Origin of the sequence: Stenotrophomonas maltophilia, from assembly GCF_047782825.1 — a bacterium.
Classification (GTDB): domain Bacteria; phylum Pseudomonadota; class Gammaproteobacteria; order Xanthomonadales; family Xanthomonadaceae; genus Stenotrophomonas.
Map to the genome: position 1 here is coordinate 1354436 of NZ_CP180589.1, position 221426 is coordinate 1575861.

216 protein-coding genes, 15 tRNA genes, 1 other RNA gene, 3 pseudogenes and 1 riboswitch (2 of these 236 running past the window's edge) are annotated in these 221426 nt (G+C 67.3%); of the genes and pseudogenes, 85 read left to right on the forward strand and 150 right to left on the reverse strand.

All coding sequences use genetic code 11. The features are described from left to right. A protein-coding gene (locus ACM2ZB_RS06165) for an EAL domain-containing protein (RefSeq protein WP_416058626.1) crosses the window boundary here: on the reverse strand, window positions 1-2102 show its 5' portion. The gene continues 700 nt to the left of window position 1, outside the view; 2102 of the gene's 2802 nt are visible here — the first part of the coding sequence; the start codon lies at window positions 2100-2102; the stop codon falls past the left edge of the window. Window positions 2103-2396: 294 nt separating this feature from the next. Here ACM2ZB_RS06165 and ACM2ZB_RS06170 point away from each other — a divergent pair, with 294 nt between their 5' ends. The 5 genes from ACM2ZB_RS06170 (at window position 2397) to ACM2ZB_RS06190 (ending at window position 6593) form a co-directional block, all read left to right on the forward strand. After that, a complete protein-coding gene (locus tag ACM2ZB_RS06170; protein ID WP_313439564.1) occupies window positions 2397-2915 on the forward strand; it encodes an RNA polymerase sigma factor in 519 nt (172 codons plus the stop codon). Further along, entirely contained in the window at window positions 2912-3931 is a 1020-nt protein-coding gene (locus tag ACM2ZB_RS06175) for a hypothetical protein (RefSeq protein WP_416057865.1), read from the forward strand. The genes ACM2ZB_RS06170 and ACM2ZB_RS06175 overlap by 4 nt, the downstream gene beginning before the upstream one ends. Window positions 3932-3965: 34 nt before the next feature. Beyond that, a complete protein-coding gene (locus tag ACM2ZB_RS06180; RefSeq protein WP_416057866.1) occupies window positions 3966-4562 on the forward strand; it encodes an IMPACT family protein in 597 nt (198 codons plus the stop codon). Then, window positions 4555-6327 (forward strand): ABC transporter transmembrane domain-containing protein, encoded by a 1773-nt coding sequence (locus tag ACM2ZB_RS06185; protein WP_416057867.1) that lies wholly within the window; start codon window positions 4555-4557, stop codon window positions 6325-6327. Before ACM2ZB_RS06180 ends, ACM2ZB_RS06185 begins: the two co-directional genes overlap by 8 nt. Before the next feature lie 71 nt (window positions 6328-6398). Then, a complete protein-coding gene (locus ACM2ZB_RS06190) occupies window positions 6399-6593 on the forward strand; it encodes a hypothetical protein (RefSeq protein ID WP_313439554.1) in 195 nt (64 codons plus the stop codon). A gap of 251 nt (window positions 6594-6844) precedes the next feature. Here the strand turns inward: ACM2ZB_RS06190 and ACM2ZB_RS06195 are convergent, their stop codons facing one another. The 3 genes from ACM2ZB_RS06195 to ACM2ZB_RS06205 form a co-directional block, all read right to left on the reverse strand. Next, the gene (locus tag ACM2ZB_RS06195; protein WP_416057868.1) at window positions 6845-7969 is read right to left on the reverse strand and encodes a prephenate dehydrogenase; all 1125 of its coding nucleotides are present in this window, start codon (window positions 7967-7969) and stop codon (window positions 6845-6847) included. Further along, on the reverse strand, window positions 7966-8874 hold the full coding sequence (pdxY, locus tag ACM2ZB_RS06200) for a pyridoxal kinase (RefSeq protein ID WP_416057869.1): 909 nt from the start codon (window positions 8872-8874) through the stop codon (window positions 7966-7968). Before pdxY ends, ACM2ZB_RS06195 begins: the two co-directional genes overlap by 4 nt. Before the next feature lie 549 nt (window positions 8875-9423). After that, window positions 9424-10623, reverse strand: a complete 1200-nt coding sequence (locus tag ACM2ZB_RS06205; protein ID WP_416057870.1) for an MFS transporter — start codon at window positions 10621-10623, stop codon at window positions 9424-9426. Between the two features lie 73 nt (window positions 10624-10696). Between ACM2ZB_RS06205 and ACM2ZB_RS06210 the strand changes: the two genes are divergently transcribed. Further along, window positions 10697-11494, forward strand: coding sequence for an AraC family transcriptional regulator (locus ACM2ZB_RS06210; protein WP_416057871.1), 798 nt, complete (start codon window positions 10697-10699; stop codon window positions 11492-11494). A gap of 33 nt (window positions 11495-11527) precedes the next feature. On the opposite strand, the gene ACM2ZB_RS06215 is transcribed toward ACM2ZB_RS06210, so the two are convergent. The 5 genes from ACM2ZB_RS06215 to hrcA form a co-directional block, all read right to left on the reverse strand. Beyond that, window positions 11528-12415, reverse strand: coding sequence for a hypothetical protein (locus ACM2ZB_RS06215; RefSeq protein ID WP_416057872.1), 888 nt, complete (start codon window positions 12413-12415; stop codon window positions 11528-11530). An 82-nt stretch (window positions 12416-12497) separates the two neighbouring features. Further along, the gene (gene dnaJ / locus ACM2ZB_RS06220) at window positions 12498-13625 is read right to left on the reverse strand and encodes a molecular chaperone DnaJ (RefSeq protein ID WP_324809664.1); all 1128 of its coding nucleotides are present in this window, start codon (window positions 13623-13625) and stop codon (window positions 12498-12500) included. A 154-nt stretch (window positions 13626-13779) separates the two neighbouring features. After that, window positions 13780-15702, reverse strand: a complete 1923-nt coding sequence (dnaK, locus tag ACM2ZB_RS06225) for a molecular chaperone DnaK (RefSeq protein WP_108768569.1) — start codon at window positions 15700-15702, stop codon at window positions 13780-13782. A 169-nt stretch (window positions 15703-15871) separates the two neighbouring features. Continuing rightward, complete coding sequence (gene grpE / locus ACM2ZB_RS06230) at window positions 15872-16387, reverse strand: nucleotide exchange factor GrpE (protein ID WP_313439537.1); 516 nt, start codon at window positions 16385-16387, stop codon at window positions 15872-15874. A gap of 63 nt (window positions 16388-16450) precedes the next feature. Next, window positions 16451-17515 (reverse strand): heat-inducible transcriptional repressor HrcA, encoded by a 1065-nt coding sequence (gene hrcA / locus ACM2ZB_RS06235; RefSeq protein ID WP_416057873.1) that lies wholly within the window; start codon window positions 17513-17515, stop codon window positions 16451-16453. Between the two features lie 114 nt (window positions 17516-17629). On the opposite strand from hrcA, the gene recN reads away from it, so the two are divergent. Next, window positions 17630-19306 carry a DNA repair protein RecN gene (gene recN, locus ACM2ZB_RS06240; RefSeq protein ID WP_416057874.1) on the forward strand — a complete coding sequence of 559 codons (1677 nt, stop codon included), beginning with the start codon at window positions 17630-17632 and terminating at the stop codon, window positions 19304-19306. 137 nt (window positions 19307-19443) lie between these two features. Here recN and ACM2ZB_RS06245 read toward each other — a convergent pair whose 3' ends face one another. Next, window positions 19444-20361 (reverse strand): LysR family transcriptional regulator, encoded by a 918-nt coding sequence (locus ACM2ZB_RS06245; protein ID WP_416057875.1) that lies wholly within the window; start codon window positions 20359-20361, stop codon window positions 19444-19446. 94 nt (window positions 20362-20455) lie between these two features. Here ACM2ZB_RS06245 and ACM2ZB_RS06250 point away from each other — a divergent pair, with 94 nt between their 5' ends. After that, window positions 20456-21757 carry an SGNH/GDSL hydrolase family protein gene (locus tag ACM2ZB_RS06250; RefSeq protein ID WP_416057876.1) on the forward strand — a complete coding sequence of 434 codons (1302 nt, stop codon included), beginning with the start codon at window positions 20456-20458 and terminating at the stop codon, window positions 21755-21757. 78 nt (window positions 21758-21835) lie between these two features. Here ACM2ZB_RS06250 and fur read toward each other — a convergent pair whose 3' ends face one another. Beyond that, window positions 21836-22243, reverse strand: a complete 408-nt coding sequence (gene fur / locus ACM2ZB_RS06255; protein ID WP_005409235.1) for a ferric iron uptake transcriptional regulator — start codon at window positions 22241-22243, stop codon at window positions 21836-21838. A 103-nt stretch (window positions 22244-22346) separates the two neighbouring features. Here fur and ACM2ZB_RS06260 point away from each other — a divergent pair, with 103 nt between their 5' ends. Then, window positions 22347-22739, forward strand: a complete 393-nt coding sequence (locus tag ACM2ZB_RS06260) for an outer membrane protein assembly factor BamE (RefSeq protein ID WP_313439523.1) — start codon at window positions 22347-22349, stop codon at window positions 22737-22739. A 34-nt stretch (window positions 22740-22773) separates the two neighbouring features. On the opposite strand, the gene ACM2ZB_RS06265 is transcribed toward ACM2ZB_RS06260, so the two are convergent. Both ACM2ZB_RS06265 and ACM2ZB_RS06270 read right to left on the reverse strand, forming a co-directional pair. Continuing rightward, entirely contained in the window at window positions 22774-23031 is a 258-nt protein-coding gene (locus tag ACM2ZB_RS06265; protein WP_416057877.1) for an RnfH family protein, read from the reverse strand. Window positions 23032-23034: 3 nt separating this feature from the next. Continuing rightward, entirely contained in the window at window positions 23035-23460 is a 426-nt protein-coding gene (locus ACM2ZB_RS06270) for a type II toxin-antitoxin system RatA family toxin (protein WP_416057878.1), read from the reverse strand. 57 nt (window positions 23461-23517) lie between these two features. Here ACM2ZB_RS06270 and smpB point away from each other — a divergent pair, with 57 nt between their 5' ends. Continuing rightward, a complete protein-coding gene (smpB, locus tag ACM2ZB_RS06275) occupies window positions 23518-24021 on the forward strand; it encodes an SsrA-binding protein SmpB (protein ID WP_079221548.1) in 504 nt (167 codons plus the stop codon). Between the two features lie 114 nt (window positions 24022-24135). Here the strand turns inward: smpB and ACM2ZB_RS06280 are convergent, their stop codons facing one another. Continuing rightward, on the reverse strand, window positions 24136-24708 hold the full coding sequence (locus ACM2ZB_RS06280) for a hypothetical protein (protein WP_416057879.1): 573 nt from the start codon (window positions 24706-24708) through the stop codon (window positions 24136-24138). 230 nt (window positions 24709-24938) lie between these two features. Between ACM2ZB_RS06280 and ssrA the strand changes: the two genes are divergently transcribed. From ssrA to ACM2ZB_RS06295, 3 genes are all read left to right on the forward strand, one after another. Continuing rightward, window positions 24939-25331: a transfer-messenger RNA gene (gene ssrA, locus ACM2ZB_RS06285) on the forward strand. 276 nt (window positions 25332-25607) lie between these two features. After that, window positions 25608-25859 (forward strand): NINE protein, encoded by a 252-nt coding sequence (locus ACM2ZB_RS06290; protein WP_416057880.1) that lies wholly within the window; start codon window positions 25608-25610, stop codon window positions 25857-25859. 110 nt (window positions 25860-25969) lie between these two features. After that, window positions 25970-26440: a hypothetical protein gene (locus ACM2ZB_RS06295; protein ID WP_416057881.1), complete on the forward strand. Its 471-nt coding sequence runs from the start codon at window positions 25970-25972 to the stop codon at window positions 26438-26440. Between the two features lie 16 nt (window positions 26441-26456). On the opposite strand, the gene ACM2ZB_RS06300 is transcribed toward ACM2ZB_RS06295, so the two are convergent. After that, window positions 26457-26912 carry a methyltransferase family protein gene (locus tag ACM2ZB_RS06300; protein WP_416057882.1) on the reverse strand — a complete coding sequence of 152 codons (456 nt, stop codon included), beginning with the start codon at window positions 26910-26912 and terminating at the stop codon, window positions 26457-26459. Window positions 26913-27033: 121 nt separating this feature from the next. On the opposite strand from ACM2ZB_RS06300, the gene ACM2ZB_RS06305 reads away from it, so the two are divergent. Then, on the forward strand, window positions 27034-29043 hold the full coding sequence (locus tag ACM2ZB_RS06305; RefSeq protein ID WP_416057883.1) for an esterase/lipase family protein: 2010 nt from the start codon (window positions 27034-27036) through the stop codon (window positions 29041-29043). Between the two features lie 18 nt (window positions 29044-29061). On the opposite strand, the gene ACM2ZB_RS06310 is transcribed toward ACM2ZB_RS06305, so the two are convergent. After that, a complete protein-coding gene (locus ACM2ZB_RS06310) occupies window positions 29062-31170 on the reverse strand; it encodes a TonB-dependent receptor (protein ID WP_416057884.1) in 2109 nt (702 codons plus the stop codon). A 191-nt stretch (window positions 31171-31361) separates the two neighbouring features. Between ACM2ZB_RS06310 and ACM2ZB_RS06315 the strand changes: the two genes are divergently transcribed. The 3 genes from ACM2ZB_RS06315 (at window position 31362) to ACM2ZB_RS06325 (ending at window position 32901) form a co-directional block, all read left to right on the forward strand. Beyond that, entirely contained in the window at window positions 31362-31601 is a 240-nt protein-coding gene (locus ACM2ZB_RS06315) for a hypothetical protein (RefSeq protein WP_313439503.1), read from the forward strand. Window positions 31602-31667: 66 nt separating this feature from the next. Further along, entirely contained in the window at window positions 31668-31907 is a 240-nt protein-coding gene (locus tag ACM2ZB_RS06320) for a hypothetical protein (RefSeq protein WP_313439500.1), read from the forward strand. 136 nt (window positions 31908-32043) lie between these two features. After that, window positions 32044-32901 carry an endonuclease/exonuclease/phosphatase family protein gene (locus tag ACM2ZB_RS06325; protein ID WP_416057885.1) on the forward strand — a complete coding sequence of 286 codons (858 nt, stop codon included), beginning with the start codon at window positions 32044-32046 and terminating at the stop codon, window positions 32899-32901. 16 nt (window positions 32902-32917) lie between these two features. Here the strand turns inward: ACM2ZB_RS06325 and ACM2ZB_RS06330 are convergent, their stop codons facing one another. The 7 genes from ACM2ZB_RS06330 to ACM2ZB_RS06360 all read right to left on the reverse strand — a co-directional run bounded on the left by ACM2ZB_RS06330 (window position 32918) and on the right by ACM2ZB_RS06360 (window position 41186). Beyond that, window positions 32918-33181, reverse strand: coding sequence for a hypothetical protein (locus ACM2ZB_RS06330; protein WP_313439495.1), 264 nt, complete (start codon window positions 33179-33181; stop codon window positions 32918-32920). 181 nt (window positions 33182-33362) lie between these two features. After that, entirely contained in the window at window positions 33363-34784 is a 1422-nt protein-coding gene (locus ACM2ZB_RS06335) for an efflux transporter outer membrane subunit (RefSeq protein WP_313439492.1), read from the reverse strand. Continuing rightward, complete coding sequence (locus tag ACM2ZB_RS06340; protein WP_313439490.1) at window positions 34778-35515, reverse strand: SDR family oxidoreductase; 738 nt, start codon at window positions 35513-35515, stop codon at window positions 34778-34780. Before ACM2ZB_RS06340 ends, ACM2ZB_RS06335 begins: the two co-directional genes overlap by 7 nt. A gap of 63 nt (window positions 35516-35578) precedes the next feature. Continuing rightward, window positions 35579-38749 (reverse strand): efflux RND transporter permease subunit, encoded by a 3171-nt coding sequence (locus ACM2ZB_RS06345; RefSeq protein ID WP_416057886.1) that lies wholly within the window; start codon window positions 38747-38749, stop codon window positions 35579-35581. 127 nt (window positions 38750-38876) lie between these two features. Next, entirely contained in the window at window positions 38877-40100 is a 1224-nt protein-coding gene (locus ACM2ZB_RS06350; protein ID WP_416057887.1) for an efflux RND transporter periplasmic adaptor subunit, read from the reverse strand. A gap of 91 nt (window positions 40101-40191) precedes the next feature. Next, window positions 40192-40962, reverse strand: a complete 771-nt coding sequence (locus ACM2ZB_RS06355) for an SDR family NAD(P)-dependent oxidoreductase (RefSeq protein ID WP_416057888.1) — start codon at window positions 40960-40962, stop codon at window positions 40192-40194. Further along, window positions 40959-41186 (reverse strand): hypothetical protein, encoded by a 228-nt coding sequence (locus ACM2ZB_RS06360; protein ID WP_313439478.1) that lies wholly within the window; start codon window positions 41184-41186, stop codon window positions 40959-40961. The genes ACM2ZB_RS06355 and ACM2ZB_RS06360 overlap by 4 nt, the downstream gene beginning before the upstream one ends. 146 nt (window positions 41187-41332) lie before the next feature. On the opposite strand from ACM2ZB_RS06360, the gene ACM2ZB_RS06365 reads away from it, so the two are divergent. Next, window positions 41333-42361: a LysR family transcriptional regulator gene (locus ACM2ZB_RS06365; protein ID WP_313439475.1), complete on the forward strand. Its 1029-nt coding sequence runs from the start codon at window positions 41333-41335 to the stop codon at window positions 42359-42361. Window positions 42362-42407: 46 nt separating this feature from the next. On the opposite strand, the gene ACM2ZB_RS06370 is transcribed toward ACM2ZB_RS06365, so the two are convergent. Beyond that, window positions 42408-43292, reverse strand: coding sequence for a LysR family transcriptional regulator (locus ACM2ZB_RS06370; RefSeq protein ID WP_416057889.1), 885 nt, complete (start codon window positions 43290-43292; stop codon window positions 42408-42410). Window positions 43293-43412: 120 nt separating this feature from the next. On the opposite strand from ACM2ZB_RS06370, the gene ACM2ZB_RS06375 reads away from it, so the two are divergent. Next, on the forward strand, window positions 43413-44138 hold the full coding sequence (locus ACM2ZB_RS06375) for an SDR family oxidoreductase (protein ID WP_416057890.1): 726 nt from the start codon (window positions 43413-43415) through the stop codon (window positions 44136-44138). A 245-nt stretch (window positions 44139-44383) separates the two neighbouring features. On the opposite strand, the gene ACM2ZB_RS06380 is transcribed toward ACM2ZB_RS06375, so the two are convergent. After that, window positions 44384-45079 carry an OmpA family protein gene (locus tag ACM2ZB_RS06380; protein ID WP_313439467.1) on the reverse strand — a complete coding sequence of 232 codons (696 nt, stop codon included), beginning with the start codon at window positions 45077-45079 and terminating at the stop codon, window positions 44384-44386. Window positions 45080-45218: 139 nt separating this feature from the next. Then, window positions 45219-46634 carry a cryptochrome/photolyase family protein gene (locus tag ACM2ZB_RS06385; RefSeq protein ID WP_416057891.1) on the reverse strand — a complete coding sequence of 472 codons (1416 nt, stop codon included), beginning with the start codon at window positions 46632-46634 and terminating at the stop codon, window positions 45219-45221. Window positions 46635-46744: 110 nt separating this feature from the next. Between ACM2ZB_RS06385 and ACM2ZB_RS06390 the strand changes: the two genes are divergently transcribed. Further along, window positions 46745-47329, forward strand: a complete 585-nt coding sequence (locus ACM2ZB_RS06390) for a hypothetical protein (protein WP_416057892.1) — start codon at window positions 46745-46747, stop codon at window positions 47327-47329. A gap of 19 nt (window positions 47330-47348) precedes the next feature. Here ACM2ZB_RS06390 and ACM2ZB_RS06395 read toward each other — a convergent pair whose 3' ends face one another. From ACM2ZB_RS06395 to ACM2ZB_RS06410, 4 genes are read right to left on the reverse strand one after another with little or no spacing between them, the layout of a single operon-like run. Further along, window positions 47349-47963 carry an inorganic diphosphatase gene (locus tag ACM2ZB_RS06395; protein WP_416057893.1) on the reverse strand — a complete coding sequence of 205 codons (615 nt, stop codon included), beginning with the start codon at window positions 47961-47963 and terminating at the stop codon, window positions 47349-47351. Between the two features lie 10 nt (window positions 47964-47973). Next, window positions 47974-49323 carry a metallophosphoesterase gene (locus ACM2ZB_RS06400; RefSeq protein WP_416058516.1) on the reverse strand — a complete coding sequence of 450 codons (1350 nt, stop codon included), beginning with the start codon at window positions 49321-49323 and terminating at the stop codon, window positions 47974-47976. Between the two features lie 11 nt (window positions 49324-49334). Further along, the gene (locus ACM2ZB_RS06405; protein ID WP_416057894.1) at window positions 49335-50450 is read right to left on the reverse strand and encodes a phytase; all 1116 of its coding nucleotides are present in this window, start codon (window positions 50448-50450) and stop codon (window positions 49335-49337) included. Then, entirely contained in the window at window positions 50450-52987 is a 2538-nt protein-coding gene (locus ACM2ZB_RS06410) for a TonB-dependent receptor (protein WP_416058517.1), read from the reverse strand. Before ACM2ZB_RS06410 ends, ACM2ZB_RS06405 begins: the two co-directional genes overlap by 1 nt. Before the next feature lie 190 nt (window positions 52988-53177). On the opposite strand from ACM2ZB_RS06410, the gene upp reads away from it, so the two are divergent. Beyond that, window positions 53178-53810: a uracil phosphoribosyltransferase gene (upp, locus tag ACM2ZB_RS06415; RefSeq protein WP_313439450.1), complete on the forward strand. Its 633-nt coding sequence runs from the start codon at window positions 53178-53180 to the stop codon at window positions 53808-53810. A 91-nt stretch (window positions 53811-53901) separates the two neighbouring features. Here the strand turns inward: upp and ACM2ZB_RS06420 are convergent, their stop codons facing one another. Then, window positions 53902-54381 carry an SRPBCC family protein gene (locus ACM2ZB_RS06420; RefSeq protein WP_416057895.1) on the reverse strand — a complete coding sequence of 160 codons (480 nt, stop codon included), beginning with the start codon at window positions 54379-54381 and terminating at the stop codon, window positions 53902-53904. A 148-nt stretch (window positions 54382-54529) separates the two neighbouring features. Between ACM2ZB_RS06420 and ACM2ZB_RS06425 the strand changes: the two genes are divergently transcribed. Beyond that, on the forward strand, window positions 54530-54820 hold the full coding sequence (locus tag ACM2ZB_RS06425; protein WP_416057896.1) for a PsiF family protein: 291 nt from the start codon (window positions 54530-54532) through the stop codon (window positions 54818-54820). Between the two features lie 292 nt (window positions 54821-55112). Here the strand turns inward: ACM2ZB_RS06425 and ACM2ZB_RS06430 are convergent, their stop codons facing one another. From ACM2ZB_RS06430 to ACM2ZB_RS06460, 7 genes are all read right to left on the reverse strand, one after another. Then, window positions 55113-56000 carry an MBL fold metallo-hydrolase gene (locus ACM2ZB_RS06430; RefSeq protein WP_416057897.1) on the reverse strand — a complete coding sequence of 296 codons (888 nt, stop codon included), beginning with the start codon at window positions 55998-56000 and terminating at the stop codon, window positions 55113-55115. Between the two features lie 126 nt (window positions 56001-56126). Next, window positions 56127-57857, reverse strand: a complete 1731-nt coding sequence (ggt, locus tag ACM2ZB_RS06435) for a gamma-glutamyltransferase (RefSeq protein ID WP_416057898.1) — start codon at window positions 57855-57857, stop codon at window positions 56127-56129. Beyond that, complete coding sequence (locus tag ACM2ZB_RS06440; protein WP_108764802.1) at window positions 57854-58135, reverse strand: YfhL family 4Fe-4S dicluster ferredoxin; 282 nt, start codon at window positions 58133-58135, stop codon at window positions 57854-57856. The genes ggt and ACM2ZB_RS06440 overlap by 4 nt, the downstream gene beginning before the upstream one ends. Before the next feature lie 132 nt (window positions 58136-58267). Then, on the reverse strand, window positions 58268-58759 hold the full coding sequence (locus ACM2ZB_RS06445; protein ID WP_313439434.1) for a hypothetical protein: 492 nt from the start codon (window positions 58757-58759) through the stop codon (window positions 58268-58270). 78 nt (window positions 58760-58837) lie between these two features. After that, window positions 58838-59347 carry a pantetheine-phosphate adenylyltransferase gene (gene coaD / locus ACM2ZB_RS06450; protein ID WP_006433094.1) on the reverse strand — a complete coding sequence of 170 codons (510 nt, stop codon included), beginning with the start codon at window positions 59345-59347 and terminating at the stop codon, window positions 58838-58840. Window positions 59348-59373: 26 nt separating this feature from the next. Continuing rightward, window positions 59374-59952, reverse strand: coding sequence for a 16S rRNA (guanine(966)-N(2))-methyltransferase RsmD (gene rsmD, locus ACM2ZB_RS06455; RefSeq protein WP_416057899.1), 579 nt, complete (start codon window positions 59950-59952; stop codon window positions 59374-59376). Window positions 59953-60159: 207 nt separating this feature from the next. Next, window positions 60160-61511, reverse strand: a protein-coding gene (locus ACM2ZB_RS06460; RefSeq protein ID WP_416056775.1) for an IS3 family transposase whose coding sequence is annotated in 2 segments (ribosomal slippage) — window positions 60160-61064 and window positions 61064-61511 — 1353 coding nt in all. Because the reading frame shifts where the segments join, the coding sequence is not laid out codon by codon here. Window positions 61512-62046: 535 nt separating this feature from the next. Between ACM2ZB_RS06460 and htpG the strand changes: the two genes are divergently transcribed. Next, complete coding sequence (htpG, locus tag ACM2ZB_RS06465) at window positions 62047-63936, forward strand: molecular chaperone HtpG (RefSeq protein ID WP_416057900.1); 1890 nt, start codon at window positions 62047-62049, stop codon at window positions 63934-63936. Window positions 63937-64080: 144 nt separating this feature from the next. Here htpG and ACM2ZB_RS06470 read toward each other — a convergent pair whose 3' ends face one another. Continuing rightward, the gene (locus tag ACM2ZB_RS06470; RefSeq protein WP_416057901.1) at window positions 64081-64380 is read right to left on the reverse strand and encodes a hypothetical protein; all 300 of its coding nucleotides are present in this window, start codon (window positions 64378-64380) and stop codon (window positions 64081-64083) included. A 132-nt stretch (window positions 64381-64512) separates the two neighbouring features. On the opposite strand from ACM2ZB_RS06470, the gene ftsY reads away from it, so the two are divergent. From ftsY to ACM2ZB_RS06485, 3 genes are all read left to right on the forward strand, one after another. Then, complete coding sequence (ftsY, locus tag ACM2ZB_RS06475; protein WP_416057902.1) at window positions 64513-65823, forward strand: signal recognition particle-docking protein FtsY; 1311 nt, start codon at window positions 64513-64515, stop codon at window positions 65821-65823. 99 nt (window positions 65824-65922) lie between these two features. Next, window positions 65923-67047, forward strand: coding sequence for an A/G-specific adenine glycosylase (gene mutY / locus ACM2ZB_RS06480; RefSeq protein WP_416057903.1), 1125 nt, complete (start codon window positions 65923-65925; stop codon window positions 67045-67047). 5 nt (window positions 67048-67052) lie between these two features. Beyond that, complete coding sequence (locus ACM2ZB_RS06485) at window positions 67053-67322, forward strand: oxidative damage protection protein (protein WP_313443277.1); 270 nt, start codon at window positions 67053-67055, stop codon at window positions 67320-67322. A 64-nt stretch (window positions 67323-67386) separates the two neighbouring features. Here the strand turns inward: ACM2ZB_RS06485 and ACM2ZB_RS06490 are convergent, their stop codons facing one another. The 10 genes from ACM2ZB_RS06490 to ACM2ZB_RS06535 form a co-directional block, all read right to left on the reverse strand. After that, window positions 67387-67818 (reverse strand): DUF6491 family protein, encoded by a 432-nt coding sequence (locus tag ACM2ZB_RS06490; RefSeq protein ID WP_416058518.1) that lies wholly within the window; start codon window positions 67816-67818, stop codon window positions 67387-67389. A gap of 203 nt (window positions 67819-68021) precedes the next feature. Beyond that, a complete protein-coding gene (gene lolD, locus ACM2ZB_RS06495) occupies window positions 68022-68735 on the reverse strand; it encodes a lipoprotein-releasing ABC transporter ATP-binding protein LolD (protein WP_416057904.1) in 714 nt (237 codons plus the stop codon). Beyond that, window positions 68728-69969, reverse strand: coding sequence for a lipoprotein-releasing ABC transporter permease subunit (locus ACM2ZB_RS06500; protein WP_313443284.1), 1242 nt, complete (start codon window positions 69967-69969; stop codon window positions 68728-68730). The genes lolD and ACM2ZB_RS06500 overlap by 8 nt, the downstream gene beginning before the upstream one ends. A 23-nt stretch (window positions 69970-69992) precedes the next feature. Continuing rightward, window positions 69993-70352: a hypothetical protein gene (locus tag ACM2ZB_RS06505; protein WP_416057905.1), complete on the reverse strand. Its 360-nt coding sequence runs from the start codon at window positions 70350-70352 to the stop codon at window positions 69993-69995. Window positions 70353-70392: 40 nt separating this feature from the next. Continuing rightward, a complete protein-coding gene (locus ACM2ZB_RS06510; RefSeq protein WP_313443289.1) occupies window positions 70393-70641 on the reverse strand; it encodes a succinate dehydrogenase assembly factor 2 in 249 nt (82 codons plus the stop codon). A gap of 98 nt (window positions 70642-70739) precedes the next feature. Further along, window positions 70740-71525, reverse strand: coding sequence for a succinate dehydrogenase iron-sulfur subunit (locus ACM2ZB_RS06515; protein WP_416057906.1), 786 nt, complete (start codon window positions 71523-71525; stop codon window positions 70740-70742). Between the two features lie 69 nt (window positions 71526-71594). Further along, the gene (gene sdhA, locus ACM2ZB_RS06520; protein ID WP_313443293.1) at window positions 71595-73385 is read right to left on the reverse strand and encodes a succinate dehydrogenase flavoprotein subunit; all 1791 of its coding nucleotides are present in this window, start codon (window positions 73383-73385) and stop codon (window positions 71595-71597) included. A gap of 31 nt (window positions 73386-73416) precedes the next feature. After that, complete coding sequence (gene sdhD, locus ACM2ZB_RS06525) at window positions 73417-73803, reverse strand: succinate dehydrogenase, hydrophobic membrane anchor protein (RefSeq protein ID WP_313443295.1); 387 nt, start codon at window positions 73801-73803, stop codon at window positions 73417-73419. Further along, window positions 73800-74192, reverse strand: coding sequence for a succinate dehydrogenase, cytochrome b556 subunit (gene sdhC / locus ACM2ZB_RS06530; protein WP_416058519.1), 393 nt, complete (start codon window positions 74190-74192; stop codon window positions 73800-73802). The genes sdhD and sdhC overlap by 4 nt, the downstream gene beginning before the upstream one ends. Before the next feature lie 57 nt (window positions 74193-74249). Next, on the reverse strand, window positions 74250-74423 hold the full coding sequence (locus tag ACM2ZB_RS06535) for a DUF1674 domain-containing protein (RefSeq protein WP_079221501.1): 174 nt from the start codon (window positions 74421-74423) through the stop codon (window positions 74250-74252). 39 nt (window positions 74424-74462) lie between these two features. Here ACM2ZB_RS06535 and ACM2ZB_RS06540 point away from each other — a divergent pair, with 39 nt between their 5' ends. Next, window positions 74463-75338: a YgfZ/GcvT domain-containing protein gene (locus tag ACM2ZB_RS06540; RefSeq protein WP_416057907.1), complete on the forward strand. Its 876-nt coding sequence runs from the start codon at window positions 74463-74465 to the stop codon at window positions 75336-75338. A 109-nt stretch (window positions 75339-75447) separates the two neighbouring features. On the opposite strand, the gene ACM2ZB_RS06545 is transcribed toward ACM2ZB_RS06540, so the two are convergent. Beyond that, a complete protein-coding gene (locus ACM2ZB_RS06545; protein WP_313443299.1) occupies window positions 75448-76530 on the reverse strand; it encodes a sn-glycerol-3-phosphate ABC transporter ATP-binding protein UgpC in 1083 nt (360 codons plus the stop codon). 354 nt (window positions 76531-76884) lie between these two features. On the opposite strand from ACM2ZB_RS06545, the gene zwf reads away from it, so the two are divergent. From zwf to eda, 5 genes are all read left to right on the forward strand, one after another. Next, window positions 76885-78321 (forward strand): glucose-6-phosphate dehydrogenase, encoded by a 1437-nt coding sequence (gene zwf / locus ACM2ZB_RS06550; RefSeq protein ID WP_416057908.1) that lies wholly within the window; start codon window positions 76885-76887, stop codon window positions 78319-78321. Continuing rightward, the gene (gene glk, locus ACM2ZB_RS06555) at window positions 78318-79325 is read left to right on the forward strand and encodes a glucokinase (RefSeq protein WP_416057909.1); all 1008 of its coding nucleotides are present in this window, start codon (window positions 78318-78320) and stop codon (window positions 79323-79325) included. The genes zwf and glk overlap by 4 nt, the downstream gene beginning before the upstream one ends. After that, entirely contained in the window at window positions 79322-80044 is a 723-nt protein-coding gene (gene pgl, locus ACM2ZB_RS06560; RefSeq protein WP_313443306.1) for a 6-phosphogluconolactonase, read from the forward strand. The genes glk and pgl overlap by 4 nt, the downstream gene beginning before the upstream one ends. 57 nt (window positions 80045-80101) lie before the next feature. Then, window positions 80102-82018 carry a phosphogluconate dehydratase gene (edd, locus tag ACM2ZB_RS06565; protein WP_416057910.1) on the forward strand — a complete coding sequence of 639 codons (1917 nt, stop codon included), beginning with the start codon at window positions 80102-80104 and terminating at the stop codon, window positions 82016-82018. Window positions 82019-82249: 231 nt separating this feature from the next. After that, window positions 82250-82909, forward strand: a complete 660-nt coding sequence (gene eda, locus ACM2ZB_RS06570; RefSeq protein ID WP_416057911.1) for a bifunctional 4-hydroxy-2-oxoglutarate aldolase/2-dehydro-3-deoxy-phosphogluconate aldolase — start codon at window positions 82250-82252, stop codon at window positions 82907-82909. A 181-nt stretch (window positions 82910-83090) separates the two neighbouring features. Here the strand turns inward: eda and ACM2ZB_RS06575 are convergent, their stop codons facing one another. The 3 genes from ACM2ZB_RS06575 to ispG form a co-directional block, all read right to left on the reverse strand. Further along, window positions 83091-83738, reverse strand: coding sequence for a response regulator (locus ACM2ZB_RS06575; RefSeq protein WP_313443310.1), 648 nt, complete (start codon window positions 83736-83738; stop codon window positions 83091-83093). Window positions 83739-83940: 202 nt separating this feature from the next. Further along, window positions 83941-84690, reverse strand: a complete 750-nt coding sequence (locus tag ACM2ZB_RS06580; RefSeq protein WP_313443312.1) for a phosphatase PAP2 family protein — start codon at window positions 84688-84690, stop codon at window positions 83941-83943. Beyond that, complete coding sequence (ispG, locus tag ACM2ZB_RS06585) at window positions 84671-85936, reverse strand: flavodoxin-dependent (E)-4-hydroxy-3-methylbut-2-enyl-diphosphate synthase (protein ID WP_313443313.1); 1266 nt, start codon at window positions 85934-85936, stop codon at window positions 84671-84673. Before ispG ends, ACM2ZB_RS06580 begins: the two co-directional genes overlap by 20 nt. 114 nt (window positions 85937-86050) lie before the next feature. Here ispG and ACM2ZB_RS06590 point away from each other — a divergent pair, with 114 nt between their 5' ends. Both ACM2ZB_RS06590 and ACM2ZB_RS06595 read left to right on the forward strand, forming a co-directional pair. After that, window positions 86051-87277: an ATP-binding protein gene (locus ACM2ZB_RS06590; protein WP_416057912.1), complete on the forward strand. Its 1227-nt coding sequence runs from the start codon at window positions 86051-86053 to the stop codon at window positions 87275-87277. Further along, on the forward strand, window positions 87274-87837 hold the full coding sequence (locus ACM2ZB_RS06595; RefSeq protein WP_313443316.1) for a response regulator transcription factor: 564 nt from the start codon (window positions 87274-87276) through the stop codon (window positions 87835-87837). The genes ACM2ZB_RS06590 and ACM2ZB_RS06595 overlap by 4 nt, the downstream gene beginning before the upstream one ends. Before the next feature lie 146 nt (window positions 87838-87983). Here ACM2ZB_RS06595 and pgi read toward each other — a convergent pair whose 3' ends face one another. The 6 genes from pgi to pcnB all read right to left on the reverse strand — a co-directional run bounded on the left by pgi (window position 87984) and on the right by pcnB (window position 93579). Further along, on the reverse strand, window positions 87984-89498 hold the full coding sequence (gene pgi, locus ACM2ZB_RS06600; protein WP_313443318.1) for a glucose-6-phosphate isomerase: 1515 nt from the start codon (window positions 89496-89498) through the stop codon (window positions 87984-87986). Beyond that, window positions 89495-89875 carry an aspartate 1-decarboxylase gene (gene panD / locus ACM2ZB_RS06605; protein ID WP_006432456.1) on the reverse strand — a complete coding sequence of 127 codons (381 nt, stop codon included), beginning with the start codon at window positions 89873-89875 and terminating at the stop codon, window positions 89495-89497. The genes pgi and panD overlap by 4 nt, the downstream gene beginning before the upstream one ends. A 142-nt stretch (window positions 89876-90017) precedes the next feature. Next, a complete protein-coding gene (gene panC / locus ACM2ZB_RS06610) occupies window positions 90018-90857 on the reverse strand; it encodes a pantoate--beta-alanine ligase (RefSeq protein WP_416057913.1) in 840 nt (279 codons plus the stop codon). Beyond that, window positions 90854-91669: a 3-methyl-2-oxobutanoate hydroxymethyltransferase gene (gene panB / locus ACM2ZB_RS06615; protein ID WP_108759494.1), complete on the reverse strand. Its 816-nt coding sequence runs from the start codon at window positions 91667-91669 to the stop codon at window positions 90854-90856. Before panB ends, panC begins: the two co-directional genes overlap by 4 nt. 34 nt (window positions 91670-91703) lie before the next feature. Next, a complete protein-coding gene (folK, locus tag ACM2ZB_RS06620) occupies window positions 91704-92189 on the reverse strand; it encodes a 2-amino-4-hydroxy-6-hydroxymethyldihydropteridine diphosphokinase (protein WP_416057914.1) in 486 nt (161 codons plus the stop codon). A 10-nt stretch (window positions 92190-92199) separates the two neighbouring features. Further along, window positions 92200-93579: a polynucleotide adenylyltransferase PcnB gene (gene pcnB, locus ACM2ZB_RS06625; RefSeq protein WP_416057915.1), complete on the reverse strand. Its 1380-nt coding sequence runs from the start codon at window positions 93577-93579 to the stop codon at window positions 92200-92202. A gap of 49 nt (window positions 93580-93628) precedes the next feature. On the opposite strand from pcnB, the gene ACM2ZB_RS06630 reads away from it, so the two are divergent. Further along, window positions 93629-93703 (forward strand) — tRNA-Glu (locus ACM2ZB_RS06630). Between the two features lie 361 nt (window positions 93704-94064). On the opposite strand, the gene ACM2ZB_RS06635 is transcribed toward ACM2ZB_RS06630, so the two are convergent. Further along, window positions 94065-95489, reverse strand: coding sequence for a sugar porter family MFS transporter (locus ACM2ZB_RS06635; protein WP_416057916.1), 1425 nt, complete (start codon window positions 95487-95489; stop codon window positions 94065-94067). 188 nt (window positions 95490-95677) lie between these two features. Here ACM2ZB_RS06635 and fdxA point away from each other — a divergent pair, with 188 nt between their 5' ends. After that, window positions 95678-96001 (forward strand): ferredoxin FdxA, encoded by a 324-nt coding sequence (gene fdxA / locus ACM2ZB_RS06640; RefSeq protein WP_313443328.1) that lies wholly within the window; start codon window positions 95678-95680, stop codon window positions 95999-96001. A gap of 97 nt (window positions 96002-96098) precedes the next feature. On the opposite strand, the gene ACM2ZB_RS06645 is transcribed toward fdxA, so the two are convergent. Then, window positions 96099-96629 (reverse strand): hypothetical protein, encoded by a 531-nt coding sequence (locus tag ACM2ZB_RS06645; RefSeq protein ID WP_416057917.1) that lies wholly within the window; start codon window positions 96627-96629, stop codon window positions 96099-96101. A 32-nt stretch (window positions 96630-96661) separates the two neighbouring features. Beyond that, window positions 96662-97555: a 4-hydroxy-tetrahydrodipicolinate synthase gene (gene dapA, locus ACM2ZB_RS06650; RefSeq protein WP_416057918.1), complete on the reverse strand. Its 894-nt coding sequence runs from the start codon at window positions 97553-97555 to the stop codon at window positions 96662-96664. Between the two features lie 163 nt (window positions 97556-97718). Between dapA and ACM2ZB_RS06655 the strand changes: the two genes are divergently transcribed. The 10 genes and pseudogenes from ACM2ZB_RS06655 to ACM2ZB_RS06700 all read left to right on the forward strand — a co-directional run bounded on the left by ACM2ZB_RS06655 (window position 97719) and on the right by ACM2ZB_RS06700 (window position 103664). Further along, on the forward strand, window positions 97719-98279 hold the full coding sequence (locus ACM2ZB_RS06655; RefSeq protein WP_005409051.1) for a glycine cleavage system protein R: 561 nt from the start codon (window positions 97719-97721) through the stop codon (window positions 98277-98279). A 92-nt stretch (window positions 98280-98371) separates the two neighbouring features. Beyond that, window positions 98372-98851, forward strand: coding sequence for a peroxiredoxin (locus ACM2ZB_RS06660; RefSeq protein WP_313443335.1), 480 nt, complete (start codon window positions 98372-98374; stop codon window positions 98849-98851). A gap of 84 nt (window positions 98852-98935) precedes the next feature. After that, window positions 98936-100336 (forward strand): PhoH family protein, encoded by a 1401-nt coding sequence (locus ACM2ZB_RS06665; RefSeq protein WP_313443337.1) that lies wholly within the window; start codon window positions 98936-98938, stop codon window positions 100334-100336. Beyond that, window positions 100333-100830: a hypothetical protein gene (locus ACM2ZB_RS06670; protein ID WP_416057919.1), complete on the forward strand. Its 498-nt coding sequence runs from the start codon at window positions 100333-100335 to the stop codon at window positions 100828-100830. Before ACM2ZB_RS06665 ends, ACM2ZB_RS06670 begins: the two co-directional genes overlap by 4 nt. Before the next feature lie 17 nt (window positions 100831-100847). Beyond that, window positions 100848-101516: a YoaK family protein gene (locus tag ACM2ZB_RS06675; RefSeq protein WP_416057920.1), complete on the forward strand. Its 669-nt coding sequence runs from the start codon at window positions 100848-100850 to the stop codon at window positions 101514-101516. A 91-nt stretch (window positions 101517-101607) separates the two neighbouring features. Beyond that, window positions 101608-102417 (forward strand): bifunctional hydroxymethylpyrimidine kinase/phosphomethylpyrimidine kinase, encoded by an 810-nt coding sequence (gene thiD / locus ACM2ZB_RS06680; protein ID WP_416057921.1) that lies wholly within the window; start codon window positions 101608-101610, stop codon window positions 102415-102417. Next, window positions 102414-103341 (forward strand): annotated as a pseudogene (locus tag ACM2ZB_RS06685) (alpha/beta fold hydrolase). Before thiD ends, ACM2ZB_RS06685 begins: the two are co-directional and overlap by 4 nt. After that, window positions 103332-103408, forward strand: a tRNA-Arg gene (locus ACM2ZB_RS06690). The pseudogene ACM2ZB_RS06685 and the gene ACM2ZB_RS06690 overlap by 10 nt, the downstream one beginning before the upstream one ends. 70 nt (window positions 103409-103478) lie before the next feature. Then, window positions 103479-103555, forward strand: a tRNA-Arg gene (locus tag ACM2ZB_RS06695). A 32-nt stretch (window positions 103556-103587) separates the two neighbouring features. Continuing rightward, window positions 103588-103664 (forward strand) — tRNA-Arg (locus ACM2ZB_RS06700). A 618-nt stretch (window positions 103665-104282) separates the two neighbouring features. Here the strand turns inward: ACM2ZB_RS06700 and ACM2ZB_RS06705 are convergent. Beyond that, a complete protein-coding gene (locus ACM2ZB_RS06705; protein WP_416057922.1) occupies window positions 104283-105197 on the reverse strand; it encodes a LysR family transcriptional regulator in 915 nt (304 codons plus the stop codon). A gap of 140 nt (window positions 105198-105337) precedes the next feature. Here ACM2ZB_RS06705 and ACM2ZB_RS06710 point away from each other — a divergent pair, with 140 nt between their 5' ends. Further along, the gene (locus ACM2ZB_RS06710; protein ID WP_313441980.1) at window positions 105338-106039 is read left to right on the forward strand and encodes a pirin family protein; all 702 of its coding nucleotides are present in this window, start codon (window positions 105338-105340) and stop codon (window positions 106037-106039) included. Window positions 106040-106212: 173 nt separating this feature from the next. Next, a complete protein-coding gene (locus tag ACM2ZB_RS06715; RefSeq protein WP_313441978.1) occupies window positions 106213-107352 on the forward strand; it encodes an MFS transporter in 1140 nt (379 codons plus the stop codon). 9 nt (window positions 107353-107361) lie between these two features. Here the strand turns inward: ACM2ZB_RS06715 and ACM2ZB_RS06720 are convergent, their stop codons facing one another. Further along, complete coding sequence (locus tag ACM2ZB_RS06720) at window positions 107362-108507, reverse strand: alpha/beta hydrolase (RefSeq protein ID WP_416057923.1); 1146 nt, start codon at window positions 108505-108507, stop codon at window positions 107362-107364. A gap of 184 nt (window positions 108508-108691) precedes the next feature. Here ACM2ZB_RS06720 and ACM2ZB_RS06725 point away from each other — a divergent pair, with 184 nt between their 5' ends. The 4 genes from ACM2ZB_RS06725 (at window position 108692) to ACM2ZB_RS06740 (ending at window position 115575) form a co-directional block, all read left to right on the forward strand. Continuing rightward, window positions 108692-110038 (forward strand): c-type cytochrome, encoded by a 1347-nt coding sequence (locus ACM2ZB_RS06725; RefSeq protein WP_416058520.1) that lies wholly within the window; start codon window positions 108692-108694, stop codon window positions 110036-110038. After that, complete coding sequence (locus ACM2ZB_RS06730; RefSeq protein WP_416057924.1) at window positions 110035-110961, forward strand: c-type cytochrome; 927 nt, start codon at window positions 110035-110037, stop codon at window positions 110959-110961. The genes ACM2ZB_RS06725 and ACM2ZB_RS06730 overlap by 4 nt, the downstream gene beginning before the upstream one ends. 116 nt (window positions 110962-111077) lie before the next feature. Further along, window positions 111078-113456 carry a TonB-dependent receptor gene (locus ACM2ZB_RS06735; protein WP_416057925.1) on the forward strand — a complete coding sequence of 793 codons (2379 nt, stop codon included), beginning with the start codon at window positions 111078-111080 and terminating at the stop codon, window positions 113454-113456. A gap of 7 nt (window positions 113457-113463) precedes the next feature. After that, the gene (locus tag ACM2ZB_RS06740; RefSeq protein WP_416057926.1) at window positions 113464-115575 is read left to right on the forward strand and encodes a phosphocholine-specific phospholipase C; all 2112 of its coding nucleotides are present in this window, start codon (window positions 113464-113466) and stop codon (window positions 115573-115575) included. Window positions 115576-115624: 49 nt separating this feature from the next. On the opposite strand, the gene ACM2ZB_RS06745 is transcribed toward ACM2ZB_RS06740, so the two are convergent. Continuing rightward, window positions 115625-116107 carry a LuxR family transcriptional regulator gene (locus ACM2ZB_RS06745; protein ID WP_416057927.1) on the reverse strand — a complete coding sequence of 161 codons (483 nt, stop codon included), beginning with the start codon at window positions 116105-116107 and terminating at the stop codon, window positions 115625-115627. Window positions 116108-116336: 229 nt separating this feature from the next. On the opposite strand from ACM2ZB_RS06745, the gene ACM2ZB_RS06750 reads away from it, so the two are divergent. Further along, window positions 116337-118682 (forward strand): TonB-dependent receptor, encoded by a 2346-nt coding sequence (locus tag ACM2ZB_RS06750; RefSeq protein WP_416057928.1) that lies wholly within the window; start codon window positions 116337-116339, stop codon window positions 118680-118682. 93 nt (window positions 118683-118775) lie between these two features. On the opposite strand, the gene ACM2ZB_RS06755 is transcribed toward ACM2ZB_RS06750, so the two are convergent. The 17 genes from ACM2ZB_RS06755 to rlmE all read right to left on the reverse strand — a co-directional run bounded on the left by ACM2ZB_RS06755 (window position 118776) and on the right by rlmE (window position 136451). Then, window positions 118776-118868 (reverse strand) — tRNA-Ser (locus ACM2ZB_RS06755). A gap of 79 nt (window positions 118869-118947) precedes the next feature. Further along, window positions 118948-119151 carry a carbon storage regulator CsrA gene (gene csrA / locus ACM2ZB_RS06760; protein ID WP_033834137.1) on the reverse strand — a complete coding sequence of 68 codons (204 nt, stop codon included), beginning with the start codon at window positions 119149-119151 and terminating at the stop codon, window positions 118948-118950. A gap of 150 nt (window positions 119152-119301) precedes the next feature. Beyond that, a complete protein-coding gene (alaS, locus tag ACM2ZB_RS06765; protein WP_416057929.1) occupies window positions 119302-121950 on the reverse strand; it encodes an alanine--tRNA ligase in 2649 nt (882 codons plus the stop codon). Window positions 121951-122059: 109 nt separating this feature from the next. Further along, window positions 122060-122548 carry a recombination regulator RecX gene (recX, locus tag ACM2ZB_RS06770; RefSeq protein ID WP_313441960.1) on the reverse strand — a complete coding sequence of 163 codons (489 nt, stop codon included), beginning with the start codon at window positions 122546-122548 and terminating at the stop codon, window positions 122060-122062. A gap of 111 nt (window positions 122549-122659) precedes the next feature. After that, window positions 122660-123697 (reverse strand): recombinase RecA, encoded by a 1038-nt coding sequence (gene recA / locus ACM2ZB_RS06775; protein ID WP_313441958.1) that lies wholly within the window; start codon window positions 123695-123697, stop codon window positions 122660-122662. 218 nt (window positions 123698-123915) lie between these two features. Next, on the reverse strand, window positions 123916-124551 hold the full coding sequence (lexA, locus tag ACM2ZB_RS06780) for a transcriptional repressor LexA (RefSeq protein ID WP_416057930.1): 636 nt from the start codon (window positions 124549-124551) through the stop codon (window positions 123916-123918). Window positions 124552-124781: 230 nt separating this feature from the next. Further along, window positions 124782-126464, reverse strand: coding sequence for a 2-polyprenylphenol 6-hydroxylase (gene ubiB / locus ACM2ZB_RS06785; RefSeq protein WP_416057931.1), 1683 nt, complete (start codon window positions 126462-126464; stop codon window positions 124782-124784). 35 nt (window positions 126465-126499) lie between these two features. Then, on the reverse strand, window positions 126500-126994 hold the full coding sequence (locus ACM2ZB_RS06790; RefSeq protein WP_416057932.1) for a CinA family protein: 495 nt from the start codon (window positions 126992-126994) through the stop codon (window positions 126500-126502). 67 nt (window positions 126995-127061) lie between these two features. Further along, window positions 127062-128369: an MFS family transporter gene (locus ACM2ZB_RS06795; protein ID WP_416057933.1), complete on the reverse strand. Its 1308-nt coding sequence runs from the start codon at window positions 128367-128369 to the stop codon at window positions 127062-127064. Window positions 128370-128983: 614 nt separating this feature from the next. Then, the gene (gene hflX, locus ACM2ZB_RS06800; protein ID WP_313441948.1) at window positions 128984-130294 is read right to left on the reverse strand and encodes a ribosome rescue GTPase HflX; all 1311 of its coding nucleotides are present in this window, start codon (window positions 130292-130294) and stop codon (window positions 128984-128986) included. A gap of 14 nt (window positions 130295-130308) precedes the next feature. Further along, a complete protein-coding gene (gene hfq, locus ACM2ZB_RS06805) occupies window positions 130309-130584 on the reverse strand; it encodes an RNA chaperone Hfq (protein WP_313441946.1) in 276 nt (91 codons plus the stop codon). A gap of 96 nt (window positions 130585-130680) precedes the next feature. Continuing rightward, window positions 130681-131634 carry a tRNA (adenosine(37)-N6)-dimethylallyltransferase MiaA gene (gene miaA / locus ACM2ZB_RS06810; protein WP_416057934.1) on the reverse strand — a complete coding sequence of 318 codons (954 nt, stop codon included), beginning with the start codon at window positions 131632-131634 and terminating at the stop codon, window positions 130681-130683. After that, entirely contained in the window at window positions 131634-132530 is an 897-nt protein-coding gene (gene folP, locus ACM2ZB_RS06815; protein WP_416057935.1) for a dihydropteroate synthase, read from the reverse strand. The genes miaA and folP overlap by 1 nt, the downstream gene beginning before the upstream one ends. A 114-nt stretch (window positions 132531-132644) precedes the next feature. Beyond that, entirely contained in the window at window positions 132645-133148 is a 504-nt protein-coding gene (locus tag ACM2ZB_RS06820) for a hypothetical protein (protein WP_416057936.1), read from the reverse strand. Window positions 133149-133525: 377 nt separating this feature from the next. Next, entirely contained in the window at window positions 133526-133714 is a 189-nt protein-coding gene (locus tag ACM2ZB_RS06825; protein WP_108768472.1) for a hypothetical protein, read from the reverse strand. Between the two features lie 97 nt (window positions 133715-133811). Then, entirely contained in the window at window positions 133812-135752 is a 1941-nt protein-coding gene (ftsH, locus tag ACM2ZB_RS06830) for an ATP-dependent zinc metalloprotease FtsH (RefSeq protein WP_416057937.1), read from the reverse strand. A 66-nt stretch (window positions 135753-135818) separates the two neighbouring features. After that, on the reverse strand, window positions 135819-136451 hold the full coding sequence (rlmE, locus tag ACM2ZB_RS06835; protein ID WP_008265654.1) for a 23S rRNA (uridine(2552)-2'-O)-methyltransferase RlmE: 633 nt from the start codon (window positions 136449-136451) through the stop codon (window positions 135819-135821). A gap of 65 nt (window positions 136452-136516) precedes the next feature. Between rlmE and yhbY the strand changes: the two genes are divergently transcribed. Together yhbY and ACM2ZB_RS06845 are read left to right on the forward strand one after the other, a co-directional pair. Then, window positions 136517-136822, forward strand: coding sequence for a ribosome assembly RNA-binding protein YhbY (gene yhbY / locus ACM2ZB_RS06840; RefSeq protein WP_313441936.1), 306 nt, complete (start codon window positions 136517-136519; stop codon window positions 136820-136822). A gap of 12 nt (window positions 136823-136834) precedes the next feature. Then, the gene (locus ACM2ZB_RS06845; RefSeq protein WP_313441934.1) at window positions 136835-137209 is read left to right on the forward strand and encodes an Mth938-like domain-containing protein; all 375 of its coding nucleotides are present in this window, start codon (window positions 136835-136837) and stop codon (window positions 137207-137209) included. A gap of 392 nt (window positions 137210-137601) precedes the next feature. Here ACM2ZB_RS06845 and ACM2ZB_RS06850 read toward each other — a convergent pair whose 3' ends face one another. The 4 genes from ACM2ZB_RS06850 to surE are packed head-to-tail and all read right to left on the reverse strand — an operon-like array spanning window position 137602 to window position 140471. Beyond that, window positions 137602-138387 (reverse strand): peptidoglycan DD-metalloendopeptidase family protein, encoded by a 786-nt coding sequence (locus ACM2ZB_RS06850; protein ID WP_313441932.1) that lies wholly within the window; start codon window positions 138385-138387, stop codon window positions 137602-137604. After that, window positions 138384-138998 (reverse strand): YqaA family protein, encoded by a 615-nt coding sequence (locus ACM2ZB_RS06855; RefSeq protein ID WP_313441930.1) that lies wholly within the window; start codon window positions 138996-138998, stop codon window positions 138384-138386. The genes ACM2ZB_RS06850 and ACM2ZB_RS06855 overlap by 4 nt, the downstream gene beginning before the upstream one ends. A gap of 19 nt (window positions 138999-139017) precedes the next feature. Continuing rightward, the gene (locus ACM2ZB_RS06860; protein WP_313441928.1) at window positions 139018-139695 is read right to left on the reverse strand and encodes a protein-L-isoaspartate(D-aspartate) O-methyltransferase; all 678 of its coding nucleotides are present in this window, start codon (window positions 139693-139695) and stop codon (window positions 139018-139020) included. Further along, window positions 139692-140471 (reverse strand): 5'/3'-nucleotidase SurE, encoded by a 780-nt coding sequence (gene surE, locus ACM2ZB_RS06865; RefSeq protein WP_032130121.1) that lies wholly within the window; start codon window positions 140469-140471, stop codon window positions 139692-139694. Before surE ends, ACM2ZB_RS06860 begins: the two co-directional genes overlap by 4 nt. Window positions 140472-140680: 209 nt before the next feature. Here surE and ACM2ZB_RS06870 point away from each other — a divergent pair, with 209 nt between their 5' ends. Continuing rightward, window positions 140681-141220 (forward strand): Smr/MutS family protein, encoded by a 540-nt coding sequence (locus ACM2ZB_RS06870; protein WP_313441926.1) that lies wholly within the window; start codon window positions 140681-140683, stop codon window positions 141218-141220. A 372-nt stretch (window positions 141221-141592) separates the two neighbouring features. Here the strand turns inward: ACM2ZB_RS06870 and truD are convergent, their stop codons facing one another. The 10 genes from truD to ACM2ZB_RS06920 form a co-directional block, all read right to left on the reverse strand. Further along, complete coding sequence (gene truD / locus ACM2ZB_RS06875) at window positions 141593-142624, reverse strand: tRNA pseudouridine(13) synthase TruD (protein ID WP_416057938.1); 1032 nt, start codon at window positions 142622-142624, stop codon at window positions 141593-141595. Beyond that, complete coding sequence (gene ispF, locus ACM2ZB_RS06880; RefSeq protein WP_416057939.1) at window positions 142621-143118, reverse strand: 2-C-methyl-D-erythritol 2,4-cyclodiphosphate synthase; 498 nt, start codon at window positions 143116-143118, stop codon at window positions 142621-142623. The genes truD and ispF overlap by 4 nt, the downstream gene beginning before the upstream one ends. Before the next feature lie 34 nt (window positions 143119-143152). After that, entirely contained in the window at window positions 143153-143851 is a 699-nt protein-coding gene (ispD, locus tag ACM2ZB_RS06885) for a 2-C-methyl-D-erythritol 4-phosphate cytidylyltransferase (RefSeq protein WP_416057940.1), read from the reverse strand. After that, on the reverse strand, window positions 143848-144198 hold the full coding sequence (gene ftsB / locus ACM2ZB_RS06890; protein WP_313441918.1) for a cell division protein FtsB: 351 nt from the start codon (window positions 144196-144198) through the stop codon (window positions 143848-143850). Before ftsB ends, ispD begins: the two co-directional genes overlap by 4 nt. Window positions 144199-144202: 4 nt before the next feature. Beyond that, complete coding sequence (eno, locus tag ACM2ZB_RS06895; protein ID WP_313441916.1) at window positions 144203-145495, reverse strand: phosphopyruvate hydratase; 1293 nt, start codon at window positions 145493-145495, stop codon at window positions 144203-144205. Between the two features lie 53 nt (window positions 145496-145548). Beyond that, the gene (locus ACM2ZB_RS06900) at window positions 145549-145869 is read right to left on the reverse strand and encodes a hypothetical protein (protein WP_416057941.1); all 321 of its coding nucleotides are present in this window, start codon (window positions 145867-145869) and stop codon (window positions 145549-145551) included. Window positions 145870-145990: 121 nt separating this feature from the next. Then, complete coding sequence (locus ACM2ZB_RS06905; RefSeq protein WP_416057942.1) at window positions 145991-146347, reverse strand: hypothetical protein; 357 nt, start codon at window positions 146345-146347, stop codon at window positions 145991-145993. Beyond that, window positions 146344-147174, reverse strand: coding sequence for a 3-deoxy-8-phosphooctulonate synthase (gene kdsA / locus ACM2ZB_RS06910; RefSeq protein WP_079221430.1), 831 nt, complete (start codon window positions 147172-147174; stop codon window positions 146344-146346). The genes ACM2ZB_RS06905 and kdsA overlap by 4 nt, the downstream gene beginning before the upstream one ends. Before the next feature lie 88 nt (window positions 147175-147262). After that, window positions 147263-148927 (reverse strand): CTP synthase, encoded by a 1665-nt coding sequence (locus ACM2ZB_RS06915; RefSeq protein ID WP_416057943.1) that lies wholly within the window; start codon window positions 148925-148927, stop codon window positions 147263-147265. Window positions 148928-149325: 398 nt separating this feature from the next. Beyond that, entirely contained in the window at window positions 149326-149562 is a 237-nt protein-coding gene (locus ACM2ZB_RS06920; RefSeq protein WP_313441908.1) for a hypothetical protein, read from the reverse strand. A 159-nt stretch (window positions 149563-149721) separates the two neighbouring features. Between ACM2ZB_RS06920 and parE the strand changes: the two genes are divergently transcribed. The 3 genes from parE (at window position 149722) to ACM2ZB_RS06935 (ending at window position 153950) form a co-directional block, all read left to right on the forward strand. Beyond that, window positions 149722-151611 carry a DNA topoisomerase IV subunit B gene (parE, locus tag ACM2ZB_RS06925; RefSeq protein WP_416057944.1) on the forward strand — a complete coding sequence of 630 codons (1890 nt, stop codon included), beginning with the start codon at window positions 149722-149724 and terminating at the stop codon, window positions 151609-151611. Window positions 151612-151765: 154 nt separating this feature from the next. After that, entirely contained in the window at window positions 151766-152344 is a 579-nt protein-coding gene (locus ACM2ZB_RS06930) for a GNAT family N-acetyltransferase (protein WP_416057945.1), read from the forward strand. A gap of 109 nt (window positions 152345-152453) precedes the next feature. Further along, window positions 152454-153950 (forward strand): S10 family peptidase, encoded by a 1497-nt coding sequence (locus ACM2ZB_RS06935; protein ID WP_416057946.1) that lies wholly within the window; start codon window positions 152454-152456, stop codon window positions 153948-153950. A 483-nt stretch (window positions 153951-154433) separates the two neighbouring features. On the opposite strand, the gene ACM2ZB_RS06940 is transcribed toward ACM2ZB_RS06935, so the two are convergent. The 3 genes from ACM2ZB_RS06940 to ACM2ZB_RS06950 form a co-directional block, all read right to left on the reverse strand. Then, window positions 154434-155668 (reverse strand): IS3 family transposase gene (locus tag ACM2ZB_RS06940; RefSeq protein WP_416057947.1). Its coding sequence is split into 2 segments (ribosomal slippage): window positions 154434-155317 and window positions 155317-155668, totalling 1236 coding nucleotides; the frame shifts between segments, so codons are not numbered across the junction. Between the two features lie 155 nt (window positions 155669-155823). Next, complete coding sequence (locus tag ACM2ZB_RS06945) at window positions 155824-156945, reverse strand: inorganic phosphate transporter (protein ID WP_006431323.1); 1122 nt, start codon at window positions 156943-156945, stop codon at window positions 155824-155826. Between the two features lie 13 nt (window positions 156946-156958). After that, a complete protein-coding gene (locus ACM2ZB_RS06950; RefSeq protein WP_006431321.1) occupies window positions 156959-157585 on the reverse strand; it encodes a DUF47 domain-containing protein in 627 nt (208 codons plus the stop codon). 283 nt (window positions 157586-157868) lie between these two features. Here ACM2ZB_RS06950 and ACM2ZB_RS06955 point away from each other — a divergent pair, with 283 nt between their 5' ends. Then, on the forward strand, window positions 157869-159212 hold the full coding sequence (locus tag ACM2ZB_RS06955) for a hemolysin family protein (RefSeq protein WP_416057948.1): 1344 nt from the start codon (window positions 157869-157871) through the stop codon (window positions 159210-159212). After that, on the forward strand, window positions 159196-159897 hold the full coding sequence (locus ACM2ZB_RS06960; protein ID WP_416057949.1) for an exopolysaccharide biosynthesis protein: 702 nt from the start codon (window positions 159196-159198) through the stop codon (window positions 159895-159897). The genes ACM2ZB_RS06955 and ACM2ZB_RS06960 overlap by 17 nt, the downstream gene beginning before the upstream one ends. A gap of 209 nt (window positions 159898-160106) precedes the next feature. On the opposite strand, the gene ACM2ZB_RS06965 is transcribed toward ACM2ZB_RS06960, so the two are convergent. From ACM2ZB_RS06965 to ACM2ZB_RS06980, 4 genes are all read right to left on the reverse strand, one after another. Further along, window positions 160107-160604 carry a pyridoxamine 5'-phosphate oxidase family protein gene (locus ACM2ZB_RS06965; RefSeq protein WP_313441898.1) on the reverse strand — a complete coding sequence of 166 codons (498 nt, stop codon included), beginning with the start codon at window positions 160602-160604 and terminating at the stop codon, window positions 160107-160109. Between the two features lie 69 nt (window positions 160605-160673). Next, window positions 160674-161669: an LLM class flavin-dependent oxidoreductase gene (locus ACM2ZB_RS06970; RefSeq protein ID WP_416057950.1), complete on the reverse strand. Its 996-nt coding sequence runs from the start codon at window positions 161667-161669 to the stop codon at window positions 160674-160676. Window positions 161670-161865: 196 nt separating this feature from the next. Then, window positions 161866-162633: a sulfurtransferase gene (locus ACM2ZB_RS06975; RefSeq protein ID WP_416057951.1), complete on the reverse strand. Its 768-nt coding sequence runs from the start codon at window positions 162631-162633 to the stop codon at window positions 161866-161868. Window positions 162634-162922: 289 nt separating this feature from the next. After that, window positions 162923-163288 (reverse strand): DUF6164 family protein, encoded by a 366-nt coding sequence (locus tag ACM2ZB_RS06980; RefSeq protein ID WP_313441893.1) that lies wholly within the window; start codon window positions 163286-163288, stop codon window positions 162923-162925. Between the two features lie 70 nt (window positions 163289-163358). Between ACM2ZB_RS06980 and ACM2ZB_RS06985 the strand changes: the two genes are divergently transcribed. Both ACM2ZB_RS06985 and ACM2ZB_RS06990 read left to right on the forward strand, forming a co-directional pair. Continuing rightward, on the forward strand, window positions 163359-163793 hold the full coding sequence (locus ACM2ZB_RS06985) for an FKBP-type peptidyl-prolyl cis-trans isomerase (protein WP_416057952.1): 435 nt from the start codon (window positions 163359-163361) through the stop codon (window positions 163791-163793). Beyond that, a complete protein-coding gene (locus ACM2ZB_RS06990; protein ID WP_416057953.1) occupies window positions 163780-165027 on the forward strand; it encodes a TIGR03862 family flavoprotein in 1248 nt (415 codons plus the stop codon). The genes ACM2ZB_RS06985 and ACM2ZB_RS06990 overlap by 14 nt, the downstream gene beginning before the upstream one ends. 74 nt (window positions 165028-165101) lie before the next feature. Here the strand turns inward: ACM2ZB_RS06990 and ACM2ZB_RS06995 are convergent, their stop codons facing one another. The 5 genes from ACM2ZB_RS06995 to ACM2ZB_RS07015 form a co-directional block, all read right to left on the reverse strand. Then, window positions 165102-165563 carry a GNAT family N-acetyltransferase gene (locus ACM2ZB_RS06995; RefSeq protein WP_416057954.1) on the reverse strand — a complete coding sequence of 154 codons (462 nt, stop codon included), beginning with the start codon at window positions 165561-165563 and terminating at the stop codon, window positions 165102-165104. 84 nt (window positions 165564-165647) lie between these two features. Beyond that, the gene (locus ACM2ZB_RS07000; protein WP_416057955.1) at window positions 165648-167270 is read right to left on the reverse strand and encodes an FMN-binding glutamate synthase family protein; all 1623 of its coding nucleotides are present in this window, start codon (window positions 167268-167270) and stop codon (window positions 165648-165650) included. A 45-nt stretch (window positions 167271-167315) separates the two neighbouring features. Next, window positions 167316-168602: a nucleotide sugar dehydrogenase gene (locus tag ACM2ZB_RS07005; RefSeq protein ID WP_416057956.1), complete on the reverse strand. Its 1287-nt coding sequence runs from the start codon at window positions 168600-168602 to the stop codon at window positions 167316-167318. 126 nt (window positions 168603-168728) lie between these two features. Continuing rightward, window positions 168729-169181 carry a BLUF domain-containing protein gene (locus ACM2ZB_RS07010; RefSeq protein ID WP_416057957.1) on the reverse strand — a complete coding sequence of 151 codons (453 nt, stop codon included), beginning with the start codon at window positions 169179-169181 and terminating at the stop codon, window positions 168729-168731. A 58-nt stretch (window positions 169182-169239) separates the two neighbouring features. Continuing rightward, complete coding sequence (locus tag ACM2ZB_RS07015) at window positions 169240-170229, reverse strand: TraB/GumN family protein (RefSeq protein ID WP_416057958.1); 990 nt, start codon at window positions 170227-170229, stop codon at window positions 169240-169242. A gap of 148 nt (window positions 170230-170377) precedes the next feature. Between ACM2ZB_RS07015 and ACM2ZB_RS07020 the strand changes: the two genes are divergently transcribed. From ACM2ZB_RS07020 to ACM2ZB_RS07030, 3 genes are all read left to right on the forward strand, one after another. After that, a tRNA-Leu gene (locus ACM2ZB_RS07020) sits at window positions 170378-170464 on the forward strand. 21 nt (window positions 170465-170485) lie between these two features. Further along, window positions 170486-171613: a DUF1176 domain-containing protein gene (locus ACM2ZB_RS07025; RefSeq protein ID WP_416057959.1), complete on the forward strand. Its 1128-nt coding sequence runs from the start codon at window positions 170486-170488 to the stop codon at window positions 171611-171613. A 116-nt stretch (window positions 171614-171729) separates the two neighbouring features. Then, the gene (locus ACM2ZB_RS07030) at window positions 171730-172209 is read left to right on the forward strand and encodes a hypothetical protein (protein ID WP_416057960.1); all 480 of its coding nucleotides are present in this window, start codon (window positions 171730-171732) and stop codon (window positions 172207-172209) included. Window positions 172210-172218: 9 nt separating this feature from the next. Here the strand turns inward: ACM2ZB_RS07030 and hemN are convergent, their stop codons facing one another. Beyond that, complete coding sequence (gene hemN / locus ACM2ZB_RS07035) at window positions 172219-173628, reverse strand: oxygen-independent coproporphyrinogen III oxidase (RefSeq protein WP_416057961.1); 1410 nt, start codon at window positions 173626-173628, stop codon at window positions 172219-172221. Between the two features lie 44 nt (window positions 173629-173672). Further along, a complete protein-coding gene (locus ACM2ZB_RS07040; protein ID WP_313441873.1) occupies window positions 173673-174113 on the reverse strand; it encodes a group III truncated hemoglobin in 441 nt (146 codons plus the stop codon). A 179-nt stretch (window positions 174114-174292) separates the two neighbouring features. On the opposite strand from ACM2ZB_RS07040, the gene ACM2ZB_RS07045 reads away from it, so the two are divergent. Beyond that, window positions 174293-174580, forward strand: a complete 288-nt coding sequence (locus ACM2ZB_RS07045) for a hypothetical protein (protein WP_313441871.1) — start codon at window positions 174293-174295, stop codon at window positions 174578-174580. Beyond that, window positions 174577-174948, forward strand: a pseudogene (locus ACM2ZB_RS07050) (4Fe-4S binding protein); the annotation flags it as partial. The gene ACM2ZB_RS07045 and the pseudogene ACM2ZB_RS07050, both read left to right, overlap by 4 nt. Before the next feature lie 414 nt (window positions 174949-175362). Here ACM2ZB_RS07050 and ACM2ZB_RS07055 read toward each other — a convergent pair. Then, window positions 175363-175572, reverse strand: a complete 210-nt coding sequence (locus ACM2ZB_RS07055; protein ID WP_313441867.1) for a hypothetical protein — start codon at window positions 175570-175572, stop codon at window positions 175363-175365. A gap of 78 nt (window positions 175573-175650) precedes the next feature. On the opposite strand from ACM2ZB_RS07055, the gene ACM2ZB_RS07060 reads away from it, so the two are divergent. Both ACM2ZB_RS07060 and crcB read left to right on the forward strand, forming a co-directional pair. Further along, window positions 175651-176091, forward strand: coding sequence for a helix-turn-helix domain-containing protein (locus ACM2ZB_RS07060; protein ID WP_416057962.1), 441 nt, complete (start codon window positions 175651-175653; stop codon window positions 176089-176091). 38 nt (window positions 176092-176129) lie between these two features. Next, window positions 176130-176193: riboswitch (Fluoride riboswitch) on the forward strand. Window positions 176194-176274: 81 nt separating this feature from the next. Further along, window positions 176275-176667 carry a fluoride efflux transporter CrcB gene (gene crcB, locus ACM2ZB_RS07065; protein ID WP_416057963.1) on the forward strand — a complete coding sequence of 131 codons (393 nt, stop codon included), beginning with the start codon at window positions 176275-176277 and terminating at the stop codon, window positions 176665-176667. Between the two features lie 3 nt (window positions 176668-176670). Here crcB and ACM2ZB_RS07070 read toward each other — a convergent pair whose 3' ends face one another. After that, window positions 176671-177501 (reverse strand): cupin domain-containing protein, encoded by an 831-nt coding sequence (locus ACM2ZB_RS07070; protein ID WP_416057964.1) that lies wholly within the window; start codon window positions 177499-177501, stop codon window positions 176671-176673. 170 nt (window positions 177502-177671) lie between these two features. On the opposite strand from ACM2ZB_RS07070, the pseudogene ACM2ZB_RS07075 reads away from it, so the two are divergent. The 3 genes and pseudogenes from ACM2ZB_RS07075 to ACM2ZB_RS07085 all read left to right on the forward strand — a co-directional run. Beyond that, a pseudogene (locus tag ACM2ZB_RS07075) lies at window positions 177672-178037 on the forward strand (DUF6265 family protein); the annotation flags it as partial. A 51-nt stretch (window positions 178038-178088) separates the two neighbouring features. After that, entirely contained in the window at window positions 178089-179138 is a 1050-nt protein-coding gene (locus ACM2ZB_RS07080; protein WP_416058521.1) for an alpha/beta hydrolase family protein, read from the forward strand. A gap of 86 nt (window positions 179139-179224) precedes the next feature. After that, window positions 179225-179989 carry a thioesterase family protein gene (locus tag ACM2ZB_RS07085; RefSeq protein WP_416057965.1) on the forward strand — a complete coding sequence of 255 codons (765 nt, stop codon included), beginning with the start codon at window positions 179225-179227 and terminating at the stop codon, window positions 179987-179989. 15 nt (window positions 179990-180004) lie between these two features. Here ACM2ZB_RS07085 and ACM2ZB_RS07090 read toward each other — a convergent pair whose 3' ends face one another. Both ACM2ZB_RS07090 and ACM2ZB_RS07095 read right to left on the reverse strand, forming a co-directional pair. Continuing rightward, complete coding sequence (locus tag ACM2ZB_RS07090) at window positions 180005-180274, reverse strand: hypothetical protein (protein ID WP_313441858.1); 270 nt, start codon at window positions 180272-180274, stop codon at window positions 180005-180007. Window positions 180275-180398: 124 nt separating this feature from the next. Beyond that, window positions 180399-181097 (reverse strand): ArsR/SmtB family transcription factor, encoded by a 699-nt coding sequence (locus ACM2ZB_RS07095; RefSeq protein WP_416057966.1) that lies wholly within the window; start codon window positions 181095-181097, stop codon window positions 180399-180401. A 105-nt stretch (window positions 181098-181202) separates the two neighbouring features. Here ACM2ZB_RS07095 and ACM2ZB_RS07100 point away from each other — a divergent pair, with 105 nt between their 5' ends. Further along, entirely contained in the window at window positions 181203-181844 is a 642-nt protein-coding gene (locus ACM2ZB_RS07100; protein ID WP_416057967.1) for a flavin reductase family protein, read from the forward strand. Window positions 181845-181865: 21 nt separating this feature from the next. On the opposite strand, the gene ACM2ZB_RS07105 is transcribed toward ACM2ZB_RS07100, so the two are convergent. The 6 genes from ACM2ZB_RS07105 to ACM2ZB_RS07130 all read right to left on the reverse strand — a co-directional run bounded on the left by ACM2ZB_RS07105 (window position 181866) and on the right by ACM2ZB_RS07130 (window position 184552). Next, a complete protein-coding gene (locus tag ACM2ZB_RS07105; protein WP_416057968.1) occupies window positions 181866-182414 on the reverse strand; it encodes a DUF4124 domain-containing protein in 549 nt (182 codons plus the stop codon). A 45-nt stretch (window positions 182415-182459) separates the two neighbouring features. Next, the gene (locus ACM2ZB_RS07110; protein ID WP_416057969.1) at window positions 182460-183401 is read right to left on the reverse strand and encodes an ADP-ribosylglycohydrolase family protein; all 942 of its coding nucleotides are present in this window, start codon (window positions 183399-183401) and stop codon (window positions 182460-182462) included. A 25-nt stretch (window positions 183402-183426) separates the two neighbouring features. Then, window positions 183427-184053 (reverse strand): DUF998 domain-containing protein, encoded by a 627-nt coding sequence (locus ACM2ZB_RS07115; RefSeq protein ID WP_416057970.1) that lies wholly within the window; start codon window positions 184051-184053, stop codon window positions 183427-183429. 65 nt (window positions 184054-184118) lie between these two features. Further along, window positions 184119-184192: transfer RNA gene (locus ACM2ZB_RS07120), tRNA-Cys, on the reverse strand. 66 nt (window positions 184193-184258) lie between these two features. Then, a tRNA-Gly gene (locus ACM2ZB_RS07125) sits at window positions 184259-184334 on the reverse strand. 142 nt (window positions 184335-184476) lie between these two features. Further along, window positions 184477-184552: transfer RNA gene (locus tag ACM2ZB_RS07130), tRNA-Gly, on the reverse strand. Window positions 184553-184768: 216 nt separating this feature from the next. On the opposite strand from ACM2ZB_RS07130, the gene ACM2ZB_RS07135 reads away from it, so the two are divergent. After that, entirely contained in the window at window positions 184769-185197 is a 429-nt protein-coding gene (locus ACM2ZB_RS07135; RefSeq protein WP_416057971.1) for a hypothetical protein, read from the forward strand. Here the strand turns inward: ACM2ZB_RS07135 and ACM2ZB_RS07140 are convergent, their stop codons facing one another. The 7 genes from ACM2ZB_RS07140 to ACM2ZB_RS07170 all read right to left on the reverse strand — a co-directional run bounded on the left by ACM2ZB_RS07140 (window position 185198) and on the right by ACM2ZB_RS07170 (window position 192282). Further along, window positions 185198-186112: an HlyD family secretion protein gene (locus ACM2ZB_RS07140; protein ID WP_416057972.1), complete on the reverse strand. Its 915-nt coding sequence runs from the start codon at window positions 186110-186112 to the stop codon at window positions 185198-185200. Further along, on the reverse strand, window positions 186109-186834 hold the full coding sequence (locus tag ACM2ZB_RS07145) for an ABC transporter ATP-binding protein (RefSeq protein ID WP_416057973.1): 726 nt from the start codon (window positions 186832-186834) through the stop codon (window positions 186109-186111). Before ACM2ZB_RS07145 ends, ACM2ZB_RS07140 begins: the two co-directional genes overlap by 4 nt. Before the next feature lie 10 nt (window positions 186835-186844). Then, window positions 186845-187984 carry an ABC transporter permease gene (locus tag ACM2ZB_RS07150; RefSeq protein ID WP_416057974.1) on the reverse strand — a complete coding sequence of 380 codons (1140 nt, stop codon included), beginning with the start codon at window positions 187982-187984 and terminating at the stop codon, window positions 186845-186847. After that, window positions 187981-189444, reverse strand: a complete 1464-nt coding sequence (locus ACM2ZB_RS07155; RefSeq protein ID WP_416057975.1) for an efflux transporter outer membrane subunit — start codon at window positions 189442-189444, stop codon at window positions 187981-187983. The genes ACM2ZB_RS07150 and ACM2ZB_RS07155 overlap by 4 nt, the downstream gene beginning before the upstream one ends. A 198-nt stretch (window positions 189445-189642) precedes the next feature. Further along, window positions 189643-189718, reverse strand: a tRNA-Gly gene (locus ACM2ZB_RS07160). A 105-nt stretch (window positions 189719-189823) separates the two neighbouring features. Beyond that, window positions 189824-190930, reverse strand: a complete 1107-nt coding sequence (locus ACM2ZB_RS07165) for an NAD(P)/FAD-dependent oxidoreductase (RefSeq protein WP_416057976.1) — start codon at window positions 190928-190930, stop codon at window positions 189824-189826. A gap of 140 nt (window positions 190931-191070) precedes the next feature. Next, window positions 191071-192282 carry an NAD(P)/FAD-dependent oxidoreductase gene (locus ACM2ZB_RS07170; RefSeq protein ID WP_416057977.1) on the reverse strand — a complete coding sequence of 404 codons (1212 nt, stop codon included), beginning with the start codon at window positions 192280-192282 and terminating at the stop codon, window positions 191071-191073. A gap of 283 nt (window positions 192283-192565) precedes the next feature. Here ACM2ZB_RS07170 and ACM2ZB_RS07175 point away from each other — a divergent pair, with 283 nt between their 5' ends. Further along, window positions 192566-193126: an Rrf2 family transcriptional regulator gene (locus tag ACM2ZB_RS07175; protein ID WP_313438434.1), complete on the forward strand. Its 561-nt coding sequence runs from the start codon at window positions 192566-192568 to the stop codon at window positions 193124-193126. Between the two features lie 34 nt (window positions 193127-193160). Here ACM2ZB_RS07175 and ACM2ZB_RS07180 read toward each other — a convergent pair. Beyond that, window positions 193161-193235: transfer RNA gene (locus ACM2ZB_RS07180), tRNA-Gly, on the reverse strand. A 300-nt stretch (window positions 193236-193535) separates the two neighbouring features. Between ACM2ZB_RS07180 and ACM2ZB_RS07185 the strand changes: the two genes are divergently transcribed. Further along, window positions 193536-194237 carry a hypothetical protein gene (locus tag ACM2ZB_RS07185; protein WP_416057978.1) on the forward strand — a complete coding sequence of 234 codons (702 nt, stop codon included), beginning with the start codon at window positions 193536-193538 and terminating at the stop codon, window positions 194235-194237. A 217-nt stretch (window positions 194238-194454) separates the two neighbouring features. On the opposite strand, the gene ACM2ZB_RS07190 is transcribed toward ACM2ZB_RS07185, so the two are convergent. The 13 genes from ACM2ZB_RS07190 to ACM2ZB_RS07250 all read right to left on the reverse strand — a co-directional run bounded on the left by ACM2ZB_RS07190 (window position 194455) and on the right by ACM2ZB_RS07250 (window position 208811). Beyond that, window positions 194455-194530, reverse strand: a tRNA-Gly gene (locus ACM2ZB_RS07190). Between the two features lie 695 nt (window positions 194531-195225). Continuing rightward, window positions 195226-195852: a CDP-diacylglycerol--glycerol-3-phosphate 3-phosphatidyltransferase gene (gene pgsA / locus ACM2ZB_RS07195; protein WP_313438444.1), complete on the reverse strand. Its 627-nt coding sequence runs from the start codon at window positions 195850-195852 to the stop codon at window positions 195226-195228. Between the two features lie 17 nt (window positions 195853-195869). After that, window positions 195870-197714, reverse strand: a complete 1845-nt coding sequence (gene uvrC / locus ACM2ZB_RS07200) for an excinuclease ABC subunit UvrC (protein WP_313438447.1) — start codon at window positions 197712-197714, stop codon at window positions 195870-195872. After that, a complete protein-coding gene (locus ACM2ZB_RS07205) occupies window positions 197711-199123 on the reverse strand; it encodes a hypothetical protein (protein ID WP_416057979.1) in 1413 nt (470 codons plus the stop codon). The genes uvrC and ACM2ZB_RS07205 overlap by 4 nt, the downstream gene beginning before the upstream one ends. After that, window positions 199120-199608 (reverse strand): low molecular weight protein-tyrosine-phosphatase, encoded by a 489-nt coding sequence (locus tag ACM2ZB_RS07210; RefSeq protein WP_416057980.1) that lies wholly within the window; start codon window positions 199606-199608, stop codon window positions 199120-199122. The genes ACM2ZB_RS07205 and ACM2ZB_RS07210 overlap by 4 nt, the downstream gene beginning before the upstream one ends. Further along, entirely contained in the window at window positions 199605-200378 is a 774-nt protein-coding gene (gene kdsB, locus ACM2ZB_RS07215) for a 3-deoxy-manno-octulosonate cytidylyltransferase (RefSeq protein ID WP_416057981.1), read from the reverse strand. Before kdsB ends, ACM2ZB_RS07210 begins: the two co-directional genes overlap by 4 nt. Window positions 200379-200453: 75 nt before the next feature. Then, window positions 200454-201473 carry a tetraacyldisaccharide 4'-kinase gene (gene lpxK, locus ACM2ZB_RS07220; protein ID WP_313438457.1) on the reverse strand — a complete coding sequence of 340 codons (1020 nt, stop codon included), beginning with the start codon at window positions 201471-201473 and terminating at the stop codon, window positions 200454-200456. Further along, window positions 201473-203221, reverse strand: coding sequence for a lipid A export permease/ATP-binding protein MsbA (gene msbA, locus ACM2ZB_RS07225; RefSeq protein WP_416057982.1), 1749 nt, complete (start codon window positions 203219-203221; stop codon window positions 201473-201475). The genes lpxK and msbA overlap by 1 nt, the downstream gene beginning before the upstream one ends. Continuing rightward, on the reverse strand, window positions 203218-203640 hold the full coding sequence (locus ACM2ZB_RS07230; protein WP_313438463.1) for a biopolymer transporter ExbD: 423 nt from the start codon (window positions 203638-203640) through the stop codon (window positions 203218-203220). Before ACM2ZB_RS07230 ends, msbA begins: the two co-directional genes overlap by 4 nt. A gap of 3 nt (window positions 203641-203643) precedes the next feature. Then, the gene (locus ACM2ZB_RS07235; RefSeq protein WP_313438466.1) at window positions 203644-204309 is read right to left on the reverse strand and encodes a MotA/TolQ/ExbB proton channel family protein; all 666 of its coding nucleotides are present in this window, start codon (window positions 204307-204309) and stop codon (window positions 203644-203646) included. A gap of 3 nt (window positions 204310-204312) precedes the next feature. Then, window positions 204313-206712: a DNA internalization-related competence protein ComEC/Rec2 gene (locus tag ACM2ZB_RS07240; protein WP_416057983.1), complete on the reverse strand. Its 2400-nt coding sequence runs from the start codon at window positions 206710-206712 to the stop codon at window positions 204313-204315. 82 nt (window positions 206713-206794) lie between these two features. Further along, window positions 206795-208138: a sensor histidine kinase gene (locus ACM2ZB_RS07245; RefSeq protein WP_416057984.1), complete on the reverse strand. Its 1344-nt coding sequence runs from the start codon at window positions 208136-208138 to the stop codon at window positions 206795-206797. A gap of 1 nt (window position 208139) precedes the next feature. Further along, complete coding sequence (locus ACM2ZB_RS07250) at window positions 208140-208811, reverse strand: response regulator transcription factor (protein ID WP_313438475.1); 672 nt, start codon at window positions 208809-208811, stop codon at window positions 208140-208142. A gap of 144 nt (window positions 208812-208955) precedes the next feature. Here ACM2ZB_RS07250 and ACM2ZB_RS07255 point away from each other — a divergent pair, with 144 nt between their 5' ends. Further along, on the forward strand, window positions 208956-209726 hold the full coding sequence (locus ACM2ZB_RS07255; protein ID WP_416057985.1) for a MipA/OmpV family protein: 771 nt from the start codon (window positions 208956-208958) through the stop codon (window positions 209724-209726). A 33-nt stretch (window positions 209727-209759) separates the two neighbouring features. Then, window positions 209760-210047, forward strand: a complete 288-nt coding sequence (locus ACM2ZB_RS07260) for a hypothetical protein (protein WP_313438481.1) — start codon at window positions 209760-209762, stop codon at window positions 210045-210047. A 15-nt stretch (window positions 210048-210062) separates the two neighbouring features. Here the strand turns inward: ACM2ZB_RS07260 and ACM2ZB_RS07265 are convergent, their stop codons facing one another. Further along, on the reverse strand, window positions 210063-210203 hold the full coding sequence (locus ACM2ZB_RS07265) for a hypothetical protein (RefSeq protein WP_313438484.1): 141 nt from the start codon (window positions 210201-210203) through the stop codon (window positions 210063-210065). A gap of 115 nt (window positions 210204-210318) precedes the next feature. On the opposite strand from ACM2ZB_RS07265, the gene ACM2ZB_RS07270 reads away from it, so the two are divergent. From ACM2ZB_RS07270 to ACM2ZB_RS07290, 5 genes are all read left to right on the forward strand, one after another. After that, entirely contained in the window at window positions 210319-210888 is a 570-nt protein-coding gene (locus ACM2ZB_RS07270; RefSeq protein ID WP_416057986.1) for a peroxiredoxin family protein, read from the forward strand. Window positions 210889-210899: 11 nt separating this feature from the next. Next, window positions 210900-211094: a hypothetical protein gene (locus tag ACM2ZB_RS07275; protein ID WP_313438489.1), complete on the forward strand. Its 195-nt coding sequence runs from the start codon at window positions 210900-210902 to the stop codon at window positions 211092-211094. Between the two features lie 65 nt (window positions 211095-211159). Then, window positions 211160-211351 (forward strand): hypothetical protein, encoded by a 192-nt coding sequence (locus ACM2ZB_RS07280; RefSeq protein WP_313438492.1) that lies wholly within the window; start codon window positions 211160-211162, stop codon window positions 211349-211351. A 273-nt stretch (window positions 211352-211624) separates the two neighbouring features. Beyond that, window positions 211625-211921 carry a hypothetical protein gene (locus ACM2ZB_RS07285; RefSeq protein ID WP_416057987.1) on the forward strand — a complete coding sequence of 99 codons (297 nt, stop codon included), beginning with the start codon at window positions 211625-211627 and terminating at the stop codon, window positions 211919-211921. Between the two features lie 69 nt (window positions 211922-211990). Continuing rightward, the gene (locus ACM2ZB_RS07290) at window positions 211991-212470 is read left to right on the forward strand and encodes a hypothetical protein (protein ID WP_416057988.1); all 480 of its coding nucleotides are present in this window, start codon (window positions 211991-211993) and stop codon (window positions 212468-212470) included. 115 nt (window positions 212471-212585) lie between these two features. On the opposite strand, the gene ACM2ZB_RS07295 is transcribed toward ACM2ZB_RS07290, so the two are convergent. From ACM2ZB_RS07295 to uvrB, 3 genes are all read right to left on the reverse strand, one after another. Beyond that, window positions 212586-212660 (reverse strand) — tRNA-Val (locus ACM2ZB_RS07295). A 98-nt stretch (window positions 212661-212758) separates the two neighbouring features. Next, window positions 212759-212833, reverse strand: a tRNA-Val gene (locus tag ACM2ZB_RS07300). A gap of 105 nt (window positions 212834-212938) precedes the next feature. Then, a complete protein-coding gene (gene uvrB / locus ACM2ZB_RS07305) occupies window positions 212939-214969 on the reverse strand; it encodes an excinuclease ABC subunit UvrB (RefSeq protein WP_416057989.1) in 2031 nt (676 codons plus the stop codon). A 151-nt stretch (window positions 214970-215120) separates the two neighbouring features. Here uvrB and ACM2ZB_RS07310 point away from each other — a divergent pair, with 151 nt between their 5' ends. Further along, window positions 215121-215636 (forward strand): GspH/FimT family protein, encoded by a 516-nt coding sequence (locus ACM2ZB_RS07310; protein WP_416057990.1) that lies wholly within the window; start codon window positions 215121-215123, stop codon window positions 215634-215636. A 59-nt stretch (window positions 215637-215695) separates the two neighbouring features. On the opposite strand, the gene ACM2ZB_RS07315 is transcribed toward ACM2ZB_RS07310, so the two are convergent. The 5 genes from ACM2ZB_RS07315 to ACM2ZB_RS07335 all read right to left on the reverse strand — a co-directional run. Next, a tRNA-Asn gene (locus ACM2ZB_RS07315) sits at window positions 215696-215772 on the reverse strand. A gap of 55 nt (window positions 215773-215827) precedes the next feature. Next, entirely contained in the window at window positions 215828-216253 is a 426-nt protein-coding gene (locus ACM2ZB_RS07320) for a type IV pilin protein (RefSeq protein WP_313438920.1), read from the reverse strand. 38 nt (window positions 216254-216291) lie between these two features. After that, window positions 216292-220155 carry a pilus assembly protein gene (locus ACM2ZB_RS07325; protein WP_416057991.1) on the reverse strand — a complete coding sequence of 1288 codons (3864 nt, stop codon included), beginning with the start codon at window positions 220153-220155 and terminating at the stop codon, window positions 216292-216294. 10 nt (window positions 220156-220165) lie between these two features. After that, a complete protein-coding gene (locus tag ACM2ZB_RS07330) occupies window positions 220166-220675 on the reverse strand; it encodes a PilX N-terminal domain-containing pilus assembly protein (RefSeq protein ID WP_313438507.1) in 510 nt (169 codons plus the stop codon). Between the two features lie 4 nt (window positions 220676-220679). Continuing rightward, window positions 220680-221426 carry the 3' portion of a PilW family protein gene (locus ACM2ZB_RS07335; protein WP_416058522.1) on the reverse strand. It continues 366 nt past the right edge of the window, so only the last 747 of its 1113 coding nucleotides appear in the window; its start codon lies off the right edge, out of view; its stop codon occupies window positions 220680-220682.

A 221426-nucleotide genomic window follows, 5' to 3' on the forward strand; every position in this document is an offset into this window, starting at 1 on the left:
TTGTTGATCGCCCGCCGCAGGTCCGCTTCCAGATCCAGGCTGCGCATGGCCTGCTCGCGCATGTCTTCATCGAAGATGGCGCAGCGGTCATGGCCCTGGGCCTTGGCCCGGTACATGGCCGCATCGGCGTCGCGCAGCAGTTCCTCGCCGGTGCGGTAGTGCGGGTTCCACAGGGCAATGCCGAGACTGCCGGAGGGGAACAGCTCGCGCCCGGCGATCCACATCGATTCCTGCAGGGCCAGCAGCAGACGCTGGCCGAAATCCAGCGCCTGGGCCAGGCCCTGCGGGCACTGCAGCAGCACGGCGAACTCATCGCCGCCCAGCCGCGCCACCACGTCACCATCGCCGGTCATCGACACGATGCGCTTGGCCACTTCCACCAGCATGCGGTCACCGGCGGCATGGCCGATGCTGTCGTTTACAAGCTTGAAGCGGTCCAGGTCCAGGAACAGCATGGCAAACACCGGGCCACCTTCGCGGCGCGCCATTGCCAACGCATCCTGCAGGCGATCCAGCAGGTGCAGGCGGTTGGGCAGGCCGGTCAATGCATCGTGCATGGCCTGGTGGGTCAGGCGCTGTTCGGCGCGCAGGCGCTCGGCAATCTGCCCCAGCAGCTTGTCATTGACCTCGGCCAGCTCGCGGGTGCGCTCTTCCACGCGCTTTTCCAGTTCGGCATGCGCCGAACGCAGCTGCTGCTGGTCGCGCTGGCGGGCCAGACCGGTACCGATGTTCTGCGCCACGAAGGTCAGCAGGCGCTGGTCGTGCACGCTGAAGGCGATCTGGTCGGTATAGCTCTGCACCACGATCGCACCGACCACCTCGTCGTCGCGCAGCAGCGGCACGCCCAGCCAGCAATGCGAGCGCGCACCGGATTCGCGCACCTCGCCGGCCACCAGCAACGCATCGATCTGCGCGCGCGACGCCAGCAGCGGGCGGCGGTGGCGCACCACGTACTCGGTCAGGCCGCGGCTGAACGCACGCGGGGCGCGGGTGGAATTGTGCTCGTCCACCGAATAGACGAAATCCAGCCCGTCGCCACGCGCATTGACCAGCGCGATGTAGAAATTGCGGGCATCCAGCAGCCGCCCGACCACGCCATGCACCTGGCCGTAGAACTGGGCCAGGCTGTCGGCCGACATCGCCATCTCTGCGATGTTGTACAGCGCGGTCTGCAGCTGCTCGGCGCGGCGCCGTTCGGCCACTTCGTCCTGCAGGCTGCGGTTGGCGCGCTGCAGTTCCAGGGTGCGCCGCTCCACCTGCTGTTCCAGCCGCACCTGCGCCTGGCGCCGGTCCATGGCGGTCTGCACGTGCTGGGCAACGAAACCCAGCAGGGCCCGCTCGGCCTCGCCATACAGCGCGGACTGCTCGTAGCTCTGCACCACGATGGCGCCACAGACGCGGCCATCGCGCAGCATCGGCACGCCCAGCCAGTCCAGGCTTTCCGGCCCGCGTTCAGGATCGTGTTCCTGCGCCACCGCCTCGGCCAGCAGCTCGCGCGAAGGGCCGCTCAGGGCCTTGCCTTGGCGCAGCAGGGCCACGGTCAGGCTGCGCGGCATCTGCCCGGCATCGTGGCTGACCGACGGATCGGCCACGAAATCATCCACCTGGTCGGCGAAATACAGGAAGCGGATCTGGTCGCGCACATCGTCGTATTCGACGATGTAGCAGTTTTCCGCGTACATCAGCGAGCCCAGGACGCCGTGTACGTGGCGCAGCATCTCACCCATTTCCAGGTCGGCACCGGCCAGGTCGGCAATCTGGAACAGCGCCTGCTGCAGCCGTTCGGCCTGCTCCAGTGCCTTGATCTGCCCAGCCTGGCGGCCGCGCTGCAGGGCCAGTTCCATCGCCTGGCGGGACAGGCTCCACCAGGCCGGCGACGGCGCAGCCCCCTGTACCGACAGCAGCAGGCGCGCGCCATCGTGCTCCCAGCCATGGCTGGCCTCGGCCGGGTTGCCGGCAGAAGCCCAGATATCACCCGCCGTGCCGTCCTGCGGCCAGCCGTCCTGGCCACGGCCCAGCTGCGGGTCATCCCAGCCCACCTGCACCACCGCGTTTTCCGGCAGCAACGCATGCAATGCACGCACCAGCGCCGTGCTCAGCACGGCCTCGTGGAGTGACTGTGGTAACGCACGGTCGGCTTGCGTGGACAAATGACGTTCTCTTGGCGCCGCTGGTGCGTCGCCTCCCCTAGCTGGCGAGCATAGCGCGCCACCGGGGGGGCAATGGAAGCCCGTCAACCCCGTTTCGTGCGTCCGCGCGTTTTTCCTTTCGACATCCCTCCCGCCACCGCCGTGAACTGCGCCCTGCCCGCCCCCGCCCACCGCTATGCGCCACCGCCTGCAGGCCTTACCCTGTGTGCCGTGGAAGCGACCGCCCTGCCAACCGATGAAGCCTTGATGCTGGCCTGGGCCGGTGGCGACCTGCAGGCGTTCGAAAGCCTGTATGCGCGCCATCGCAAGCGCCTGTTTGGCTTCCTGCTGCGGCAACTGCGTGACAACGCGCTGGCCGAGGAAATCTTCCAGGACGTCTGGCAGCGGGTGATCAGCGCGCGCGCCGGCTGGCAACCCGAGGCCGCATTCAGCACCTGGCTGTTCCGCATCGCGCACAACCGCCTGAACGACCATTGGCGCGCCGCCCGCCATCGCCCCGCCGCACCGGCCGACGCCGACCTGCGTCTGGCGGCACTGGAAGATGGGCAGACGCCGGAAGCGGAACTGTCTGAATTCGAACAACGTCGCCGCATCCAGCTGGCGATGGACGACCTGCCGCCCGAGCAGCGCGAAGTGCTGCAGCTGCGGCTGGAACAGGAACTGAGCCTGGAGGAGATCGGCCAGATCACCGGCGTTGGCCGGGAAACCGTGAAATCGCGGCTGCGCTATGCGATGGACAAGCTGCGTGCGGGACTGAACGCATGAACCGAGACGATCCCCTGACGCCGGAAGAACGCGCGCTGGCCGGCCTGATCGGCCGCCGCGCCGAACAGGCTCCGCCGCCTGCGCTGGATGCTGCGATCCTGGCGGCCGCGCGGGCATCGGTACAGGCCGGCGCCACTTCACCATCGGCCGACGCTGCTGCAGCTGCTGCGGCCGCTGCACCCCGCGCTGCGAACGCCCCGCTGCGCCGCGCCCGCCCGCGTTGGCCGGCGGTGTTCGGCATTGCCGCGTCGATGGTATTTGCCATCGGAATCGCCTGGCAGATGCGGCCGGAACCGCCCGTGCTGCCCGCGCAGGAAGCACAGATGGCACCTGCCGCCGCAGGAGCCAGTGATGCGCCTGCCGCCGAGCGCGCCAGCGATGCAGCCGAGGTCGCGGCGGCCGCCGTCGCAGAGTCGGCACCTGCCGTAGCCCCGCCCCCGCCTCCGCAGGCAGCGCCGGCCCCGGTGCGCAAGCCTGCCGTGGCTGCCAAGGCAGAGATCCACGCGGCGCCCGCGCCGGCCGAGCCCGCCCCGCCCGCAGTGATGCACAGCAGGGCCGTTGAATCCTCTGCGGACCGCGCCTTCGTACCGCCGCAACCTGCCGCGCCGCCCGCGCCGATGGCCTACTCCATGCCGGCCCCGGCAGCCGCCGAAGCGGATGCGGTGCAGCCCACCGCCGCGCGCACTGCCGCGCGTACCGACGCCATCGCAGCCGAGCGCGCGGCGAGCCGACAGCGGCCCGAACCGGCCGCGTTTTCCAGCAACGCAGCGCCAGCACCGGCCAGCGCGCCCGGCGTGATGCTGCGCCGTTCCAGCGATGCCGGCCTGAGCGCGGGCGCGGTGAATGCCGAAGTACTGGCCGATGCCAAGCTGCCACGCCGGCAATGGCTGCAGAGGATCCGCGAGCGCCGCGACAGTGGCCAACGCGATCTGGCCCGCGCCAGCCTGGAACGCTATCTGCAGCTGTATCCCGAGGCACGCCTGCCGAAGGATCTGCGGCCATTGCTGGACGACTGAGGCAGTCGCGCGGCAACCCCGTAGAATGGTGGGAATGCCCGATACCCTCGCCCAGCCCGTCAGCCACACGCTGGACATCAAGCACAGCCGCTTCACCGCGCACGCCGCGCCGATCGACAGCGGCGCCGCCGCGCTGGCCTTCCTGCAGCAGGTGGCCGTGGCCGACGCCACCCACAACTGCTGGGCCTACCGGCATGGCCAGGACTACCGTTCCAGCGATGACGGCGAACCGGCCGGCACCGCTGGGCGCCCCATCCTGGCCGCCATCGATGGCCAGGGCTTCGACCGCGTGGTGGTGGTGGTGACCCGCTGGTACGGCGGCATCAAGCTGGGCGCCGGCGGGCTGGTACGCGCCTACGGTGGCACCGCCGCCGAATGCCTGCGCACCGCGCCGCGCCTGCCGCTGGTGGCGATGGCACGCCTGCAGCTGCAGGCCGGCTTCGAGGATCTGGGCACCCTGCACTCCGCGCTGCCGGGCTTTGCCGCGGAAAAGCGCGATGAACAGTTCGATGCCAATGGTGTGCGCCTGCGGGTGGAATTGCCGGCCGATCAGGTCGATGCATTGAAAATCCGCCTGCGCGACGCCACCCGTGACCGTATCCGCATTCAAGATGACGACCAGGATGACTGACCAGGACGACGCACCCGCTTCGACCCCACCGCTGCGCCGCCTGGGCAGCCTGCGCACCCTGTGGCCGTTCGTGCGCCGCCACAGCGGCCTGTTCACCGCCTGGCTGCTGGCCTTGGCGGTGTCTTCGGCGGCAACCCTCAGCCTGCCGCCTGCGGTCAAGCAGATGATCGACCACGGCTTCAGCAGCGGCGGCCAGATCAATCGTGCCTTCGCCCTGCTGCTGTTGGTGGCGGTGGTGCTGGCGCTGGCCACGGCGGCGCGCTTCTTCTTCGTGTCGCTGCTGGGCGAAAAAGTGGTGGCCGACCTGCGCAGCCGCCTGTACGCACATCTGATCCAGCTCGGTGCCGGCTTCCACGACCGCAGCCGCAGCGGCGAACTGGTCTCGCGCCTGACCGCTGACAGCGAACTGCTGCGCAGCGTGGTGGGTTCGACCATGTCGGTGGCCCTGCGCAGCAGCGTGACCGTGGTCGGCAGCCTGGCCATGCTGTTCGTCACCAGCCCGCGACTGGCCGCATGGTCGTTGCTGGGCATTCCACTGGCGGTGCTGCCGATCATCATCGGCGCACGCAAGCTGCGCGCGGTGGCCCGCAGCAGCCAGGACCGCATCGCCGATGCCAACAGCCTGGCCAGCGAAACCCTGGGGGCGGTGCGCACCGTGCAGGCGCACGCGCGCGAACCCTATGAACGCGGCCGCTTCGATCACGCCCTGGCCGATGCGATCCGCGCCGCACGGCGACGCATCGGCGCGCAGTCGCTGGTGACCGCCAGTGCCATCCTGCTGGTGTTCGGTGCCATCGTCGGCGTGTTGTGGCTGGGCGCGCACGATGTGATCGAAGGGCGCCTGAGTGCCGGTACGCTGGGCCAGTTCGTGCTGTACGCGCTGATCGGCGGCGGCTCGGTCGGCGCCCTGGCCGAGGTCTGGAATGAACTGCAGCGCGCCTCCGGCGGCATGGGCCGCATCGGCGAACTGCTGCAGGAAGACATCGAGATCCGCGCCCCGGCGCAGCCGCAGGCCCTGCCGCAGCCGCTGCAGGGGCAGATCCAGTTCGACGATGTGGTGTTCCACTACCCGCAGCGCCCGGACCAACCCGCGCTGGACCATTTCACCCTGAACGTCCGCCCCGGCGAGACGGTGGCCCTGGTGGGCCCGTCCGGCGCCGGCAAGAGCACGGTGCTGTCGCTGCTGCTGCGCTTCCACGACCCGGCCAGCGGCCGCATCTGCGTCGATGGCATCGACGTGCGCCAGGTGGACCCGGCCGATCTGCGTGCGCAGCTGGCGCTGGTGCCGCAGCAGCCGACGCTGTTCGCTGCCAGTGCACGCGACAACATCCGCTATGGGCGGCTGCAGGCCAGCGACGCCGAGGTGGAAGAAGCCGCCCGCGCGGCCGAAGCCGATGCCTTCCTGCGTGCGCTGCCGCAGGGCTATGACAGCGAACTGGGCGAGCGCGGCGCGCGCCTGTCCGGCGGCCAGCAGCAGCGCGTAGCGATTGCCCGCGCCCTGCTGAAGGACGCACCGATCCTGCTGCTGGACGAAGCCACCAGCGCACTGGACGCGCAGAGCGAACACGGCGTGCAGCAGGCCTTGGAACGGCTGATGGCCGGCCGCACCACCGTGGTCATCGCCCACCGCCTGGCCACCGTGCTGAAGGCCGACCGCATCGTGGTGATGGACCAGGGCCGCATCGTGGCCGAAGGCACGCATGCGCAGTTGTTGGCTGAAGGTGGACTGTATGCAGAGCTGGCGCGACTGCAGTTCATCGACTGATTGACGGCCGGCTAACACCGGCCGGGCCAATCTGCCCGTGCATCAACAGCATCCGCTGAAGGAGGTGCACGATGTCGTTCCGTCAGTTCCCTGCAGTCGACAGCAATGGCGAAAGCCACGTCATCATCGAGTTCAAGCCCGACGCCGGTGGCAGCGGGCACCAGTCCGAAGCCACGCCGCGCTATGAACTGGACGATGGCCGGCACCTGGTGCGCAACGGCCGCGAGTTCACCACCAGTGGCGGCGAATTGCGGCTGACGATCTGAGGTTCGCCGGGCGCGGCGCGGCGCTACCGGATTGCGCAGCGCCCCCGCTCCGGTAGGTGTCGACCTTGGTCGACACGCTCCTGGCGGGGCCAGTCGAGCAAGAGCAAAGCCAGTCGAGCATGGCTCGACTCTACATGAATTTGTGGCCAATTTTTCACCAACCATCTTGACAGCCTTGCCTGCCAAGGGCCGCACGCGGTTATCCACATGTTTGCTCAGAAACCATCCACACCGCCTGTGGATGAAACCCGCTAGCCCAGTACCCGGCCGATGCCGCTGGCATCCACGGCCGCCGCGGCCGCTGCAATCGCGCTGGTATCACTGCCCGCCACGAAGCCGATGCGGAAGTGCACCTCACCCCCGGGCGTGCGCGAGGAATGGATCGACGCCAGGCTGATGCGGTGCTGCTCGAACACATTCAACAGCTCACGCAGCGAACCCGGCCGATCCTCGGGCAGATGCACGGACAGCGCATTGCGCTCGGTCAGGTCCGCCAGCAGATAGCCCACGCGTTCGAAGGTGTAGTTGCCAGCCGCAAGCGCCGGTTCACCGAAGGCGGCGTGGTTGGCGGCCAGCAACTGGTCACGGAACTGGCCACGGGCCACGTCGTCACCCTGCCCCACCTGCGCCTGCAGGCGCTGCAGCTGGCCCACCAGTCGGTCCAGCATCGGCGCCACGTACGGGTTGCCGAACTGGATGTCCTCGTAGATGGCCGGATTCAACGACAGGATGCGCGAGATGATCGCCGTATCCAGCTCGAACGAAGCCGACCGGTACGGCATCATCGCGGCCAGATCACCCAGCTGCGGCTGGTACTCGCGCAACACCCCAGCCTGGGCCAGATGGGTGGCATGCACCATCGCCTGTACCAGCGCCATCATCTGGTCGTGGTGCTGCGGCGTGGCGCGCACGCACTCGGCCTGCAGGGCGGCGCACAGCGCATCCACCCACGGCTGCCAGTGCTGCAGGCGCGCTTCGCAGACCACCATCACCCGCCCTTTCAGGGTGGGTGCCTTCGGCGGCGCCGTCATCGGGTGCAGGCCCACCACTTCGGCCTGCGAGGCCAGCATGGCCTGCACCGGCGCATCCTTCACCGAGGTCACGTCCAGCCACAGGCGGTCCTGCTCACGCCCGGCCGACTGCCGCACATAGTCGGCAATCAAGGCCGGCGTGTGCCGGATCGGCGCGGAAAACACCAGCACATCGGCCTGCTCCAACAACTGTTCCGGCGTGTGTGATTGCGGCTCGGCCGGATCATGGCCGATTACCTGCAGCTGCATGTGCTCGCGGAAGAAACGGCTGAGCCAGCGCCCGTAAGCGCCAGCACTGCCCACGATGCCGACCGTACGCGGCGTGCGTGCACCGGCCGCGTTCATGCCACGCGTTCGGCGCGGAAGCGCGTGTCGTCGGCCAGCGCCGCAGGCGCGGCGGCGATCACGTCGAACTCCTCGAAGCCGTTGTCCAGGGTCGCTTCCAGTGCCGCATGGGTACCGGCGATGGCACGCGAGATCGCCTGCTGCATCGACTCGCCCCGCAGCAGGAAGGACACCACCAGCGACATCAGCACATCACCGGTACCGGCCACATCCACCGGCAGCAGCGGCGACGTCCAGCGCCAGGTTTCCTCGCGGCCCACCGCCAGGGTCACCAGCTCACCGGGGTTGCCGCCCACGCTGTGCGCGATCACCCAGTGCGGGCCCCGGTCAAGCAGCGTGCGCGCAGCGGCGATGGCGTCGGCCTCGGCCAACGCCGGCAGGCCGGTCAGGCGATTGAGTTCGAAGGCATTGGGCGTGACCAGCCAGGCATGCGGCAGCAGGCGCTCGGCGAAGATCGCCTCCAGCCCGGGTTCCACGTAGGGCCCGGTATGCGTATCGCCGATGACCGGATCCAGGCAGTAACGCAGCTGCGGGCACGAAGGCAGGATCTGCTCCAGCCAGTCGGCGAAGGCGGCCCCGTTGGCGGCGCTGCCGAAGTAGCCGGAGACCAGCATCTTCGCCCGCTGCGGCAGGCCACGTTCGCGGGTGCCGAGCAGCAGGTCGGCGAACCAGTCGGCGGGCAGGACGCGGCCGCGGGTGGTGTCGTAGAACGGCGCGTTGCTGAGCAGCACGGTGGGAATTTCCGCCACGCGCACGCCGAGGGCACGCATGGGCGGGACGGCGGCGGTGTTGCCGGCGTGGCCGTACACGAGCTGTGACTGGACGGAGATGACGTCGATTGGCGAGGGCCCGTCGGGGCGCTGGCGACGGCCGTGGAGCAGGTGGTTGTCGAGGGATTCGCTCATGCCCGCATTCTACGCCCAAGGGGGTTTTCGGCAGGGCTTGCAGCCCTGCACCTGCAGAATCAACGTCAACGTCAAAAGCCAGAGCGGGCTGTCCGTGGGATGGCGGGGCGGTGTGGGTGGTCAGGACACGCCGTAAACCCATCCATGGGGGCTCGATGGCGCCATCCATGGCGCCAACGGTCCTGCCCACCCACACCGCCCCACCTCTGACAGTTGGCCGGCAGCCAGTAGATCCACGCCATGCGTGGATGAATCTCAATCGGATTCGAATATTTCGAATTGAAATCGAAATGCATCCACGCATGGCGTGGCTCTACTGAGTCGACCAAGGCAGAACGCCGTTCCGACAGATCGCGGAAAACTGTCGAAGGCGGGGTGGGTCCGGTTGAGGGCGTGTGAGCGGCATGAATGCCGCGGCCAAGCCCCCATGGATGGATTTACGGGGTCCCCCTCAACCGGACCCATCCCGCCATCCCACGGAATGCCAGCTTTTGACGTTGACGCTGATTCGGCAGGTGCAGGGCTGCAAGCCCTGCAAACCCAAACTCCTCAGTGAGCAGCAGGACGCGACGGCGGCAGCCAGGCAGCGATGATGCCCAGCAGCGGCAGGAACGCGGTCAGCTGATAGACGTATTCGATGCTCGTCTTGTCCGCCAGCAGGCCCAGCACTGCCGCACCCAGCCCACCCATCCCAAACGCGAAGCCGAAGAACAACCCCGACACCATGCCGATGCGGTGCGGCATCATCTCCTGCGCATACACCACGATGGCCGAGAACGCCGACGACAGCACGAAGCCGATCAGCACCGCCAGCACCGTCGTCCAGAACAGGTCTGCATGCGGCAACGCCAGCGCGAACGGTGCCACGCCCAGGATCGAGGTCCAGATGATCGGCTTGCGGCCGATGCGGTCACCCAGCGGGCCGCCGAGGAAACCACCCGCCGCCGAAGCCACCAGGAACGCGAACAGATGCAGCTGCGCCTGCGCCACCGGAATGCCGAAGTGGTGGATCAGGTAGAAGGTGAAATAGCTGCCAATGCTGGCCATGTAGAAGTACTTGCTGAAGATCAGCACGAGCAGGATGGCCATCACCCGCGCGACGGTGCGCGTGGGATGACGGGGTGCGATCGTACCCTGCCCGGCAGGACGCGGCGTGCCCAGGTGCAGGGCGTACCAGCGGCTGACATAGGTCAGCAGGGCGATGCCGATCAGCGCGGCGCCGGCAAACCACGAGGCGGCGTGCTGGCCGAACGGCACGATCACCGCCGCGGCGATCAGCGGGCCCAGCGCGGTACCAAAGTTGCCGCCGACCTGGAACACCGACTGGGCAAGCCCGTGGCGGCCACCGGACGCCAGCCGCGCGATGCGCGAGGCTTCCGGGTGGAAGATGGCCGAACCGATGCCGACCATGGCCGCGGCCAGCAGCACCATCGCGTAGTTCGGCGCGAAGCCGAGCAGCAGCATGCCGCACAGGGTCGAGGCCATGCCGATCGGCAGGGAGTACGGTGCCGGCTTGCGGTCAGTGACCAGGCCGACCAGCGGCTGGAAGATCGACGCGGTCAGCTGGTAGGTCAGCGTGATCAGGCCGATCTGGGTGAAGCTGAGGTTGAAGCCGCCCTTGATGACCGGATAGATGGCCAAGATCAGCGACTGCATCATGTCGTTGACCATGTGGGAGGTGGAAATCGCCGCCAGCACGCCGCGGGTCGAGCTGCGGGTGGCGGGGGCGGGTGTAGCCAGGCTGGACATGGTGCGCAGTCAGGTTGGGGGCGAGCCCCGCATGCTACGGTGCCCTCCCCCTCCCTTCCGCCGCGTTCTGGTCATGCCATATCGCAAAAAGGACACTCCCTGCGCGATCAGGGAATCCGCGCCCTGGAATGAAGTGCCCGGCCATCGACCGGTGACCTGCCGGGTCAAGGACTACCCGGCCGGCACCCGGGTGTCGCCGCACCGCCACCGCCGGCACCAGCTGGTGTATGCCATGTCGGGCCTGATGGTGGTGCGCTCGGAGGTCGGCCGCTGGGTGGTGCCGTCCACCCGCGCCATCTGGATGCCGGCCGGCATGGCCCACGCGGTGGACTGCATCGCCGATGTGCACATGCGCAGCCTGTACATCGATCCGGCCTTTGCCCCGCAACTGGCGACCGAACCGTTCGCGGTGCAGGTGGCGCCTTTGCTGCGCGAGCTGCTGCATGCGGCCACGCTGATACAGGGCGACCACCACGATGACAGCCGCGATGGCCGCGTGGTGCGCCTGCTGCTTGATGAACTGCACCGCATGGATGTGCTGCCCCTGCACCTGCCGACACCGGCCGATCCGCGCCTGCAGCGCATCTGCCAGCACATCCAGAAACACCCCGGTGACGAAGCCACCCTGCAGGACTGGTCGCAGGCCCTGGGGGTGGACGTGAAAACCATCCAGCGCCACTTCGCCAGCGAGCTGGGCATGACCTTCGGGCAATGGCGGCAGCAGGCAAGGCTGCTGGCCGCGATGGAGCGCCTGGCGGTCGGTGAGAAAGTCATCGATGTGGCGCTGGCGATGGGCTACGACAGCCCCAGCGCCTTCACCAGCATGTTCAAGCGGCAGCTGGGGCAGACGCCGGCGGCGTTTTTCCGGTGAGTGCGCGTGGAACCCTCGGCCGTGGGCACTACGCTATTGATCTTTCGCCACGGCGGGAACATGCCGATCACGCATCAGCCGGAACTCCCAGGTGTCGTTGAACATGGGGCCGTAGTGCAAAGGCAGTACATCCCGGGGGGCTCTCGCCTGCGTGGGAGATGCGTCCACCCGGCAGCCGCCTGGCTGCCCGAAGCCAATCAACTCGGTAACAATCAGGTTGGGGCTGTCGTTCTCGGCAGACAGATAGGCGGCATAGCCAGGATGAGCCGTGATGCTCCGCCGCAGCACCACCCGACCGACGCTGGGTGCATACCAGCTGATGCTGCGCTCCAGCCCTTCCACCACGCCATCGCCTGCCAGGCGCATCCCCTTCATGTCATCCGAATGTGGCTTTGACTTGCGCCAGTGCGCATCGCGCTCGATCCGGTAGGCATTTACGTCACCCAGCGCAGTCCGAATCGTTTCGATTGCCACCACGCGGCTGCTGCCCCGCTCTTGATAGTCATAGCGATACCGACCAAAGGGCGCGCGGATCTCGCCCGGCTCTTCGAAGGTATCCTGCCATTGCGCTCCGACGGATAACGGAAAGCGCAGCAGAACCTTCTCGCCTTTTCGTAGCGGATTCACATCTGCATAGGTCCCGCGCCATTCACGCCGCACTGAAGTGCCGGCGATCCCGAGCGCCAGCTGCTGCGGTTCCACCGCCTGCAGCTGCAACGTGAGGGGCGGATGCATCGCGCCCGCGGAGTAGGTCCAGTGTGTCCCGGGCTGATGTGTCGCGACCGGCTGTGGATCGATGATTGGCAGATCGAACGCGCAGGCCGGGGCTGCCGACACGTCGAATGCCGTCAGCATCGCGACCAGCAAAGGGGTGGCGATGGCACGTGCGCGGAGCAACCGCTTGCAGATTGAAACATTCATGCCTCCATTGTAGAAGGCAGGCTTCCGCAAACGAAAACGCCGGGCAGAGCCCGGCGCCATCGTTCAACACCTACCTGAAAACTCAGGACGTCATCCGGTCCCAGAAACCCTTCACGCCATCGATGAAGGTCGCCGACTTCGGCGAATGCTTGCGTGCTTCCTCGCCGTTGAAGGTCGCTTCGAACTGCTCCAGCAGCTTGCGCTGGTCGGCAGTGAGATTGACCGGGGTTTCCACCACCACGCGGCAGTACAGATCGCCTTCGCTGCGGCTGCGCACCGAACGCACGCCCTTGCCGCGCAGGCGGAACAGCTTGCCGGTCTGGGTTTCGGCCGGGATGCGGATCTCCGCCTCGCCACCCAGGGTGGCCACGCGCACGGTGTCGCCCAGTGCCGCCTGCGAGATGCGGATCGGCACTTCGCAGTGCAGGTCGTCGCCGTCGCGCTGGAAGATGTGGTGCTCGCGCACGCGCACTTCCACGTACAGGTCGCCCGGCGGTGTACCGGCCGGGCCGGCCTCGCCTTCGCCCTGCAGGCGGATGCGGTCGCCGGTATCGACGCCGGCCGGCACCTTCACCGACAGCACCTTGTCTTCCTCGATGCGGCCGTTGCCGTGGCAGGTCTTGCAGGGCTTGGCGATGATCTGGCCACGGCCGTTGCAGTTGTGGCAGGCCTGCTGCATGGCGAAGATGCCGCGCTGGATGCGCACCTGGCCGCGGCCATGGCAGACGTTGCAGGTCTCGACCTTGCCGTCTTCGGAGCCACTGCCATCGCAGTCGCCACACTCGGCCAGGGTCGGGATCTCGATCCGGCGTTCGACGCCTCGCACGGCTTCTTCCAGGTCCAGTTCCATCACGTAGCCGATATCGGCGCCGCGACGGGCCTGGCGCGGACCACCGCCGCCGCCACCAAAGATGTTGCCGAAGATATCGCCGAAGATATCGTTCATGTCCGGGCCGCCCGGACCGCCACCGCCACCCATGCCGTGCTCGAACGCGGCGTGGCCGTGGGCATCGTACATGCGGCGCTTGTTGCCGTCGGACAGCGTTTCGTAGGCTTCCTTGCACTCCTTGAAGGAGGCTTCAGCCGCCGCATCACCCGGGTTGCGGTCCGGGTGGAACTTCATCGCACAGCGACGGTAGGCCTTCTTCAGCTCTTCGTCGGTGGCGGTGCGGGCAACGCCCAGCACTTCGTAGTAATCGCGCTTGCTCATATCGTGGATCGCATTCCGGAAAGTCGGGATTCGTCAAAGCGGAAGAGCGGAACCAGGTCCGCTCTTGCGTCGGGCGCCCCGACACGCCGGTGGGCGGTCAGGACCCTGGTACGACAACGGGACGCTGGCAGCCAGCGTCCCGTGTCGGTCCGGATCAGGACTTCTTGTCGTCCTTGACTTCGGTGAACTCGGCGTCCACCACGTCATCCTGCGCCTTGCCTGCGTTGCCGGCGTCGGCACCCGGGGCACCGCCCTGGTCGGCCGAAGCAGCGGCGAACAGCGCCTGGCCAGCTTCTTCCAGCACCTTCGACTTGGCTTCGATCTGTGCCTTGTCGTCGCCCTTCATCGCGGTTTCCAGATCGGCCAGTGCCGCCTCGACCTTGCCGATGACATCGCCGCCGACCTTGCTGCCGTGCTCGGTGATGGCGCTGCGGGTGCCGTGGATCAGGGCGTCGGCCTGGTTGCGGGCCTGCACCAGTTCCTGGAACTTCTTGTCTTCTTCGCGGTTGGCTTCCGCGTCGGCGACCATGCGTGCGATCTCTTCCTCGGACAGACCCGAACCGGCCTTGATCTCGACCTTCTGTTCCTTGTTGGTCTTCTTGTCCTTGGCCGACACGTGCAGGATGCCGTTGGCGTCGATGTCGAAGGACACTTCCACCTGCGGCAGGCCACGCGGGGCCGGCTCGATGCCGGACAGGTCGAACTTGGCCAGCGACTTGTTGAAGCGGGCCTGTTCGCGCTCACCCTGCAGCACGTGCACGGTCACGGCCGACTGGTTGTCCTCGGCGGTGGAGAACACCTGCGAGGCCTTGGTCGGGATGGTGGTGTTCTTCTCGATGATCTTGGTGAACACGCCACCCATGGTCTCGATGCCCAGCGACAGCGGGGTCACGTCCAGCAGCAGCACGTCCTTGACGTCGCCGCCCAGCACGCCGCCCTGGATCGCCGCACCCAGTGCCACGGCTTCGTCCGGGTTGACGTCCTTGCGCGGTTCCTTGCCGAAGAACTCGGTCACCGCCTGCTGCACCTTCGGCATGCGGGTCTGGCCACCGACCAGGATCACTTCGCTGATGTCGCTCGAACGCAGGCCGGCATCGTTCAGGGCGACGCGGCACGGCTCGATCGACTTCCTGATCAGCTCATCGACCAGCGATTCCAGCTTGGCGCGGGTCAGCTTGATGTTCAGGTGCTTCGGACCCGACGCGTCAGCGGTGACGTACGGCAGGTTCACTTCGGTCTGCTGGGCGCTGGACAGCTCGATCTTGGCGCGCTCGGCAGCGTCCTTCAGGCGCTGCAGGGCCAGCGGATCCTTGCGCAGGTCGATGCCCTGGTCCTTGTTGAACTCTTCAACCAGGTACTCGATGACGCGGTTGTCGAAGTCTTCGCCGCCCAGGAAGGTGTCGCCGTTGGTGGCCAGCACTTCGAACTGCTTCTCACCGTCGACGTTGGCGATCTCGATCACCGAGACGTCGAAGGTGCCGCCGCCCAGGTCGTACACCACGATCTTGCGATCCTTGTTGTCACCCTTGTCCAGGCCATAGGCCAGCGCGGCCGCGGTCGGCTCGTTGATGATGCGCTTGACGTCCAGGCCGGCGATGCGGCCGGCGTCCTTGGTCGCCTGGCGCTGGCTGTCATTGAAGTAGGCCGGCACGGTGATGACCGCTTCGGTGACCTTCTCACCGAGGAAGTCCTCGGCGGTCTTCTTCATCTTTTCCAGCACCTTGGCCGAGATTTCCTGCGGCGCCATCTTCTTGGCATCGCTGGTGGACACCCAGGCGTCGCCATTGTCATGGGCCAGGATGCTGTACGGGACGTGGGCGATGTCCTTCTGTACTTCAGCGTCGGTGAACTTGCGGCCGATCAGGCGCTTCACCGCGTAGAAGGTGTTCTTGGGGTTGGTGACGGCCTGGCGCTTGGCCGAGGCGCCCACCAGGACTTCGCCGTCCTTGGTGTAGGCGACGATCGACGGGGTGGTGCGATCGCCTTCCGAATTCTCGATGACGCGGGCCTTGCCGCCGTCCATGATCGCCACGCACGAGTTGGTGGTGCCGAGGTCGATACCAATGATCTTGCCCATGGGGGAGACTCCTGAGGATGCTTGTTGGTGTCAGTCCGGCCGGTCGGCCGGTGGATGAATGGGATGTGGGGGAGGCTCGTGGAACATTCAAGCCATCCCCCGAACGCTGTGTTCAACCGTTCAAGGTCCGCCGGGCATGGCCCGGCGGCCGTACGCCTGGAACGCCGGGTCAGTCGGCGGCCACTACCACCAGCGCCGGCCGCAGCAGGCGCTCGTTCAGCAGGTAGCCCTTCTGGAACACGGTCACCACGCTGCCTGGGGCGGCGCCCGGCGCCGGCACCTGGCTGATGGCCTGGTGGTGTTCGGGGTTGAACGCCTGGCCGGTCGGGTCCAGCAGGACCAGGCCGTTGTCGGCGGCGACCTTCAGCAGCTGCTTGTAGGTCATTTCCAGCCCCTCGCGCAGCGGGTTGGCGTCGTCACCGGCGGCCTTCAGGCCGGCATCCAGGCTGTCAAACACCGGCAGCAGCTCGCCCAGCAGCTTCTCGTTGGCAAACTTGCGGGCCTGTTCGATGTCGCGGGCCACGCGCTTGCGCTGGTTTTCCAGGTCGGCGCGTTCACGCAGCGCATCGGCCTTGACCTGCTCGACCTCGGCGCGCAGGCGCTCGAGCTCGTCGTTGCCGCCCGCGGCGGCGGCCGCATCGGCGGCACTCTGCTGGGATTCGATATCTGGATGTTCGTGGTTCATGTCTGGGTCCCTGGCGGTCACTCTCCGCCTCCACCCACCCTAGTGTGGGCGGGATGCTGCGTTTCAAGCGTCAGCCGCACCCGGACCGCGCCCGGAGGGTGAAAAAGCCGCACCCAGCACGTCGGCGGTGGCCTGGACCAGCGGAATCATGCGGTCGTAGGCCATCCGCTTGGGGCCGATCACCCCCAGCACGCCCAGCACCTGGCCGTTGGCGGTATAGGGTGCGGTGACCAGCGAGACCCCCTGCAGCGGCATCATGCCGGTCTCTTCGCCGATGAAGATGCGTACGCCCGGGGCCTGGATGGTCCGCTCCAGCAGCTGCAGGATCTCGCGCTTGCTGGAAAACAGCTCGAACAGCTCGCGCAGGCGTTCCAGGTCGGACAGGTCCTGCACCCCCATCAGGCGGGTCTGGCCGGCCACCAGCATGTCGTCGGCCGGAGGCTGCAGGGCCTGTTCGGCCAGTTCGATGCTGTGTGCCAGCAGCTGCTCCAGCTCGGAACGGGCTTCGCGCAGCTCCAGCAGCAGGCGGGTGCGGATGTCCGACAGCGGCAGGCCAGCGAAATGGGCGTTGAGGTAATTGGCCACCTGTTCCAGCTGGCCTGGCCCGAACTCCTGGCGGGTCTCGATCACCCGGTTCTGCACTTCATTGTCGGCAAATACCAGGATGGCCAGCACCCGGCGCCCGTCCAGCGCCACGAAATCGATCTGGCGGAAGGCGAACTGCTCCCGCCGTGGCGCGCTGACCACGCCCACGAAGTGACTCATCGCCGACAACAGCTCCGAGGCGCTGCCCAGCAGGGCCTGGGTACTGCCGCCCCCGGCCAGTTCCTGGCGCAGGCGGGCCAGCTCACCCTCGCCCGGCGGCTGCATCTGCAGCAGGCTGTCGACAAACACCCGGTAGCCGTGGGCGGTCGGGATGCGCCCGGCCGAGGTATGCGGCGAGGCCAGCAGGCCCAGATCCTCCAGGTCGCCCAGGATGTTGCGGATGGTGGCCGAGCTGACTTCCAGCCCGGCCACGCGCGCCAGCGTCTGCGAGCCGACCGGCTCACCATCCTGGATGTAACGCGCGATCAGCGTGCGCAGCAGATGGCGCGCACGCGGGGCAAGCTGGTCAGCGGAACCGTGCATGGAATCAACCTGTGAGACACGGACACTAGATAATGGCGGCGCATCGCCTTGGCAAGTCATTGGACCACCCCGCCGCGCGTGCTAGCGTTGCGCGGCTCAGACACCCCTGTACCCATGCTCAGACATCTTTCAATCAAGGATTTCGCCGTCGTCCGCGCCACCGAGCTGGAGTTCGGGCCGGGCATGACCGTCGTTTCCGGCGAGACCGGCGCCGGCAAGTCGCTGATGGTCGACGCGCTCGGCTTCCTGTCCGGCCTGCGCGCCGACAGCGGCGTGGTCCGCCATGGCGCCGCCCGTGCCGAGCTGTCGGCCGAGTTCGCCCTGGACCAGCTGCAGGCCGCGCGCCGGTGGCTGGCCGACAACGAGCTGGATGACGAGGACCAGTGCCAGCTGCGCCGGGTGATCCGCGCCGATGGCGGCTCGCGCTCGTGGATCAACGGCCGCCCGGTGACCCTGGCGCAGCTGGCCGATCTGGCGGGGCGGTTGGTGGAAATCCATGGCCAGCACGAGCAGCAGGCCCTGCTGACGCGCCCGTCGCAGCTGGCCCTGCTCGACGCCTATGCCCGCAACGAGGACGAGCGCCGCCAAGTGCGCCGCGCCGCAGCGGCCTGGCAGACCCTGGTCGATGAATCGCTGGCCCTGTCGCAACAAGGCGACGTTTCCGACCGAATCGGCTTCCTTGAGCACCAGCTGCGCGAGCTGGACCGGGAAGACCTGGAACCCGAGTCGATTGTCGCGCTGGGCGCCAGCCACCGCCGCCAGGCCCACGCCAGCGCCCTGCTGAGCGCCTGCCAGGCAGCCAGCAACCAGCTCAACGGCGACGACGGCAGCTCGGCCATGGACCTCCTGCAGCAGGTGCGCCACGAACTGTCGCGGCTGATCGAACACGACCCGCGGCTGGGCGAAGTGGACGGCCTGATCGAGAACGCCTCGATCCAGCTGCACGAAGCACTGTCGCTGCTGGACCGCGTGCACGACGACCTGGATGCCGACCCGGAGCAGTTCGAAGAAAACGAGCGTCGCCTCGGCCGCCTGCACGACCTGGCCCGCAAACACCGCGTGCCGATGGACGAACTGGGCGCGCAGCGCGAACGCATGCATGCCGAAGTAGAGCAGCTGCGCGGCGCCGACGAGCGCCTGCAGCGCCTGGCCGGCGAAATCGAGAAGGCCGCTGCTGCCTGGCGCGTGCAGGCGGAGGTGCTCAGCGCCAGCCGCCGCAAGGCCGCCGCCGAGCTGTCGGCCACCACCACCGGCATCATCGCCGAGCTGGGCATGGGCGGCGGCCAGTTCCTGATCGACCTGGAGCCGCAGGACGGCGGCAAGCCGGACCCGCAGGGTGCCGAGCGCGTCGAGTTCCTGGTGGCCGCCAATGCCGGGCAGCCGCCGCGGGCGCTGCGCAAGGTCGCCTCCGGCGGTGAGCTGTCGCGCATCTCGCTGGCCATCGAAGTGGCTGCACTGGATCTGGATGCCGTGCCGACCATGGTGTTCGACGAAGTCGATTCCGGTATTGGTGGCGCGGTGGCCGACATCGTCGGCCAGAAGCTGCGCGCCCTGGGCGAGAAGCGGCAGGTGCTGTGCGTCACCCATCTGCCGCAGGTCGCCTCCAAGGGCCACGCCCATTACCGGGTCAGCAAGGCGCCGGTGGAAGGCATGACCCAGAGCGCGGTGGAAAAGCTGGACATCAAGGCGCGCGAGGAAGAGCTGGCGCGCATGCTGGGCGGCGTGGAAGTGAGCAAGGAAGCCCGGGCCGCGGCGCGCAAGCTGCTGGTAGCGTCGAGCTCGCTCGGCTGACCGCGTTGAGCCGAGCATGGGCTCGGCTCTACATCGTGCGCCCGAACGAAACCGACATGTAGAGTCGAGCCATGCTCGACTGCTTCTGGCGTTCGGCCAAGAGCAGTCGAGCATGGCTCGACGCTACAACCACCGTGTCACCCCAGCGGCCGCGCCATATCCACGTGCTCCACCAGGAAATCGAGGAACGCACGCACCCGCAGCGGCAGGTAACCTCCCTGCCCCAGGAACACCGCGTGCACCTCCTCCAGGTCACCCGGGTTCGCCTCCTCCAGCACCGGCAGCAGGCGCCCGGCGGCTATATCGGCCTGCACCTGGAATGCTGCCAGCCGCGCCATGCCCAGGCCCCCCAGCACCAGTTGGCGCAGCGCATCGCCATTGCTGGCACGCGCGTTGCCATTGGGCAGCACCATCCGCTCGCGGCCATCCTGCAGCAGAGGCCAGCCTTGCATCGCCCGGGCATGGCCGATATCCAGCCGATTGTGCGCCAGCAGCTCCTCGGCCGTACGCGGCAGACCCTGCTGCCGGGCATAGGCCGGCGCCGCCACGATCATCATCCGGGTCGAGCCCAGCCGCCGTGCCACCAGGCTGGAACTCTTCAGCGGCCCGGCGCGCACGGCCACGTCGGTGCGCTGCTCCAGCAGATCGATCACTTCATCGTTCAGGGTCAGGTCCACGCCCACCTGGGGATTCTGCTGCAGGAACGCCGGCAACAGCGGCAGCAGGAAGTGCTGCCCGAACGGCACGTTGGAATTGACCCGCAGCCGCCCGCGCGGCTCGGCATGGGCACTGGCGCAGCGCTCGGCCTCTTCCAGATCGGCCAGCACGCGCAGACCCCGCTCATAGAACGCGCAGCCTTCCGGCGTCAGCTGCAGTTGCCGGGTGGAACGCTGCAGCAGGCGCGTGCCCAGCCGCTGCTCCAGGCGGGCAACCAGCTTGCTGACCGCTGACGGGGTCATGTCCAGCGTGCGCGCTGCGGAGGAAAAACCGCCGGTCTCGATCACCCGCACGAACACTTCCAGTTCGCCGGATCGGTTGATGTCGGGTCGCGCCATGGTGAATTCAGTTCACAGATGATTATCCATCCGCAGTCTAGTTCACAGATGGCACCGGAATCACCATGGCCGCTCCTCCTGCCGGGACAGCCCGATGAACCGCCTCCGCCATCTTGCCGCCACCGCCCTGATCGCCCTGTCCGGCACCGCCAGCGCTGGCCCTGCCAGCCCCAGCCACTGGGTTGCCAGCTGGCAGGCCAGCCCGCAACCGGTCTGGGGCGCGGACTTCCTGTTCCCGACCTTGGTACCGGCGCAGCTGCAGGACCAGACTTTCCGCCAGAGCGCGCGCATCAGCCTGGGCGGACCGCGGCTGCGGGTCCACCTGAGCAACGCCTATGGTCGGCAGCCGTTGCGGATCGGTGCGGCCAGCGTGGCCAGCGCCGCCGGCACCGCCCCCCTGCCCCTGCAGTTCGACGGCCAGCCCAGCGTGCTGATCGCCCCCGGCCAGGAGCGCCTGAGCGACCCGCTGGCCCTGCCCACGGCTGCCCTGCAGGCCGTGCAGGTCAGCGTCTACCTGCCGGCATCCACGCCGCTGCAGGGCTTCCACTGGGATGGCCGGCAGACCAGCTGGATCGCGCCCGGCGACCAGAGCCGGGCGACCACCCTGCGCGCGGCCGAACCCACCACCGCCCGCCTGATGCTGACCGGTATCGACGTGGAGGCGCCGGCCCGCGCGCGCAGCGTGGTGGTCATGGGCGATTCGATCACCGACGGCGCCACCGCCAGCCTGGACCAGGACCAGCGCTGGACCGACCACCTCGCTGCCCGCCTGGCCCCGCACGGGGTGGCCGTGGTCAACGCCGGCATCTCCGGCGGACGCCTGCTGCGCGACGGCATGGGGGATGCCGCCCTGACCCGCCTGCAGCGTGATGTTCTTGACCAGCCCGGGGTAGCCAGCGTGATCGTCCTGATCGGCATCAACGACATCAGCTGGCCGGGCACGGCCTTCGCCCGCAACGAGGACAGGCCGACGCTGGCCCAGCTGCAGGCCGGCTATCGCGCCCTGGCCGAACGCGCCCATGCCCGTGGGCTGCGCATTCTCGGTGCCACCTTGACGCCTTTCGCCGGCGCCCTGCCCGGTACGCCGTTGGATGACTACTACGCGGCGGACAAGGACGCCCTGCGGCAGCAGCTCAATACTTGGCTGCGCACGGACAGCCCGTTCGACGCGGTGATCGACCTGGATGCCGCCCTGCGCGACCCGGCCGCCCCATCGCGGATGGCCGCGGCCTACGATTCCGGTGACCACCTGCACCCGGGGGATGCGGGCAACCGGGCGATGGCCGAAGCGGTGGATCTGCAGGTGCTGATGGGGCCATCCACGCATGGCGTGGATCTACTGGACGACCCGGGGTCGGCCGGGGTCGGATCCCTTTGCGCCAGCAAAGGGCTCTGACCCCGACAACGGCCCCCAGCAACGAAAAACCCCGGGCAAGCCCGGGGTCTTCGCACATCAGCAACCGGCTGCAGCGCCTTACTTGCGCTTCTTGCGCACGTACAGCACCAGCGAGTGCTCTTCCAGCTCGTAGCCGTGGTCTGCGGCGATCTTGCGCTGCAGCTCCTCGATCTCGTGGCTTTCGAACTCGATGATCTTGCCGCTGTCCACATCGACCATGTGGTCGTGGTGGCCGCCGCGGTCCAGCTCGTAGACGGCCTGGCCGCCTTCGAAGTTGTGCTTCAGCACCAGGCCAGCGGCCTCGAACTGGGTCAGCACCCGGTACACCGTGGCCAGGCCGATCTCATCGCCGTGCTCCAGCAGCTGGCGGTAGATGTCTTCGGCGGTCATGTGGTGCTGGGCATTGCGCTGCTCGAGCAGCGCCAGGATCCGCATCCGCGGATGGGTCACCTTCAGGCCGACTTTACGCAGGTCGTGGGTTTCCATAGGTCTCCGTTCATTGGCGATTTAGCGCCAGCTGCCTCGGATTGGGTCGCGGTGGCACGCCGGGAGTGTATCATCGGTTTGATTTCCCCAACCGCCAGTCCCGATGCGCAATCTTCTGTTGGTCGCCGCCGTCGCCCTGTCCACCACCGGGTGCGGCATCATCTACAAGCAACCCATCTATCAGGGCAACCTGATCCGGGAAGATGCCGTGGCCAAGCTGCAGGTCGGGCAAAGCAAGCAGCAGGTGAATGCGCTGCTCGGCACCCCGTCCGTGCCGGACCCGTTCCACGCCCAGCGCTGGGACTACACCTCCAGCGAGCGCGTGAACCGCCTGGGCCGTACCGAAGTGAAGAACTTCGTCGTCTACTTCGAAAACGATGCTGTCACCCGTTGGGAAGGCGACTACTTCCCGGCCAACGACAAGGCCCTGGCCCAGCAGACCGTGCGTCAGTTCGGTCGCAACCTGGCCAAGGACAAGAAAAAGAAGGGCCGCTGAGCCCCCTGCCCGTCCTTCGGGACGGGACCAGGCCTCAACCGCCGCGCGCGCGACGCCGGCGGTTGTCCTTGGGATCGGCCTGCAGAGGTCGCAGCAGTTCCACCCGGTCGCCATCCAGCAGCACCTGCTGCGGGCGTGCCAGCACGCCATGTACGGCCACGGCCGGGCAGTCGGCGGAACCCTCGATGGCGGCAGCGGCGATGGCATCGGCCACGGTCGCACCTTCTTCCAGCTGCACCCGGCGTGACTGCACCTGTTGCGGCCAGGCCAGCACCACCTCGACCTCGATCATCGCTCAGCCCTCGTCGGCAACGCGGACGAAGTCGTTGACCATGCGGTCGGCCAGGCCCTGGAAGCCGATCGCCAGCGCCGGCGCGAGCAGGCGCGATTTCGGCTCGAATTCCAGGGTCAGGGTGACCTTGCAGGCATCCTCGGCCAGCGCATGGAATTCCCAGCGGCCGTGCAGCTGCTTGAACGGGCCGTCGCGCAGCTGCATATCGATGCTGTGCGGGCGCTGCAAGGCGTTTTCGGTCTGGAACCAGGTGCTGAACGAGCCCAGGCCCAGGTCCAGCCGGGCGACCAGGCGGTCCTCGCCCTGTTCCAGGATGCGGGCGTCCGAGCACCAGCGGAAGCGGCGCGGATAGGCCTGGACGTCGTTGACCAGGTCGAACATGCGCGCGGCCGAGTGTTCGACCAGGGCGCTGCGGCGGATAGTAGGCATAAAGACGGCGCGTTTCGGCAATCGACCGGGCGGGCCCGAATCGGAGACAATACGGAAATGAGCAAGAACAGCGGCAAGGATAAAGCAAAGAACGCGACGGCCAACAAAACCATCGCGTTGAACAAGCGTGCCCGCCACGAGTACCACATCGAGGAGCGCTTCGAGGCAGGCCTGGCCCTGCAGGGCTGGGAGGTGAAGTCGATCCGCGCCGGGCGTGGCAACATCATCGACGCCTACGCCTATGTGAAGCAGGGCGAGATCTTCCTGATCGGCGCACAGATCACCCCGTTGATCCAGGCCTCCACCCACGTGGTGGCCAACGACCGGCGCGAGCGCAAGCTGCTGCTGCACCGGAACGAGATCGACAAGCTGGTCGGCAAGGTGGAACGCGATGGCTACACGATCGTGCCCACGGCCATGTACTGGAGCAAGAACAAGATCAAGCTGGAAGTGGCGCTGGCCAAGGGCAAGCAGACCCACGACAAGCGCGATGCCGCCAAGGACCGTGACTGGGCGATTGAAAAGCAGCGCGTGATGCGTCGCGGAAACCGCGACGCGTAACCGCCGTTTGTAGAGTCGAGCCATGCTCGACTGCGCTTTTGTAGAGTCGAGCCATGCTCGACTTGGTTTTCAAGGCAGCCGAGCATGGGCTCGGCTCTACAGGAAGGCCGGCGGTCAGCCCGCCAGCACGCCCTGCCCGCGCATGCGCGGCGCCAGCGCCGCGTGCATCACCGCCAAGTGCATCACCACCGCCAGTTCCGGCGCGTGGCGATCATCGCCGGCGCGCCACTGCCTGGCCAGCCGGGCTGCGTCTTCCGGCAGCAGGGCCAGCAGTTGCTGGTCATCCAGCGCGTCCGCCCGGTGCTGCAGCTGCTGCGACAGCGCCCAGCTGCGGCGGACATGGGTCAGGATGCTCAGCGAGGCCAGGGTCAGCAGGGCCACCGCCGCGCCGTGCTCGAAGGACAGCGCAATGACATCCGGCCCCCAGGCCATCACCGCCAGCACGGCCAGGGCCAGCATGCGCCAGCCCGGCACCAGGGCCTGGTCGCGCCGCGGCCAGTAGACCACCACCGCGCTGGCCACCAGGAACACCGCCGCCGTCGCCGGCAATGCGGTCAGGCAGGCCGCCGCCAGGATCGCTGCCAGCACACCCCAGACCCAGCCGGGGGGCAACGCGCGGCGGCGGTAGTCGGCGCCTACCGGCCCGACCAGCTGTCGCAGGCTGCGTTGTTGCATGGCATCGGTCATCCCGGGTCTCCGTGTCGTTTCTGGCTCGGATGTTGGTCGCCAGTGTGTCGCAAATTCGTGCCAATGAAGTTAGCAATCCGCTATGACCGTGGCTCTACAAAGCGTCGTAAATCGATCAGACCGGCAGAGGTGACTGTTCAGCTGTTTTGCCGTAGGATTGCAACCGTTGGGCAGGCCTTGCCCGTGGCGACACGGAATCGGCCTTGTACCTTGCAGAACTTGAAGAAACCGGGGGTGCATTGGTTTCGACGGGGGTTGTGAAGTCGCCTGGCGCATGCCGAGGGGGTAGCTGTCCTCGTAAATCCAGCTGCAAAACTCTAGTTGCCAACGACGACAACTACGCTCCGGTCGCTCTCGCAGCCTAAAAACTGCGGTGCGTGACCTTCTGCCGACTTAGGCGGAGCCTCGAAACTGCTTGTGTCCATGCTCGCAGCGTAGAGTCATTATCATGGAATCGCGCTGGGCGGCTGCCTGTCAGTCCGGCACTAGAACACAACAGGCTGGTTCCCGGGTGCGCTTTGCACACCGTGCTGCTCGGGGATGAGATTCAACGGTGAGCTAAGCATGTAGTGCTGGGGATGGAGTGCCTTCGGACGGCGGTTCAATTCCGCCCACCTCCACCATCTGTACCGCCCTTCGGGGCACGAAAAGCCGGACACTCCCGTCGATTGGGGTCCGGCTTTTTTGTTGCCTGCGCCACGGCTGCATTTCCCTCCAGACCACCGATAATGTTGCTTTGGACCGGCGGATCTCCCGCCCAGCACAGGGAACAGGACGATGGCTTTGGTGAGTTGCATGGAGTGTGGCCGCGAAGTGAGTGACAAGGCCACCAGTTGCGTCGGCTGCGGCGCCCCGATCGGCGCCACCCGCCGACCCCGCCGCCGCTGCAGGCGGCACCGGTGTACGCCGCCCCGTACGCACAACCGCAACCGGTCGCGCGCGCCCGTGTCGCCTACGTTCTGCTGGGCCTGTTCCTCGGCGGCCTGGGCATCCACAACTTCTACGCCGGCTACCACGGGCGCGGCGTCGCCCAATTGCTGATCACCCTGCTGCTCGGCTGGCTCATCATCGGCGTCGTCATCACCGGCCTGTGGGCGTTGATCGAGATCATCACCGTGGATACCGACGCCGCCGGCGTGCGCATGGTCTGAGCTCCGCGCTTCGGCCCGTGCAGTCGCCTGCGGGCTGTCCCACACCCGGCTGGTGCAACGGTGCGCCTGCCGCGCCCAACCGCCGCCGCCCGACATCAGAAGGACCTGCCATGAAACGCCCCGCGACCGCCCTGCTTCTCGCCCTGGCCAGCTGCTCCGCCCTCGCCGCCGCGCCTTCGGAGAAGGGCACTGCGGATCTGGAAACCCTGCTGGCCTGCAAGGCTGGCTCGGATTTCACCCAGGCCCAGGCCGAAAAGGCACTGCAGGCCGCGGGCCTGACCCATGTGCCGGGCGGCGTATTCGAGGCGAAAGGGGGCAACGTCGCCCTGTTCGGCGGCACCGTGGACAGCGCCAGCGTCGACATCGCCCCGGGCGGCAGCAGGAGCCTGCATGTCTACCTGAAGGACGTGACCGCCGAGCAGGTGGGCCGCCGTCTTTCGGTCACCACGGTCAATGAAGACGCGGAAACCGAAGCGCCCTCGTACATCCGCAAGGTGGATGCAAAGCACACCCTGCACGTCGGCGCCGCCGATGACTACGAGGGTTACTCGGCGTCGGTGACCTGCCAGATCGCAGGCTGAGCGCAGGCACCCTGCCCTACAGCCAGCGCCGCACCTCGCGCCGGAAGGCGGCATAGTCCGCGCCGAACCGGGCAGACAGCACCCGCTCCTCGGGCACGATCTGGAAGCGGGTGATCCAGGCGACGAACAGGGGCACCACCAGCAGTGTCCCCGCACTGCCCAGCCACAGCATTCCGCCCAGCAGCACCAGCGCCTGCCCCAGGTACATCGGGTTGCGCGTGTGGCGGTAGATGCCGCCGGTCACCAGCGACGTGGCGGCGGCCGGGCGCAGCGGATTGACCGTGGTCCGCGCGCGGCGGAAGGCCAGCTTGGGCAGCAGGTTCAGGGCCAGGCCCAGCAGCATCACCAGCAACGCCATCCAGCCCGGCACCGGCAGAGAGGGCCACGGCCAGGCGCGGGCCAGCGCATAGCCCAACGCCGCGCACAGCAGCATCACCAGCGGTGGCGGAATCCGCGTTTCCAGCAGGTGCATCGTCAGTCCCTGAAAAGCACTGCCCGCGATGGTGTCACAGTCCGTGCAGCGCGCGTTTATCCCCGTGCTTCCGCGTTGACACCCCGGCCGCTAGAGTGGCGCCACCGCGCTGGAGGATCGCATGGCAACCACGGGCTTGGGCGTCATCCGCCACACGACCCTCATCATCACCGCACTGCTCCTGTTGAGCGGCTGCGCCACGCTGCGCCAGTTCGGCCCTTCGGTACAGGTGGCCTCGGTCACCCCGGGCCAGTACATCACACTCAAGCGCGGCGACATCCTCACCACTGGCAGGCTTAGCGCGGCCACGATGGAGACGCTGCGCGTGGCCGGCCTGGACGAGACCACCTGTGCAAAGCCGGGCCTGCCCTGCATCGAAGCGATGGAAGCGAGCATCGTGGTGCGCGAGGAGGACAAGCGCTCGACCCTGGCAGAGTTGTGGCTGCAGCAGGCGATGGCGATGCCCGCGCCGAAAGCCAAGCGCGGCACCACGCCGGCCATGATCGTGGCCGATGCCGGCTTCCAGCCACGCCTGGATGCCTGGATGCAGGTGGCGCGGCAGTCCTATGCGTACCTGTTCTTCACCGAACGCACCGCCAACCAGCGCGGTTTCGAGGATCGCCAGACCCAGGTTCGCGATTACTACAACCTGGCCGCGCAGGAAGCGGCGGTCATGCTGTTCGACGCCTATTCGAGCCAGCAGGTGCGCAATGAGGATGGCCGCCTGCAACTGGGCCGCTGGACCTTCGTGCTGGCGCCCGCAGACGCCGGCGTTGTGCAGGACACACGCCAACCCATCGAACTGGTACCGGCCGCCTCGCTGTCCTTCACCGGCACCCTGCGGCGGGTGCAGCGGCGCGATGGCTTCGGCGCCGAACTGGTGGCGGTCATGGCGGACCCGGCCAGCGACGGGTTGGTGGCGGCACACGCAGGTGGCAAGGCAGCCGCTGACAGCACGCCTCACGCACCGAGCTGGAGCGGTATGCCCTCCCCGTCGATCACGGTGCTGCTGCGCTTCTCCGGTGCCAACCTGTGGGAAGTCCTGCACGACGAAACGCCGACCGTGGAGATCCATGATCCCTACCAGATCGCGGCCGTTGAACTGCACGGGCAGAAGGTTCCGCTGGCCGCCAACTTCACCGCCGGCTACGCATTGTGGCTGGCGCGCGCCAATTTCAGCCGGCAGTCGCTGCGCAGCCTGTTCGGCAGCAAGGGCGGCATTGATCGGCCGCACCTGTTCATGCTGCAGCCGTACGATCCCAACCGCCGGGTGCTGCTGATGATCCATGGCCTGGCCAGCAGCCCGGAGGCCTGGGTGAACGTGGCCAACGAACTGATGCGCGACGACGACATCCGTCGTGAGTTCCAAGTGTGGCAGTTCTACTACCCCACCAACATGCCCATCGCCCTCAGCCACGATGCCATCCGGCACACGCTGGATGATGTGATGCAGCACTATGATCCGACCGGAAAGGCGCAGGCCTCGCATGACATGGTGGTGGTCGCGCACAGCATGGGCGGGGTCATCTCGCGCCTGCTGGTGTCTTCGTCCGGCGACCACCTGATGGACACGTTGCTGGCAACGGCCAAGCTGAGCCCCCGGCAGCGGGAACTGCTGCGTACCCGCGGCGCACCACTGCTGACCTTCAAACCCGAGCGGGAAATCTCGCGGGTCGTGTTCATCGCTACCCCGCACCGGGGCACGGATGTGGCCGGCACCCGACTCGGCCGCTGGATCGGCCGCCTGGTGCGCCTGCCGTTGACCGTGCTGGAGGATGTGGCTGGCGTAGATGATGGCGGCAGCTTCGACGCCAAGGACGCCAAGCAGGGCTACCAGATGAACAGCATCCAGAACCTGGACAAGGACGATCCCTTCGTGAAAGCCGTGGCTGACCTGCCGATGTCACCGCGCGTGCGCTATCACTCGATCATCGCGCGCGCCAGCGCCGATGGCCCGCTGGAAAAGACCGATGACGGGCTGGTGCCGTACTGGAGCTCGCACCTGCCCAATGCGGTATCGGAGAAGGTGATCGTGTCCGGGCACAGCGTGCAGGAAGCCACCCCGGCCATCGTCGAACTGCGGCGCATCCTGCATGAGGACATGCAGGCGCACGACAGCGGGCAGGAATGATCCTGCCCGCGCTTCAGCTCAGAAATCCAGGCTGTAACCCAGCGTAACCGTGCGCCCACGCCCGGCAAAATACCGCGCCGGTTCAATCAGCGCGCTCTGCGAGTAGTACGTGATGTACTGACGGTCGAGCAGGTTGGCAATGCCCAGGTTCACCTTGCCCTTGGCAAGCCGGTAGTCCACGCCCAGGTCGAACAGCGCGTAGCCGCTGAATTCCTTGGCGGCCTCGTCGAAGTTGCGGCTGAAGGCGTACTGCCCCTGCAGGAAGGTCGACAGTTCCGGCGTCCACTGCGCCGACCAGGTGGCGATCACGCGGTTCGGTGCGATGTTCAGGCCATCCAGGCGGGCATCGAGTCGACCGTCGGCATTGCTGTCGTAGCGGCCACGCGTCCACGCATAGGACAGGCCCAGGCGGTGCGCATCATTCAGACGGTAACGCACGCTGGCATCCAGGCCTTCGATGGCGGTCTTCTCGCGGGCCAGCTGGAATGCACCGTCCACCGCGATCACGCGTGTGCCGTATTCCGAGCGCGACTGGAAGGCACTGGCTTCGGCTTCCCACGATGGCGAGCGGTAACGCACGCCGATCTCGCTGTTGCGGGTCAGCAGCGGCTGCAGCGAGCGCAGCGATTCCACGCTGGTGCCGGGGGTGTTGATCGAACGCAGCACGCGGCCGACATCGGGCATGCCGAAGCCTTCCGAATAGCTGGCGTAGGTGTTGAAGCGTTCGGTCGGCGCATACACCAGGCCGATGTTGCGCAGGTTCTGCTGGAACTTCAGCTTGCCGCCCTGCACCGCCACGCGGTTGTAGCGGTACAGCGTGGTGTAGCTGTCGATGCGCAGGTCGGCCTCTTCGCGGCGCCAGCCGCCCTGCACGGTCAGCTGCGGCAGCAGCTTGTAGTCGGCCTGCACGAAGCCGGCCACGCTGCTGTAGCGTGAATCGGGCACGTAGGTGCGGCCGGTACCGTACAGATCCTGCTTGCCGCTGTCGCGCAGCGTATCCACGCCCGCGGTGATCTTCAGATCGCCACCCAGCAGGTCATCGCGGCCGAGGCTGGTCTTGGAACCCCACTTGGAGGCGGTCGAGCGTGACTGGTCGTACAACCTGCCGACCGGGGCGATCAGCGGGTCCTGGAAGGTGGACGAATTGTCCGCGCCGAACAGACCTTCGAATTCCTGGTTGAACACCATCGCCTTCAGCTCCATGCCCGCCAGGTCGTGGTGGGTGTAGCTCAGGCCGGTGGTCCAGACATCGTTCCAGGCGGGCGTGCCCGGCGGCGTGCCACGCACCGAGGTGGTGGCGATGCCCTGGTCGCGGTTGCCGGCCACCGGCAGGTATTCGGCCTTGGACTTGATGCGGTAGCGGTTGCTGCTGAACTGCAGTTCCTGGTTGTCATCGATCCAGTAACCCAGCTTGGCATGCAGGTTGTAGGCGCGGGTCGACATCAGGTCGCCCTGGGTGACGTCCACGCCGATCGGCGTGCCATCGCCGTCCACCCACAGGCCCTGGTCTTCATAACCGCCGCCCAGCAGGTAATCCCACTTTCCCTTGCTGCCGCTGATGCGGTAATCGGCCCGGTAGCCGGTGGTTTCACCACGCAGTTCCGACGTCGGCACGGTGGTCTGCACGCCCAGGTGCTGGTTGACCTCGCCCGGCTCCGGGCGACGGGTGATCAGGTTGATGGTGCCGCCGGTGGCGCCCAGGCCGTTCATCGCATTGGCGCCCTGGATGACCTCGATGCGCTCGACCAGCGCGTAATCGATGGTGTGCGCTTCGCGGCCGGTGGGGCGCAGCGGATTGGACTGCGGGATGCCATCGACCAGGATCAGCGGCGTACGGCCACGCAGGGTTTCGCCACTGCCGTTCATCTTGCCGCGGCTGGGCGTGTACGACGGCAGCAGGCTGGACAGCACATCGGACGAATTGCTGCTCAGGCGCAGCTGCTGCTCGATCTGCGCCTTGCCGATGATCACCACCGTCTGCGGTGCGGTGGCCGCGTCCTGGCCGGTGCGCGAGGCGGTGACAACAACCTTGTCCAGCGTCTGCGGCGTGGGGGGTGATTGCTGGGCGTGGGCCTGGGCGCAGACCAGCAACGAAATGGCGACCGTCAGCCGCGAATATCTCAGCACGTGAACTCCTCATGGGGGGAGGGCGTGGCTGTATGGCTGGCCCGGAACAGGGGCGTATCTTTCCCGAGGCGTCGAAATGCGTCAAATCGCGCAAGCTCTCCCCATGCTGCTACGCAGCTACCACCCCTGCCCGCCCCGTGTTACACAAGGCACGCGCATGTGCGCGATTGCAGAAAGCAAGGATGATGCTTATGAAACTGCAACTGGCTCCGCTGGCCGCACTGATGTTGGCCGCAGCAGCCCTTTCACCGGCAGGAGTTTCCGCCGCCGGCCTTCCCGGGACGTCCACCACCCAGTGCGTACCGGTGAGGATGGGACCGAACGTGGTGCACCAGCGCTGCACGGTGACCCGCACCCTGCCCGATGGCTCGGTGTTCACCTCGGAATACTGGATCGACCAGAACGGCATCTGGTACATCCCGTTTGACTGAGGCCGTGGCCCCTGCGGGGCCGCCTGCGAAGCGCGTTCAAGACCCCTGACATAAGGAGTGTGTTCAATGCTGCACAGGAAATGGTTTGCCGGTGCTTTCAGTGCCGTGCTGGCACTCGCCGCGCTGGCGCCTTCGGCGCCGGTACATGCGGCCGAGCTGGTCTGGCTGGATGAGCAGTGCGTTCCCTTCCATGCCGGCTTCGGCGTGCACCAGCGTTGCACCTTGTATGCGATCTATGACGACGGCACCCGCGTCGAGCAGGATCACTACAACCGCGACGAGAACGGGATGATGTACGACCCCTGATCGCGCACCCTGCGGTCTGCCGGGCGGCCCCAGCGGTCGCCCGGCCCCTGCCAGCCGCCCATCCCGGCATACCCCTGCCCCGGCCTTCCATGGCATGCTCCGTGAAACCGTTTTCATGGAATGGAGGGATTCCACGATGTTGTCGCGTCTTCGCCGGCCCGCACTGTGTGCGCTGCTGGCCCTGGCTCTGCCCGCCGCTGCCTGGGCAGCCACCCCGCCCGCCCCGCTGAAGGTGATGTCCTTCAATGTGCGCACGCCGGCCGATACCGACCCCGGCAAGCGCTGGGACGACCGCCGCCAGGCGATGGTCAAGGTCATCCTCGATGCCCACCCGGCGGTGATCGGCACCCAGGAACTGGTGCAGGAACAGGCCACCTACCTGGCCGCGCACCTGCCCGGCTACCGCTGGTTCGGCCAGGGCCGCCGCGGTGGTGAAGGTGACGAACACATGGGCGTGTTCTACGACACCAAGGTGCTGGCCATCGAGGAATCGGGCGACTTCTGGCTGTCCGATACGCCGGACGTGCCGGGCAGCATCACCTGGGGCAACCTGTACCCGCGCATGGTCACCTGGGCGCTGTTCCGCCGCCTGGATGATGGCCGCCGCTTCTACTTCATGGACACCCACCTGCCCTACCGCGACGAGGACGAACCGCGCCGCATCAAGGGCGCCGAGCTGATCGCCACGCGTCTGCAGTCGCTGCCGGCCGATCTGCCGGTGGTGTTGACCGGGGACTTCAATACCGAGCCGGGCAGCGAGACCTACAAGGCCTTCACCCGCGTGCTGCAGGACACCCGCACCCAGGTGAAGGCGCCGAAGGGCCCGCGCACGACCTTCCATGATTTCACCGGCAAGGCCACCGTGCAGCTGGACTGGGTGCTGGTGCGCGGCTTCCACGCGCGCAGCTTCACCACCGATGATCGCCGTATCGGCGGCGTACTGCCGTCGGACCACTTCCCGCTGGTGGTCGAGCTGGACTGGCCGGCGAACTGAGCCGCTGCGGCCACCGTTACGGCGGTGGCCGCCGGTCCAGCAGGCGGTACAGCGCCTGATGCTGGTCGCGCGCCTGGCAGATGCGGGCGACAACGGCCAGGAACACGCCGATGCCGATCAGGCTGGGGCCGAGCATGGAATCAGGCAGGCGCAGGACGCCGATCGCCACGGCCAGGCCGCCCAACAGCAGCAGCACCACCACAGCCACCGACAGGCCGGCGCCCGGCAGGCCGGGGTCGCCGAACAACATCCGCCGGGTCGATTGCTTGTCTTCGCTCATGGCCGCTGCTCGTTGGGAACTGTCCCACTAGTTACACGGCGCGCGCGGCTTCCGGCAGAGTCAGAAACGTCATCAGGGCGAGAACGCCGGCGATGGCGTGCGCCCTGCCCTGAGCCGGTTGCCAGCCCAGGGAGCCCCGGAGCGAAAGGGGACGCAGGCCTGTACCTGCGTCCCCATCCGGTTACTGCACCTGCGCCACGCTGGGCGGCTGCGGCGACTGTCCCCAGCCGCCCAGTGCCTTGTAGACACCCACCACGCTGACGTTGACCTCGGCTTCGGCCGCAGCCAGGGCGTCGTCGGCCGCCAGCTGCGTACGCTGCGCATCCAGCAGGGTCAGGAAGTCCTCCGAACCCTCGCGGAAGCGGATCTGCGCCAACGATTCGGCACGCCGCGCCGCCTGCGCCTGTTCGACCACGATGGCCAGCCGCGCCTGCTGTTTGGAATAGCGGGTCAGCGCGTTTTCGGTGTCTTCCAGTGCCAGCAGCACGGCCTGTTCGTACTGCGCGGCCACACCCTCGGCCTCGGCCTTGCTGGCACGCAGGCGTGCACGCACGGTACCGAAGTCGAACGCGGCCCAGCTCAGCGACGGGGTCAGCGACCACGCCTTGTTGTTGCCGTTGACCAGGCCGCTGGCATCGCCGCCCAGGAAGCCGACGAAGCCGGACAGCGACAGCCGCGGGAACAGATCGGCGGTGGCCACGCCCACGCGGGCGGTGGCGGCGGCCAGGCGGCGTTCGGCCACGCGTACGTCGGCACGCTGGCGCAGCAGTTCGCGGGTGTCACCCAGCGGCAATGCCTTGGCGAATGCCGGCACGTCCTGCGGGGCGAGCATGGCGGTCAGCACTTCCGGGCGCTGGCCCAGCAACACGGCCAGGCGATTGCGCGACTGCGCCTCGGACACTTCCAGCAGCGGGATGTCGGCCTCGATCGCCTTCAGGCGGGCGCGGCTGCTCTGCACATCCAGTTCGCTGCCGGCACCCAGTTCCCAGCGCGCCTCGGTCAGCTTCTGCGTATCGCGCAGGTTTTCCAGCGTGTGCTGGGCCACCGCGATGCGCTTCTGCGTGCCACGCAGCTCGAAGTAGTTGCGCGCTACCTCGGCGGCGACCAGTACCTGTGCATCGGCCAGGTTGGCCTGCTCGGCACCGAGGTCGGCGCGTGCGGCTTCTGCAGCGCGGCGCTTGCGGCCGAACAGATCCAGCTCCCAGCCCGCATCGAAGCCGAGCTGGTAGCTTTCACTGAACACCCGCTGCCCACCCAGCTGCGGATCGGGTTGCTTGCGGCGGTCGTAGCTGCCGCCTGCGGTGATGTGCGGCGCCTGGTCGAAGCGGCTTTCAACAAACACCGCACGGGCCTGGCTGACGCGGGCCACGGCCACGCGCAGGTCCAGGTTGTCCGACAGTGCGCCGTGCACCAGTTCTTCCAGCACCGGATCATCGAACTGTGCCCACCAGCTGGCCACTGGCGAAGCGGTACTGAACACCGCCTGCTGTGCGCCCTGCAGGGCCACCGGCTCCTGCAGCGGGGCCTTGTAGTTGGGGCCGACGCTGACACACCCGGCCAGCACCAGGCTGGAGATGGCCACCGCCAACGTGCGGATCACCATGGCAGCACCTCGCCCAGGTAGGTGAAGCTGCCACTGGCGCCGGCTTCGCCGATCAGCGCCATTTCCACGCTGGAACGGGCACCTTCGCTGATCTCGATTTCGCCGTTGCCACCGTTCATGTCGGTCTTCACATAGCCCGGGTGCACGGTGTTGACCTTGATCGGGGTGTTGCGCAGCTCGTAGGCCAGGGCCAGGGTCCAGCTGTTCACCGCCGCCTTGGAGGCGTTGTAGGCCGGGACCTTGAAATCGTAGATGCCCGAGTTCGGGTCGGCGTGCAGGGTCTGCGAGCCGAGAATGCTGGACACGTTGACGATGCGGCCGGACTTGGCCTGCTTGACCAGCGGCAGGAAGGCCTGGGTGACGGCAACCAGCGCATACACGTTGGTATCGAAGGTGCGGTGCCAGGTGTCCAGCGACTGCTCGGACGGGGCCTGTGCCGGGTTCTCGATCATGATGCCGGCGTTGTTGACCAGGATGTCCAGGCGGCCATGGCGCTGGCGCACCTGCTCGACCGCTTCGGCAATGCTGGCCGCATCGGTCACGTCCAGCTGGATGGCTTCCACCGGCAGGCCTTCGCCCTGCAGCAGCAGCGCCTGCTCCACCGCGGTTTCGCGCTTGCGGCCGGCCAGCAGCGTGTGCACGCCGGCCTGGGCCAGCTGGCGCACGGTTTCCAGGCCGATGCCACGGGTGGCGCCGGTGACCAGCGCGATCTTGTTCTGATGGGTGTTCATGGATTCATGCCTTGGTTTGGGGGAAGCGGCCGCCGCTCGGGGCAGCGACCGCGGGAGTGCATGTCAGTGATGGATGGTGGGTTCACCGTGCTGCACCAGCTGGCCACCGCCGTTGCGGGTGACGAACTTGCGCAGGGCCACGTAGAACACCGGGGTCAGGAACAGGCCGAACAGGGTCACGCCCAGCATGCCGGCAAACACCGTGATGCCGGTGACAGAGCGCACTTCGGCGCCTGCACCATGGGACAGCACCAGCGGCACGGTGCCGGCGATGAACGCGATGGAGGTCATCACGATCGGGCGCAGACGCAGGCGGCAGGCTTCCAGCGCGGCTTCCACGATGCCCTTGCCGCCCATTTCCAGTTCGCGGGCGAATTCGACGATCAGGATCGCGTTCTTGCACGCCAGGCCCATCAGCACCACCAGGCCGACCTGCACGAACACGTTGTTGTCACCGCCGGTCATCCACACACCGAACAGGGCCGACAGCAGGGTCATCGGCACGATCAGGATCACCGCCAGCGGCAGCGACCAGCTTTCGTACAGCGCCGCCAGCACCAGGAAGGCCAGCATGATCGCCACCGGGAACACGATGAAGGCGGCCTTGCCCTGGGTGGCCTGCTGGTAGCTCAGGTCGGTCCATTCGGTGGTCATGCCCACCGGCAGCACCTTGCCGGCGATTTCGGTCAGCTTGTTCATCGCTTCGGCCGAGGACAGCAGGCGCGGATCGGCTTCACCGGCCAGATCGGCTGCCGGGTAACCGTTGAAGCGCAGCACCGGGTCCGGACCGTAGGTTTCCTTGATGGTCACCATCGAGCCGATCGGCACCATCTCGCCGCGGTCGTTGCGGGTACGCAGCTTGCCGATATCCTCCACGCTTTCGCGGTAGGGGCCGTCGGCCTGGGCGATGACCTGCCAGGTACGGCCGAACTGGTTGAAGTCGTTCACATACGCCGAACCCAGGTAGGTCTGCAGCGTGTCGAACAGTTCGGTGAGCTGCACGCCCTGCGCCTTGGCCTTCACACGGTCCACTTCCGCATCCAGCTGCGGCACGTTGGCCTGGTAACTGGTGATCGGGAAGGCCATGCCCGGGGTCTGCGCAACGGTGCCCTGCATGGCCTGCACGGCGTTCTGCAGCGCGCCGTAACCCAGGTTGCCACGGTCCTCGATGAACATCTGGTAGCCGTTGCCGTTGCCCAGGCCCAGGATCGGCGGCGGCATCATCGCGAAGGCGAAACCTTCCTGCAGGCCGGCGATCTTCTGGTTGATCTCGGCGTTGATCTGCGCGGCGGTACGGCCATGGCGCTCGTTGAACGGCTTGAGCGGAATGAACGCCACACCGGTGTTGGGCGTGTTGGTGAACTGCAGCGCGTTCAGGCCGGGGAACGAAATGGTGTGGGCAACACCATCGGTTTCCTGGGCGATCTTGGCGACCTTGCGCAGCATTTCATCGGTACGCGCGATGGACGAGCCTTCCGGCAGCTTCACGCCGGCGATCAGGTACAGCTTGTCCTGGGTCGGGATGAAGCCCGGCGGCACCAGCTTGAAGATCATGCCGGTACCGACCAGCAGGATCGCGTAGACCACGAACACCGCGCCACGACGGCCAAGGATCTTCGAGACACCCCGCTCGTACTTCTCCGAGCTGGACTTGAAGAAGCGGTTGAACGGACGGAACACCCAGCCGAACAGGCGGTCGATGATGCGCGTCGGCGCATCCTTGGCGGCATCATGCGGCTTCAGCAGGCGCGCGGCCAGGGCCGGCGACAGGGTCAGCGAGTTGATGGCCGAGATCACCGTGGAGATGGCGATGGTGACGGCGAACTGCTTGTAGAACTGGCCGGTGACGCCGGACAGGAAGGCCATCGGCACGAACACGGCGCACAGCACCAGCGCGATCGCGATGATCGGGCCGGACACTTCGCGCATGGCCTGGTGGGCCGCCGCAAGCGGGGTGAGGCCTTCCTCGATGTTGCGCTCAACGTTTTCCACGACCACGATCGCATCGTCGACCACGATGCCGATCGCCAGCACCAGACCGAACAGGCTCAGCGTGTTGATCGAGAAGCCCAGCAGGTACAGCGCAGCGAAGGTACCCACGACCGACACCGGCACGGCGATCAGCGGAATGATCGAGGCACGCCAGGTCTGCAGGAACAGGATCACCACCAGCACCACCAGGGCGATGGCTTCGAGCAGGGTGGACACCACGGCCTTGATCGAGTCACGCACGAAGATGGTGGTGTCATACACCGCCTCGTACTTCACGTCGGCCGGCATGGTCTTCTGCATCTCGTCCATGGTGCCGATGACCGCATCACGGATTTCCAGCGCGTTGGCGCCCGGTGCCTGGAAGATGCCGATGCCCACCGCGTTCTTGCCATCCAGCTGCGAGCGCAGGGTGTAGTCGCCGGCGCCCAGTTCAACACGGGCCACATCGGACAGGCGCACGATCTCGCCATCGGTACCGCTCTTGAGCACGATGTCGCCGAACTCCTTCTCGGACTTCAAGCGGCCCTGGGCATTGATCAGGGTCAGAAACTGGCTGTTGGGCAGCGGTTCCGCACCGAGCTGGCCGGCCGAGACCTGCACGTTCTGCTCGCGCATGGCGGCGACCACGTCGCTGGCGGTCAGGCCGCGCGAGGCCACCTTGTCCGGGTCCAGCCAGGCGCGCATGGCGTAGTCGCCACCACCGAAGATCTGCGCATCACCCACGCCCGGGATACGGGCCAGCGCGTCCTTGACGTGCAGGCGGGCGTAGTTGCGCAGGTACAGGGTGTCGTACTTGCCATTGGGCGAAGTCAGGTGCACCACCATCAGGAACGTTGGCGACTGCTTCTGGGTGGTCACACCCTGCCGGCGCACGTCCTCGGGCAGACGCGCCTGCGCCTGCGCCACGCGGTTCTGCACCTTCACCGCCGCCGCGTCCGGGTCGGTGCCCGGGCGGAAGGTGACGGTCATCTGCAGCACGCCATCGGAGCCGGCCACCGACTTGAGGTACATCATGCCCTCGACGCCGTTGATCGCCTCTTCCAGCGGGGTGGCCACGGTTTCAGCGATGACCTTGGGGTTGGCGCCCGGGTAGACCGTGCGCACGACCACCGACGGCGGCACCACTTCGGGGTACTCGCCGATCGGCAGCAACGGGATCGAGATCAGGCCGGCGGCGAAGATCACGATCGACAGCACCGCCGCGAAGATCGGCCTGTCGATGAAGAAACGGGAAAAGTCCATGGAGGAATTCCTGGGAAATGCCGTCGACGGGCAACAGCCGCCCTGCCCCTCGTCAAAATGACGAAGGCAGGGAAGGCTGCCGCTGGCGCCGGCAGCTAAGCGGAAACGTGGATCAGGAGACGGCGGATCAGCGGTTCAGGGCAGCGGTGGCATCGCGGCCCGGCGCAGGTGCCGGCGAGGGCTGCATCGCCACCGCCTTGGCCTGCACCGGCATGCCCGGCATGAAGACCTTCTGCACGCCGTCGATGATGACCTTGTCACCGGCGGCCAGGCCGTGTTCGACGATGCGCAGGCCTTCGGCGGTGCGGCCGAGCTGGATGTCGCGGCGCTGGGCCTTGCCATCCTTGTCGACCACGTACACGTACTTGCGGTCCTGGTCGGTCAGCACGGCCCTGTCATCGATCAGCATGGCCTGGAACTGGCCGCTGCCGAGCAGCTGCACGCGGGCGAACAGGCCCGGGGTGAACTGGCGGTCGGCGTTGTCCAGCAGCGCGCGGACGCGGATGGTGCCGGTGCTGCGGGCCACCTGGTTGTCGAGGAAGTCGACCTTGCCGGTGTGCGGGTAGCCCTCTTCACCGGACAGGCCGACCTTCACCGGCAGTTCGCTGTCACGCTCGCTGGGGCGCTCGCCCTTGCGCGCCATCTGCGCATAGCGCAGGAAGGTGCTTTCATCGGCATCGAAGTACACGAACACCGTGTCCAGCGAAACCAGCGTGGTCAGCACGCTGGCGCTGTCACCGGCGGTGACCAGGTTGCCGGCGGTGACCATCGCGCGGCCGGCACGGCCATCGATGGGGGCACGCACCTTGGTGAATTCCAGGTTCAGGCGTGCGGCATCCAGTGCGGCCTGTGCGGCCTGCACCGCAGCACCGGACTGGTCGGCGGCGGCGCGACGCTGCTCGGCGGTCTCGGTGGAAATGGCCTGCTGTTCGGACAGGCGCTTGGCACGCTCGGACTCGCTGCGGGCCAGGCTGGCCTGGGTGCGGGCGCGGGCCAGTTCGGCGGCGGCGCGATCGTACTCGGCCTGGTAGCTGCGGGCGTCGATGGTGAACAGGACAGCGCCCTTCTTCACTTCTTCGCCTTCCACATAGTTGACCTTGTCGATGTAGCCGGACACGCGCGGGCGCAGTTCGACGCTCTGCACGGCCTCGACGCGGCCGCTGAACTCGTCCCACTGGCTGATGGGCTTGACCAGCACCGGGGCGGCACTGACCTGCGGCGGCGGCGGTGCGCCGGCCTCTTCGGCGTGGCCGCCACTGCAGGCGGCCAGCACCGCGGCTGCGAGGATCGACACGCCGGCCATCGCCAGGCGATGGCGGAAACGGTATGGGGTGGTGTTGGGGGAAGTCATGGCATGCATCCGTACGGAAGGGGTGGTACAGCGTAGGAATCGAAGATCGGTAAATCGGCGGCGTAGCCTGCGACCTCAACGATGGTTGAGGTCAAGCAACGCCTGCGGTGTCACGCCACAGCGGCGGCAGGTCCAGGTTCAACAGCCCGCGCGGCAGTTCCGCATCGCTGCTGTCGCAGCGCACGATGGCGCGGTTGTCGCGGCACCCATCCAGCAGGGACACCACGCGGCGCCCCACCAGCAGCGAGCTGGGCCACTCGATGCAGGCATTGGCCGCGTTGGCCGGGGTGCACACGGGGCTGCACACTTCCAGCATCTGCGCACGCACGCCCAGCGCCTGCGCTTCCTGGTGAACCACCTGCGCATACATGCGCAGCGCGGCGGTGGTGATCGAGGTTTCGCCGTAGCCGGCCCAGGGCTTGGCGCCGGCCGGACTGCCGATCATCACGTAGCGGCGGGCATGCGGGTTGTCCTGCAGCAGCGGCAGCAGATGGCGCACCGCGTGGGCGTGCGGCATCAGATCGGCCTGCATGGCACCCAGCAGCGCGTCACCGCTGCGGTCGATGACACGGCCGCGGTTGTACGGACCGCCCATCGCCGCGACCACCGCGGCCAGCGGGCGCGGACGCTGCGCCACGCGTTCGGCCAGCACCTTCGCCGAGCCGTCGTCACTGAGCGAGCCCAGCATCGTCTGCAGGCCCGGCTCATCGGCGAACTGCTCATGCAGCGCCGACAGTCGGCCCGGGTCGCGCCCTACCACCAGGACCGGGCTGCCGGCCTCCAGCAGGGCACCGACCACGCCCTGGCCCACGGCACCGGTGCCGCCGAGAACCAGGACTTCGGGCGTCAGAATCCCATTCACGGGACATTTCCTCCCAAATCCGGGATAGTCCCAATTCGGCGCAGTCGGTCGGCTCGCTGGGGTGCCAGACGCACCGTACCGCCCCGCTGGCTACGCATGGGTGCGGTGAACTCCCGGAAATCCTTGTGTACCAAGGAACTGGGGCGGGCTTCGACGGTCATGGCCAGGTCCAGAGCGTTCTGGCCGGCACGCCGGAAGTGGGCAAGAATGTTGCGCAGGCTCATGGGGGACGAGCTCCATTTCACGAATGGCGCCACGATAGACCTCAAACCTTTACTTGATTAGTCCGGATTAAGGGGAATAATCATCCCGCACCCGGTCCAATCGATCTGTCACGATTGTCCCATCCCCGCCGTCCAGGATCCCGACCATGTCCCACGATCTCAACGAGACGCTGATCTTCGTCAAGGTGGTCGAGCAAGGCAGCTTCATTGCCGCTGCCAAATCGCTCGGCCTGCCCAAGACCACGGTCAGCCGCAAAGTGCAGGAGCTGGAAACGCGCCTGGGCGCGCGCCTGCTGCACCGGACCACGCGACGCCTCGGGCTGACCGAAGCCGGTTCGATCTATCACGAGCACTGCCAGCGCATCGCGCGCGAACTGGAAGAGGCCGAGAGTGCGGTCAGCCAGCTGCAGTCCGGCCCACGCGGCTGGCTGCGTTTCACCGTGCCCTACGCCATCGGCATCACCTGGATCGCACCGCTGCTGGGCCAGTTCCACGCGCAGTACCCGGAAATCCGCCTGGACATGCACCTGGGCAACGAGAAGCTGGACCTGATCGCAGGCGAAGCCGATCTTGCCCTGCGCGTGGGTGCCCTGCCCGATTCCAACCTGGTCGCGCGCAAGCTGGGCAGCCTGCGCACGCAGGTGTTTGCCAGCCCGGCCTACATCGAACGCTACGGCGAGCCGCTGCACCCGGAAGAGCTGCAGTTCCACCGCATCCTGGCCATGCGCAAGCCATACCACACCGGCAATTCGCCGCGCTTCACCTGGCAGCTGGGCGAGAACGGTGGCGAGCTGCGCGATTTCCCGGTGACGCCGCTGATGACCGCCAACGACATGTCGGCGTTGAACGGCGCACTGGTGTGTGGCGAAGGCCTGCTGCTGACCGGCGACGTGATGGCCAAGCCCTTCGTCGAATCGGGCATGGTGCGCCGCGTGCTGGCCGGCTGGACCGGCCCGGAAGTGGATTTCAACGCAGTGTTCGCCGGTGGCCGCCTGGTGTCGCCGAAGGTGCGTGCCTTCGTCGATTTCCTGGTGGAGAAGCTCAACTTCGATGCCAACTACATGCTGGCGCAGTGCCCGGCCGCCAAGCTGGCGCGGCAGCAGCAGGAGCAGGAAGACGCCGCGCTGGAAATCAGCGGCAAGCGGATCCTGGAAAAGGTGACCTCTGCGGCATGATCGACGCATCCACGCATGGCGTGGATCTACGAGGTAACGTCGCCGGTCAATCCAACACGTGCTCGACCAGCGCGCGCAGCTTGGGCTCGGCCTGGCGGCGGCTCGGGTAGTACAGGAAAAAGCCCGCGAAACGCGGGCAATACGGCTCCAGCAGTGACACCAGCTCACCGCGCTGCAGCCACGGCCGCCACGTCTCTTCCATGCCGATGGCGATGCCCGCACCCGCGAGCGCCAGACGTGCCATCACGCCCATGTCGTTGCTGGTGATCTCCGGCTGCACGTCCACGCTGAACTCGCGGCCGCGTTCCTCGAATTCCCAGCGATACGGCGCCTTGCCCGGCGCGCTGCGCCAGCCGATGCAGCGATGCCCGCCCAGCTCACGCGGATGCACCGGCAACGGATGCTGATCGCGGTACGCCGGTGAGCACACCACCAGCTGCCGCTGCCGGCCCGATACAGGTACCGCCACCATGTCCTGGGCGATCACCTCGCCCAACCGCACGCCGGCATCGAAGCCCGCGTTGACGATATCGAACTCCTCATCACTGACCGTGATATCCACCTGCAGGGCCGGGTACCGGGCCGCGAAGCTGGCCAGCAGTGGCCCGGCCAGGAAGGTCTCGGCAATGGAGGACACGGCAAGGCGCAGCTGCCCGGACACCGCGCCCTGGCGGTGCTGGGTGGCGTCCAGCGCGGCGCCGAGGTCGGTCAACGCCGGCGTGATCGACGTAAGCAGCGCCTGCCCGGCATCGGTGAGGTTCACGCTGCGGGTCGTTCGCAGCACCAGCGCGATGCCCAGCGACTGTTCCAGCTTGGCGACGGTCTGGCTGACCGCCGAACGGGTCACGCCCAGCTGCTCGGCCGCGCCGGTGAAGCTGCGGCATGCCGCCACCCGCTGGAACACGGTCAGGGCATTGAGGTCCACGGCCATTGGTTAGCACCCCTGAACAAGCCGATCTGAATTAGGCATCTTATCGCGACAACGCGGGAGATCTACCGTGGCTGCACCGGGCACGACCCGGCCTGCCCCCTCCCCTTGAGAGAGATCGATATGAGCCTTTCCCGAACCATCCTCATCACCGGCGCGTCCAGCGGCATCGGCGCCGGCATTGCCCGCACACTGGCCCAGCCGGGCGCACGCCTGGTGCTCGGCGCGCGCCGCGTGGACCGCCTGCAGGCACTGGCCAACGAACTGCGCGAGCAAGGCGCGCAGGTGCTGGTGCAGGCGCTTGACGTGACCCAGCGGGCCCAGGCCGACGCGTTCGCGGCCGCAGCGCTGGCCGAATTCGGCAGCATCGATGTGATCATCAACAATGCCGGTGTCATGCCACTTTCGCCCATGGCCTCGCTGAAAGTGGACGAGTGGGACCGCATGATCGACGTCAACATCCGCGGCGTATTGCACGGCATCGCTGCCGTGCTGCCACACATGCAGGCACGCGGCCAGGGCCAGATCATCAACATCGCATCGATCGGAGCGCTGTCGGTGGTGCCAACCGCGGCGGTGTACTGCGCGACCAAATATGCGGTACGTGCGATCTCCGAGGGCCTGCGTCAGGAACACCGCGACCTGCGCGTGACCTGCATCCATCCGGGCGTGGTGGAAAGCGAGCTGGCCAACACCATCACCGACCCGATTGCCGCAGAAGCGATGGTGCAGTACCGCGCGATCGCGCTGCAGCCCGAAGCGATCGGCCGCGCGGTGCGGTTTGCAATCGAGCAGCCGGCCGATGTGGACGTGAACGAGATCGTGGTGAGGCCGACGGCGGCAGGCTGACCTGCTTTTGCGCATTTGTAGAGTCGAGCCATGCTCGACTGCTTCTTGCGCTTTTGTAGAGTCGAGCCGTGCTCGACTGCTTTTACGGAGTCGAGCATGGCTCGACTCTACAAAAGGCGGGAAAGCATGCGGTCAAGCGGCGGCAGCTTCCACGGCGTGCCGAGCAAGGCTCGGCACCTACAAAAAATGCCGCCTGCAAAGGCGGCATTTTTGTTCCGGCTTCGCCGGAACCACAACGCTGCGCGTTATTGCTTCAGCGGAATCACGCGGATTTCAACACGGCGGTTCTTCGCACGACCAGCATCGGTGCTGTTGTCGGCAATCGGGTACGCCTTGCCGGCACCCAGGGTCTCGATACGCACCTGCTGCACGCCCTGGCCCACCAGGTACTGGGCCACCGAGTCGGCACGTTCCTTCGACAGACGGTTGTTCACCGCATCGCTGCCGATGCTGTCGGTGTGGCCAACCACTTCGATCATGGTCTGGTTGTACTCGTTCAAGGTGCTGGCAACACCATTGAGCGAACCGTAGAACTGCGGCTTCAGCGCCGACTTGCCGAAATCGAAGGTGATGCCGTCGGGCAGGTTAAGGGTGATGTTGTCGCCCTGGCGCTGCACGTCGATGCCGGTGTTGGCGGTGCGCTCACGCAGTGCGCGCTCCTGGCGGTCCTGGTAGTTGCCGATGGCCGCGCCGCTGAGCGCGCCGATGCCGGCGCCGATCAGCGCGTGCTGGCGGCGTTCGGTGGCACTGTTACCGGTCAGCAGGCCGGCGGCCACGCCCACTGCGGTGCCGATCAGGGCACCGCGACCGGTGCGGTTCTGCTGTTCGGTCGGGTTGCCGTACTGGTCACTCTGCACATAGGAGCCGCCAGTGGCGCACGCCGTAAGCGCGGCGGCAGTCATCAGGGCCAGTGCGACGTTGCGGGTGGTGTTGCGGATCATGGGTGGTCTCCTTGGATGCCGGCCGGTGCGGCGTGCGAACGATCCGGAGGATATACAGCCCGGCGCGATGCCGGGATGATGGATGTGAAGGCCGGACGTACTGCATTCAGCTTTCTGACCCGGCCTTCATCAACGCGCTTTACTCGCTTCCGGTGCTCCGGTAGGCGGCCAAGGCGGCATCACGGCCTGCGGCCAGATCCACCAGCGGCGTGCGCGGATAGCCCGGCGCCTTCTCGGCCAGCAGCACCGGGTGCTGCCAGGGTGCAAAGCGCGCCTTCACCGGCAGCACCGCCAGCTCCGGCACCCAGCGGGTGATGTAGCGCGCCTGCGGATCGAACTTCTCGGCCTGGGTGACCGGATTGAACACCCGGAAATACGGCGCCGCATCGGCCCCAGTACCGGCCACCCACTGCCAGCCCATGGTGTTGTTGGCCAGATCGGCATCGACCAGCGTGTCCCAGAACCAGCGCGCACCATGCAGCCAGTGCGCGCGCAGGTGCTTGCACAGGTAGCTTGCGACGATCATCCGCACCCGGTTGTGCATGTAGCCGGTGTGCCACAGCTCGCGCAGACCGGCATCGACGATGGGCACGCCGGTGTTGCCGCGCTGCCAGTCGTGCAGTTGTGCGTCGCTGGGATTGGCCCACGGAAAACGATCGAAGCGCGGGTTGAGGTTCTCGTTGGGGGTCTTCGGGAAGTGATGCAGCAGGTGGTAGGCGAAGTCCCGCCAGCCAAGCTGGCGCAGGTAGCCATCGATGTCGGCGTCGGTGCCGGCGCTGCGCAGCCCTTCCAGCGCATGCGCAATGCGCCACGGTGCGATCTCACCGAAATGCAGGTGCGGTGACATCCGCGAGGTACCCACGCGATCAGGCAGGTCGCGCTGCTCGCGATAGCCACGCAGGGCGCCATCCTCGAACACCGACAACGCCTCCAGCGCTCCGGCCTCGCCGGGCTGCCAGTGCTCCCAGAAGCCGGTGTCCCAGTCCAGCGTCGGCGCCAGCTGGAGGTCATCCAGCGCGAGGCTGTCGACCGCAGGCGCCGGCAGCTGCTTCGGCGCGGCCTGCAGCGCGGGCAGCCGCCAGTGGCTGAGCACGTTGCGCCAGTACGGGGTGAACACCTTGTATGGCTGCCCCTGCTGGGTCGCGATGTCCCACGGTTCGAACAGCAGGCTGCCGTTGCAGCTCTGCGCATCGATGCCCTGCTCGCGCAGGGTGCGCTTGATGGTGGCATCCCGCGGCTGGGTGGCCGGCTCATACTTGCGGTTCCAGAACACGGCCTCGGCACCGGTGTCCTCGATCAGCGCCTGCAGCGTGGTCAGGCTTTCGCCCGTGCGCAGCACCAGGGCCGAACCGCGTGCACGCAGATCGGCATCCAGCGCAGCCAACGAACGGTGGCGCCAGGCATCCGATGCCGCGCCCGGTGTCCACTCGCCCTCTTCCTGCGGCGCATGGATGTACACCAGCACCACGTCGTGGCCGGCGTCAAGCGCGGCCTGCAGGGCCGGATTGTCCTGCAGCCGCAGATCGCGGCGGAACCACACCAACGCTACCGACACGTGCATCGCCTTCGTTCTGGATGGCGCACATCATAGCCAGCAGCGGTGAAGGCATTGCACGCGGAACGCGTCTGCTAGGCTGCCAGGCCCGCTACCGGAACACCGATGCCATGGATGAACTGCACGCTGCCTTCGCCCGCTTCGGCCAGGTGCAGGCCCAGGATGACCGTGACTGGGACGGTCCCCTCCCGCTGCCGCCGGTGCTGGCCCGCTTCTACGCGCAGGTCGGGCCGCTGGGGCGCGAGATCAATGCCAAGGTCGGCCGTACGGGCATCACCATTCCCGGGCTCGAAGTCTGGATACCCCCGCTGCAGCGCCTGTGGCGCCACCAGGCCGGCTATCGCTGGAACGGCATCAGCGGCGAGCCCATCGACAACTGGCCACCCAACTGGCTGGTGATTGCCGATCGCGGCGCTGACCCGTTCATCCTCCACCTGGAGGACGGCCGTGTATTGTTCAGCCACCACGGCGCCGGCCTGCTGGACGCCGGCGAGATCGCTGCCGACGTGCCGACCCTGATGACCGCACTGGCGGCTGCCGGCACGGTGTACCTCGATGCCGGCGATGATCTCTACAACGATGACGACGACGGCGGCATCCGCTCCGAACACCAGGAAGCCGCCGTGCAGGCGGTGGCCCGGGTACTGGGCGACCGCCTGCAGGCCGAGTCGTTCATCGAGACGTTGCTGGGCTGAATCCACGCATGGCGTGGATCTACTTCTCGAAGCGCTTCATCGCCTCACTGATCAGCGCACGGGCTTCGGCGGCATTGCCCCAGCCATTGAGCTGCACCGGATTGCGACCGGCCGGCAGGTCCTTGTAGACCCGGAAGAACGCTTCGATGCGCTGCCGTTCGATCTCGGGCAGATCGGACAGGTCGCGGATGTTGGCGTAGGTCGGGTCGACCTTGTCGGTAGGGACGCCGATGACCTTCTCGTCGTGCTCGCCGCCATCGATCATCTTCAGGTAGCCGATCGGGCGGAAGCGCACGATCACGCCCGGATGCAGCGGTTCGCGGGTCAGCACCAGCGCGTCCAGCGGGTCGTTGTCACCAGCCAGGGTGCGCGGCATCGAGCCGTAGTTGGCCGGATAGGCCACCGGCATCGACTGGAAGCGGTCCACGTGCACCAGGCCGTCTTCCTTGATCTCGTACTTGGTGAAGCTGCCGGCCGGGATTTCCACGGTCAGGTTCACCTCGGCCGGGGCCTGCTTCGGCTGCGCAGCCAGGAACGGGTGCAGCACCGTGTCGGCGGCGGTCACCGCGCCGGCCAGCAGCAACAGCGCCGCGCCCAGGGCGGCGAGCGGAACGATGCGACGGGGGGTCGTCATGGTCAGCTCCTCATTCCCAGCAACGGTCGGCACGGCCCTTGGCCGTCTGTTCGCGCGGGCAGTCACGCGGGGCGATGCGGCCCGCACGCAGCTCCACCCGCTGCTTGCCGCCAGCGGCATCACGGCGCAGCTCGAAGGCATCGTACAAGCGGCCGGTGACCGTGCGCGCTTCATAGCGCAGGTGCTGCGGGTCGATCTTCAGCACCTGGAACAGCTGGGTATCCTCGGCCACCGGCTCCATCGTCCGGCGTGCTTCATCGGACAGGCGGTACTGCTTCGGCCCGGCCACGGTCACCACGTACTGCGGGGTTGCCGCCTCTCCTTCGCCACGGCGACCGTAGGTATGGTCGTGGCCCTGCAGCACCAGGTCGACGTTGTGCCGGCGTACCACCGGCAGCAGCACTTCACGCAGCGCCGTGTTCTCGCGGCCCTCGCGCGGCGAGTAGAACGGCTGGTGCAGCAGCACGATGGTCCACGGGTGCGGGTTGCCGGTAAGCACCCTGTCCAGCCACTGCGCCTGCGCCTTGGCCGTATCCAGATCGAGTGCGGAGGTGCCGTCCAGCACCGCCACGCGCACGTCCTGCACGTCGAACCAGTAAGTGCTGCTGGCGGCCGCCGCTGCACCGTTGCCCGGCAACGCGAAGGTGACCGGCCAGTGCTTGCCCAGCACACGGCGTTCCTGCGGGGTGTCCTCGAACTCCTCGAAGTACTCGTGGTTACCGATGGCCGGGGCCACCAGCGTTTCCTGCGCCAGCCAGCTGGTGGCGGCGAACCACTCGCCCCACTCGCTGTCATCGGCACCGTCACCACCGCTGACCAGGTCACCGGCGAACAGGCTCATGCGCGCCTCGGGCGCGGTCTTCTGCGCGGCGCGCACCACCCGGCTGACGTGGCTGAGGTTCTTGTTCTGGGTATCGCCGAAGTACAGCAGGGTGAGCGGTTCACCGGCCTTGCCCAGCGTGCGCAGCTGGTTCCAGGCACTCCAGCTGCCATTGCCCTGCACGCGGTAGACGTACAGGGTGTCGGGCTGCAGGCCGTCGACATCAGCGCGATGGTGGTGCGACAGGCCGTTCTCGGTCTGCAGCACCTGGGTCTTCGCACGCACCTGGCGGATGCCCTCGATGGCCGGGGAATCACCGGCCAGGGCAATCTCGAGCAGCGGCGCCTGCACGCTGCCATCGGTGCGCCAGGCCACGGCAAAACCGCGGCTGGGGTCGGCCGACGGCGAGGCGACGATGCGGTCGGGCACGGGGGTCGCGGCGTAGTGCTGGCTGCCCACCGGCACCTGCGTATTCGGCTCGGCGGCCGCGAAGCCCAGTGCGGGCACCGCCAGCAGCAGGCCCAGCGCCAGTGCATTCATGCAACGACGGCTCATGCGCCACACTCCAGCGGCAGCGACAACTGCTTGGCAATCGCCTCCCAGTCAAAGGCCACCACGCCCTGGTCGTCATGTACCGCATACAGCGCGCCGTGCGGGAAGCGCGGGCTGGGCTGCTGCATCATCCAGATGCCATCGGTGTTGGCAACCGTGTTCCCCTGGAAGGCACCGACCGGCTTCAGCGTATGGCGGTCGAACAGATGGAACACGCTGCGCTGCTTGCCCTGCTCGGTGGTGATCCACCAGCCATCCTTGCCGCAGGTGCGCAGCATCACGCCTTCGGCCTGTGCCTTGAACACATCACGGCCGAACGTGGTGCCGGTGAAACGGCCGGCCAGCGTGTAGACCTTGAACTCGCTGGCGTAGGTTTCGTCTTCTTCGGCAATCAGCAGGCGATCGTTGGCCGGGTCGCCCCAGATCGACTCGACCACGCGCAGTGCACCGGCTTCGCTGGTGTCACCGATGCTGGCCGCCAGGGTCGCCTCGACCTTGCTGCCGTCACGGGTCACGTGGTACTGGCGCACGCGCTTGTCCAGCTCTGCCAGCGGCGGCAGGATGTCCTTGCCCTGCGCATCCTCGCCGTTGTCCCAGGAGTCGGTGACGTAGACGCTGTACCCATCGGCGCGGCGGTCCACCCACAGGCCATAGGGCTTGCGCAGATCGTCGGCACCGAAGACCGCCAGCGGGGTGAAATCAGGCAGCGAGAACACCTGCACACGATGGTTGTCACGCTCGACGATCCACAGCAGGTCGTCGGTGATCGAAATGCCGTTGGGGCGATCGAACTGGCCCAGCGCAGTGCCGGCGGTGCCGACATCGCGCAGGTGCTGTCCGTTGCTGCCGTCATACACCACCAGCTTGTCGGTGGCCTTGGCGGTGGCGATCAACCAGGTCTTGCCGTCCGGTGCCTGCCACGCCGCCGGCGAATCGATGTTGTCGTCCGGCGTCATCGGGGTCAGGAACGCCTCGGCGATGGTCGTCACCGAACGGGCGGTTTCGGCCGGCGCCTTCGCAGCGGAACCGGCATCGGCCGGCGCACCCGCCGGCGTGCAGCCGGCGGCCAGGCAGGCGGCCATCGCGGCTGCCAGCAGGGTCATGCCACGCACCATCACAAGGCCACCTTCAGGCCGACGGCGTAGGTGCGGCCGTATTCTTCCAGCTGCAGGGTGCGCGAGCGGGTGCCCTGGTACAGCTCCAGCGGCTTGTCCAGCAGGTTCTGCGCTTCGAAATACATGCTGATGCGCGGGGTGAACTTGTAGTCCAGCGAGAAGTCCAGCTGGGTGTTGGGCGCCACGTAGATGTCGAACGCGCGCCCCTTGCCGATGCTGTCCAGGTACTCGCTGCGGTACACCGCCGCCAGGCGCGTGCTCAGGCCGTACTTTTCATAGCCGATATGCGCGCTGTACACGTGCTTGGAGGCACGCGGCAGCATGAAGTCCTCACCGGCGCGGTCTTCGATGCCGGCGTCGAACTCGGTATCCAGCCAGGTGCCGCTGGCACCGACCAGCAGGCCGTCCAGCGCGCCCGGCAGGAACGACAGCTGCTGCTGCCAGTTCAGTTCGGCACCGCGCACGGTGGCCTTGCGGCCGTTGATCGGCTGGGTCACGTCGAAGCCGCCGTAGGCCGGATCATTGGTGCGCACGGTTTCGACGATGTAGCCATCGATGGACTTGTGGAACAGGCCCAGCGAGACGATGCCGGTGCTGCCGATGTACTTCTCCACCGACAGGTCGATGTTCTTCGATTCGTACGGAGCCAGTTCCGGGTTGCCCAGGCGCACTTCCTCGTCACCGCGGCTGTACCCCACGCGCGGGGAGATATCACCGAAGGACGGGCGCGAGACCGTCTTGTTGGCCGAGGCGCGAAGCACCCAGTCGTCGGCCGCGTCGTAGCGCAGGTGCAGGCCCGGCAGCACGTTGGTGTAGCTGCTGTTGGCCACGCGCGGGGTAACCGTGAAGCTGCGCCCGTTGGAGGCCACGTCCACCTGGTTGCCGATGGCCTGGAAGCGGGTGTTTTCCACGCGCACGCCGCCGATGATGCGCAGCGCACCGATGTCCCAGGTGCCCATGGCGTAGCTGGCGAAGATGTCCTCGCTGGCGGTGTAGTCTTCTTCCAGCGAGGTCATGGCGTTGCCGCCGACATCCTGCGGACGGGCGCTGTACTGACCACCGTTGGCCGCCCAGTAGGCGCGCATCGCATCCGAGTCCATGCCATCGCCCATGTTGCCGTGGCGGTGGTCGGGCGAGCCGGTGGTCCAGCTCGACAGGGCGACCTTCGGGCCGACGCGCAGTTCGCGCTCGTCGACATTCACGTCGCGGTCGCGCCAGCGGCCCAGCAGGCCGAACTTGAGGCTGCTGCTGTCACCGTCGAAGCGCACGTTCACCTGTGCGCTGTGCTCCTTGTCGTTGACCTGCTTGGGCGAGAGCACGAAGCGGTCAAAGGCGTAGTTGCCGTTGTCCAGCCACTGCGGGTTGTCGAAGCTGTACTTCGGCAGGCGGCTGCGCTGGTCCAGCGTGCCATTGAAATCGTCGCCATCCAGCTTGAAGCGCGCTTCCATTTCATCGTTCACCCGCTCTTGGGTGCGGGTGTAGCCGATCCTGTAATCGACCACGGCGTTGGTCAGCTTGTTCTCGCCGCCCAGGCTGGCGGCGAAGGTGTTTTCCTTCTTGGTGCGGTAGCGCATGCGCTTGTCGATCGCATCGCCCGGCATGTCATCCAGTCGGTACTGGTCGGTACCGGTGGCCACCATGTCGGCATCGTCGAAGTTGAAGATCACACGCTGGCGGGTCTCGGCATCGTCGAACTGGCTGTACAGCGTGCGCAGGTAGTACTTGCTGTCTTCGTTCGGGCGCCAGTCGAGGTTGAGGTTGGCGCCTATGCGCTTGCGCTCGATCTCGTACTTGCGGTGCTGCAGGTTGATGGCGGTGACATCGCCCGGGGCGGCATCATTTTCGCCGTCGTACTCCACTTCGGTGTTGTCCGATTCGAACTTGCGGTTCTGGTAGTTCACGCCCAGCGCCACGCCGAAGGTATCGGCGAACACTTCGCTGTAGTTGAACGAGGCTTTCGGGCTGGTCTCGCCGGACAGCTGCTGGTGGCTGGCTTCGATCTTGCCGCGCAGGCTGCGGCCGTCGCGGTCGAAGGCCGAGGCGGACTCGACCAGCACCGCGCCACCGATGGCGTCGCCGGGCATGTCCGGGGTGGGTGACTTGACCACGCGCAGGCGCTCGGTCGAGTCCGACGGAATGACGTCCAGCGGGGCCGCACGGCTGGAATCTTCCGGGGTACCCACGGCGATGCCATCGATGCTGACGCTGTTGAGGTTGGCATCCAGGCCACGGATGACCACGAATCGGCCTTCGCCCTGGTCGCGGGTGACGCTGATGCCGGGCAGGCGCTGCAGCGACTCGGCCACGTTCTTGTCCGGGTACTGGCCCAGGGCGTCGGAGGACACCGCGTCTTCGATGGCATCGCTGCTGCGCTTGAGGTCCACCGCACGGATCTGCGATTCAAGCTGGGCGCGCACTTCGATGCGGTCCAGGTCGACCGCATCGGCGGCAACCGCGCCAGTGGTGGCCAGGGCCTGCTGGCCGGCGGCCTGCAGCGGTGCTGCGGCCCCCAGCGCCAGGGTCACGGTGATGGCCATGGCCAGCGGAGTCTTGATGTGCACGGTGGAGCCCCATACCTGTGAAGAATGGGTCTGCACGGTATGTCCGCAACGTTGCATGGCCGTGACACCTGTCGGCAGGATCGGCCCGGCTGCAACCCGGACGGTTTGGGCTTCGGTGCGCCGATCCGGCAAAATGGTGGCCTCTCTCTCTACCCCCTTCCCGACCATGAAGATCGTCGAAGTGCGCCACCCGCTGGTGCAGCACAAGATCGGCCTGATGCGCAACGCTGCGCTCAGCACCAAGGATTTCCGCGAACTGGCCAACGAGCTGGGCACCCTGCTGGCCTACGAGGCCACCGCCGACCTGGAGACCGAACCGCATACCCTGCCCGGCTGGGCCGGCCCGGTGACCGTGCAACGCATTGCCGGCGCCAAGATCACCGTGGTGCCGATCCTGCGCGCCGGGCTGGGCATGCTCAGCGGCGTGCTGTCGCTGATTCCGGCCGCCCGCGTGAGCGTGGTCGGCCTGCAGCGCGATGAGGAAACCCTGCAGCCGGTGCCCTACTTCGAGCGCCTGACCGGCCGCCTGGAAGAGCGCGACGCGCTGATCCTGGACCCGATGCTGGCCACCGGCGGCACCCTGATCGCCACCATCGACATGCTCAAGCGTGCCGGCGCGCGCCGCATCAAGGGCATCTTCCTGGTTGCCGCACCGGAGGGCATCGACGCGGTCAAGGCAGTGCACCCGGACGTGGAGATCTACACCGCGGCCATCGATGCCCAGCTGAACGAGAAGGGCTACATCCTGCCGGGCCTGGGCGACGCCGGCGACCGCATTTTCGGTACCCGCGTGGTGTGATCCGGTTGAAGGGTCAGAGCCCTTTGCCTGCGCAAAGGGATCTGACCCCGGGGTCGGATCCCTTTCGCAGAAAGGGCTCCGACCCCAATATTTACAGCCCGGCCGCCAGCGCCTGCAGCTGGTCGATGGCCATGTTCCAGCCATCGAAAAAACCCATCTGCTCGTGTTGGTCACGGACTGTCTTGTCCGGGTGCATGACCTGCGCGGTGTACCGGCAGCCCTGCCCTTCGTCGGCCAGGCTGATGACGGCGGTGAAACCCAGCCACGGGGTCTGCGGCCGCCAGCCGCCCCCCAGCATCGAGGTGAACACCAGGCGCTGCTGCGGCACGATCTCGACGAAGCAACCCGGGTTATCGCTGGTGCCGCCCTCCGGGCCCTGCATGAACGTGTGGAACGCCCCACCCGGGCGCAATTCGAACGCACGCACCTCGGTGGTCCACGGCCGCGGACACCACCATTGGCGCAGCAGATCGGGCTCGGTCCACGCACGCCACACCGCCGCACGCGGCGCCTCCAGCACCCGCTGGATGACCAGATCGGTTTCGGGGATACCACGGGCGTCGACAGCCATGCGCCTGCTCCTGGGTGAAAGGTCTGCGCGCAACCGATACGCCGATCCCATGGCGAGCGCAAGCAGAACGGCGGTTCGCGAACTTCACGTCGCCTTTCGACCGGTAGGCGAATGCTCCGCGCACCTGCCACCGCGCCTTGGAGATGCCATGAAAGCCTCGTTCCTGCTGGCCGCCGCCCTGCTGATCGGCCTGCCCCTGGCCGCCACCGCCGCCACCCCGCAACAGCAGCGCATGGCCGACTGCTCGGCCAAGAACAAAGGGCTGAAGGGTGACGCCTACAAGACCGCCCAGAGCGCCTGCCTGAGCGGCCACACCACCGAAACCAAGGCCACCACCCCGCAGGAACGCATGAAGCAGTGCAATGCCGATGCCGCAACGAAGAAACTCGCAGGCGACGCCCGCAAAACCTTCATGAGCAGCTGCCTCAAGGCCTCGTAACACCGCTCGTCCAGTTCAATCAGATGGGGTCACAGCCCGTTGCGCAGCAACAGGATCCGCCCCCCGACAGATCGCAGCCATCTGTCAGAGGCGGGGCGGTGTGGTCATGCAGGACCGCAGGCGCCATGGATGGCGCCTACGAGCCCCCAAGGACGGGTTCACGGCGTGTCCTGCATGGCCACACCGCCCCGCCATCCCACGGAATGCCGCTCTTGCTTTTGACGTTGAGGTTGCCGGCCAGCGGCCGGCACTACCGCAGGTGCAGGGCTGCAAGCCCTGCCGACAACACCCCTCACCCCAACGCCCGCGCCTTCAGCTCCCCCTGCTCATGCAGGGTCACGAAACGCCCCTTGTCATCCCGCCCCAGCTGCGCCAGCGCCACCTGCGGGTCATGGGTGAAGAACAGATGCACGTTGCGCGCCAGCTTGTCTTCCAGGAACTGCCGCTTCTCGTCGATCAGCAGTTCGGCATTGCGGTCGTAGCCCATCGTGATCGGCACATGCACCCACGACCGGCCGGGAATCAGGTCCGCGCAGAACACCACGCCACCGTGCGCACCTTCACCCGCATGCGCGTGGCCGACAATCTCAGCCAGCATCAGACCTGGCGTATGCCCATCGCTGTAACTGAAGCGCACGCTGCGGCCCAGCACCTGCGAGTACTCGCCCTCGACCACTTCCAGGCGACCGCTGGCCTGCAGCAGGCCCGGCAGTTCCGGAATGAAACTGGCGCGGTCACGCGGATGCGGCTGCAGGGCGCGCTGCCAATGTTCCGCACCCACCACGAAGGTGGCATTGGGGAACAGCAGTTCCGGCTCGCGCCCTTCGCGCCACGCCGCCAGCAGGCCACCGGCGTGATCGAAATGCAGATGGCTGAGCACCACCACGTCGATGTCTTCGTGCTCGAAACCCGCTTCACGCAGCGAATCGATCAAGACGTGCTGGCTTTCCTGCACGCCGTAGCGATCGCGCATGCGCGGATCGAAGAAGGCGCCGATACCGGTTTCAAACAGCACGGTCTTGCCATCCAGCGGGCTGGCCAGCAGTGCACGGCAGGCCAGCTCGATACGGTTGAGCTCATCCGGTGCCGCCCATTTTTCCCACAACGCACGCGGCGCGTTGCCGAACATCGCCCCGCCATCCAGGCGCTGCGAGTTTCCACGAATCGACCATAGTTTCATGTGGCGATTATCGAGGGCGCCTCGTTAAATAATCGCTAGCCACAAAATGCAGGACCCCGCCGGCTGGCGGGGTCCTGGGGTATTGGTGATTCACCGGGTTGCCGGCCGGCGGCCGGCACTACCGGGTCAGCGTGCCGGTACGACCTGGGCGCTGCCCACCGGGTTGCGCGGGTCGCTGCCGCCATACAGCTTGTTGGCCTTGCGGTCCCATTCCACGGTCTGCAGGTTGCCCCAGACGTGGCTGGAGCCGCGGCCGCCGGCGGCGACATCACCCGGCAGGTCGATCTTGTGGCCCATGGCCTGCAGCTGCTTCACCGTATCGGCGTCGAACGCATCGCTTTCGGCTTCGATCAGGTCCGGCAGCCACTGGTGGTGGTAACGCGGCAGCGCCGCGACCTGCTGCGCGTCCAGCCCGGCGTCGTAGCCCAGGATGCCCAGCAGCACCATGGTGATGATGCGGCTGCCGCCCGGCGTGCCCAGCACCACCACCTTGTCGGCGTTTTCCATGAAGGTGGGCGTCATCGAGCTGAGCATGCGCTTGCCCGGCTTCGGCGCGTTGGCCGCATAGCCCATCACGCCGAAGGCGTTGGGCGTGCCCGGCTTCAGCGCGAAGTCGTCCATCTCGTTGTTCAGCAGCACGCCGGTGCCCTTGGGAATCAGCCCCGAGCCGTACAGCAGGTTGACGGTCTGGGTGGCGCCCACGCGGTTGCCGTCGCGGTCGATGATCGAGAAATGGGTGGTCTCGTCATCCTCCAGCGGGGTCGGGTTGCCCGACAGCAGGTCGCTGGGGGTGGCCTTTTCCGGGTGGATCGTGGCCCGCAGGCCCTGCGCGTAATCCTTGCTGGTCAGCACCTTCTGCGGGATCTGCACGAAGTCCGGATCGCCCAGGAAGAAGGTGCGGTCGCGGTAGGCACGGCGCATCGACTCCACCACCAGGTGGGTACGGTGCGCCGGGTCCATCTGCTTGATGTCCCAGCCTTCCAGGATCTGCAGCATGCTGGCCAGGGCAATGCCGCCGGACGACGGCGGCGGCGCGGTGGTGATCTTCCAGCCGTTGTAGTCGAACACGATCGGTTCGCGCAGCTTCACCTGGTAGCCGGCCAGCTCCTCGGCCGTCCACTTGCCACCGGCCTGCTTCACGCCTTCCAGCAGCAGCTTGCCGGTCTGGCCCTTGTAGAAGCCATCACGACCGCCCGCGGCCAGGCGCTCCAGGGTCTGCGCCAGCTCCGGCTGCTTGAACAGATCACCGGTGGCGATCGGCTTGCCATTGCGCAGGTAGACCTCACGGGTGCCCGGGAAGCGTTCCATCACCTCACGGCGCGAGGCATAGCCCTTGGCCATGCGGTCATAGACCGGGAAACCCTCGCGGGCAATGCGGATGGCCGGCTGCAGCGAGGCCGACAACGGCAGCTTGCCGTGCTTGGCCGACAGTTCCACCAGCGCGGCCGGCAGGCCGGGAATGCCGGCCGACCACGGGCCGTTCACCGAACGGTCGCGGTCCAGGTTGCCCTGCTTGTCCAGGAAGGCCTGCGGGGTGGCGGCGGCCGGCGCGGTTTCGCGCGCGTCCAGCATCACATCCTTGCCGGTGGCGGCGTCATGCAGCAGGAAGAAGCCGCCACCGCCCAGGCCCGAGCTGATCGGCTCGACCACAGCCAGGGTGGACGATACGGCCACTGCGGCGTCGAAGGCGTTGCCGCCCTGCGCCAGGATGTCGATGCCCGCCTGGGTGGCCAGCGCATGGCCGCTGGCAATCGCCGCGCCGTCGGGGCGTTCGGCACGTGCGGTGGTTTCGGCCCAGGCCAGCGGGCTCAGCACCAGGCCGAGCAGCAGCAAGGGGCGGACGATCAGCGTCTTCATTCGGATGGGGGCTCCGCATAGAGTTCGGGATGATCGTGCTGCAACTGGCGCAGCTTGGCCAGCAGCTGGATTTCCGTTTCCACGATCTCCGGGTCCGGGTCGATGCATTCGACCGGGCAGACGACCACGCACTGTGGCTCGTCGAAGTGCCCCACGCATTCGGTGCAGCGCGCAGGGTCGATCACGTAGATGGTTTCACCCATCGAAATGGCCTGGTTCGGGCAGGCCGGCTCGCATACGTCGCAGTTGACGCAGAGCTCGTTGATTTTCAGCGACATGGCGATACTCCTCGCCCGCGCCTTGGGACAAAAACCGGCCAACGCGGGCGCGCGGGCCGGTCAGGTCATCAGCGGCGCCGGTGTGCTGGCGCCGCCGGGGCCATGCCGGAGCATGGCCGCCATGGCTCGGTATTACTTGGCTTCGACGAAAATGTACTCGGCGCCGGTCGGCTGCACGGCAGCCTGCACACGGGCGTTGTCGGCGGACTGGCCGATGAAGACCACGCGCACGCCCTTCATCGAATCCGGCGACACGTCCTTGAACACGGCCTGGATCATGTCAGCCATCTTGCCCGAGGCCGACGAACCGAAGGCCAGCATGTTGCCCGGCTGCACGCCACGGGCCACGGCCTGGGTCGCGCTCTCGGTCTGGCGCTCGTACTTGGCCTGGAACTCCGGATCCGATTCCGGCGAGAGGTAGTACAGGAACGGGCTGTTGGTGATGTTGCCCATGTTCTGGATCGCCACTTCCTGCAGGTACTTCTTCCAGCCTGCATCGTCGTCCTTGGCCGGAGCGACCAGGGCCTGCTTGGCTTCGTCGACCGGAGCGGCCTCTTCCTTCTTGCAGGCGGTGAAGGCCAGGGCAAACGAAGCGATCAGCATCGCGCGCATGGTGGTGTTCATGGGTTTCCTCCCGAATGGTGCGTGTGGTTTACGTAATGGGGGTGCGTGGTACTACTGGCCCTGCCGCTGGGGCAGGATTTACGACTGCGCCGATTTCGCTTCGCGGACCTTGCGCAGCGCCTCGAGCACGGCGGCCGGCACGAAGCCGGACACATCGCCACCCAGGCGCGCGATCTCGCGGACCAGCGAGGACGAAATGAAGCTGTGCTGCTCGGCCGGGGTCAGGAACAGGGTCTCGACTTCCGGAATCAGATGGCGGTTCATGCTGGCCATCTGGAATTCGTATTCGAAATCGGACACCGCGCGCAGGCCGCGCAGCAGCACCCCGCCCTGGACCGAACGTACGAAATGGGCCAGCAGGGTATCGAAACCGATGACTTCGACGTTGCCGTGATGGCCCAGGGCGCCACGCGCCAGCTGGACGCGCTGTTCCAACGGCAGCGCCGGCCCCTTGGACGGGCTCTGCGCCACGCCCACCACGACCTTTTCGAACAACGGCGCGGCCCGGCTCACCAGGTCGATATGACCGTTGGTGATGGGGTCGAACGTGCCGGGGTAGACGGCGATGCGGCGGTTGGCCACGGTCATGGGCGGTTGCAGATGTTCAGATGAAGTCAAAGTGTAGCAGTGGCGCGGCGGTACAGGGCAAAGCGCACCTCGCGGGTACCGCCTTCGCGGTGCAGCAGCCATTCCGGCGGCAGCACCGGCACGTGGCTGGCCGGGGATTCCAGGTACAGCCAGGCATCGGCGGCCAGGTGCCGCGGCAGCTGGGCCAGCACGTCCTGCCAGAGCCCGTCGGCGAACGGCGGGTCGATGAAGACCAGATCGGCCTGCTGCGCCGGCGCACCCTGCAGCCAGCGCACGGCATCGGCCTGGACCACGGCGAGCTGGTCCGCCGCCTGCAGCTTGGCCACCGCAGCGCTGAGATTGCGCGCGAGCTGGGCGTTCTGTTCCACCAGGGTGGCGTGGGCGGCACCGCGCGAGACCGCTTCCAGGCCCAGCGCGCCACTGCCGGCGAACAGGTCCAGCACCCGCGCCCCGCCCAGCCGGGGCATCAGCCAGTTGAACAGGGTTTCGCGCACCCGGTCGCTGCTGGGTCGCAGGCCCGGCAGGGTCGGCACCGGCAGGCGGGTATTGCGCCAGCGCCCCCCGATGATGCGGACCTGGCCGTCGTTGCCACCGCGGCCGCTCACCGGCGCCCCCGGCGGAGGTTGTTCGAGAAATTCACCATGAGCGGGATTGTAGTTCGGCCGGCCCGCGGCCGGCACCCGCAGAAGCCACGGCAACGACCGAAGCAACAGCAACAGCTGGTTTCCTGAGGGATGGCGGGGTGGGTCCGGTTGAGGGGGACGCCGTAAACCCGTCCATGAAGTGACCCCCAAAAGTTGGACAGTTGGGGATCAGGCGGCCAGCGCGGCCTGTTCCCGGTACTTTACCGGGCTCAGACCCTTTAGTTTCAGTCGGATACGGTCTTCGTTGTAGTACCGGATGTATTCCACCAGCCCGGCTTCCAAACTTTCGATGCTGTCAAAGGTGTTCAGGTAGAAGAATTCCGACTTCAGCGTCCCGAAGAAGCTCTCCATGGCCGCGTTGTCCAGGCAGTTGCCACGCCGGGACATGCTCTGTTTCAGCGAGTGCGTTGCGAGCTTGTGGCGGTAGTTTTCGTGCTGGTAATGCCAGCCTTGGTCCGAGTGAATCATCGGTCGATCTGCGGGCGAAAGCTTCTTGATCGCTTGATCCAGCATCTCACCCACCAGGTCGAATACTGGTCGACGCTTCATCTTGTAAGTCACGATTTCGCCGTTGTAGAGGTCCATGATCGGCGAAAGATAGAGCTTCATGCCCTGCACCTTGAACTCGGTTACATCGGTCACCCACTTACGATTGGGCATCTCAGCCTCAAACTGGCGGCCCAGGTCGTTGGGAACCACGACATTGGCCGCTCCCTTGAACGCGCGATAGCGCTTGATGCGTACCCGCGACTGCAGGCCCAGCTCGGCCATCAGCCGCTGTACCCGCTTGTGGTTGATGGCCTGGCCCTGATTGGCCAGCTCCAGTGTTATGCGACGGTAGCCGTAGCGCCCTTGGTTCTCGTCGTAGATCGCGCGGATGCGCTCACGCAGCTCCGCCTCGCCCTCATCGGGATGGGCCAAGGCGTTGATCTGGTAATAGAACGTGCTGCGAGAGAGCTCGGCCGCCTCGAGCAACAGCGGCAGTGCGTAGATCTGCCTCAATCCTTGGACGGCTTGCGCTTTGCATCTCGCGCCGCCTGCTCTTCCCGGATCAAGGCATCGAGTTTTTTTAGGTAAGCGGTCTCCGCACGCAGGTAGGCCACTTCCTTGAGGAGCTCATCGCGGCTCATGTCCTCGGCGGGCTTGGACGAGCGGGTCTTTTTCATCGGCTTTTGAGGCGGTAATGGTGGCGGTGCCAACGCTTGGGCACCCCCCTTAGCATACAGCCGCCGCCACAGCCCCACTGCGCCGGCATCGCCAATCTGGAAGTAAGTGGTGGCCTCACGCGCGGACATTCCGTCCTGGCTCATCTTCTCCAGGACCGCAAGTTTGAACTGGAGATCGTAGGACCGCGGTTTGCGGTCAAACCCCGGTCGGCCATGCAGCCGGTAGGTCGCTGCCCACCGCCTCACCGTGGAGAACTCCAGGCCATGGCGGCGGGCAACAGCCTTGACCGATGTGGAGGTGTTGCAGGCCTCTTTAGCCACCTGCAATTTGAAACGAACCTCATATCTGTTCATGTAACCCTCTGGGTTGGATCAGGTGTCCAACTCCAGGGGGTCACTTCACCATGGGGGCTTGGTCGCGGCATCCATGCCGCTCACACCCCCTCAACCGGACCCACCCCGCCTTCGACAGTTGGCCGCGATCTGTCGAACGGCTCTTGGGGTCAGATCCGTTTTCCTACGGAAAACGGATCTGACCCCATCTGATGTATCGATATCTGACAGATGTGTCGACCAAGGTCGACACCTACCAACAGCCGCGTGAACCTGTCAGAGGTGGGCCGGTGTGGGTTGGCAGGACCGCAGGCGCCATGGATGGCGCCTACGAGCCCCCATGGACGGGTTTACGGCGTGTCCTGCCAACCCACACCGTCCCGCCATCCCACGGATAGCCCGCTGTTGCTGTTGCTGTTGCTTCGGCCGTTGCCGTTGCATTGTGCGGGTGCAGGGCGCAGCCCTGCCAGACCAACCCCTTGATTTCGGGACAATCAGCCATACCACTTGGCCAGGCCGCACGCGCTGGCGCGGCATTGCACACGGAGCCCTACCGATGACCGAAACCCACCAGACCGAAACCCTTGGCTTCCAGACCGAGGTCAAGCAGCTGCTGCAGCTGATGATCCACTCGCTGTACTCCAACAAGGAAATCTTCCTCCGCGAGCTGGTCTCCAACGCCGCCGACGCCGCCGACAAGCTGCGCTTCGAAGCCCTGACCCAGCCGGCCCTGCTGGAAGGCGACAGCGCGCTGCGCGTGCGCGTCAGCTTCGACGCCGCCGCCCACACCATCACCATCGAAGACAACGGCATCGGCATGAGCCGCGCCGAAGCCATCGCCCACCTGGGCACGATTGCAAAATCCGGCACCGGCGATTTCCTGCGCCAGCTGTCCGGCGACCAGAAGAAGGATTCGCAGCTGATCGGCCAGTTCGGCGTCGGCTTCTACAGCGCCTTCATCGTCGCCGACGAAGTGGAAGTGACCTCGCGCCGCGCCGGCCTGGCTGCCGCCGAGGGCGTGCGCTGGACCTCGCGTGGCGAAGGCGATTTCGACGTCGCCACCATCGACAAGGCCGAGCGCGGTACCCGCATCGTCCTGCACCTGAAGGACAGCGAGCACGATTTCGCCGATGGCTGGCGCCTGCGCAGCATCCTCAAGAAGTACTCCGACCACATCGGCCTGCCGATCCAGATGCCAAAGGAAGGCGAAGAAGGCGCCGCGCTGGAATGGGAAACCGTCAACCGCGCCAGCGCGCTGTGGACCCGCCCGCGCACCGAGATCAGCGATGCCGAGTACACCGAGTTCTACAAGCACGTGGCGCACGACCACAGCGACCCGCTGGCCTGGAGCCACAACAAGGTTGAAGGCAAGCTGGAGTACACCTCGCTGCTGTACGTGCCCGGCCGCGCGCCGTTCGACCTGTACCACCGCGATGCGCCCAAGGGCTTGAAGCTGTACGTGCAGCGCGTGTTCGTGATGGACCAGGCCGAGCAGTTCCTGCCGCTGTACCTGCGCTTCATCAAGGGCGTGGTCGATTCCAACGATCTGTCGCTGAACGTCTCGCGCGAGATCCTGCAGTCCGGCCCGGTCATCGATTCGATGAAGGCCGCGCTGACCAAGCGCTCGCTGGACATGCTGGAAAAGCTGGCCGCCGACAAGCCGGAACAGTACGCCACGTTCTGGAAGGAATTCGGCCAGGTGCTGAAGGAAGGCCCGGCCGAGGATTACAACAACCGCGAGAAGGTGGCCGGCCTGCTGCGCTTCGCCTCCACCCGTGGCGACGCCGATGCGCAGACCGTGTCGCTGGCCGATTACATTGGCCGCATGGCCGAGGGCCAGGACAAGATCTACTACCTGACCGGCGAGAGCTACAGCCAGGTGCGCAACAGCCCGCACCTGGAAGTGTTCCGCAAGAAGGGCGTGGAAGTGCTGCTGCTGACCGACCGCATCGACGAGTGGCTGATGGGCTACCTGACCGATTTCGACGGCAAGGGCTTTGTCGACATCGCCCGTGGCGACCTGGACCTGGGCGCGCTGGAAAGCGAGGCCGACAAGCAGGAACAGGAAGCGGCGGCCAAGGACAAGCAGGGCCTGGTTGAGCGCCTGAAGACGGTACTGGGCGATGACGTGGCCGAAGTGCGCGTGTCGCACCGCCTGACCGATTCACCGGCGGTGCTGGCCATCGGCGAACAGGACCTGGGCCTGCAGATGCGCCAGATCCTGGAAGCCAGCGGGCAGAAGGTGCCCGACAGCAAGCCGGTGCTGGAGATCAACCCGGGCCACCCGCTGATCGCCAAGCTTGATGCGGAAGCCGATGGTGCGCGCTTTGACGACCTGGGCCGGGTGCTGTTCGACCAGGCCGCGCTGGCCGCCGGTGACAGCCTGAAGGACCCGGGCGCCTACGTGGCGCGCCTGAACAAGCTGCTGCTGGAACTGTCGGCCTGACCGACCCGGTGGAGGCCAACCTGGGTGACGCGCTTCTGTAGAGTCGAGCCATGCTCGACTGCTCCATGAGTGCCAACCTAGGTTGGCACCTACCAGGCGGGTCCAGCGTGCCGGCCAGGGTCGGCACCGCCAGGGGCGACTGGCTCAGGCCTTCCGGTCCAGCAGTGCGCCCAGCATCTGGTCCTGGCGGCGGACCACCGAGGCATTGGCGGCAAACGCCACTACTTCGGCCTTGGCCGCCAGCAGGTCGCCCAGCGGGGCGGTCGGGTCGGCCGTGGTGGTGGTCACCGTGGCCTCCACGCCGCCCTTCTCCGCCGCGCTGCGCTGCAACTGCAGCCGCTGGGCGTCCGGGGTCGCTACGTTGGCCACGTTGTGCGCGGCCACCTGCACGCCCAGTTGGGCTGCGCGCATGCCACCGAGCGCCGCAGCAGTCACATTGTTCATCGGGGTACCTCCCGGGCCACCCTGCGCAGCCCTCCGGACCGGTTATCGGCCGCGCGGGCGCGACCTTGAGTCCACGCCGGCCCCACAGGCCCCAGTGGTAGCATATCCCCCTGATTTCAGCGCCTTTCGCCAATGCTCAGTTTTTTCCGCCGCAAGAAGCCCCAGGACGCCGCCGCACCGGAAGCGCCCAAGACCCAGCACTACTCGGCTGAAGAGCTGGCCGCCGCGTTCCCGACGGCCGAGCCCGCTCCGGAAGCGCCGGTTGCCCCGGTAACCGCCCCGGCAGCTGAACCCGCTGCGCCGGCACCGGCCGCCACCACCCAGGCGCCCCCGCCGGTGCAGCCCGCGGCTGCAGCGCCGGCAACCCCGGCCCCGGAACGTGTCATCGCCCCGGAAGACTTCGAAGCCGAAGCCCTGGCCGCCGCGGCCGTGCTCGCGCCGCTGGCGCCGGTCATCCCGGCCGAGGAGGCGGCGGCACCCGCCGCCGACCTGCCGGTGCTGGTCGATACCGCCCCGGCCCCGGCCGGCAAGCCCGGCTGGCGCGAGCGCCTGCGCAACAGCGTCATCGCACGCAGCTTCGGCGGCCTGTTCTCGCGCAACCCCAAGCTCGACGACGATCTGCTGGACGAGCTGGAAACCGCACTCATCACCGCCGATGTCGGCGTGGGCGCCACCACCGACCTGGTCGAAGGCCTGCGCAAGCGCATGAAGTCGCGCGAGTTCGCCGATGCCAACGCCCTGCTGGCCGCACTGCGCAGCGAACTGATCGCAATCCTGCAGCCGGTGGCCAAGCCGCTGGTGATCGACCGCAACGCCAAGCCCTTCGTGGTGCTCACCGTCGGTGTCAACGGCGTCGGCAAGACCACCACCATCGGCAAGCTGGCCAAGCGCTTCAAGGACGAAGGCCACAGCCTGATGCTGGCCGCCGGCGATACCTTCCGCGCCGCCGCCGTGGCGCAGCTGCAGGCCTGGGGCGAGCGCAACGGCGTGGCCGTGGTCGCCCAGGGGCAGAACGCCGACGCCGCCTCGGTGGCCTACGACGCACTGCAGGCCGGCAAGGCCCGCGGCACCTCGGTGCTGATTGCCGATACCGCCGGCCGCCTGCATACCCAGTCCGGCCTGATGAACGAACTGGGCAAGATCCGCCGCGTGCTCGGCAAGATCGACGAAACCGCGCCGCACGAAGTGCTGATGGTGATCGATGGCACCACCGGCCAGAACGCACTCTCGCAGCTGCGCCAGTTCAATGCCGCGGTGAAGGTGACCGGCCTGGTGGTGACCAAGCTGGACGGCACCGCCAAGGGCGGCGTGGTTTTCGCCCTGGCCCGCGAGTTCGGCATTCCGATCCGCTTTGCCGGCATCGGCGAGCGCCCGGAAGACCTGCGCGTGTTCGATCCGGAAGCCTTCGTCGACGCCCTGCTGCCTGAAGCGCTGGGCGCCTGATACGCCGTGCAGCCACGCATGGCGTGGCTCTACCGCCCTGCGCACGACGCGCAACCCAGTAGAGCCACCCCACGGGTGGCTGCCTTCCCCGGAACACCCATGCCCCGCCAGCCGCACGCCAGCGCCAACACTGCCCGGGAAGACGGCTTCGTCGCCCGCCTGCTGCACTGGTTCGATGGCCACGGCCGCCACGACCTGCCCTGGCAGCATCCGCGCAGTCCCTACCGGGTCTGGCTGTCGGAGATCATGCTGCAGCAGACCCGGGTGACCACGGTCATCCCGTATTTCCAGCGATTCCTGCAGCACTTCCCGACCCTGCCCGACCTGGCCGCCGCCAGCAACGACGCGGTGATGGCGCAGTGGGCCGGGCTCGGTTACTACGCCCGCGCCCGCAACCTGCACGCCGCGGCCAAGCGCTGCGTGGAGCTGCACGACGGCGACCTGCCGCGCGATTTCGATGCCCTGCACGCCCTGCCCGGCATCGGCCGCAGCACCGCCGGCGCGATCCTCAGCCAGGCCTGGAACGACCCGTTCGCGATCCTCGATGGCAACGTCAAGCGAGTGCTCAGCCGCTATCACGGCATCGAGGGTTTCCCCGGCCTGCCGGCCATCGAGAAGCAGCTGTGGTCGCTGGCCGAAGCGCATGTAGCGCAGGTGCCGGCCGGTCGCATGGCCGATTACACCCAGGCGCAGATGGATCTGGGCGCGACCGTGTGCAGCCGTGCCAAGCCGGCCTGCGTGATCTGCCCGATGCAGGAAGACTGCGTGGCACGCCGCGAAGGCCGCACCGCCGACCTGCCCACGCCGAAACCCGGCAAGATCCTGCCCGAGCGCGAGGCCGTGGCCCTGCTGCTGCGCGATGCCCAGCAGCGCGTGCTGCTGCAGAAGCGCCCCGACACCGGCATCTGGGCGCAGTTGTGGACCTTGCCGCAGGCCGAGGCCGGCAGCGAACTGCAGGACTGGTTCGATGCGCACGTGGACGGTTCGCTGGAAGATGCGCACGAACTGCCGGTGCTGCAGCACACCTTCAGCCACTACCGGCTGCATCTGCAGGTATTGTCGCGGCAGGTACACGGTCTGCGCGTGGAAGAACCCGGCCTGCGCTGGGTCGCCGCCGACGAACTGCCCGCGCTCGGCCTGCCGGCGCCGATCCGCAAGCTGCTGGAGGGCGCTGCAGTAAAGGCGCCGAAACGAAAATCAACGAAACCCCGCAACCACGAGTGACCACCATGCCCAGAACCGTCTTCTGCCAGTACGAACAACGCGATGCCGAGGGCCTGGATTTCGTGCCCTATCCGGGTGAACTGGGGCAGCGTGTGTTCAACCACATCGGCAAGCCGGCCTGGGCGGCGTGGCTGGCCCACCAGACCATGCTGATCAACGAAAACCGCCTGTCGCCGCGCAAGCCGGAACACCGCGCGATGCTGGAAGCGGAGCTGGTCAAGTTCCTGTTCGAGAAGGACGCGGAGAAGCCGGCCGGCTTCACTCCCGAAGCCTGAGCCGGTAGCGCCGGGCCATGCCCGGCGACCAGATATCCGCCGGGCATGGCCCGGCGCTACCCGATTATTCCGCGGGCTCCTCGCGCTCCTGCACCTGCGCCTGGCGCATTTCCTTTTCCTGCGCGCGCAGGGATTTGACGTCCAGCTTGCGGATCGTCTTGATGAAACAAGGCAGGCGCGGGCCGCCGGTGGGGTCGCGCACCAGAACCTTGTCGAAGGGTGCGGTGACACGGCCCATGCGGCTGGTCAGGCCAATCGCCAGGGCGCTGGACAGGTCCGGGCACGGGCCGGTCAGTTCCAGCAGGTAGGCTTCGCTGGGCCGGGTCCATACCGCCAGGGCGCTGTCGCCCAGTTCGTTCCAGCCATTGAGCGTGCCGAAGAACTGCATGTCCCGCTGCGGCGGGCCGGCATGGCTGCGGTACAGATCCAGCCGGTCGGCACTGCTCAGGCCGGTGGTGGCACAGCCAGCCAGGGCCAGGCACAGGCCGGCGATCATCAACGGGATTCTCACGGCGATCTCCAGCGGTGGACTGCGCACATCATGCGCCCGCCGGGGCGACGCCGGCGCGACGGCCGGCGGCCCGATTCAGCCGCCGGTCGGCGGTAACGGCCGGAAACCAGTCGTCGCCAACGTTGGCTGGCGCTTGCCCGCAGGCGCTGCCGGCCAGGGTCGGCAGCTACCAGAGGAGGCCCGGCGGCTCAGACGTCGGCGTGGGCCAGGGCGTGCAGGCGCCCTTCGCGCAGTTCCAGCACGCGGTCCAGGCGTCGGGCCAGGCTGCGGTCGTGGGTCACCAGCACCAGGCTGGTGTGGCGCGCACGGTTGAGTTCCAGCATCAGCTCGAACACGGTGGCCGCCGTGCGGTCGTCCAGGTTGCCGGTCGGCTCATCACCCAGCACGCAGGCTGGATGATTGACCAGCGCACGCGCAACCGCCGCTCGCTGGCGCTCGCCGCCGGACAGTTCGCCCGGCTTGTGGTCCAGGCGATGGCCCAGGCCCACCGCTTCCAGCAGCGCGGTCGCGCGCTGGGTGGCTTCGGGGACGCCGGTACCGGCCAGCATCACCGGCATCATCACGTTTTCCAGCGCGGTGAATTCCGGCAGCAGGTGGTGGAACTGGTAGACGAAGCCCAGCGCCTGGTTGCGCAGCAGGCCACGCGCGGTGTCCGACAGCGCCGACATGCGCTGGCCGGTCACGTAGACTTCGCCGGCCGTCGGCACATCCAGGCCGCCCAGCAGGTGCAGCAGGGTGCTCTTGCCCGCACCGGACGCGCCGATGATCGCCACCGTCTCGCCGGCGTTGACCTTCAGGTCCAGGCCGTCGAACACCGGGGTCTGCATGCGGCCTTCGGCGTAGGTCTTGCCCAGCGCTTCGGCACGGATCACTTCATCGCCACGGTTGACGATCTTATTCATAACGCAGGGCCTCCGCCGGCTGGGTGCGTGCCGCCCGCCAGGCGGGATACAGAGTGGCCAGGAAGCTCATCAGCAGTGCGACCAGGGTGATCACCACGATGTCGCCGGTCTGCATGTCCGTCGGCAGGCCGGTGATGTAGTACACGTCCTCCGGCAGCAGCTTGACGTTGAACAGCGACTCGATGGTGCTGAGGATGCGTTCCAGGTTCAGGGTCAGGGTGATGCCACCGATCAGGCCGGCCAGGGTGCCGAAGATGCCGATCAGCGACCCCTGCACCATGAACACCTGCATCACCCCGCCCGGGGTCAGGCCCAGGGTGCGCAGGATGGCGATGTCGGCCTGCTTGTCGGTCACCAGCATCACCTGCGAGGACACCAGGTTGAAGGCGCCCATGGCGATGATCAGCGACAGCAGGATGCCCATCACCACCTTTTCCATGCGTAGCGAGTGGTAGAGATTGGCGTTCTGCTGGGTCCAGTCGCTCACCCGGTAGGCACCGCCGAGGTTCTGCGCCAGGTCCACGCCCACTTCCAGCGAACGGTCCATGTCGTGCAGCTTCAGGCGCACGCCGGTGGCACCGTCCGAGCGCAGCACGCGCTCAAGGTCCTGCATGTTGGCAAAGCCGACGCCACGGTCGACTTCGTTGTAGCCGGCCTCGAAGATGCCGCTCACGGTGAAGCGTTTCATCCGCGGCACCGCGCCGGCGGGTGTGCCCTGCACTTCGGCGAAGGTCACCAGCACCTGGTCGCCCACGTCCACGCCCAGCCAGATCGCCAATTCCTTGCCCAGCAGCAGGTTGAAGCTGCCCGGCTTGAGGCTGTCGTAGCTGCCCTTGGTGATCTTCTGGTCGATCACCGACACCTTGGGTTCCAGTGCCGGCTCGATGCCCTGGATGATCGCACCCTGCACGCGCGGGCCGCTGATCATCGACTGGATCTCGATGTATGGCGCGGCACCGGCCACGCGCGGATCTTTCTTCGCCACGTCCACAACGCGCATCCAGTCCGGCATGGGTTCGCCATCGCGGCTGATGGTGGTGTGCGCCGTCATCTGCAGCAGGCGGCTGCGGATTTCCTTCTGGAAACCGCTCATCACCGCCAGGGTGGTGATCAGCACCGTGACGCCGAGCGCGATGCCCAGGATCGATGCCATCGAAATGAAGGAGATGAAGCCGTTGCGGCGCTTGGCGCGCAGATAGCGCAGGCCGATTGCCACGGGGATGGGTTTGAACATGCAGGCACGCCAGTCGATTCAGTCTATGGTGCCATCGTACGGGGTCGACGTGAAACGCCACGTGCGGACACGGCCAGTCGCAGTTCACGTCGCTGCCGGGTGTCGAGCACATCGGGCCAGAACAGCAGGCGCCGGCGCCTGCACCCGTCGTGCCAGTGCAGCAGCAGCCAGGGTCCGCGTACCACCAGCTGCGCCGCCTCGATATCCAGCCCATCCACCCGCAGCGGATCGGGCGGTACCGGCAGATCCAGCCGCAGGCGCGGCCTGCGCAGGCACCAGACCAGTTCGGCCAGGCCCACCGCCCAGGCCAGCAGCACGGCGGCGGTCAGCAGCCGGGGCGGCAGGTCGGAGGCGCGCAGCAGCCAGGGGGCGGCCAGCAGCACCGCCAGCTGCGCCCCGGCCTGCAGCCGGGAGGGGCGCCACTCAAGGCTTGAGGGCGCGGATCTTGTCCATGAGCGGGATCGCGTGGGCATGCGGGCAGGTTTCATAACCCATGAACCAGCGCCACAACTTATCGTCCTCGCAGTCGAGCAGGAACAGGAAAACCTCGCGCTCTTCGGTCGGTGCACTGCCCCATTCGCGGTCAAGGTAGCGCTCGAACAGCTGGTCCAGTTCGCGCATGCCGCGGCGGCAGCGCCAGCGGAGCTTCTTCAGCAGGGTTTCTTCATCCATCGTGTTTCTCCAGATACAGCAAAGCCACGCATGGCGTGGCTCTGCTGGATGGTGCAGCCACGCATGGCGTGGCTCTACCGGGTACCGCCAGGCCTGTATCAGGCGCGGCGTTCCATCATCAGCTTCTTGATCTCGGCGATCGCCAGCGCCGGGTTCAGGCCCTTCGGGCAGGTCCGTGCGCAGTTCATGATGGTGTGGCAGCGGTACAGCTTGAACGGATCTTCCAGATCGTCCAGGCGCGAACCGGTGTCTTCATCACGCGAATCGATGATCCAGCGGTAGGCCTGCAGCAGGATCGCCGGGCCCAGGTAACGCTCACCGTTCCACCAGTAGCTCGGGCAGCTGGTCGAACAGCAGGCGCACAGGATGCACTCATACAGGCCGTCCAGCTTCTTGCGGTCGTCCGGCGACTGCAGGCGCTCGCGATCCGGCGGTGCCGGGGTCTGGGTACGGATCCACGGCTTGATCGAGGCGTACTGCGCGTAGAAGTGGGTCAGGTCCGGAACCAGGTCCTTGACCACGCTCATGTGCGGCAGCGGGTAGATCGGCACTTCCTTCTTGCCGCAGTCCGCGATGGCGCGGGTGCAGGCCAGGGTGTTGGTGCCGTCGATGTTCATCGCGCACGAACCGCAGATACCTTCGCGGCAGGAGCGGCGGAAGGTCAGGGTCGGGTCGATCTCGTTCTTGATCTTGATCAGCGCGTCCAGGACCATCGGGCCGCAGGCGTCCAGATCGATCTCATAGGTATCGGTGCGCGGATTGCTGTCGTCGTCCGGACTCCAGCGGTAGATCTTGAAGGTGCGCAGGTTCTTGCCACCGCTCTTGGCGGGGAAGTGCTGGCCCTTCGTGACCTTGGAATTCTTGGGGAGTGAAAACTCGGCCATGGCTGCTCTCGTTGGCTCAGGCGGCCCGCGCCACTGGGGCGCGGATTGCATGGTAGGCGGGGGTCGCGATCAGTACACGCGCGGCTTCGGCGGCACCACGTCGACCTCGTCGGTCAGCGTGTACATGTGCACCGGACGGTAGTCGAAGCTGCACTTGCCCTTCTCGTCGACGGTGACCAGCGTGTGCTTGTGCCAGTTGACGTCGTCGCGATCCGGGAAGTCCTCGTGCGCGTGCGCACCACGGCTTTCCTTGCGCTGTTCGGCCGAGTTGATCGTCGCCACCGCGTTCAGCAGCAGGTTGTTCAGCTCGTAGGTCTCGATCAGGTCCGAGTTCCAGACCAGCGAACGGTCGCTGACCTTCACGTCCTGGAACGAATCGAACACGGTCGCCATCTTCTCGCAGCCTTCCTTCAGCGTCTGGCTGGTACGGAAGACGGCGGCGTCGGCCTGCATCGTGCGCTGCATGTTGTCGCGGATGACCGAGGTCGGCGTATCGCCATTGGCGTAGCGCAGTTTGTCCAGCAGGCCCAGCGCCTTGTCGCAGGCATCGGCCGGCAGCGGCTTGTGCGCAGCGCCCGGCTTGATGGTTTCCGCGCAGCGGTTGGCCACGGCACGGCCGAACACCACCAGGTCGAGCAGCGAGTTCGAGCCCAGGCGGTTGGCACCGTGCACGGACACGCAGGCCGCTTCGCCGATGGCGTACAGGCCCGGCACCACGGCATCGGGATTGTCGCCATCCTTGCGCACGACTTCGCCGTGGAAGTTGGTCGGAATGCCGCCCATGTTGTAGTGCACGGTCGGGATGACCGGGATCGGCTGCTTGTGCACGTCGACGCCGGCGAAGATGCGGGCGCTTTCAGCGATGCCCGGCAGCTTCTCGTCGATCACGCCCGGGCCCAGGTGGGTCAGGTCGAGCAGGATGTGATCCTTGTGCTCGCCGACGCCGCGGCCTTCGCGGATCTCGATGGTCATCGAACGGGCCACCACGTCGCGCGAGGCCAGATCCTTGTAATGCGGTGCGTAGCGCTCCATGAAGCGCTCGCCGCTGCTGTTGCGCAGGATGCCGCCTTCACCGCGGACACCCTCGGTGATCAGGCAGCCGGCGCCATAGATACCGGTCGGGTGGAACTGCACGAACTCCATGTCCTGCATGGCGATGCCGGCGCGCATGGCCAGGCCGCCACCGTCGCCGGTGCAGGTGTGCGCCGAGGTGGCGCTGAAGTACGCACGGCCGTAGCCGCCGGTGGCCAGCACCACGCCCTGGGCGCGGAACAGGTGCAGCGTGCCGTCGGACATGTCCAGGGCCAGCACGCCACGGCACACGCCTTCGTCATCGAAGATCAGGTCGAGTGCGAAGTACTCGATCATGAAGCGCGCGTCGTGCTTGAGCGACTGCTGGTACAGGGTGTGCAGCATGGCATGGCCGGTACGGTCGGCCGCCGCGCAGGTACGCTGCGCCGCCGGGCCTTCGCCGTACTTGGTGGTCATGCCGCCGAACGGGCGCTGGTAGATCTTGCCTTCGGCGGTGCGGCTGAACGGCACGCCGTAGTGCTCGAGCTCGATGATGGCCGGGATGGCCTCACGGCACATGTACTCGATGGCGTCCTGGTCGCCCAGCCAGTCCGAGCCCTTGATGGTGTCGTAGAAGTGGTAGCGCCAATCGTCTTCGCCCATGTTGGCGAGCGCGGCGGAAATACCGCCCTGGGCAGCGACGGTGTGCGAACGGGTCGGGAAGACCTTGGTCAGGCACACGGTCTGCAGGCCCTTGGCGGCAAGGCCGAACGTGGCGCGCAGGCCGGCGCCGCCGGCGCCCACCACGACCATGTCGTACTTGTGTTCGGTGATCTTGTAAGCGGACATCTAGTCTGGATTCCTGTCTTGGTGCCTGGGCTCAGGCAACGCCGAGGGCGATGCGGCCCACCGCAAACACACTGACGATCATGCCGAGCACGGCGACGAACTTCACCGCGGTCTGCAGCACCAGGGCCAGCAGCGATTCGTGGATGTAATCTTCCAGCACGACCTGCATGCCGAGCTGGGCGTGCCAGAACATGGTGATCAGCAGGCCGATCAGCGGCACGGCGTTCCACGGCTTGGCGATGGCAGCGGTGGCGGTGGCGTAATCGGCGCCGGCCATGCTGACCACGAACACCAGGAACCACAGGCCCAGCACCACCAGGGCGGCGGCGGTCAGGCGCTGGTGCACGAAGTGCTCGGTACCGGTCTTGGCCGAGCCAAGGCCACGCACGTTCTTCAGCGGGGTACGGAACTTGCTCACGCGGCACCTCCGAACATCACGTAGGCCCAGACCAGCAGGGTGATCACCAGACTGCCGAACACCGAGATCCAGCTGCTGCGGACGAAGGCCCGAATGCTGAAACCAACGGCGAAGTCCTGTACGACATGGCGGATGCCATTGCACAGGTGATAGGCGAACGACCATGTCCACGCAAACAGGAACACGCGGCCATACCAGGCCCCGGCATGGCCGGTGAAGCAGTTCCACGAATCGGGGCCCATCATCAGGGCCAGCAGGCCGGCAGCGATGATGAGGGCACCCACGGACAGAAAGACGCCAGTGGCTCGATGCAGGATCGAGGTGGCCATCTGAATCTGCCAGCGATACACCTGGAGGTGCGGGGATAGGGGGCGTTGTCTGGTCGCCATTTCGCTGGGCTCGTTGTCTCGGCTGGGCGGCACGATGCCGCGTTGGCTCAATGCTGATCAGAAATCGATGCAGCGTCCGTTTTTCTCCCAATCGCCATACCGCACCGGATCAAGTCCGCCGCGGCCGCCGAATTCCTCTTCCGCCTCTGGTTTTTCCACGGGCACAGGTGCCGCGGGAACCAGCGGAGCTTCAGTTTCGTCGTCGGGAGTGGGGGTTGTTTGGCCTATCATGTTCGGTCTCGCAACGCACAAATTTTAGACCTCGTTCACGTGCCTGACAACCTGCCCCCTGCTTTCGTCGCATATCCGCGCCTGCCCGGCCACCAGCTGCTCAGCCTGCAGGGCCCGGATGCGGCCGTCTTCGCCCATGCCCAGTTCAGTGGCGACGTGACCGCCCTGCCCCTGCTGCACTGGCAGTGGAGTGCCTGGCTGAGCGCCAAGGGCCGCACTCTGGCGGTGTTCCAGCTGCTGAAGCTGGCCGATGACCACGTGATGCTGGTGCTGGCCGACGGCGATGCCGATGCGATTGCGTCGCAACTGCAGCGGTTCGTTTTCCGTCGCAAGGTGAAGCTGCAGGTTCATGCCGATCTGGCCGTGGCCGGCGCCTTCACTGCGCCGGAAGCGGCCAGCGGCGCGGCGATTGCCGGCGGCGGCGATGCGGGCTGGGAACTGGACCTGGGCAGCGAAGCCCTGCCACGCACGCTGCGGATCGGCCTGGCCGACGCTTTCGCGGCCGGCAGCGCGGCCGAAGAGGCCACCTTCGCCCTGGCCTGGCGCCAGGCCGATCTGCGCTTCGGCCTGCCGCGGCTGGAGGAAAGCCAGCGCGAAGTGTGGACCCCGCAGCAGCTGGGCCTGGACCGGCTGAACGGCTACAGCGTGAAGAAAGGCTGCTACCCGGGCCAGGAAATCGTGGCCCGCACCCACTTCCTGGGCAAGGCCAAGCGTGCCGTGCAGCTGCTGCATACCGCCGCGCCAGCGCAGGCTGGTGATGGCGTGGAGCAGGACGGCACCGCGCTGGGCACCGTGGCCAGCGTGGCTGGCGACCTGGCCCTGGCGGTGCTGCCGCTGGAAACCAGCGATGCCGAACTGCAGGTGGGTGGCATGGCCGCGCAGCGGGTGCCGCTGCTGGATGGCCTGGGGCGCTGAGCCTGGTCGCCCATCCACGCATGGCGTGGATCTACTGAACGCTGACCGCGGTGGGTGCGGACCGTTGGTCCGCACTGCCCGGACAGCCTCATCCACGCGTGGCGTGGATCTACAGGCGCTCGCCGGTTTCCGCATTGAAGAAATGCAGGCCCTGCGGGTGGATCGCCACGCGAATCTCCTCACCCACGCCCGGCAGCGACTGCGGTGCCACGCGCATGGTCAGCGCATGGTTGCCACTGCTCAGGTTGACGAAGATCTCGTTGCCGACCGGCTCGATGCCTTCGATGCGTGCAGTGAAGGCATGACTGTCGTCGCTGGCGGCCGGCTGCAGGTGCTCCGGGCGCACGCCCACGGCAATCGGCTTCTGCAGCCACGCCGGATCGATGGTGGCCTGGCCCAGCGGCCCGCGCCACTGGCCATCGACCACCGACACGCCACCAGCATCGCCCTGCAGCGTGCCGCGCAGCACGTTCATCGCCGGGCTGCCAAGGAAACCGGCCACGAACAGGTTGGCCGGGCGGTCGTACAGCGCCATCGGCGTATCGATCTGCTGGATGATGCCGTCCTTCAGCACCACGATGCGCTGGCCCAGGGTCATCGCTTCGACCTGGTCGTGCGTCACGTAGATCATGGTGGTGCCCAGCTTGCGATGCAGCTGCGCGATTTCGGTACGCACGCTGTGGCGCAGCTTGGCATCCAGGTTGGACAGCGGTTCGTCCAGCAGGAATACCGCCGGTTCGCGCACCAGCGCACGGCCCAGCGCCACGCGCTGGCGCTGGCCGCCGGACATCGCCTTGGGCAGCTTGTCCATCATCTCGGTCAGGCCCAGCGTCTGCGCCGCTTCGGCGATGCGCTTGTCGATGGTCGCCTTGTCGTGGCCGCGCAGCTTCAGGCCGAAGGCCAGGTTCTCGGCCACGGTCATGTGCGGGTACAGCGCGTAGCTCTGGAACACCATCGCGATGTCACGGTCCTTCGGCGCCACATCGTTGACCACGCGGTCACCGATGGTCAGCGTGCCACCGCTGATCTCTTCCAGCCCCGCCACCATCCGCAGCAGGGTCGACTTGCCACAGCCGGACGGCCCGACCAGCACCATCAGCTCGCCATCGGCGACCTCGAAGGTGGCGTCCTTCACCGCGACCTGGCCGTTGTCGTAGACCTTGCGCACACCCTGCAACTGCACTTTTGCCATATCACTCTATCCAGTCCGCCCGACGCCGGGCTGTCATTGGGGACTGCCTTCGGCCCTCCCGATGGCAGTGATGATTGCGCGGCTGCCGCATGACGGCGACCACTGCAATCGAATACAGTTGCCCATTCTGCCATGTAAACGTTTTCACGTGGCACTATCCGAACGTCGGTGCGCGCCGACCTGCATCGATGGCCAGACGAAAGGTCATCGGCACAGTGGTTTCGAATGGAACGGTCACCCGGCCTGCCGGAAAACCGACCCCAGCGAGCCTCGGACAGACAGTAGCGCGGATGTCCCCTGAACCCAGCCATGAAGCGATTGACAACGATGTCACCCGGATCTGAAACTCGAGCGATGCACGACACCCTCTTCCTGTTCGGCGCCACAGGTGATTTGGCCCAGCGCTACCTGTTCCCTTCGCTGCTGCGCCTGCTGGGCGACGGCCTGCTGCCGGAGGATTTCCGCATCCGTGCGCTGGCCCTGTCCGGCCACGACACCGAAGCCTTCCATGACATCCTGCGCCCGCGCCTGCAGCAGGCCATGCCCATGGCCAGCCAGGACGACATCGCCGCGCTGCTGCGCCGCATCGATTACCGCTCGGTCGACCTGCGTGATGTCGATTCGGTCGCCGCCGCGGTCTCCGATCTGGTCGACCGCCGCTGCGTGAGCTACCTGGCCATTCCGCCGGGCCTGTACATCTCCACCTGCGAAGGCCTGGCCAAGGGCGGCGCGCTGGCCTCGCCGGCCCGCCTGATGCTGGAAAAGCCGATCGGCAGCGACAGCGAAAGCGCCGAGGAGATCATCACCACCATCGGCCAGTGGATCGACGAAGACCGCGTGTTCCGCCTGGACCATTACCTGGGCAAGGCCGCGGTGCAGAACCTGATCGCGCTGCGCTTCGGCAACACGCTGCTGGAAGCGGTGTGGAACCGCAACTACATCGAGTCGGTGCACATCCTGGTGGCCGAGAGCGAAGGCGTGGACGGCCGCGATGCCTATTACGCCCGCTCCGGCGCGCTGCGCGACATGGTACAGAGCCATATCCTGCAGCTGCTGTGCATGGTGGCCATGGAGCCGCCGGCATCGCTGGAAGCCGACCGCATCCGCGACGAAAAGGTGAAGGTGCTGCGCGCCCTGCGCCCGCTGGATGCCAAGCATGCCGCCCGTGACAGCGTGCGCGGCCGCTACACCGCCGGCACCATCAACGGCCAGCCGGCCCAGGCCTACCAGCCGCCGGAAGGCAGCGACGTGGAAACCTTCGCCGGCGTCACCGCGCACATCGACAACTGGCGCTGGAGCGGCGTGCCGTTCCACCTGGTCACCGGCAAGCGCCTGCCCGAGCGCACCACCCGCGTGGTGGTCACCCTCAAGCCGGTCACCCACTGGCTGTTCGAGCGCCCGCAGCGTGCGCAGGCCGCACCGAACCGCCTGGTGTTCCAGCTGCAGCCGCAGGAAAACATCGAACTGGGCCTGATGAGCAGCCTGGCCGGCCCGGAATGGGGCGCGCTGGAACTGCACCCGCTGGAGCTGGAGCTGTCGGTGCCGACCGGCCTGCACCGCCGCATCGCCTACGAGCGCCTGTTCCTGGATGCCTTCAACGGCAACCACACCCTGTTCGTGCGCGATGACGAAGTGCGCGCGGCCTGGGCCTGGATCGACAGCGTGGCCGATGCATGGAAGGCCGCCAAGCTGCCGCTGGAGCCCTACCCGGCCGGCCAGTGGGGCCCGGACAACGCGACCGATTTCCTGCCGCAGGGCGTGGATGCACCGGACCGCGGAGCGTCGGCATGAGTGCCGGCAGCCAGCCGGTGCTGGTCGCCGATATCGGCGGCACCAACGCCCGTTTCGCCCTGGCCGACACCTCGCTGGACGCGCCGCTGCAGAAGGACAGCATCCGCGAATACGCGGTGGCCGAGTTCCCTTCGCTGGGTGATGCGGCCCGCCATTACCTGGAACAGGCCGGTGCCAGCGCGCGCCGCGGTGTGTTCGCCGTGGCTGGCCGCGTGGACGGCGATGAAGCGCGCATCACCAACCACCCGTGGGTGATCTCGCGCAGCCGCACCGCCGCCATGCTCGGCTTCGACGAACTGCACCTGATCAACGACTTCGCCGCCCAGGCGATGGCCGTGGCCCTGCTGCAGCCGCATGACGTGATCCAGATCGGTGGCGCGCACTGGACCCCGGCCGCGCCGGGCGAGTCGCGCAACTACGGCGTGATCGGTCCCGGCACCGGCCTGGGTGTCGGCGGCCTGATCGTGCGCCACGGCCGCAGCTATCCGCTGGAAACCGAAGGTGGCCACGTCAGCTTCCCGCCGGGCACGCCGGAAGAAATCCGCATCCTGGAAATCCTGTCCGAGCAGTTCGGCCGGGTCTCCAACGAACGCCTGATCTGCGGCCCCGGCCTGGTCAACATCCACCGCGCCGTGTGCGAGATGGCCGGTTTCGATCCGGGCCAGCTGCAGCCGGTCGACGTCACCGCCCGCGCCGCCCTGGGCGACCCGCAGGCGATGCGCACGGTGGACGTGTTCTGTGCGGTGTTCGGCGCCATCGCCGGCGATCTGGTGCTGGTGCAGGGCGCCTGGGATGGCGTGTTCCTGACCGGCGGCCTGGTGCCGAAGATGCTCGACTCGCTGCAGCACTCCGGTTTCCGCCAGCGCTTCGAGCACAAGGGCCGGTTCTCTTCGATCATGGCACGGGTGCCGTCGCTGGCGATCATGCACCCCTGCCCCGGGCTGCTGGGCGCCGCCGCCTATGCCGCCGACGCTGAACGTGACGCCCCAGGAGTTGCCGCATGAGCCCGATCTTCCACGACGACCGCATCGACTTCATCAGCCACGGCGATGCCGATGGCTGGATCGAGGCCGTGGCCGCCGAAATGGCGCAGGCGATCAACCAGGACATCAATGAAGTGGGCCGTGCCCGCATCCTGCTGTCCGGCGGCACCACGCCGGCACCGGTGTACCAAGCGCTGGCCGAACTGGACGTGCTGTGGGACCGGGTGGAAGTGAGCCTGGCCGATGAGCGCTGGCTGTCGCCGCAGGATCGCGACAGCAACGCCTGGCTGGTGCGCGAGCACCTGCTCAAGCGTGCCGAAGGTGCGCACTTCGATCCGCTGGTGCGCATCGGCAAGCCGCTGCCCGAGTGTGTATACACCGCCAATCTGCAGGCCCAGCACAGCCAGGCGCCCAGCGTGGTGGCCCTGGGCATGGGCAACGATGGCCACACCGCTTCGCTGTTCCCGGGCTCGAAGGACCTGGCCCGCGCCCTGGAAAGCACGCTGCCCTACGCGGCGCTGGACGCCACCGGCTGCCCCGGTGCCAACCAGTGGCCGCTGCGCATCACCCTGACCCCGCGTGGCCTGGGCCAGTGCCGCCAGCGCCTGCTGCTGCTGCGCGGCAAGCAGAAGCTGCAGGTCCTTCGCCAGGCGTTGGACAGCAACGATGCCCAGCAGTACCCGATCCTCAACGCGATCAACCTGGACGGCGCGCGCCTGCGCGTGCACTGGGCTGATTGATGTCGGCGGCGGCGCCCACCGCCGCCAGCCACCCGCCACCTTGAACGCCGGTAGCCAATGAGCCTCCATCCGCAACTGCAAGCCATCACCGATCGCGTCATCGCCCGCAGCGCCGCTTCGCGGGCCGCCTACCTGGCCGCGATCGACGCCGCCCTGCGCGATGGCCCGTTCCGCAGCCGCCTGAGCTGCGGCAATCTCGCCCACGGCTTCGCCGCCTGTGGCGGCACCGACAAGAGCCGCCTGCGCGGTGGCGTGACGCCCAACCTGGGCATCATCACCGCCTACAACGACATGCTGTCGGCGCACCAGCCGTTCGAAACCTATCCCGAGCAGATCCGCGCGATCGCCCGTGAACTGGGTGCCACCGCACAGGTGGCCGGCGCGGTGCCGGCGATGTGCGACGGCGTGACCCAGGGCCGTGGCGGCATGGAACTGTCGCTGTTCTCGCGCGATGTGATCGCCCAGGCCACGGCCATCGGCCTCAGCCATGACATGTTCGACACCACCATCCACCTGGGTGTGTGCGACAAGATCGTGCCGGGTCTGCTGATCGGCGCACTGGCCTTCGGCCACCTGCCGGCGGTGTTCGTGCCGGCCGGCCCGATGACCCCGGGCATCCCCAACAAGCAGAAGGCCGAAGTGCGCGAGCGCTATGCGGCCGGTGAAGCCACCCGCGAAGAACTGCTGGAAGCCGAGTCCGCCTCGTACCACGGCGCTGGCACCTGCACCTTCTACGGCACCGCCAATTCCAACCAGGTACTGCTGGAAGCGATGGGCGTGCAGCTGCCGGGCGCCTCGTTCGTCAACCCGGATACGCCGCTGCGCGATGCGCTGACCCGCGAAGCCACCGAGCGTGCGCTGGACATCACCGCGCTGGGCGACGATTTCCGTCCGCTGGGCCGCATCATCGACGAGCGCGCGATCATCAACGCGGTCATCGCGCTGATGGCCACCGGCGGTTCGACCAACCACACCATTCACTGGATCGCCGTGGCCCGCGCCGCCGGCATCGTGCTGACCTGGGACGATTTCGACGAGCTGTCGCAGCTGATCCCGCTGCTGGCCCGCGTCTATCCGAACGGCGAGGCCGACGTGAACCGCTTCGCCGCGGCCGGTGGCCCGGCGTTCGTGTTCGGCGAACTGATCAAGGCCGGCCTGATGCATGGCGATATCGTCAGCGTGGCGCGCGGCGGCATGGCCGACTACGCGCGCGAGCCGCAGCTGCGCGACGGCAAGCTGGTGTACCTGCCGGGCCTGGAACGCAGCGCCGATGAAGAAGTGGTGCGCAGCGTCGACAACCCGTTCGAACACCAGGGTGGCCTGCGCCTGCTGCGCGGCAACCTGGGCAAGTCGCTGATCAAGCTGTCGGCGGTGAAGCCGCAGTACCGCACCATCGAGGCACCGGCCGTGGTGGTCGATGCGCCGCAGGTGCTGAACAAGCTGCATGCCGGTGGCCTGCTGCCCGAGCATTTCGTGGCGGTGGTGCGTTATCAGGGCCCGCGTGCGAACGGCATGCCGGAACTGCATTCGCTGGCGCCGCTGCTGGGCCTGCTGCAGAACCAGGGCCGGCGCGTGGCGCTGGTCACCGACGGTCGTCTTTCCGGCGCCTCGGGCAAGATTCCGGCGGCGATCCACGTGACGCCGGAAGCAGCGCGCGGTGGCCCGCTGGCCAAGGTGCGCGAGGGCGACATGATCCGCCTGGACGGTGAAGCCGGCACGCTGGAAGTGCTGGTGGATGCGGCCGAGTGGGCGGCACGTTCGCTGGCGCCGAATACGGCGCCGGCGGCGCATGACCTGGGGCGCAACCTGTTCGCGATCAACCGTCGTGTGGTGGGTCCGGCGGACCAGGGGGCGATTTCGATTTCGTGTGGGCCGGCGGCGGCGGATGGTGGGCCGTGGGATTACGATTCGGAGTATGAGCTGGGGCATGATGCGGCGGCTGCGGCGGCGCCGCATGAGGCCAAGGACGCCTGAGTTGTTGAAAGAGCGCTGCGGGTTTGTTGCGGCGGTGAGTCTCCTGGTTGAGGGCGCGGTCAGCCCCAGCCGGGACACGCCGTGAACCCATCCATGGGGCTCGTAGGCGCCATCCATGGCGCCTGCGGTCCCGGCTGGGGCTGACCGCGCCCTCCTGACACTCTCCGGCGCATCAGTGCCGCGAAGTGATCACTGAAAATCAAATTCGAAAGCAAAGGCAGAAGCAGAGCTATGGGTATCGAACAACATCAGGTGAAGGCGGCGGAGTTGCTGCATGCGGCGGGGATTCTGCCGGTGGTGACGATTCATACGCTGGACCAGGCGCGGGCAGTGAGTGCGGCGCTGCTGGAAGGCGGGCTGCCGGCCATCGAGCTGACGCTGCGGACGCCGGTGGCGATGGAAGCGTTGGCGATGCTCAAGCGTGAGCTGCCCGATGTGGTGGTGGGTGCGGGCACGGTGCTGACCGTGGAGCAGATGCAGCGGTCGATCGATGCGGGCGCGGATTTCCTGGTGACGCCGGGTACGCCGCCGGTGCTGGCCGATGCACTGGCCGCGGCGCCATTGCCGGTGGTGCCGGGTGCGGCCACGCCGACCGAGCTGCTGTCGCTCTATGCGCGTGGGTTCCGGGTGTGCAAGCTGTTCCCGGCCACGGCCGTGGGTGGCCTGGCGATGATCAAGGGTCTGGCCGGCCCGGTGGCCGACCTGAAGCTGTGCCCGACCGGTGGCATCACCGAAAACACCGCCGCTGAGTACCTGGAGCAGAAGAACGTGGTCTGCATCGGTGGCTCGTGGATGGTGCCGGGCAACTGGATCGCCGACGGCGAATGGGACAAGGTACGCGCCAGCGCCGCCGACGCCGCGAAGATCATCAAGCGCGTCCGCGGCCACTGAGCCCAATCCAGGTGTAGAGCCGAGCCCACGCTCGGCTCCGCGCCAGCGGACCGGAAAGCAGCCGAGCATGGGCTCGGCTCTACAGAATCAAGCTCGTCCGCGGTGGCGGCGCACGGAAACTGCCCGTGGCCCTGCGAATCCTGCCGCACACCGCGAGGGGTTGCGCCGCTGGCCGAAACCCTTACAGCGGCCGCGCCGGATCCACCAACCCGTACTGGCTCGCCATCCGCGCCAACGCGATGTTGTCGTGGATCCCCATCTTCTCGAACAACCGCGCCTTGTGCGTGTTCACCGTCTTCGCACTCAGGCTCAGGCGCCGCGCAATGTCTTCCTGCCGCAGGCCCTGGGTCAGCAGCAGCGCCACTTCCAGCTCGCGCGGCGACAGCGTATCGAACGGCGAGGCATTGCCTTCCACCGTGGACAGCGCCAGGTTCTGCGCGATGCTGGTACCGAGGTAGCGGCGGCCGCCGGCCACGTCACGTACCGCACGCAGCAGTTCCTGCGCATCGCAGCCCTTGCCGATGTAACCGGCCGCGCCGGCTTCCAGCAGGCGCTTGGGCAGCGGGCCGTCTTCCAGCACCGACACGATCACCACCCGGGTGGTGCGATGGCCGCGGACGATGCGCTCGGTCACTTCCATGCCGCTGACGCCCGGCAGGTGCAGGTCGCACAGCACCACGTCCGGCAGCAGCTGGCGGATCTCGCGCAGGGCGTCTTCGCCGGTCTCGGCTTCGCCCACCACTTCGATGTCGGTTTCACCCGACAGGATCATCTTCATCCCGGTGCGGACCAGTGCGTGGTCATCCACCAGGTAGACTCGAATCGTCATTCACGTACCTCTTCGAATGCGGCCATTGCGGATCAACCTAGGCAAGGGCGCACCACCATCGCAAGCGCCGCAGTTGCGCAGAAACGGCATTCTGCCCCGCGCATCACAGTCTTCGCCCATCGATCGTGCCCCCTGGCCCGCATGACCCGTTACATCGAAACAACCTGCCCATTACGTAGACGCCCCGGGAGGGGCATCCGCGTCACTCCCCTGTTGCGATCGCTTCGCTGGCCGTCGCTGGCGGCGAACCGTGATGTCGCCATGGATGCCGGCGACTGAACATGACCAGATAGCACCCTACCACCCAAACCAGCGCGGCACACCATCCGGCCAGGATATCGGACGGGTAATGCACCCCCAGGTACACCCGTGAAATGCTGACCAGCAGGCTGAACGACGGCGCCAGCAGCAGTACCGGCCAGCGCCAGCGGGTATTCCAGGCCAGCAGTACCAGGGTCATGGCCAGGGTCATCGTGCCCATCGCATGGCCGCTGGGGAAGCTGAACGTCGATTCCGGCGCGATCGATTCCCACAGGCTGGGCCGCTCGCGCTGGAAGAACTGCTTGCTGCCCATGTTCAGCAGCGCCGACCCGACGAAGCACACCGCCACGAAGGTGGCCTCGCGCCAGCGGCGGCGCCACAGCAGCAGGCCGACGATCAGCACGTCGGCGGGAATCAGCAGCCACTCGTAGCCCAGCTTGGACAGCAGCACGAAGAAACGGTCCAGCCACGGCGAATGCAGCCCGTGCATCTGCCACAGCAGCGGGGCGTCGAAGTGGAAGGACTCGAACTCGTGGACTTCATCGGCCAGGGTGACAAAGCCGGCCAACGGCAGCAGCACGCCGGCGAACAGCAGCACCAGGCGCCAGGCATTGCGCCCCATCCAGTGGCGGAAGCCGGACGCTCGTTCCGGCGCGGCCAGGATTGCCGGCTTACCCGGCGATCCGGACATACTTCTGTTCGACGTATTCGTCGATCAGGGCAACGAATTCCTGGGCAATGTTGTCACCGCGCAGGGTCACCTTCTTCTCGCCATCGACGAATACCGGCGCGGCCGGCGTTTCGCCGGTACCCGGCAGGGAAATACCGATGTTGGCGTGGCGCGACTCGCCCGGCCCGTTGACGATGCAGCCCATCACCGCCAGGGTCATGTTCTCCGCACCGGGGTGCTGCACCTTCCACAGCGGCATCTTTTCGCGCACGTGGTTCTGCACGACCTTGGCCAGTTCCTGGAAGAACTCGGAGGTGGTCCGGCCACAGCCGGGGCACGCCGTGACCAGCGGGGTGAAGGCACGCTGGCCGGTGGTCTGCAGCAGTTCCTGGGCGACGATCACTTCCTGCGTGCGCGACTGGCCCGGCTCGGGCGTCAGCGAAATGCGGATGGTGTCGCCGATGCCTTCCTGCAGCAGCACGCTCAGCGCCGCCGCCGAAGCGACGATGCCCTTGCTGCCGATACCGGCCTCGGTCAGGCCCAGGTGCAGGGCGAAATCCGAGCGCTGGGCCAGGTCGCGGTAGACCGCGATCAGTTCCTGCACGCCGCTGACCTTGGCCGACAGGATGATGCGGTCACGCGGCAGGCCGATTTCCACGGCCTGTTCGGCCGAATCCAGCGCCGAGCGGATCAGCGCCTCGCGCAGCACGCGGCCGGCATCCCAGGGCTGTTCGCGATGGTTGTTCTCGTCCATCAGCTTCGCCGCCAGGGCCTGATCCAGCGAGCCCCAGTTGGCACCGATGCGCACCGGCTTGTTGTAGCGGATGGCGAATTCGATCAGCTGGGCGAACTGCAGATCCTTCTTCTTGCCAAAGCCCACGTTGCCCGGGTTGATGCGGTACTTGGCCAGCGCCTCGGCACAGGCCGGCTCGGCGGTCAGCAGCTGATGGCCGTTGTAGTGGAAATCGCCGATCAGCGGGACGTCGATGCCCATCATCGCCAGCTTGTCGACGATGCGCGGGATGGCCGCCGCCGCTTCCACGGTATTGACGGTCAGGCGCACCATTTCCGAACCGGCCCGCCACAGCTCGGCCACCTGCTTCACGCTGGAGGCCACGTCGGAGGTGTCGGTGTTGGTCATCGACTGCACAACCACCGGCTTGCCGCCCCCTACGGTGACCCCGCCGATCTGGACGGCATGGGTCTGGCGACGGGACCAGGCGGTGGCATCGGAGGGTTGGGTCGGGCGGGTGACGGCGTCGTGCATGGGCGCATTCTACCGCCCGCCCCTGCATTCCGGGCGATTCCCATTCAGCCGTCGGCACGTCTGCGGCCGATTGTCGCAGGCAGGTTGCCCGGTGAACGCATACGATGGTCGGGCATGACCGGTCCCGACGCCCCCTTCCTACGCACCCTGTGCAGCCTGCGCTGGCTGGCCGTGGCCGGCCAGGCCGCGACCATCCTGGTGGCCACCTGGGTACTGGGCCTGCCATTGCCGCAGCTGCCGCTGTGGGCCGGCGTGGCCGTGCTGGCCGTGTTCAACCTGTATACGCAGCTGCGACCGGAACCGGACGACACGGCACCGCTGACCGCGTTCGGCCACATCCTGGTCGACGTCATCATCCTGACCTGGATGGTCGGCTGGAGCGGCGGCATCGCCAACCCGTTCGGCTCGCTGTTCCTGATCCTGATCGCCCTGGCCGCCTTCGCCCTGCCCCTGCGCTGGGCGCTGGCCGTGGCCACCGCGTGCCTGCTCGGCTACGCCGCCAGCGGCCTGTTCGGGCAGCCGCTGCCCAGCGGCTACTTCAACACCCTGGACCTCAACCGCTGGGGCGTGGTGGCCAACTTCCTGCTGTCGGCGGCGGTGGTGCTGACCTTCTCCACGCGCCTGGCCATCGCCCTGCGCCAGCGCGAACTGGAACTGTCGGCACTGCGCGAGCGCTTCGCCCGCAACGAAGGCATCGTCGCCCTGGCCACCCACGCCGCCTCGGTGGCGCACGAGCTGAACACCCCGCTGGCCACCATGACCCTGCTGGCCGACGACGTGGCCGAGCGCAGCGAAGAACCGGAGGTGCGCGAGGACATGGAAACCCTGCGCGAGCTGCTGGTGCAGTGCCGTGAGCGCGTACTGGCGCTGGCCGCGCCGGCATCGGCCGACGGCCCCGGCCGAACGGCATCCACCGCCCAGCAGGTGCTGGAACAGTGGCGCCTGGTGCGCCCGACCATCGACCTGCACCGCAACGACGATGCCCCGCTGCGCCTGCCGCTGGACCCGGGCGTGGGCCACCTGCTGATGGTGCTGTTGAACAATGCCGCCGATGCCGGCGAACAGGCCGGCCGGCCGCGCGTGGACCTGGACCTGCGCATCGAAGGCGAGGACCTGATCGGCGAGGTGCGCGATTACGGCCACGGCTTCAACGCGCGCGCCGCGGTACTGCCGGGCAAGCTGTTCGGCAGCAGCAAGAGTGAAGGCATGGGCGTCGGCCTGGCCCTGTCCCATGCCACGATCGAACGCCTCGACGGCGAGATGTGGATGCGCCCGGCCCAGGGGGCCGGCAGTCGCGTCGGCTTCCGCCTGCCGCTGGCTCCACGCGAGGAAACCCCATGAGCGCTTCAACCCTCGGCCTGCTGGTCGACGACGACGAACTGTACCTGCGCACGCTGCAGCGCAGCCTGGCCCGCAAGGGGCTTGAAACCCAGACCGCGCAGGACGCGGCCAGCGCGCTGTCGCTGGCCCGCCAGCACCCGCCGGCCTTCGCCCTGATCGACCTGAAGCTGGGCAGCGATTCCGGCCTGGCGCTGATCCAGCCACTGCGCGCCCTTCGCGCGGACATGCGGATCCTGCTGGTGACCGGCTATGCCAGCATCGCCACCGCGGTGGAGGCGATCAAGCTGGGGGCGGATGATTACCTGCCGAAGCCGGCCACCGTGCCGATGATCCTGCGGGCGCTGGGCGAGGAAGACGATGGCCCGGCCGATGACGGCGAAATGGAAGTGCCCGACGCGATGACGCCGATCAGCCGGCTGCAGTGGGAACACATCCAGCAGGCGATGCACGAGACGGGCGGCAACGTGTCGGCCGCGGCACGCCTGCTGGGCATGCACCGGCGATCGCTGCAGCGCAAGCTGGCCAAGCGGCCGAGCCCGGAACGCGACCCGAGCCGCTGACGCGGCGAATCCGCCGGGCATGGCCCGGCGCTACCGGACGGTCACTACGTTCGCCGGGCATGGCCCGGCGCTACCGACTTGTAGAGTCGAGCCATGCTCGACCAAGCGTACAAGGCAGTCGAGCATGGCTCGACTCTACAGACACCTCAGCGCTTCAGCTGCGCCAGGATCTCGCGGGTCATCGGATCGGCCACCGCCACATCCTCGCCCTGCAGCGCCGGCAGCAGGCCGCTGGCCAGCTGCTTGCCCAGTTCGACACCGAACTGGTCGAAGGCGTTGATGTTCCAGATGACCGACTGCACGTACACCGCGTGTTCGTACATGGCGATCAGGGCACCCAGCGCCTGCGGGGTCAGCGCGTCGAGCAGGATCAGCGTGCTCGGGCGGCCGCCCGGGTAATCACGGTGCGGATCATCGCTGCTCTGGCCGTTGGCCAGAGCCTCGGTCTGCGCCAGCAGGTTGGCCATCAGCGCCTGGTGATTGACCGTATACGGATCATCGTTGTGCACGCAGCCGATGAAATCGGCCGGGATGATGCTGGTGCCCTGGTGCAGCGCCTGGAAGAAGCTGTGCTGCACATCGGTGCCCGCCCCGCCCCACCACACCGGCACGGTGTCGGTGGTGACCGGCTGGCCGTCGCGCTGCACGCGCTTGCCCAGGCTTTCCATCACCAGCTGCTGCAGGTAGGCCGGCAGCAGTGCAAGGCGCTGGTCGTAGGTCATCACCGCGTGCGTGGCATGGCCCAGCAGGTTGCGGTTCCAGATGTCGGTCAGGCCGTGCAGCACCGGCAGGTTGCGCTCCAGCGGCGCGTCCAGCGCATGCGCGTCCATCTGCGCGGCGCCTTCCAGCAGCTGTTCGAAACGCTCGAAACCAATCGCCAGCGCAATCGGGAAACCCACTGCCGACCACAGCGAATAACGGCCGCCCACCCAGTCCCACATCGGCAGCACGCGATCAGCGGCGATGGCGAAGGCCTTGGCCGCACGCTCCGGGTTGGCGCTGACCGCGTACAGGCGATCACTGCCGCCCAGCCAGTCGTGCAGGATCTGCCCGTTGAGCAGGGTTTCCTGGGTACCGAAGGTCTTGGAGATGAGGATGCCAGCGGTCTTGGCCGGATCCAGCGTGGCCAGCGTGCGCTGCATGGCAGCGCCGTCCACGTTCGACACGAAATGCACGCGCAGGCGCGCACCGCTGACCGGGCGCAGCGCATCGGCCACCAGGCGCGGGCCGAGATCGGAACCGCCGATGCCGACGCTGACCACGTCGGTCACGCCGCTGTCTTCCAGCGCGCGCACCAGCACGCCCATGCGCTGGCGGATTCCGCGTGCGGTGGCATAGGCCTCGGCCGCCACCGGCGCGTCGACCACGTCGCCACGCAGCGCGGTATGCAGCGCGGCGCGGCCTTCGGTCAGGTTGACCTGCTCGCCACGGAACAGACGGGTGATGGCACCGCCGACATCACGGTCGGCGGCCAGTGCCAGCAAGGCCTGCAACGCGGCGGCATCGTATTTCTGCCGGGCGAAGTTGACGTACAACGGACCGACCCGCAGCGCCAGGTCCTGCACGCGGCCGGGTTCGGCGGCGAGCAGGCTGGGGATGCTTGCGCCCTTCAGGCGCTGGGCGTGGGAATGCAGCGAGTCGAATCCGTTGTTCGTTGTCATGCGGCCTGGGTCGGGATCGTGTCGTTGGTGTGGGTGATCTGGTTGTTGCCGTCCACGTACACCAGCTTCGGCTTGAAGCTGTCCGCTTCCTGCTCGGTCATGCTGGCAAACGCAGCGATGATGATGATGTCACCGACCTGCACGTGGCGTGCAGCGCCACCGTTGAGCGACACCACGCCGCTGCCGGCTTCGGCACGGATGGCGTAGGTCGAGAAGCGCGCACCGTTGGTCACGTCCCAGATGTGCACCTGCTCGAACTCACGGATGCCGGTGGCAGCCAGCAGGTTGTCGTCGATGGCGATCGAGCCTTCGTAGTTCAGCTCGGAATGGGTAACGGTGGCGCGGTGGATCTTGGTCTTCAGCAGGGACAGATGCATGGCACGGCACAACGCAAAGGAAAGCGGGGATTCTAGCACCCGCGCAGCGCGGGGCATCACGGCCGGCAACCCGTTCAGGTAGCAGGCTGGAAGTGGGGTCAGAGCCCTTTCCCACAGGGAAAGGGATCCGACCCCGCAGGCATCAGAATTCCAGGTTGTCGATCAACCGGGTGCTGCCCAGGCGGGCGGCGATCAGCGCCACCCGGCCGCCACCGTCGAAGGTCGGCTCGGCCAGCTCGGGGGTGCGCAGCACTGCGTAGTCGACCTGGAAGCCGGCGGCCTGCAGCGCCGCGGTGGCATCGGCCTCGATCTGCGCACGCGTCTGCCCGGCCACGTACCCCTCGCGCATGCCCAGCAGAGTGCGGTGGAGGGTGGTCGCCAACGGGCGCTGGGCGGCATCCAGGTACTGGTTGCGCGAGCTCTTGGCCAGGCCATCGTCGTCACGCACGATCTCCGCGCCGACAATCTGGATCGGGAACGACAGCTCGGCCACCATCTGCTTGATCACGGCCAGCTGCTGGTAGTCCTTGCGGCCGAACACGGCCACATCCGGCTGCACCTGCAGGAACAGGCGCGCCACCACCGTGCAGACGCCATCGAAGTGGCCCGGGCGGCTGGCGCCTTCCAACACTTCGCTTACGCCCGGGGCGTGCATCTGCGTGGTCTTGTCCACGCCCAGCGGATACATCGCCTCGACGCTGGGCAGCCATACCGCATCGCAGCCGACCTGCTCCAGCCCGGCCACGTCGGCCTCGGGCGTGCGCGGGTAGCGGCTGAAGTCCTCGTTCGGCCCGAACTGGGTCGGGTTGACGAAGATGCTGGCCACCACCTTGTCGGCGTACTGGCGCGCCAGGGTCACCAGCGAATGGTGGCCCCCGTGCAGGTTGCCCATGGTCGGCACCAGCGCCACGCGCAGGCCCTGCTGTTTCCACTGGCCGATCTGCTCGCGCAGGGCGCCAAGCTCGTTGAAGGTCTGGATCATTGGGCGTAGGCGTGCTGTTCGTCGGGGAAGCTGCCGTCGCGCACGGCGTCGGCGTAGGCGCGGGTGGCACCGGCCACCGAACCACCTTCGGCCAGGAAGTCCTTGACGAACTTCGGCCGGCGATGGCCGCTGTCCAGGCCAATGAAATCGTGCAGCACCAGGACCTGGCCATCGCAGTGCGGGCCGGCACCGATGCCGATGGTCGGCACGTCGACAGCGGCGGTCACTTCGGCGGCGACCGGGGTCGGCATGCACTCCAGCACGATCAGCGCGGCACCGGCAGCGGCCACGGCCTTGGCGTCTTCCACCAGCTGGCGCGCGGCATCGCCACGGCCCTGGATCTTGAAGCCGCCCAGGCGCAGCACCGACTGCGGGGTCAGGCCCAGGTGCGAGCAGACCGGAATCTCACGCTCGACCAGGTAGCGCACGATGTCGACCTTGAAGCCGGCACCTTCAATCTTGACCATCTCCGCGCCAGCCTGCAGCAGCTGCAGCGAGGCATCCAGCGCACGTTCCGGCGTGGCATCGGCCCCGAACGGCAGGTCGGCCACCAGCAGCGCACGCTGCAGCACGCGGGACACCGCGCGGGTGTGGTAGACCATGTCGGCCACGGTCACCGGCAGGGTCGAATCATGGCCCTGCACCACCATGCCCAGCGAATCGCCGATCAGGATCAGGTCGACGCCGTTGGCATCGAAAGTGCGGGCGAAGCCGGCGTCGTAGGCGGTCAACATGACCAGCTTCTGGCCATTGCGCTTGGCTTCGGCCAGGGCGGGAACGGTCCAGGGCTTGCTGTCTGCGTGGGTGCTCATGTGCTGATAACCGGGGGAGATAACCCGGGCATTATCACCCTATCGGCGCGATCCCGCAGGCATCAAGCCGCACCACTGCATCCTGCACGCGTCCATGGCCGGGAATGGCCAGATCCGGTGCGATTTCGGCCAACGGCACTAACACGAAGGCACGTTCGTGCAGGTAGGGATGCGGCACCTGCAGGCCAGGCTGGTCCAGCACCTGATCGCCATACAGCAGCAGGTCCAGGTCCAGCGCGCGCGGCCCCCAGTGCACGGCAGGGTCGCGCACACGGCCGAACTGCTGTTCCAGTGCCAGCATCGCCTGCAGCAACGGCTCGGCCGGCAGGTCCGTTTCGACCGATGCCACCGCGTTGACGAACGGTGGCTGGTCTTCATTGCCCCATGCCGGGGTGGCATACAGGCGCGAGGCCTGCCGCAGGCGGGTGCCGGGCAGGCCGTCCAGCGCGGCAATGGCGGCGGCGACCGTGGCCGCCGCGTCGCCCAGGTTGGCACCCAGGCCGATCCACGCAAGGGTCATGGCCTGCCCGTTACTCGGCAGCGCTGCCAGCGGCTGCACCGGGGCGGCGGCGACGGCGGCGACGCTTGCGCGGTGCCCCGCCCTCGTCATCACCGCCTTCTGCATGCATGGCATCCAGCGAGGATTCCAGGTCATGGCCGGACTGCGCCTGCGCCTCACGCCAGAACGCCACATCGGCCTCGTGTTCGGCCGACGCCACCTGGCGCAGGGCCAGGAAATCGAACGCGGCACGGAAGCGCGGATGGGTCAGGGTGCGGAACACTCGCTTGCGCTGGCGCGAACCGAAGCGCGACTGCAGCAGCCAGATTTCCTGCATCGGCAGCGAGAAGCGGCGCGGCAGGGCGATGGTGCTCAGCTGCTGCACGGTGACGCGGTCGGCGGCACGGCGCTGCGCCTCTTCCGGTGCCACGCCCTGCTTGAGCAGGGACGCCTGGGCGCGGCAGTACGCCGGCCACAGCAGCAACGCGAACAGGAACGCCGGCGATACCGGTTCATCGTTGGCCACGCGCGCATCGGTGTTGGCCAGGCCTTCCACCAGCATGCGGCGCAGCGCGCCGGTGCGGTTGGACTTCAGCGCTTTGCCGCTTTCCGGGAACAGGACTTCGAACAGGCCATAGCGTTCCAGGCCTTCGAAGCTGGCCACGCCGTGCCCGGACAGGAACAGCTTCAGCACTTCCTCGAACAGGCGCGCCGGCGCGGCTTCGTTGAGCAGGCCGGCCAGCTGCGGGATCGGCGCGGCGGTGCCCTCTTCGATCTGGAAACCAAGCTTGGCCGCCAGGCGCACGGCGCGCAGCATGCGCACCGGGTCTTCCTGGTAGCGCTGCACCGGATCGCCGATCAGCTTCATCAGGCGTGCCTGCACGTCCTCGAAGCCACCGGTGTAGTCGCGCACCGAGAAATCCTCGATGGCGTAGTACAGGGCGTTGCAGGTGAAATCGCGGCGGACGGCATCGTCTTCGATGGTGCCGTACACGTTGTCGCGCACGAGCATGCCGTTTTCCATTTCGCGGTCGCCGCTGCCGTCATCGCTGTTGGCACGGAACGTGGCCACTTCGATGATCTCGCGGCCGAACACCACGTGGGCCAGGCGGAAACGGCGACCGATCAGGCGGCAGTTGCGGAACAGCTGCTTGACCTGTTCGGGCGTGGCATCGGTGGCCACGTCGAAATCCTTGGGTTGGCCATTGACCAGCAGATCGCGCACCGCGCCGCCGACAAGGTAGGCGCCGAAGCCGGCATCGCGCAGGCGATAAAGCACGCGCAGGGCGTTCGGGCTGATGTCCTTGCGGGAGATCGTGTGCTGGTCGCGCGGGATGACGCGCAGGCTGAACGGTGATGGAGCAGGGGAAATGATGTTGGCGCTTCCGGTTGAAGTTTCGGGATTGCCCAATGGCATCGAGGTGCATATACTAGCGCTCCTGCCTCGGCAGCGACACACTGCTCCCTTCGTCTAGTGGTTAGGACGTGGCCCTCTCAAGGCTAAAACAGGGGTTCGAGTCCCCTAGGGAGCACCAGTCGCCACTGCAGGAACCGAAAAAGCCCGCCCTCGCGCGGGCTTTTCTGTTTTCCGGGGTTTGTGGTTTCGGGTGGTTGGTCGTTGTGGCGCCTCTTTGCTATCGGCTTGAGCCGGCGGGGCCCTTCGGGCCAGGACACGCCGCAAACCCATCCATGGGGGCTCGATGGCGCCATCCATGGCGCCAACGGTCCTGGCCCGAAGGGCCCCGCCGTCTCTGGACGGTTTCCTGCCCGCCGCGGCAAGCGTCGATCACTGCTTCGCAGCTTCCGCACACACCGTGGAACTGTCAGGAGGGGGCAGGCCGCCCTCCCCCACGTAGCCGGGAGGCGCGAACGGATCGCCTCCGAAGCCGAGGCCCTTCAGCCTTCCATCTGCTCCAGCTCCTTGCCCTTGGTCTCGCGCACGTAGCGGACCACGAAGAAGATCGAGAGCACCGCAGCGACCGTGTAGATGCCGTAGGCCCCGGCCAGTCCGATGCCGGCCAGCAGCATCGGGAAGGTCACGGTGATGGCGAAGTTCGACGTCCACTGCGCCGCGCCGGCCACCGCCAGCGCCGGGCCGCGGATCTGGTTGGGGAACATCTCGCCCAGCATCACCCACATCACCGGGCCCCAGGACATGTTGAAGAACACCACGTAGACGTTGGCCGCCACCAGCGCCAGGCGCCCCATGCCATCGGACAGCTGCAGGCGCCCATCCACCAGGCTGCCGCTGGCGAAGGCCACCACCATCAGCACCAGCGCCACCGACATGCCCACCGACCCCACCCACAACAGCGGCTTGCGGCCGATGCGGTCGATCAGCACCACCGTCAGCAGGCAGGCGCCGATGCTCAACGCGCCGGACAACACGTTGATCAGCAGCGCATCGCTTTCGGAGAAGCCCACGGCCTGCCACAGCACCGCGCCGTAATAGAACACCACGTTGATGCCCACCAGCTGCTGGAACATCGCCAGACCGATGCCCACCCATACGATCGGGCGCAGCTTGCCGGTGGCCGTGTTCAACAGATCGCCGAAGCGCGGCTTGTGCTGGTCCTGCGACAGGCTGGACTCGATCTCGGCCTGCTTGGCCGCAGCCGCCGCCTGCCCGTACAACCGTGCCAGCACTGCCCTGGCCTGCGCCTGGCGGCCCTTCATCACCAGGAAGCGCGGGCTTTCCGGAATCACCAGCAGCAGCACCAGGAACAGCGCCGAGGGCAGCGCCTGCATCCAGAACATCCAACGCCAGGCTTCGTGGCCCAGCCACAGCGGCTCGGTGGATGCACCGGCCGCGCGGGCCAGCAGGTAGTTGCTGAGGAAGGCGGCAAACAGGCCGCAGATGATCGCCATCTGCTGCACCGTGGCCAGCCGGCCGCGGTAGCGCGCCGAGGCCACTTCAGCGATGTAGGCCGGCGACATCACGCTGGCCGCACCTACGGCGAAGCCGCCCAGCACGCGCGCGGCCACGAACAGCCACGACGCGTGCGCCGCGCCGGCGCCCAGCGCCGACAGCAGGAACATCAGGGCCGCGACGATCAGGACGCCACGGCGCCCCAGCCGATCCCCCAGCCAGCCGGCCAGGAACGCGCCGATCGCGCAGCCCAGCAGCATCGAGGCGACCTCGAAGCCCAGCGCGGCCTCGCTGGAATTGAAGGCCTGGCGCAGGCCGTCGACCGTGCCGTTGATGACGCCGCTGTCGAAGCCGAACAGGAAGCCCCCCAGGGTGGCCACGCAACTGATCAGGACGATGAAGGCGGTGTTCTCGCCACCGTGGGCGGCGGCACCGGTCTGGGCTGGGGTCATGGACGATCCTGCTGGAATGGGAAGGCGGCCGCGCACGACCGGGCTGACGGCGCAGCGTCGCACAGCGCCGCGACCACGCCAATGGGCCGTGCCCCAAGGCTTGGCGGCCCCTCCCCGCCCCCGGGCCGACAGCGGGGCCCAACCTGTTCTAGAATTGGCGGGTTCAGTAAGCGATTCCAGCCCCGCCCATGCCCTTTGTCGTCACCGAAAACTGCATCAAGTGCAAACACACCGATTGCGTGGAAGTGTGCCCCGTGGATTGCTTCCACGAAGGCCCCAACTTCCTGGTGATCGATCCGGACGAGTGCATCGACTGCACCCTGTGCGAGCCGGAATGCCCGGTCAATGCGATCTTCCCGGAGGACGATGTTCCTGCCGGCCAGGAGGCGTTCGTGGCGCTCAATGCCGAGCTCGCCAAGGAGTGGCCGGTGCTGACCGTGCGCAAGGACCCGCCCGCCGATGCCGGTGAGTGGGACGGCAAGCCGGACAAGCTGAAGCTGCTGGAGCGCTGAGAAGCCGCCGTTGCAGCAACGAAAAAGGGCGCCGATGGCGCCCTTTTCGTAGGTAGCGCCGGGCCCTGCCCGGCGGAACCATGACACAGACCGGCGCTTACGGCGCCAGCTTGGCCTTCAGCGCGGCGATCAGCTTCACCGGGGCCTCGGCGGTGGCCGGCAGGCCACGCGGGTCGACCGCGGAAATGTAGGCACCGGCATCGACGGCGACCACGCGGACCAGGAAGTTGCTGCCTTCATAGGCCACGTCGTAGGAACCCAGCAGCTGCGCGCGGCTGGCGATGGTCACGCCTTCCACGCCTTCCAGCGCCGTGCCGACCTTGCCGAAGGCATCGTCCTTGCTGCCCGGAATGGTGAAGCCGGTGTTGCCCGCAGCCGGAGCGGCGGCGGCACCTGCGGCAGCCGCCGGGGCGGCCGGCTTGGTGGCCGAGCTGAGCGCCGGCACCTGGTTGCCACCGGCGCCGGCCGGCACGTTCAGGTCCGGCGGGACTTCCAGCGGACGCATTTCCGGGGCCAGGGCGTAATCACCCTTGGCACCGCGCTTGAAGCAACCGGTGGTGCCAGCGGCCACGGCGACGGCAAGCAGGGCGTAGGACAGCACGCGGACAGTGGAAACGGATTGACGCATGTGAATCTCCAGGATCAGGCCACGACGACAGGTCAGTGGCTGGAAAGGGCTTCAAGGGCGGCGATGTCGCCGGCGAGGTGGTCGGCGGCCGGCTGGTGTGCGGCCGAAAGCGGCAGCAGCGGCAGGCGCAGGTCATGGCCGATGCCGATGCGGCGCAGCAGCGCCTTGACCGGAATCGGGTTCGGCTCGACGCCGCAGAAGTCATGGAACGGCTGCAGGCGCGCATCCCAGGATTCAGTCGCGTCGTGTTCGTGGGCGGCGGCCAGCGCGCACATGCGGCGGTAGGCGCCCGGCAGCACGTTGGAACCCACCGAGATCAGGCCGGCCATGCCGGCCTGGATCGAGCGCGCGGCGGTGCCGTCGTCGCCGCTGAGCACGGCGAAGTCCGGGCCGGCCAGGGCCAGCAGCGCCTGCACCCGGCCGGTGTCACCCACCGCTTCCTTGATGGCGACGATGTTCGGGTGGCTGGCGAGCTCGGCCACGGTGTCCGGCTGCATGTCACAGCCGGTGCGGCCGGGCACGTTGTACAGCACCACCGGCAGGCCGCCCTGGTCGGCCACCGCGCGGTAGTGCGCGATCAGGCCGGCCTGGGTGGGCCGCACGTACGGCGGGGTCACCACCAGGGCATGGGTGGCGCCGAGCGCGGCGGCGCGGCGGGTCTGCTCGATGGTCTTGGCGGTGCCGGACAGGCCGGTGCCGGCCAGGACGGGCACGCGGCCGGCAATGCGCTCGACCGCGCTGGCCAGCAGCTGGTCGTATTCCGCATCGGACAGGGTGGCGGCCTCGCCGGTCGAGCCGGCGACGACGACGCCCTGGACGCCGCCCTCCAGCTGCAGGTGCAGCAGGCGCTGCCAACCGTCGGGGTCGAGGGAGCCGTCGGCCCGGAACGGGGTCGCCAGCGCGGTGATGAGGCCAGAAAGGGACAAGGACGTGCTGCTCTTGGCTGGGGAGGGAGACGCCCGCCACGACAGGCCGGGGGCACCTGAATGTTACTTGCGGCGCGAAAGCACGGGCAAGTATGCTGGACACCGGTGGATTCCCGCCCCCGGCGGGCATTCAGACTCACCCATAGCATTACCCGGAATCGCCTTGACCGACACCACCCCGCGCCCCGCGCCGAGCGAAAACCACCTCCTGATCAACGCCTATACGACGCATCCGGAGTCCCCCCTGCTGTCCGTCACCCGCCGCATCGCCGACAGCGGCTGCAACCTGGTGGACGCTCGGCTGGCCACGGTCGGCCGCGATGTCTCGGTCACCGCCCTGGCGACCGGCTCCTGGGATTCGGTCGCCAAGCTGGAAGCGATGCTGACCCGGCTCGAGCGCGAAGAAGGCCTGAAGCTGGTCTGGTACCGCACCGCCGCCAAGCAGGCGCAGTCCAACCTGCTGCCGTACATCGTGGAAGTGATCGCCGCCGACAAGCCGGGCATCCTGTTCCAGCTGGCCGATTTCTTCGACCGCCAGGGCATCACCATCGAGAACCTGCAGAGCACGCGCTACCGCGCCATGCAGACCGGTGCCGAGATGTTCAGCGCGCAGGTCACCATCGGCGTGCCGGCCAACATGCACATCGCTGCGCTGCGCGACGATTTCCTCGAGTTCTGCGACCACCTGAACCTGGACGCGATCATGGACCCGATGAAGTTCTGAATGAATTCCTGATTTTTTCGCGCGTCCCTCACGGGCGCGTGGCGTTTCATGCAATTGTCGTAGAAACAACCCAGGCTCGACAGAAGGACCTCATGAACAACGGCGATACCCTGGACAGCACCACCCTTTCCCTGCCGCTGGCCCTGTCCGGCGGCGACCAGGCCACCCTCGGCGACTACGCCGGCCAGTGGCTGGTGCTGTACTTCTACCCCAAGGACAGCACCCCCGGCTGCACCACCGAAGGCATCGACTTCAACGCGCTGCTGCCGGCATTCAAGAAGGCCGGTGCCGTCGTGCTCGGCGTCTCCCGCGATTCGGTCAGATCCCACGATAATTTCTGCGCCAAGCAGGGGTTCAATTTCCCGCTGGTCAGCGATGGCGACGAAGCGCTGTGCACCGCCTTCGACGTGATCAAGATGAAAAACATGTACGGCAAGCAGGTACGTGGCATCGAACGCAGCACCTTCCTGATTTCCCCTGACAGCCAGATCGTGCAGTCCTGGCGCAAGGTCAAGGTCGCCGGCCATGCCGACGCCGTGCTCGCCGAACTGAAGGCCGCCCAATCCAAGTGAGTCCCACCGCCCACTGTGTCCGCCACCACCCTGCCCTGCAGCAGGTCGAGGTGGTTTTTCCCTGTCCGTAACCAGGAAATGACGATGACCCGAGGCAAGCGCATCTACGTGCTGGATACCAACGTGCTGATGCACGATCCCACCGCGCTGTTCAAATTCGAGGAACATGACGTCTACCTGCCCATGCAGGTGATCGAGGAGCTGGACAACGGCAAGAAGGGTACTTCCGAAGCGAGCCGCAATGCCCGCCAGGTCAGCCGCTTCCTCAACGAGCTGGTGCAGGAGTCGGGCCTGGACAACCTGGCCGACGGCATTGCGCTGCAGCGCCCGAACGGCCTGCAGCTGCGCGGCAAGCAGAGCGCCGGCAAGCTGCGCTTCCAGACCAGCCATTTCGACGCGGGCAAGAGCTTCGGCAAGGTCATCCCGGACAACGCCATCCTCGGCGCGATCCTGGCGCTGAAGGAAGAAACCCCGGACCTGCCGGTGGTGTTCGTTTCCAAGGACATCAACCTGCGGATCAAGGCCGCCATCGCCGGCATCGTGTCCGAGGATTACGAGAACGACCGCGCGCTGGATGATTTCAGCCTGCTCTACACCGGCGCCACCGAGCTGCCGGAAGACTTCTGGAAGCGCCACGGCGAAGACCTGCGCAGCTGGAGCGACAAGGGCCGCACGCATTACGAAATCCTCGCCCAGGACGGCGAAGAGTGGTACCCGAATCAGTACGTCTACCTGCCCGGCGAGGACGAGGTCGAGCTGCGCGTCAGCCGCGTGGTCGGCGATGGCAAGGTGGTGCTGTCGCTGGTCGATGATTTCCGCCACGGCAGCCACGCCGTGTGGGGCATCAGCGCGCGCAACCGCGAACAGAACTTCGCGCTCAATGCACTGATGGACCCGGAGATCGACTTCGTCACCCTGCTCGGCACCGCCGGCACCGGCAAGACCCTGCTGGCGCTGGCCGCCGGCCTGGCGCAGACCATGGACCAACAGCGTTACCGCGAGATCATCATGACCCGCGCCACGGTGAGCGTGGGCGAGGACATCGGCTTCCTGCCCGGTACCGAGGAAGAAAAGATGACGCCGTGGATGGGCGCGCTGACCGACAACCTGGAAGTGCTGACCCACAACCAGGAAGGCGGCACCTGGGGCCGCCAGGCCACCAACGACCTGCTGGCCAGCCGCATCAAGATCCGCTCGATGAACTTCATGCGCGGCCGCACCTTCCTGTCGCGTTACCTGATCCTGGACGAGGCACAGAACCTCACCCCGAAGCAGATGAAGACCCTGATCACCCGTGCCGGCCCCGGCACCAAGATCGTCTGCCTGGGCAACGTCGAACAGATCGACACCCCGTACCTGACCGAGACCACCTCGGGCCTGACCTACGCGGTGGACCGCTTCAAGAACTGGCCGCATAGTGCGCACATCACCCTGCGCCGTGGCGAACGCTCGCGCCTGGCCGATTACGCTTCGGAGGTGTTGTGAACCGTTGCACCCGCCTGCTGCTGCCCACGGCTGCGATCGCCCTCGCAGCCGCACTGGGTGCATGCACCACCACGCGCGGCCCGGCCAGCATGCCGACCGCCGAACGCACCGGCCAATCCTGGGTGGTCACCCGCCCGGTCATCGCCGCGCAGGTGCTGGACACCTGCTCGCGCACCAGCCCCGGCCGCGAGGCCGGGCGGGTGACCGGTTACTGGGCACCAAGCCGGCAACAGATCGACCAGCTGGAAGCGAAGCTGTCCACGCTGGAAGCACAGGTGCCGCACGTACTGGACTTCGACCGCCAGTACGTGGGCATCGAAAGCGCCGGCAAGCGGCTGATCTACATCAACGCCTTCCCGCACAGCGACAGCGACGTGAATCCCGCGCGCGAAGCGATGCGTGTCTGTGATGGCGGCGCGCAGTTCTGGGGCGCAGTGTTCGACCCGGCCAGCAACACCTTCAGCGACCTGCAGTTCAACGGCGGCTTCGACTGACCTGAGGGGCCTCGCCGATGGGAATACGCCTGCCCACCTGGGTCTGGATCGGCGCGGTTGCGCTGTCGTGCGTGGCCGGCATGGTCAATGTGGTCGGCTTCCTGGGCTTCGAGCACCAGGCGGTGAGCCACATGACCGGCAGCACCAGCCAGCTGGGCATGGCCCTGGCCCAAGGTGACTGGCGCAGCGTGGGCCATCTGTGGGGCCTGCTGATCGCCTTCTCGCTGGGCGCGATGCTCAGCGGCCTGCTGATCCAGGACAACACCCTGCAGCTCGGCCGCCGCTACGGCGTGGCCCTGGCGATCGAATCGATGCTGCTGCTGGTGTCCATTCCGCTGTTCGAACAGCAGCAGATCTGGGGCGCCCTCGCCGCTGCCATGGCCTGCGGCCTGCAGAACGCGATGGCCACCACCTTCAGCGGCGCCGTGGTACGCACCACGCACCTGAGCGGCATGTTCACCGACCTTGGCATCGGCCTGGGCCACCTGCTTCGCGGCCTGCCGCTGCAGATCCGCCGCCTGACCCTGAGCGGGCTGATCATCAGCGGCTTCCTTGCCGGCGGCGTGCTCGGCGCCTGGCTGTTCGTGCGTTACCACTACGACGCCCTGCTCGCCCCCGCCCTGCTCACCGGGCTGACCGGCATCGGCTACGTGCTTTACCAGCAATGGGCGCGCTGGCGGCATTGAATCCAGGGCCGATGGGGTCAGCATTGAACCCAGGGCATCCACGCATGGCGTGGATCTACCTTCCCCTGCGGGACCACGGCACAATCGAGGCATGAGCCCGACCACTCCCGCTTCCGCCCTCACCATCGCCGGTTCCGATTCCGGCGGCGGCGCCGGCATCCAGGCCGACCTGAAGGCCTTCGCTGCGCACCGCGTGCACGGCCTGTCCGCCATCGCCGCACTGACCGCGCAGAACACCCGCGGCGTCACTGCCGTGCACGTGCCGCCGGTCGCCTTCCTGCGCGCGCAGCTGGACGCCTGCTTCGACGATTTCGACATCCACGCGGTGAAGCTCGGCATGCTGGCCAATGCCGAAGTGATCCACACCGTCGCCGACGTGCTCGAACAACGCCGCCCCGCGCACGTGGTGCTGGACCCGGTGATGGTCGCCACCAGCGGCGCACGCCTGCTGGAAGACAGCGCGCTGCAGGCCCTGCGTGAGCGGCTGATTCCGCTGGCCACGCTGATCACCCCCAATACGCCCGAAGCGGAACTGCTGGTAGGCCGCGCGATTGGCAGCGCCGACCAGGCCGAACACGCCGCCGGCGCCCTGCTCGAGATGGGCGCCGGCGCCGTACTGCTGAAAGGCGGCCACCTGCACGAGGGCAACCGGGTGATCGACCGCTACTTCGATGGCGTCAGCAGCGAGGAGTTCATCCATGCCCGCCTGCCATTGGATGCCCATGGCACCGGCTGCACGCTGGCTTCGGCCATTGCCGCGCAGCTGTGCAACGGGCTGAGCCTGGCCAACGCCTGCGAAGCCGGCATCGATTACGTGGCACGCGGCCTGCAGCAGGGCTACGCGCCCGGCCGCAGCGAAGTACGGGTGCTGGACCATTTCGGCGCGGCACCACACGCATGAGCACGACGCCGCGCACGATCGCCGTGGACAGCGGCGATGGCCACCGTTACGAGATCATCGCCTGCGTGCCCGCGCAGCCGCTGGCGCGGCTGCTGTGGCTGCCAGCACTGGGTGTGGCCGCGCGCCACTACCTGCCGCTGGCACAGGCTTTGGCGGCACGCGGCATCGCCGTCTACCTGCACGAATGGCGCGGCAATGGCAGCAGTTCACTGCGCCCCTCGCGCACGGTCGACTGGGGCTACCGCGAGATCCTCAAGCAGGATCTGCCGACCAGCCAGGCGGCGCTGCACCACGAAGACGACGCAGGCAGCGCCCTGCCCTGGATCATCGGCGGGCACAGCCTGGGCGGGCAGCTGGCCTGCGTGCATGCAGGCCGCCAGCCCGATCATTTCCAACGCCTGTGGCTGGCCGCCAGCGGCACCCCGTTCTGGCGCACGTTCCCACCACCGCGCGGCTGGCTGCTGCCGCTGGTGTATCGCTTCCTGCCCTGGATCGCGCGCCGCCAGGGCGTACTGCACGGCCGCCGCCTCGGTTTCGGCGGCACCGAGGCCCGTGGCCTGATTGCCGACTGGGCACGGGTGGGCCTGAACAACCACTACGCCGCCGTGGGCATGCAGGACGATCTGGATGCACAGCTGGCCCGCGTGCAGGGCAGCGCACAGGCCGTGCTGATGGCCGATGACTGGCTGGCCCCGACCGGATCGATGCAGGCACTGCTGGCCAAGCTGCCGAATGTGGCCTCACGCCTGCGCGTGCTTTCCGCGCAGGAGCTCGGCACGCGTGCCGATCACTTCGCCTGGATGAAGGCGCCCGAAGCAGTGGCTGACAGCTTTTTCATTCAGTTCGATGAAAATTTTCACAAAAAGCGTTGACGGCAGCCGCCGACATCCGCATAATTCCGCTCCTGTCGCAGGGCGCCCGTAGCTCAGTTGGATAGAGTACCTGGCTACGAACCAGGCGGTCGGGAGTTCGAATCTCTCCGGGCGCACCACTCGACAGGCTTCCAGCATCCGCCGCTGGAAGATGCAGTAAAATGAAGCAGTAGATTGATTGTGTACCGCGCGCCCGTAGCTCAGTTGGATAGAGTACCTGGCTACGAACCAGGCGGTCGGGAGTTCGAATCTCTCCGGGCGCACCACACACGATCAACACAACAAGTTTATGTAATTGGCGCCCGTAGCTCAGTTGGATAGAGTACCTGGCTACGAACCAGGCGGTCGGGAGTTCGAATCTCTCCGGGCGCACCATTACACCGAGACAGCAGGCTCCGGCCTGCTGTTTTTTTTTGCGTGTTCGGCAGGGCTGCGCCCTGCACCTGCAGAGGCAACGTCAACTTCAAGAGCGGACTATCCGTGAGCTGGCGGGGCGGTGTCGGATTGCGGGGACGCCGCAAGTACGTCCTTGTAGGCTTGGCAGCCGCATCCATGCGGCTGACACCCCGCAATCCGACACCGCCCCACCTTCGACAGGCTCACTCGGCTGTTGGTAGCGGCGACTGCTGTTCCGCGCGGCTCGTGGTGGGTGCCGATCGTTGGTCGGCACGTCTGTCAGATATCGAATGAGTTCATCCACGCATGGCGTGGATCTACTGGGGCGAGGCTGTTGGTAGGTGTCGACCTTGGTCGACACAATTTTTTTCGTCAGATATCGATATCCGACCCCGTGCCGACCAACGGTTGGCAGCCACCACCATCAGCAGCAAGCTCCGACAGATCGCGGGAAACTGTCGAAGGCGGGGTGGGTCCGGTTGAGCCCGACCCACCCCGCCAACACACGGAATGCAGGCTTTTGACGTTGACGTTGCATTGAGCGGGTGCAGGGCGCAGCCCTGCAAAAGAAAACCCTCATCCACGCATGGCGTGGATCTACCCCATCGCCTGCCACCACTGCGCCAGCAGCTCCGGCCTGCGCAACCGCTCGCGCCACCAACGCAACGCCGCACCATCCTCACCCGTGCGCCACGCCAGCCAGAACGTTTCCTCCGGCTTGTGCTCCTCCACCTCGCGGATCACCAGCTGGCCGCGCGCCACCGCCGCGCGCGCGCACGGTTCAGGCAGGAAACCGAATCCCACTCCCTGGCACTGCAGTTTCAACTTGCTGGCCATGTCCGGCACGGTCAGCATTTCCTGGCCCATCAGCAAGCCCACGGTGCGCGGCAACAGGCGACGCGCGGAATCGGACACCGCAATGGCGCAATGCTCGGCCAGCTGCTCACGACCCAGCACGCCCGGTACCTGTGCCAGCGGATGCTCCGGTGCCACCGCGAACACGAAACCCACGCTGCCCAGCGGCTCGACCACGTAGCCACCTCCACTGGGCCCCTCGCCTGCGGCGCCCACCAGAAGATCGGCGCGGCGGTCCAGCAGCGCCTCCCAGGTGCCGGACAGCGCTTCGCCGAACAGGCGCAGCCGGGTCGGTGCCTCGATGCCGCGGAACGCGGCAATGTCCGGGCCCAGCAGCCAGGTCGGAAACATCGAATCCACCGCCAGGGTCAGCTCGGTTTCCCAGCCGGAGGCCACCCGGCGCACCCGCAGCTCCAGCTCGCGCGCAGCGCGCAGCAGGTGCCGGCCCTCGTCCAGCAGGGCGCGGCCGGCCTCGGTCGGCTCTGCCCGGGGGCCGACCCGGTCGAACAGCTGCACGCCCAGATCCTCCTCCAGCTTGGCCACGGTGTAGGAAATGGTCGAGGGCACCTTGTGCAGGGCCTTGCCGGCGCCGGCGAACGAGCCGCGGCGGTCGATGGCATCCAGGATCTGCAGGGCATCGAGGCTGAGTTTGAGCATTCGAAATTTTCGATGATGGCTGTCAAAACTATCCGTTTTTCAAACCCCGGGTGCAAGCGGATACTTCTCTCCAACGGGGAAACACAGCGGCCACCGGCCCACCCCGCCCCATCGAAACCATCGAACAAGGAGAAATCATCATGCTGCAGATCCGCAAGAGCGCTACCCGTGGCCTGGCCGAGCATGGCTGGCTGTCCTCCCGCCACACCTTCTCCTTCGCCGGCTACTACGACCCGCGCTACGTCAGCTTCGGCCCGCTGCGCGTCATCAACGAAGACAAGGTCATCGGCGGCCAGGGCTTCGGCACCCACAGCCACAGCAACATGGAAATCATTTCCTACGTGCTGGGCGGTGCGCTGGAGCACAAGGACTCGATGGGCACCGGCTCGGTGCTGCGCTACGGCGATGTGCAGGTGATGAGCGCCGGCAGCGGCGTCAGCCACAGCGAGTTCAACCACTCGGCCAGCGAGCCGGTGCACTTCCTGCAGATCTGGGTCTTCCCGGACAGCGAGAACATCGAGCCGTCCTACCGCGAAACCCACTTCGCGCCGGAAACCAAGCGCGGCCAGCTGCGCCTGATCGCTTCGCCCGATGGTGCCGACGGTTCGCTGCGCATCCAGCAGGATGCCCGGATCTACGCCACCATCCTCGATGGCAGCCAGAAGCTGCATCACGCCCTGGGCAACGGTCGTGGCGCCTATGTGCAGGTCGCCCGCGGCCAGCTGCAGGTCAATGGCATCACCCTCGATGCCGGTGATGCGCTGCAGGTCAGCGACGAAGCGCAGCTGACCCTGGAAAACGGCAACGACGCCGAAGTACTGGTGTTCGACCTGCCGCTGTAAGCACTGAGCAGTACCGTGCAGCGAGGCCCGCGATGCCCATCGGTATCGCGGGCCTTTGCATGTGCAGCGGGCACTGCTGCATTCGTATTCGACCCCGGATGACACAAATGGCACTTGCCCGACGCAGCTGAAAACGTTTCCATGGCCGGGATCCTCCGGAGCCTTCCCTGCGCATGACGCCCTCTTCCCCCCGTGCCCAGCAGCACGCGACCCGTGCCGCCTTCTTCATTCCCGGCTTTGCCACCGCGGCCTGGGCGCCGATGGTGCCCTATGCCAAGGCCAAGGCCGGCCTGTCCGATGCCAGTCTGGGGGCGGTGCTGCTCTGCCTGGGGCTGGGCTCGCTGCTGGCCATGCCGTTGGCCGGGGCGCTGACCGGCCGCCTGGGCTGCCGCGCGTTGATGATCGTCACCACCGCACTGATCCTGCTGGCGCTGCCGCTGCTGGCGCTGGCCCCTACCCCGGTGGCGCTGGGCGCAGCCCTGTTCGTGTTCGGCGCCGGTGTCGGCGCGATGGACTGCACCATGAACATGCAGGCCGTGGCGGTCGAGCGCGATGCGGGCCGCGCCATGATGTCCGGCTTCCATGCGTTCTACAGCATCGGCGGATTCGTCGGTGCCGGCTGCATGACCGGCCTGCTGTTGCTGGGGACGCCGCTGTGGATGGCGGCCCTGCTGTCGGTGGCCGCCATGCTGGTGGTGGCCCTGCTGTCGGCGCCGCACTGGCGTCCGCAGCGCATCGCCCATGACGGCCCGATGCTGGCCGTGCCGCATGGCGTGGTGCTGTTCATCAGCGTGCTGGCCTTCATCGTGTTCCTGGCCGAAGGCTCGATGCTGGACTGGAGCGCGGTGTTCCTGGCTGAAGTGCGGCAGGTGCCGCGCGACCAGGCTGGCGCCGGCTTCGCGGTGTTCACCCTGGCGATGACCGCAATGCGCCTGTTCGGCGATGGCATCGTCGAACGCCTGGGCCGCACGCGCACGATCGTGATCGGCGGCATCACCGCCGCTACCGGCTTCGCCCTTGCCACCCTGGTGCCCTCCTTCGCGGTGGCGCTGGTGGGCTACGTGATGGTCGGCCTGGGCTGCGCCAACATCGTGCCGGCGCTGTTCTCGATGGCCGGCCAGCAGCGCGCGATGCCGGAAAGCATCGCGATCACCGCGGTGACCACGCTGGGCTACGCCGGCATCCTCGCCGGCCCGGCGGCCATCGGCGCGCTGGCCCACCTCACCACCCTGGGCTTCGCTTTCCTGTGCGTGGCCGCGCTGCTGCTGGGCGTAGCCGCCTCGGCCCGGGCGCTGGCGCGGCGCCTGCCGTAAGGAAAACGGTCAGCTGCGCGTGGGCGCAGCGGCCGTGGTGTCGCGAACCAGCCATTCGGCCTGGGCCGGCAACTGCGGTGCCGGGCAGGTCGCACGCGGGTGGTGCTCGTCCTGCGCCATCCAGTCATCGACCACGCCGGCCAGCAGGTCCAGCCGCAGCGGCAGGGTGATGTGGTCTTCGCCACGCATTTCGATGTAATGCGCGCGCGGGTTCGCCTGGGCCAGTTCGCGGCCCTGGCTGACCGGAATGTGCTGGTCGCCCTGGCCGTGCAGCAGCAGCACGCAGGCGCGGGTATCGGCCAGCGCGCGGGCCACGTCCACCTGGTCCAGGTCGACGTCGATGCGGCGGCTGGCGGCGGCAATCACCTGGTTGATGTCCTGGCCGCCGTAACGCCAGCGCGCATAGGACGCCACCGCCTGCGCCTTCAGCCCTTCCGGCTGCAGCGCCATCAGGTGCGGGATCATCGTACGGATCGCCACACCGGCATTGGCAAACGATTCCATCGCCACCACGCCGGCCACCTGGTCGCCCAGCTTGTCGGCGGTGAACACCGCCGTGGCCGCGCCATAGGACACGCCGAACAGGTACAGCGGCCCGGTCACTTCGCCGCGTGCGCGCAGTTCGGCGATCACATCGACCACGTCATCCGATTCATAGGTGCCGTAGCCGGACGGCCCCGCACCCGACTGGCCGTGGTTGCGCAGGTCCAGGGTGACCACGCGGTAGCCCGATTCGGCCAGCTGCAGCGACCACGGCAGCATCGAATCACCGTTCATCATCCAGCCGTGCAGCAGCACCACGGTGCCGCGCGGTGCCTGCGCGTGGAACGGCTGCGGCACAGACAGGCTCAGCCCGGTATCCAGCGGCAGGCCGTTCTCGTGGCGCTGCGGCAGGTAGTGGTAGCGCGCGCCGTAGTCACCCGGGTCGAACACGCGCCAGAAGATCGGCACGCCATCGCGTCCCGGCGCGAAGCCGTGGCGGTTGGGCAGTTCGGCGATGGCCGCGGCGATGCGCGGCTGGTCCAGCAACGTGGACACGCCACCCGGCGCGATCAGGCGATCGCTGAGCGAGGTGGACGAGGCGGTGATCGACGACGAGCATGCAGCCAGCCACAGGCCGGCGCACGCCAGCAACAGCAGCAGCAGGCGCTTCATGGGCATTCAAGGGGAAAGGTACGACAGCGTGGCAGGTTAGCGGGCGCGGCCGGGCGCATCTATCGCAGGTGGATGACGGGTTGATGACAGCGCAGGATCGATTCAGCTTCATCCACTGCCGTTCATCGGCGCGGCATTGATCCGGATCAATGAATGGGCGGCCGCGATTGCCGACAGTGCGCCCATGCGCACCCCGTATCGACTCGCCCTTGTCCTGGTTGCCGCCCTCGCGGCCGCCTGGGGCATCGCCCGCAGCACGCCCTACTGGTTCGCCCCGCGCCAGCCGGCCCAGGTCGATATCCACGACCCGGCACTGATCGCGCGTGGCGAGTACCTGTCCCGCGCCGCCGACTGCGCGGCCTGCCACACCGCACCCGGTGGCCGACCGTTCGCTGGCGGGCTGGGCATGCAGACGCCGATGGGCACGCTTTACTCCACCAACATCACGCCGGATCCCGCCACCGGCATCGGCGCCTACGACTACGCCGATTTCGAACGTGCGGTGCGCCGCGGCATCCGCCACGACGGGCAGCCGCTGTACCCGGCCATGCCCTACGCGTCGTACGCGATTGCCCGCGATGATGAGATCCGCGCGTTGTATGCCTACTTCATGGGCGGCGTGGCACCGGTGCAGCAGGACAATGCCGACAGCACCATTCCGTGGCCGGCCAACATGCGCTGGCCACTGGCGTGGTGGCAGCTGCTGTTCGCGCGGCCACGCAGCTTCGTTGCCGATCCATCGCTGGATGCCGGCCAGCAGCGGGGTGCCGAACTGGTCGAAGGCCTGGCCCACTGCGGCGCCTGCCACACGCCTCGCGGCCTGGCCTTCCAGGAAACCGCGATGGCCGATGATGGCGGCCGCCGCTTCCTGTCCGGCTCGGTGCTGGAAGGCTGGTACGCAAAAAACCTGCGCAACGAAGCCACCGGCCTGGCCAGCTGGAGCCAGGATGAGATCGTGCAGTTCCTGCGCACCGGCCGCACCGACCGGTCCGCTGCCTTCGGCGGCATGGCCGATGTGGTGGAACACAGCACCCAGTACCTCACCGACGCCGATCTGCTGGCCATGGCGCGCTATCTGAAGCAGTTGCCACCGCGGGTCGGGCGCAGCACACAGTGGGTGCCGGCCGCCGACACCACCACCGCCGCACTGCGCAGCGGCGACTACCGCGCACCCGGTTCGCTTGCCTACGCCGAACACTGCCAGGCCTGCCACCGCGCCGATGGCCGCGGCATGCCACGCATCTACCCGGCCCTGGCCGGCAACTCCATCGTGTTTGCCGACGACGCCAGTTCGCTGGTGCAGGTCACGCTTGTCGGCGGGCGCACGCCGCACACCCCGCACGACACCATGGCGTTTTCGATGCCGGGCTTCGAGCACCTGCCCAATGCACAGCTCGCACAGATCCTGACCTTCATCCGCAGCAGCTGGGGCAACCGGGCCAGTGCCGTCGGCGAGGCCGATGTTGCGCGCATGCGCCGCGTGGTGCGTGACAAGCCGGTGCACATCGTTCCGCAGGAGACCGCACCATGAAGCGTTCGCGCCGACGCTCCCGCAGGCTGATGGTCAGTGCGGCCATCACCGCCCTGCTGCTGGCCGCAGGCCTGCTGGCCTACCGCCACCAGTACCCGGACCTGGATGCCGCGACTGCCCCTACCCTTGATATCCTGGATGCGCAGGGTGCCGTGGTCGGCCACTACCTGCCGCCCAGTGCCGAGGAGATCGCCACCCTGGGCAATGCGCGTTCGGTGATGCTGGGCCGCCGCCTGCTCAATGAAACCGCACGCCTGTTGCCGGACAACGTGGGCAATGACCTGAACTGCAATTCCTGCCACATGGCCGAAGGCAAGCGCCCGTTCGGCAACCACTATCTCAACACCGGCGGCGGCAGCTACCCGCGCTACATGCCACGCCCGGGCAAGGTGATAGGCCTGGTCGAACGCATCAACGGCTGCCTGCAGCGTTCAATGAACGGCAAGCCGCTGGCCAGGGATGCGCCGGAGATGCGCGCGATGCTGGAATACATGGCCTGGTTGAGCCGACCGGTGCCGGACGGCGCGCGCGTGGCCGCCCCCAGCGAGGGGCCGATCGATACGACGCTGGTCCCCGATCCCGTGCGTGGCCAGTCGCTGTATGCCGCCCAGTGCGCGGCCTGCCACGGCGGCAACGGCGAAGGCCGCCGCGATGGCAGCGGCGACATCGCCTTCCCGCCCCTGTGGGGCGAACGCAGTTTCAACATCGGTGCCGGCATGGCACGGCTGTACAAGGCCGCCGGTTTCATCAAGCACAACATGCCCCCGGCGGTGGGACGCGAGCCGCCGCTGGGCCAGCAGGTGATGCCGGACCAGGATGCGGTGGACATCGCCAGCTATTTCATCCAGCAACCGCGGCCGGATTTCGCCGGCAAGGGCAAGGATTGGCCACGCGACCCCAAGCCGAAGGACGCGCGCTACTGACCACCGCGGCGAAAGTGTCGGCCGTCACGCAACACAAACCCTGCATCTGCACGTCACCGCCATGTCATTGGCGCTGCCGACACTCCCGGGCTTTCCCCCCTCAAGGTCCGGTTTCGATGCGAACGATTGCGCGCTTTCCCCGAGTCTCGCTGCTTGCCCTGCTGATCGCCCCCGCACTGGACGCCATGGCCGACGCACCGCAGGGCGAGGCCGCCGACACGCGCAGCGCCGACGCACGCACCCTGGACCAGGTACAGGTGATCGGCCAGGCCACCAGCTACGCCAAGACCTCGGTGCGTGCTGAAACCCTGAACCGGCAGACGGTGATGAGCAGCGTCAACGATGCGCTCAATGAAGTGCCGGGCGTGGTGGTCAGCGAAGCCGACGCCACCGGTTCATCGGTGTGGGGCACGCAGATCAGCATGCGCGGCTTCGTCACCAACCGCGACACGCAGCAGATCGGCACCACCATCGACGGCCTGCCCAACGGCGGCTCCGGCTACGGCGGTGGCTCGATGGCCAACCGCTACATCGACACCCTGGACCTGGAAACGGTGGAAGTCAGCCAGGGCACCGCCGATATCTCCTCGCGATCGAACGAAGCGCTGGGTGGCACCCTGAACTTCCTCACCGGCGATCCGCTGCATGACAGCCGCCTGCGCTTCGTCGTCGGCGCCGGCGACAACGACGCCCGCAAGTACTACGTGCGCTACGACACCGGCCTGCTGGGCGGCCATACCCGCGCCTGGGTCAGCGCGTCCTCGGCGCGCGTGAGCGACTGGATCGACGGCAGCGGCAAGACCAGCAACGACCATATCGCCGGCAAGTTCGTGACCGAGCTGGACCGCTGGACGCTGACCGGCTACCTGTCCTACAACGATGCCGACGAACCGGAGTACACCAGCGTTTCGCCGCAGGGCTTCGCCACCAACCCCGACCGCGACAACCTGGTCGGCACCCTCACCGGCATTCCCTACCTGGACCAGAACTACCGCTCCGGTTCGCGCGCCCTGCGCGAGAACACCTTCGGCTACCTGCGCGCCGCCTTCGACGCCGGCAATGGCTTCAAGGCCTCGATGGCGGCCTATGGCCACCGCATGCAGGGCCGCGGCGACTGGCTGCCGCCGTACCTGGCCGATGTCACCAATGATGGCGCCGGTCGCCCGCAGTCCGAATACCTGGGCGGCAGTACCGTGTACGGCGGCAGCAACCTGGGCCAGATCTACTTCGTGAACCCCGATGGCAGCAGTGCCCGGCCGATTGCCGGCTGCACCCCGCGTGTGGGCTTCAGCGCCGAGTACGATCCGAACTGCTACGCCGGCAACGTGCTGGGCGCGCAGTCCTACCGCCACACCCACTACGACAACGACCGCATGGGCGTGACCGCCGATGTGGAATGGCGGCAGACCTTCGGGTCGGTCGACAACACGATCCGCGGCGGCCTGTGGGTGGAGAAGCTGGACCGGTCGGCGCGGCGTGACTGGCACCGCCTGCTCAACGTGGGCCAGGACATTGCCTTCGACCACCAGCCGTACTGGGTGCAGTTCGAAGACAAGTACAAGGTGGACGAGCAGATGTACTACGTCGAGGACGTGGCCCGCTTCGGCCCGTTCAGTGCGCGCGTGGGCGTGAAGCAGTTCTTCGTGGACCAGTCACGCAACCGCGTGATCGGCGCCAGCGAGCACGTCACGTCCGATTCGAAGTCCGATCCACTGCTGTCCACCGGCTTCACCTGGGCGCCGGGCGTGGAAGGCATGGAACTGTTCGCCGGCTTCTCGCAGAACTTCGCCGCGATTCCGTCCGGCGTACTGGGCGAGACCGACCCGCAGCGCTTCCGCAACGTCGAGCCGGAAACGGCCGACAACATCGAAGTGGGCATGCGCATCAGCCGCTGGCCGCTGACCGCCTCGGTCACCCTGTACAACATCAAGTTCGACAACCGCATCGTCTACCTGCCGGCCGGCTTCGTCAGCGGCATCGACTACCTGGGCGAGACCGACGGTGTCTACGAGAACTTCGGCGGCGTGGAAAGCAACGGCCTGGAAGCGGCGTTCGGCTACGGCTGGGACAACGGCTGGCGGATCAACGCGGCCTATACCTACAACCGTTCCAAGTACCTGGGCAGCGGCGATGCCGCGCGCGATACCCAGCTGGGCATCGTCGATGGCGCCAAGGTGATCGGCCAGCCGGAGCAGATCCTGGTGGTGTCGGCCGACTGGCAGGGCGAAAACTGGAACTTCGGCCTGTCCGGCCGCTACCTGGGCACCCGTTACCTCGATGCCGCCAACGTCAACAAGCTGCCTTCGGCCACTGTGTTCAACGCCAACATCGGCTTCGACCTGCAGGGCCTGTCGCCGCGCCTGAAGGGCATGGGTGCCAGCCTGGTGGTGAGCAACCTCACCGACAAGCGCTATCTTGCAGGGGTCGACGGTGCCAACAGCGCCTTCATCGGCGCGCCGCGCACCGTCGGCATCTCCTTCCGCGTGGATCTGTGAGGCATCCGTGACTGATATCGGCCGACGCCGGTTGTTGCAGGCCGGCGTCGCCGCCGGCCTCGGCCCGCTCCTTCCCAGCATCGCCCGTGCAGCGGCCATCGCCCCGGCCGCGCACACGCGCAGCCTGGACGACCTGCAGCACATCGTGGTGTTCATGCAGGAAAACCGCTCGTTCGACCACTACTTCGGCACCCTGCCGGGCGTACGTGGTTTCGGCGACCGCTTCGTTGCCCCTGCCGCGCCACTGGCCGACGGCGGTGGCCCGCGCAGCCTGTGGCTGCAGCCCGATGCCAGTGGGCAGCGGGCGATCGCGCCGTTCCCGCTGGATACCGCCACGCACTTCGGCTACATGCGGGTGGAAGGCACGCCGCACACCTGGCCCGATGCACAGCGCGCGTGGGACCACGGCCGCATGGGCCAGTGGCCGCTGGCCAAGCAGAACCATTCGATGGGCTACTTCCAGCGCACCGACCTGCCCTTCCAGTTCGCCCTGGCCGAAGCGTTCACCCTCTGCGATGCCTACCACTGCGCGATGCAGGCCGGCACCAACCCGAACCGCGTGTTCCTGTGGACCGGGCACAACGATGCCTTCGCCCGCGCCGGTGGGCCGGTCATCGCCAATTCGCATGACAACTTCCCCGAACACGGCGGCCACCCCGATTCGTACCGCTGGGCCAGCCATGTCGAACGGCTGCAGCAGGCAGGCGTGTCCTGGCAGATCTACCAGGACATGGCCGACAACTTCACCGACAACCCGCTGGCCGGCTTCGACACCTTCCGCCAGGCCTACCGTGCCGCGCCCGGCCACGACCCGCAGCTGCGTGCCCGCGGGGTCAGCACCCGTGGGCTGGCGCAGCTGCGCCAGGATGTGATCGATGGCCGCCTGCCGCAGGTCAGCTTCATCATCGCCGACGCCGCCGGCAGCGAGCACCCCGGTCCGTCCAGCCCTGCGCAGGGTGCGGCCTATACCGCGCGCGTGCTGGATGCCCTCACCGCCGATCCGGACGTCTGGAGCCGCACTGCGCTGCTGCTGATGTTCGACGAGAACGACGGCTTCTTCGATCACATGCCGCCGCCGGCGCCCCCTTCGGCACGGCCGGGCGGTGGCTGGGCGGGCGCATCGTCAGTCAGTACTGAAGGCGAGTACCACGCCCACCCGGCACCGGGCGACGAAAAGTACGACGCGCCCGAGCTGCGCGGCCGTCCCTACGGGCTGGGCCCACGCGTGCCGCTGTACGTCATCTCGCCCTGGAGCCGCGGTGGCTGGGTCGATTCGCAGGTGTACGACCACACCTCGGTGCTGCGCCTGATCGAACGCCGGTTCGGCGTCACCGCGCCGGACATTTCACCGTGGCGGCGCGCAGTCTGTGGCGATCTGGTCAATGCCTTCGACTTCGCCCAGCGCGATACGCGGCCCTTCGTGCGCGGCCTGCCGGACGTGAGCGCGGTAGCCGCGCGTGCGGCGGCCCTGCCGGGGCGCACCGTGCCTGCGTTGCCGGAGGGACTGAAGCCTGCGCAACAGGAACGTGGCGTGCGCCCGGCACGTGCCCTGCCCTATCGACCGCAGGCAGAGGTGGGCGCACTTGCGGCCGACGGCGTCACCCTGCAGGTGTCCTGCGAGGGCGCCGCGGCGGTACTGCAGGTGTACGACCGCCTGCGCCTGTCCGAACTGCCGCGCCGCTACACGGTGCTGCCGGGTGCGCCACTGCAGGATCGCTGGGCGCTGGATGCACAGGGGCGCTACGACCTCTGGCTGCTGGGCCCGAACGGCTTCCATCGCCACTTCCGCGGCAACGCCAGCGCCCCCGCGCTGCAGGCCGTGGTGGAACAGATCGAAGGCGAGCTGCGCCTGCGCGTGCGCAACCCCAGCGATGCAGGGCAGTCCGTGCGTGTGCATGCCGGTGCCTATGCCAGCCACATGCCGGAGCAGACGCTGTCGCTGGCTGCCGGCGCGGAAACCACCCTGGCCTGGGATGCCGCGCCCACTGCCGGCTGGTACGACCTGCATCTACTGGCCGGCGAGAGCGAGCTGCGCCTGGCCGGCCGCGCCGAGGATGGCCGCCCCGGCACCAGCGACCCGGCGATGGGCAGCGAGCCACTGCGCTTCGAGCACGGCTGAAGCTGTCGGTTCGGTAGCGTCGAGCACGCTCGACGCTACAGCGCGCCCTTCAGGGCAGGCGCTTGAACAGGTTGGTCTGCAGGATGGGCGTGCCATCGTGGGTGTAGAAGGCCTTGGTCTCGGTCATCGTCGAATGGTCGGCGGCCACGGTGTAGATGCGGGTCGACGCAGGCGCGCCATGGTCGACCAGCTGCATCACCAGGGTGTTCGGCGCCGGCAGCTTGAGGTTCGCCTTGTCGGCGCCGTAGCTGCCGGACAGCGGCCCTGGCGTGCCATCCAGCGAGAGCGTGCCATCGGACTTCATCGTCTTGCCATCGTGCAGGACGATATCCACGTGCGAACTCCAGCGACCGCCACCGGCGTCCTTGAATTCCAGCACCACGTTCTTCGGCCGCTGCGCCTGCGGCAATGCCGACGTGGAGACATCCAGCGACCAGCGGCCCAGCAACGGCGATGGTGACGCGTCGGCGGCCTGTACAGCGCCGGCCTGCAGTGACAGCGCGGACAGCAACACGGCGGACAACAGCTTCATACGATGCTCCGTTCGAGTGAAGAAGGCGCTGCGCGGGACGGCCGGATGCACCCTCCCGGATGCTGCGCGCCGCCGCCGCCGCCGGCAAGCGCTGCGGCTGAACATCCGACAACGACCCCTGCCTTCCTGCCCTCTATCCGGACGACGGCCCGGCGCGCCAGAGCCAAACGCCATTGGCGGTACATTTAGTTACGTTATAACATTTCACGCAACTTCCACGGAGCGTGTCATGCGTCGCCACCTGCTTGCTGCAGCCATTCCCCTCGCCCTCCCGTCCATTGCCGTCCACAACGCCCATGCCGCCGACGAGCCCACCCTTCCCACCCTTCGGGTGGAGGCCTCCCAGCCGTCACGCATCGACAACCGGGTCACCGTCGACAACCCGCAGGCGCAGAACCGGACCCTCGGCGGCCTGCTCGAACATGTCTCCGGCGTGCAGAACAGCGCCTTCGGGCCCAATGCGGGCGCACCGGTCATCCGCAGCCTCAGCGGCAACCGCGTGCAGATCCTGCAGGATGGCCAGTCCATCCTCGGCATGAACGCGATCAGCGGCGACATCAACATCCCGTTCGACCCGCTGTTCGTGCGCAGCGTCACCGTCAACAAGTCCTCCGACACCGTCCGCTACGGCGGCAACGCGATCGGCGGCAGCGTGGAGGTCGACACCGGCCTGATCCCGCGCACGATGGAAGACAGGGAACAGTCCATGGAACTGGTCCTGCGCAAGGGCTTCAACGCGGCCGACGCGCAGGGCTTCCGCATGAACTTCAACAACCAGCGCAACCTCTCCACCAACCTGCAGGTCTCGCGCCAGCGCATCTCGCATTACGATATTCCCGGCAACAGCAAGGCGGCCGCCTGCAACACGCAGTTGTTCCCGGCCAACGGGGGCGTCAATTCGGCACTGGCCGATGCCTGCCAGAAGGAAGCACGGGTGCAGCGGGTCTACAACAAGGCGTCCCAGCCCTACATCGACCAGTTCATGACCGAGAACCCGGACTGGGCGGACGGTGATTTCTCCTTCTACACCAACAGCCCCACCTCGGTCTGGCAGCGGCGGACCTACATCAATCCGGCCAATCCGGCCTATGTGGCGGGCACGCCGTCATACGTGCAGAAGCAGATCAACAACGATGTCACGCCCGACTACCACCATCGCCTGGGCAACAGCCACTCGCGCAGCTCACAGGTAGCCTTCGGCTCGACGCTGTTCTTCGACCGCGGCTACGTGGGTGTCAGCATTGATGCCAAGGACAGCGAATACGGCGTGCCGGGCTTCTCGATGCAGAACCTGTCGTTCGGGTCCAACTACGCCGACGGCCTGCCGGTGGGCGTGGTGATCAAGCAGCAGCGCTACGCACTGGAAGGCCAGCTGCGCGACCCGGTGCCGGGCTTCGAACGCGCCGAGCTGCGCCTCTCGCAGCTGGACAACACGTCCGGGGAACGCCTCGGCGCCTCCAAGGCCAACGATTACGACTTCGAAAGCACCCAGGCCGAACTGCTGCTGGCCCAACGCCGCGTCGGCCCGCTGAGCGGCGTGCTGGGCCTCAGCCACCAGTCCCGCGAGGTCACCGGCAGCGGCGCGCAGCGCTACCTGCCCGATGTGGATACCCGCAGCCAGGCGGTGTTCCTGAAGGAAACCCTGGATTTCGACTGGGCTTCCTTCGATGCCGGCGTGCGCCATGAGCGCGTGGACCACCAGCTGCGGCCCAGCCGCTTCAAGACTGCACGCAATTCGGCCAACACCACGCTGCAGGACCGCGACTTCCGCCTCAACAGCTACAGCTTCGGTGCGTACGTCGAGCTGGGCCCGCTGTTCGCGGCCAAGCTGCGCTACGCCGCTTCGCAGCGCGCACCGGAGATCAACGAGCTGTACGCCAGCAATGCGCACTACTCGGTGATGACCCAGGAAGAAGGCAACCAGAACCTGGAACCCGAACGGGCGAAGAACCTTGAACTGACCGGCCTGTTCCATCTGGGCGGCTTCGAGCTGTCGGCCACGGCCTACCGCATGCGCTACGAGAACTACCTGTACCAGGGTTACTCCGGCCTGCAGACCGCCAACCGCCTGCCGCTGAAGTACTGGAAGCAGACCGACACCACGGTGAAGGGCTTCGAGATCGATGCCTCGCAGGCGCTGGACCTGGGCCGCTTCGGCGGCCTGCACGTCTCCGCGTTTGCCGACCTGGTGAAGAACAGGGCCGACCGTCCTGACGCGCTGCGCGCGCACAACGATGGCGAGTACCTGCCGAACATGCCGACCAACCGTTACGGTGCCGCCCTGCAGTGGCAGCGCGAGGGCTGGAAGGCACAGCTGTCCAGCACCTACTACGACACGCAGAAGTACCTGGGTCGCAACGTCAGCGAGGAAGTGCCGCTGGATGCGTTCAACCTGGTCGACCTGCAGCTGAGCCGCGAGATTCCACTGCGCACCACCGCCGTCGCCGGCATGGAGGTCTTCATCAATGGCAGCAACCTGCTCAATGAAGAAGCACGCCCGCACAACTCGCCGCTGAAGTACATCGCACCGTTGCCGGGGCGTGGGTTCCAGGTGGGCGTCACCGTGCGCCTCTGAGGCAGAGGCCCGCAGCACGACGTGCGCCGATGGCATGACGCGCACAAAGAAAAACGCCTGCAGATCGAGGATCTGCAGGCGCTTCTTTGTATCTGGCGGAGCGAGAGGGATTCGAACCCTCGATAGAGCTTTTGACCCTATACTCCCTTAGCAGGGGAGCCCCTTCAGCCACTCGGGCATCGCTCCGGGGTTTTCTCCGCGTCTGGTGCGGTGCACCTCAGCGGGGCGTGAATCATAACGTTAATCACGCGCGAAGGTAAAGCTTTTATTCGGCGGAATTTTCACTACCGGTGCTGCCGGCTTCATCACCACGCTGGATGCGCTGATAGATCTCTTCGCGATGCACTGCGACGTCCTTCGGCGCGGTGATGCCGATACGCACCTGGTTACCCTTGACGCCGAGGACGGTGACGCTCACCGAATCTCCGATCATCAGGGTTTCGCCGACGCGGCGAGTCAGGATCAACATTTTTGTAAGTCTCCATGGAACCGTGTGGAAGGGTATCCCCCACCGGCTTGACGCTCCGTCAAGAAGCGCCCCCACGACAAAGGGAAAACATTTCGCAATGGTACCGTCAGCCGTCCCGCTCCTACAAGGAGGGGGACGGCCAGGTGTTCATCACAGTCGGGGGCTGACCCATTCGACGACCGCCGCCAGCGCGGTGGCAAGGGCGGGCCCGTCCTCGCCACCACCCTGGGCGAGGTCCGGGCGTCCGCCGCCCTTGCCCCCGATCTGACTGGCGATATGGGACAACAGTTCCCCGGCCTTGACCTTGCCCATTGCACTGCCGTTCACACCGGCGACCAGCGCAGCCTTGCCGTCCTGGGTACCGGCCAGGACGATGACCGCATTGCCCAGCTGCTGCTTCAGGCGGTCCATGGCGTCACGCAGGGCCTTGGCGTCGAAGCCTTCCAGGCGGGCGGCCAGCACCTTCACACCGGCAACGTCCACGGCCTGGCCGGACAGATCGGCCGTGGCGCCGGCGGCGACCTTGGCCTTCACGGCCTCCAGTTCGCGTTCCAGCTGCTTCTGGCGCAGGCCCAGGGCGCGGATCTTCTCGACCACATCGGCGGCGCTGCCGCCCAGCAGTTCGGCCGCTTCGGCCAGACGGGCCTCCTCGGCGTCCACGTAGTCCAGGGCGCCCTGGCCAGTGACCGCCTCGATGCGGCGCACACCTGCCGAGACACCGCCTTCGGAGGTGATCTTGAACAGGCCGATGTCACCGGTGCGGCCGACATGGGTGCCGCCGCACAGTTCGGTGGAGTAGTCACCCATCTTCAGTACGCGCACGTTTTCGCCGTACTTCTCGCCGAACAGGGCCATCGCGCCGAAATCCAGCGCTTCCTGCATGCCCATGTTGTGCACTTCGGCGGCGTTGTTGGCGCGCACCTGCTGGTTGACCTTGCGTTCGATCAGCGCCAGTTCCTCGGCACTGATCGGCTGGAAGTGCGAGAAGTCGAAACGCAGGCGGTCCGGTGCGACCAGCGAGCCCTTCTGCTGCACGTGGGTGCCCAGCACTTCGCGCAGGGCGGCGTGCAGCAGGTGGGTGGCCGAATGGTTGAGGATGGTGGCGCCGCGGCGCTCGCCATCAACCTGGCCGGACAGCACGTCGCCCACCTTCAGGGCGCCCTCGGACAGGGTGCCGACGTGGCCATGGAACTGGCCGGCGAACTTCTGGGTGTCATCCACCACCAGGCGCACACCGTTGCCGTTCAGCACGCCGGTGTCACCGACCTGGCCGCCGGATTCGGCGTAGAACGGGGTCTGGTTGGTGATGACGATCACGGCGTCGCCGGCCTCGGCCGACTGCACCGGGCGGCCGTCCTTGAGCAGGGCCAGCACGGTCAGGCCGTCGGCCTGCAGGCGATCGTAGCCCAGGAACAGGCTCGGGGTCAGCGTCGCCACCAGCTCGGCCGGCAGGGTCACGCCGCCACCGAACTTGCCGGCGGCGCGCGCGGTCTCGCGCTGCTGTTCCATCGCGGCATCGAAGCCGGCGATATCCACGGTCAGGTCACGCTCGCGCGCGATGTCCTGGGTGAGGTCCAGCGGGAAGCCGTAGGTGTCGTACAGGCGGAATGCGTCAACGCCGGGGATCACGCCCTTGCTGGCCTTGCCCGCGATGTCCTCGAAGATCTTCATGCCGGCATCGAGGGTTTCAGCGAAACGCTCTTCCTCGGCCTGCAGCGCACGGGTGACGGTATCCACGGCCGCCGGCAGTTCCGGGTAGGCCTGGCCCATCTGCTCGACCAGGGTCGGCACCAGCTTGCTGAAGAACGGCTGGCGCACGCCCAGCATCCAGCCGTGGCGCAAGGCGCGGCGGATGATACGGCGCAGCACGTAGCCGCGGCCTTCGTTGGACGGCAGCACGCCATCGACGATCAGGAACGAGCAGGCACGGATGTGGTCGGCGATGACGCGCAGCGACTTGTTTTCCAGGTCGGCGGTGCCGGTCAGTTCGCTGGCCTTGCGGATCAGCGCCTGGAACAGGTCGATTTCGTAGTTGGTGTGCACGTGCTGCAGGATCGCCGCCAGGCGCTCCAGGCCCATGCCGGTATCCACGCACGGGGCCGGCAGCGGCACCAGGGTGCCGTCGGGCTGGCGGTCGAACTGCATGAACACCAGGTTCCAGATTTCGATGAAGCGGTCGCCGTCTTCATCGGGGGAACCCGGGGGACCACCGGCGATATGGTCGCCATGGTCGTAGAAGATTTCGGTGCACGGGCCGCAGGGGCCGGTGTCGGCCATCTGCCAGAAGTTGTCCGACGCGAACGGCGCACCCTTGTTGTCGCCGATGCGCACGATGCGCTCTTCCGGAATGCCGACCATGTCGCGCCACAGCGCGTAGGCTTCGTCATCGGTCTGGTAGACGGTCACCAGCAGGCGGTCGGCCGGCAGCTTCCAGACCTGGGTCAGCAGTTCCCAGGCCCAGGCAATGGCGTCCTTCTTGAAGTAGTCGCCGAAGGACCAGTTGCCCAGCATTTCGAAGAAGGTGTGGTGGCGGGCGGTGTAGCCGACCTGGTCAAGGTCGTTGTGCTTGCCACCGGCGCGCAGGCAGCGCTGGACGTCGGCCGCGCGCACGTAGCTGCGCTTTTCCGCGCCCAGGAACACGTCCTTGAACTGGACCATGCCGGAGTTGGTGAACAGCAGGGTCGGATCATTGCCCGGCACCAGCGGCGCCGACGGCACGATGGTGTGGCCTTTGCCCTTGAAGAATTCAAGGAAATCGCTGCGGATCTGGGATGTCGTGAATTTGGCGGGTGCGTTCATTGGGGGCTGGCAGTGTGCGGGCCGGCGGACCCGAACCACCGGCCGCACTGGCCAGGGTCATGACGGACCGCCGAAAACCCAAAGGGTATCAGGCCCGGCGCCGCCAGTCTCAGTCATCCGGGTCGAAGCGCGTCGCGCGGCGGATGCTGTCACCGTCGAAGCCCCGCCGCGCCAGCAGATCAGCGGCCTTGCGGCGCTGTGGGAGGTCCTGCGGTCCGTCCTCGCCGAAACGGCGTCGGATCAGGTCACGGGCGTTTTCCAGCCAATCGCCTTCATAGCTGTCCATGGCATCGGCGATCGCCGCGCTGTCCAGGCCATGGGTACCGAGCTCGGCACGGACATGGATGGGGCCATAGCCGGTATTGGCCCGCATGCGGACAAGATTCTCCGCGAAGCGGGTGTCGTCCTGCCAACCGGCTTCGGTCAGCTTGGCAACCGCGGCCTCGGCCGCCTCGCCCTCGATGCCGCGGGCGGTCAGCTTGCGGGTGAGTTCCTTGCGCGAATGCTCACGCCGTACCAGCAGGCCCAGGGCCCGCTGCACGGGGGTCTGTTCGCGCGGCCGGCGCTTGCGGCCGGTGGGGGCGTCGGCATCGGACATCGTTTACTCCAAGGGTGGCGCCGTCCCTGGCGCCCTGCCCGTCCGTGGGCGATTCGAACCTGCGGGACAGGGCAACGTCACTGACGGCGCCGCCCTGCCCCACAGCAAGCTTTACTCGTCGTCGCCGTCGTCGTCGCCTTCCTCGCGGGCAGCGTCGGTCGGCTGGAACTTCTCGCGCAGCTCGGCTTCGAGCTTGGCGGCAACGGCCGGGTTGTCACGCAGGTAGCCACGGGCGTTGTCCTTGCCCTGGCCGATGCGCTCTTCACCGTAGCTGTACCAGGCACCGGCCTTCTCGACCAGCTTGGCTTCCACGCCCATGTCGATCAGCTCGCCCTCGCGGCTGATGCCTTCGCCGTACAGGATCTCGGTGATGACCTGCTTGAACGGGGGCGCCAGCTTGTTCTTGACGACCTTGATCTTGGTCTGGTTGCCGATGATCTCGTCACCCTTCTTGATCGCGCCGATACGGCGGATGTCCAGGCGCACCGAGGCATAGAACTTCAGCGCGTTGCCGCCGGTGGTCACTTCCGGGCTCTGGCCCGGCATCATCACGCCGATCTTCATGCGCAGCTGGTTGATGAAGACCACCAGGGTGTTGGAGCGCTTGATGTTGCCGGTCAGCTTGCGCAGCGCCTGGCTCATCAGGCGGGCCTGAAGGCCCGGCAGCTGGTCACCCATCTCGCCTTCGATTTCGGCCTTGGGGGTCAGCGCGGCGACCGAGTCGACCACCAGGATGTCCACCGAGCCCGAGCGCACCAGCATGTCGGCGATTTCCAGCGCCTGTTCACCGGTATCCGGCTGCGACAGCAGCAGGTCGTCCACGTTCACGCCCAGCTTGGCCGCGTAGATCGGGTCCAGCGCGTGCTCGGCGTCGATGAAGGCAGCGGTACCGCCCATCTTCTGGCATTCGGCGATGGCCTGCAGGGTCAGGGTGGTCTTGCCCGACGATTCCGGGCCATAGATTTCAACGACACGACCCTTCGGCAGACCACCAATGCCCAGTGCGATGTCGAGCATCAGCGAGCCGGTCGGGATGGCTTCGACGGGTTCGACCACGCGGTCGCCCATGCGCATCACCGAGCCCTTGCCGAACTGCTTCTCGATCTGGCCCAGAGCAGCAGCCAATGCGCGCTTTTTGTTCTCGTCCATCGTGTTGCTCCTAGCAGAGGTCATGTCGTTGGGGGTGCTGTCTTTCGGGGTCTTCTTCGCCATGGGTTCACTTTAGGTCGGATGTATCGCACAGGCTGAGATTCTGCCCGGCGCTCAGAAAAGAATTATCGGACATCCGTACCAACCTCAGTGGAACCAGAGAATCGCCACAAAAGACCGCGGGGTAGTGCTGATGGAACGGGGCGGCTGCCAAGGGCTCAGCGGTTGGGCCGAAGCAGGCCGCAATAGAGCCCCTCGATCGAGAAATCCTGGTCGGGCAGGACCTCGATCGGCTTGTAATCGGGGTTGCGCGGCAGCAGGCGGATGCGGTCCTTGGCGATCTTCAGCAGCTTGACGGTGATCTCATCGTCGATGCGGGCGACCACGATCTGCCCGGAATGGGCATCGCGGGTGCGGTGCACGCCGATCAGGTCGCCATCGAAAATGCCTTCGTCGATCATCGAGTCGCCCTGCACCTTCAGCAGGTAGTCCGGCGCCGGCGAGAAGAACACCCGGTCCAGCACCACGAAATCGTCCGAGCCGATGTCGGCGCCGATCGGCAGGCCGGCCGCGACCCGGCCCAGCACCGGCAGGCGCAGGACGTTGTCGGGCAGCTCGGGTTCGGCCAGCTTTTCCAGCTGCGGCGCCTGCACCAGGCGGATGCCGCGGGCCTGGCCGGGGATGCGACGGATCGCACCGGCCTGCTCGAGGGCCTCCAGGTGGTACTGGGCCGCGCGCACGCCCTTGAAGCCGAAGGCGCGGGCGATTTCAGTCTGCGACGGCGGTGCGCCTTCGCTCTCGATACGCTCGGCGATCAACTGCAGGATCGCCTGCTGGGTGTCGGTCAGGTCCATGGTTAGTAGTATTACTACTAACTGGCGGGTGTGCAAGTGCCCAGGGGCGATACGGGTCATCGGGAACGGTCGCCGGGCATACCCCGGCGCTACCGGCTGTAGTGCCGAGCCTATGCTCGGCAATGGGGGATGCGCGAGCGCAGAGGAAAGAGCAGCCGACCAGCGATCGGCTCTACAGGAATCGCTGCGCGATTCCGCGGTTCCCGTTGGGAACCGCGGCGGTAAGCACGTTACGTGTGCTTACCGCTTCTCCATATCGAGAACAGGATCCAGACGCCGCAGAAGCCGGCGCCGACGAAGCCGCAGACGCCCAGGGCCAGCAGCCAGCGGCTGGAAACGCCACCGACGCTGTGCATCACGATGGATGAGCCGATGATCAACGCGGCCGTGACAATGCCCATCACCAGGCGATTGGCCGCGCGGTTCACCTGGTCGCCGAAGCCCTGCAGCGCGCTGGTTTCCACCTTCAGCTGCAGCCGCCCACGGCGCGCGGCCTGGACCAGCTTGCGCAGGTCGCGCGGCAGTTCGCCGGCGAAGTCGATCATGCCCAGCAGGCTGCGCCGGCCGCGCTTGAGCAGGGCCCGGGGGGCATAGCGCTGCAGCACCACCCGCTCCAGGAACGGGCGCGCGGCGCTGGCCATGTCGAAATCGGGGTCCAGCTGGCGACCCATGCCTTCCAGGGTCAGGAAGGCCTTGATCATCAGGGCCAGGTCGGCCGGCAGGGTCAGGCTGTAGCTGCGCAGCAGCTGGGTGATGTCGCCCAGCATCAGGCCGATGCGCAGGTCCTTCAGCGGCACGCCGCGGTACTGGTCCACGAACTGGCTGATGTCGTGCTGCAGCCGGTTCTCGTCCACCTCCACGCCGCCGGCCCAGTCCAGCAGCACGTCGGCCACGCCCTGCGGATCCTGCTCGACCAGACCGTGCAGCAGCTGCGCAACCTGGAAGCGGCGCACCTCGGACAGCGCCCCCACCATGCCGAAATCGATCACACCGATGCGGCCATCGCGCAGGTAGATGATGTTGCCCGGGTGCGGATCGGCGTGGAAGCTGCCGTCCTCCAGCACCATCTTCAGCACGATGTCGGCACCGCACCGGGCCAGCTCACGGCGGTCCAGCCCGGCCGCATCCACCCCGGCCAGATCACGCCCGGGAATGCCGGCCACGAAGTCCTGCACGTTCAGGCTCTCGCAGGTCCACTGCCAATGCACGCCGGGAATCAGGATGTCGTCACGGCCCTGGAAGTTGCGGGCGATGCGCTCGGCGTTGCGGCATTCGGCGGCGAAGTCCAGTTCGCGGCGCAGCGAGACGGTGAACTGCTGGACCACTTCGGCCGGGCGATAGCGACGCAGGTCAGGCAGCCGCGCCTCGACAATTTCGGCAAGGCGCGCCAGCAGGCGCAGGTCGGCTTCGACCACATCGCGGATGCCGGGGCGGCGGACCTTCAGCACCACCTCGCGGCCATCGTGCAGGCGCGCGCGATGGGCCTGGGCCAGCGAGGCGGCGGCCATCGGGGTTTCATCAAGAAAGGCGAACACCTCGGCCGGCGATGCGCCCAGGTCGGCCTCCAGCTGCTCGCGGATGGCGGCATACGGCAGTGCCGGCACCGCGTTCTGCAGTTCGGACAGCTCGGCGATCCATTCCGGTGGCAGCAGGTCGACGCGGGTGGCCAGCACCTGGCCGAGCTTGACGAAGGTCGGGCCGAGATCCTGCATCGCGCTGCGCACGCGCACCGGCGCGGTCATGCGCAGCATCTGCTGGCTTTCCTCGTTCCAGTGCAGCAGGCGCCCGGCGCGCTCGAGCACGGTGGCCAGGCCGATACGCCGGACCACATCGCCGAAGCCGTAGCGGATCAGGACCGCGGCGATTTCCTGCAGCCGCCCCAGGTCACGGACAGTGCCCAGCGTCTCCCACATCGGTGCCTACTCCGGATCAGTACCGGGCCAGCATGTCACAGCTGGGCGTCGATACCGTGCAGTGCCGCCGCCACGGTTTGCCTGCGGATGGCTTCGCGGTCGCCATCGAACTGGAACAGTTCGGCGCGGGCGTAGCCGCCGCGCCGCTTCCAGCCGATCCAGACGCTGCCCACCGGCTTGTCCGGGCTGCCGCCGCCGGGGCCGGCAATGCCGGTCACGGCCACGGCAATACCTGCGCCGGAATTGACCAGCGCACCGGACACCATTTCCAGCACGGCCTCGCGGCTGACCGCACCGAACTGTTCCAGGGTCTGCGCGCGCACGCCCAGCAGGCGCTGCTTGGCCTCATAGCTGTAGACCACCATGCCGCAGTCGAAGAACGCCGAGGAACCGGCGATATCGGTCATGCACTTGGCGATCCAGCCGCCGCTGCAGCTTTCAGCGGTGACCAGTTGCAGCGAAGCCTGCTGCAGGCGCTGCCCAAGCGCGGCGGCCTGGGCGTGGAGATCGGCGTCGGAGGGGAAGGACATCGGTACGGATCGAGGTAGCAACGGTCATCTTGTACCGCAGATCGGCAGCGCTGTCCTCCCCTGCCCTTCAGTGGTCGTGGTGCAGGTAGCGTGCCTGGCGCGGCAGGCGCAGGCTGACCAGGAAGGCCACCACCATCATCACCGTGACGTACCAGAAGAACAGCTGCTCGTGGCCCAGGCTCTTCAGGCCCAGCGCGGCGTACTCGGCGCTGCCGCCGAAGACGGCGTTGCCGATGGCATAGGCCAGGCCGACGCCCAGCGCACGCACCTGCGGCGGGAACATCTCGGCCTTCACGATGCCGGAAATGGAGGTGTAGAAGCTGACGATGGCCAGTGCCAGCACGATCAGGCCGAACGCGGCCCACGGACTGCTGACGTGCTGCAGGGTGATCAGGATCGGCACGGTGGTCAGCGCGCCCAGCGCACCGAACAGCATCATGCTGGTGCGGCGGCCGATGCGGTCGGACAGCATGCCGAACAGCGGCTGCATGCACATGTACAGGAACAGCGCACCGGTCATCACGTAACTGGCGGTCTTGATCGGCAGATGCACCGTATTGACCAGGAACTTCTGCATGTAGGTGGTGAAGGTGTAGAAGATGAGCGAACCGCCGGCGGTGTAACCCAGCACGGTGAAGAAGGCCGCCTTGTGATCGCGGAACAGTGCCGACAGGCTGCCGGCATCCTTGTCGCCACGGTCGGCCTCGCTCTGGGTTTCATGCAGGGTGCGGCGCAGCAGCAGCGCGACCACGGCGGCGACGGCGCCCAGCACGAACGGAATGCGCCAGCCCCAGGCGCGGATCTCCGCCTCGCTCAGCACGGCTTCCATGATGACGATGACCAGCACCGCCAGCAGCTGGCCACCGATGAGGGTGACGTACTGGAAGGAGGAGAAGAAGCCGCGCTGGCCACGCAGGGCGACCTCGCTCATGTAGGTGGCCGTGGTGCCGTATTCGCCGCCGACCGACAGGCCCTGGATCAGGCGCGCGACCAGCAGCAGCACCGGGGCCATCGCGCCGATGGTGGCGTAGGTGGGCAGGCAGGCGACCATCAACGAGCCACCGCACATCATGCTGACCGAGATCAGCAGCGATTTCTTGCGGCCCAGGCGGTCGGCGATGCGGCCGAACAGCCAGCCACCGATGGGCCGCATCAGGAAGCCGGCGGCGAACACGCCGGCGGTGTTGAGCAGCTGCACGGTGGGGTTGGAGGCCGGGAAGAACGCGCCGGCGAAGTAGATGGCGCCGAACGCGTAGACGTAGAAGTCGAACCATTCCACCAGGTTGCCGGAGGAGGCCGACATGATGGCGAACACGCGGTGGCGCTTCTCTGCCGCGGTGTACTGCGGGAGGTCGGCGGTGCTGGCTTGGGACATGGAAGGAACTCCGGGGTGCCGTGGGGGCAGACCTTCGGATCATCCGCCCAGCGGGCGTGAAGCGGTGTGCAGTATTGGGCGGCTGGTGTGCGGTTATCGGCCGGGAGTGCGATATGGAGTGTTCCAGCAGGGCTTGCAGCCCTGCACCTGCCGAAGCAACGTCAACTTCAACTTCAGCGTCAAAAGCTGGCTATCCGTGGGTTGGCGGGATGGGTCCGGTTGAGGGGGACGCCGTAAACCCCCCTCCGGGGTCCGGCCCAGCCGCTGGCGGCTGTGCGTTCGGGCGCTTGCGAAGCAGTGCTTCGCAAGCAAAGCGCCCTCACCCATGGGGGCTTGGTCGCGGCTTGCTCGTGTGCGCTGTCCTGCGCACACGGCAAGACCGGGGTTGGGCATCCTGCCCAACCCGCCCGAGGCATGCCTCGGGCCCATGCCGCTCACACCCCCTCAATCGGACCCACCCCGCCTTCGACAGTTTGCTGCGGGCTGTTGGAATTGCACGGGGTCAGATCCCTTTGCGCAGCAAAGGGCTCTGAGCCCGGTTCTGATGGTGGATTGGACGGAATGGGGTCGGATCCGTTTTCCACAGGAAAACGGCTCCGACCCCTTCCGCCGGCTTACCACTCCGGCAGTTTTTCCGGCAGCAGGGCGCGGATGGGGGCGCCGTCGGCGCTGGCGGCGAGCTTTTCGGCTTCTGCGATGGGCAGGTCCACCTGCAGCAGCCAGCCTTCTTCGTCGGCTTCTTCGCTGCGGATCACTTCCAGCTGATGCAGGCGCGCACGCAGGCGGCCGGCGCTGGGGGGCAGGCGCAGTTCGCCGGTGACGTGCTGCAGGCCCAGGCGCTTGCCCAGCACGCTCTGCAGCAGGTCCAGGCCCTGCCCGTCGCGGGCGGAAATCCAGACGCGTTCGCGGCGCGACTCATCCGGAATGCCGTCCTGGCCGTCATGGCGTACGTCGGCTCCGTCGATGCGGTCGATCTTGTTGAACACCAGCAGCTGTGGCAGGTCGCCGGCGCCGACGGCAGTCAGCACTTCGTCCACCTGGGCGATGCGCTCTTCGCGGTGCGGGTCGGCGGCGTCGACCACGTGCAGCAGGAAGTCCGCTTCGCGCGCCTCGGACAGGGTCGAGCGGAACGCGGCGACCAGGTCGTGCGGCAGGTCGCGGACGAAGCCCACCGTGTCGGCCAGCACCACGTTGCCACCGGGCACGGCGATGCGGCGCACGGTCGGGTCCAGGGTGGCGAACAGCTGGTCGGCGGCGTACGCCTCGGCACCGGTCATCGCGTTGAACAGGGTCGACTTGCCGGCGTTGGTATAGCCCACCAGGGCCACGCGCGGCAGTTCGCTGCGCACGCGGGCGCGGCGCATCTGGGTGCGCTGCACTTCCACCTTTTCCAGGCGCTTCTGCAGCTGCTCCACACGCTTCTGCAGCAGGCGGCGATCGGTCTCCAGCTGGGTTTCACCCGGGCCACGCAGGCCGATGGAACCGCCGCGCTGGCGCTCCAGGTGGGTCCAGCCGCGCACCAGCCGCGTGGCCAGGTGGCGCAGCTGCGCCAGCTCGACCTGCAGCTTGCCTTCGTGGCTGTGCGCACGCTGGGCGAAGATGTCCAGGATCAGCCCGGTACGGTCGATCACCCGGCGTTCCAGGAAGCGTTCCAGGTTGCGTTCCTGGCCCGGGCTCAACGCGTGGTTGACCAGGATCAGGTCGGCGCCACTGGCATCGGCCGCGGCCTTGATCTCGTCCAGCTTGCCGCTGCCGATCAGGGTCGACGGGTTGGGACGGTCCAGGCGTGCGGTAATGGTCGCGGCGATGCTGGCCCCAGCCGAGCGGGCCAGATCTCCGAACTCTTCCAGCACATCGTCTTCCAGCTTGCCGAAATGCGGCTGGATCAGCAGGGCGTGTTCGCCCTTCTTCGAGCGGTCAAACATTCACCGCTCCGGCATTACTCGTCTGCTTCATCACCTTCCTGACCATTTTCACCCGACTGCACATAGCCACCACCCGGCCCGACCTTCACGTTACGCGCCGGCACCACCGTGGAAATGGCGTGCTTGTAGACCATCTGGCTGACGGTATTGCGCAGCAGCACCACGAACTGATCGAAGGATTCGATCGTGCCCTGCAGCTTGATGCCGTTCACCAGGTACACCGAAACCGGCACGCGTTCGCGCCGCAGTGCATTCAAGAAAGGATCCTGCAGCGATTGCCCCTTGGACATTGCTAACTCCTGATTATTGTTCTTATTGGGTTGCCGGCGGTTGCCGCGGCCCCCGAGCCGCCCACCGGCCCATGATGGTACACGGCCAGCGGCGGTTCAGCGTGCGACGAAGGTCGACACCGCGCCGGCCAGGCGCTCCTGTTCCATATGGGGGTCGAACCAGCGCGCATCAAGCTCGCCACGCAGCCAGGTCAGCTGGCGCTTGGCCAGCTGGCGGGTGGCGAAGATGGCCTTGTCACGGAAGCGCGCGGCGTCGCCCTGCCCGTCAAGGAACTCCCAGGCCTGGCGGTAGCCGACCGCGCGGACCGCCGGAAGGTCCAGTGGCGCGGCCACGGCCGCCATCTGCGGCAGGGCCCGCAGCCTGCGAACCTCGTCCAGGAACCCCTGCCCCAGCATGGCATCGAAGCGGGCCTCGATGCGCTGGTGCAGCACCGCGCGGTCGCGCGGGGCCAGAATCAGCTTCAGGGTCCGCACCGGCAGCGGGGCCACGCCGGGGCGGCGCTGCCATTCACTGATCGGGGTGCCAGTGAGGCGGTAGACCTCCAGCGCCCGCTGGATCCGCTGCGGGTCGGTGGCGTGGATGCGCGCGGCGGCCGCAGGGTCCACCTGCGCCAGTTCGGCATGCAGGGCTGCCCAGCCACGCTCGGCAGCCTCGGCGCTGAGCAGCTCGCGCATCGCCGGGTCGGCCTCGGGCATCGGCGACAGCCCCTGCAGCAGGGCACGGAAATACAGGCCGGTGCCGCCGGCAAGGATCGGAGTCTTGCCGCGGGCAACGATGTCGGCCACCACGCGACCGGCGTCGGCGGCGAATTCGGCTGCCGAATAGGTCTGCCAGGGATCGCGCAGGTCCAGCAGGTGGTGCGGCGCCTGCGCGCGCTCGCTGGTATCCGGCTTGGCCGAGCCGATGTCCAGGCCGCGATAGACCAGGGCCGAATCGACGCTGACGATCTCCCCATCCAGCTGCCGGGCCAGGGCGATCGCCGTGGCGGTCTTGCCGCTGGCGGTCGGGCCCATCACCGCGATCGCCAGCGGGCGCTGGTCGACAGCCATCAGTCTTCGTCCGGCCAACGGATCGACGGGGCTGCATCGGCGCGGGGTGCGGGCACCGCGTCCACCGCCTCCCAGATCTTCAGGGCGTCCACAGTGGCCGCGACATCATGCACGCGCACGATGCGCGCGCCACGCTGTACGGCAATCAGGTGCGCGGCGACGGAAGCGGCGACCCGATCGGCCGGCACGTCACGGCCGGTCAGCTCGCCCAGGCTGCGCTTGCGCGACAGGCCGGCCAGCATCGGCACGCCCAGCTCGACGAAGCGCTCGGAACGGGCAAGCAGGGTCATGTTATGGGCCGTGGTCTTGCCGAAGCCAAAGCCCAGGTCGATCAGCAGCTTCTTCTTGGCGATGCCGGCCATTTCAGAGGCGAACAGGCGTTGCACGAGGAAGCCATGGACCTCGGCCACCACGTCGTCGTAATGCGGGTCGGCCTGCATGTGGCCGGGCTCGCCCTGCATGTGCATCAGCACCACCGGCACGTTGGCGGCGGCGGCCGCATCCAGCGCGCCTTCCTGGCGCAGGCCGAAGATGTCGTTGATCATGCCGGCGCCGGCGGCCACGGCCGCGCGCATCACTTCCGGCTTGAAGGTGTCGATGCTGATCGGCACGGTGGTTCGGGCAGCGAGCTGTTCGATCACCGGCAGCACGCGCTGCAGCTCTTCTTCCACCGACACCGGCGCGGCACCCGGGCGGGTCGACTCGCCGCCGATGTCGAGCAGATCGGCGCCCTCCTCCACCAGCTTCAGGCCGTGGGCGACGGCGGCATCGGTGCTGTCGTGCGCGCCACCATCCGAGAACGAATCCGGGGTGACGTTGACGATGCCCATGACCCGGGCACGGTCCAGGCGCAGGATGCGGCCGGCGCAATCGAGCTGGGGAGAGATATCGAACATGGGCAATCCTGCGGGCAACAGCGGCTAGTTTAAGTCCGCAGGACTACGCACTGCACGGCGGGTGTGTGCCGGCCCGTTGCCGGCACATCGCCCTGCAGCGGCGATCCATCCAGGTCAGAGGTCGCCCAGGCGCGCGTTGTCTACCGGGGCAGCCAGCCAGCCCGCCAGGTCTTCGCCGATCGCGTTTACGGTGCGGTCGAGCACCGTGCAGGACCCCTTGAATCCAGCGAACGCACCACCGCGGGAGATCCGGCGCGCGGTGACCGTCGCGACCTGATGGCCATCCTCGAACAACACACCACGGACCGCAGCCGACTTGAAGTGCCCGGTGAAAGCATTGCCTGCGCTCTGCGCCTCGACCAGCTCAAGCTGCAACGAGCGGCCGCTGCCGCTGTCGCCTCCCACCGGCCCGGACACGATGGTGTTGCCGCGGCGGCTGGCATTGGCAGCCAGCGACTGCGCCAGCGTGGCGCCGATGCTGCACTCGCGCTTGATGGCCTCGCTGATGATCGCCGACTCATTGAAAGGTACCGGCTGGACGACACGGATTTCAGCGGCGGCGGCGGGCAGAACAAACGTCGCCAGCCCTGCCAGGGCAAGCGGAAGCAGCAGTTTCATGGTGATCCCCTGTAAACCCGGCCTCCCCCTATGGCGGCCGTGGTGGCGCATCCTGACCCGCAGCAGCGGAAAGACGCAAGGCCCGCCCCATCCACGCATGGCGTGGATCTACTGTGCCGACCAACAGCCGTATCGACCAACGGTAGGCCCCCACCAACAGTCGCGGGAAACTGTCGGAGGTGGGGCGGTGTGGGTGGGCAGGACCGCAGGCGCCATGGATGGCGCCTACGAGCCCCCAGGGACGGGTTTACGGCGTGTCCTGCCAACCCACACCGCCCCGCCAAGCAAACAGACAACCCAGAGCCGCTTTGGCTTTGGCTTTGGCTTTGGCTTTGGCGTCTGCAGGTGCAGGGCGCAGCCCTGCCAAGAGAAAACCCTCAACGCTGCCGGCGGCGCTTCCGGTCCACGTACAGCGTCTTGATGATGCTCAGCAGGATGCCGACGGCGATGCCGACACCGCAGCCCAGCAGCAGGTTGTCCACGCTCAGGCCCACGGCAACGCCGACGATGGTCGCGATGACCATTTCAACGGTGTGGGAGATCGGTTGCGGCGGGGGAACGGACATGCGGGCTCCAGCGTAAGGCGGACATCAGATGGGCAGGGCCCGGAAACAACAAGGCCGGGTTGCCCCGGCCTCGTCTGCGTTCAGCAATGGCGGGCCGTCAGTGCGACTCGGCCGGGCCGGCGATAGGCGGCACCGGGCGGGCATCGCCGCCCTTGTCGTTGCCACCACCGTCGTCCTTGCTGGACTTGTTCCAGCCAGCCGGCGGCGGCGGATCGCGGCCTTCCATGATGGCGTCGATCTGCGGCGCGTCGATGGTCTCGTACTGCAGCAGCAGCTGGGACATCGCGTGCAGCTTGTCGATGTTGGCCCTCATCAGCTCGGTGGTGCGTGCGTAGGCTTCGTCGAGGATGTTGCGCACTTCCTCGTCGATGCGGCGCGCGGTGTCGTTGGACACGCTCTTGTGCTGGGTGACCGAACGGCCCAGGAACACCTCGTCATCCTCTTCGCCATAGGCGATCGGGCCGAGCTGGTCGGACAGGCCCCACTTGGTGACCATGTTGCGGGCCATCTTGGTGGCGCGCTCGATGTCGTTGGAGGCACCGGTGGTGACCTTGTCGGCGCCGAAGATCAGCTCTTCAGCCACGCGGCCGCCGTACAGCGAGCACAGCTGCGACTTGATCGCCACGCGGTTCATCGAGTACTTGTCGCCTTCCGGCAGGTACATGGTCACACCCAGCGCACGACCGCGGGGAATGATGGTGACCTTGTAGACCGGGTCATGCTCGGGCACCAGGCGACCGACGATGGCGTGGCCGGCCTCGTGGTAGGCGGTCAGGGTCTTCTCGTCTTCGCTCATGGCCATCGAGCGGCGCTCGGCACCCATCAGGATCTTGTCGCGGGCACGGTCGAAGTGATCCATGCGGACCTCCTTCTCGTTGCCACGCGCGGCGAACAGGGCCGCCTCGTTGCAGAGGTTGGCCAGGTCGGCACCGGAGAAGCCCGGGGTACCACGCGCGATCACCATCGGCTCGACGTCGTCGGCGAGCGGCAGCTTGCGCATGTGCACCTTCAGGATGTGCTCGCGGCCCTTCACGTCCGGCAGGCCGACCACGACCTGGCGGTCGAAACGGCCCGGGCGCAGCAGCGCCGGGTCCAGCACGTCCGGACGGTTGGTCGCGGCGATGACGATCACGCCCTCACCACCCTCGAAGCCGTCCATTTCGACCAGCAGCTGGTTCAGGGTCTGCTCGCGCTCGTCATGACCGCCGCCCAGGCCTGCGCCACGGTGGCGGCCGACGGCGTCGATTTCGTCGATGAAGATGATGCACGGCGCGTGCTTCTTGGCCTGCTCGAACATGTCGCGCACGCGGCTGGCGCCGACGCCCACGAACATTTCCACGAAGTCCGAACCGGAGATCGAGAAGAACGGCACCTTGGCTTCGCCGGCGATGGCCTTGGCCAGCAGCGTCTTGCCGGTGCCCGGCGGGCCCACCATCAGCACGCCGCGCGGGATCTTGCCGCCCAGCTTGGTGAACTTGGACGGGTCACGCAGGAAGTCGACCAGTTCGCCCACTTCTTCCTTGGCCTCGTCGCAGCCGGCGACGTCGGCGAAGGTGACCTTGATCTGGTCCTCGCCCTGCAGCTTGGCGCGCGACTTGCCGAAGGACATCGCGCCCTTGGCACCGCCGCCACCGCCCTGCATCTGGCGCATGATGAACAGCCAGAAGCCGATGATCAGGATGACCGGCAGGAAGTTCATCAGGATGGCCGCGAAGGAAATGCCGCTGGACGGCTCTTCCTGCACGATGTCCACGTTCTTGGTGCGCAGCACGTTGATCAGGTCGCGATCATTGGGCGCGGCGATGGTGGCCGTCTGGCCGCCACGGGTGGTGTAGGTGATCTGGTTGGTCAGGCCGCGCGAATCGCCACCGAAGGTGACCTTCTGCACGTTGCCGCTGTCCACCTGGTCCAGGAACTGCGAATACGTCGCACCCTGCGCCCCGGCCCCGGAGGACTTGGGCGAGAAGCTCTGGAAGACCACCATCAGCACGACGGCGACGACCACCCATAGCAGGAGGTTCTTGGTCAAGTCGTTCATCCTCATTGGCTCCAGCGTTCCTCTTAGTGCGGGTCTTGCGTTCGGGGTCGAGCGTACTCGGCGAGCTTACTTCATGTGGGCGCGTTTTCCCTGTCCCAAGGCATACACCTCGGGCGAGCGCTTGCGCGAGGCTTCCGGCTTGCGGATGGAGACCTTGTCATACCGGCGGCGCATTTCGCGCACATAGTCGTCAAAGCCCTCACCCTGGAACAACTTGATCAGGAACGCCCCACCGGTCTTGAGGTGGTTGTCTGCGAAGTCCAGCGCAAGCTCGGCCAGGTGCATCATCCGCGGCTGGTCGACCGCGCCCACACCACTCTTATTGGGGGCCATGTCCGACAGCACAAGGTCTACCGGCTGATCCCCGAGCATGGCTTCAAACTGCGATAGGACGGTTTCTTCCCTGAAGTCACCGTGAAGGAACTCCACGCCGGCCAGCGGCGGCATGTCCAGGATGTCCAGGGCCAGCACGCGGCCGGTATCGCCAATCTGTCTCCGGACCTGCTGAGACCAACCACCCGGCGCGGCGCCGAGGTCGACCACCACCATGTGCGGCTTCAGCAACCGGTCACGTTCGAGCAGCTCCTCGAGCTTGTAGGCCGCGCGCGAGCGCATGCCTTCGGCCTGGGCCTTCTTCACGAAGGGGTCGGAGAAGTGTTCCTTGAGCCAGCGCTGGCTGCTTTTGCTACGGGTGGCCATTGGAAATAGGGGCTGATGGGGTCGTCATGATACCCTGATCGTCCCATTCAACCCCCTTTTCCTGCATGTCCATCGCCCTGACCGCCTCCCAGACCCGTTTCCTGCGCGGCCAAGCCCACGACCTCAAGGCCCTGCTGCAGACCGGCGGCAAGGGCATCACCCCGGCCTTCATCGCCGAGCTGAACGAAGTCCTGGAACGCCACGAACTGGTCAAGGTGAAGGTTGCCGCCGAGGACCGCGACGCCCGTGACGCGATGATCGCCGAGATCGTCGAAGCCACCGAGGCCGCCCTGGTGCAGCGCATCGGCCACGTTGCCGTGCTGTATCGCCCGAGCAAGGAACAGCGTCAGATCGTGCTGCCGCGCGGCTGATCGCCCTGCCCCATGCAGCTGAACCACGAACCGCCCGATTACGCCTACAGCCTGCGCGCCGCCGATGGCCGTTCGGCCAAGGTGAACGACCAGGTCATGGGCCAGAGCTTCTTCCTGACCCCCGACCAGCTGGTCCAGCAGTGGCCGGTGCGCCTGGCAGCCGAGCTGCAGCTGGCTGACCTGGAACCGATCCTGGCGCTGAACCCGGCACTGATCGTGCTGGGTACCGGCGACCGCCAGGTATTCCCGCCGGCGGTGGTGATGGCCGCCTGCCTGTCGCGCGGCATCGGCCTGGAAGTGATGAACAACCCGGCCGCCGCGCGCACGTTCAATATCCTTGCCGGCGAAGGCCGCAAGGTCGCTGCCGCCTTCATTCTGGAAGGCTGAGGCAGGAGCTGCCCCGCATTGCAGGCTGTCTGTAGCGCCCGAGCCGATGCTCGGGCGTTTCTGCCTGGCCGCGAACGGCAGCCGAGCATGGGCTCGACTCTACAGGTGATGGTTTGCAGGCTGTCTGTAGCGCCCGAGCCGATGCTCGGGCGTTTCTGTCTGGCCGCGAACGGCAGCCGAGCATGGGCTCGGCTCTACAGGTGATGGTTTGCAGGCTGTCTGTAGCGCCCGAGCCGATGCTCGGGCGTTTCTGTCTGGGCGCGAACGGCAGCCGAGCATGGGCTCGGCTCTACAGGTGATGGATTGCAGGCTGTCTGTAGCGCCCGAGCCGATGCTCGGGCGGCGCCGCATGGCGGCGAAAAGGCCGCCGGGCGTGGCCCGGCGCTACCCAATCAACGGGCCGGCAGGTACTGCTGCGGGTCGACCGGCTTGCCGTTGTAACGGATCTCGAAGTGCAGCATGTCGCGGTTGGCGCCGGTACGGCCCATCTCGGCGATCTGGTCGCCCGCCTTCACGCTCTGCCCTTCATTGACCAGGCGCTTGCGGTTGTGGCCATAGGCCGACAGCCACTGGTCGCTGTGCTTGATGATGATCAACTCGCCATAGCCCACCAGGCCGGCACCGGAATACACCACCACGCCGTTGGCGGTGGCACGCACTGCGGCTCCGCTGGTGCCGGCGATATCCACGCCCTGCTTGGTCGCGTCTCCGGCCACGTAGCGGCCGACGATCGCGCCATCGGCCGGCCAGCGCCAGGCGATGTTGCTCTTCACCGGACCCGCCGGGGTCGCGGTCGGCGCCGGAGCCGGCGCGGTGGTGCCAGCGGTGCTGCGCGGCGGGGTCACCACGGTGGTCGGCGCACGGCCGCCCGTGGCACCGGCCGGGTACAGGCGGATGACCTGGCCCGGGTAGATCTGCGACGGGTTGTCCAGACGGTTCCAGGCGATCAGGTCGGCCGGGGTGATGTCATGGATGCGGGCCAGCGCATAGATGGTGTCGCCCTTGCGCACGACCACGGTCTGCCCCGGCTTGGGCACCGAGGCCTTCGGCGTGCTGACACTGCCGCTGCTGCTGCCGCCGGGCCGGACCACGGTGGCGGTGCCACAGGCGGCCAGGGTGGATACCAGCAACGCCAGCGCGCCGATGCGCACTCCCTTGCTCAGACGATCTGCACTCATGCGAACTTCGACCTCCATACAAGCCAGGCAACCAGCCCCACCACCAGTGCGGTGGCGATCCAGCCCAGCGGTTCAATCCAGCGACGCAGTGCCGCTTCGGCACGCGCCCCACCGATGCGGATGACCGCAGCCAGCACGAACACGCGCTTGCCGCGGCCGATCAACATGCTCAGCAGATACTGCGGCATCGGCACGCCGACGATACCCGAAGCCCACGTGAAGACCTTCATCGGGATCGGCATGAAGCCGCCCAGCACCAGGAAGGTGAACACCGCCCACGGCGACTCGGCCATCTTGGCCTGCACGGTGGCGATGCCCTCTTCGATGGCCGGCAGCATGCCCATCATTTCGAACACGGGCTTGACCGCTTCGAAGGCGTAGTGGCCCAGCGCGTAGCCGACCAGCGCGCCGACCATCGACCCGGCCAGGCTGAGAGTGGCGAACCACCAGCCGCGCTTGGGCTGGGCCACGCACATCGGCGCCAGCATCACTTCCGGCATCACCGGGAAGATGATGGCTTCGAAGAAACTCAACACCGTCAGGTAGGTCGGCGCACGTTCGTGCGCGGCCCACTTCATCGCCCGCTCGTACAGCGGCCCGAAAATCTTCATGCAACCCTGCTCCGTGGATTCAATCGAGCATGCCAGACAGCAGCGGCACGAAGGTGACCGGTGCCAGCACGCGTTGTTCGATGCTGCCGTCAGCCTTGCGGTCCAGCTGCACCAGCGACTGCGCGCCGGGGCCGCCTACCGGGGCCACCAGGCGGCCGCCAACGGCCAGCTGCTCGACCAGGGCATCGACCAGGGCCGGTGCCGCAGCGGTCACCACGATGGCATCGAACGGACCATGTTCGGCCCAGCCAACGCGCCCGTCGTCATGCTTGGTGCGGATGTTCATGCCCAGCGCCCGGAAGCGCTTGCGGGCCTGGCGCAGCAGGTCGCCGATACGCTCGACGGTATACACCTCCAGGCCCAGCGCGCCGAGCACGGCGGCCTGGTAGCCCGAGCCGGTGCCGACTTCCAGCACCTTCTTCGGCGCACCCTGCAGCACCGCCTCGGTCATCCGCGCCACTACCCAGGGCTGGGAGATGGTCTGGCCGTGGCCGATCGGCAGCGCGGTGTCTTCGTAAGCGCGCGAGGCCAGGGCCTCGTCGATGAACAGATGACGCGGCACCACCCGGATCGCATTCAGCGTGGACTCGTCGACAATGCCGGCTTCGCGCAGGCGGTCGACCAGGCGGTCGCGCACACGCTGCGACGTCATGCCGATACCGACCGCTTCCGGTTGCAGGCGCAGGCGCGGGCTCATGCCGGCTGGTCCAGCGCGGCACTGAGGCCACCAACCCAGCTGGCCACCTTCTCCAGCGCCTGGTAGCGGGTCAGGTCGACCTGGATGGGGGTGATCGAGATATGCCCGGTGCGCACGGCGTGGAAATCGGTGCCGGGGCCGGAATCCTGCTCGCGGCCGGCCGGGCCGATCCAGTACACCTCGTTGCCGCGCGGGTCCTTCTGCGCAATGCAGCCTTCGGCGCGGTGGCGGTTGCCCAGGCGGGTCACTTCGAAGCCCTTGACCTCGCCCCAGGGCAGGTCGGGCACATTGACGTTGAGGATGGTGTCGGCGGGCAGCGGATCGGCCTTGAGGCGGGCGACGATTTCCACGGCGGCGCGTGCAGCGGTTTCGAAATGCTTCGGGTCGTGGTTGCGGGTGACCAGGGACACGGCCACGGCCGGCAGGCCCAGGAAGCGACCTTCCATCGCCGCCGAGACCGTGCCCGAATAGATCACGTCGTCGCCGAGATTGGCGGCGTTGTTGATGCCGGACACGACAATGTCGGGCTCGAACTCGAGCAGGCCGGTCAGTGCCAGGTGCACGCAGTCGGTGGGCGTGCCGGCCACCGAGACGGTGTAATGGTCGATGCGTTTGAGCCGGATCGGCAGATCCAGGGTCAGCGAATTGCTGGCGCCGGAACGATCGCGGTCGGGTGCGACCACCGTCACTTCGTGGCCGGCCTCGCGCAGCACCGAGGCAAGCATCCGGATGCCTGCGGCGTCGACGCCGTCGTCGTTACTGACCAGGATACGCATCTTCGATTTAACCGCTTGATTTTCCAAGAATTCGATTCCGTCACCTTGTCACGTGGGCGGGACCGGCGGCGGCCCTGTCGGGAACCGGCGATCTCGCAAGTGCGCCGGCTATTGTGCCGCAAGCCGGCCGCCGGTCCTACCCTGCCAGTGGTGATGGGCGTCATCGAAACGACATAGGCAGACCCGCGAAGGCGGTTTACCCTGTGCGCATGTCGCACCCTGAAGATGAAGATCCGGCCGCTTTGTTCCGCGCGGCCATCGGCGAAGTGAAGCCGCTGCGCAAGGAAGTCGAGCCGGCACCCGCCGCGCCGCGACCGAAGCCGCGCGCGCGCATGGCCGAACGCGACGAAGCCGAGGCCGCGGGTGAGTTCGCCCGCCTGCTGCGCGACAGCAGCCCGCTGGAAGCCGGCGACACCGCCAGCTACCGCCGCGACAACCTGCCGCCGCGCATGTTCCAGCGGTTGAAGCGCGGCCAGTATTCGGTGCAGGACGAACTGGACCTGCATGGCGCGACTGCGGCCCAGGCTGAGGCGATGCTGCGTCAGTTCCTGCTGGAAGCGCACGCGCACGAGTACGGCTGCGTGCGCATCATCCACGGCAAGGGCCTGCAGTCCGATGGTGGCGCGCCGGTGCTGAAGAATCTGGTCGACCGCCTGCTGCGGCTGCGCAATGACGTGCTGGCCTTCCATTCGGCACCGACCGGCCAGGGCGGCACCGGCGCAGTGCTTGTGTTGCTGGCGCGGCGCTGATCCCCTCATCCACGCATGGCGTGGATCTACTAGCCACCCGGGCCCTCATCCACGCGTGGCGTGGATCTACGGACCATGCGGCGCCCTCATCCACGCGTGGCGTGGATCTACGAACCATGCGGCGCCCTCATCCACGCATGGCGTGGATCTACGAATCACGCGGCGGCCCTCATCCACGCATGGCGTGGATCTACGAACGATGCGGCGGTCCTCATCCACGCATGGCGTGGATCTACTAGCCGCCCGGCCCTCATCCACGCGTGGCGTGGATCTACGACCCGGCGCGGCGGTTTCTGTCCACCCACCGCGTGGATCCATGCGATGCCGCAGTAGATCCACGCCATGCGTGGATACCCCAACCCCGCCCGCCTGTCAGGCCTGCGAGGCGTCTTCGACCGGGCCGAGTTCGTGCAGCACGGCGGTGGCGTAGCAGCCCGGCGGCAGCGCGAACGACAGTTCCAGCACGTCAGCGGCCAGCCACTGGTGCTGCAGCAGCGCGGGGCGCAGGCGCAGGGCACGGCGCTCCTGCTTCAGGCGCGCGCCTTCCAGGCCTGCGCGCAGTGCCTGCGATTGCTCATCGTCCAGTGCGGCCAGTTCCAGTGCGCGGGCGGCATCGGCGCTGCGCAGTTCGCCTTCGCCCCACAGCGGTGCGCTGGGGTGGATATCGAAGCGCGCCAGGCGTTCGGCCAGCACGTCGGTGTACGGCTCAGGGCCGAACACGCTGCGGCTGCCGTCCAGCATCCACACCTCGCCATCCAGCGGCTGGTCCCAGCTGCCCTGCTCCACCCGCGCGGCCAGCACGCGATTGAACAGCGCCGAGCGCGCGGCCGACAGCAGCAGCGAGCGCTGGTCCTGGCGCATGCGGCGCCCGGCAAACATCGCCAGCGCCGCCGGCACGTTGCCGCCGTCGCGGCCAAAGCGCTGTTCGCCGAACCAGTTCGGCAGGCCGCGCCCGGCGATCTGCTGCAGGCGTGCATTGATCGCCGCCGCATCGCCCTGCACATCACGCAGCACCAGCTTGAAACGGTTGCCGGCCAGTGCACCGCGCTGCAGCTTGCGGTTGTGCCAGGTCGCGTCGATCACTTCCAGTTCATCGCTGGCCAGCAGCGCAAGATCCGGGGCCACACGCTTGGGCAGATGCACGCTGAAACGCTGGGTGGTGACCGCGTTTCGATCCTTCATGCCGGCGTAGCTGACACCCATTTCCGGCAGGCCGGCCCACTTCGCCAGCACCTTGGCCACGTGCACCGTGTTGGCACCGCGCTTGCGGATGTGCAGCAGCAGGTGCTCACCTTCGCCGGTGGCCTCGAAGGCGGGCAGCTCATCCACCTGGAAATCTTCCGGTGTGCTGCGGATGCGCGCGCTCAGCAGCGGCGCGCCAAAGGCCAGTGGTAACGGAATCATGCCGCCACCAGCAGTACCACCGCCTGCGCGGCGATGCCTTCGCCACGGCCGGTGAAGCCAAGCTTTTCCGAGGTGGTGGCCTTGACGCTGACCGCATCCAGCGGCAGCTGCAGCAGCCCGCCGATGCGTTCGCGCATGGCCAGCGCATGCGGGCCCACCTTGGGCCGCTCGCAGATGACGGTGATGTCGGTGTTGCCGACGCGCCAGCCGCGCTCGCGCAGCAGGCTGTCGCAATGGCGGACGAAATCGCTGCTGTCCGCGCCCTTCCAGCGGTCGTCGCTGGGCGGGAAGTGCTGGCCGATATCGCCCAGCGCGATGCCGCCGAGCATGGCGTCGCACAGCGCGTGCAGGATGACGTCGCCATCGCTGTGGGCCAGCACGCCGCAGCTGTGCGCCACGCGGATGCCTCCCAGCATGATGTGGTCGCCTTCACCGAAGGCATGGACGTCGTAGCCCTGGCCGATGCGGACGGGCGGGAACGGAGCAGTGCTCATGGATGCAACCCTTGCAGCTGGGCCGCGCGGGCGGTCAGCCGGCGCGGCGGGAAAGTACGAATTCGAAACGGTCCAGGTCGGCCGGGGTGGTGACCTTGAAATTGTCCTCGCTGCCTTCCACCAGCAGCGGGCGCTGGCCCTGGCGCTCCATGGCCATGGCTTCGTCGGTGACTTCAACCCCGGCGGCCGCGGCTTCGGCCAGCGCGCGGGCGAGCTGGTGGCGACGGAACAGCTGCGGCGTCAACGCGCGCCAGAGACGCTCGCGCGGCTCGGTGCCATCGATGCCACCGTCATCACCAGCGCGCTTGAGGGTATCGCGCACGGGGGCGGCGAGAATCGCACCGACCGGATCGGCCCGCCCCACTTCCAGCAGGCGGCCCAGATCGGCCGACGACAGGTTGGGCCGGGCAGCATCGTGCACCAGCACGAACTCGTCGGCGCGCACACTGTCGGGCAGCGCCTGCAGCCCGGCCAGCACCGAAGCGGCACGGGTGGCCCCGCCCACGCAGGTCAGCACCGGCTTGCCGGCCCATTCGGTCCAGCCCGGCCAGTCGGCGTCGTCCTGGCCGATGACCACCATCGTGCCAGCCACCGCCGGGTGCGCCAGCAGCGCATCCAGGGTGTGGGCGAGCAGCATCTGCCCGCCCGCCTGCAGGTACTGCTTGGGCAGCGGTGCGCCGAAACGGGTGCCACGACCGGCGGCCGGAACGACCACCCAGATGGCCGCGCTCATGGCACGTCCGCCGGGTGATCGCCGACCTGCGCGGCCGCCGGGGCGGCCTGCGCCGGACGGACCGGCGCATCCTCCACCACGCGGTAGAACTTCTCGCCGGGCTTGATCATGCCCAGCTCGCTGCGCGCACGTTCTTCGATGGCGGCCTGGCCTTCCTTGAGGTCCTTCACTTCAGCAGCCAGCGCATCGTTGCGCTGCTGCAGACCTTCATTGTCGCGCTCCTGGTTGGCGACCTGGGCTTCGAGCGTCATCACTTCACCCGAATTGCCCGGGCCGAACCAGAAACGGTACTGCAGCCATGCCAGCAGCAGGGCCAGCAGCAACAGCAGCCAGCGCCAATCGCGCATGGGCTCAGCGCTTCAGCGACACGAACGCGTCACGACCGGCGTAACGCGCGCTGGCGCCGAGGGCTTCCTCGATGCGCAGCAGCTGGTTGTACTTGGCCACGCGGTCGCTGCGGCACAGCGAGCCGGTCTTGATCTGGGTGGCGGTGGTGGCCACCGAGATGTCGGCGATGGTGGTGTCTTCGGTTTCGCCCGAACGGTGCGAGACCACGGCGGCGTAGCCGGCGCGGTCGGCCATGGCGATCGCTTCCAGGGTTTCGCTGAGGGTGCCGATCTGGTTGACCTTGATCAGGATCGCGTTGGCGGTGCCCGAGTCGATGCCTTCCTGGAAGATCTTCGGGTTGGTCACGAACAGGTCGTCGCCGACCAGCTGCACCTTCTTGCCGATGCGGTCGGTCAGCAGCTTCCAGCCGGCCCAGTCGTTCTCGGCCAGGCCGTCTTCAATCGTGATGATCGGGTACTGGGCAGCCCAGTCAGCCAGGAAATCGACGAACTGTTCGGAGGTCAGGCGCTTGTTCTCGCCCACCAGGTTGTACTTGCCGTTCTCGAAGAATTCGCTGGAGGCCACGTCCAGGCCCAGCAGCACGTCTTCACCGGCGGTGTAGCCGGCCTTGCCGATGGCTTCCAGGATGGTGTCCAGCGCTTCGACGTTGCTGCGGAAGTCCGGAGCGAAGCCGCCTTCGTCACCGACGGCGGTGCTCAGGCCGTGGCCCTTCAGCACCGACTTCAGCGAATGGAAGATCTCGGTGCCGGCGCGCAGCGCTTCGGAGAACGAGGTGAAGCCGACCGGCAGCACCATGAATTCCTGGAAGTCGACGTTGTTGTCGGCATGGGCGCCGCCGTTGATGATGTTCATCATCGGCACCGGCAGCGACGGGGTCGCGCCGGTCTTGGCGGCCAGGTACTGCCACAGCGCCTGCTTGCTGGAGGCGGCGGCAGCGTGCGCGGCGGCCATGGAAACACCCAGCAGCGCGTTGGCGCCCAGGCGACCCTTGTTCTCGGTGCCGTCCAGATCGATCAGGCGACGGTCCAGGCCGGCCTGGTCGGTGGCTTCAACGCCCTTCAGCGCGTTGGCAATGGCGCCGTTGACGTTCTCGACGGCCTTGCGCACGCCCTTGCCCAGGTAACGGGTCTTGTCGCCGTCACGCAGCTCCACCGCTTCCTTGGTGCCGGTCGAGGCGCCGGAGGGAACCGCGGCGCGACCGAACGAACCGTCCTCCAGGATGACTTCGGCTTCCAGCGTGGGGTTGCCACGGCTGTCGAGGATTTCACGGGCGTGGATGCTGCGGATCGTACTCATGGTCGGGCCGGTTACCTGTATGGAGAGGGGGCGACAAAACGGATGCCGCGTGATTATCCCCGGCTGCCCGTCACTTGCCAAATGGTGTAGCTGGCCACGACCGGATCATGGCCCTGCAGCAGCATCGGCACGGCGATCACCAGCCCCAGCAGGGCCAGCAGCAGGGCGGCCACGGCGGCCATCACTCGCCCGCGCCGCGAGCGCCAGGCCAATACCGAGGCCACGCCACTGCCCAGCCCCGCCACCACCAGTACCCCCATGGCAGCCATCAGGGCCGTGTGCACCGATTGCAGCGCGTGGCTGCCATCACCGGGCGAGCCTACGGCTGAGAGAAACAGCAGCAGACCGCCCAGCAGGGCAGCCCAGGCAAGCACGGCAAGGCCGAGCGCACAAGCGCCCCAAGGCCACGGTCGGCGCGGCAGGCGCGCGGAAGAGGTCGGGCTCATCGTATGAATGGGTACCGCATGAATGGGCGCAGCGCGCGCAGGCGAACGATCAGAGCTGGGCAAGGATGGCCCAGGCCAGCAGCAGGGTGGGCACGGCCAGCAGCAGCGAGGCCAGCCCGGCGGCGCGGCGCGCGCGATGCAGCCGCCAGCCCAGCACGGCGCTTGCAGCACTTCCGGCATACATCACCGCGGCCGCGCACAGGGACACGTTGAACATCGTGGCCTGCCAGCGCGGTGCGGCGCCATCGCCGGGCATGCGCGTGCCGGCAGCGCCCAGCAGCACCATGTAACCGAACGCGACCCAGGTGAGCAGCCCCAGCGCCAGCGCCACCCAGCCCCACGGCCAGTTGCGCCAATGCCGCCGGCGACGCTGGGCTTCCAGCGCCGCCCACGGGTCAAGACTCACGCGAAGCGCGAGAAGCCGTGCTTCTTGGTCACCGCATCGAGCTCCATCAGGGTCTCCAGCAGCGCTTCCATCTGGTCCAGCGGCCACGCATTGGGGCCATCGGACAGCGCCTTGGACGGGTCCGGATGGGTTTCGGCGAACAGGCCGGAAATACCCACCGCCACCGCGGCACGCGCCAGCACCGGCACATGCTCGCGCTGGCCACCGGAACTGGTGCCCTGCCCGCCCGGCAGCTGCACCGAATGGGTGGCATCGAACACCACCGGGCAGCCGGTGTCACGCATCACCGCCAGCGAACGCATGTCGCTGACCAGGTTGTTGTAGCCGAAGCTGGCACCACGCTCGCAGACCATGATCTGCTCGTTGCCGGTGGACTTGGCCTTCTCCACGACCGGCTTCATGTCCCACGGCGCCAGGAACTGGCCCTTCTTGATGTTGACCGGCTTGCCGGCGGCGCACACCTTGCGGATGAAATCGGTCTGGCGGACCAGGAAGGCCGGGGTCTGCAGCACGTCCACCACCGAGGCCACCTCGTCCATCGGGGTGTACTCATGCACGTCGGTCAGCACCGGCACGCCGATCTGCTTCTTCACTTCGGCCAGCACCTTCAGGCCCTCTTCCATGCCCGGGCCGCGGAAGGCGGTGCCCGAGGTGCGGTTGGCCTTGTCGAAGCTCGACTTGAAGATGAAGTTGACGCCGAGGCGGTCGGTGATCTCCTTCAGCTTGCCGGCGGTATCGAGCTGCAGCTGCATCGACTCGATCACGCAGGGGCCGGCGATCAGGAACAGGGGCTGGTCCAGCCCGACCTCGAATCCACACAGTTTCATGGCGTTTCCTTGTTGTCCGCTGCGCCGGCCGGGCCGGCGCGCTGGGGTTGAAGCATGCAGGATGGGGGCCGAAGCCCCCCTTCACAAGTCAGGCGCGGGCTTCGGACAGCAGCGCGCCACCGGCCTTGCGCTCACGCGCGGCACGGATGAAGCCGATGAACAGCGGGTGGCCATCGCGCGGGGTGGACAGGAACTCCGGGTGCGCCTGGCAGGCCAGGAACCACGGGTGCGCGTCACGCGGCAGTTCGACCACTTCCACCAGGGTGTCGTCCATCGACTTGCCCGAGATCACCAGGCCGGCATCTTCCAGCTGGGTGCGGTAGCGGTTGTTGAACTCGTAGCGGTGGCGGTGGCGCTCGGCCACCACGTCCTTGCCGTACAGCTCGCGGGCCAGGGTGCCCGGCTTCAGGCGCTGCTCCTGCAGGCCCAGGCGCATGGTGCCGCCCAGGTCGCTCTTGTCGTCACGCTTCTCGACATCGCCGGTGGCGGTGCGCCACTCGGTGATCAGGCCGATGACCGGGTCCGGCGACTGGCGGTCGTTCTCGGTGCTGTTGGCCTGCTCCAGGCCCAGCACGTGGCGGGCATAGTCGACCACCGCAGCCTGCATGCCGTAGCAGATGCCGAAGTACGGCACGCTGTTCTGGCGGGCGAACTGCGAGGTCAGCACCTTGCCTTCGAAACCACGGTCACCGAAACCGCCCGGCACCAGGATGCCATCGACATCGGCCAGCGCGGCCATGTCGGTGCCTTCCAGATCCTGCGCTTCCAGCCACTTCAGGTTGACCTTGGTGCGCTGGCGCAGGCCCCCGTGCTTGAGGGCTTCGCCGACCGACTTGTAGGCATCCTGGTGGTCGACGTACTTGCCGACCACGGCGATGGTCACTTCATCCAGCGGGTGCAGGGTCGCATCCACCGCGTCTTCCCACATCGACAGATCGACCGGGCCGACCTTGTCGGCCAGCTTCAGCTGGTTGACCACGATCTCGTCCAGGCCCTGCGCGTGCAGGCCCGACGGAATGCGGTACAGCACATCCACGTCCGGCACGCTGATGACGGCGCGCTCGGAGACGTTGGTGAACTGGGCGATCTTGCGGCGCTCCGAATCCGGCACAGCCTGTTCGGAGCGGCACAGCAGCACGTCCGGCTGGATGCCGATCGAGCGCAGTTCCTTCACCGAGTGCTGGGTCGGCTTGGTCTTCAGCTCACCGGCGGCGCCGATGTACGGCACCAGGGTGAGGTGCATGAACAACGCCTTCTCCGGGCCGCGTTCGGTACGCACCTGGCGGATCGCCTCCAGGAACGGCAACGACTCGATGTCACCCACGGTGCCGCCGATCTCGACCAGGGCCACGTCGTAGCCTTCGGTGGCTTCGTCGATGCAGCGACGGATTTCATCGGTGATGTGCGGGATGACCTGCACGGTTGCACCCAGGTAATCGCCGCGGCGCTCCTTGCGGATGACGTTCTCGTAGATGCGGCCGGTGGTGACCGAGTTCTTGCGGCTCAGGCGGGTACGCACGAAGCGCTCGTAGTGGCCCAGGTCGAGGTCGGTCTCGGCGCCGTCGTCGGTGACGTAGACCTCGCCGTGCTGGAACGGGCTCATGGTACCCGGGTCGACGTTGATGTACGGGTCGAGCTTCATCATCGTGACCTTCAGGCCACGCGCTTCAAGAATGGCGGCCAGTGACGCAGCGGCAATACCTTTGCCGAGCGAGGACACCACGCCGCCGGTTACGAAAATCAAGGGAGTCATGGCTGCAAGCATCCTGTCTGGAAATGGAAAACGGCAGCGCCACGCCTGCCCGAGGGGCGGGCGTGGAGCAGAAAGGGGGTTTTCCGGTTCGCTGGGGCAGCGAGGGAGGTGCGGGGCCGGTCGGCGGCAGGCGCCTGACGGGGACCATCGTGCGAGGTCGGGGCGGCCGTGCCGGTCAATTCGACCGTCACCTGCGACCCGCATTGCTGGAGGCCACGCATGGCCGGTCCAGCCCATTCGCAAATGGTGGACACGCACTACTCCCGGAAAGCCATAGTTTACAGATAGATGGCCGCCAACCCAAGGGGCAGATGGCGTCACCGATAAAAGAAAACGCCCCGCACTGCGGGGCGTTCAGGGGCCGGAGCCTTGCGGCAGCAGCCTCGGCGGCGGAAGCCTTACTTCTTCTTTCGGGCCTCTTCCTCTTCTTCCTGCTGCGGCACCGGCTGGCCCTTGGCCTTCATTTCGGCACTGGCCTGGGCACGGCGCTTGGCCTTGGCGTCGGCTTCGGACTGCGCGGCCTTGTCAGCCTGGTCGCCCTGCTGCGGGGCCGGCTGGCCTGCGTTCTGCGCCATCACCAGCGGCACTGCAACGGCGGCAGCGGCCAGGATCGCAATGGTCAGCAACTTCTTCATGGAGTCCTCCTCGCGGTATGGCTTGGACATGGGGGCGCCGGCGTTCAGATTCCAGCGGCTGCCATTTTACCCCCTCCCCGGCGCCGAGGCTGAACCGCAGGCGTGCAAAATCCCCGTCCACACCGCACACTTGCGCGTCGCTCCGCGCTTTGAAGATAGATGAACGCACGCTATAACGCCGCCGATATTGAAGTCCTGTCCGGCCTGGACCCGGTCAAGCGCCGTCCTGGCATGTATACCGACACCGCGCGCCCGAACCACCTGGCGCAGGAAGTGATCGACAACTCGGTGGACGAGGCCCTGGCTGGCCACGCCCGCTCGATCGAGATCACCCTGTACAAGGACGGCAGCGTGGAGGTCAGCGATGACGGCCGTGGCATGCCGGTGGACATCCACCCGGAAGAAAAGATCCCCGGCGTCGAGCTGATCCTGACCCGCCTGCATGCCGGCGGCAAATTCAGCAACAACAACTACACCTTCTCCGGCGGCCTGCACGGCGTCGGCGTCAGCGTGGTCAACGCGCTGTCGACCCTGGTGGAAGTGCACATCAAGCGCGAAGGTGCCGAGCACCGCATCACCTTCCGCAACGGCGACCGCGCCACCCCGCTGGAAGTGGTCGGCAGCGTCGGCAAGAAGAACACCGGTACCCGCGTGCGCTTCTGGCCGGACCCGAAGTACTTCGATACGCCCAAGTTCGCCGTGCGCGCGCTCAAGCACCTGCTGCGCGCCAAGGCCGTGCTGTGCCCGGGCCTGACCGTGAAGCTGACCGACGAAGCCACCGGTGAAGTCGATACCTGGTACTACGAAGACGGCCTGCGCGATTACCTGAAGCTGGAACTGGGCGAACGCGAGATGCTGCCGGCCGACCTGTTCGTGGGCAGCCTGAAGAAGGACACCGAGATCGTTGACTGGGCCGTGGCCTGGCTGCCGGAAGGCGAGCTGGTGCAGGAAAGCTACGTCAACCTGATTCCCACCGCCCAGCACGGCACCCACGTCAACGGCCTGCGCACCGGCCTGACCGAGGCGCTGCGTGAGTTCTGCGACTTCCGCAATCTGCTGCCGCGTGGCGTCAAGCTGGCCCCGGAAGACGTCTGGGACCGCGTGTCGTTCGTGCTGTCGCTGAAGATGACCGACCCGCAGTTCAGTGGCCAGACCAAGGAACGCCTGTCCTCGCGCCAGGCCGCAGGCTTCATCGAAGGCGCCGCCCACGATGCCTTCAGCCTGCTGCTGAACCAGAACGTGGACCTGGGCGAGAAGATCGCGCAGATCGCCATCGAGCGCGCCAGTGCGCGCCTGAAGACCGAAAAGCTGGTCGTCCGCAAGAAGGTCACCCAGGGCCCTGCCCTGCCCGGCAAGCTGGCCGACTGCATCAGCCAGGACCTGTCGCGCACCGAACTGTTCCTGGTGGAAGGTGACTCGGCAGGCGGCAGCGCCAAGCAGGCACGCGACAAGGACTTCCAGGCGATCCTGCCGCTGCGCGGCAAGATCCTCAACACCTGGGAAGTGTCCTCCAACAGCGTGCTGGCCTCCGAAGAAGTGCACAACCTGGCCGTGGCCATCGGCTGCGACCCGGGCAAGGAAGACATCGCCGGCCTGCGCTACGGCAAGGTGGTGATCCTGGCCGACGCCGACTCGGACGGCCTGCATATCGCCACCCTGCTCACCGCACTGTTCCTCAAGCACTTCCCGGCGCTGGTCGATGCCGGCCACGTGTTCGTGGCGATGCCGCCGCTGTTCCGCATCGACGTGGGCAAGCAGGTGTTCTACGCCCTGGACGAGGAAGAAAAGCGCTCGATGCTGGACAAGATCGAACGCGAGAAGATCAAGGGCGCGATCAACGTCACCCGCTTCAAGGGCCTGGGCGAGATGAATCCGCCGCAGCTGCGCGAGTCGACCATCCACCCCGATACGCGCCGCCTGGTGCAGCTGACCGTGGACGACGGCGAACAGACCCGCTCGCTGATGGACATGCTGCTGGCCAAGAAGCGCGCGTCTGATCGCAAGGGCTGGCTGGAATCGAAGGGCGACCTGGCTTCGCTGGAAGCCTGATCGCCAGCAGCCCTTCTGTAGAGCCGAGCCCACGCTCGGCTGCATTCCGCACCGTGCCGGGCAGCCGAGCATCGGCTCGGCTCTACAGACATCACGCCCCCATCGGCAAACCCAGCGGCGCCATAATGCGCGTCTCTCTGCGTGGACCGTCGTATTGGCCAGCCATTCGCTGCTGTTCCCGGGACTGCCGCTGCACAGCGCGCGCCTGGTCCTGAATCCGATCCGCCGCGACGATGCGGCGGCCCTGTTCGCGATCCAGTCCGACCCGGACGTGATGCGGTTCTGGAACCACCCGGCGTGGACGCGACCTGCCGAGGCCCGCGCGCAGATCGACGATGACCTGGCCGCACAGGCCACCGGTACCCAGCTCAAGCTGGCCGTGCGCGAAACACTGGACGGCCCGTTGCTGGGCATCTGCGTGGTGTTCGCCCTGGACCGCGATGCGGCACGTGCCGAGATCGGCTACCTGCTGGCCCCCGACAGACAGGGCCAGGGCTACATGCACGAAGCGCTGCAGCACCTGCTGGACTATCTGTTCCAGACCCTGCGCCTGCACCGCGTGGAAGCCGAGGTCGACCCGCGGAACCGGCCCTCGGCCCATGTGCTTGAACGGCTGGGCTTCCACCTGGAGGGCGTGCTGCGGCAACGCTGGCGCATCCAGGGCGAGTTGTCCGATTCGGCGGTGTACGGCCTGCTGGCCGATGACAACGGGCGCACCACCCTGCCCGCTTGACCGAATCTGGCCGCAACCGGTCCCTGCCGGCAGTCATGCCTTTGGACACATACGGCACGCCGGGCAGCGGCCTAGCATCGGGATTCTCTTCCGCTACCGCTTGGGTGCCATGAAGTCCCTGCTGCACACTGCCGCGCTCTGCGTCGGCCTGCTCGTCGCCCCCGCCTGCGCGCTGGCCGCGCCCGCCGCCAATACCCCGCCCGACACCAAGGACGACAAGACCGAAGCGCCTGCGCTGCCGGCCGACGCCTCCGCACGCCAGAGCATGCGCCTGGGTGGCCGCACCCTGGACTACACCGCCACCGTCGGCACCCTGCCGGTGCGCGATGCGAAGGGCAAGGTGATCGCCGATGTGGTGTTCACGGCCTACACGATGCCGGGCAAGGACCGGCCGGTGACCTTCGCACTCAATGGCGGCCCGGGCGCATCGTCGGTCTACCTCAACATGGGCGCGATCGGGCCCAAGGTGGTCACCTTCGGTTCGGAAGGCGACAGCGCTTCGGCACCGGCCACCCTGCACGACAATCCCGGCACCTGGCTGGACTTCACCGATCTGGTGTTCATCGACCCGGTGGGTACCGGCTTCAGCCGCGCGCGCATCGGCGATGACGAAGCGAAGAAACAGCTGTACAACCCCAGCGCCGACATCGAATACCTGTCGCGCTCGATCTACGACTGGCTGCTGCGCAACCAGCGCATGGGTGCGCGCAAGTACCTGACCGGCGAGAGCTACGGTGGTTACCGCGGCCCGCGCATCACCCACTTCCTGCAGACCCGCCTGGGCGTGGCGATGAACGGCCTGGTGCTGGTGTCGCCGTACCTGAGCCCGACCCTGGAAGACAATGCCGATGTGTCGCCGATGGCGTGGATGCAGACGCTGCCGTCCATCGCGGCCGCGCACCTGGAGCGCCAGGGCAAGCTGACCGACGCGGCGATGCGCGAGGTGGTGGAATATACCCGCGGTGACTACGCCACCGCGCTGATGAAGGGCCGCAGCGACCCGCAGGCGACCGAAGCGATGCTGCGCCGGGTGACCGAGCTGACCGGGCTGGACCCGCAGTTCGTGCGCCGCGCCGGTGGGCGCCTGGAAACCCAGGCGTACCTGCGCGAGGTGTTCCGCGACAAGGGCACGCTGGGCAGCCGTTACGATTCCAACGTAACCGCGTTCGATCCGTTCCCGAACGATCCGGAACAGCGCGCCAACGATCCGCTGCTGGACAGCATCATCGCGCCGACCACCACGGCCATGGTGGACTTCGTGACGCGCGTGGTGGGCTGGAAGGTCGATGCGCGCTACCAGGCGCTGAACTACGACGTGAACCGGCTGTGGGACCGCGGTGGCGAGCTGCGACAGGGGGCGGTGACCCAGCTGCGCCAGGCGGTGGCGATCGATCCTCACCTGCAGGTGCTGATCGTGCATGGCTGGAATGATCTGTCGTGTCCGTTCATGGGGTCGATCCTGACGGTGGACCAGATGCCGGCGATGGGCAGCAACCCGGACCGGGTGCAGGTGCGCAGCTATCCGGGTGGGCATATGTTCTACAGCCGGGCGGACAGCCAGGCGGCGTTCCGGAAGGATGTGCAGGCGCTGTTCCAGCGTAATTGAGGGGTTCGGCCGGGCCTGCGGCCCGGCACCCGCTGACGGCAACGGCAACGTCCAACGTCAAAAGCCGGGTTTCCGTGGATTGGCGGGCCGGGATGGGCAGGCGGGGGACGGCAAAAGCCGCTCCTGCGTGCCTCGTAGAGCGCCTTGCTCGTGTGCGCAATCCTGCGCACACGGCAAGACCGGGGCTGGGCGTCCCGCCCAACCCGCCCGAGGCATGCCTCGGGCCCATGGCGCTCTGCGCCCCCGCCTGCCCATCCCACCCCGCCTTCGACAGTTGGCCGGTGGCCGGTGGTCTGTAGATCCACGCCATGCGTGGATACGGAAAAATGTTCTGCCATGGCCAGTAGATCCACGCCATGCGTGGATACGGAAAAATGATCTGCCATGGCCAGTAGATCCACGCCATGCGTGGATACGGAAAAATGTTCTGCTGACTCGTCCTGCCATAGGTTGACACCTATGGGGTGGATGATCCGGCCGCCGTCAGGCGGCCAAAGACGCCCGATGCATCGCATCGGGCGTCTGCATTTTAAGTGACAGGTGGGGTCGCTCGGCGTTGTAGATCTGCACTGCCTCAGCCGCCATCTGCCGTGCCTGACCCAGGTCCAGTGGGCGATGAAGCAAAAACTCGCATTTGAGGATCCCGTTGATCCGCTCCGCCAGCGCGTTCTGATAGCAGTCGTAGCCGTCGGTCATGGAGCAGGTCAGGCCATGCTTGGCGTGGATGTTCTGGTAGTTGTCCGAGCAGTACTGGATGCCTCGATCCGAATGATGGATCAGACGCTGTCTGGTTTTCCGCGCTTTCAGAGCCATTTCCAATGCTTGTGCGGTGTGTTCGGTCTGCAGCGTCTCATTCACGCTCCAGCCCACGATCTTGCGTGACCAGGCGTCTGTAACCAGGCTCAGGTAAACGAAATTTCCATCTGTGGGCAGATAGGTGATATCCGCGACCCATACCTGTTCACTGCCGGTCGGCGTCACGCATCCCTCGCCCGGTTTAAGCAGGTTCGGGTGCCTCCGGAAGCGGTGATGACTGTTGGTGGTCTTGTGATACGCACGACGGTGCGGCACCAGCTGCCGTGCTTCTCGAAGCACGTCAAATAGACGGTCCCGACCCAGAGCGATTCCCGCCTCCTGCAGCTTCGGTTCAATCAGGTGATGCAGCTTGCGTGTACCGACCCGAGGCTGGCGCGCGCGGCAAGCGCTCACCAGCGCCAAGGCTGTGGCATCAGCAGCGTTTCGCCGCTGATGGCGGTGCCCCGCCTGATAGAACGCCTGCCGACTGATGCCGAAATGGCGGCAAGCCCTTGCCACGCTTATGCCTTTGAGGCGCCTTTGCGTGAGGACTTGCCGGAAGGCTTTTTTACGATTTTCACACCGTAATCCTCTTTGAGGACGTCCACGATCGCCTCGAAGAGCTGCGCCTTCTCGTTTGCTTCCCGCAACTGGACCTGCAGGGCCTTGATCTGTTGTTCCGGCGTAAGCGGCTTGGCCGCTCCGGCTTTGGGGACAGTACTCATGGGAGGGAATGATGCCCCAGCCGACCAATCTTGCCGACCATGCCGACGAAGCCAGGAAAGCACCGTGGTGCGCCCTTGGATCCCATAGCGCTCCTGAGCCTTTTTGTAAGTCAGTTCCCCGCGCTCGACCTGGTCGACCACCGACAACTTGAAGGCCAGCGAGTAATCCCGCTGGCTGCGCCTGACTGTTGATTTCATTGAACATTCCTTTTCCAGAGGGAAAAGGTGTCAACCCAATTCAGGACGGGTCATGCCCACGAAAAAAGCCCGCCGGACTCCGGCGGGCTTTTTCGTTTACCGGGGTCGGATCCCTGTCCCGCAGGGAAAGGGCTCTGACCCCAAGGCCGTTGGCATCAGGTCCAGCCGAACAGCTCGAACAGCTTCAGGATCAGGTACGCGCAGCCGCCGGCGGCGGGGATGGTCAGGATCCAGGCCCAGACGATGCGTTCGATCACGCCGAACTTCAGCGAACGCGGGTTCTTGGCGAAGCCGACGCCCATGATGGCGGTGGAGATGCTGTGGGTGGTCGAAACCGGCATGCCGAAGTGGGCGGCCAGGGTCAGGATGGTGGCCGAGCTGGTCTCCGCGGCGAAGCCGTGGATGGGATGCAGCTTGACCATCTTGTGGCCCAGGGTCTTGATGATCTTCCAGCCGCCCGAGGCGGTACCGGCGGCCATCACTACCGCACAGGTCAGCACGATCCACATCGCGATGCCGTCACCGGCGTGCGCGTCCGGGTGCATGAAGGCCAGCCAGGACGGCAGGTCGTTCAACGCACCGGTGGCTTCGGCACCGATCAGTGTCATGGCGATGATGCCCATGGTCTTCTGCGCGTCGTTGTGGCCGTGGGCGAAGCCCATGTAGGCCGCCGAAGCGATCTGCGCCTTGCCGAAGAACGCATTGACGATGCGCGGACGGGCCAGGCGACCGATGGCGCCACCGATCTTGGCCAGGCCGGCGATCAGGCCCCACAGCAGCACCATCACCACGATGCCGAGCAGGAAACCGGCGATCGGCGAGGTGATCATCGGCACGAACACCTTCCACAGCAGGCCCTTGTTCTGCGCCCAGCTGCCCAGGCGCTCGGACCAGATCAGCGCGTCCCAGTTGTTGTGGGCCGCGGCCAGGCCGGCGCCGCAGAGACCGCCGATCAGCGCGTGCGAGGACGAGGACGGCAGGCCCTTCCACCACGTGATCAGGTTCCAGATGATGCCGCCCAGCAGGGCGCACAGGATCACCTGTGGGGTGACGTCGACCACGTTGGTGTTGAGCAGGCCCGAAGCGATGGTCAGCGCCACCGCGGTACCGGTCAGCGCACCGATGAGGTTCATGAAGGCGGCCAGCATCACCGCCCAGCCGGGCGAGAGCACCTTGGTCGCCACCACGGTGGCAATGGAGTTGGCGGTGTCGTGGAAGCCGTTGATGAACTCGAAGACGAGTGCGGCCAGGATCACCACCAGGACAAGGGTCAACATGCGGCGGCGTCCGTCAGCTGTTCTTCAACACGATCTGGTACGCCACCACGCCGGCCTCGCGGCAACGGTCGATGGCCTTTTCCAGGATCTCGAAGAACTCCTTCAGCAGGAACATCTGCAGGTTGTCCAGGCGGCCCGAATAGATGTCGCGGTACAGCTCCAGCATCAGGCGGTCGGCTTCGTTTTCCAGCGAGCGCAGCTTCTCGTTCAGCGCGGTCATCCGGTCCAGGTTCATGTGGCGCAGGTCGGCCACCATCTCCACCACCACGCTGGCGGCCTGTTCCAGCATCGCCGCGCGCGGCGCGAAGTCGATGTGTTCCAGGTGGGTCGTGGCCAGCGAATAGCGATCGGCGAACTTCTCGATCTGCTTGGGAATCTTGTACAGCGCCGAACCCAGCGCTTCGATGTCCTCGCGCTCGATCGGGGTCATGAAGCTGTCCACCAGCGCCTGGCTGATCTTGTCCGAGGCGGCGCGTTCGCGCAGGCGGGCCAGCTTGAAGGCGTCCAGGGCGGGCTGGCGGTCGGCCTCGCGCAGCATGGAATGCAGTGCCTTGGCGGCGTCGGACGCCGCGACGGCGGCCTCATCAAGCAGGGTGTAGAACTGTTTGCCGGAACCGAAAATGGTCTGCAGAGAGAACATTGAGAAACCTGTCAGCCGTCGCGGGAAGGACGGCACCAGGACGAATTATGACGGCTAGATGACCATTCCGGGTATCCCCGCCCCCATCCGGGGGTGGAAAGACCCCAACCTGAACAGGCAGTTGCCACCCCGCCATGGGCCTTTGCTAAGATGCCAGCGCGCCCTCGGGCGCACCTTATGGACGACGACCCTTACCCCCCTGCGCCGCGCCGGACCCTGTTCCTGAGCGCCTGCCGCCATTGCAAGCACCCGCCCTCCCTGCCACCAACCGGGGACGACGCCCGTGTTTGAGATCCTGATAGTCCTGGCCTTGATCGTGTTCAACGGCTTCTTCGCCATGTCCGAGATGTCGGTCATGACCTCGCGCAAGAGCCGCCTGAAGCAGATGGCCAGCACCTCCAAGCGCGCGGCCAAGGCGCTTGAGCTGTCCGAGAAGCCTGAGAATTTCCTGTCCACCGTCCAGATCGGCATCACCCTGGGCGGCATCCTCACCGGCGTGTACGGCGGTGAGGCCATCGGTAACAGCATCGCCCACCACCTGCAGGTGATGTTCCCGTCGCTGGCCGACACCATCACCCTGTTCGGCGATCCGCAGCCGCTGTCGAACCTGATCGGCAAGACGCTGGCCGTGGCCCTGATCACCTTCCTGACGCTGATCTTCGGTGAGCTGGTGCCCAAGCGCCTGGCCATCACCCGTTCGGAAGACATTGCCGGCATGGTCGCCCTGCCGATGGGCTGGCTGGCCCGCATCGCCTTCCCGGCGGTCTGGCTGCTGTCCCACTCCACCCGCCTGGTGCTGCGCCTGCTGGGCCTGGGCAAGGACGAGGCCGCCTCGGTGACCGAAGAAGAGATCCGCATGCTGGTGGCCGAAAGCCACGAAGCCGGCGTGATCGACACCCATGAGCGCGACATGATGAACCGCGTCATGCGCCTGGGTGACCGTACCGCCGACAGCCTGATGACCCCGCGCAACCGCATCGCCTGGCTCGATACCCAGGCCGGGCTGGAGCGCAACCTGGAAATCATGGCCGAGCACGAGTTCTCCCGTTACCCGGTCTACCGCGACAACGACATGGACGTGGTCGGCGTGCTGGAACTGAAATCGCTGGCCACGCGCATGGCGCGCGGCGACAACGCCCTGTTCCAGACCCTGCGCGAGCCGCTGTACGTTTCCGAATCGACCCATGCGATGAAGCTGCTGGAGATCTTCCGCGAGGAACAGCAGTCGATGGCGCTGGTGGTGGACGAATACGGCGAAATCCAGGGCCTGGTGACCATCAGCGACCTGATGGGCGCGGTGGTCGGCCGCCTGCAGGCGGTGGAGAACGCCGACGAGGATGCGCTGGTGGTGACCCGCGAAGACGGCTCGCTGCTGGTGGATGGCTCGCTGCCGATCGAGGACGTGCGCGAACTGATCGGCAGCAACGAGCTGCCCGATGCCGAGGACGGCGATTACTACACGCTGGCCGGCATGTGCATCCACTACTTCGGCCGCATCCCGCATGCGGGCGAATACTTCGACTGGGCCGGCTGGCGCTTCGAAGTGGTCGACCTGGACGGCGCGCGCGTGGACAAGCTGCTGCTGCGCACCCTGTCCGACGAGCAGGCCGATGAGCTCACCGCCTGATCCTGTGCAGGATGGTCCGAGCCAGAAGGATTCCCGGCAGGAACCAGCGCAGGGATCGGGCGGGGAACGCCCGACCTATCGCAACGAGGGCATCCGCACCCTGCTGGCGATGTTCGAATTCGGTGATCCGGGCCAGCAGATGACGCTGGGGCGGATCCTGCAGGATCTGCAGCAGAGCGCTTTCGGCGTGTTCCTGTTCGTGGCCATCCTGCCGTCGTTCATTCCGATTCCGGGCATGGGCGGCGCGGTCAGCGGCCCGCTGGTGGTGCTGATCGGGCTGCAGATGCTGTTCTGCATGCGCAAGCCCTGGCTGCCGGGTTTCATCGCCCGCCGCGGGCCCAGACGCGGCACCATGCACCGCTTCCTCGACCGCATCGATGGCGCTCTGCGGCGCCTGGACCGCATGCTCAAGCCGCGCCTGCCGCAGTTCCTGGCACCGGCACCGGCACACGCCTTCACCGGCCTGCTGCTGGTGCTGCTGGGCATCCTGCTGTCGCTGCCGATCCCCTTCACCAACTACCTGTTCGGCTTCCAGCTGCTGCTGTTCGCATTGGCGCTGCTGGAGCGCGATGGCGCGCTGATGCTGTTCAACTGGGTGGCCGGGGTGGTGGCGATCGCCTTCTTCGGCTTCAGTTCCGGGCAGTTGGTGGGCTACACGGTGGAATTGTTCCAGCGCTGGTTCTGAGTGCCGGCCGCTGCGCTCGCCGGGCATGGCCCGGCGCTACCTTCCACACGGCATGATCATCCACGCATGGCGTGGATCTACTGGATCGCGGGCGCGACATGGACCCATGCGGAAATCGCGCGGGCGGCGTGGACCAATGCGTAAGCAGTAGATCCACGCCATGCGGGGATGAAGCAGCGGTAGCGCCTGGCCATGCCCGGCGGAATTGCTCACCGCAGGTCGATGAAGCCGTTGTCGGCCAACTGGCCCGGGTCGTCCTGCACCGCCGACAACACGAAGGTCAGCGCCTTGCCCAGCAGCGTGCCGGGGCCATCCCAGTATTCGGCCGAATCGGCGCGCACGTGGATCAGCCGCAGGTTCGGATCGTCCTTGCCACCGGGGAAGAACAGCTTCATCGGCGGCGACCACAGTTCCTCGATCTTGGCCCGGTCATCAACAATGCGGGCACGCCCGGCCACCGACACATAGGTGTTCTTCGATGACGAGGCATAGGCCACGTTCACCCGCGGGTTGAGCGCGATCTCGGCCACCTTCGGGCTGTCGGCGGCGGTGGCGAACCAGAGGTCACCGTCGAAGGCGACCTGCTGGGTGCCCAGCGGGCGGCTGTACAGGCGCCCATCGACGCCGACGGTGGTGAACATCGCCACCTCCACGTCCTTGATCAGCTCGGCCAGCTGGGCGATGTGTTCTGCTCGGTTGTCGGCCATGGTGGGGGCTCCTTGTGGTTGAGCCCCCATCAGACCCGGCGCGGCTGCAATGCGCCGTGACGCAGATGTTCAGCCCGCGTGGCGGGCGTGCCAGGCCTGCATGGTCAGCTCGAACGAGCGCAGGCGCGCGCGGTGGTCATACAGGTTGGCGGTGAGCATCAGCTCGTCAGGCCTGTGGCGTTCGACGAAGGCAGCGATACCCTCGGCCACCTGCTGCGGATCACCCAGCACGGTGCAGGCCAGGGCGCGCTCCACGCCCAGTTTTTCATGGGGTTCCCAGAAGCCCTCGATGTCGTCGATCGGCGCGGGAATCCTGCCCGGGCGGCCACGGCGCAGGTTGACGAAGCTCTGCTGCTGGCTGGTGAACAGCCGGCGCGATTCGGCTTCGCTGTCGCTGGCAACGACGTTCAGCGCCAGCATCGCGTGCGGCTGCTTCAACGTGGCCGAGGGGCGGAATTCGCGGCGGTAGACCGCCAGCGCTTCGTCCATCGAATCGGGCGCGAAGTGTGAGGCGAAGGCATACGGCAGGCCCATCGAGGCCGCCATGCGCGCCCCGAACAGGCTGGAACCCAGGATCCAGGTCGGCACCCGCAGGCCGCCGCCGGGCACCGCCTGCACGGCCTGGCCGGGCTGTACCGGCTCGAAGTAGTGCAGCAGCTCGCGCACGTCCTGCGGGAACTGATCGGCGCTGTCGAAGTAGCGGCGCAGCGCGCGCGCGGTGGGCTGGTCGGTGCCCGGTGCGCGGCCCAGGCCAAGGTCGATGCGGTCCGGGTACAGCGACGCCAGCGTGCCGAACTGCTCGGCCACCTGCAACGGCGCATGGTTGGGCAGCATGATGCCGCCGGAGCCAACGCGGATGCGCTGGGTGCCGCCGGCCACGTGGCCGATCAGCACGGCGGTGGCCGCGCTGGCGATGCCGGGCATGTTGTGGTGTTCGGCCAGCCAGTAGCGGCGGTAGCCCAGCGCATCGGCGTGCTGGGCCAGTTCCAGCATGTTGGCGAAGGCGGCGGTGGTATCGCTGCCCTCGCAGACCGGGGCCAGGTCGAGGATCGACAACGGGATCATCAGGGGGTTTCCGTCACGGGATTCCCCTTGCATGGGGTCGGCACGGCGCCACGGCCAGTGACGGTGGCGGGATGCTGATTCCTGCCGGGTGGTGTAGAGCCGGGCCCATGCTGGGCTGCTGTGGGCCGGCGAGAGGCAGCCGAGCGTGGGCTCGGCTCTACACGGGCAACGGAAGGCGGCCCAGGCCGAAGCGTGGTCAGAACGCGCTGGGGCGCGGCGCGGCCAGCGGCTGGTCGACCAACGGCTTCAGTTCGGCATCCAGCGCCACGCGTTCGTCAAACACGAAACAGCGCCCGTCGTAGCCCTCCCCACCCACTTCCTCGAAGTAGCCGAGGATGCCGCCATCGAGCTGCAGCACGTTGTCCATGCCGTCGTTGGCCATCCACAGCGCCGCCTTCTCGCAGCGGATGCCTCCGGTGCAGAAACTGACCACGGTGCTGTCCTTCAAGGCCTCGCGGTGCGGTGCCAGCGCCTCGGGCAGATCGGTGAATTTGTGGATGGGCAGCACCAGCGCGTCCTTGAACGTGCCGTACTCCACTTCCTGCAGGTTGCGCGTATCGAGCATCACCACCGGCTTGCCCGCATCGTCGTGGCCCTGCCGCAGCCAGCGCTGCACGGTGGCCGGATCGATGGCCGGCGCACGCGGGTAATCCAACGGCTGGCCGTCATCGCGGCGGAAACTGATGATCTCGTCCTTCACCTTGGCCTTCAGCCGCGCGAACGGCTGGTGCTCGCTGAAGCTGGTCTTGACCCGCATTTCGGCGAAGCGCGCATCGGTATGCAGGGCCGCATAGAACCCCCTCACGGCCTCCGGCTCCCCCGCCAGGAAGAGATTCAGGCCCTCGCCCGCCACCAGGATGGTTCCGCGCAGCTCCGCGGCCTCGGCGCGCGCCAGCAGCTGGTCGCACAGGACCCGGGGGGCGTCGATGACGGCAAAGTGGTAGGCAGCGGTATTGGCGATCATCCCGCCATTTTAGCGCCTCGCGCCCGAACAGGCAGATTCAGGGGTCAGAGCCCTCTGCGCGGCGGAGGAATCCGACCCCGGCAGATACCCGGAACCTGTCAGAGGCGGGGCGGTGTGGGCAGGCGGGGGCGCAGAGCGCCATGGATGGCGCTCTACGAGGCACGCAGGAGCAGCTTTTGCCGTCCCCCGCCTGCCCACACCGCCCCGCCCTCCCACTGAAGCCCGGCTTTTGACGTTGCCGTTGATCTTGCTTCGGCGGGTGCCGGGTGCAACCCGGCCGGAAAGCCCCTCAGCCCCGCAACAGCACGAACGGCAGCAACACCAGCGCCGCAGCCACCAGCATCCCCAGCAACACCAGCACCACGAACACCGGCCGCCGCCGCAGCAGGCTGCCGAACGTCTCGGCCGTCCCCTCGCGCAACGCCTGCTCACGCTCGGCGCGCACGCGCACCCCACGCGCCGCCTGGTACTCGGCCATCAGCGCCTTCGCCCGTGGCTGGTCAGCATCCTCGCTCAGCCACAGGCCGCCATTGGAAATGCCCCACGGGCTGGGTTCGGTGCGATACCAGGCGATGCCGTGCTGATCCAGCAGGGTGCAGACATCGGCATATTCGTCGTCACCGACGTTGCGGAGATTGAGCAGGAGTTTGGCCATGTCCCCATGATACCCGGCGCCGATGCGCTACCCTTGCCGCCCTCGACACCGCCCATTCCGGAGACGCCTGATGCGCCGCCTGCTGCTTCCCCTGCTGCTGTCCCTTGTCGCCGCCGGCTGTTCCAGCGAACCGTCCGGCCCGCCGCCGGGGGGCACCCTGACCACCTTCGAACGCATCGACACCCAGGTCGGCAACGGCGCTGAAGCCATGCCGGGCCAGAAGGTGACCGTGCACTACACCGGCTGGATCTACGACCAGCGCACCGAAAACAAGCACGGCAAGACCTTCGACAGCTCGGTCGGCCGCGGCGAACCGTTCATCTTCGCGCTGGGCGCCGGCCAGGTCATCCGTGGCTGGGACGAAGGCGTGGCCGGCATGAAGGTGGGCGGCAAGCGCACCCTGATGATTCCGCCCGACTACGGCTACGGCGACCGCGGCATCGGCCCGATCCCGGCCGGTTCTTCGCTGGTGTTCGACGTCGAGCTGCTCGATGTCAAACCGTGATGCCGCAGCACCGCGCCGGGTCGCCGTCATCGGCGGCGGACCGGCCGGCCTGTTCGCTGCCGAGCGCCTGCGCGCGGCCGGACTGGAAGTAGACCTGTACGAGGCCAAGGGTTCGCCCGGCCGCAAGTTCCTGATTGCGGGCAAGGGCGGGCTCAACCTGACCCATTCCGATCCGCGCCCGCTGTTCGACAGCCGTTACCGTGAACAGGCCACGGCGGTCGGCCGCTGGCTGGATGGCTTCGATGCGCAGGCGCTGCGCGACTGGGCCGCCGGCTTCGGCGTGGAAACCTATGTGGGCAGCTCCGGCCGGGTGTTCCCGATCGACCGCAAGGCCGCGCCGCTGCTGCGTGGCTGGGTACGCCGGCTGAAGGAACAGGGCGTGCGCCTGCACGTCAACCACCGCTGGACCGGTTGGAGCGACGACGGCGCACTGTGTTTCGAGACCGAACACGGCACGGTGAACGCACACGCCGATGCCACGGTGCTGGCCCTGGGGGGCGGCAGCTGGCCGCAGCTGGGCAGCGATGGCGCGTGGGTGGCACCGCTGCAGGCGCGCGGCGTGGATACCGCCCCGCTGCAGTCGGCCAACTGCGGCTTCGATATCGATTGGACGCCGTTCTTCGCCCAGCGCAATGCCGGCGCGCCGCTCAAGCCCCTGGTCGCGCACTGGATCGACCTGCAGGGCCAGGCGAAATCGCTGCAGGGCGAATGCGTGGCCAGCGAGTATGGCATTGAGGGCAGCCTGATCTATGCGCTGTCTGCCGACCTGCGCGAGACCATCAACCGTGATGGCCACGCAATGCTGTGGCTGGACCTGGTGCCGGGCCGCGATGAAGCACGCCTGCTGGCTGACCTGTCGCGCCCGCGCAAGGGCCGCAGCTTCGGCGAGCACCTGCGTCGCCAGGCGGGGCTGGACGCAGTGAAGGCCGCGCTGGTGTTCGAGACGCTGGGCAAGGACGCGGGCAATGATCCTGCTGCGGTGGCCGCCACGCTCAAGCGCCTGCCGCTGCGCCTGCTGCGGCCGCGGCCGATGGCCGAGGTGATCAGCACAGCTGGCGGCGTGCGTCTGCAGGCGCTGGACGCTGGCCTGATGCTGCACGATCTACCGGGCGTGTTCTGCGCCGGCGAAATGCTGGACTGGGAAGCGCCGACCGGGGGGTATCTGCTGACCGCGTGCTACGCGAGTGGATTGCGGGCGGCCGAGGGCGTGATCGGGTGGCTGGCCGCGCGCTGACCCCGGTTTTGTAGAGTCGAGCCATGCTCGACTGCATTGGCCACAAAAGCAAAGCAGTCGAGCATGGCTCGACTCTACAGGATGCGGTGCATCCGCACCGAGGCCAGGGCCACGCCGCTGGGATGCGGGTAGGCTTCCTCCGCCCCGGCGATGAAGCCCTGCCGCTGGTAGAACGGAACGGCATTGAGCGAGGCCGACAGCACGACCTCGCGCGCCGGATCGGCCATCGCCAGCAGCCGCTGCATCAGCGCCTGGCCGATACCCTGCCCGCTGCGGTCCGGATCGACGAACAGGGCGTCCACTTCATTGCCTTCGGTGTCGAACACGCCGAAACCCAGCAGGGTGCCCTGCGCGTCTTCGGCCACCACGCAACCGCCCTGCCCCAGCAACCGCTGGTACTGCGCAGGCGGCGGCGACGCCGACCACGGGGCAATCACCTCGGGCGGATAGTGGCTGCTACAGGTCTCGCGCACGCAACGCGTGCGCAGCGCCCACAGGGTGGCCACATCATCGAAGCTGCCTTTCCTGAACTGCATGATGCCTCCCCGTAGAGTCGAGCTTGCTCGACTGCTCTTGGTGATCAAAAAGCAGTCGAGCATGGCTCGACTCCACAACACCGGTTACCGCGACTTGCTGGCGCGCAATGCCTGGATGCGCGGCGGCGGCTGGAACGAATCGCTGCGCGCATCGGCCCAGAACGAATGGAATACCGCGTGATCGGGCACCTTGTGCAGCAGCTCGCCCGGCTCCAGATACCGGTACAGCGAGGCCAGCGAACGGATTTCCACAGGCGAAACGCGACGCAGGATGTGCTCCGGCCCCAGCTCCGCCGGGTCGTTCAGACCGGCCGCGCACAGCAGCTCCTTCAGCGCATGCAGCGTGTGCTCGTGATAGCTGTGCACGCGGGTCGCCTTGTCCGGCGCATCCAGGTGCTTCCAGCGCGCCGGGTTCTGGGTAGCGATGCCGGTCGGGCACTTGTCGGTATGGCAGCTGAGCGACTGGATGCAGCCCAGCGCGAACATGAAGCCACGGCCGGCGTTGCACCAGTCCGCGCCAAGGGCAATCGTGCGGGCGATCTCGAAGGCACTGGTGATCTTGCCGGCCGCGCCGATGCGGATGCGTTCGCGCAGGTCCAGGCCGACCAGGGTGTTGTGCACCAGCAGCAGCGCTTCGTGCATCGGCACGCCCACGTGGTCGACGAATTCGGCCGGTGCCGCGCCGGTACCGCCTTCGGCACCATCGACCACGATGAAATCGGGCAGCAGGCCGGTTTCGTGCATGGCCTTGGCGATGCCGAACCATTCCCAGGGATGGCCGATGGCCAGCTTGAAGCCCACCGGCTTGCCACCGGACAGCTCGCGCAGGCGGGCCACGAACTGCAGCAGTTCCACCGGCGTGGAGAACGCCGAATGGCGGGACGGCGACACACAGTCCACGCCCATCGGCACGCCGCGCGTGGCGGATATTTCGGCCGTCACCTTCGGTGCCGGCAGCACGCCGCCGTGGCCGGGTTTTGCGCCCTGCGACAGCTTGATCTCGATCATCCTGACCTGGTCGTGGGTGGCATTGGCGACGAAACGTTCTTCGCTGAAACCGCCCTTCTCATCGCGGCAGCCGAAATACCCCGAACCGATTTCCCACACCAGGTCCCCACCCATTTCGCGGTGGTAGGGCGAGATCGAGCCTTCGCCGGTGTCGTGGTAGAAGCCACCGCGTCGCGCGCCGTCGTTCAACGCCCGGATCGCATTGGCCGACAGCGAGCCGAAGCTCATCGCCGAGATGTTGAACACGCTGGCCGAATAGGGCTTGGCGCAGGTGGGGCCGATCAGCACACGGAAATCGTGGGCACCGATGGTGGTCGGTGCCAGCGAATGGTTGATCCACTCGTAGTCCAGCGCGTAGGTGCTGCGCAGGGTGCCGAAGGGCACGGTGTCCATTTCATTCTTGGAGCGCTGGTAGATCAGTGCACGCTGCTGGCGCGAGAACGGCACGTCCTCCAGGTCGCTCTGCACGAAGTACTGGCGGATTTCCGGGCCAATGGACTCCAGGCCATAGCGGAAGTGCGCCATCACCGGGTAATTGCGGCGCAGGGTGCTGCGCTTCTGCAGCAGGTCCCACGTGCCCAATACCACCATGGCGGCCGTCAGGCCGACGCCCCAGTACCAGGCCGGCCAGATCGTGGCCAGCCACAGGCACAGCGGAAACAGCAGGATGGCGAGCAGGTAGACGATATACCGGTGCATGGCGTTCCTCGGTTGCAACTGCCCCCGAGTTTACCGCGCAGCGGTCTACAACCGGTCGTCAACCACGCCGCGCGGCCAGGCGGACTTCACGTCGTAGACCAGCCCCCCCGGGGCCAGCAGGCCACGGATCTGCGCCTCGCCCAGCGCCCTGAAGCTGGCATGGGCCACGGCCAGCACCACCGCGTCGTACTGCCCTGCCAGCGGTTCGGCTACCCACTGCACACCGGCATCGGCCAGCGCGGCCGGCCCCACCCAGGGGTCACTCACCTGTACCTGCGCGCCGCTGGCCTGCAGCCGCTGCGCAAGTTCCAGCGCGCGGCTGTTGCGCAGGTCCGGGCAGTCTTCCTTGAACGTCACCCCCAGCACCAGGATGCGCGACAGCGCCGGGGCCCGCCCGCGCTCGGCCAGCATCGCCAGTACCCGCGCGGCGACATGTTCGCCGACACGGTTGTTGACCTGCCGCGCGGTGTGGATCAGGTCCGGGTGGTAGCCCACGCTCTCGGATTTGTGCAGCAGGTAGTACGGATCCACGCCGATGCAGTGGCCACCGACCAGGCCCGGCCGGAACGGCAGGAAGTTCCACTTGCTGCCGGCGGCATCGAGCACGTCCTGGGTATCGATGCCGAGCCGGTCGAAGATCAGCGCCAGCTCGTTGACCAAGGCGATGTTGACGTCGCGCTGGATGTTCTCCACCACCTTGGCCGCTTCGGCCACGCGCATGGATGGCGCCGGGAAGGTACCGGCGGCGATGATGCGCTGGTACAGGCCATCGACCACCGCAGCCACGGCCGGCGTTGAACCGGAGGTGATCTTGCGGATGTCGGCCAGGCGCCGCTGGCGGTCACCGGGGCTGACCCGTTCCGGGCTGTAGCCGCAGTAGAAATCCTCGTTGAAGCGCAGCCCCGAGCCCTGCTCCAGCAGCGGCACGCAGACCTCTTCGGTGGTGCCGGGGTATACCGTGGATTCGTAGATGACCAGATCGCCGGCACGCAGGTGGCTGGCCACGCGCCGGGTGGCCGAGCGCAGCGGTTCCAGGTCGGGCTGTTCGTAGGCATCGATCGGCGTAGGCACGGTCACGATGTAGACGTTGCAGGCATCGAGCAGCGCAGGGTCGCTGCTGTAGCGCAGCTGTGTCGCGGTGGACAGTTCCTCCGGCTCCATTTCCAGGGTGTGGTCCTGGCCGCCGTCCAGTTCGGCGATGCGCGCTGCGTCGATGTCGAAGCCCAACGTCGGCAGGTGCCGCCCGAAGGCCACCGCCAGCGGCAGGCCTACATAGCCCAGCCCCAGCACCGCCGGCAGCGGCCGCGTGGCGGCAGCGATGGGCGCACTCATGGGCCGCGCCTGCAGGGGCGACGCGCCGCAGGCATCGACGGGGTCCACGCGGTCATCCGGGCATCCGATTGCAGGCAAACATGCCGACAAGGTTAACCGCCCCGGCGGCGGCAGGTCACGCCCGGGTCAGGAGCCGAGGCTGACCGCTGCCGGTTCAAGCTCCCCATGGCCACCGGTCCAGGCGCGCAGCAGCAGTGCGAAGCCATGGCCGGGCCACTGCGGGTCGTCGCCGAAGCCATGCCAGGGCGCGGCCACGATGCTGGCCAGCGCGCCCGGTTCGATCATGCGGTTGGCCATGGTCCAGCGCGGGAACCAGCGCGTCTGCAGATCGCCTGCGGCCAGTTCGGTGATGCTGCCGTGGCGGCGTGCATTGAGGATGCGCGCATGCACCGATGCCACGCCATCGCGCGGGCCCTCGATGTACTGCAGGAAACGGCTGCCATCGAACATCAGCACGCCGGTCACGCCTGCCATGCGGTTGAACGTCGTCGCGTCGGCCAGCAGCGCATCGAGGTCGGGCACCTCCAGTCCCTCGCTGGCCGTGCTGACATAGGCAAACGCATGCAACGCCATATCCATCGCTCCCCTCCCCTGTACAGGCAAATATGACAGGAAGCGCGGGGACTTCAAGCGTTGGCTATTCCGGCGGCGCTTCGATCTGGTAACCGCGCTGCGCCAATGCATCCAGATAGCCCTCGCCCAGCAACAGGCTGACCGGCACCGTGGCGAAGGTGCCGGCATGCCTGGACAGGGCGGCATCGGCGCCCTGCAGCCAGCGCGCGCGCACCTGCTGTGGCAGGTTGTTCCAGCCGCGGCGGCGCACGAAGTCCGAGTCCTCGAACATTTCCCGGCAGGTCTGCGCCATGCTCGACGTCGACAGCCGCCGCAGTGCGGCGATGTCACCCAGCGCCCAGGCATTGGCGCGTTCGCGCAGCACCGGCGCCTGGAATTCCACCGCATCCAGCGTGCGTTCGAAGCAGGCGCGATCATCGACCTCGGTCGCCTGCAGTTCCTTCAGGGTGCCGCGCAGATCGTCCACTTTCAGCTTGACCTGCACGTCTTCCGGTTCCAGGCCACGCGCCTTGTAGGCACGCTTGAGCGCTTCCTTCACCGGCTTGTTCTCGCGCAGGCCGTTTTCCTTCAGGAAGGCCTGGTACAGGCGCCCGGACGCCACCAGCGGGCGGTCTTTTTCCACGCCGCGATCATTGCCCAGGTAGGTCTTCTTCAGCGCCAGCCAGCGCGTATAGGTCGGTGCCGGCAGCGTCTGGTCCAGCGTGCGCCCCTGCGGATCGCGCGCGGTCTTCATCGCCAGCGGCAGCAGGGTGAGGCCCTTGAAGAAGCCGATCTTCGCGTCCAACCCGAAGCCCGGATCACCCAGCACGTGGTCCACGCCGGCGATGGTGCGCTCGACCTCGTCCGAACGCCAGTCCACGCGCGCCGGCAGGGGCGAGACCGTACCCAGGATCCACAGCACGTGGCCCTGCGGCCCGGTCACCTTCCACAGGCCGGGACCGGGCTGTTCGCCGGAGACCTGCACCGTGGCCATGTCCACCACCGGTGCCGAGGGCGGCGACGCCGGCTGCGCGGCCACCGGGCCGAACGCCGGAAGCAGCGCCATCAGGGCCATCGACCGCATCCACTGCCTGCCACGTCCGTGCATGTCGCCATTCCCGGGAGAGTTGGCGGACTGTACCCAGCAGCGCGCGCCGCCGCGTAAAGGCGGCGTTAGCCGGCGGCGATGGCGATGATTCCGCTACAATCTGCCCGCGCTGCAGGCCCGGATGGCGAAACTGGTAGACGCATCGGACTTAAAATCCGCCGGGGGCAACCCCATGCCGGTTCGATTCCGGCTCCGGGCACCATCCTGTCAAGGAATGACCACCATGCAAGGCCTCCGCTCCGTACTGGCCCTCTTGCCGGCGACCCTCGCCATGACCGCCAGTGCGGCCGCCCCGCTGCAGCAGGGATACGGCGACTGGCAGCTGAACTGCGACAACCGCAACGACTGCGTTGCCATCGGGCGTGCCGTCGGCTACGCCGGGCAGATCCGCATCCTGCGCGATGCCGGCATCGGCAGCCCACCTACCCTGGAACTGTTCGCGCCCGGTGTGATCCAGCCACGCTGGAAGGTTGACGGCGCGTCGCCTGCCTTCAGCGACAGTGCGCAGTCGCCCGAGCCCCATCTGCTGCGCTGGACCGGGCTGGCACAGGTACGCGCACGCCTGCACAGCCTGCACGATGCCCGCGTGCTGCAGTACGGCCAGGACAGCCAGGCCATCTCCCTTGCCGGGCTGTCCGCCGTGCTCACCGCCTTCGATCAGGCGCAGGGCCGCACCGGCAGCGTCGATGCACTGCTGCCCGGCCGTGCAGCCGCCAGCGCACATCCGCGCGGCCCATTGCCACTGCTGCAGGTCGCAGCGGCCAGCACGCGCACGCTGTCGCCCGTGCAGATCACTTCGTACATCGCCGGCATCCGCCACCAGCAGGCGGCCGTCCTGCAGCAGCGCCAGTGCGACGCCGACGATGACAGTCTGGCCCGCCCGTTCGATCAGGCCTTCGCGCTCGACGCTGACAACGAGCTGGTCTTCATCGGCTGCCAGGCCGGCATGTACAACGCCAACGTGGTGGCCTTCGTGGTGGGCGATGGCCGCACCGCTGACGCCCGGGCGCTGCAGTTCCCCGTTGCCGGAGTACCGCCCATCGAGGATGGTGCCGAGGCATTCGTGCTGGACCGGCTGGGCTGGGCCCGCTTCGACACGAACAGCCAGCGGCTGACGGAAACCACGTTCCATCGCGGCATCGGCGATTGTGGCCATGCCGCCAGCTGGCGCTGGGATGGCCACGCGTTCCAGATCGAGACCGTGCAACTGCAGCCCGACTGCAACGGCGGCGATCCAGGCAATTGGCCGACGCTGTGGCGCACGGCCAGCAGCCCGGACAACGTCGCCCGCCAGTTTGGCCCGCTGCGCGGCGACCCGGCAGGACAGAACACCGACACCGGGTCACCCTGACACCGGCAACCTGTCCTGAACGACCATCGGGCCCGCCACTGGACAGCCGGTCCGGGCCTGCCGGATGCTGCCGCCGTGGTAGGCAGCACTTCCCATGGACGAGTGAGGACACGGCAATGAAGCAGACCCTGATCGCATCGCGGGCCACCCTGGCGGCGCTGCTGGCGCTGGCCACCGTGCCGGCACTGGCGCAGTCGTATTCGGACAGCCGGCGCAACAACGATGGCAGCGTGGACATCCGCAACAGCGATGGCTCATCCACCCGCATCAAGCGCGACCAGTCCAAGCGCCTGATCGCCGAACACAGCGATGGCAGCCGCTCGGTCACCACCACCGATCTCAGTGGGCGCAAGCGCACCACCTACAGTGACGGCAGCTATTCGGACACCACCACCGACCTGAGCGGCCGCATCATCACCCAGTACAGCAACGGCGCGCGCGCAACCAGTACGCGTGACCTGAGTGGCCGCTGGCGCACCGAGTACAGCGACGGCTCCTATTCAACCAGCGTGCGCGACCTGAGCGGCCGCTGGCGCACCACCGCCAGCGGTGGCATGGCCGCCCGGCACCCGGAACGCGGCTTCGGCAAGCGCTGACGAACGCGCTCAGATCGCCCGCGAGTAGCGCGGCTGCTCGTGGGCGGCACGCAGGTAGGGATCAAAGCACATCGCCAGCAGGCGCAGCAGCGGCCGCCCGGGTTCGCTGGCACGCACAACGCCATCGCGGTATTCGGCCAGGCCGTCCTGCTGCAGCCGCTGCACGGCCTGCAGGTCCTGGGCGAAGTAGGCCTCGAAGTCCACGCCGTGGCGCTGGCCCAGGGTGGCGCCATCCACTTCGCCCTGGCACATCAGCTGCTGGATCAGTTCGGCCCGCAGCTGGTCGTCGGTACTGAGCGCGACCCCGCGCCAGACCGGCAGCTGGCCCTGGTCCACCGCCGCTTCCCACGACGGCAGGTCACGCGGGTTCTGGCTGTAGGTGGCCCCGATATGGCTGATGGCACTGACGCCCAGGCCCAGCAGATCGGTGTCGGCGTGCGTGGTGTAGCCCATGAAATTGCGGTGCAGCTGGCCGGCGCGCTGGGCGCGCGAAAGGTCTTCCTCGGGCAGCGCGAAGTGGTCCATGCCGATGTACTGGTAGCCGGCCGCCGACAGCCGCTCCACCGCCAGGCCCAGCAGGGCCAGCTTGTCTTCCGGTGACGGCAGCCGGCTTTCATCGATCTGCCGCTGCGCGCGGAACAGGTGCGGCAGGTGCGCGTAGCCATAGACCGCCAGGCGGTCCGGGCGAAGCGCCAGCACCAGCTCCAGGGTGCGGCCGAAGCCTTCCAGGTTCTGCCCCGGCAGGCCATAGATCAGGTCGACGTTGACCGAGCGCATGCCGCTGTCGCGGCAGGCACGCAGGATATCCAGCGTCTGCCGTACGCCCTGCACGCGGTTGATCGATTCCTGCACGTGCGGATCGAAGTCCTGCACCCCCAGGCTGGCGCGGTTGAAGCCCAGCCGGGCCAGCATGGCCACATCGCCGGTGTCGATGAAGCGTGGATCCAGTTCAATGGAAAAATCGCGTTGCGATGCGTCACTGAAATCGAAGCGGCGGCGCAGCCCTTCCACCAACGCGGTCATCGCCTCGGCATCGAGGAAATTCGGCGTTCCCCCGCCCAGATGCAGCTGGATCACCTCGCGCCCATCCTCGAACTGCGGTGCCAGCAGATCGGCCTCGGCCAGCACGCGCGCCACATAGCTGTGGCCACGGCCGCGGTCGCGGGTGATCACCCGGTTGCAGCCACAGTAGAAGCACGGGCTGGAGCAGAACGGCACGTGCACGTACAGCGACAGCGCGCGTGCGCTCTGGTTGCTGTCGGCGATCGCCTGGCGCAGGGCCGGCGCGTCGAAGCCATCGTGGAAGTGCGGCGCGGTCGGGTAGGAGGTGTAGCGCGGTCCCGGCCGGTCGTGGCGACGCAGCAGATCGGGATCGAAGGTCCAGGCCAGGCCGGCGGCGGCGGGAGAGAACGTGTCCATGGCGCCAGCATCGCGCCGCCCCGCCGGCCCCGCCTTGACCCAGATCAATCCTGGCCGCGAATGCCCAGTACCGGCACGTTCACCTGCGGCCAGCGCAGCATCTGGTAACGGCGCCAGAAGGTGTCGGCGATGCGTTTGGCCACGTCGTCGGCCAGCGCCTGCATGGGCGGGTTGCCGCATTCGGCGGTGGTGATGTGGAACAGCACCAGCCAGCGGTCGAACAGGTCCTTGTCCAGGGCGATGGCCATGTGCTTGGACATGGGCGAGCCACTGAAACGGCGCGTGCCCCGCAGCATCGCCGACCAGAAGTCGACCAGCTGCGCCAGATGCTCCGGCCAGTCATGCACGTGCCCTTCGAACACCGGCCCCAGCCGCTCCTCCTGGCGCACCCGCGCGTAGAAGTCGTGGACCAGCCGGGTGACCTCCTCCTCGCTGCACAGCTCGAGCGAAGCGACAGGAATTTCGGTTGGGGATGGTGCGTTCATCGGTGTACCCAGGGCGAATCGGCAGTGTGCCGCAGGCGGCAGGTGCCGCTGTTGATCCAGATCAATGTCGGTGCGCTCGCGCGCGCCTAGGCTGGCGCGCTTGCAGGACGCATGCCCTGCGGATGCTGCGCCGGCCACGGCGAAGTATACGCGCCGCCTCTTCTTCGATCCGGAACCGCATGAACACACCGTCTTCCGGCCGCCGCCAGCGGCTGATCCAGCAATGGGGCGCGATCCTGTGGCCCAGCTTCGTCGCCGCCGGCCTGGCCAGCGTGGTCTTCTTCGCCTTCGTCGACCCGCTGCGGCTGCAGGCGATCAGCTTCCCCGGCAGCACGATCAGCCGCGAGCTGGGTTACACCGCGGGCTTCTTCATGTTCTGGGCGGTCACCGCGCTGTCCAGTGCGGTGACCTGGTACCTGCAGCGGCCGATGAGCGACGGCGACGACGACGAGCTGCCGCTGGGATGAGTACTGCCACGCCCCCCCTGCCCCGCCCGTGGCGCTGGCGCGGCGCGCTCACGGCAGCCTTGCTGCTGTCGTTCTACGCCTCGCCGTGGCTGCGCTGGGACGGTCGCCAGGCGTTGCTGTTCGATCTGCGCGCCCGCCGCTTCGACCTGTTCGGCTGGACACTGTGGCCCGACGACGTGGGCGTGCTGCTAAGCCTGCTGGCGGTGCTGGGCGTGGCACTGGCCCTGCTGACCCACCTGGCCGGCCGGGTCTGGTGCGGCCATGCCTGCCCGCAGACGTTGTGGACCCGCGCCTTCGACGGCATCGCGCGGGCGCTGGCGCACGCCCTCCCCGCGCGCGCCGCTGCGGTGACCACCCAGCTCAGCTGGCTTCCGTGTTTGTGATAGCTGGCTTCCAGTTCGCGGCGTACCCGTTCAGCCAAGCCATGCATGCCGTATTCCATACGACCTCCGTTGGACTTGTCCTGCATCGTTGACGGTCGACCGATTCACTTGCGTGCTACTGAAAGACTCCCGGCCTTCACGGCCGGTTGATGCCAATTACTCACAGTTTTCACGACAGGTCAATTACAGCGTGCGACTTTTGTGATTGAAATTATTAATCGTTCATGATCCTGGCCCGGATGCGTCGGCCGTCCCGGCCGAGCCGATGCCGACACCCCTGCCGTAGATCACGGCGCACGGCGCGCGAACCGGTTCTGTTTCAATTGAAATCGACTATCGCGATAAGCGCACTTAACAAAATCCAGTAAGAGCGCTGAGTGCGACAAATACTGTCGTCAATCAGATGGTTTCTTCCGGAAAATCCTTATCCACCGGAAACAGACGTGGATAGCGCTGCTGCAGCATGTAGCGCCGCAGTGGCGGGATCGGGATGCCGCGAGGCCATTGCGAGACAGCGGATCGGCTGATTCCGAAGAACTTTGCAAGCTCGGCGTCGGTCTGGAAGCCCAGCCGCGCGCGCACCTGACGCTTGCACCAGAATTCGTCCATTTTCGATCTCTTTCATCATCAGACTTATTCTTGCGGCAAGGATTCTTCTGAATCCACGCGTTAAGCTGGCTTGCATAGATGAATACTCTTGGACAACGACTCGCCGCCGCCATGAAGGAAGCCGGGCACCCACGCCCAGCCGATCTGGCCCGCGCCGCCGACAGCACCACCGCCACCGTCAGCAACTGGCTCAACGACAACGTCAAAGCCAAGCACGTGAAAGCAGAGCAGCTGTTCCGGATCGCCGACGCGGTGAAGATGGACGCGCGTGAACTGCTGTTCGGCCCGGTGGACGGCGCCGTGGGCGAGCGTGCGGCAACGTACATGTACATGCCCAGCGAGGCGTACCTGGATGTCTGGGAAACGGCCTACGAACTGGTCGCCAACATCCTCGACCGGCGCGGTCTGGATGTCGGCTTCCGCCGCCAGGCATCGCTGGGGCTGATGGCCAACGATCTGCTGCGCGAAGGCATCAGCCGCAGCAAGGTCGCACGCGTGGTCGCTACCGCCCTGCCCTGACCAGTCCTGCCCATCGCCCCCCTTGCGCTGGTAGCATGGGCCGCGATGGGGATGGGGCTCCCCCGATAACCGCCTGAGATGGCTGATGGCTCCTGCTATGACGAACCCGGTGTTCGTCGATGGCAGGCCGTGCCCGCCATCGCGTACGCCGTCGATCCTGCGAACCAGCACTCGAGGCAAGCGATGCAAGCGTTGAACAACTATCTCCTGGTCTTCATCGGTGGCGGTGCCGGTGCCTGCCTGCGCCATGCCTGCAACCTGGCGGGTGCGCGCGTAGCGGTAGGCAGCCAGTGGCCCTGGTCCACCTTCCTGATCAACATCAGTGGCGCCCTGCTGATGGGCGTGGTGGTGGAAGCCTTCGCCCTGCGCAATGGCGCCTCGCCGCAGCTGCGCCTGCTGCTGACCACCGGCATCCTCGGCGGCTACACCACCTTTTCCACGTACTCGCTGGAGATCGGCCTGCTGCTGCAGCGCGGCCAGCACGGGCTGGCGGCGTTGTATGCCGGCGGCTCGGTGGCGCTGGGCCTGGCCGGCCTGTTCGGCGGCATGAAGCTGGCCCGCCTGGCCATGGGCTGATGCTCAGGCGGCGGCGCGGTCACGCTCGCGCCACTGCCGCGGCGAATGCCCGGTGTGCGCCTTGAACGCACGCGACAACGCCGCTTCGCTGCCATAGCCCACTTCGTCGGCAATCCGCTTCAGCGGGCGGCCCTGGCGCAGCGCCTGCTGGGCCAGGCTGACCCGCCAGCCCTGCAGGTACTGCCCGGGCGTGGTGCCCATCGCCTCGCGGAAGCTGGCAGCGAACACGCTTCGCGACATGCCCGCCACGTCGGCCAGGTCTGCCAGTGTCCACGCCTGCGCCGGCGTTTCATGCATGGCCACCAGGGCCAAGCGCAGGCGCGGATGGCCAAGCCCGGCAAACAGGCCGCCGCGCATCTGGCCGCCTTCCATCAACTGCCGCAGCACCTGGATCATCACTACCTCGAACAGGCGGTTGACCATCACAGTGCGGCCGCAGCGCTGTTCGAACGCCTCTTCGAACAGCAGGTCCAGAGCAGCACTGCCGCCGTACAGATCGGCCAGCGGCAGGCAGATGAAATCCGGCAGCGCCGCGCTGATGGGATTGAGCCGGCCGCCCTCGAAATGCAGGTTGGCGCAGGCCATGTCGGCACCGTGTTGCGGATCGGTGCTGAAGCGATGCGGCATCGGCCGCGGGTACAGCAGCAGGCTGGGCACGTCCACCTGCACGGTCTGCTGGCCATGGCTGACCTGCACGGGGCCGCGCCGCACCAGGTGCAGTTGACCGGCGTCGTCTTCGCCCGGGAGGCTGTTGATGCCGCACAGCGCACCGGCGTGGAAGACCGAGGCATTGACCGCGAAGCGCTCAAGCAGAATGGCAAGACGATCGACCATGGCAGGACTCCAGATCAAGCAGAGGGGGACTCAGGCGATCCATCGTATCGAATCCTGGGCCGCGCCGGGCGGCACTGGCCGCGCCATCGATGCAGCGCTATACAGGCCGCACATCCCCGCGCATGGAGGCCACGATGGCAATCCGCATGGCCCTGGCAGTGCTTCCCCTGATGCTCGCCGCATCCCACGCGACCGCCGCCGGCCCGTCCAGCATCGAACAGCTGGCCTGGCTGTCCGGGTGCTGGCAACAGGATGGCCAGCCTGCCGGTGCCGGTGAACAATGGTCGACGCTGGCTGGCGGCACCCTGTTCGGCAGCAGCCGCAGCCTGCGCGATGGCCGCACGGTGGGCTTCGAGTTCATGTCGCTGCGCCAGGACGACGATGGCCGCCTGCTGTTCACCGCCTTGCCCAACGGCCGCGATGCCACCGACTTCATCGCCACCCGCGTGGACGACGAAGGCGCAGTGTTCGAGAACCCGGCCAACGACTTCCCACAGCGCATCCATTACCGCCGCCTGGACGACCAGCGCCTGCACGCACGCATTGAAGGGGCACGGGACAACCCGACGCAGGCGATGGACTTTCCGATGCACCGCGTGGCCTGCGGCGGTCCGGCAACGTCGGCACCCTCGGCACCGCCGCGCTCGCTCAATGGTGAGCTGCAGGGTGCGCCGTGGCGGCTGGACGTGCCCGGGCAGTGGAATGGCGAACTGGTGATGCTGGCCCACGGCTACGAGCCGGTGGGCGTGCCGCGCGCATCGCCGATGGCGGCCGCCGACAGCACCCAGGCCCTGCTCGATGCCGGCTATGCAGTGGCCCAGAGCGCTTATTCCAGCCAGGGCTGGGCGGTGGCCGATGCAGTGACCGACATGGAACGGCTGCGCCAGCACGCGACCACCGAACTGAAACAGGTACGCCGCACCTGGATGCTCGGTTTCTCGATGGGCGGTGCGGTCACCGTGGCCAGCCTGGAGCAGCACCCGCAGCACTACAGCGGCGGCGTGTCCCTGTGCGGCGCCAACCTGCCGGGCGAAACGCTGGCCAACGATCTGCTGACCACCCTGGTCGCCTTCGATTACTTCTTCCCCAAGGCCGAGGGATTACCGGCCGATGGCCTGCTCTCACCCGAGGCCGGCGCGCTGCCGCAGATGGCGCTCTACCAGGGCATTGCCGCGGCACTGGCAACCGATCCGGAGGCGGCTGCACAGCTGGCCGCGCGCCTGCAGGTGGCACCGGATGCATTGGCCGGCGCGATCAGTCTGCACGCAATGATCCTGCACGAACTGGCCACGCGTGCCGGCGGCCTGCCGGTGGGCAACGTCGGCAAGCTGTACAGCGGCTTCGGCAACGATGCGGCGTTCAATGTCGGCGTGCGGCGGGTAAAGGCCACGCCTGCGGCGCAGGAATACGTGCGCACGAAGCTGGCCCTGACCGGCGCGCTGCGGCGCCCCCTGGTGGTGCAGTACAACCAGGATGACCCCAGCATCGTGCCGCACATGCAGACGGTCTACCCGCAGCTGGTTGCGCGCGCCAAGGCCACCGCGCAGCTGCGCACGCTGCCACCGGCAGGCGAGGGCCATTGCGGCTTCACGCCCGCGCAGGTGGTGGATGCAGTGAAAGCCGCCGCACCGCAGTGAATGCCGCGCGCAGGCGTGAGCGATAGGATGGGCGGGCAAGGCGTATCACCCGCGCCCTGCGCTTCCGTCCACTGTCCTGCGAAACGATGGCCTTCTTCGAACGTCTGAGCGAAACCCGTTACCTGCCAACCGCGCACACCAGCGGCGCCTGGAACACCCACGAACAGCACATCGCACCGGCCATCGGCCTGCTGGCCCACCACCTGGAGCGCGATGCCGCCGCACGTGGCCACGGCTTCCTGATCGGCCGACTGTCCTACGACATCCTCGGCACCATTCCCATCGAAGCGATGGACGCGCAGGTGCAGGTGCTGCGCAGCGGGCGCACCATCGAACTGGTGGAGGCCAGCCTGTCGCACCAAGGGCGCGCGGCGCTGCGGGTACGTGCGTGGCTGCTGCGCCCCAGCGACACCGCTGCGGTTGCCGGGACACCAGTAGCGCGCATCGCCAGCGCCGAAAGCATGCCCGAATGGGACCCGGCCAGCGTGTGGCCCGGTGGTTTCATCCAGAACGTGCAGGTGCGGCGGCTGGACCACGGCCCCGGCCGCGCGACCTACTGGGCACGCGCGAAACAGCCGCTGCTGGATGGCGAGCCCATCAGCCCGCTGGCACGCGCGGCCACCCTGTTCGACCTGTCCAACGGCATGGCCGTGCGCGCCGACCCGAAGGACATCGCCTTCCCCAACCTGGACCTGACCGTGCACCTGTTCGGCACGCCGCAGGGCGAGTGGCTGGGCTTCGATACGTCGGTGTCGTTCGGTGTGCAGGGCATCGGCCTGACCAGCACCGTGCTGCATGACGAGCAGGGGCCGATCGGCAGCATCGGCCAGGTGTTGACCGTGCGCCCGTGACAGCACCGGGTGGCGTCAGCCGCCCAGCGTGCCCATGGTGAAGGTGTAGCCGGAGCGCATGAGGAAATCGCGCATGCGCAGCTCGGCGCGGCGCGGTGAGGGCAGATCGGCGGGGCCGTACAGCGCGTACACCACGCCGGACCCTTCCACGCGTTCGCGGCGTACGCCGCAATGCCGCGTTTCGGCAGCAATCACCCAACCATCCTTCAACTGATCCGGCCCGATCGACTGTCCGTTCTTGAGCCGGAACGTCAGCCAGCGCACATCCGCGGAGGATCTGCTCATCGCTGGCCTGCCGCGTACTGCGTGCGGTCGTGCATGTCCCTGCCTGCCATTGCTGCTCCCGAAGACCTGAGCCTCGACCATACCCCCTTGCCATGTCGTGGCGGTTTGAGATTGATGACACCCTTCAGGCCCGGATGCCGAACAGGCTGCGGAAGGCCTGTTGCCCCGGCGGCGTGATGCGCAGTTCGCGCCGCCCGTCCACGCGGCGCAACCAATGGTTGTGCAGGAAACTGTCCAGCATCGCCTCGCCGACCACCCCCGCCAGATGCGGCCGGCGTTCGGTGCAGTCCAGGCAGCCGCGGCAATAGCGTTCCGGGCGCAGGGTGTGGGCCTGCCGCAGCGCCTCATCCAACGGTGCGCCCAGGCTGCGCAGGAACGCCGCGCCGGAATCGGTCACCTGCCAATGCGCTGCCGCCGGCTGCAGATGGCCGGCCGCCAGCAGATGATCGGTGATCGCAACGGCATGCACGCCGGCCATGTGCCGGTAGCAGGAGCGCGCGCGGCGCAGGTCACTCAGTGCGGCCGTGCGCAGGGTTGGCGCGGCGCGGGAGCTGAAACGCAGGATGCCTTCCAGCATCTCCGCGACCTCCCCCGTCGCCAGCTGGTGGTAGCGATGGCGCCCCTGCGACACCACGGACAGGACGCCACCTTCCACCAGCCGCCGCAGATGCGTGCTGGCCGTCTGCGGCATGACGCCGGCCACCCGCGCCAGTTCCGATGCGGTGTAGGCGCGGCCATCCATCAGCGCCAGCAGCATGGCTGCCCGCGCGGGGTCGCCGACCAAGGTACCGACCGCAACGAATGAACCGGAGGACTGGACCATGCCTGCATTCTGGCACGTGGCCCGACCATCATCCTTCGGCCTGGACCGAAGCATCGGCGCGCCCGGCAAGGGCACAGTGGCGGCCCCGCAAGCGCTGGACCCGACATGCAGACGAATACGCCCGAACGACGCCGCATCACCCCATCGGTGCTTTACCCCGGGACACCGGTGGTGCTGATGACCACCCTGAACGATGACGGCAGCACCAACATCAGCCCGCTGTCGTCGTTCTGGGCACTGGACGACCGTGTGGTGCTGGGCATTGGCACGCAGGGCCAGGGCTGCCACAACCTGCTGGCCCGCCGCGAGTGCGTGCTGAATTTTCCGGGCAGCCACCAGGCCGCACAGGTCGAGGCCATCGCCCGCGCCACCGGCCGCACGCCGGTGCCGGACGCGAAGCAGGCCATGGGCTACGTGCACGTTGGCGACAAATTCGCCCTGGGCGGCTTCACTGCCATCGCATCGCGGCACGTCGGGCCGGCCACCATCGCAGAATGCCCGCTGCAGGTGGAAGTCACGCTGCTGGCGACGCACCGCCCCAGTGATGCCGGCGATGCGCACTTCGTGATTGCCGAAGGCGAAGTGCGGTGCGTGCATGCACACGACGCCATCACCATTGCAGGCACCCAGCACATCGACGTGCAGCGCTGGCAGCCGCTGATCTATCTGTTCCGCCACTATCTGGCTGTCAGCGCACCGCTGGCGCGCAACTTCCGCGCGGAGACACCCACCTCCGCCGCAACGTGACAGGGCCTGCGCCCGGCCCCGTCAGTAGGACGTGGACGGCGTCGCCGTGGAGTACTTGTCCTGCACCTGGCTTTCGCGGTCACGGCGGTTGGCCGAACAGCGCTCGCGTGCGGAGGACATCTGGCTGTCGGCGGCGATGCGTTCGGCGCTGAGCGATTGCTGCAGGCTGGAAATCTGCGCACGGATGCCGGCCTCGGCCGTGGCGCCGGCCAGATTGCTGTTGCCGGAGGACAGCCGGCGGTCCAGTTCGGCCACCTGCAGGTCGACCACCTGGGTGCGCGCTTCCAGCGGGCCGTAGATGCGCGACTGTTCGCTCTGCAGGCAGTTGCGCTCGGCAATGCCGGCATCGTTCATTTCAGCCGTGCGGTACACCGCCGAACGATTGGCTGCTTCGCCCGCGGTCTGCGAGGCCGCGCGGGTGGAGCGCAGCTTCATCGGCTTGGTGCCACCACCACAGGGGTCCTGCGAGTAGACGGTTTCGCCGGACGCGCCCTTGCACTTGAAGACCTGCGCGGAGGCGACCGGCGCCAGCAGCAGCAGGACCAGACCGATACCCAGGTTCGCTTTCATGCCAGACCTCCTGTCCAAGGGCACCACGGCCCGCTGGCGGCTACGCTACGACTGATTGCCGGCGCCGGCAAATGCCTGCACACCCTGCGTCGTGGGGTTCCGTTCATGCAATGCGTCGGCCAGTGCCTGGATCTGCCCACGCATGGCCAGCACCTGCAGCCAGTGTGCCGGGATGCCCCGCGCACCGTGGAAGGCACCTGCCAGCTGCCCCACCACCGCTGCGGTGGTATCGGCATCGTCACCCAGGTTGGCCGCTTCCAGCACGGCGCCCTCGAAGCTGTCGTGCTGGTGGAAGCACCAGAAGGCCGCTTCCAGGCTGTCCACCACATAGCCGCTGCCACGGATCTGCTCACGACCCGCCTGCTGGTAGCCGCCCGCCGCGATCTGCTGCAGGCGCTCGCCGTGCACCGGGATATCACGAAGATCCAGCACCGCCTGCCGGGGCTGCCCGGCCAGCGCGCGTTCGGTGGCCGCTGCCAGCAGACGGCAGGCATCCAGGCATTCGCGGGCGGCATGGGTGGTGCGCGAACTCTGCTCGGCCATTGCCGGCAGCTCCGCCGTGCCCGCATAGCGCAACACCACCGGTGCCAGGCGCATGATCGAGCCATTGCCTGCGCTGCGCGGATCGTCGTTGCCGGCCAGCGGCTGCCCGCTCAGCAGGAACTGGTCGATGGCCGCGCGCGTGGCCATGCCGATGTCGAAGCATTCACCGGTCGCGCTCCAGTAGCCGTGCCGGTACCAGTTGGCATAGCGGGTCATCTGGTCGCGCACGTCGAAGGCGTCGCAGCGCACCAGGCTTTCGGCCAGGCACATCGCCATCGAGGTGTCATCGGTCCACTGTCCCAGCTGCAGGTTGAAGGGGCCGCCCCCGACCATGTCGGCAAGCGGGGTGAAGCTGCCGCGGGGCTTGAATTCCACCGTAGTGCCGACGGCATCGCCGCAGGCCAGGCCGAGCAATGCGCCACGGAAATTGTCGATCAGGTTCATGCCTTGAGTGTAACCAGACACGGCATCAGCGGTTCGCGAACACCCGTCGCAGTTCAAGCGCCGCGAAGGTGTACCAGCCGAATGCGGGCAACAGCGCGATGCGCTGGGTCAGTCCGCGCCAGGGCTGCGGATCCAGGCCAGACAGCATCAACCATAGATAGAGCATCCCCAGCAGCGAGGTCACGCGCGCCACCCAGGCGATGCGTCTGGAGGCATCGGCGCCGAGTTCCACCAGGAACAGCAGCGGCGTGAGGATGGAAAAGATACCGATGGAATACATGCCGTGCAGCGGGCTGCCCGTGGTGAACACCCCGTTGCTGAGCATGGCCACACCGAACAGAACCGAGGTGAGCGCGGTGAGTGCGAAGCGACGGGCCCAGCCCAGCAGGGCGAGACTGAAGATGATGATGGCCACGCCATTGACCGCGATGCAGGCCGTCAACGTGCTTGCCGGCAGGCCCGGCATCAGGCCCAGTTCGCTGAGATGCTGGGACAGCGAGCTGTAACCAGGCACGGTGAAGCCGAACGCGATCACGGCGAACATCGCGCCGATCGGGAGGTAGATCGCCTGCCGGATTGCCACTGTGCGCACTGCAACATCCTTCGTTGAGCCAGATGGCGGACGGTAGCAGCCGGCCCGCAGCGAGCGCATATGCGGTTTGGCAGGGGGAAGATCAGGCAAAGAAAAAAGCCCTGACCGAAGTCAGGGCTTTCAATTGGAGGCCTCAAGCGGAATCGAACCGCTGTAAACGGATTTGCAATCCGGTGCATAGCCACTCTGCCATGAGGCCAACGTACTGCGGCCAGGAACGATGCCCCTGACATGACAAAACCCCGTGATGGGGCCTGTCGAAACATGGAGCGGGAAACGAGACTCGAACTCGCGACCTCAACCTTGGCAAGGTTGCGCTCTACCAACTGAGCTATTCCCGCATAAGCCGCCATGGTACCGGAAATCCGGAACGCACACCAGCGATTTCACCTTTCTGACTGCGCGCAAAGCCTTGTGGCCCAACGTGCCCCGCCTTGCCTGGGCGGGAGAAAAACAAGGCCCCTACCGGGGCCCTGTAGAATCTGGAGCGGGAAACGAGACTCGAACTCGCGACCTCAACCTTGGCAAGGTTGCGCTCTACCAACTGAGCTATTCCCGCAGATTCCGTTCGACCTGCGTCGAAGGAGCGCTATTGTGTCCAAATTCCTTCACGTCGTCAACAGTCTTCACACGCCCTGATCGGGGTCGCCCGCAGCCGGCGAATGTGGCGATACTGGCCGTCCCCTTCGCATTCACCGCATGGACGCCGATGCGCACGCCACACCCCAGGCACACACCCGCAGCGCCAAACCCCTTGCCCCGGCATGGGCGCGGCATGCGTCTGTTCTGGCTGCTGATGGCCGCAGTGTGGCTGCTGGTAATGGCTGCGTTGATTGACGCCGGAACGAAGCCCGACTACTGGATGCTGCGTCGACTCGAGCCTGGCGACATCCTGCCCTACCCCACAAGCACGGTCATGACCTTCGGGTTGTGGTGCACTGTGGAACTGGCAGTAGCCACCCTGATCGTGCGCCCTTGGCGATGGCGGCGGCTGTGGCTGCGCCTGCTGATCGCCTTCGCCGTGCTGCTGGCGTGGACGGTGCCCTGGGCCATGGGCGCGATGCATCAATCGCCGGTGTACGGCATGCACCTGCTGTGGCTGCTGTTGCTGGATGTGGTCTTGCTGCTGGCGTTGTGCGTGGCCTGCGTGATGACGCTCTGGCAGGCCTATGACCGCCGTGCATCGGCAACGGCGCCGCCGTAGTCACTTCCGGAACTCAACCCGCACCTGCTGGCCGAAGCGCGCCTTGGCCACGCCATCGAACTCCAGCACACACTCCACCACCTTGGCCACGCCGCGGCCGGCATCCTCGGGCAACCGTGCGTGCGCGAACACCGGGCTGATGCGCACCACGCGCGCAGGGGGCAGCGGCGCCCCCTCATCGGCACCGTCACTGTCGGCGACAACCACCGCCCGCATGCCCACCTGCACGGCGTCGGCGTAGGCGGCGCTCAGCTCGGCACGAACCTGCAATGGGCGCGCCGGCAGCAGCGAGATTGCGGGCTTGCCCGCCTGCACGAACGCGCCCACGCCCGGCACCTGACCGACCACGGTGCCGGCGTCCGGCGCGATCAAGGACATCTGCTGCAGTTTCAGGCGGGCGTGTTCCAGCTTGTGCTGGGCCATGTCGACCTGGGCGCTGGCCACATCGGTGTCGGCACGCAGCGCGGCGAGCTGCTGCCGCGCTGCATCGGCCTGCTGGGTGGGGGTTACACCTTCGCTGGCACCTGCACTCAGCCGGGTGGCATTGCGCTCCACCTCGCGCAGCTGCGCCTGGCTGCCTTTCAGGCGATCGGTGGCCAAGGCCAGATCGGCATCGGCCATCGCCACCTCCTGCGCCAGCAGCGCGCCGTCAAGTGACAGCAAGGTCTGCCCCTTCCTTACGGCGTCGCCTTCCTTTACCGGGGCCGCGGTGATGGCGCCATCCACCGGCGGCGCCAGCGCGATCAGCCCACCTTCCACATCGACAATGCCACGTGCGACGGCCACGTTGCCGGAACTGCGATCAGTCCCGGCCTTGGCAGCCACCGGCACCGGCGGATCCTTCGAGCACGCCCCCAGCAGCAGGGCGGCAGACAGGGCCAGGCCCAGGGAAACAGCGGGCGTGATGCGGATCATGGGCAGGACTCTACGGTTGCGTTCTGGCGGCGGTCGTCGCGGACCTGGCCGTCTTCCATGGCAATCACCCGATCGGCATGGCGGATCAGGCGGGGATCGTGGCTGACGCACAGCACGGTTGCGCCGTGGCTGCGGGCATAGCGGTGCAGGATGTCGATCACGCGCTGGCCGTTCTCTGCGTCCAGCGCGCTGGTGGGTTCGTCGGCGAAGATGAGCGTGGGCGACTTGGCGAAGGCGCGGGCCACGGCCACGCGCTGCTTCTCGCCACCGGACAGCTGGGCCGGGCGCATGTGCGCGCGATGGGCCAGGCCCACTTCTTCCAGCGCCTGCCGGGCCAGCAGTTCGCTGTCGCGGTTGCGCATGCCCCGATAGCCCAGCGGCAGCTGCACCTGTTCCAGCGCGGTCAAGGCCGGGAACAGGTTGAAGCCCTGGAAGACGAAGCCAACGTGATGCAGCCGGAAACGCTCGACGTCGCTGCGGCTCATGTGTCCCACATCCAGGCCCAGCGCGTGCACGCGCCCCGCGTCCGGTGCGGACAGGCCCGACAGCAGCGACAGCAGCGTGCTCTTGCCGCACCCTGAGGGGCCGGACACCAGCGTGAGTTCGCCCGGATGGATATCCAGGGTCAGCCCGCGTAGTACCGGTACGTGCACATCGCCGGACAGGAAGCCCTTTTCCAGCGCTTCAGCGCGAAGAGTCGGGGTGCGTGTGGGGTCTGTCATCAATCCGTCCTCAGCGCAGCAGCAACGATGGGTCCGAGCGCACCACGCTGCGCACGGCCATGATGCTGGACAGCATGGCCATCACCGCTACCAGTGCCACGCAGCCCAGGATCACCATCGGGGTCAGCTGCACCGGCACCCGCTGGCTCTGCGCGACCAGCAGCACCAAGCTGCTGAACGCCGCGGCCAGCAGCATGCCGGCGCCACCGATCAGCACCGCCTGTTCGAACACCACCCTTGCCAATGCATAGCGCCCGGCGCCGAGCGCGTTGAGCGTGGCATATTCGCGCACCGACCCGGCCACCACCGAAGCGAAGGACTGGTTGGTAATGACCGCGCCGACGAAGCAGACGATGACCGCCATGAACAGCACCGCGATACCCGCCCCGGTATCGAACAGCCAATACTGCTGGGAGCGGCTGGAGAACTGCGGCGCTGTCCAGAATTCCACCGGCGTGGCACGCCCCATGGACGCGGCAAGCCGGTCACGCACCTGCCCGGCCCGTTCCGGCGTGCGCAGGCCCGCCACGAAATAGGTGCTGCCTTCATGTGGATCGCTGCCGGCAATGGCGCGTGCGGTGTCCAGCGAGGCCAGCACGTTCACGCCGCCGAGCCCACGCAGGCCGGGTTGTGCCGCGACCACGCGCACCGCCTTGCCGTTGATCCACGCCCGGTTGTTGCGCAGGTCCACGCCCAGCGTATCCAGGTCGGCACTGTCGACGATCACCGCACCCGGCTCACGCAACTGCTCGCGCAGCTGCGGTGGCAGGATGCGCGCGAACATCATCGCGTCGGCGCGGGTGGAAATGCCGGACAGGTAGACCGATACGTTGCCGGTATCCGGTGCACTGGAACGCCATTCGCCATCGACCCATTCGTAGGGCTCGACGCGGGTCACCTCCGGATCCATGCGCAGATGGCTTTCCACATCCGCGCTGATCATGTGGCCGTAGTTGACGCTCTGGGTGCCGGGGAAGCCGGCCCAGAGATCGGCGCTTGACGCCTTCACATAGATCGCCGCCGTACCGAAGATGCCCAGCACCAGCGCGGCCTGCACGATCAGCAGCACGCCAGCGAAGCACATGGCCAGCACCACCGGCAGGAAGCGCCGCCATTCGTAGGCCAACGTCTTGCGCGCCAGCGCGATCATGGCGCGTCCTCTTCCGGCTCAACCGGCAGCGGCGCGCCACCCAGTGCGCGGTACAGCGATGCGAACGCCAGCACGCGGGCAGACTGCGCGGCGAGCAGGTCCGTCTGCGCCGACAGTGCCGTGCGCTGCACGTCCAGGCCATCAAACTCGCTGGACAGCCCCAACTGCACCTGCCGTGCCTGCCGCGTGACCGTTGCCTGCGCAGCCGCGTCGGCCACATGCAGCGACTGCACGCTGCTGTCCTGCCGGGCCAGGCTGGCCAGCGTGCCCTCCACTTCGCTTACGCCTTCCAGCACCGCCTTGCGGTAGCCAAGCAGGGCCGCGTCCAGTTGCTTGTCATCGGACTGATAGCGCGCGCGCCGCTGGCCCCAGTCGAACAGCGGGATATCGATGTACGGGCCGATGGACGGGCTGGAATCGGAATTTGAGCGTGCGTTCTGGGTGAGGTTGTAGGCGTAGAGCAGCGAGCCACCCAGGCTCAGCTTGGGGAACATCGCGGCGCGCGCATTGCCCTTGTCAGCGGCGGCCTGCAGCACATCGGCTTCGGCCAGCAGGATCTGCGGCCGGTGGCGCAGCAGGTCCGCAGGCACCTGCTGCAGCGCGAATGCGCCCAGCCGTGGCGGTGCGCGGTAGGCCTGCCATGCGGGATCGGGTGCGTCGCGGCCCAGCAGCAGCGCCAGCGCACGCGCGGCATTGCCTGCGTTCTCACGGGCCTGCGCCACGGCGGCATCGGTGGCGGCCTGGCGCGCGCGGAAGCGGTCTCGCTCGCCGGGCTCATCCAGGTGCAGGCGCTGGCGGACCTGCGCCAACTGCAGGCCACGCGCGTCCAACGCCTGCTGCTGCGCCAACAGATCGACCTGGGCCTGCGCGGTGGTCAGTTCCAGGTAGCTGCGCACTACATCGGCGATGACCGCCACCTGCGCGGCATCGCGCAGCGCCTGGGCGTGGCCGGACGTGGCCTGCGCCGCCAGCTGCGCACTCTGTGCAGCGCCGAACAGACCCAGATCCCACACGGCCTCGATACCGGCATGGAAATAGGTATCGCGCGCGGCGGCGTCCTGCACCTGCTTGGCGCTGGCCGACACTTCCGGCAGGAAGCGTGCGCCAGCGGTACCCGAAACGATGCGCACGGCCTGCAGGCGCGTGGTGGCCTGCTGCAGGTCCAGATTGCCGGCGATGGCCTGGTCAACCAGGGCATCCAGGCGCGGATCGGCCAGCACCTTCCACCACTGCCGGGCATCAACGGCCACGCCCTGCCCCGCCGGCGGCTGGGTCCAGGTGGCCGGGGTATGGTCGGGAAGGTCCGGCACCGGCACCGACAGGCAGCCGGTCAGCAGCAGGCTGACCAGCAGCGCACTGGGGCGCAGGACCACAGCACAGGAACGGATACGACTGGCCACCTGCCCGCCATCATGGATTGAGGTGCGACGGAGGCTACCCCTCGATTGTGGAGCGAACATGGAGAATGGGTCGGAAAAAGGTCACCGTGCCGGCGTCGATTCAGACAGTGAGGGCGCGGCCTTTCGCAGGCCTTTCGATGGCCGCGGCGCGCAGCTTTCCGTTCATGCGGGAGGGTGCGCGCAAGGGCGCGCCAGGGCCGGAACCGGCCAAGGGCACAAACGAAAAACGCCCCCGTGAGGGAGCGTTGTTCTTGAATCTGGAGCGGGAAACGAGACTCGAACTCGCGACCTCAACCTTGGCAAGGTTGCGCTCTACCAACTGAGCTATTCCCGCAGATTCCGTTCGACCTGCGTCGAAGGAGCGCTATTGTGTCGATATTGCTGCACGGCGTCAACTGAATTTTTCGGGCGCTCGGCGGCGCGTTGTTCAGCTTCCCGATCAGGCGTGCACCCCACGCCGGTGGAAGTAGATCTGCTCGGCCACGCGCCGCGTCGCGGCGGTACGCAGCAGCGCGTTGAGCGGCCAGTCCCGCTGCAGATGGTCCATCGCCCAGCGCAGCACGCGCTTGCGGCGGAAGCTGGGGGCCACCCGGCGGGCCACCTGCTCGGCCGCTGGCCCCTTGCCGCGCAGGTGCAGGCCGATGGCATCGCCTACCGCCCAGCCATGCCGCCACGACGAATGGATGCCGCCGGCCGACAGCGGCGAGACGATGCCGGCCGCATCGCCGGTCAGGATCAGCCGGTGGCCGGTGATCGGGCCATCCGGCAGGCCGCAGGGCACCAGCCCCGCGCGAGTGCCGCTGGGGCTGATGTCCGCCGCAATGCCCAGCACCCCGCACACATGTTCGATGAAGCCCTCCATATCCGGTGCGCAGGCACGCGCAGGATCGTGGCGCAGGGCCAGCCCCAGCTGCACGCCGGTGGGATTCTGTGCCGCCCAGCCGATGTAGCCCGGCGCGAAGTGGCGGCTGACGAAGCAATGCAGGGCATCGCCTTCGCTCAGGTGCAGGCCGTCGAACTCGCGCTCGACGCCGTACAGCATGTCGCGCACCTGCCCCAGCCCGGTGCGCTGGGCCACGCGTGAGCGCGCACCGTCGGCACCGACCAGGTAGGCGCAGCGCCCTGCCCCCTCCACCTGCCAGCCATCCCCCTCGCGCACGGCGTGGCTGAAGGACTGCTGCAGGCGCAGGTCCACGCCACTGGCGCGCAGCTCAGCAGCCAACCAGCGCATCAGGTTGGGGGTATCGGTGGTGAGGAAGTAGTAGCCCGGGGCCGCCAGCCGCACGCTGCGCAGGTTGGGTGAGTACAGGCGCACGCGCTCCACACGCTGCTGCAGGTGTTCGGGCATGTGGCACAACCAGGTCTGCTCGATGGCCTCCTTCACCACGATGCCCGTAGTGTGCAGGCGCTCGCCGGGGTCGGACTTGCGCTCCAGCACGCAGACGCGCAGGCCGTACTGTGCGGCGGCCAATGCGCAGGCGGCACCGGCGAAGCTGGCACCGACGATGACGACGTCGTGGTCGTAGCCGGATGTGGGGTGAGGCATGGCGGCATCGCCTGCGGAAAACGAGGGATGCAGCTTCGCCAGCGCCGATGGTGGGGCGATGGGGTGTGGGTGAAGTGGGGATGAAGAACGAACAGCGCCCCCTTTGCGGAGGCGCTATCTGGAAACCCTTCGCCCCGCTCTCAGGCCACCACGATCCGCAGCGGATCCGCCGACGCCAGGATCTCCGCACGCTCACCCGTGGGCGGATAGATCCATTCGGTGTTGATGCGGGTCTTCAGCGCCTTGGCTTCGGCACCGGCCAGCACCACCTGGCGATCCCAGCCCTCGGTGTAGACCGCGCCCCACGGCCCCAGGTCCAGGCAGGTCACGTACTTGGGCTGCGCATAGTCAATCATCGCTTCCCCCAGCAGGTCAGCGGCAGCGTTGTGGCCGGCGGAGCGACCCAGGTTCATCGCGTGCTGGCAGGACATCATCGCCACGTTGCCTTCGTCATCGGTGGCGGCATGCGCGCAGTCGCCGGTAGCGAACACTGCGTCGACACCGTTCGCCTTCAGGGTGCGATCCACATGCAGGCGACCGACGGCATCGTGCTGGCCGGGAATCTGCTCGGTCAATGCACTGGCGCGCGCACCCGCCGTCCAGATGACGGTGGCGGCGTCGATGCGCTCACCACTCTCGAGGGTCACGCCCACGGCATCCACGCGGGCCACGCCCGAGCCCAGGCGCCAGGACACGCCCAGCTCGGTCAGGGCCTGGGTGATCACTGGCCGCGGGCCTTCGCCCAGGTCCGGGCCCAGCGCATCGGCGCGCTCGACCAGGATGACCTCGACGGCCGCATCGGCACCCAGCACCTCGCGCAGGCGTGCGGGCATTTCGGCCGCCGTTTCAATGCCGGTGAAACCTGCGCCTGCAATCACCACCGTGTTGCGGGCAACACTCTGCGGGCGATCAGCAAGGCCTTCCACGTGCGCCTGCAGGCGTGCTGCATCGGCAATCTGATCGACGTTGAAGGCGTGCTGCTGCAGGCCAGGAATGGGCGGGCAATTCAGGCGGCTACCGGCTGCCAGCACCAGGCGGTCGTAGTGCAGCGTCTGCACGACGGCATCCGCACCGGCGCCGATCACCTGCACCTGCTGGCTGGCGACATCGATGTGTTCGACGCGGCCGGCAAGATAGCGCACGCCCACGGCATCGAAGATGGCCTGCAGCGGCGCCTTCATGCGCTCCGGCCCCTTTTCGTACAGGCGCGGGCGCACATGCAGTTCCGGCGCGGGCGCAACCAGCACGATCTCCACATCACGGCGCGCGGCCTGGTCGAGAAGACGGGCGGCGGCAAGCGCGCTCCACATGCCGGCAAAGCCGGCGCCGATGACAAGAATGCGTTGGGACACGGGTGGAAATCCTTCTGGGAATCAGAGTTCGGGCGCCCGGTGCGCAAGGGGCACGGGCGAGGCTGATGTGCCGGGCCGGCGCGGCACATAACGCGGATCATATGAGTCCGCGTTATGTGCCACAAGCACCTGATGGCGGCGCCGTTCAGCCCAGCGCGCCCCAGGCGGCAGTGTTTCCCAGCCACAACGCCAATGAAATCAATGTCCTGCATGGGGTGCCGCGCGCTTGCGGCCGGTAACTCAGGCCTCTATAGTCCGCGTTATATTTTTCTGGACCGGTCCCATGGCCCATATCGGAACGGGTGTCGAGTACGCCCTGCACTGCCTGCTGTGGCTGGTACCACCGCTGGAGCAACGGCCCAGCAGCCGCGACCTGGCCGAACTGCAGGGCGTGCCGGCGGCCTTCATGGCGAAGATCTTTCCGAAGCTGGAGAAGGCGGGCATCGTCGAATCCACCGGGGGCATCCGCGGCGGCTACCAGTTGGCGCGTGCGCCCGAAGACATCAGCGTGCTGGATGTGGTCGACGCCGTTGAAGGGCAGAAGGCGCTGTTCGACTGCCAGGAGATTCGTGGGCGCTGCGCGCTGTTCGACGGTGCCCCACCCCGCTGGGCCAACCGCGGTGTATGCGGCATCCATGCGGTGATGATCAACGCACAGAAAGCCATGCGCGAAGAACTGGCGCGTTCCAGCCTGGCCTCGATTGCCGAGGGCGTGCAGGGCAAGGGACGCCCGGCGAGTTTTGCCGGTGACGTGCAGGAATGGTTTGCGGACCGCCAGGTGGCACGCGAGGAAGCGCGCATCACCGGCATGCGTTCGCGCGCGTCGGCGCAGGACGATGATTGATCTGCGCGGGCACTGACGCGCATAACGAAAAATCTGGAGCGGGAAACAAGACTCGAACTCGCGACCTCAACCTTGGCAAGGCTGCGCTCTACCAACTGAGCTATTCCGCAGGGTACAGATCGATTTGCGTCTGAGGGCTGGCACTACCTCAAAGATTGGCTGGCCGTTTCGCGTCGGCCGGACACGTTCGCGCTGCATACGAACATGAGCTTTTGCCCCCACCCTTTTCGGACTATTTGCATGGTCCCTTCCCGCTCAATGTAGCAAGGTACGAGAACCCATCCGGAACGGGCGCACGGCCAAATGACCCGGCAGATACTGATCCAGACGTTTGGGACTGATGGATTCGTCAAGCAGAAGTACGATTGAATTACAGGATTGGTCTCCGGTCAGCACGGGAAAAAAGAAAGTGACTACGCTTGACGACATTACCCGGAACCTCGCTGATACATTCCCTCGGCACAAGGTCTTCCTGGAACTCAAGGAGATTCCTCGAGGGGTAACACTGCCAAGAAGCTGGGAGAATTTCGGACTCAGGCCTGAGGTCGCCCCGGTGTTCCCTGATAGCTGGAATTCATTCTCCAATGAGCTCCCATCGACAATTGCACTGTTCAACGACTGCTTGCTGGGCACCGCACTACTGCTAGGTGATGACGTTGAGCTGGCATATATCTTTCACGACGGAAGCAGCCTCTATTACTACGTAGGCGGAAGGCCCGTCGAAGATGGATCCACAGAGACCTTTCAGTTCAAACATCTGCCCAGCAGACTGCAGGACTTCTATCGCGAAGTGCACGACGGGTACACCTTCTTCCCTGCGCGCTCCATGGGACCGCAACGCCTTGTTGACCAGTCACGGGTCTCGGAACTGGTCGATGAGGCAGACGACTCTTTTGCGGCAGCTTGGATCACCGTATTTTCGAACGGTGGCGGAGACTATCTCGCAGTGAATGCCGACAGCCATGGGCATTCCGGTGGCCTGATCTGGTGGCATGAGAATCCTGCAACTCCAGAATTCGGCATTGATATCTTCAGTGTAATGGATGCATGGATGGGAATTTTCCTGGAGGACACCAAGCCTCGTGCGCAGGTGAATGGCAAGCCCTGCTAGCTGCCCACCCGCCTCGGCCCTTTTCCATTGACAGTGGACGTGCCTGAGACCAAGTCAGGCTCGCGGCGGTGGTCGACTGGCCTGACGAACAAGCGTTGATGCCCCATGCCTTCACACAAACATCGAGCAACTCCCAGACCCAGGCCACAATCAGCTCAATGCGCCTCGGTGACCCACAACGAAAAACGCCCCCTTGCGGGAGCGTTCTTCTTGAATCTGGAGCGGGAAACGAGACTCGAACTCGCGACCTCAACCTTGGCAAGGTTGCGCTCTACCAACTGAGCTATTCCCGCTTGGGAGGCGAAATTCTACCTGTTCTGGGAATGGCGTCAAGCGGTTTTTTGGGGGGGGAATTTTGTGGTGCTTCGGCATGGCGTATCCACGCATGGCGTGGATCTACTACGGCGCGCGATGTGTCGGTGGATCCACAGCATGCGTGGATGCATCGAAGCCGGCGGACCCACGCCCTCCGTGGATGCATCGAACCCAGTAGATCCACGCCGTGCGTGGATACATCGAGCCGGGCCGATCCGCGCCATGCGTGGATGCATCGAAGCCGGCGGACCCACGCCCTCCGTGGATGCATCGAACCCAGTAGATCCACGCCATGCGTGGATACATCGAGCCGGGCCGATCCGCGCCCTCCGTGGATGCATCCAAGCCGGTGGATCCACGCCCTCCGTGGATGCATCGAACCCAGTAGATCCACGCCATGCGTGGATACATCGAGCCGGGTCGATCCGCGCCCTCCGTGGATGCATCGAAGCCGGTGGATCCACGCCCTCCGTGGAGGCATCGAACCCAGTAGATCCACGCCATGCGTGGATACATCGAGCCGGGTCGATCCGCGCCATGCGTGGATACATCGAGCCGGACCGATCCACGCCCTCCGTGGAGGCATCGAACCCAGTAGATCCACGCCATGCGTGGATGGATGCAACCGTGGGGTCAGAGCCCTTTCCTGCGGAAAGGGATCCGACCCCGGTGCTCAGTTGCCCAGCTTCTTCTGCCGCGCACGCTCGCGTGCGGCGCGTTCGTCGTCGCGCAGGCTCGGCCACGCTGCGTGCAGGTACTGCAGGCCCGACCACAGGGTCAGCACGGCGGCGATGGCCAGGGTCCAGTCGCCGATATGGAACACCGGCGGGCCCATCCAGATGTCATCCACCGGCACGTTCGGCGCCACCGAATACAGCAGGCACAGCAGCGCCACCATCTGTGCGGTGGTCTTGACCTTGCCGATCATCGCCACGCGCACCTTGGCGCGCTGGCCCAGCTCGGCCATCCATTCGCGCAACGCGGATACCGCGATCTCACGACCGACGATCACCGCCGCCCAGAACGCCATCCACGGCGTGGGGTGGCCCTGCACGATCAGGAACAGCGCCACGGCCACCATCAGTTTGTCCGCCACCGGATCCAGGAAGGCGCCGAACGCCGATTCCAGCTGGTAGCGGCGGGCAATCCAGCCATCGAGCCAGTCGGTGATCGCGGCCAGGCCGAAGATCGCCGCAGACGCGAAGTTGGTCCAGGTGTAGGGCAGGTAGAACACCAGCACCAGCACCGGGATCATCACGATCCGCAACAACGTCAGCCAGGTGGGCAGGGTCAACTTCATGCGGCTTGCTTCTCTCTCTACTCGGCCGGGTCAGGCGTGGCCAACCCGTGCAGGTTAGCGTAGATGCGTGCAGCGAGGGCGTCATTGATGCCCTCGACCTTGGCGATTTCGGCTTCACCGGCCGCTTTCAGGCCGACCAGGCCGCCGAAATGCTTCAGCAGGCTGGCACGCCGGCGCGGGCCAATGCCGGCGATGTCTTCCAGCTTGCTGGTCATGCGTGCCTTCTGGCGGCGCCCGCGGTGGCCGGTGATGGCGAAGCGGTGCGCTTCGTCACGTACCTGCTGGATGAACTGCAGGGCCGGGTTGGCGGCACCGGGGCGCAGTTCGCGGCCATCGGGCATCACCAGCGCCTCGTGGCCGGCACGGCGCTCCACACCCTTGGCCACGCCCACCAGCAGCACGCCTTCCACGCCCAGGTCGGCCAGTGCGGCCTGGGCCTGGGCCAGCTGGCCGGCACCACCGTCGATCAGCAGCACATCGGGCAGCACGCCCTGCTCCTCCACCGCACGGCGGAAGCGGCGGTCGATGGCCTGGCGCATGGCGGCGTAGTCATCGCCGGGCTCGATGCCGCTGATGTTGAAGCGGCGGTACTGCGCACGCACCGGGCCGGCGGCATCGAACACCACGCACGAGGCCACGGTGGCCTCGCCCATGGTGTGGCTGATATCGAAGCACTCCACCCGCTTGACCGGCTCGGCCAAGCCCAGCATCTCGCGCAGGGCTTCGCTGCGCGCGTGCTGCGCGTTGCGGCTGTTGACCTCGGTCAGCAGGGTCAGCTGCGCGTTGCGGCTGGCCAGTTCCAGGTAGCCGGCGCGTTCGCCGCGCACGCTCCACTTCAGCTGCACCTTGCGCTCGGCCGAGGCGGACAGCGCGGCCACCAGCAGATCGGCATCGGGAATCTGCCGGTCCAGCAGGATCTCGCGCGGCGGCTCGAATTCGATGTAGTACTGCGACACGAAGGCGGCCAGCACTTCTTCCGGGCTTTCCTCGCCATTGGTGCGCGGGAAGAACGGTCGGGTGCCGAGGTTGCGGCCATCACGGAAGGCCAGCAGCAGCACGCAGGCCTGCGAGCCCTGCATGGCCACGGCCAGCACGTCCAGGTCGGCGGCGCGGCCATCCACGTACTGGCGGGTCTGCATGCTGCGCAGCGAGGCGATCAGGTCGCGCAGGCGCGCGGCCTGCTCGAATTCCAGCGCTTCGCTGGCGCTCTGCATCTGCTCGCCCAGTTCGCGGGTCAGCTCATCGCTCTTGCCTTCCAGGAACAGCGCGGCACGGCGCACCGATTCGGCGTACTCGCCGGCCGGCACCAGGTCCACGCAGGGCGCGCTGCAGCGGCCGATCTGGTACTGCAGGCAGGGCCGCGAACGGTTGCGGAACACGCTGTCCTCGCAGCTGCGCAGCTTGAACAGCTTGTGCATCAGGTTCAGCGTTTCACGTACTGCGGTCACCCCGGGGTACGGCCCGAAGTAACGGCCGGGAATGGCGCGCGGGCCACGATGCAGGGCAATGCGCGGCCAGTCCTCGCGGGTCAGCAGTACGTGCGGATAGGTCTTGTCGTCGCGCAGGGACACGTTGTAGCGCGGCGACAGCGACTTGATCAGCTGGTTTTCCAGCAGCAGTGCTTCGGCTTCCGAACGGGTGACGGTGACGTCCATCCGCGCGATCTGCGACAGCATCGACATGATGCGCGCGTTCTTCGGGCTGCCGTTGAAATAGCTGCCCACGCGGTTGCGCAGCGCACGCGCCTTGCCCACGTACAGCAGGGTGTCGTCGGCGGCGTACATGCGGTACACGCCGGGGGCGGTACTCAACTGGGCCGCGAAGGCCTTGCCATCGAAGGCCGGGGCGGAACCTGCATTCATTCGCTGATCGGCACTTCGCTGAGCACGCCGCTTTCGGGGTCGAAACGCAGCACGGCGTGCGCGTCGGTCTCGGCAATCCACACCGCCCCGGCACCCACGGCCAGGCCGGCAGGGCCGTGCAGGCGGCGCGGCAACGGCAGGGTGACCAGATCGCCACCGCCCAGGCGCAGGGTGCGCAGGCGGCCGTTGCCGGTGTCGGCAATCCAAAGCACCGGCGCATCCGGGCTGAGGGCAATGGCCTGCGGGAACTGCAGGCTGGCCTGCGAGCGCGGGCCGTCGTCTTCACCGAAGCGCCAGGTGCCCTGCCCGATCAGGGTCTGCACCAGGTCGCCACGCAGCTGCACCGCACGGATGGACGATCCCAGCGCGTCGGCCACGTACAGCACCTGCTGCACCACCGCCAGCGCGGTTGGCTGGGCGAAGGCGGCCATGTGGCCACTGCCATCGCGCTCATCGATGGCGCCGCTGCCGGCGCGCCACTGCAGGCTGCGCAGGCCCAGGTGGAAGCTCCACAGGCGGTTGTCACCGGCCATGGCGATATGCAGCTGGTTGTCGGCGATGGCCAGGCCCACCGGATGATCCAGCGCGACCTGCCGCGGCTGCGCCACCGGGCCTTCCACCGGCGTGCCGGGGCGGCCATTGCCGCACAGCGTATCGACCTGGCCGGTGGCCAGGTTGATACGGCGCACGGCGTGGTTGCCGGTGTCGGCCACGTACAGCGATTCACGTTCCAGGGTGAGCCCCTGCGGGCGATGGAAGGCGGCCTCGGCCAGGTTGCCGTCCATGAAATCGGCGGTACCCAGCCCGAACTGGCGCAGCACGCGCCCGCCATGGCTGCATTCGAGGATGCGATGGCGGCCGCTGTCGGCGATGTACAGGCGATCGCGGTTGACCGCCAGACCGGCCGGGAAACGCAGCGTGTGGGGCAGTTCGGGATGAAGTTCGCTGCCGCCGCGCGGCGGCGCCATCGGCGCACCTTCGCACAGGTCGTTCAGGGCGCGCTCCAGATCACCGGCTGCGCCCAGGCCGACCAGTCGCTGCTGCTCGCGGCCCTGTGCGTCCAGCAGGATCATCGTCGGCCAGGCCGTTACGCCGAAGCGGCGCCAGCCATCCCAGTCGCCATCCAGCAGCACCGGCATCGACAGGCCCTGCCGGCGCAGCAGCTTCAGCGCGGCCTCGGCATTGCGTTCGAAATCGAAGCGCGGCACGTGCAGCACCAGCGGTTGCAGGCGGCCGGGGTTGCGCGACAGCCATTGGCCGAACTCGGCCAGGCGCTGCATGCTCCAGGCCGATGCGGCGTTGACGAACAACAGCGCCACCGGCCGACCGCGCAGTTCGGTCAGGGTGCAGGGGGCGGCATTGAGCCAGGTGGCAAACTCGGGCAGGTCCTGGACAGGCTGTGCGTTCATGGCCTGATTATGCCGGAGTCGGCGTCATGCAACAGTCGTGCCACGGCACGTTCGGCGGCCTGGTCGACCATGGCCCAGACCCGTTCGAAGTGGTCCTGGCCGCCGGTATAGGGATCGGGGATGGCGGCGGGGCCCTGCCCGCCCGACCATGGCAGGTACAGGGACAGGCGCTGGCGCTGGGCCGCCGTGGCCAGCCGCGCGGCATCGCGCAGGTTGGCCTCGTCGGCGCACAGGATCCAGTCGAAGTGGTCGAAGTCCTGCGCCTGCAGCTGGCGGGCGCGCAGGCCGGCGATGTCCACGCCATGCCGCGCGGCACAGGCAATGGCGCGCCGGTCCGGCGGCTCGCCCACGTGCCAATCGCCGGTGCCGGCCGAATCGACCTGCACCCGGCCGTCCAGCGGCGAGTCCTGCAGGCGGGCGCGCAGTGCGCCTTCGGCCATCGGCGAGCGGCAGATGTTGCCCAGGCAGACCACCAGCAGCTTCATCGCGCAGCCATCGACTGCAGCAGCGCCTCGGCGCGGGCCAGGTCGTCCGGCGTGTCGATGCCCGGCGGGAAGGCCTCCGGCGAAATCGCCACGCTGATCGGGAAACCGGCTTCCAGCACGCGCAGCTGCTCCAGCGCTTCCACCTGTTCCAGCTGGCCCGGCGGCATGGCCGCGAACTGCTGCAGGAAGCCGGCGCGGTAGCCGTAGATGCCGATGTGGCGCAGCCAGCGATGGCCGTCCGGCAGCACGTCGCGGCTGTGCGCGAACCCATCGCGGTGCCAGGCGATGGGCGCGCGGCTGAAGTACATCGCCTCGTTGCGCACGTTGCGCACCAGCTTCACCACGTTCGGGTCGAACAGGGTGTGGGCATCTTCGACGGTGGTCGCCAGGGTCGACATCGGCGCCTCGCCCTCGACCAGCGCCTGGGCCACCGCGCGGATGCCGGCGGCCGGTGCGAAGGGTTCATCGCCCTGCAGGTTGACCACCACGGTTTCGTCGGCCCAGCCAGCGATGCGCGCGCATTCGGCCAGGCGGTCGGTGCCGGAGGCGTGGGTGGTGGCCGTCATCGCCACCTTCACCTCGTCCAGCCCATCCAGCACGTCGGCAATGCGGGTGTCATCGGTGGCCACCCAGACCTCGCGGGCACCGGCCTGCAGCGCGCGGCGCGCCACATGCAGCACCAGCGGTTCGCCGCCCAGCAGGCGCAGCGGCTTGCCCGGCAGCCGCGAGGCGGCATAGCGGGCCGGAATGGCGACAACGAATTCGGTCATGCGGGCGGTACTCGGCAGGCGCGATACAGCAGGAATGCGGCCGGCGGCGGGCGAATGCAAGCGCCGCCCGGCCGCTCAGTTCGGGCGCAGCTTGTCCAGGCGGTCGGTCAGGGCCACCCAGAAGGCGGCCGGCAGCTCCGCGCGCAGGGGCACCGCGTAATGCCAGTCGTTGCCGAAGGCGCGGCACTTCACGGCGTCCTTCTCGGTCATCAGCACCGGCAGCTGGCTGCCGAAAGACAGGTCCTGCGGCTGGTAAGCCTGGTGGTCGGCGAAGGCATGCGGCACCACGCCGATGCCGCGTGCGCGCAGCATGTCGAAGAAGCGCTGCGGATGGGCGATACCGGCCACCGCATGCACGCGCTGGCCTGCGAAGTACGCCAGCGGCCGGGCGCGGCCACCGGCCAGCGGTTGCGCGCTGTCGATGTGCAGGGCCATCGGCCACTGTCCGAAACCACAGGCCTGGGCAGCGCTGGCCTCATCGGCCTGGCCCAGGTTGACCACGCGGAAATCGCATTCGTCGGCGCGGCTGACCGGCTCGCGCAGCGGCCCGGCGGGAATCATCCTGCCGTTGCCGTAGCGGCGCTGGGCGTCGACCACTTCAATCTCGATATCGCGTTCGAGCCGGTAGTGCTGCAGGCCGTCGTCGCAGACGATGACATCGCAGCCGGCGGCGATCAGGGCCTTGCCGGCCGCCACGCGGTCGCTGTCCACGCGCACCGGCACGCCGGTCTTCCAGGCGATCAGCACCGGTTCGTCGCCGCCCAGGGCGGTGGGCGTATCCGCTTCCACCCAGCGTGCCTTGTCCGCTTCTTCGCGGCCGTAACCACGGCTGGCCACGCCCGGCTTCCAGCCGGCCGCACGCAGGCGGTCGACCAGGGCGATGGTCAGCGGCGTCTTGCCGGTGCCCCCCGCGGTGATGTTGCCGACCACGATGACCGGCACCGGCAGGGTATGGCGCTTGAACCAGCCACGGCGGTAGAGCCGCCGGCGCAGACCGGCCACGCCCGCATAGAGCGGGGCCAGCAGGCGCATCGGCCACGGAACCGGGCTGCCGTCATACCAGTACGGCGGGGTCTGGGTGCCCTTGCCTGCCATCAGTCCTGCCTTTCGCGGAACTGCATGCTGTGCAGGTGCTGGTACAGGCCGCCCATTGCCAGCAGTTCCTTGTGGGTACCCCGCTCGACGATGCGGCCGTGGTCCATCACCAGCACCTGGTCGGCGTGTTCGATGGTGGACAGGCGGTGCGCGATCACCAGCGTGGTGCGCTCGGGCATCAGGCGCTGCAGCGCGTCCTGCACCAGGCGCTCGGATTCGTTGTCCAGCGCGGCGGTGGCTTCGTCCAGGATCAGGATCGGCGCGTCACGCAGGATCGCGCGGGCGATCGCCAGGCGCTGGCGCTGGCCGCCGGACAGCAGCGCGCCGTTCTCGCCCACCGGCGTCTGCAGCTGCTGCGGCATGCGCGCGATGAATTCCCAGGCATTGGCCGCTTCGGCCGCCGCGCGGATCTGTTCATCGGTCGCATCCATGCCGTAGGCGATGTTGGCGGCAATGGTGTCGTCGAACAGCATCACCTTCTGCCCGACCATGGCCACCTGGCGGCGCAGGTCGGCCAGCGGGTAGTCATCCAGGGCCACGCCGTCGAGGGTGATTACGCCGCCGCTGGGTTCGTAGAAGCGCGGTACCAGCCGGATCAGGCTGGTCTTGCCGCTGCCGGAACGGCCGACGATGGCAGTGACGGTACCGGGCCTGGCGACGAAAGTGATGTCGTCCAGGGCGATGCCGCTGTCGGCGCGGTAGCGCAGCATGACATGGTCGAAGGCCAGTTCGCCGCGTGCACGCTGCAGGGCCTTGCGCCCCTGGTCACGCTCGACCGGCATGTCGATGATGCCGAACAGGCGTTCGGCCGCGGCCACGCCGCGCGAGATCGAGGTCTGCACGCTGGTCAGGCGGCGCAGCGAGGGAATGATGGCCATCATCGAGGTCATCAGGCCCATGAACTGGCCGGCGTTGAGCTTGCCGGCCAGCGCTTCGCGGGTGGACACCCAGACGATCACCGCCAGCGCCAGCGCGGCCAGGAACTGGACCACGCTGGAGGCCGCCGCACGGGTCACTTCCACCTTCATGTTCAGCGCCAGCATGCGGTTGGCCAGGCGCGAATAGCGGCCGATCTCGTGCTGCTGGGTGCCGTGCACCTTCACTTCCTGCTGCGCGGCCAGCGACTGCTCGGCGGTCTGCGCCATGGTGCCCATGCCGTCCTGGATGCCGCGGCTGATGCGCCGGTAGCGCTTGCCGACGTAGGACACGATGGCGCCGATCAGCGGCACCACCAGCAACATGGCCAGGGTCACCTTGACGCTCATCTGCAGCATCACCACCAGCATGGCGATGATGGTCAGGGTGTCGGCCACCATGGTCTTCAGCGCATCGGCGCTGGCCTGGGTGACCTGTTCGGTATCGAAGTTCAGGCGGCTGACCATCACCGGCGTCGCTTCAGTATCGAAGTGCGAGGACGGCAGGTGCAGGTACTTGTCCAGCACCTGCTCACGCAGGTCACGGACCACGCTGCGGCCGGTCTTTGCCAGCGTGTAATCGCTGACCCAGGTCGCCAGGCTTCGCATCAGGAACAGGCCAAGGATGGTCAGCGGCAGCACGACGGCAGCGCGCGGCTGCGGGTCGACAAAGCCCTCGTTGACCAGCGGCTCCATCAGCTTGGTGAAGTGATAGCCGGCCAGGGCTTCGACCACCATCGCGATGACCGCGGCCACCATGAACACCCAGTAGGCCCGGGTATAGCCCAGCAGTCGTTTGTAGATCGGCCACACCGGCGCGTGTTTGGAACTCATGGACGCACCTCTGGCGCTGTTGCGATTGCGATACGGCGGAAGCCGAGCTGGCCCAGCGCATCCTGCGCGGTCACCACGGCCTGGTAAGGAGTGCGCGCGTCGGCGCGCAGCAGCACGGTCTGTTCACGGTCGCTGCCGGCCACCGCCGCGATGGTCTGCTTCACCGACTCGACATCGGTGCGCAGCACTTCCTGGTCGTTGACGAAGTAGCGGCCATCGGCGTTGATCAGCACGCTGAGCGAACGCGGGGCTTCGCTGTTGTGCTGGTCACTGGCGGTGGGCAGCTGCACCTGCAGCGTCGAACGCGCATCGAAGGTGGTGGTGACCACGAAGAAGATGATCAGCACCAGGATGACGTCGATCAGCGGAACCAGATCGATATGCGGCTCATCCTGGGATCGGTCGTTGCCGATGCGCATCGATCAGGCCTTGGCCGTGGCGGCAGGGGCGGCGGCACGCGCGGCCGGGGCCGGGTTCATCACCCCCGGACGCTGGTCCAGGGTATCCAGCAGGGCGCTGGCTTCCTGTTCCATTTCCACCACGTAACCGTGGATGCGGCCCTTGAAGAAGCGGTGGAACATCAGTGCGGGAATGGCCACGATCATGCCGGTGGCGGTGCACACCAGCGCCTTGCCGATGCCGCCGGCCAGCTGGTTCACGTCGCCCACGCCATGGTCGAGGATGCCCAGGAACATCTGGATCATGCCGATGACCGTGCCCAGCAGGCCCAGCAGCGGGCCGGCCGAGGCGATGGTGCCCAGCGCATTGAGGAAACGCTCCATGCGGTGGACCAGGTGGCGGCCGGTGTCCTCGATGCGCTCGCGGATCTGGTCGCGCGGGCGGTTGCGGGCTTCCAGCGCCGCGGCCAGCAGCGCGCCCAGCGGCGAGTTGGCGCGCAGGGTCTGCAGGTGCGCAGGGTCGAGCTTGCCGCGTGCGGCCCAGTTGCGCACTTCCTGGCCCAGGCCAGGCGGCAGCACCTCAGCGCGGCGCAGGGACCAGAAACGCTCCAGGACAATCGCCAAAGCCAGTACACCCAACAGCAGCAGCGGCACCATCGGCCAGCCACCGGCCTTGACCAGTTCCCACACGTTTCAACCCTCCGGCCCAACGGCCGCTTGTTCGATCGGCGATAGGATAGCAGCCGACCGCGCCCGCCCAGCGGCATCCCACCACCGGGCCGCATGGATACGCTGTTCACGCACCTGCAGGCCTTGTGCGCCAAGCCATACGCGGATCGCGCCGGACTCGGCCGTGGCCAGCACTTCGGCCCCGGCAGCGTTCCAGCGCTGGACCACGTCACGTTTCGGGTGGCCGAAGCGGTTCTGGTGCCCGGCCGAGACCAGCGCCAGCCGTGGGGCGACGGCCCTGACCCAGGGCGCGGTGGAGCTGCCGCCGCTGCCGTGGTGCGGAACCAGCACCACATCGGCCTTCAGCGCGGCGGGCGCGGCCTGCAGCAGCGCCTGTTCGGCCGGGCGGCCGATATCGCCGGCCAGCAGCACCACCCCATGGCGGCTGGCGACGCGCAGCACGCAGCTGTCCTCGTTGCCGGCGTCGGCGCTGCCCGCAGCCGGGTGCAAGACCTCGAAATCGACCCCGTCCCAGTGCCAGCGCAGACCCTGCTGGCAGGAACGCGCGCCGGCGATGGTGCTGCCCGGCGGCGCAAGCAGCTGCAGGCCCGGCAGCTGCCGGCGCAGGCTGGGCAGGCTGCCGGTGTGGTCCAGGTGGTCGTGGCTGAGCATCACCTGCTGCGGCACCGCCTGCCCCAGCGCACGCAGGGCCGGGATGAGGATCCGCTCATTGCCTTCACCACCGGTCGGTGGCCCCACGTCGTACCAGAGCGCATGCCCGGCCGTGCGCAGCAGCACGGCCGTGCCCTGCCCCACATCGTGCACCAGCAGTTCCAGTTCACCTTCGCCCGGCGCGGCACGCGCCGGCCACAGCAGCGGCAGGCACAGCAGCAGGCCCGCCAGGCCTCCACCGGCGCCACGCGGCAGCAGCCACCAGAACACGCCCAGCAGCGCCGCCGGTACCGCCCAGCCCGGGGCTTCGGCCAGCCACCACATGGCCTGCGGGTGCAGCGCCAGCGGCTGCAGCAGCTGCCAGCTCAGATCGAACAGCCAGGCCGCGGCGCGCCACGGCCAACGCCCGGCACCGTCGTGCAGCACCTGCAGGCCGGTGCCGAGCAGCGCCAGCGGCACCACCAGCAGGGTCCACCACGGGATGATCGGCAGGTTCACCAGCGGCCCCACCCGCGCGGTGCCGCCAAACAGCGCGACCGCCAGCGGCAGCAGGCCCACGCTGGCCACGCCCTGTGCGGCGAGAAAACCACGCACCCCGCCGCTGGCCCCTTCCGGCCCGGCCCAGGGCAGGCACCACATCAGCCACAACACCCCGCCGAAGCTGAGCCAGAAGCCAGCCGCCAGCACCGACAGCGGCGCCGGCAGCAGCATCACCGCCGCCGCCAGCGCCAGGCCCTGCCCCGTGCCCAGCGGGCGCCGCCCGGCACGCGCCAGGGCCACCACGCCGATCATCAGCGCCGCGCGCACCGTGGGCAGCGCGCCGCCGGCGGCCACGGCATAGGCGGTGGCGGCCAGCACCGCGCCCCACGCAGCGGCCTGCGGGCGCGGCCAGACCCGGCCCAGCAGCGGGCACAGCCACCACAACACGCGGCACAACAGCACGCCGAACCCGGCCACCACCCCCACATGGAACCCGGATATGGCTACCAGATGGGTCAGGCCCAGCGCGCGCAGGTGCTCCCAGTCGGTGGCGGACAGGCCGCGGGTGTCGCCCAGCGCCAGGGCCTGGACGAACCGTGCGGCAGGATGCGCCACCTGCGTCTGGATGGCCGCACTGGTCCGTTCCCGCCAGGCCGGCAGGCCGTGCGCTGGCCGCAGTTCACGTGCGCTGGCGGGGTCGCGCACGGTGCCGTTGCCGGCCACGCCGCGCAGCAGCGCATGGCGTTCGCCGTCGAAGCCGCCGGGATTGATGCGCGAACGCGGCGCACGCACGCGCAACGCCAGTTCCCACTGCGATCCCGCGCGCAGGGCATGGCGCCCGCCCTCGACCGGCACCTGGGTCGGCCCGCGCATCGCGTCGTTCCAGGTGACCTGCAGGCGCTTGCCGTGCAGGGAGGGCAGCGCGCCGCCCTGCTCCACCTGCAGCACGAAGCGCGTGTAGCCGGGGCCACGCTGCGGCAGGTCGATCACCCGGCCGCTGACCCGCACATCCTGCGCGGCCTGCCCGGCAGGCAGCTGCGCCTGCAGCGCCCAATGCCCATGCAGCGCCCCCCATGACAGGCCGAACAACGCTGCGGCAACGGCCCGGCCACGCCAGCGCAGCGTCCAGCCCGCGCCGCCTGCCAGGCACAGCGGCAGGCACAGCCACAGCGGCAGCAGGACCGGCAGCTGCACGCAGGCCAGAGCGCCCAGCACCAGGCCGGCGATACAGCCACGGCCCAGCGCCGGTGGAGCGGATCGTTCGGCAACCATCCGCGCAGCCTGACGCGCTGCGCACTGGCAGGGTTATCGGGCCTTGCCGCGCGCGGGTGTCAGCGCAGCGGCCGGTGTGATGTCAGCGGCGCACGCTGCCGCGATGGAAATTCACCCGGAAGCTGGCGCCCCCGCCGACGGCTTCGCCGACGCTGACCGTCCCGCCGTGGTGCTGCACGATTTCCTTGACCAGGTGCAGGCCCAGGCCGCTGCCGCTGCCGGCCGCGCGCAGGCGATGGAAGGGCTCGAAGATGGCTTCGCGGTCCCCCACCGGCACGCCGGCGCCCTGGTCGCTGACTTCCAGCAGCCCCAGCGCATCCAGGCGCACACAGATGGTGCCGCGCCCGCCGCCATGGACGATGGCGTTGTGCACCAGGTTGGCCAGCACCCGGCCCAGCGCCAGGCCGTCGCCGTGGATCCACACCGATGCATCCGGCGCATCCACTTCGAACCCATAGCCCGCGCCCACCACCAGCGGCGCCAGGTCGGCCGCCGCCTCGCGCACCACGTGGGCCAGGTCCAGCCGCTGCAGCGCGGTGACGTTGCGGTCCAGGCGCTGCAGGTCCAGCAGGTGTTCGGCAACATTGCCCAGCCGGGCCACGTCGGTCAGCAGCTGCGATTTCAGTTCGCCCTGCGGCAGCTGCGACAAGCGCGCCTGCACGACGGCGATCGGCACGCGCAGTTCATGCGCGGCATCGGCCAGGAACTTGTCGCGCGCGGCGTAGCCTTGCTGCACCTTGTCGATGGCATCGTTGAAGGCACCCACCAGCGGCGCGATCTCGGTGGATACCAGCTGTTCGTCCAGGCGCGCGCCCGGCTGGCCGATGTCCAGTTCCTTGGCCTGCTGCGCCAGCCGGCGCACACCGCGCATCGCGCGATGGATGACGGTGGGCATCACCAGCAGCGTGACCACGATCAGCGGCAGGAAGAACCACAGGCCGATCAGGCGCAGCACCATCAACGCGCCATCCACCAGACCGCCCTTGGGCGCACCACCGGCCATCACCGTGATGCGGCGGCCATCTTCGTTGCGGATCATCACCCGCGCCACATCCAGGTAGGGCGGCACCAGCGAACCGACCTCGGTCGCGCCCAGTGCCGGCAGGCGCGCCAGCAGCGGCGCGTGGATGGCCGGCACCTTGCCGCGCTCCAGCCACGTGCCGCGGTCATCGACCGCGACGAACCACAGGTTGCCGCCTGCGCGGGCGTCCAGCGCCTGCCAGCGCGGCTCGTCCAGCACCAGGCGCCCGCCCTGGCTGTGCACCGCCTTGGCCACGTCCTCGGCGGTGAACATGTCCATGCCCCAGGATTCCTTGTCGCCCCAGGTGAGGATCAGCGCCACCACCGCGAACAGCACGGTGAAGGCCTGCGCCAGGAACAGGCGCCAGGCCAGGCCGAGGGTGATCGAACGGATCTGCCGGGCCACCTCAGGCCTCCGCCAGCAGGTAGCCGACACCGCGGATGACGTGGATCTCCACGCCGGCGCCGGCCTGCTGCAGCGCCTTGCGCAGCTTGGAAATGTGCGCATCCAGTGCGTTGGACTGGATCTCATCGTCAAAACCATACACCGCCGCTTCCAGCGCACTGCGGGTAACCGTGCGCCCCTGCCGCATCGCCAGCGCCTGCAGCACCAGCACCTGCCGCCGCGGCAGGGCCAGTGCCTGGCCGCCGACCTGGGCCTGCAGCGATTCGAAATCGAATTCGAGATTGCCCAGGCGCAGGCTGGGCGTGACCATCGCCGACGGCCGCCGCGACACCGCGCGGATGCGGGCCATCAGCTCTTCGATCGCCACCGGCTTGACCAGGTAGTCATCGGCACCGACATCCAGGCCTTCCACCTTGTCCGACAGCGTGCCCTTTGCGGTCAGCATGATCACCGCCAGGTTCGGCCGCAGGCCGCGCGCGGTGGCCACGAAGCTGGCGCCGTCGCCATCGGGCAGCTGGCGGTCGAGCAGCAGCAGCTGGTGCACCGGCTCGCGCAGGGCCAGCGCCGCCTCGGCCAGGCTGCCGACCACGTCGGTGACCACGCCCTGCCGCTCCAGCCCGGACTGCAGGGCACGGGACAGATCGGGATCGTCTTCGACCAGGAGGATGCGCATGCGGGACTCGGCTACCGGAAACGGTGCCGATCATAGTGCCTGCCGCGTGCAGATGATGCGCCGGGACGAACATTGCGGCAGCGCAATGTTCCGACAATGTTGCCCGTGCAGGATGCTTGGCGTTCTCCTGCAAAGCACCCTTCGATGCTCCCGTTGCCTTCTGCCCTGCTGCGCCCCCTGCTGTGCACCGTCGTTCTCTCCACGCCGCTGCTGGCCAAGGCCCAGGAACAACAGGCACCGGGCGTGCAGGCCGGCATCACCGTCGGTGCGACCACCGGTGCGTACGCGCACTACGATGACAAACCGCTGGTGGTGCCGGCACTGGCATGGCAGGGCAAGCGCTTCTTCGCCAGCCCCGGCTCGCTGGGCATGTACCTGTTCAAGGACGAAGGGCTGCGCGTTTCGGCCGTGGTCACGCCCTACACGCTGCGCTTCAAGACCGATGATGTGAACGATGCACAGCTGCGCCGCCTGCACAGCCGGCAGATGTCGGCCATGGCCGGCGTCAATGCCGAGTACAGCGGCGACTGGGGCGCGCTGGCCGCCAGCGTGAAGCGCGAAGTGAGCGGGCACGGCGGCGGCCTCGAATCCAGCCTGCACTACAGCTACCCGATCCAGGCCGGCCGTTTCACCTGGGTGCCGCGCGTGGGCGTGGTGCATTCCAGCGCACGCCTGCTCGATTACTACTACGGCATCAGCGACGAAGAAGCGCTGCGCTCGGGCCTTGCCGCCTACACGCCGGGCAGCGCCACCTCGCCCAGCCTGCAGATCGCGGTCAGCACGCCGCTGGGCACGAAGTGGCGTGCGACCGGCGTGGTCGCCAACCAGTGGTTCGGTGATGCGGTCAAGGACAGCCCGATGGCGCGTCGCGGCGCGCAGACCTCGGCTTTCATTTCCCTGATGCGCTCGTTCTGATCGAGCGCCCTGCACAGGACAAGGACACTCCCGATGGCCTCCGTCTCCCCCACCGCCGATGCGCACGCGATCCTGCATGCACCCGACCTGGACAGCGCCGAGCGCGTCTATCTTGGATTGATGCCGGACCTGGCCCATATCGATGCGCTGGCGCGACGCGCCCTGGGCCTGTCGCGCGCCGCCGATGCCGCGCGCGGCTATGCCCTGTCGATGACCCTGGTCGGCCTGCGCCTGCAGGAACTGGAAATGGACGAACCCTGCGCCAAGGCGCACCGCCAGGCCACCCTGCACAGCCTGCGCCAGGCCTTCGCCGCCGCCTGAGCGCGGCGCCCGTTTTCAGCGGTACGTGGTCCAGGCCAGCACGGCCGACAGCAGCGCAACCCACGCCACGGCCTTGAACGTGCCCTGCAGCATGTTGCCGCCGAACAGCAGTTCCAGCAGCGCATTGGGATGGGACACCGGTGCGTGGTCACTCATGGCGAGGCTCCTTCGGATGGAAACGGACAGCAACAGGTCGACTGCAACAAAAGCTTAACAACACCAGTGTCGTTTCCGGTATGGTCGATACCAACGCTGCGTTCAAGGATGATCGATGTTGAAGCGTGCACTGTTCCCGGTAGTTGCCGTGGTGCTGGCGGTCCTGGTCATCGCCTTGTCCTGGCAGAACCGCCAGCTGCGAGAGATCAACGAGCAGATGGCCGTGCAGATGCGGCAGAGCCAGCTGGATGCACATGGCCTGGCGCCGGGCACCCGCCCCGAGCTGCTGACCCTGCGCACCACACAGCAGACCCAGGTGGATATCGGCGGCCCACGCGCCGTTCCGCAGATCCTCTACTTCTTCTCCAGTGCCTGCCGCTACTGCCTGGCCTCGTTGCCGCAGCTGCAGGAAATCGCCGCCGCGCGGGGAACCGCCGAACTTGTTGGCGTCGGCCTGCCGCCGTATGACCGTCTTGCCGACTATGCCGGCACGCACGCGCTGCGGTTTCCGGTGGCGGTGGACAGCGCAGGCGATGTCGCCAAGCGCTACCGCGCCACGCTCACCCCCATGCTGATGGTGCTGGCTGCCGATGGCAGCGTCGCCTACAAACACGTCGGCCAGCTCGACGCGGACACCGTCCGCGCCGTTGCTGCCGCATTGGACCCGGGAAGCCAAACACACTGAAGGAGATACGCATGACCAGGAAGAAGACGCTGTTCTCGTCCATCGCCGGCATCGTCATTGTCGCCGCCATGTCGTTCGGTGTTGCCCAGGCCTTCGCCTCGCCGGTGAAGAAGGGCTTCGCACCGGGTTGCGTGGATACCCCCGGGTGCACCTTCGGCGGCAACGGCCGCGCCGGTGGCTCGCGCATCTGCTGCGTCGCCAACTGATTCTGTTTCGACCCCGTCCCCGAACGCGGGGACCTCATGCTGCTCACCACATCTTGGAGATACACATGATCGGAAAGAAGAAGCTGCTCTCCTCCATCGCCAGCGTCGTCGTGGTTGCCGCAATGGCGCTGGGCGCTGGCCAGGCCTTCGCCACCTCGCCCAAGACCGGGCTGGCCCCGGGCTGCGAAGAACACCCGTCCTGCACCTATGGCAATGGCGGCAAGTGGGGCCTGGTAGCCTGCTGCGACCCGATGTGATCAACCACGGCTTCACCGCCGCCTGATCAAAGCCCTCCCGCTGCAGCGCCCGAACCCCTGGCTTCCCGGCCAAGGGCCTGCAGCGGAGGGTGTGGCCATCCCGCACTGGCCACTGGACCGGACCGCCCCATCGGGCGGTCCGGTGCGTTCAGGCCCCCGGTTTCATCCCCGCCGGGCGCGATTGGCGCACGCTTTTCCCGGCTTCGTCGCATACCGGTTTCGATGCCCCCACGGCGGTGCCACGCTGGGCTCCCCTCTCCGGAGCACCGTGCCATGCCGATGCTTGTCCTGCTGCTGTTGCACGCCGCGCTGTCCGGCGTGGATGCCGGCGCCACCGATGCCGGTTCGCCGATTCAAAGCGGGCCGGCTCAAAGCGGGCTGGCACAAACCGGGCTGGCGCCGGTGGCCCGCATGCAGGCCCAGGTGCTGCTGCGGCAGGACAGCCTGCTGCAGTGGGAACGCGGGCAGGACAGCGGCAGCGGAGTGCACGCACTGCGCGTGTCGCACAAGGTGGACGGCCGCTGGCAGCTTCGCCACCGGATCAGCTTCGGCGCGCCTGCCAGCCACTGAGCGCCAGCCGGGATTCATCCTCACCGGCCGCGACGATGACAGCATGGCGTCCTGTCGAAAGGATGCGCCATGAAGACCTGGATCGTTGCCAGGAGTGTGCTGTTGCTGGCCGTCGTGCTGCTCGCGGCCTGCTGCCCGTTCGGCAGCGAAAAACAATCGCGCCCGGTCCATGTACACCCGCAGATGTCCCCCCCTGCATCGCGCGTGCTGGACGCCGGCTGTGTCCGCGAAGGCGCGCAGCTGCGGCGGCAGCTTGAAGCCGCGTACGTATCCCGCACCCGGCAGGAATGCGCGCAGCCGCAGCCATTTGCCGACCATCGCTTCGTCAACGCAATGGGCGAGCCCGTTGCGCCCGAGCGCGCCAGCCAGGCGCGCGCTGAACACGTGCAGCGTGTCTGCACGGCCGCGCAGGGAAAGGATGGCGGGCTTGCAGCCCTGTGCCCGGATTGCCGCAACAAGGCCGAAGACCGCGTGCGGCAATGCCGTGTGGACAAGGGGCTGGTGCGCAGCGAGCGAGCGGTGCGGGTGTGCCGGATGATCCAGTTCTGAGTGCGCCTGCGCATGGCCAGCCAATGGCATGCACGGAAAGACGCGCAACAAAAAAGCCGGCTCCAAGGCCGGCTTTCCTGTTCCCACCGCTGCACCGGCATTGCCGGGAGCCAGGTGGTGGGCGGTACAGGGTTCGAACCTGTGACCCCTACCATGTCAAGGTAGTGCTCTACCGCTGAGCTAACCGCCCATCTTGTTCTTGCCGCCCGAAAGCTGGCCCTGCTACGTAAAAACCCGGCGCCAGGGCCGGGCTTTTCAGTTCACGACAGCCCCTGTGAGAGGACTTCGTGGTGGGCGGTACAGGGTTCGAACCTGTGACCCCTACCATGTCAAGGTAGTGCTCTACCGCTGAGCTAACCGCCCGTTTTTGCTTCTGCATGTCCGCGATTGCGTCGGTGCAGGCCGCGTATATTACGGATGCCCGGGGGAAAGCGCAACACTTTTGTGAAGATTGCTGTGCTGCCGTGTTCAGCCCAGGCTGGCCTCCTTCAGCTGCCGGATCTGGTCGCGCACACGCGCGGCATCCTCGAATTCCAGGTCCTTGGCGTGCTGGTACATCTGCTGCTCCAGCGTCTTGAGCCGGGCAGCCAGCTGGGCCGGGCCCAGCGAGCGGTAATCGGCCGCATCCTCGGCCACCCCCGACTTGCCCTTGCCCTTCCCCTTGCCCTTGCGGGCCTCCTTCTCGGCGGCCTCCGAACGGGCGCCTTCCAGTACGTCCACGATCGGCCGGGCCACCGAACGCGGCACGATGCCGTGCTCTTCGTTGTACTCGACCTGCTTGGCGCGGCGGCGGTCGGTCTCGTCGATCGCCGCCTGCATCGAGCGGGTGATCTTGTCCGCATACAGGATGGCCTTGCCGCGCACATTGCGGGCGGCGCGGCCGATGGTCTGGATCAGCGAACCGGTGGAGCGCAGGAAGCCCTCCTTGTCGGCATCCAGGATCGCCACCAGCGACACCTCGGGCATGTCCAGGCCTTCGCGCAGCAGGTTGATGCCCACCAGCACATCGAACTTGCCCAGGCGCAGGTCGCGGATGATCTCCACGCGCTCCACCGTGTCCACGTCCGAATGCAGGTAGCGCACGCGGATGCCATGCTCGGTCAGGTACTCGGTCAGGTTCTCGGCCATGCGCTTGGTCAGCGTGGTGACCAGGACGCGGTCGCCGGCCTTGATCCGTTCGTTGGCCTCGCTCATCAGGTCGTCGACCTGGGTACCGACCGGGCGGATCTCCACCACCGGATCGATCAGGCCGGTCGGGCGCACCACCAGCTCGGTGATTTCATCACCGGCCTCGCGGTACTCGTACGGGCCCGGCGTGGCCGACACGTAGATCGCGCGCGGGCAGCGCGCTTCCCATTCCTCGAAGCGCAGCGGGCGGTTGTCCAGTGCCGACGGCAGGCGGAAGCCGAACTCGACCAGGGTCTCCTTGCGCGAGCGGTCACCCTTGAACATGGCGCCGATCTGCGGAATGGTCACGTGCGATTCGTCGATGACCAGCAGCGCGTCGGGCGGCAGGTAGTCGAACAGCGTCGGCGGCGGCTCGCCGGCGTTCTTGCCGGTGAGGTGCCGTGAGTAGTTCTCGATGCCGTTGCAGAAGCCCACCTCGGCCATCATCTCGATGTCGTAGTGGGTGCGCTGGGCCAGGCGCTGCGCCTCGACCAGCTTGTTCTGCGCATACAGCTGCTCCAGGCGCTCCTTCAGCTCCACCTTGATGGTTTCCACCGCCGCCAGCACGCGCTCGCGGGTGGTCGCATAGTGGGTCTTGGGGTAGACGGTGAAGCGCTGCATGTTGCGCATCGTCTCGCCCGTGAGCGGGTCGAACATCGTGATCTTTTCGACCTCGCCATCGAACAGCTCGATGCGCAGCGCTTCGCTGTCCGATTCGGCCGGGAACACGTCGATCACTTCACCGCGCACGCGGAACGTGCCGCGCTGCAGCTCGTATTCGTTGCGCGTGTACTGCAGCTGGGTCAGGTGGTTGATCAGGTCGCGCTGGTCGATGCGCTCGCCCTTGGACAGGATCAGGCGCAGCGACAGGTAGTCTTCCGGCGCGCCCAGGCCATAGATGGCCGACACCGTGGCCACCACGATCGCATCCGGGCGCGACAGCAGGGTCTTGGTCGCGGCCAGCCGCATCTGCTCGATGTGCTCGTTGATCGAACTGTCCTTCTCGATGAAGGTGTCCGACGACGGCACGTAGGCTTCCGGCTGGTAGTAATCGTAATAGCTGACGAAGTACTCCACCGCGTTGTGCGGGAAGAACGCCTTGAATTCACCGTACAGCTGCGCGGCCAGTGTCTTGTTCGGCGCCATGATCAGCGTCGGCTTCTGCACGTTCTGGATGACGTTGGCGATGGTGTAGGTCTTGCCCGAGCCGGTCACGCCCAGCAGGGTCTGCTTGGCGATGCCCGCTTCGAAATTGCTGGTCAGCTTCGCGATGGCGTTGGGCTGGTCGCCGGCCGGTGAATACGGCGAGACGAGTTGAAAACTGTCGCTCATGGTGTTGCCAGGTCCCGGGAACAATGAGTATAGCGGCCGCTTTGGTGACGGCCCGTTGAAGCATCCCCTGAACCAGACAGAGGGGATGTCCTGATGGTTGGCCCTGCCAGCACCGGCCAGGCTGATAGCCCGCCCCATGCTGGACGACCGGATGAATCGAACACCTGCAGCGGGCCATGCGCTGGCCGAACTGATGGTGGTCCTGCTGGTGCTTGCCGTGCTGGCCAGCATCGCCCATACCCCGTTCAGCGCCCTGCTCGGCCGCCTGCGCACCGATCAGCTGCGCATGCAGCTGCATGGCGCCCTGCACGTGGCGCGCAGCACGGCCCTGGACCAGCGGCGGACGATCGTGATCTGCCCCACCGGAGACGGACAGCTCTGCGGACAGGATTGGGCTCAGGGCTGGATGCTGCTGGCTGAATCTGCGGCCGGCAGCGGCGACTTCAAGGGCCCACCGGTCCTGCACCGCGCCCTGGACAGCCACCGCTCATTGAGCGCGGTGGGCAGCGACGGCCGCCCGCGCATCACCTACCGCGCGAACGGGCGCAGCGCCGGCAGCAACGCGCGCATACGCGTATGCCAGAGCGGCATGCGCCAGGCGGAAATCATCGTCAGCAACAGCGGGCGCGTGCGCTCGCTGCGTACGCCGGAGGACACGCCGTGCTGAGCGGAAATACGGGACGCAGAAACGCAGAAGCCGCGATTTCTCGCGGCTTCTGCAGGATCTGGCGCCCGAAGTTGGACTCGAACCAACGACCCCCTGATTAACAGTCAAGTGCTCTAACCGGCTGAGCTATTCGGGCGGGGAGGCGCATTCTAGTAGCTGCTTCACGAAGATGCAACACCCTGCCCGGCTGATCACCAGCATCCCGCCGCCGAAGACGCACTGGGCGTCTTCACGTTGGCCTGGTTGACGGTCAGGGTTCCGCACTTGTCCTTGACCTGCGTGCCCTGCGGCGCGGCCGTCAGCGTGAACGTGCCCTGCGCCGCCTGGATGCTGACGGTGTAGTACGCCGTACCACCTTCGCGCGGCGACTGGATGGACGTCCCGCCATTGCTGAAGCGGAAGTTGGCGTAGGTGTTGTTGGTGGTATGCGAGCGCTCGGCCATCTGCGCGTACTCGACCAGATCGGCCTTGGCCTGCGCCCTGCGCGACTTGCGCACCTGATCGACGTAGGACGGATAGGCGATGGTCCCCAGGATGGCAATAACCGCCACCACGATCATCAGCTCGATGAGGGTAAAACCGCGTGCGCGCGCCAACAGCGTCGGGCGGGGCAGCATCGGGCGGGCATCACTCAATGACTTCACGGGATCCTCCATTACTGGATCTGGCGCCAGGACTGGCGGCCACAAGGGTACGGAACATACAGCGGCTGCGCGCCGGCAACATTGACCACCATCCAGCAGCCCGGCCCGGTCGGCGCGGTCGGCACGCCGGTGCCATCGCCCGGATTGGTCGGCGGCTGCAGGCGCGGAATGACCGACACACCGACATCCTTCACCGGCGAGGTGCCCTGCGTGGTCAGGCTGACCGCTGCAGTGCCGCCGGCGATGGACGGGCCGGTCGGCGAGCCGGAACGCGCACCGGACAATGCGGCCACGCCGTTGCGCGGGTTCAGGCCGAACAGCCAGTTGGAACCGGTGGTGCTGCAACCGCTGGTGATTTCCTGCGGTGCATAGGTCGGAATGAACATGATGCCCGATGCCAGTTCCGGATAACCCACCGCACGCTCGCCCGCAGGCAGATCCACATACCAACCGATGGACCCGGCAGGTGCCACGCCTGTCTGCAGGCTGCGGCTGGTGCCGCTGGTCACCACGGTGTTCGGGGTCAGGTTGGCACGGGTCAAGGTCGTGGTGACCGCGCCGTTGACCACGTCGTTGAAGCCATACAGGCTCTGGATCTGCGTGTAGGAAATCGGCTGGGTGTCATCGTTGAACGAGAAGCTGCCGGTGCCGAACACCACCAGGACGCCGCCACGCTCGCCGGACGCGACCTGCAGGCCACCGGTGATCGGCTGGCGGTAGGTCTGGCCGCTCTGCACGAAGGTACCGGTGGTGAACACGGGCACGCTGATCGTATTGCCACTGGCCAGCAGGTCGAACTTCCAGACCGCACCCTTCAGGTCGGCGGCATAGACCGTATCGGCATAACCATCACGCACGCGGGCCGGGCCGCCGGTTACCGGATCGGTGACCAGGTTGTTGACGCGGTCAAGCACCACGATGTTGCCCAGGCCATTACGGCCGGCGATCGTGGAATTGCTTTCAGTGGCTTCGATCATGCGGATCGTCGGCGTGGTGCCGGTGTTGAGATCCACCACGAACAGCACCGCCTTGCCGCTGGCACTGGCGTAGCCGTTGCCGAAGATCGCCTTCCAGGTGACGGTGCCATCGGCCGCACGCACCGGCACGATCACCGGCTTGCCCAGCACGTGGCCGATGTTCGCGCGCACGGTGTCGTCACCGCTCAGGTCGTTGATTTCCCACAGGCGGTTGCCGTCGGCGAAGCTGCCCGGCGTGGTTACATCCAGCGCGAAGACGCCACGGCCACCGGCACCGGTACTGCCCACCAGGGTGGTGTGCCAGGCCGAGCCATAGAACGTGTCACCCACCGTCAGCGGGCCATCGACGAAGTACTTGTGGACGAACGGCTGCGCGTTCTTCTTGCTCGGGTCATACGGCAGCAGCAGGTTGCCCATGTGCCCGTACGAGGTGGCCGGGATGTAGCCGAACAGCTCGCGGCCGCCATTGCCACCGACGCTGCCGTTCGCATTCATGCCGCCATCGAACGCATGCAGCATGCCGTCGTTGGCGCCGGCATAGACCATGTAACGGTTGTTGGCGCGCTTGCTGTTGAGGTAGGTCACATAGCTGGACGCCAGCGTGCCGCCCAGGGCGCGGTAGCCGAAATCATCCACCGGCGCACTGATCACCGGGGTGGAGTTGACGATGTCGCCGAGCACGGTGGTGCGGTCGCGCAGCTTGCCGCTGTTGCGCACTTCCCCCGAGGTATCGCCCAGCAGGTAGTTGGCGGCACTGGCAGCAGTGGCACCCAGTGCGGTCAGGTTGGCCTCGCTGCAGATCGACTGCGAGGGGTAGAGCGACCTGGGCAGGTTGCACAGGCCGGCCAGGCTGATCGTGTTGGTGCCGAACTTGCGCACCGAGGTGCCGTCATTGAAATACACATTGCGCGCGGCCGCGGCCGGCATCTGCTCACTGGCTTCCCACATGCGGGTGTACTGCGCTTCGCGCGCGGTATTGAGCGAGACGCTGCTGGCGGTCAGGCGGCTGTACCAGTCGGTGCCGTTGTTCTGCACGTCGTACATGGGCGCCACGGTCAGCGAGCCGGCGCCGATGCGTGCACCGCTGAGGGCAAAGGTGCCCGACGGCGAGGAACCGGCACCCACGGCCGACAGCACGCGGCGCATTGCGTCGGTCACATCGGACGGGGTCTTGGCATTGATGAACTCGCCACGGCTGTTGATGGCGGCGTGCCACAGTTCGTCGATCACGCGGCCGTCGTCGTCGCTGAGCGGATCGCCGTTGCCGTTCCAGTTCGGTGCATTGGTGTAGGGATCGGCAGTGGCGGCCTGGTTGACCTCGTAGATCAGGCCCTGCGCACCCAGCGTCACGCCATAGAAGTTCATGTGCAGGTTGGTCTGGCAGTCCAGCCGCTTCCAGGCGGGCGTGGACGAATCCAGCGTCTTGCACTGCTCGGGCACCGGCACCAGGCCGGCCGGGAAGCTGGCGCCGCCGCGCAGCGGGGTGAACGAGCCTGCGTAGTAGGACGCGGCGATGTCGGCGATGGTGTTGCTGTAGCCATCGGCGAACGGTGCGCCCGGGAAGTGGGTGCCGCCGGCCGCATCGGCGTTGCCGTAGCCGGAGGCCGAGTTGTTGACGTTGGTGTAGCCGTCGGTGAACAGCATGCCGCCGTTCTTCTGGCAGGCGCGGATGACCGGCGCGCCATCGTCGGTACGGCGGAACTGTTCGCCAAGGAAGGCCACGGCCTGGCGGTTGGGCGTACCGCCATTGGGCTTGAGCCGGTAGATCTGCCCGAACAGGTCCGGCCGCTGCGAGGTGACGTCATACATCGTCACGTTCTGGCGGTTGTTGATGGTGAAGTAGCCCACGCGCATGTTCTCGACGCCGACCATGGCGTGCGTGGACGAACCGACCATCGACAGGATGCGGTTGCGGTGGTACTGGAACCAGTTGGCGAAGTTCTGCTGGGCCTTGCCCAGCGCGACCAGGTTGGTGCCGTAGTTTTCCAGCAGGATCTGATAGCGCCGCATGTCGCAGCCCGGGCCGCAGGCATTGGGAATCAGCGGGCGGTTGGCCTCGGCGGTGAGGTAGCCTTCCGGCGCAGCCGCATCGGCCGGCAGGTAGAACGTGGCCGGCACGTAGGCGATCTGCACGGTGCAGTCGACACGCACGGTCACATCGCTGCTGAGATTGGTCCAGGCATTGCCCGAGCTGGGCAGGCCGTTGTTGTTGGTGGTATTGCAGGTACGCCCATTGGACCGGTAGCGGGTACCGGACGGAATGGTCATGCCGTTGAGGAACTGGAAGGCCTCGCCGTTGACCTGGCGGTAGGACAGGTCGTAGACCGTATTGAAGCCGGTGCTGAAATCATTGCCGTAGGTGATCGGGTCACGCGGATCGACACGCGCCGCGCCGAACAGCGCGACCGGCCACAGCGTCTGGCCCAGCAGGTCGCGCTGCGGCAGGCTCCACGGCTCGTAGGTCACCGCCGGGTTGTAGTAACCAGCGTTGTAGGTGGGCGAGCGGGCGAAACCGAACGCATCGATCGGCGGGATGGCGCGCCCGGGCGAATAGGACGTGTTGAAATTCGAGTGCGGGAACAGGTACAGGTAGCAGTCGGTGGAATTGTTGCCACAAGCGTCGCCGACGTTGTAGAAGACGCCGGCGGAGCTGAAGAAACTGCTGCCGTTCCACTGCATGCGGCCGTCACCACCACGGAAGATGCGCTCGAAGGTCATCGAGTTCGAATCGTCCACCGCCATGATGAAGGCCGGCTGGATGGAGGTGGTGTTGTTCAGCGGCGCCTGCGCCAGATCGCCCTGCCCCTGTGCAGCCAGCAGGTTGTAGGCGAAGTAGCCGCCCACGCCAAGCACGGCGAGTGCGGACGCGGCGATGATCCGGGAAGTTCGACGGGACATGCCGGCGGCCTCAGAGCTTGAAGATGGTATCGACCGACGCGGTGGACGAGGAGTCCGTCGGCGTATCGGTGGCGAAAGTGGTGATCTGGTAGATCGGGGTGACCGGATCCAGCGGCTTGCCCATCGACAGCGAACCCGCACCGATCACACAGGAATCGATGCGGCGCACGTTGACCGCCTGGGTGGTGGTCAGCGCGCGAGCGCGGCCCCAGGCCACCGGATCGAAGGCGACGTCACAGTTGTCCTGGATGTCGGTGGCCGCCAGCGGTGCATCCGCGGCCACCGACGTGCGGTTGGCGATGCTCTCCACCGCATTTTCGCTGCGGCGCGCCACGCCTTCGGCGTTCTGGAACGCGACATTGGTGGCGCGGTAGTTGGATGCCATCTTTTCCTGCATGCCGGCCACCTGCATGCCGGCAATGCCAAGCAGCGCCAGCAGGATCAGCATGACCAGTGCGACGTACAGCACCGCGCCACGTTGGCTGCGCGGCATGGGACGCATACGGACTCGGGTGTTCATGGCATCAGTTTCCGAAGAGGCGGTTGCGCAGGGCGATGGTCGATTCGTAGGCCATGCGCGAGCGCCCGTCCGACTTCGCCGCGGGTGCGAAGCCCACACCCAACGCACGCGGGTAATTGATTGCATCGGCCGGTGACTCGGCCTGCGCGGATTGCGGGCTGCGGGCCAGGATGCCGACCTGCACCTGGCCGACACGGCGCCACTGCGCGGCGCCGGCGGCGGTTGCATCGGTGGACACGCCACTGGCCGTGGCCACGGTGGTGATGTTGCCGCTGGGCGGTGTGGTGGTGGTGATGGCCGGGGTGGCATCCAGGCCGAACAGCAACTGCATGTTCTCGATGCCTTCCACCAGTTCCTCGGCCGCGCTGTAGCCGTTGGCCCCATCGGAACGGGCACGCATCAGTGCCGGCTCGCCGGTGGTCCCGGAGGTCCCCACGAAGTACACGACCGATTCGGCGCGGTAGATCATGGTCTGCCCGGTCGGCTGCACCGTGTAGCGGTCCAGCAGCGATCCGTTGGCGGTCACCTTGCCAGCGGCATAGGCGCCGCGGAATACGTTGGCGTGGCTGCAGTCAGCCACGCCGAACAGGTTGGGTGCGGCCACGCCGCCTTCCAGCAGGCGCGCGCCGGCCGTGGCATCGAAGCCGACCACGCTGTTCGCACTCGGCGCCAGCGCAAGGACCGGCACGCCTTCGGCGGCGAGGTAACGCAGCACCAGGATGTCACTGCCGCCGCGCGGCTTGAGCGCGCT

Bases quoted from the DNA above. Each gene is read 5' to 3' on its own strand.
- ACM2ZB_RS06170 (WP_313439564.1), top strand. From the start codon at position 2,397: ATGCTGGCCTGGGCCGGTGGCGACCTGCAGGCGTTCGAAAGCCTGTAT.
- ACM2ZB_RS06175 (WP_416057865.1), top strand. From the start codon at position 2,912: ATGAACCGAGACGATCCCCTGACGCCGGAAGAACGCGCGCTGGCCGGC.
- ACM2ZB_RS06180 (WP_416057866.1), top strand. From the start codon at position 3,966: ATGCCCGATACCCTCGCCCAGCCCGTCAGCCACACGCTGGACATCAAG.
- ACM2ZB_RS06185 (WP_416057867.1), top strand. From the start codon at position 4,555: ATGACTGACCAGGACGACGCACCCGCTTCGACCCCACCGCTGCGCCGC.
- ACM2ZB_RS06190 (WP_313439554.1), top strand. From the start codon at position 6,399: ATGTCGTTCCGTCAGTTCCCTGCAGTCGACAGCAATGGCGAAAGCCAC.
- ACM2ZB_RS06195 (WP_416057868.1), bottom strand. From the start codon at position 7,969: ATGAACGCGGCCGGTGCACGCACGCCGCGTACGGTCGGCATCGTGGGC.
- pdxY (WP_416057869.1), bottom strand. From the start codon at position 8,874: ATGAGCGAATCCCTCGACAACCACCTGCTCCACGGCCGTCGCCAGCGC.
- ACM2ZB_RS06205 (WP_416057870.1), bottom strand. From the start codon at position 10,623: ATGTCCAGCCTGGCTACACCCGCCCCCGCCACCCGCAGCTCGACCCGC.
- ACM2ZB_RS06210 (WP_416057871.1), top strand. From the start codon at position 10,697: ATGCCATATCGCAAAAAGGACACTCCCTGCGCGATCAGGGAATCCGCG.
- ACM2ZB_RS06215 (WP_416057872.1), bottom strand. From the start codon at position 12,415: ATGAATGTTTCAATCTGCAAGCGGTTGCTCCGCGCACGTGCCATCGCC.
- dnaJ (WP_324809664.1), bottom strand. From the start codon at position 13,625: ATGAGCAAGCGCGATTACTACGAAGTGCTGGGCGTTGCCCGCACCGCC.
- dnaK (WP_108768569.1), bottom strand. From the start codon at position 15,702: ATGGGCAAGATCATTGGTATCGACCTCGGCACCACCAACTCGTGCGTG.
- grpE (WP_313439537.1), bottom strand. From the start codon at position 16,387: ATGAACCACGAACATCCAGATATCGAATCCCAGCAGAGTGCCGCCGAT.
- hrcA (WP_416057873.1), bottom strand. From the start codon at position 17,515: ATGCACGGTTCCGCTGACCAGCTTGCCCCGCGTGCGCGCCATCTGCTG.
- recN (WP_416057874.1), top strand. From the start codon at position 17,630: ATGCTCAGACATCTTTCAATCAAGGATTTCGCCGTCGTCCGCGCCACC.
- ACM2ZB_RS06245 (WP_416057875.1), bottom strand. From the start codon at position 20,361: ATGGCGCGACCCGACATCAACCGATCCGGCGAACTGGAAGTGTTCGTG.
- ACM2ZB_RS06250 (WP_416057876.1), top strand. From the start codon at position 20,456: ATGAACCGCCTCCGCCATCTTGCCGCCACCGCCCTGATCGCCCTGTCC.
- fur (WP_005409235.1), bottom strand. From the start codon at position 22,243: ATGGAAACCCACGACCTGCGTAAAGTCGGCCTGAAGGTGACCCATCCG.
- ACM2ZB_RS06260 (WP_313439523.1), top strand. From the start codon at position 22,347: ATGCGCAATCTTCTGTTGGTCGCCGCCGTCGCCCTGTCCACCACCGGG.
- ACM2ZB_RS06265 (WP_416057877.1), bottom strand. From the start codon at position 23,031: ATGATCGAGGTCGAGGTGGTGCTGGCCTGGCCGCAACAGGTGCAGTCA.
- ACM2ZB_RS06270 (WP_416057878.1), bottom strand. From the start codon at position 23,460: ATGCCTACTATCCGCCGCAGCGCCCTGGTCGAACACTCGGCCGCGCGC.
- smpB (WP_079221548.1), top strand. From the start codon at position 23,518: ATGAGCAAGAACAGCGGCAAGGATAAAGCAAAGAACGCGACGGCCAAC.
- ACM2ZB_RS06280 (WP_416057879.1), bottom strand. From the start codon at position 24,708: ATGACCGATGCCATGCAACAACGCAGCCTGCGACAGCTGGTCGGGCCG.
- ACM2ZB_RS06295 (WP_416057881.1), top strand. From the start codon at position 25,970: ATGAAACGCCCCGCGACCGCCCTGCTTCTCGCCCTGGCCAGCTGCTCC.
- ACM2ZB_RS06300 (WP_416057882.1), bottom strand. From the start codon at position 26,912: ATGCACCTGCTGGAAACGCGGATTCCGCCACCGCTGGTGATGCTGCTG.
- ACM2ZB_RS06305 (WP_416057883.1), top strand. From the start codon at position 27,034: ATGGCAACCACGGGCTTGGGCGTCATCCGCCACACGACCCTCATCATC.
- ACM2ZB_RS06315 (WP_313439503.1), top strand. From the start codon at position 31,362: ATGAAACTGCAACTGGCTCCGCTGGCCGCACTGATGTTGGCCGCAGCA.
- ACM2ZB_RS06320 (WP_313439500.1), top strand. From the start codon at position 31,668: ATGCTGCACAGGAAATGGTTTGCCGGTGCTTTCAGTGCCGTGCTGGCA.
- ACM2ZB_RS06325 (WP_416057885.1), top strand. From the start codon at position 32,044: ATGTTGTCGCGTCTTCGCCGGCCCGCACTGTGTGCGCTGCTGGCCCTG.
- ACM2ZB_RS06330 (WP_313439495.1), bottom strand. From the start codon at position 33,181: ATGAGCGAAGACAAGCAATCGACCCGGCGGATGTTGTTCGGCGACCCC.
- ACM2ZB_RS06335 (WP_313439492.1), bottom strand. From the start codon at position 34,784: ATGGTGATCCGCACGTTGGCGGTGGCCATCTCCAGCCTGGTGCTGGCC.
- ACM2ZB_RS06340 (WP_313439490.1), bottom strand. From the start codon at position 35,515: ATGAACACCCATCAGAACAAGATCGCGCTGGTCACCGGCGCCACCCGT.
- ACM2ZB_RS06345 (WP_416057886.1), bottom strand. From the start codon at position 38,749: ATGGACTTTTCCCGTTTCTTCATCGACAGGCCGATCTTCGCGGCGGTG.
- ACM2ZB_RS06350 (WP_416057887.1), bottom strand. From the start codon at position 40,100: ATGACTTCCCCCAACACCACCCCATACCGTTTCCGCCATCGCCTGGCG.
- ACM2ZB_RS06360 (WP_313439478.1), bottom strand. From the start codon at position 41,186: ATGAGCCTGCGCAACATTCTTGCCCACTTCCGGCGTGCCGGCCAGAAC.
- ACM2ZB_RS06365 (WP_313439475.1), top strand. From the start codon at position 41,333: ATGTCCCACGATCTCAACGAGACGCTGATCTTCGTCAAGGTGGTCGAG.
- ACM2ZB_RS06370 (WP_416057889.1), bottom strand. From the start codon at position 43,292: ATGGCCGTGGACCTCAATGCCCTGACCGTGTTCCAGCGGGTGGCGGCA.
- ACM2ZB_RS06375 (WP_416057890.1), top strand. From the start codon at position 43,413: ATGAGCCTTTCCCGAACCATCCTCATCACCGGCGCGTCCAGCGGCATC.
- ACM2ZB_RS06380 (WP_313439467.1), bottom strand. From the start codon at position 45,079: ATGATCCGCAACACCACCCGCAACGTCGCACTGGCCCTGATGACTGCC.
- ACM2ZB_RS06390 (WP_416057892.1), top strand. From the start codon at position 46,745: ATGGATGAACTGCACGCTGCCTTCGCCCGCTTCGGCCAGGTGCAGGCC.
- ACM2ZB_RS06395 (WP_416057893.1), bottom strand. From the start codon at position 47,963: ATGACGACCCCCCGTCGCATCGTTCCGCTCGCCGCCCTGGGCGCGGCG.
- ACM2ZB_RS06400 (WP_416058516.1), bottom strand. From the start codon at position 49,323: ATGAATGCACTGGCGCTGGGCCTGCTGCTGGCGGTGCCCGCACTGGGC.
- ACM2ZB_RS06405 (WP_416057894.1), bottom strand. From the start codon at position 50,450: ATGGTGCGTGGCATGACCCTGCTGGCAGCCGCGATGGCCGCCTGCCTG.
- ACM2ZB_RS06410 (WP_416058517.1), bottom strand. From the start codon at position 52,987: ATGGCCATCACCGTGACCCTGGCGCTGGGGGCCGCAGCACCGCTGCAG.
- upp (WP_313439450.1), top strand. From the start codon at position 53,178: ATGAAGATCGTCGAAGTGCGCCACCCGCTGGTGCAGCACAAGATCGGC.
- ACM2ZB_RS06420 (WP_416057895.1), bottom strand. From the start codon at position 54,381: ATGGCTGTCGACGCCCGTGGTATCCCCGAAACCGATCTGGTCATCCAG.
- ACM2ZB_RS06425 (WP_416057896.1), top strand. From the start codon at position 54,530: ATGAAAGCCTCGTTCCTGCTGGCCGCCGCCCTGCTGATCGGCCTGCCC.
- ACM2ZB_RS06430 (WP_416057897.1), bottom strand. From the start codon at position 56,000: ATGAAACTATGGTCGATTCGTGGAAACTCGCAGCGCCTGGATGGCGGG.
- ggt (WP_416057898.1), bottom strand. From the start codon at position 57,857: ATGAAGACGCTGATCGTCCGCCCCTTGCTGCTGCTCGGCCTGGTGCTG.
- ACM2ZB_RS06440 (WP_108764802.1), bottom strand. From the start codon at position 58,135: ATGTCGCTGAAAATCAACGAGCTCTGCGTCAACTGCGACGTATGCGAG.
- ACM2ZB_RS06445 (WP_313439434.1), bottom strand. From the start codon at position 58,759: ATGAACACCACCATGCGCGCGATGCTGATCGCTTCGTTTGCCCTGGCC.
- coaD (WP_006433094.1), bottom strand. From the start codon at position 59,347: ATGACCGTGGCCAACCGCCGCATCGCCGTCTACCCCGGCACGTTCGAC.
- htpG (WP_416057900.1), top strand. From the start codon at position 62,047: ATGACCGAAACCCACCAGACCGAAACCCTTGGCTTCCAGACCGAGGTC.
- ACM2ZB_RS06470 (WP_416057901.1), bottom strand. From the start codon at position 64,380: ATGAACAATGTGACTGCTGCGGCGCTCGGTGGCATGCGCGCAGCCCAA.
- ftsY (WP_416057902.1), top strand. From the start codon at position 64,513: ATGCTCAGTTTTTTCCGCCGCAAGAAGCCCCAGGACGCCGCCGCACCG.
- mutY (WP_416057903.1), top strand. From the start codon at position 65,923: ATGCCCCGCCAGCCGCACGCCAGCGCCAACACTGCCCGGGAAGACGGC.
- ACM2ZB_RS06485 (WP_313443277.1), top strand. From the start codon at position 67,053: ATGCCCAGAACCGTCTTCTGCCAGTACGAACAACGCGATGCCGAGGGC.
- ACM2ZB_RS06490 (WP_416058518.1), bottom strand. From the start codon at position 67,818: ATGATCGCCGGCCTGTGCCTGGCCCTGGCTGGCTGTGCCACCACCGGC.
- lolD (WP_416057904.1), bottom strand. From the start codon at position 68,735: ATGAATAAGATCGTCAACCGTGGCGATGAAGTGATCCGTGCCGAAGCG.
- ACM2ZB_RS06500 (WP_313443284.1), bottom strand. From the start codon at position 69,969: ATGTTCAAACCCATCCCCGTGGCAATCGGCCTGCGCTATCTGCGCGCC.
- ACM2ZB_RS06510 (WP_313443289.1), bottom strand. From the start codon at position 70,641: ATGGATGAAGAAACCCTGCTGAAGAAGCTCCGCTGGCGCTGCCGCCGC.
- ACM2ZB_RS06515 (WP_416057906.1), bottom strand. From the start codon at position 71,525: ATGGCCGAGTTTTCACTCCCCAAGAATTCCAAGGTCACGAAGGGCCAG.
- sdhA (WP_313443293.1), bottom strand. From the start codon at position 73,385: ATGTCCGCTTACAAGATCACCGAACACAAGTACGACATGGTCGTGGTG.
- sdhC (WP_416058519.1), bottom strand. From the start codon at position 74,192: ATGGCGACCAGACAACGCCCCCTATCCCCGCACCTCCAGGTGTATCGC.
- ACM2ZB_RS06535 (WP_079221501.1), bottom strand. From the start codon at position 74,423: ATGATAGGCCAAACAACCCCCACTCCCGACGACGAAACTGAAGCTCCG.
- ACM2ZB_RS06545 (WP_313443299.1), bottom strand. From the start codon at position 76,530: ATGGCAAAAGTGCAGTTGCAGGGTGTGCGCAAGGTCTACGACAACGGC.
- zwf (WP_416057908.1), top strand. From the start codon at position 76,885: ATGCACGACACCCTCTTCCTGTTCGGCGCCACAGGTGATTTGGCCCAG.
- glk (WP_416057909.1), top strand. From the start codon at position 78,318: ATGAGTGCCGGCAGCCAGCCGGTGCTGGTCGCCGATATCGGCGGCACC.
- pgl (WP_313443306.1), top strand. From the start codon at position 79,322: ATGAGCCCGATCTTCCACGACGACCGCATCGACTTCATCAGCCACGGC.
- edd (WP_416057910.1), top strand. From the start codon at position 80,102: ATGAGCCTCCATCCGCAACTGCAAGCCATCACCGATCGCGTCATCGCC.
- eda (WP_416057911.1), top strand. From the start codon at position 82,250: ATGGGTATCGAACAACATCAGGTGAAGGCGGCGGAGTTGCTGCATGCG.
- ACM2ZB_RS06575 (WP_313443310.1), bottom strand. From the start codon at position 83,738: ATGACGATTCGAGTCTACCTGGTGGATGACCACGCACTGGTCCGCACC.
- ACM2ZB_RS06580 (WP_313443312.1), bottom strand. From the start codon at position 84,690: ATGTCCGGATCGCCGGGTAAGCCGGCAATCCTGGCCGCGCCGGAACGA.
- ispG (WP_313443313.1), bottom strand. From the start codon at position 85,936: ATGCACGACGCCGTCACCCGCCCGACCCAACCCTCCGATGCCACCGCC.
- ACM2ZB_RS06590 (WP_416057912.1), top strand. From the start codon at position 86,051: ATGACCGGTCCCGACGCCCCCTTCCTACGCACCCTGTGCAGCCTGCGC.
- ACM2ZB_RS06595 (WP_313443316.1), top strand. From the start codon at position 87,274: ATGAGCGCTTCAACCCTCGGCCTGCTGGTCGACGACGACGAACTGTAC.
- pgi (WP_313443318.1), bottom strand. From the start codon at position 89,498: ATGACAACGAACAACGGATTCGACTCGCTGCATTCCCACGCCCAGCGC.
- panD (WP_006432456.1), bottom strand. From the start codon at position 89,875: ATGCATCTGTCCCTGCTGAAGACCAAGATCCACCGCGCCACCGTTACC.
- panC (WP_416057913.1), bottom strand. From the start codon at position 90,857: ATGATCCAGACCTTCAACGAGCTTGGCGCCCTGCGCGAGCAGATCGGC.
- panB (WP_108759494.1), bottom strand. From the start codon at position 91,669: ATGAGCACCCACGCAGACAGCAAGCCCTGGACCGTTCCCGCCCTGGCC.
- folK (WP_416057914.1), bottom strand. From the start codon at position 92,189: ATGACCCTTGCGTGGATCGGCCTGGGTGCCAACCTGGGCGACGCGGCG.
- ACM2ZB_RS06635 (WP_416057916.1), bottom strand. From the start codon at position 95,489: ATGACCCCAGCCCAGACCGGTGCCGCCGCCCACGGTGGCGAGAACACC.
- fdxA (WP_313443328.1), top strand. From the start codon at position 95,678: ATGCCCTTTGTCGTCACCGAAAACTGCATCAAGTGCAAACACACCGAT.
- ACM2ZB_RS06645 (WP_416057917.1), bottom strand. From the start codon at position 96,629: ATGCGTCAATCCGTTTCCACTGTCCGCGTGCTGTCCTACGCCCTGCTT.
- ACM2ZB_RS06660 (WP_313443335.1), top strand. From the start codon at position 98,372: ATGAACAACGGCGATACCCTGGACAGCACCACCCTTTCCCTGCCGCTG.
- ACM2ZB_RS06665 (WP_313443337.1), top strand. From the start codon at position 98,936: ATGACCCGAGGCAAGCGCATCTACGTGCTGGATACCAACGTGCTGATG.
- ACM2ZB_RS06675 (WP_416057920.1), top strand. From the start codon at position 100,848: ATGGGAATACGCCTGCCCACCTGGGTCTGGATCGGCGCGGTTGCGCTG.
- thiD (WP_416057921.1), top strand. From the start codon at position 101,608: ATGAGCCCGACCACTCCCGCTTCCGCCCTCACCATCGCCGGTTCCGAT.
- ACM2ZB_RS06705 (WP_416057922.1), bottom strand. From the start codon at position 105,197: ATGCTCAAACTCAGCCTCGATGCCCTGCAGATCCTGGATGCCATCGAC.
- ACM2ZB_RS06710 (WP_313441980.1), top strand. From the start codon at position 105,338: ATGCTGCAGATCCGCAAGAGCGCTACCCGTGGCCTGGCCGAGCATGGC.
- ACM2ZB_RS06715 (WP_313441978.1), top strand. From the start codon at position 106,213: ATGACGCCCTCTTCCCCCCGTGCCCAGCAGCACGCGACCCGTGCCGCC.
- ACM2ZB_RS06720 (WP_416057923.1), bottom strand. From the start codon at position 108,507: ATGAAGCGCCTGCTGCTGCTGTTGCTGGCGTGCGCCGGCCTGTGGCTG.
- ACM2ZB_RS06725 (WP_416058520.1), top strand. From the start codon at position 108,692: ATGCGCACCCCGTATCGACTCGCCCTTGTCCTGGTTGCCGCCCTCGCG.
- ACM2ZB_RS06730 (WP_416057924.1), top strand. From the start codon at position 110,035: ATGAAGCGTTCGCGCCGACGCTCCCGCAGGCTGATGGTCAGTGCGGCC.
- ACM2ZB_RS06735 (WP_416057925.1), top strand. From the start codon at position 111,078: ATGCGAACGATTGCGCGCTTTCCCCGAGTCTCGCTGCTTGCCCTGCTG.
- ACM2ZB_RS06745 (WP_416057927.1), bottom strand. From the start codon at position 116,107: ATGAAGCTGTTGTCCGCCGTGTTGCTGTCCGCGCTGTCACTGCAGGCC.
- ACM2ZB_RS06750 (WP_416057928.1), top strand. From the start codon at position 116,337: ATGCGTCGCCACCTGCTTGCTGCAGCCATTCCCCTCGCCCTCCCGTCC.
- csrA (WP_033834137.1), bottom strand. From the start codon at position 119,151: ATGTTGATCCTGACTCGCCGCGTCGGCGAAACCCTGATGATCGGAGAT.
- alaS (WP_416057929.1), bottom strand. From the start codon at position 121,950: ATGAACGCACCCGCCAAATTCACGACATCCCAGATCCGCAGCGATTTC.
- recX (WP_313441960.1), bottom strand. From the start codon at position 122,548: ATGTCCGATGCCGACGCCCCCACCGGCCGCAAGCGCCGGCCGCGCGAA.
- recA (WP_313441958.1), bottom strand. From the start codon at position 123,697: ATGGACGAGAACAAAAAGCGCGCATTGGCTGCTGCTCTGGGCCAGATC.
- lexA (WP_416057930.1), bottom strand. From the start codon at position 124,551: ATGGACCTGACCGACACCCAGCAGGCGATCCTGCAGTTGATCGCCGAG.
- ubiB (WP_416057931.1), bottom strand. From the start codon at position 126,464: ATGTGGGAGACGCTGGGCACTGTCCGTGACCTGGGGCGGCTGCAGGAA.
- ACM2ZB_RS06790 (WP_416057932.1), bottom strand. From the start codon at position 126,994: ATGTCCTTCCCCTCCGACGCCGATCTCCACGCCCAGGCCGCCGCGCTT.
- ACM2ZB_RS06795 (WP_416057933.1), bottom strand. From the start codon at position 128,369: ATGTCCCAAGCCAGCACCGCCGACCTCCCGCAGTACACCGCGGCAGAG.
- hflX (WP_313441948.1), bottom strand. From the start codon at position 130,294: ATGTTTGACCGCTCGAAGAAGGGCGAACACGCCCTGCTGATCCAGCCG.
- hfq (WP_313441946.1), bottom strand. From the start codon at position 130,584: ATGTCCAAGGGGCAATCGCTGCAGGATCCTTTCTTGAATGCACTGCGG.
- miaA (WP_416057934.1), bottom strand. From the start codon at position 131,634: ATGGCTGTCGACCAGCGCCCGCTGGCGATCGCGGTGATGGGCCCGACC.
- folP (WP_416057935.1), bottom strand. From the start codon at position 132,530: ATGTTCGATATCTCTCCCCAGCTCGATTGCGCCGGCCGCATCCTGCGC.
- ACM2ZB_RS06820 (WP_416057936.1), bottom strand. From the start codon at position 133,148: ATGAAACTGCTGCTTCCGCTTGCCCTGGCAGGGCTGGCGACGTTTGTT.
- ACM2ZB_RS06825 (WP_108768472.1), bottom strand. From the start codon at position 133,714: ATGTCCGTTCCCCCGCCGCAACCGATCTCCCACACCGTTGAAATGGTC.
- ftsH (WP_416057937.1), bottom strand. From the start codon at position 135,752: ATGAACGACTTGACCAAGAACCTCCTGCTATGGGTGGTCGTCGCCGTC.
- rlmE (WP_008265654.1), bottom strand. From the start codon at position 136,451: ATGGCCACCCGTAGCAAAAGCAGCCAGCGCTGGCTCAAGGAACACTTC.
- yhbY (WP_313441936.1), top strand. From the start codon at position 136,517: ATGTCCATCGCCCTGACCGCCTCCCAGACCCGTTTCCTGCGCGGCCAA.
- ACM2ZB_RS06845 (WP_313441934.1), top strand. From the start codon at position 136,835: ATGCAGCTGAACCACGAACCGCCCGATTACGCCTACAGCCTGCGCGCC.
- ACM2ZB_RS06850 (WP_313441932.1), bottom strand. From the start codon at position 138,387: ATGAGTGCAGATCGTCTGAGCAAGGGAGTGCGCATCGGCGCGCTGGCG.
- ACM2ZB_RS06855 (WP_313441930.1), bottom strand. From the start codon at position 138,998: ATGAAGATTTTCGGGCCGCTGTACGAGCGGGCGATGAAGTGGGCCGCG.
- ACM2ZB_RS06860 (WP_313441928.1), bottom strand. From the start codon at position 139,695: ATGAGCCCGCGCCTGCGCCTGCAACCGGAAGCGGTCGGTATCGGCATG.
- surE (WP_032130121.1), bottom strand. From the start codon at position 140,471: ATGCGTATCCTGGTCAGTAACGACGACGGCGTCGACGCCGCAGGCATC.
- ACM2ZB_RS06870 (WP_313441926.1), top strand. From the start codon at position 140,681: ATGTCGCACCCTGAAGATGAAGATCCGGCCGCTTTGTTCCGCGCGGCC.
- truD (WP_416057938.1), bottom strand. From the start codon at position 142,624: ATGATTCCGTTACCACTGGCCTTTGGCGCGCCGCTGCTGAGCGCGCGC.
- ispF (WP_416057939.1), bottom strand. From the start codon at position 143,118: ATGAGCACTGCTCCGTTCCCGCCCGTCCGCATCGGCCAGGGCTACGAC.
- ispD (WP_416057940.1), bottom strand. From the start codon at position 143,851: ATGAGCGCGGCCATCTGGGTGGTCGTTCCGGCCGCCGGTCGTGGCACC.
- ftsB (WP_313441918.1), bottom strand. From the start codon at position 144,198: ATGCGCGATTGGCGCTGGCTGCTGTTGCTGCTGGCCCTGCTGCTGGCA.
- eno (WP_313441916.1), bottom strand. From the start codon at position 145,495: ATGAGTACGATCCGCAGCATCCACGCCCGTGAAATCCTCGACAGCCGT.
- kdsA (WP_079221430.1), bottom strand. From the start codon at position 147,174: ATGAAACTGTGTGGATTCGAGGTCGGGCTGGACCAGCCCCTGTTCCTG.
- ACM2ZB_RS06915 (WP_416057943.1), bottom strand. From the start codon at position 148,927: ATGACTCCCTTGATTTTCGTAACCGGCGGCGTGGTGTCCTCGCTCGGC.
- ACM2ZB_RS06920 (WP_313441908.1), bottom strand. From the start codon at position 149,562: ATGAAGAAGTTGCTGACCATTGCGATCCTGGCCGCTGCCGCCGTTGCA.
- parE (WP_416057944.1), top strand. From the start codon at position 149,722: ATGAACGCACGCTATAACGCCGCCGATATTGAAGTCCTGTCCGGCCTG.
- ACM2ZB_RS06935 (WP_416057946.1), top strand. From the start codon at position 152,454: ATGAAGTCCCTGCTGCACACTGCCGCGCTCTGCGTCGGCCTGCTCGTC.
- ACM2ZB_RS06945 (WP_006431323.1), bottom strand. From the start codon at position 156,945: ATGTTGACCCTTGTCCTGGTGGTGATCCTGGCCGCACTCGTCTTCGAG.
- ACM2ZB_RS06950 (WP_006431321.1), bottom strand. From the start codon at position 157,585: ATGTTCTCTCTGCAGACCATTTTCGGTTCCGGCAAACAGTTCTACACC.
- ACM2ZB_RS06960 (WP_416057949.1), top strand. From the start codon at position 159,196: ATGAGCTCACCGCCTGATCCTGTGCAGGATGGTCCGAGCCAGAAGGAT.
- ACM2ZB_RS06965 (WP_313441898.1), bottom strand. From the start codon at position 160,604: ATGGCCGACAACCGAGCAGAACACATCGCCCAGCTGGCCGAGCTGATC.
- ACM2ZB_RS06970 (WP_416057950.1), bottom strand. From the start codon at position 161,669: ATGATCCCGTTGTCGATCCTCGACCTGGCCCCGGTCTGCGAGGGCAGC.
- ACM2ZB_RS06975 (WP_416057951.1), bottom strand. From the start codon at position 162,633: ATGATCGCCAATACCGCTGCCTACCACTTTGCCGTCATCGACGCCCCC.
- ACM2ZB_RS06980 (WP_313441893.1), bottom strand. From the start codon at position 163,288: ATGGCCAAACTCCTGCTCAATCTCCGCAACGTCGGTGACGACGAATAT.
- ACM2ZB_RS06985 (WP_416057952.1), top strand. From the start codon at position 163,359: ATGCGCCGCCTGCTGCTTCCCCTGCTGCTGTCCCTTGTCGCCGCCGGC.
- ACM2ZB_RS06990 (WP_416057953.1), top strand. From the start codon at position 163,780: ATGTCAAACCGTGATGCCGCAGCACCGCGCCGGGTCGCCGTCATCGGC.
- ACM2ZB_RS06995 (WP_416057954.1), bottom strand. From the start codon at position 165,563: ATGCAGTTCAGGAAAGGCAGCTTCGATGATGTGGCCACCCTGTGGGCG.
- ACM2ZB_RS07000 (WP_416057955.1), bottom strand. From the start codon at position 167,270: ATGCACCGGTATATCGTCTACCTGCTCGCCATCCTGCTGTTTCCGCTG.
- ACM2ZB_RS07005 (WP_416057956.1), bottom strand. From the start codon at position 168,602: ATGAGTGCGCCCATCGCTGCCGCCACGCGGCCGCTGCCGGCGGTGCTG.
- ACM2ZB_RS07010 (WP_416057957.1), bottom strand. From the start codon at position 169,181: ATGGATATGGCGTTGCATGCGTTTGCCTATGTCAGCACGGCCAGCGAG.
- ACM2ZB_RS07015 (WP_416057958.1), bottom strand. From the start codon at position 170,229: ATGGCCCTGATGGCGCTGCTTCCGGCGTTCGGCCCGGTGGCCGCGCAG.
- ACM2ZB_RS07025 (WP_416057959.1), top strand. From the start codon at position 170,486: ATGCAAGGCCTCCGCTCCGTACTGGCCCTCTTGCCGGCGACCCTCGCC.
- ACM2ZB_RS07030 (WP_416057960.1), top strand. From the start codon at position 171,730: ATGAAGCAGACCCTGATCGCATCGCGGGCCACCCTGGCGGCGCTGCTG.
- hemN (WP_416057961.1), bottom strand. From the start codon at position 173,628: ATGGACACGTTCTCTCCCGCCGCCGCCGGCCTGGCCTGGACCTTCGAT.
- ACM2ZB_RS07040 (WP_313441873.1), bottom strand. From the start codon at position 174,113: ATGAACGCACCATCCCCAACCGAAATTCCTGTCGCTTCGCTCGAGCTG.
- ACM2ZB_RS07045 (WP_313441871.1), top strand. From the start codon at position 174,293: ATGAACACACCGTCTTCCGGCCGCCGCCAGCGGCTGATCCAGCAATGG.
- ACM2ZB_RS07055 (WP_313441867.1), bottom strand. From the start codon at position 175,572: ATGGACGAATTCTGGTGCAAGCGTCAGGTGCGCGCGCGGCTGGGCTTC.
- ACM2ZB_RS07060 (WP_416057962.1), top strand. From the start codon at position 175,651: ATGAATACTCTTGGACAACGACTCGCCGCCGCCATGAAGGAAGCCGGG.
- crcB (WP_416057963.1), top strand. From the start codon at position 176,275: ATGCAAGCGTTGAACAACTATCTCCTGGTCTTCATCGGTGGCGGTGCC.
- ACM2ZB_RS07070 (WP_416057964.1), bottom strand. From the start codon at position 177,501: ATGGTCGATCGTCTTGCCATTCTGCTTGAGCGCTTCGCGGTCAATGCC.
- ACM2ZB_RS07080 (WP_416058521.1), top strand. From the start codon at position 178,089: ATGCACCGCGTGGCCTGCGGCGGTCCGGCAACGTCGGCACCCTCGGCA.
- ACM2ZB_RS07085 (WP_416057965.1), top strand. From the start codon at position 179,225: ATGGCCTTCTTCGAACGTCTGAGCGAAACCCGTTACCTGCCAACCGCG.
- ACM2ZB_RS07090 (WP_313441858.1), bottom strand. From the start codon at position 180,274: ATGAGCAGATCCTCCGCGGATGTGCGCTGGCTGACGTTCCGGCTCAAG.
- ACM2ZB_RS07095 (WP_416057966.1), bottom strand. From the start codon at position 181,097: ATGGTCCAGTCCTCCGGTTCATTCGTTGCGGTCGGTACCTTGGTCGGC.
- ACM2ZB_RS07100 (WP_416057967.1), top strand. From the start codon at position 181,203: ATGCAGACGAATACGCCCGAACGACGCCGCATCACCCCATCGGTGCTT.
- ACM2ZB_RS07105 (WP_416057968.1), bottom strand. From the start codon at position 182,414: ATGAAAGCGAACCTGGGTATCGGTCTGGTCCTGCTGCTGCTGGCGCCG.
- ACM2ZB_RS07110 (WP_416057969.1), bottom strand. From the start codon at position 183,401: ATGAACCTGATCGACAATTTCCGTGGCGCATTGCTCGGCCTGGCCTGC.
- ACM2ZB_RS07115 (WP_416057970.1), bottom strand. From the start codon at position 184,053: ATGCGCTCGCTGCGGGCCGGCTGCTACCGTCCGCCATCTGGCTCAACG.
- ACM2ZB_RS07135 (WP_416057971.1), top strand. From the start codon at position 184,769: ATGCGTCTGTTCTGGCTGCTGATGGCCGCAGTGTGGCTGCTGGTAATG.
- ACM2ZB_RS07140 (WP_416057972.1), bottom strand. From the start codon at position 186,112: ATGATCCGCATCACGCCCGCTGTTTCCCTGGGCCTGGCCCTGTCTGCC.
- ACM2ZB_RS07145 (WP_416057973.1), bottom strand. From the start codon at position 186,834: ATGACAGACCCCACACGCACCCCGACTCTTCGCGCTGAAGCGCTGGAA.
- ACM2ZB_RS07150 (WP_416057974.1), bottom strand. From the start codon at position 187,984: ATGATCGCGCTGGCGCGCAAGACGTTGGCCTACGAATGGCGGCGCTTC.
- ACM2ZB_RS07155 (WP_416057975.1), bottom strand. From the start codon at position 189,444: ATGTTCGCTCCACAATCGAGGGGTAGCCTCCGTCGCACCTCAATCCAT.
- ACM2ZB_RS07165 (WP_416057976.1), bottom strand. From the start codon at position 190,930: ATGCCTCACCCCACATCCGGCTACGACCACGACGTCGTCATCGTCGGT.
- ACM2ZB_RS07175 (WP_313438434.1), top strand. From the start codon at position 192,566: ATGGCCCATATCGGAACGGGTGTCGAGTACGCCCTGCACTGCCTGCTG.
- pgsA (WP_313438444.1), bottom strand. From the start codon at position 195,852: ATGAAGTTGACCCTGCCCACCTGGCTGACGTTGTTGCGGATCGTGATG.
- uvrC (WP_313438447.1), bottom strand. From the start codon at position 197,714: ATGAATGCAGGTTCCGCCCCGGCCTTCGATGGCAAGGCCTTCGCGGCC.
- ACM2ZB_RS07205 (WP_416057979.1), bottom strand. From the start codon at position 199,123: ATGAACGCACAGCCTGTCCAGGACCTGCCCGAGTTTGCCACCTGGCTC.
- ACM2ZB_RS07210 (WP_416057980.1), bottom strand. From the start codon at position 199,608: ATGAAGCTGCTGGTGGTCTGCCTGGGCAACATCTGCCGCTCGCCGATG.
- kdsB (WP_416057981.1), bottom strand. From the start codon at position 200,378: ATGACCGAATTCGTTGTCGCCATTCCGGCCCGCTATGCCGCCTCGCGG.
- lpxK (WP_313438457.1), bottom strand. From the start codon at position 201,473: ATGGCAGGCAAGGGCACCCAGACCCCGCCGTACTGGTATGACGGCAGC.
- msbA (WP_416057982.1), bottom strand. From the start codon at position 203,221: ATGAGTTCCAAACACGCGCCGGTGTGGCCGATCTACAAACGACTGCTG.
- ACM2ZB_RS07230 (WP_313438463.1), bottom strand. From the start codon at position 203,640: ATGCGCATCGGCAACGACCGATCCCAGGATGAGCCGCATATCGATCTG.
- ACM2ZB_RS07240 (WP_416057983.1), bottom strand. From the start codon at position 206,712: ATGGTTGCCGAACGATCCGCTCCACCGGCGCTGGGCCGTGGCTGTATC.
- ACM2ZB_RS07250 (WP_313438475.1), bottom strand. From the start codon at position 208,811: ATGCGCATCCTCCTGGTCGAAGACGATCCCGATCTGTCCCGTGCCCTG.
- ACM2ZB_RS07255 (WP_416057985.1), top strand. From the start codon at position 208,956: ATGCTCCCGTTGCCTTCTGCCCTGCTGCGCCCCCTGCTGTGCACCGTC.
- ACM2ZB_RS07260 (WP_313438481.1), top strand. From the start codon at position 209,760: ATGGCCTCCGTCTCCCCCACCGCCGATGCGCACGCGATCCTGCATGCA.
- ACM2ZB_RS07265 (WP_313438484.1), bottom strand. From the start codon at position 210,203: ATGAGTGACCACGCACCGGTGTCCCATCCCAATGCGCTGCTGGAACTG.
- ACM2ZB_RS07270 (WP_416057986.1), top strand. From the start codon at position 210,319: ATGTTGAAGCGTGCACTGTTCCCGGTAGTTGCCGTGGTGCTGGCGGTC.
- ACM2ZB_RS07275 (WP_313438489.1), top strand. From the start codon at position 210,900: ATGACCAGGAAGAAGACGCTGTTCTCGTCCATCGCCGGCATCGTCATT.
- ACM2ZB_RS07280 (WP_313438492.1), top strand. From the start codon at position 211,160: ATGATCGGAAAGAAGAAGCTGCTCTCCTCCATCGCCAGCGTCGTCGTG.
- ACM2ZB_RS07285 (WP_416057987.1), top strand. From the start codon at position 211,625: ATGCCGATGCTTGTCCTGCTGCTGTTGCACGCCGCGCTGTCCGGCGTG.
- ACM2ZB_RS07290 (WP_416057988.1), top strand. From the start codon at position 211,991: ATGAAGACCTGGATCGTTGCCAGGAGTGTGCTGTTGCTGGCCGTCGTG.
- uvrB (WP_416057989.1), bottom strand. From the start codon at position 214,969: ATGAGCGACAGTTTTCAACTCGTCTCGCCGTATTCACCGGCCGGCGAC.
- ACM2ZB_RS07310 (WP_416057990.1), top strand. From the start codon at position 215,121: ATGAATCGAACACCTGCAGCGGGCCATGCGCTGGCCGAACTGATGGTG.
- ACM2ZB_RS07320 (WP_313438920.1), bottom strand. From the start codon at position 216,253: ATGCTGCCCCGCCCGACGCTGTTGGCGCGCGCACGCGGTTTTACCCTC.
- ACM2ZB_RS07325 (WP_416057991.1), bottom strand. From the start codon at position 220,155: ATGTCCCGTCGAACTTCCCGGATCATCGCCGCGTCCGCACTCGCCGTG.
- ACM2ZB_RS07330 (WP_313438507.1), bottom strand. From the start codon at position 220,675: ATGAACACCCGAGTCCGTATGCGTCCCATGCCGCGCAGCCAACGTGGC.